The sequence below is a fragment of the Nonomuraea sp. NEAU-A123 genome, from assembly GCF_018603905.1.
Classification (GTDB): Bacteria; Actinomycetota; Actinomycetes; order Streptosporangiales; family Streptosporangiaceae; genus Nonomuraea.
This window is the reverse complement of sequence record NZ_JAHFZZ010000008.1, coordinates 226,245-454,793: the sequence shown is the minus strand read 5'-3', so window position 1 is coordinate 454,793 and position 228,549 is coordinate 226,245. Positions and strand designations below refer to the sequence as shown.

General features: G+C 69.1%; 213 protein-coding genes and 3 pseudogenes (2 of these 216 running past the window's edge). 91 read left to right on the top strand and 125 right to left on the bottom strand.

What is annotated here, in order from left to right:
- The 4 genes from KLK06_RS61640 to KLK06_RS27245 form a co-directional block, all read left to right on the top strand.
- Positions 1–1,470, top strand: partial view of a ComEC/Rec2 family competence protein gene (locus KLK06_RS61640; protein WP_374197152.1) — the 3' portion only. The gene continues 1,074 nt to the left of window position 1, outside the view; only the last 1,470 of its 2,544 coding nucleotides appear in the window; its start codon lies beyond the left edge, outside the window; its stop codon occupies positions 1,468–1,470.
- A 309-nt stretch (positions 1,471–1,779) separates the two neighbouring features.
- A complete protein-coding gene (locus KLK06_RS27255) occupies positions 1,780–2,097 on the top strand; it encodes a hypothetical protein (RefSeq protein ID WP_214638462.1) in 318 nt (105 codons plus the stop codon).
- Entirely contained in the window at positions 2,072–2,521 is a 450-nt protein-coding gene (locus tag KLK06_RS27250; RefSeq protein ID WP_308168470.1) for an ATP-binding protein, read from the top strand. Before KLK06_RS27255 ends, KLK06_RS27250 begins: the two co-directional genes overlap by 26 nt.
- Positions 2,522–2,818: 297 nt before the next feature.
- Positions 2,819–3,382, top strand: a complete 564-nt coding sequence (locus tag KLK06_RS27245) for a dihydrofolate reductase family protein (RefSeq protein ID WP_214638461.1) — start codon at positions 2,819–2,821, stop codon at positions 3,380–3,382.
- Between the two features lie 420 nt (positions 3,383–3,802).
- Here the strand turns inward: KLK06_RS27245 and KLK06_RS27240 are convergent, their stop codons facing one another.
- Positions 3,803–5,341, bottom strand: coding sequence for a DUF1349 domain-containing protein (locus KLK06_RS27240; RefSeq protein ID WP_214638460.1), 1,539 nt, complete (start codon positions 5,339–5,341; stop codon positions 3,803–3,805).
- Positions 5,342–5,483: 142 nt separating this feature from the next.
- Between KLK06_RS27240 and KLK06_RS27235 the strand changes: the two genes are divergently transcribed.
- Positions 5,484–6,146: a response regulator transcription factor gene (locus tag KLK06_RS27235; protein WP_214638572.1), complete on the top strand. Its 663-nt coding sequence runs from the start codon at positions 5,484–5,486 to the stop codon at positions 6,144–6,146.
- Positions 6,143–7,249: a HAMP domain-containing sensor histidine kinase gene (locus KLK06_RS27230; RefSeq protein ID WP_214638459.1), complete on the top strand. Its 1,107-nt coding sequence runs from the start codon at positions 6,143–6,145 to the stop codon at positions 7,247–7,249. The genes KLK06_RS27235 and KLK06_RS27230 overlap by 4 nt, the downstream gene beginning before the upstream one ends.
- 442 nt (positions 7,250–7,691) lie before the next feature.
- Here the strand turns inward: KLK06_RS27230 and KLK06_RS27225 are convergent, their stop codons facing one another.
- The 3 genes from KLK06_RS27225 to KLK06_RS27215 form a co-directional block, all read right to left on the bottom strand.
- The gene (locus KLK06_RS27225; protein WP_214638458.1) at positions 7,692–8,582 is read right to left on the bottom strand and encodes a phosphotransferase family protein; all 891 of its coding nucleotides are present in this window, start codon (positions 8,580–8,582) and stop codon (positions 7,692–7,694) included.
- Between the two features lie 2 nt (positions 8,583–8,584).
- Entirely contained in the window at positions 8,585–9,046 is a 462-nt protein-coding gene (locus KLK06_RS27220) for a hypothetical protein (protein WP_214638457.1), read from the bottom strand.
- 379 nt (positions 9,047–9,425) lie between these two features.
- On the bottom strand, positions 9,426–10,286 hold the full coding sequence (locus tag KLK06_RS27215) for a helix-turn-helix transcriptional regulator (protein WP_214638456.1): 861 nt from the start codon (positions 10,284–10,286) through the stop codon (positions 9,426–9,428).
- A gap of 209 nt (positions 10,287–10,495) precedes the next feature.
- On the opposite strand from KLK06_RS27215, the gene holA reads away from it, so the two are divergent.
- Positions 10,496–11,479 (top strand): DNA polymerase III subunit delta, encoded by a 984-nt coding sequence (gene holA / locus KLK06_RS27210; RefSeq protein ID WP_214638571.1) that lies wholly within the window; start codon positions 10,496–10,498, stop codon positions 11,477–11,479.
- A gap of 42 nt (positions 11,480–11,521) precedes the next feature.
- Here holA and KLK06_RS27205 read toward each other — a convergent pair whose 3' ends face one another.
- Positions 11,522–11,983 (bottom strand): TetR-like C-terminal domain-containing protein, encoded by a 462-nt coding sequence (locus KLK06_RS27205; protein ID WP_214638455.1) that lies wholly within the window; start codon positions 11,981–11,983, stop codon positions 11,522–11,524.
- A gap of 95 nt (positions 11,984–12,078) precedes the next feature.
- Positions 12,079–12,579, bottom strand: coding sequence for a MarR family winged helix-turn-helix transcriptional regulator (locus KLK06_RS27200; protein WP_250906124.1), 501 nt, complete (start codon positions 12,577–12,579; stop codon positions 12,079–12,081).
- A gap of 76 nt (positions 12,580–12,655) precedes the next feature.
- Between KLK06_RS27200 and KLK06_RS27195 the strand changes: the two genes are divergently transcribed.
- On the top strand, positions 12,656–13,861 hold the full coding sequence (locus tag KLK06_RS27195) for an MFS transporter (protein WP_214638453.1): 1,206 nt from the start codon (positions 12,656–12,658) through the stop codon (positions 13,859–13,861).
- Here the strand turns inward: KLK06_RS27195 and KLK06_RS27190 are convergent.
- The 6 genes from KLK06_RS27190 to KLK06_RS27165 form a co-directional block, all read right to left on the bottom strand.
- On the bottom strand, positions 13,782–14,516 hold the full coding sequence (locus KLK06_RS27190) for an ABC transporter ATP-binding protein (RefSeq protein ID WP_214638452.1): 735 nt from the start codon (positions 14,514–14,516) through the stop codon (positions 13,782–13,784). The genes KLK06_RS27195 and KLK06_RS27190 overlap by 80 nt on opposite strands.
- Positions 14,506–15,429 carry an ABC transporter ATP-binding protein gene (locus tag KLK06_RS27185; RefSeq protein WP_214638451.1) on the bottom strand — a complete coding sequence of 308 codons (924 nt, stop codon included), beginning with the start codon at positions 15,427–15,429 and terminating at the stop codon, positions 14,506–14,508. The genes KLK06_RS27190 and KLK06_RS27185 overlap by 11 nt, the downstream gene beginning before the upstream one ends.
- On the bottom strand, positions 15,426–18,026 hold the full coding sequence (locus KLK06_RS27180; RefSeq protein WP_214638450.1) for an FtsX-like permease family protein: 2,601 nt from the start codon (positions 18,024–18,026) through the stop codon (positions 15,426–15,428). The genes KLK06_RS27185 and KLK06_RS27180 overlap by 4 nt, the downstream gene beginning before the upstream one ends.
- Positions 18,023–21,067: an ABC transporter permease gene (locus KLK06_RS27175; RefSeq protein WP_214638449.1), complete on the bottom strand. Its 3,045-nt coding sequence runs from the start codon at positions 21,065–21,067 to the stop codon at positions 18,023–18,025. Before KLK06_RS27175 ends, KLK06_RS27180 begins: the two co-directional genes overlap by 4 nt.
- A gap of 172 nt (positions 21,068–21,239) precedes the next feature.
- Positions 21,240–21,509, bottom strand: a complete 270-nt coding sequence (gene rpsT / locus KLK06_RS27170) for a 30S ribosomal protein S20 (RefSeq protein ID WP_214638448.1) — start codon at positions 21,507–21,509, stop codon at positions 21,240–21,242.
- 148 nt (positions 21,510–21,657) lie between these two features.
- Positions 21,658–22,647, bottom strand: coding sequence for a glycosyl hydrolase family 18 protein (locus KLK06_RS27165; protein ID WP_214638447.1), 990 nt, complete (start codon positions 22,645–22,647; stop codon positions 21,658–21,660).
- A 55-nt stretch (positions 22,648–22,702) separates the two neighbouring features.
- Here KLK06_RS27165 and lepA point away from each other — a divergent pair, with 55 nt between their 5' ends.
- Complete coding sequence (lepA, locus tag KLK06_RS27160; RefSeq protein WP_214638446.1) at positions 22,703–24,532, top strand: translation elongation factor 4; 1,830 nt, start codon at positions 22,703–22,705, stop codon at positions 24,530–24,532.
- 525 nt (positions 24,533–25,057) lie between these two features.
- Here lepA and KLK06_RS27155 read toward each other — a convergent pair.
- Together KLK06_RS27155 and KLK06_RS61635 are read right to left on the bottom strand one after the other, a co-directional pair.
- The gene (locus KLK06_RS27155) at positions 25,058–26,179 is read right to left on the bottom strand and encodes a protein-L-isoaspartate(D-aspartate) O-methyltransferase (RefSeq protein ID WP_214638445.1); all 1,122 of its coding nucleotides are present in this window, start codon (positions 26,177–26,179) and stop codon (positions 25,058–25,060) included.
- Complete coding sequence (locus KLK06_RS61635) at positions 26,179–26,313, bottom strand: hypothetical protein (protein WP_284735123.1); 135 nt, start codon at positions 26,311–26,313, stop codon at positions 26,179–26,181. The genes KLK06_RS27155 and KLK06_RS61635 overlap by 1 nt, the downstream gene beginning before the upstream one ends.
- 655 nt (positions 26,314–26,968) lie before the next feature.
- On the opposite strand from KLK06_RS61635, the pseudogene KLK06_RS63135 reads away from it, so the two are divergent.
- Positions 26,969–27,313 (top strand): annotated as a pseudogene (locus KLK06_RS63135) (DUF5753 domain-containing protein); the annotation flags it as partial.
- Here KLK06_RS63135 and KLK06_RS27150 read toward each other — a convergent pair.
- The 3 genes from KLK06_RS27150 to KLK06_RS27140 are packed head-to-tail and all read right to left on the bottom strand — an operon-like array spanning position 27,310 to position 31,547.
- Positions 27,310–27,723: a DUF4259 domain-containing protein gene (locus KLK06_RS27150; RefSeq protein WP_214638444.1), complete on the bottom strand. Its 414-nt coding sequence runs from the start codon at positions 27,721–27,723 to the stop codon at positions 27,310–27,312. The pseudogene KLK06_RS63135 and the gene KLK06_RS27150 sit on opposite strands and share 4 nt — an antisense overlap.
- Before the next feature lie 29 nt (positions 27,724–27,752).
- Positions 27,753–29,813 carry an ATP-binding protein gene (locus tag KLK06_RS27145; RefSeq protein ID WP_214638443.1) on the bottom strand — a complete coding sequence of 687 codons (2,061 nt, stop codon included), beginning with the start codon at positions 29,811–29,813 and terminating at the stop codon, positions 27,753–27,755.
- A gap of 39 nt (positions 29,814–29,852) precedes the next feature.
- Positions 29,853–31,547 carry a hypothetical protein gene (locus KLK06_RS27140; RefSeq protein ID WP_214638442.1) on the bottom strand — a complete coding sequence of 565 codons (1,695 nt, stop codon included), beginning with the start codon at positions 31,545–31,547 and terminating at the stop codon, positions 29,853–29,855.
- Positions 31,548–31,633: 86 nt separating this feature from the next.
- Here KLK06_RS27140 and KLK06_RS62480 point away from each other — a divergent pair, with 86 nt between their 5' ends.
- Positions 31,634–31,912, top strand: a complete 279-nt coding sequence (locus KLK06_RS62480; protein ID WP_308168469.1) for a Scr1 family TA system antitoxin-like transcriptional regulator — start codon at positions 31,634–31,636, stop codon at positions 31,910–31,912.
- Between the two features lie 20 nt (positions 31,913–31,932).
- Here the strand turns inward: KLK06_RS62480 and KLK06_RS27135 are convergent, their stop codons facing one another.
- Together KLK06_RS27135 and KLK06_RS27130 are read right to left on the bottom strand one after the other, a co-directional pair.
- Positions 31,933–32,637 (bottom strand): hypothetical protein, encoded by a 705-nt coding sequence (locus tag KLK06_RS27135; RefSeq protein ID WP_214638441.1) that lies wholly within the window; start codon positions 32,635–32,637, stop codon positions 31,933–31,935.
- 15 nt (positions 32,638–32,652) lie between these two features.
- Positions 32,653–33,426, bottom strand: coding sequence for a transposase family protein (locus KLK06_RS27130; protein ID WP_214638440.1), 774 nt, complete (start codon positions 33,424–33,426; stop codon positions 32,653–32,655).
- Here KLK06_RS27130 and KLK06_RS62475 point away from each other — a divergent pair.
- Together KLK06_RS62475 and KLK06_RS62470 are read left to right on the top strand one after the other, a co-directional pair.
- Positions 33,352–33,579, top strand: coding sequence for a hypothetical protein (locus KLK06_RS62475; protein WP_308168472.1), 228 nt, complete (start codon positions 33,352–33,354; stop codon positions 33,577–33,579). The genes KLK06_RS27130 and KLK06_RS62475 overlap by 75 nt on opposite strands.
- A 12-nt stretch (positions 33,580–33,591) precedes the next feature.
- Positions 33,592–33,774: pseudogene (locus KLK06_RS62470) on the top strand (DUF397 domain-containing protein); the annotation flags it as partial.
- A 136-nt stretch (positions 33,775–33,910) separates the two neighbouring features.
- On the opposite strand, the gene KLK06_RS27120 reads toward KLK06_RS62470, so the two are convergent.
- Positions 33,911–34,327, bottom strand: a complete 417-nt coding sequence (locus KLK06_RS27120) for a thioesterase family protein (protein ID WP_214638439.1) — start codon at positions 34,325–34,327, stop codon at positions 33,911–33,913.
- The gene (locus KLK06_RS27115; RefSeq protein ID WP_214638438.1) at positions 34,324–34,617 is read right to left on the bottom strand and encodes a hypothetical protein; all 294 of its coding nucleotides are present in this window, start codon (positions 34,615–34,617) and stop codon (positions 34,324–34,326) included. Before KLK06_RS27115 ends, KLK06_RS27120 begins: the two co-directional genes overlap by 4 nt.
- 407 nt (positions 34,618–35,024) lie before the next feature.
- Between KLK06_RS27115 and KLK06_RS27110 the strand changes: the two genes are divergently transcribed.
- Positions 35,025–35,291 (top strand): ECF-type sigma factor, encoded by a 267-nt coding sequence (locus KLK06_RS27110; RefSeq protein WP_214638437.1) that lies wholly within the window; start codon positions 35,025–35,027, stop codon positions 35,289–35,291.
- Between the two features lie 62 nt (positions 35,292–35,353).
- On the opposite strand, the gene KLK06_RS27105 is transcribed toward KLK06_RS27110, so the two are convergent.
- From KLK06_RS27105 to KLK06_RS27095, 3 genes are all read right to left on the bottom strand, one after another.
- Positions 35,354–35,557 (bottom strand): hypothetical protein, encoded by a 204-nt coding sequence (locus tag KLK06_RS27105; RefSeq protein ID WP_214638436.1) that lies wholly within the window; start codon positions 35,555–35,557, stop codon positions 35,354–35,356.
- Positions 35,558–35,568: 11 nt separating this feature from the next.
- Complete coding sequence (locus tag KLK06_RS27100; RefSeq protein WP_214638435.1) at positions 35,569–35,787, bottom strand: PLDc N-terminal domain-containing protein; 219 nt, start codon at positions 35,785–35,787, stop codon at positions 35,569–35,571.
- Positions 35,788–36,110: 323 nt separating this feature from the next.
- Entirely contained in the window at positions 36,111–37,322 is a 1,212-nt protein-coding gene (locus tag KLK06_RS27095; protein WP_214638434.1) for an MFS transporter, read from the bottom strand.
- A gap of 59 nt (positions 37,323–37,381) precedes the next feature.
- Here KLK06_RS27095 and KLK06_RS27090 point away from each other — a divergent pair, with 59 nt between their 5' ends.
- On the top strand, positions 37,382–38,380 hold the full coding sequence (locus KLK06_RS27090; protein ID WP_214638433.1) for a winged helix-turn-helix domain-containing protein: 999 nt from the start codon (positions 37,382–37,384) through the stop codon (positions 38,378–38,380).
- A 152-nt stretch (positions 38,381–38,532) separates the two neighbouring features.
- The gene (locus tag KLK06_RS27085) at positions 38,533–38,868 is read left to right on the top strand and encodes a hypothetical protein (protein ID WP_214638432.1); all 336 of its coding nucleotides are present in this window, start codon (positions 38,533–38,535) and stop codon (positions 38,866–38,868) included.
- Here the strand turns inward: KLK06_RS27085 and KLK06_RS61630 are convergent.
- Both KLK06_RS61630 and KLK06_RS27070 read right to left on the bottom strand, forming a co-directional pair.
- Positions 38,825–39,691: a response regulator transcription factor gene (locus tag KLK06_RS61630; protein ID WP_284735122.1), complete on the bottom strand. Its 867-nt coding sequence runs from the start codon at positions 39,689–39,691 to the stop codon at positions 38,825–38,827. The genes KLK06_RS27085 and KLK06_RS61630 overlap by 44 nt on opposite strands.
- Positions 39,692–39,803: 112 nt before the next feature.
- Entirely contained in the window at positions 39,804–40,688 is an 885-nt protein-coding gene (locus tag KLK06_RS27070; protein WP_214638431.1) for a sensor histidine kinase, read from the bottom strand.
- A gap of 43 nt (positions 40,689–40,731) precedes the next feature.
- Between KLK06_RS27070 and KLK06_RS27065 the strand changes: the two genes are divergently transcribed.
- Positions 40,732–40,899 carry a hypothetical protein gene (locus KLK06_RS27065; RefSeq protein WP_214638430.1) on the top strand — a complete coding sequence of 56 codons (168 nt, stop codon included), beginning with the start codon at positions 40,732–40,734 and terminating at the stop codon, positions 40,897–40,899.
- 277 nt (positions 40,900–41,176) lie between these two features.
- Here the strand turns inward: KLK06_RS27065 and KLK06_RS27060 are convergent, their stop codons facing one another.
- Together KLK06_RS27060 and KLK06_RS27055 are read right to left on the bottom strand one after the other, a co-directional pair.
- Positions 41,177–41,665 carry a hypothetical protein gene (locus KLK06_RS27060; protein ID WP_214638429.1) on the bottom strand — a complete coding sequence of 163 codons (489 nt, stop codon included), beginning with the start codon at positions 41,663–41,665 and terminating at the stop codon, positions 41,177–41,179.
- A 468-nt stretch (positions 41,666–42,133) separates the two neighbouring features.
- Positions 42,134–43,381: a glycoside hydrolase family 18 protein gene (locus tag KLK06_RS27055; protein WP_214638428.1), complete on the bottom strand. Its 1,248-nt coding sequence runs from the start codon at positions 43,379–43,381 to the stop codon at positions 42,134–42,136.
- Positions 43,382–43,473: 92 nt separating this feature from the next.
- Between KLK06_RS27055 and hemW the strand changes: the two genes are divergently transcribed.
- The gene (gene hemW, locus KLK06_RS27050; RefSeq protein ID WP_214638427.1) at positions 43,474–44,694 is read left to right on the top strand and encodes a radical SAM family heme chaperone HemW; all 1,221 of its coding nucleotides are present in this window, start codon (positions 43,474–43,476) and stop codon (positions 44,692–44,694) included.
- Between the two features lie 9 nt (positions 44,695–44,703).
- Here hemW and KLK06_RS27045 read toward each other — a convergent pair whose 3' ends face one another.
- The 3 genes from KLK06_RS27045 to KLK06_RS27035 are packed head-to-tail and all read right to left on the bottom strand — an operon-like array spanning position 44,704 to position 47,119.
- Entirely contained in the window at positions 44,704–45,504 is an 801-nt protein-coding gene (locus tag KLK06_RS27045) for a DUF4870 domain-containing protein (RefSeq protein WP_214638426.1), read from the bottom strand.
- Positions 45,501–46,310 (bottom strand): DUF3097 domain-containing protein, encoded by an 810-nt coding sequence (locus KLK06_RS27040; RefSeq protein ID WP_214638425.1) that lies wholly within the window; start codon positions 46,308–46,310, stop codon positions 45,501–45,503. The genes KLK06_RS27045 and KLK06_RS27040 overlap by 4 nt, the downstream gene beginning before the upstream one ends.
- Positions 46,311–46,327: 17 nt before the next feature.
- Positions 46,328–47,119 carry a hypothetical protein gene (locus KLK06_RS27035; RefSeq protein ID WP_250906049.1) on the bottom strand — a complete coding sequence of 264 codons (792 nt, stop codon included), beginning with the start codon at positions 47,117–47,119 and terminating at the stop codon, positions 46,328–46,330.
- Positions 47,120–47,263: 144 nt separating this feature from the next.
- Here KLK06_RS27035 and hrcA point away from each other — a divergent pair, with 144 nt between their 5' ends.
- Positions 47,264–48,277: a heat-inducible transcriptional repressor HrcA gene (gene hrcA, locus KLK06_RS27030; RefSeq protein WP_214638424.1), complete on the top strand. Its 1,014-nt coding sequence runs from the start codon at positions 47,264–47,266 to the stop codon at positions 48,275–48,277.
- Between the two features lie 11 nt (positions 48,278–48,288).
- On the top strand, positions 48,289–49,428 hold the full coding sequence (dnaJ, locus tag KLK06_RS27025; RefSeq protein WP_214638423.1) for a molecular chaperone DnaJ: 1,140 nt from the start codon (positions 48,289–48,291) through the stop codon (positions 49,426–49,428).
- Here the strand turns inward: dnaJ and KLK06_RS27020 are convergent.
- Positions 49,415–50,068, bottom strand: coding sequence for a sensor histidine kinase KdpD (locus KLK06_RS27020; RefSeq protein WP_214638422.1), 654 nt, complete (start codon positions 50,066–50,068; stop codon positions 49,415–49,417). The genes dnaJ and KLK06_RS27020 overlap by 14 nt on opposite strands.
- Positions 50,069–50,176: 108 nt before the next feature.
- Between KLK06_RS27020 and KLK06_RS27015 the strand changes: the two genes are divergently transcribed.
- A complete protein-coding gene (locus KLK06_RS27015) occupies positions 50,177–50,911 on the top strand; it encodes a 16S rRNA (uracil(1498)-N(3))-methyltransferase (RefSeq protein ID WP_214638421.1) in 735 nt (244 codons plus the stop codon).
- A gap of 83 nt (positions 50,912–50,994) precedes the next feature.
- On the opposite strand, the gene KLK06_RS27010 is transcribed toward KLK06_RS27015, so the two are convergent.
- Together KLK06_RS27010 and KLK06_RS27005 are read right to left on the bottom strand one after the other, a co-directional pair.
- Positions 50,995–51,651 carry a hypothetical protein gene (locus tag KLK06_RS27010; RefSeq protein ID WP_214638420.1) on the bottom strand — a complete coding sequence of 219 codons (657 nt, stop codon included), beginning with the start codon at positions 51,649–51,651 and terminating at the stop codon, positions 50,995–50,997.
- The gene (locus tag KLK06_RS27005; RefSeq protein ID WP_214638568.1) at positions 51,648–52,127 is read right to left on the bottom strand and encodes a SigE family RNA polymerase sigma factor; all 480 of its coding nucleotides are present in this window, start codon (positions 52,125–52,127) and stop codon (positions 51,648–51,650) included. The genes KLK06_RS27010 and KLK06_RS27005 overlap by 4 nt, the downstream gene beginning before the upstream one ends.
- Before the next feature lie 294 nt (positions 52,128–52,421).
- On the opposite strand from KLK06_RS27005, the gene KLK06_RS27000 reads away from it, so the two are divergent.
- From KLK06_RS27000 to era, 10 genes are all read left to right on the top strand, one after another.
- Positions 52,422–54,461: a vWA domain-containing protein gene (locus tag KLK06_RS27000; RefSeq protein WP_214638419.1), complete on the top strand. Its 2,040-nt coding sequence runs from the start codon at positions 52,422–52,424 to the stop codon at positions 54,459–54,461.
- Positions 54,461–55,762 carry an extracellular solute-binding protein gene (locus KLK06_RS26995; RefSeq protein ID WP_250906114.1) on the top strand — a complete coding sequence of 434 codons (1,302 nt, stop codon included), beginning with the start codon at positions 54,461–54,463 and terminating at the stop codon, positions 55,760–55,762. Before KLK06_RS27000 ends, KLK06_RS26995 begins: the two co-directional genes overlap by 1 nt.
- A gap of 4 nt (positions 55,763–55,766) precedes the next feature.
- Positions 55,767–56,117: a histidine triad nucleotide-binding protein gene (locus KLK06_RS26990; RefSeq protein WP_214638567.1), complete on the top strand. Its 351-nt coding sequence runs from the start codon at positions 55,767–55,769 to the stop codon at positions 56,115–56,117.
- Between the two features lie 104 nt (positions 56,118–56,221).
- Positions 56,222–57,250, top strand: coding sequence for a PhoH family protein (locus KLK06_RS26985; protein WP_214638417.1), 1,029 nt, complete (start codon positions 56,222–56,224; stop codon positions 57,248–57,250).
- Entirely contained in the window at positions 57,247–57,723 is a 477-nt protein-coding gene (gene ybeY / locus KLK06_RS26980) for an rRNA maturation RNase YbeY (protein ID WP_214638416.1), read from the top strand. The genes KLK06_RS26985 and ybeY overlap by 4 nt, the downstream gene beginning before the upstream one ends.
- Positions 57,720–59,015, top strand: coding sequence for a hemolysin family protein (locus KLK06_RS26975; protein WP_214638415.1), 1,296 nt, complete (start codon positions 57,720–57,722; stop codon positions 59,013–59,015). Before ybeY ends, KLK06_RS26975 begins: the two co-directional genes overlap by 4 nt.
- A 328-nt stretch (positions 59,016–59,343) precedes the next feature.
- Positions 59,344–59,958, top strand: a complete 615-nt coding sequence (locus KLK06_RS26970; RefSeq protein ID WP_214638414.1) for a hypothetical protein — start codon at positions 59,344–59,346, stop codon at positions 59,956–59,958.
- A 10-nt stretch (positions 59,959–59,968) separates the two neighbouring features.
- On the top strand, positions 59,969–60,289 hold the full coding sequence (locus KLK06_RS26965; protein WP_214638413.1) for a cytidine deaminase: 321 nt from the start codon (positions 59,969–59,971) through the stop codon (positions 60,287–60,289).
- A gap of 1 nt (position 60,290) precedes the next feature.
- Entirely contained in the window at positions 60,291–60,767 is a 477-nt protein-coding gene (locus KLK06_RS26960; protein WP_214638412.1) for an NUDIX domain-containing protein, read from the top strand.
- Between the two features lie 18 nt (positions 60,768–60,785).
- The gene (era, locus tag KLK06_RS26955) at positions 60,786–61,694 is read left to right on the top strand and encodes a GTPase Era (RefSeq protein ID WP_308168461.1); all 909 of its coding nucleotides are present in this window, start codon (positions 60,786–60,788) and stop codon (positions 61,692–61,694) included.
- A 32-nt stretch (positions 61,695–61,726) separates the two neighbouring features.
- On the opposite strand, the gene KLK06_RS26950 is transcribed toward era, so the two are convergent.
- From KLK06_RS26950 to KLK06_RS26915, 8 genes are all read right to left on the bottom strand, one after another.
- Positions 61,727–62,197, bottom strand: a complete 471-nt coding sequence (locus KLK06_RS26950; RefSeq protein ID WP_214638410.1) for a hypothetical protein — start codon at positions 62,195–62,197, stop codon at positions 61,727–61,729.
- 9 nt (positions 62,198–62,206) lie between these two features.
- Positions 62,207–63,202 (bottom strand): urease accessory protein UreD, encoded by a 996-nt coding sequence (locus KLK06_RS26945; RefSeq protein ID WP_250906048.1) that lies wholly within the window; start codon positions 63,200–63,202, stop codon positions 62,207–62,209.
- Positions 63,203–63,257: 55 nt separating this feature from the next.
- Positions 63,258–63,929: an urease accessory protein UreG gene (ureG, locus tag KLK06_RS26940; protein WP_214638409.1), complete on the bottom strand. Its 672-nt coding sequence runs from the start codon at positions 63,927–63,929 to the stop codon at positions 63,258–63,260.
- An 11-nt stretch (positions 63,930–63,940) separates the two neighbouring features.
- A complete protein-coding gene (locus tag KLK06_RS26935; RefSeq protein ID WP_214638408.1) occupies positions 63,941–64,660 on the bottom strand; it encodes an urease accessory protein UreF in 720 nt (239 codons plus the stop codon).
- A gap of 1 nt (position 64,661) precedes the next feature.
- Positions 64,662–66,368 (bottom strand): urease subunit alpha, encoded by a 1,707-nt coding sequence (locus KLK06_RS26930; RefSeq protein WP_214638407.1) that lies wholly within the window; start codon positions 66,366–66,368, stop codon positions 64,662–64,664.
- On the bottom strand, positions 66,361–66,672 hold the full coding sequence (locus KLK06_RS26925) for an urease subunit beta (RefSeq protein ID WP_214638406.1): 312 nt from the start codon (positions 66,670–66,672) through the stop codon (positions 66,361–66,363). The genes KLK06_RS26930 and KLK06_RS26925 overlap by 8 nt, the downstream gene beginning before the upstream one ends.
- A complete protein-coding gene (locus KLK06_RS26920; protein WP_214638405.1) occupies positions 66,669–66,971 on the bottom strand; it encodes an urease subunit gamma in 303 nt (100 codons plus the stop codon). Before KLK06_RS26920 ends, KLK06_RS26925 begins: the two co-directional genes overlap by 4 nt.
- 92 nt (positions 66,972–67,063) lie before the next feature.
- Positions 67,064–69,625 carry a BTAD domain-containing putative transcriptional regulator gene (locus KLK06_RS26915; protein ID WP_214638404.1) on the bottom strand — a complete coding sequence of 854 codons (2,562 nt, stop codon included), beginning with the start codon at positions 69,623–69,625 and terminating at the stop codon, positions 67,064–67,066.
- Between the two features lie 46 nt (positions 69,626–69,671).
- Between KLK06_RS26915 and KLK06_RS26910 the strand changes: the two genes are divergently transcribed.
- Positions 69,672–73,112: a serine/threonine-protein kinase gene (locus KLK06_RS26910; protein ID WP_250906110.1), complete on the top strand. Its 3,441-nt coding sequence runs from the start codon at positions 69,672–69,674 to the stop codon at positions 73,110–73,112.
- A 455-nt stretch (positions 73,113–73,567) separates the two neighbouring features.
- Here the strand turns inward: KLK06_RS26910 and KLK06_RS26905 are convergent, their stop codons facing one another.
- Complete coding sequence (locus KLK06_RS26905) at positions 73,568–74,299, bottom strand: Mut7-C ubiquitin/RNAse domain-containing protein (RefSeq protein ID WP_214638402.1); 732 nt, start codon at positions 74,297–74,299, stop codon at positions 73,568–73,570.
- Between the two features lie 32 nt (positions 74,300–74,331).
- Here KLK06_RS26905 and KLK06_RS26900 point away from each other — a divergent pair, with 32 nt between their 5' ends.
- Positions 74,332–75,231, top strand: coding sequence for a TAXI family TRAP transporter solute-binding subunit (locus KLK06_RS26900; protein WP_214638401.1), 900 nt, complete (start codon positions 74,332–74,334; stop codon positions 75,229–75,231).
- On the opposite strand, the gene KLK06_RS26895 is transcribed toward KLK06_RS26900, so the two are convergent.
- The 4 genes from KLK06_RS26895 to KLK06_RS26880 all read right to left on the bottom strand — a co-directional run bounded on the left by KLK06_RS26895 (position 75,210) and on the right by KLK06_RS26880 (position 78,922).
- Entirely contained in the window at positions 75,210–76,547 is a 1,338-nt protein-coding gene (locus KLK06_RS26895; RefSeq protein WP_214638400.1) for a HAMP domain-containing sensor histidine kinase, read from the bottom strand. The two genes, KLK06_RS26900 and KLK06_RS26895, sit on opposite strands and share 22 nt — an antisense overlap.
- On the bottom strand, positions 76,544–77,209 hold the full coding sequence (locus KLK06_RS26890; protein WP_214638399.1) for a response regulator transcription factor: 666 nt from the start codon (positions 77,207–77,209) through the stop codon (positions 76,544–76,546). Before KLK06_RS26890 ends, KLK06_RS26895 begins: the two co-directional genes overlap by 4 nt.
- 9 nt (positions 77,210–77,218) lie before the next feature.
- Positions 77,219–78,541, bottom strand: coding sequence for an MFS transporter (locus KLK06_RS26885; protein WP_214638398.1), 1,323 nt, complete (start codon positions 78,539–78,541; stop codon positions 77,219–77,221).
- Between the two features lie 135 nt (positions 78,542–78,676).
- Entirely contained in the window at positions 78,677–78,922 is a 246-nt protein-coding gene (locus tag KLK06_RS26880) for a DUF2630 family protein (RefSeq protein ID WP_214638397.1), read from the bottom strand.
- Between the two features lie 38 nt (positions 78,923–78,960).
- Between KLK06_RS26880 and ddaH (KLK06_RS26875) the strand changes: the two genes are divergently transcribed.
- Together ddaH (KLK06_RS26875) and leuA are read left to right on the top strand one after the other, a co-directional pair.
- On the top strand, positions 78,961–79,704 hold the full coding sequence (ddaH, locus tag KLK06_RS26875; protein ID WP_214638396.1) for a dimethylargininase: 744 nt from the start codon (positions 78,961–78,963) through the stop codon (positions 79,702–79,704).
- Between the two features lie 161 nt (positions 79,705–79,865).
- Positions 79,866–81,572: a 2-isopropylmalate synthase gene (gene leuA, locus KLK06_RS26870; protein ID WP_214638395.1), complete on the top strand. Its 1,707-nt coding sequence runs from the start codon at positions 79,866–79,868 to the stop codon at positions 81,570–81,572.
- A gap of 51 nt (positions 81,573–81,623) precedes the next feature.
- Here leuA and KLK06_RS26865 read toward each other — a convergent pair whose 3' ends face one another.
- The 7 genes from KLK06_RS26865 to KLK06_RS26835 all read right to left on the bottom strand — a co-directional run bounded on the left by KLK06_RS26865 (position 81,624) and on the right by KLK06_RS26835 (position 87,766).
- Positions 81,624–82,049 (bottom strand): hypothetical protein, encoded by a 426-nt coding sequence (locus KLK06_RS26865; RefSeq protein WP_214638394.1) that lies wholly within the window; start codon positions 82,047–82,049, stop codon positions 81,624–81,626.
- Positions 82,050–82,280: 231 nt separating this feature from the next.
- The gene (locus KLK06_RS26860) at positions 82,281–82,760 is read right to left on the bottom strand and encodes a hypothetical protein (protein WP_214638393.1); all 480 of its coding nucleotides are present in this window, start codon (positions 82,758–82,760) and stop codon (positions 82,281–82,283) included.
- Between the two features lie 107 nt (positions 82,761–82,867).
- Entirely contained in the window at positions 82,868–85,075 is a 2,208-nt protein-coding gene (locus tag KLK06_RS26855) for a hypothetical protein (RefSeq protein WP_214638392.1), read from the bottom strand.
- Entirely contained in the window at positions 85,072–85,314 is a 243-nt protein-coding gene (locus tag KLK06_RS26850; protein ID WP_214638391.1) for a hypothetical protein, read from the bottom strand. Before KLK06_RS26850 ends, KLK06_RS26855 begins: the two co-directional genes overlap by 4 nt.
- 701 nt (positions 85,315–86,015) lie before the next feature.
- Positions 86,016–86,228, bottom strand: a complete 213-nt coding sequence (locus KLK06_RS26845) for a DUF397 domain-containing protein (protein ID WP_214638390.1) — start codon at positions 86,226–86,228, stop codon at positions 86,016–86,018.
- A gap of 513 nt (positions 86,229–86,741) precedes the next feature.
- Positions 86,742–86,954: a DUF397 domain-containing protein gene (locus tag KLK06_RS26840; RefSeq protein ID WP_214638389.1), complete on the bottom strand. Its 213-nt coding sequence runs from the start codon at positions 86,952–86,954 to the stop codon at positions 86,742–86,744.
- Positions 86,942–87,766: a helix-turn-helix transcriptional regulator gene (locus tag KLK06_RS26835; protein WP_214638388.1), complete on the bottom strand. Its 825-nt coding sequence runs from the start codon at positions 87,764–87,766 to the stop codon at positions 86,942–86,944. The genes KLK06_RS26840 and KLK06_RS26835 overlap by 13 nt, the downstream gene beginning before the upstream one ends.
- A 196-nt stretch (positions 87,767–87,962) precedes the next feature.
- Between KLK06_RS26835 and KLK06_RS26830 the strand changes: the two genes are divergently transcribed.
- From KLK06_RS26830 to KLK06_RS62460, 4 genes are all read left to right on the top strand, one after another.
- Positions 87,963–88,391 (top strand): ATP-binding protein, encoded by a 429-nt coding sequence (locus tag KLK06_RS26830; protein WP_214638387.1) that lies wholly within the window; start codon positions 87,963–87,965, stop codon positions 88,389–88,391.
- A gap of 1,060 nt (positions 88,392–89,451) precedes the next feature.
- Complete coding sequence (locus tag KLK06_RS26825) at positions 89,452–90,246, top strand: hypothetical protein (RefSeq protein WP_214638386.1); 795 nt, start codon at positions 89,452–89,454, stop codon at positions 90,244–90,246.
- Complete coding sequence (locus KLK06_RS62465) at positions 90,246–90,413, top strand: hypothetical protein (RefSeq protein WP_308168460.1); 168 nt, start codon at positions 90,246–90,248, stop codon at positions 90,411–90,413. Before KLK06_RS26825 ends, KLK06_RS62465 begins: the two co-directional genes overlap by 1 nt.
- Before the next feature lie 29 nt (positions 90,414–90,442).
- Complete coding sequence (locus KLK06_RS62460) at positions 90,443–90,601, top strand: hypothetical protein (protein WP_308168459.1); 159 nt, start codon at positions 90,443–90,445, stop codon at positions 90,599–90,601.
- A gap of 299 nt (positions 90,602–90,900) precedes the next feature.
- Here KLK06_RS62460 and KLK06_RS26815 read toward each other — a convergent pair whose 3' ends face one another.
- Positions 90,901–91,344: a GNAT family N-acetyltransferase gene (locus KLK06_RS26815; protein WP_214638385.1), complete on the bottom strand. Its 444-nt coding sequence runs from the start codon at positions 91,342–91,344 to the stop codon at positions 90,901–90,903.
- Positions 91,345–91,423: 79 nt separating this feature from the next.
- Complete coding sequence (locus KLK06_RS26810) at positions 91,424–92,284, bottom strand: aminoglycoside phosphotransferase family protein (RefSeq protein WP_214638384.1); 861 nt, start codon at positions 92,282–92,284, stop codon at positions 91,424–91,426.
- A gap of 251 nt (positions 92,285–92,535) precedes the next feature.
- Here KLK06_RS26810 and KLK06_RS26805 point away from each other — a divergent pair, with 251 nt between their 5' ends.
- The 6 genes from KLK06_RS26805 (at position 92,536) to KLK06_RS26780 (ending at position 97,064) form a co-directional block, all read left to right on the top strand.
- Positions 92,536–93,087 carry a redoxin domain-containing protein gene (locus KLK06_RS26805; protein WP_214638383.1) on the top strand — a complete coding sequence of 184 codons (552 nt, stop codon included), beginning with the start codon at positions 92,536–92,538 and terminating at the stop codon, positions 93,085–93,087.
- Between the two features lie 114 nt (positions 93,088–93,201).
- Positions 93,202–93,408 (top strand): hypothetical protein, encoded by a 207-nt coding sequence (locus tag KLK06_RS26800; RefSeq protein ID WP_214638382.1) that lies wholly within the window; start codon positions 93,202–93,204, stop codon positions 93,406–93,408.
- A 147-nt stretch (positions 93,409–93,555) separates the two neighbouring features.
- On the top strand, positions 93,556–94,098 hold the full coding sequence (locus KLK06_RS26795) for a MauE/DoxX family redox-associated membrane protein (protein WP_214638381.1): 543 nt from the start codon (positions 93,556–93,558) through the stop codon (positions 94,096–94,098).
- A 22-nt stretch (positions 94,099–94,120) separates the two neighbouring features.
- Positions 94,121–94,696 (top strand): peroxiredoxin, encoded by a 576-nt coding sequence (locus KLK06_RS26790; RefSeq protein WP_214638380.1) that lies wholly within the window; start codon positions 94,121–94,123, stop codon positions 94,694–94,696.
- The gene (locus KLK06_RS26785) at positions 94,693–96,606 is read left to right on the top strand and encodes an ABC transporter ATP-binding protein (RefSeq protein ID WP_308168458.1); all 1,914 of its coding nucleotides are present in this window, start codon (positions 94,693–94,695) and stop codon (positions 96,604–96,606) included. Before KLK06_RS26790 ends, KLK06_RS26785 begins: the two co-directional genes overlap by 4 nt.
- Positions 96,603–97,064, top strand: coding sequence for a S24/S26 family peptidase (locus KLK06_RS26780; protein WP_214638379.1), 462 nt, complete (start codon positions 96,603–96,605; stop codon positions 97,062–97,064). Before KLK06_RS26785 ends, KLK06_RS26780 begins: the two co-directional genes overlap by 4 nt.
- Before the next feature lie 28 nt (positions 97,065–97,092).
- Here KLK06_RS26780 and KLK06_RS26775 read toward each other — a convergent pair whose 3' ends face one another.
- The 3 genes from KLK06_RS26775 to KLK06_RS26765 form a co-directional block, all read right to left on the bottom strand.
- Complete coding sequence (locus tag KLK06_RS26775) at positions 97,093–98,544, bottom strand: protein kinase (protein WP_214638378.1); 1,452 nt, start codon at positions 98,542–98,544, stop codon at positions 97,093–97,095.
- Positions 98,544–100,001: a serine/threonine-protein kinase gene (locus KLK06_RS26770; protein ID WP_214638377.1), complete on the bottom strand. Its 1,458-nt coding sequence runs from the start codon at positions 99,999–100,001 to the stop codon at positions 98,544–98,546. Before KLK06_RS26770 ends, KLK06_RS26775 begins: the two co-directional genes overlap by 1 nt.
- Positions 100,002–100,081: 80 nt before the next feature.
- Positions 100,082–100,783, bottom strand: a complete 702-nt coding sequence (locus tag KLK06_RS26765; RefSeq protein ID WP_214638376.1) for a TetR/AcrR family transcriptional regulator — start codon at positions 100,781–100,783, stop codon at positions 100,082–100,084.
- A gap of 115 nt (positions 100,784–100,898) precedes the next feature.
- Here KLK06_RS26765 and KLK06_RS26760 point away from each other — a divergent pair, with 115 nt between their 5' ends.
- From KLK06_RS26760 to KLK06_RS26750, 3 genes are read left to right on the top strand one after another with little or no spacing between them, the layout of a single operon-like run.
- Positions 100,899–101,252: a YrdB family protein gene (locus tag KLK06_RS26760; RefSeq protein ID WP_214638375.1), complete on the top strand. Its 354-nt coding sequence runs from the start codon at positions 100,899–100,901 to the stop codon at positions 101,250–101,252.
- A 2-nt stretch (positions 101,253–101,254) separates the two neighbouring features.
- Entirely contained in the window at positions 101,255–102,166 is a 912-nt protein-coding gene (locus KLK06_RS26755; protein ID WP_214638374.1) for an NAD-dependent epimerase/dehydratase family protein, read from the top strand.
- On the top strand, positions 102,163–103,050 hold the full coding sequence (locus KLK06_RS26750) for a Gfo/Idh/MocA family protein (RefSeq protein ID WP_214638373.1): 888 nt from the start codon (positions 102,163–102,165) through the stop codon (positions 103,048–103,050). The genes KLK06_RS26755 and KLK06_RS26750 overlap by 4 nt, the downstream gene beginning before the upstream one ends.
- A gap of 76 nt (positions 103,051–103,126) precedes the next feature.
- Here the strand turns inward: KLK06_RS26750 and KLK06_RS26745 are convergent, their stop codons facing one another.
- From KLK06_RS26745 to KLK06_RS26720, 6 genes are all read right to left on the bottom strand, one after another.
- The gene (locus tag KLK06_RS26745) at positions 103,127–103,951 is read right to left on the bottom strand and encodes a serine protease (protein WP_214638372.1); all 825 of its coding nucleotides are present in this window, start codon (positions 103,949–103,951) and stop codon (positions 103,127–103,129) included.
- Between the two features lie 45 nt (positions 103,952–103,996).
- Entirely contained in the window at positions 103,997–104,692 is a 696-nt protein-coding gene (locus tag KLK06_RS26740; RefSeq protein WP_214638371.1) for a hypothetical protein, read from the bottom strand.
- On the bottom strand, positions 104,692–105,588 hold the full coding sequence (locus tag KLK06_RS26735) for a carbohydrate ABC transporter permease (protein ID WP_214638370.1): 897 nt from the start codon (positions 105,586–105,588) through the stop codon (positions 104,692–104,694). The genes KLK06_RS26740 and KLK06_RS26735 overlap by 1 nt, the downstream gene beginning before the upstream one ends.
- A complete protein-coding gene (locus KLK06_RS26730) occupies positions 105,585–106,505 on the bottom strand; it encodes a carbohydrate ABC transporter permease (RefSeq protein ID WP_214638369.1) in 921 nt (306 codons plus the stop codon). The genes KLK06_RS26735 and KLK06_RS26730 overlap by 4 nt, the downstream gene beginning before the upstream one ends.
- A 66-nt stretch (positions 106,506–106,571) precedes the next feature.
- Entirely contained in the window at positions 106,572–107,825 is a 1,254-nt protein-coding gene (locus tag KLK06_RS26725; RefSeq protein ID WP_214638368.1) for an ABC transporter substrate-binding protein, read from the bottom strand.
- An 85-nt stretch (positions 107,826–107,910) separates the two neighbouring features.
- Complete coding sequence (locus KLK06_RS26720; protein WP_308168457.1) at positions 107,911–108,918, bottom strand: hydroxyacid dehydrogenase; 1,008 nt, start codon at positions 108,916–108,918, stop codon at positions 107,911–107,913.
- A gap of 209 nt (positions 108,919–109,127) precedes the next feature.
- Between KLK06_RS26720 and KLK06_RS26715 the strand changes: the two genes are divergently transcribed.
- A complete protein-coding gene (locus KLK06_RS26715) occupies positions 109,128–111,083 on the top strand; it encodes a DUF2264 domain-containing protein (protein ID WP_214638367.1) in 1,956 nt (651 codons plus the stop codon).
- Between the two features lie 61 nt (positions 111,084–111,144).
- Here KLK06_RS26715 and KLK06_RS26710 read toward each other — a convergent pair whose 3' ends face one another.
- The 6 genes from KLK06_RS26710 to KLK06_RS26685 form a co-directional block, all read right to left on the bottom strand.
- Positions 111,145–112,278: a substrate-binding domain-containing protein gene (locus KLK06_RS26710; protein WP_214638366.1), complete on the bottom strand. Its 1,134-nt coding sequence runs from the start codon at positions 112,276–112,278 to the stop codon at positions 111,145–111,147.
- Between the two features lie 2 nt (positions 112,279–112,280).
- The gene (locus tag KLK06_RS26705) at positions 112,281–114,209 is read right to left on the bottom strand and encodes a heparinase II/III family protein (protein ID WP_214638365.1); all 1,929 of its coding nucleotides are present in this window, start codon (positions 114,207–114,209) and stop codon (positions 112,281–112,283) included.
- Between the two features lie 137 nt (positions 114,210–114,346).
- Positions 114,347–115,342 (bottom strand): acetamidase/formamidase family protein, encoded by a 996-nt coding sequence (locus KLK06_RS26700; RefSeq protein ID WP_308168456.1) that lies wholly within the window; start codon positions 115,340–115,342, stop codon positions 114,347–114,349.
- Between the two features lie 5 nt (positions 115,343–115,347).
- A complete protein-coding gene (locus KLK06_RS26695) occupies positions 115,348–116,715 on the bottom strand; it encodes an APC family permease (protein ID WP_214638363.1) in 1,368 nt (455 codons plus the stop codon).
- 83 nt (positions 116,716–116,798) lie between these two features.
- Positions 116,799–116,993, bottom strand: coding sequence for a hypothetical protein (locus tag KLK06_RS26690; protein ID WP_214638362.1), 195 nt, complete (start codon positions 116,991–116,993; stop codon positions 116,799–116,801).
- A 77-nt stretch (positions 116,994–117,070) separates the two neighbouring features.
- On the bottom strand, positions 117,071–118,348 hold the full coding sequence (locus KLK06_RS26685) for a Glu/Leu/Phe/Val dehydrogenase (protein WP_214638361.1): 1,278 nt from the start codon (positions 118,346–118,348) through the stop codon (positions 117,071–117,073).
- Positions 118,349–118,593: 245 nt separating this feature from the next.
- Here KLK06_RS26685 and KLK06_RS26680 point away from each other — a divergent pair, with 245 nt between their 5' ends.
- The 3 genes from KLK06_RS26680 (at position 118,594) to KLK06_RS26670 (ending at position 122,167) form a co-directional block, all read left to right on the top strand.
- Positions 118,594–120,141: an alkaline phosphatase D family protein gene (locus KLK06_RS26680; protein ID WP_214638360.1), complete on the top strand. Its 1,548-nt coding sequence runs from the start codon at positions 118,594–118,596 to the stop codon at positions 120,139–120,141.
- 156 nt (positions 120,142–120,297) lie between these two features.
- Complete coding sequence (locus KLK06_RS26675) at positions 120,298–120,909, top strand: RNA polymerase sigma factor (protein WP_214638359.1); 612 nt, start codon at positions 120,298–120,300, stop codon at positions 120,907–120,909.
- On the top strand, positions 120,902–122,167 hold the full coding sequence (locus KLK06_RS26670) for a CU044_5270 family protein (protein WP_214638358.1): 1,266 nt from the start codon (positions 120,902–120,904) through the stop codon (positions 122,165–122,167). The genes KLK06_RS26675 and KLK06_RS26670 overlap by 8 nt, the downstream gene beginning before the upstream one ends.
- Before the next feature lie 67 nt (positions 122,168–122,234).
- Here KLK06_RS26670 and KLK06_RS26665 read toward each other — a convergent pair whose 3' ends face one another.
- From KLK06_RS26665 to KLK06_RS26645, 5 genes are all read right to left on the bottom strand, one after another.
- A complete protein-coding gene (locus KLK06_RS26665) occupies positions 122,235–123,044 on the bottom strand; it encodes a hypothetical protein (RefSeq protein WP_214638357.1) in 810 nt (269 codons plus the stop codon).
- 41 nt (positions 123,045–123,085) lie between these two features.
- Entirely contained in the window at positions 123,086–123,454 is a 369-nt protein-coding gene (locus KLK06_RS26660) for a peptidase inhibitor family I36 protein (protein ID WP_214638356.1), read from the bottom strand.
- Between the two features lie 234 nt (positions 123,455–123,688).
- Positions 123,689–124,897 (bottom strand): ornithine--oxo-acid transaminase, encoded by a 1,209-nt coding sequence (rocD, locus tag KLK06_RS26655; RefSeq protein ID WP_214638355.1) that lies wholly within the window; start codon positions 124,895–124,897, stop codon positions 123,689–123,691.
- 2 nt (positions 124,898–124,899) lie between these two features.
- The gene (gene ddaH, locus KLK06_RS26650) at positions 124,900–125,697 is read right to left on the bottom strand and encodes a dimethylargininase (RefSeq protein WP_214638354.1); all 798 of its coding nucleotides are present in this window, start codon (positions 125,695–125,697) and stop codon (positions 124,900–124,902) included.
- Positions 125,698–125,818: 121 nt separating this feature from the next.
- A complete protein-coding gene (locus tag KLK06_RS26645; RefSeq protein WP_214638353.1) occupies positions 125,819–126,361 on the bottom strand; it encodes an Lrp/AsnC family transcriptional regulator in 543 nt (180 codons plus the stop codon).
- Between the two features lie 91 nt (positions 126,362–126,452).
- On the opposite strand from KLK06_RS26645, the gene KLK06_RS62455 reads away from it, so the two are divergent.
- Complete coding sequence (locus KLK06_RS62455; protein WP_308168455.1) at positions 126,453–128,807, top strand: GH1 family beta-glucosidase; 2,355 nt, start codon at positions 126,453–126,455, stop codon at positions 128,805–128,807.
- A 136-nt stretch (positions 128,808–128,943) separates the two neighbouring features.
- On the opposite strand, the gene KLK06_RS26635 is transcribed toward KLK06_RS62455, so the two are convergent.
- Positions 128,944–129,894 carry an isopenicillin N synthase family oxygenase gene (locus KLK06_RS26635; RefSeq protein ID WP_214638351.1) on the bottom strand — a complete coding sequence of 317 codons (951 nt, stop codon included), beginning with the start codon at positions 129,892–129,894 and terminating at the stop codon, positions 128,944–128,946.
- Between the two features lie 62 nt (positions 129,895–129,956).
- On the opposite strand from KLK06_RS26635, the gene KLK06_RS26630 reads away from it, so the two are divergent.
- Entirely contained in the window at positions 129,957–131,153 is a 1,197-nt protein-coding gene (locus tag KLK06_RS26630) for a hypothetical protein (RefSeq protein WP_214638350.1), read from the top strand.
- Positions 131,154–131,162: 9 nt separating this feature from the next.
- Here the strand turns inward: KLK06_RS26630 and KLK06_RS26625 are convergent, their stop codons facing one another.
- From KLK06_RS26625 to KLK06_RS26615, 3 genes are all read right to left on the bottom strand, one after another.
- The gene (locus tag KLK06_RS26625) at positions 131,163–132,563 is read right to left on the bottom strand and encodes a glycoside hydrolase family 16 protein (RefSeq protein ID WP_214638349.1); all 1,401 of its coding nucleotides are present in this window, start codon (positions 132,561–132,563) and stop codon (positions 131,163–131,165) included.
- 185 nt (positions 132,564–132,748) lie between these two features.
- Positions 132,749–133,456: a hypothetical protein gene (locus KLK06_RS26620; protein WP_214638348.1), complete on the bottom strand. Its 708-nt coding sequence runs from the start codon at positions 133,454–133,456 to the stop codon at positions 132,749–132,751.
- Positions 133,457–133,545: 89 nt separating this feature from the next.
- Complete coding sequence (locus KLK06_RS26615; protein ID WP_214638347.1) at positions 133,546–134,799, bottom strand: hypothetical protein; 1,254 nt, start codon at positions 134,797–134,799, stop codon at positions 133,546–133,548.
- Positions 134,800–135,270: 471 nt separating this feature from the next.
- Here KLK06_RS26615 and KLK06_RS62450 point away from each other — a divergent pair, with 471 nt between their 5' ends.
- Together KLK06_RS62450 and KLK06_RS26605 are read left to right on the top strand one after the other, a co-directional pair.
- Positions 135,271–135,972: a DUF2975 domain-containing protein gene (locus tag KLK06_RS62450; protein WP_214638346.1), complete on the top strand. Its 702-nt coding sequence runs from the start codon at positions 135,271–135,273 to the stop codon at positions 135,970–135,972.
- Positions 135,972–136,205: a helix-turn-helix transcriptional regulator gene (locus tag KLK06_RS26605; protein ID WP_214638345.1), complete on the top strand. Its 234-nt coding sequence runs from the start codon at positions 135,972–135,974 to the stop codon at positions 136,203–136,205. The genes KLK06_RS62450 and KLK06_RS26605 overlap by 1 nt, the downstream gene beginning before the upstream one ends.
- A 96-nt stretch (positions 136,206–136,301) precedes the next feature.
- On the opposite strand, the gene KLK06_RS26600 is transcribed toward KLK06_RS26605, so the two are convergent.
- Both KLK06_RS26600 and KLK06_RS26595 read right to left on the bottom strand, forming a co-directional pair.
- On the bottom strand, positions 136,302–137,021 hold the full coding sequence (locus tag KLK06_RS26600) for a DUF5941 domain-containing protein (RefSeq protein ID WP_214638344.1): 720 nt from the start codon (positions 137,019–137,021) through the stop codon (positions 136,302–136,304).
- Positions 137,018–138,526, bottom strand: coding sequence for a CDP-alcohol phosphatidyltransferase family protein (locus KLK06_RS26595; RefSeq protein ID WP_214638343.1), 1,509 nt, complete (start codon positions 138,524–138,526; stop codon positions 137,018–137,020). The genes KLK06_RS26600 and KLK06_RS26595 overlap by 4 nt, the downstream gene beginning before the upstream one ends.
- A gap of 152 nt (positions 138,527–138,678) precedes the next feature.
- Here KLK06_RS26595 and recO point away from each other — a divergent pair, with 152 nt between their 5' ends.
- From recO to KLK06_RS26580, 3 genes are all read left to right on the top strand, one after another.
- Complete coding sequence (gene recO, locus KLK06_RS26590) at positions 138,679–139,413, top strand: DNA repair protein RecO (RefSeq protein WP_214638342.1); 735 nt, start codon at positions 138,679–138,681, stop codon at positions 139,411–139,413.
- Positions 139,410–140,183, top strand: a complete 774-nt coding sequence (locus KLK06_RS26585; RefSeq protein WP_214638341.1) for an isoprenyl transferase — start codon at positions 139,410–139,412, stop codon at positions 140,181–140,183. Before recO ends, KLK06_RS26585 begins: the two co-directional genes overlap by 4 nt.
- Positions 140,184–140,333: 150 nt before the next feature.
- Positions 140,334–143,834 carry a S8 family serine peptidase gene (locus KLK06_RS26580; RefSeq protein WP_214638340.1) on the top strand — a complete coding sequence of 1,167 codons (3,501 nt, stop codon included), beginning with the start codon at positions 140,334–140,336 and terminating at the stop codon, positions 143,832–143,834.
- Between the two features lie 119 nt (positions 143,835–143,953).
- Here KLK06_RS26580 and KLK06_RS26575 read toward each other — a convergent pair whose 3' ends face one another.
- The 5 genes from KLK06_RS26575 to lanL all read right to left on the bottom strand — a co-directional run bounded on the left by KLK06_RS26575 (position 143,954) and on the right by lanL (position 151,062).
- The gene (locus KLK06_RS26575) at positions 143,954–144,406 is read right to left on the bottom strand and encodes a hypothetical protein (protein WP_214638339.1); all 453 of its coding nucleotides are present in this window, start codon (positions 144,404–144,406) and stop codon (positions 143,954–143,956) included.
- 64 nt (positions 144,407–144,470) lie between these two features.
- Positions 144,471–145,427, bottom strand: a complete 957-nt coding sequence (gene pip / locus KLK06_RS26570; protein ID WP_214638338.1) for a prolyl aminopeptidase — start codon at positions 145,425–145,427, stop codon at positions 144,471–144,473.
- Between the two features lie 263 nt (positions 145,428–145,690).
- Positions 145,691–146,362: an NYN domain-containing protein gene (locus tag KLK06_RS26565; RefSeq protein ID WP_214638337.1), complete on the bottom strand. Its 672-nt coding sequence runs from the start codon at positions 146,360–146,362 to the stop codon at positions 145,691–145,693.
- Positions 146,328–148,157, bottom strand: a complete 1,830-nt coding sequence (locus KLK06_RS26560; RefSeq protein WP_214638336.1) for an ABC transporter ATP-binding protein — start codon at positions 148,155–148,157, stop codon at positions 146,328–146,330. The genes KLK06_RS26565 and KLK06_RS26560 overlap by 35 nt, the downstream gene beginning before the upstream one ends.
- A 145-nt stretch (positions 148,158–148,302) precedes the next feature.
- Positions 148,303–151,062: a class IV lanthionine synthetase LanL gene (gene lanL, locus KLK06_RS26555; RefSeq protein ID WP_214638335.1), complete on the bottom strand. Its 2,760-nt coding sequence runs from the start codon at positions 151,060–151,062 to the stop codon at positions 148,303–148,305.
- Between the two features lie 497 nt (positions 151,063–151,559).
- Here lanL and KLK06_RS26550 point away from each other — a divergent pair, with 497 nt between their 5' ends.
- A complete protein-coding gene (locus KLK06_RS26550) occupies positions 151,560–152,171 on the top strand; it encodes a hypothetical protein (protein ID WP_214638334.1) in 612 nt (203 codons plus the stop codon).
- Between the two features lie 971 nt (positions 152,172–153,142).
- On the opposite strand, the gene KLK06_RS26545 is transcribed toward KLK06_RS26550, so the two are convergent.
- Entirely contained in the window at positions 153,143–154,456 is a 1,314-nt protein-coding gene (locus tag KLK06_RS26545) for an ISL3 family transposase (protein ID WP_214638333.1), read from the bottom strand.
- Positions 154,457–155,258: 802 nt separating this feature from the next.
- Here KLK06_RS26545 and KLK06_RS26535 point away from each other — a divergent pair.
- Positions 155,259–155,615, top strand: a complete 357-nt coding sequence (locus KLK06_RS26535) for a DoxX family protein (RefSeq protein ID WP_214638331.1) — start codon at positions 155,259–155,261, stop codon at positions 155,613–155,615.
- 4 nt (positions 155,616–155,619) lie between these two features.
- Here KLK06_RS26535 and KLK06_RS26530 read toward each other — a convergent pair whose 3' ends face one another.
- The 3 genes and pseudogenes from KLK06_RS26530 to KLK06_RS26520 all read right to left on the bottom strand — a co-directional run bounded on the left by KLK06_RS26530 (position 155,620) and on the right by KLK06_RS26520 (position 158,045).
- On the bottom strand, positions 155,620–156,459 hold the full coding sequence (locus tag KLK06_RS26530; RefSeq protein WP_214638330.1) for an alpha/beta fold hydrolase: 840 nt from the start codon (positions 156,457–156,459) through the stop codon (positions 155,620–155,622).
- A 53-nt stretch (positions 156,460–156,512) separates the two neighbouring features.
- Positions 156,513–157,123, bottom strand: a pseudogene (locus KLK06_RS63130) (SDR family NAD(P)-dependent oxidoreductase).
- A 61-nt stretch (positions 157,124–157,184) separates the two neighbouring features.
- Positions 157,185–158,045 carry a trans-aconitate 2-methyltransferase gene (locus KLK06_RS26520; protein WP_214638328.1) on the bottom strand — a complete coding sequence of 287 codons (861 nt, stop codon included), beginning with the start codon at positions 158,043–158,045 and terminating at the stop codon, positions 157,185–157,187.
- A 47-nt stretch (positions 158,046–158,092) separates the two neighbouring features.
- On the opposite strand from KLK06_RS26520, the gene KLK06_RS26515 reads away from it, so the two are divergent.
- Complete coding sequence (locus tag KLK06_RS26515; protein ID WP_214638327.1) at positions 158,093–158,671, top strand: helix-turn-helix domain-containing protein; 579 nt, start codon at positions 158,093–158,095, stop codon at positions 158,669–158,671.
- Positions 158,672–158,680: 9 nt separating this feature from the next.
- On the opposite strand, the gene KLK06_RS26510 is transcribed toward KLK06_RS26515, so the two are convergent.
- A complete protein-coding gene (locus KLK06_RS26510; protein ID WP_214638326.1) occupies positions 158,681–159,415 on the bottom strand; it encodes a GntR family transcriptional regulator in 735 nt (244 codons plus the stop codon).
- Positions 159,416–159,822: 407 nt separating this feature from the next.
- Between KLK06_RS26510 and KLK06_RS26505 the strand changes: the two genes are divergently transcribed.
- Positions 159,823–160,290 (top strand): nuclear transport factor 2 family protein, encoded by a 468-nt coding sequence (locus tag KLK06_RS26505; protein ID WP_214638325.1) that lies wholly within the window; start codon positions 159,823–159,825, stop codon positions 160,288–160,290.
- A gap of 265 nt (positions 160,291–160,555) precedes the next feature.
- Entirely contained in the window at positions 160,556–160,963 is a 408-nt protein-coding gene (locus tag KLK06_RS26500; protein WP_214638324.1) for an ester cyclase, read from the top strand.
- A gap of 84 nt (positions 160,964–161,047) precedes the next feature.
- Here the strand turns inward: KLK06_RS26500 and KLK06_RS26495 are convergent, their stop codons facing one another.
- The 3 genes from KLK06_RS26495 to KLK06_RS26485 form a co-directional block, all read right to left on the bottom strand.
- Positions 161,048–161,623, bottom strand: coding sequence for a hypothetical protein (locus KLK06_RS26495; RefSeq protein WP_214638323.1), 576 nt, complete (start codon positions 161,621–161,623; stop codon positions 161,048–161,050).
- Between the two features lie 226 nt (positions 161,624–161,849).
- Positions 161,850–162,830: an aldo/keto reductase gene (locus KLK06_RS26490; RefSeq protein ID WP_214638322.1), complete on the bottom strand. Its 981-nt coding sequence runs from the start codon at positions 162,828–162,830 to the stop codon at positions 161,850–161,852.
- Positions 162,818–163,744 (bottom strand): DMT family transporter, encoded by a 927-nt coding sequence (locus KLK06_RS26485; protein ID WP_214638321.1) that lies wholly within the window; start codon positions 163,742–163,744, stop codon positions 162,818–162,820. Before KLK06_RS26485 ends, KLK06_RS26490 begins: the two co-directional genes overlap by 13 nt.
- A gap of 34 nt (positions 163,745–163,778) precedes the next feature.
- Here KLK06_RS26485 and KLK06_RS26480 point away from each other — a divergent pair, with 34 nt between their 5' ends.
- Both KLK06_RS26480 and KLK06_RS26475 read left to right on the top strand, forming a co-directional pair.
- Positions 163,779–164,261 (top strand): Lrp/AsnC family transcriptional regulator, encoded by a 483-nt coding sequence (locus KLK06_RS26480; RefSeq protein ID WP_214638320.1) that lies wholly within the window; start codon positions 163,779–163,781, stop codon positions 164,259–164,261.
- Between the two features lie 78 nt (positions 164,262–164,339).
- Positions 164,340–164,669, top strand: coding sequence for a hypothetical protein (locus tag KLK06_RS26475; RefSeq protein WP_214638319.1), 330 nt, complete (start codon positions 164,340–164,342; stop codon positions 164,667–164,669).
- Here KLK06_RS26475 and KLK06_RS26470 read toward each other — a convergent pair.
- Positions 164,659–165,354, bottom strand: coding sequence for an MBL fold metallo-hydrolase (locus tag KLK06_RS26470; protein WP_214638318.1), 696 nt, complete (start codon positions 165,352–165,354; stop codon positions 164,659–164,661). The genes KLK06_RS26475 and KLK06_RS26470 overlap by 11 nt on opposite strands.
- Before the next feature lie 92 nt (positions 165,355–165,446).
- Here KLK06_RS26470 and KLK06_RS26465 point away from each other — a divergent pair, with 92 nt between their 5' ends.
- The 4 genes from KLK06_RS26465 to KLK06_RS26450 all read left to right on the top strand — a co-directional run bounded on the left by KLK06_RS26465 (position 165,447) and on the right by KLK06_RS26450 (position 171,865).
- On the top strand, positions 165,447–166,391 hold the full coding sequence (locus KLK06_RS26465) for a LysR family transcriptional regulator (RefSeq protein WP_214638317.1): 945 nt from the start codon (positions 165,447–165,449) through the stop codon (positions 166,389–166,391).
- A gap of 197 nt (positions 166,392–166,588) precedes the next feature.
- Positions 166,589–167,059 carry a hypothetical protein gene (locus KLK06_RS26460; protein ID WP_214638316.1) on the top strand — a complete coding sequence of 157 codons (471 nt, stop codon included), beginning with the start codon at positions 166,589–166,591 and terminating at the stop codon, positions 167,057–167,059.
- A 154-nt stretch (positions 167,060–167,213) separates the two neighbouring features.
- On the top strand, positions 167,214–169,007 hold the full coding sequence (locus tag KLK06_RS26455; RefSeq protein ID WP_214638315.1) for an RNA ligase family protein: 1,794 nt from the start codon (positions 167,214–167,216) through the stop codon (positions 169,005–169,007).
- Positions 169,007–171,865 (top strand): poly(A) polymerase, encoded by a 2,859-nt coding sequence (locus tag KLK06_RS26450; protein WP_214638314.1) that lies wholly within the window; start codon positions 169,007–169,009, stop codon positions 171,863–171,865. The genes KLK06_RS26455 and KLK06_RS26450 overlap by 1 nt, the downstream gene beginning before the upstream one ends.
- Positions 171,866–171,916: 51 nt before the next feature.
- On the opposite strand, the gene KLK06_RS26445 is transcribed toward KLK06_RS26450, so the two are convergent.
- The 6 genes from KLK06_RS26445 to fxlM form a co-directional block, all read right to left on the bottom strand.
- Positions 171,917–173,044: a catalase family protein gene (locus KLK06_RS26445; RefSeq protein WP_250906044.1), complete on the bottom strand. Its 1,128-nt coding sequence runs from the start codon at positions 173,042–173,044 to the stop codon at positions 171,917–171,919.
- A gap of 5 nt (positions 173,045–173,049) precedes the next feature.
- Positions 173,050–174,369 (bottom strand): Dyp-type peroxidase, encoded by a 1,320-nt coding sequence (locus tag KLK06_RS26440; protein ID WP_308168454.1) that lies wholly within the window; start codon positions 174,367–174,369, stop codon positions 173,050–173,052.
- 216 nt (positions 174,370–174,585) lie between these two features.
- Positions 174,586–175,125, bottom strand: a complete 540-nt coding sequence (locus tag KLK06_RS26435) for a hypothetical protein (protein ID WP_250906043.1) — start codon at positions 175,123–175,125, stop codon at positions 174,586–174,588.
- Positions 175,126–175,586: 461 nt separating this feature from the next.
- The gene (locus KLK06_RS26430; RefSeq protein ID WP_214638311.1) at positions 175,587–176,792 is read right to left on the bottom strand and encodes a hypothetical protein; all 1,206 of its coding nucleotides are present in this window, start codon (positions 176,790–176,792) and stop codon (positions 175,587–175,589) included.
- On the bottom strand, positions 176,768–177,319 hold the full coding sequence (locus KLK06_RS26425) for a hypothetical protein (protein ID WP_214638310.1): 552 nt from the start codon (positions 177,317–177,319) through the stop codon (positions 176,768–176,770). The genes KLK06_RS26430 and KLK06_RS26425 overlap by 25 nt, the downstream gene beginning before the upstream one ends.
- Positions 177,320–177,383: 64 nt before the next feature.
- Positions 177,384–178,601 (bottom strand): methyltransferase, FxLD system, encoded by a 1,218-nt coding sequence (gene fxlM / locus KLK06_RS26420; RefSeq protein WP_214638309.1) that lies wholly within the window; start codon positions 178,599–178,601, stop codon positions 177,384–177,386.
- Positions 178,602–179,413: 812 nt separating this feature from the next.
- Between fxlM and KLK06_RS26415 the strand changes: the two genes are divergently transcribed.
- The 4 genes from KLK06_RS26415 to KLK06_RS26400 all read left to right on the top strand — a co-directional run bounded on the left by KLK06_RS26415 (position 179,414) and on the right by KLK06_RS26400 (position 184,573).
- Entirely contained in the window at positions 179,414–180,064 is a 651-nt protein-coding gene (locus tag KLK06_RS26415; RefSeq protein WP_214638308.1) for a Type 1 glutamine amidotransferase-like domain-containing protein, read from the top strand.
- Positions 180,065–180,414: 350 nt separating this feature from the next.
- Positions 180,415–181,203 carry a MerR family transcriptional regulator gene (locus KLK06_RS26410; RefSeq protein ID WP_214638307.1) on the top strand — a complete coding sequence of 263 codons (789 nt, stop codon included), beginning with the start codon at positions 180,415–180,417 and terminating at the stop codon, positions 181,201–181,203.
- A gap of 667 nt (positions 181,204–181,870) precedes the next feature.
- Positions 181,871–183,502 carry an alpha/beta hydrolase gene (locus tag KLK06_RS26405; RefSeq protein ID WP_214638306.1) on the top strand — a complete coding sequence of 544 codons (1,632 nt, stop codon included), beginning with the start codon at positions 181,871–181,873 and terminating at the stop codon, positions 183,500–183,502.
- A 408-nt stretch (positions 183,503–183,910) separates the two neighbouring features.
- Positions 183,911–184,573, top strand: coding sequence for a hypothetical protein (locus tag KLK06_RS26400; protein ID WP_214638562.1), 663 nt, complete (start codon positions 183,911–183,913; stop codon positions 184,571–184,573).
- A gap of 82 nt (positions 184,574–184,655) precedes the next feature.
- On the opposite strand, the gene KLK06_RS26395 is transcribed toward KLK06_RS26400, so the two are convergent.
- The 4 genes from KLK06_RS26395 to KLK06_RS26380 all read right to left on the bottom strand — a co-directional run bounded on the left by KLK06_RS26395 (position 184,656) and on the right by KLK06_RS26380 (position 187,503).
- Positions 184,656–185,267 carry a dihydrofolate reductase family protein gene (locus KLK06_RS26395; RefSeq protein ID WP_214638305.1) on the bottom strand — a complete coding sequence of 204 codons (612 nt, stop codon included), beginning with the start codon at positions 185,265–185,267 and terminating at the stop codon, positions 184,656–184,658.
- A 73-nt stretch (positions 185,268–185,340) separates the two neighbouring features.
- Positions 185,341–186,183 carry a helix-turn-helix domain-containing protein gene (locus KLK06_RS26390; RefSeq protein ID WP_214638304.1) on the bottom strand — a complete coding sequence of 281 codons (843 nt, stop codon included), beginning with the start codon at positions 186,181–186,183 and terminating at the stop codon, positions 185,341–185,343.
- A 205-nt stretch (positions 186,184–186,388) separates the two neighbouring features.
- On the bottom strand, positions 186,389–186,586 hold the full coding sequence (locus KLK06_RS26385) for a DUF397 domain-containing protein (protein ID WP_214638303.1): 198 nt from the start codon (positions 186,584–186,586) through the stop codon (positions 186,389–186,391).
- A gap of 23 nt (positions 186,587–186,609) precedes the next feature.
- The gene (locus KLK06_RS26380) at positions 186,610–187,503 is read right to left on the bottom strand and encodes a helix-turn-helix transcriptional regulator (RefSeq protein WP_214638302.1); all 894 of its coding nucleotides are present in this window, start codon (positions 187,501–187,503) and stop codon (positions 186,610–186,612) included.
- A 594-nt stretch (positions 187,504–188,097) separates the two neighbouring features.
- Here KLK06_RS26380 and KLK06_RS26375 point away from each other — a divergent pair.
- Positions 188,098–188,613: an ATP-binding protein gene (locus KLK06_RS26375; protein ID WP_308168453.1), complete on the top strand. Its 516-nt coding sequence runs from the start codon at positions 188,098–188,100 to the stop codon at positions 188,611–188,613.
- Between the two features lie 524 nt (positions 188,614–189,137).
- Here KLK06_RS26375 and KLK06_RS60130 read toward each other — a convergent pair.
- Positions 189,138–190,160: a hypothetical protein gene (locus KLK06_RS60130; protein WP_308168452.1), complete on the bottom strand. Its 1,023-nt coding sequence runs from the start codon at positions 190,158–190,160 to the stop codon at positions 189,138–189,140.
- Positions 190,161–190,345: 185 nt separating this feature from the next.
- Here KLK06_RS60130 and KLK06_RS26365 point away from each other — a divergent pair, with 185 nt between their 5' ends.
- The 6 genes from KLK06_RS26365 to KLK06_RS26340 are packed head-to-tail and all read left to right on the top strand — an operon-like array spanning position 190,346 to position 197,917.
- Entirely contained in the window at positions 190,346–191,365 is a 1,020-nt protein-coding gene (locus KLK06_RS26365) for a LacI family DNA-binding transcriptional regulator (protein WP_308168451.1), read from the top strand.
- A 14-nt stretch (positions 191,366–191,379) separates the two neighbouring features.
- The gene (locus tag KLK06_RS26360) at positions 191,380–192,987 is read left to right on the top strand and encodes an FAD-dependent oxidoreductase (protein WP_214638300.1); all 1,608 of its coding nucleotides are present in this window, start codon (positions 191,380–191,382) and stop codon (positions 192,985–192,987) included.
- A gap of 33 nt (positions 192,988–193,020) precedes the next feature.
- A complete protein-coding gene (locus KLK06_RS26355) occupies positions 193,021–194,283 on the top strand; it encodes an ABC transporter substrate-binding protein (protein ID WP_214638299.1) in 1,263 nt (420 codons plus the stop codon).
- Between the two features lies 1 nt (position 194,284).
- The gene (locus tag KLK06_RS26350) at positions 194,285–195,226 is read left to right on the top strand and encodes a carbohydrate ABC transporter permease (RefSeq protein WP_214638298.1); all 942 of its coding nucleotides are present in this window, start codon (positions 194,285–194,287) and stop codon (positions 195,224–195,226) included.
- Positions 195,216–196,046 (top strand): carbohydrate ABC transporter permease, encoded by an 831-nt coding sequence (locus tag KLK06_RS26345; RefSeq protein ID WP_214638297.1) that lies wholly within the window; start codon positions 195,216–195,218, stop codon positions 196,044–196,046. Before KLK06_RS26350 ends, KLK06_RS26345 begins: the two co-directional genes overlap by 11 nt.
- A gap of 2 nt (positions 196,047–196,048) precedes the next feature.
- A complete protein-coding gene (locus KLK06_RS26340) occupies positions 196,049–197,917 on the top strand; it encodes a hypothetical protein (protein ID WP_214638296.1) in 1,869 nt (622 codons plus the stop codon).
- Between the two features lie 118 nt (positions 197,918–198,035).
- Here the strand turns inward: KLK06_RS26340 and KLK06_RS26335 are convergent, their stop codons facing one another.
- Entirely contained in the window at positions 198,036–198,827 is a 792-nt protein-coding gene (locus KLK06_RS26335; protein ID WP_214638295.1) for a WD40 repeat domain-containing protein, read from the bottom strand.
- 160 nt (positions 198,828–198,987) lie between these two features.
- Positions 198,988–199,536 carry a CGNR zinc finger domain-containing protein gene (locus tag KLK06_RS26330; RefSeq protein ID WP_214638294.1) on the bottom strand — a complete coding sequence of 183 codons (549 nt, stop codon included), beginning with the start codon at positions 199,534–199,536 and terminating at the stop codon, positions 198,988–198,990.
- Between the two features lie 92 nt (positions 199,537–199,628).
- Between KLK06_RS26330 and KLK06_RS26325 the strand changes: the two genes are divergently transcribed.
- The gene (locus KLK06_RS26325; RefSeq protein ID WP_308168450.1) at positions 199,629–200,525 is read left to right on the top strand and encodes a DMT family transporter; all 897 of its coding nucleotides are present in this window, start codon (positions 199,629–199,631) and stop codon (positions 200,523–200,525) included.
- Here KLK06_RS26325 and KLK06_RS26320 read toward each other — a convergent pair.
- The 5 genes from KLK06_RS26320 to KLK06_RS26300 are packed head-to-tail and all read right to left on the bottom strand — an operon-like array spanning position 200,465 to position 203,800.
- On the bottom strand, positions 200,465–200,854 hold the full coding sequence (locus KLK06_RS26320) for a Fur family transcriptional regulator (RefSeq protein WP_214638292.1): 390 nt from the start codon (positions 200,852–200,854) through the stop codon (positions 200,465–200,467). The genes KLK06_RS26325 and KLK06_RS26320 overlap by 61 nt on opposite strands.
- Positions 200,854–201,729: a metal ABC transporter permease gene (locus KLK06_RS26315; protein ID WP_214638291.1), complete on the bottom strand. Its 876-nt coding sequence runs from the start codon at positions 201,727–201,729 to the stop codon at positions 200,854–200,856. Before KLK06_RS26315 ends, KLK06_RS26320 begins: the two co-directional genes overlap by 1 nt.
- Positions 201,726–202,502, bottom strand: a complete 777-nt coding sequence (locus KLK06_RS26310; protein ID WP_214638290.1) for a metal ABC transporter ATP-binding protein — start codon at positions 202,500–202,502, stop codon at positions 201,726–201,728. Before KLK06_RS26310 ends, KLK06_RS26315 begins: the two co-directional genes overlap by 4 nt.
- Positions 202,499–203,389 carry a metal ABC transporter substrate-binding protein gene (locus KLK06_RS26305; protein WP_214638559.1) on the bottom strand — a complete coding sequence of 297 codons (891 nt, stop codon included), beginning with the start codon at positions 203,387–203,389 and terminating at the stop codon, positions 202,499–202,501. Before KLK06_RS26305 ends, KLK06_RS26310 begins: the two co-directional genes overlap by 4 nt.
- Positions 203,390–203,437: 48 nt before the next feature.
- Positions 203,438–203,800 (bottom strand): DUF6703 family protein, encoded by a 363-nt coding sequence (locus KLK06_RS26300; RefSeq protein WP_214638289.1) that lies wholly within the window; start codon positions 203,798–203,800, stop codon positions 203,438–203,440.
- Between the two features lie 132 nt (positions 203,801–203,932).
- On the opposite strand from KLK06_RS26300, the gene KLK06_RS26295 reads away from it, so the two are divergent.
- Positions 203,933–204,220: an antibiotic biosynthesis monooxygenase family protein gene (locus KLK06_RS26295; protein ID WP_214638288.1), complete on the top strand. Its 288-nt coding sequence runs from the start codon at positions 203,933–203,935 to the stop codon at positions 204,218–204,220.
- A 94-nt stretch (positions 204,221–204,314) separates the two neighbouring features.
- Positions 204,315–205,700, top strand: a complete 1,386-nt coding sequence (locus KLK06_RS26290) for a glycine--tRNA ligase (protein WP_214638287.1) — start codon at positions 204,315–204,317, stop codon at positions 205,698–205,700.
- A gap of 270 nt (positions 205,701–205,970) precedes the next feature.
- Here the strand turns inward: KLK06_RS26290 and KLK06_RS26285 are convergent, their stop codons facing one another.
- Positions 205,971–206,942, bottom strand: a complete 972-nt coding sequence (locus tag KLK06_RS26285; protein ID WP_214638286.1) for a dienelactone hydrolase family protein — start codon at positions 206,940–206,942, stop codon at positions 205,971–205,973.
- Positions 206,943–206,986: 44 nt separating this feature from the next.
- Complete coding sequence (locus KLK06_RS26280) at positions 206,987–208,312, bottom strand: cytochrome bc complex cytochrome b subunit (RefSeq protein ID WP_214638285.1); 1,326 nt, start codon at positions 208,310–208,312, stop codon at positions 206,987–206,989.
- A 223-nt stretch (positions 208,313–208,535) separates the two neighbouring features.
- Here KLK06_RS26280 and ppdK point away from each other — a divergent pair, with 223 nt between their 5' ends.
- Positions 208,536–211,169 carry a pyruvate, phosphate dikinase gene (gene ppdK, locus KLK06_RS26275; RefSeq protein ID WP_214638284.1) on the top strand — a complete coding sequence of 878 codons (2,634 nt, stop codon included), beginning with the start codon at positions 208,536–208,538 and terminating at the stop codon, positions 211,167–211,169.
- Positions 211,170–211,195: 26 nt separating this feature from the next.
- On the opposite strand, the gene KLK06_RS26270 is transcribed toward ppdK, so the two are convergent.
- Positions 211,196–212,695 (bottom strand): M48 family metallopeptidase, encoded by a 1,500-nt coding sequence (locus tag KLK06_RS26270; RefSeq protein WP_214638283.1) that lies wholly within the window; start codon positions 212,693–212,695, stop codon positions 211,196–211,198.
- Between the two features lie 81 nt (positions 212,696–212,776).
- Here KLK06_RS26270 and KLK06_RS26265 point away from each other — a divergent pair, with 81 nt between their 5' ends.
- Positions 212,777–213,997: a deoxyguanosinetriphosphate triphosphohydrolase gene (locus tag KLK06_RS26265; RefSeq protein ID WP_214638282.1), complete on the top strand. Its 1,221-nt coding sequence runs from the start codon at positions 212,777–212,779 to the stop codon at positions 213,995–213,997.
- Between the two features lie 25 nt (positions 213,998–214,022).
- Positions 214,023–215,183: an NAD(P)/FAD-dependent oxidoreductase gene (locus KLK06_RS26260; protein WP_250906039.1), complete on the top strand. Its 1,161-nt coding sequence runs from the start codon at positions 214,023–214,025 to the stop codon at positions 215,181–215,183.
- Here KLK06_RS26260 and KLK06_RS26255 read toward each other — a convergent pair.
- Positions 215,167–216,057, bottom strand: coding sequence for a M23 family metallopeptidase (locus KLK06_RS26255; RefSeq protein WP_308168449.1), 891 nt, complete (start codon positions 216,055–216,057; stop codon positions 215,167–215,169). The two genes, KLK06_RS26260 and KLK06_RS26255, sit on opposite strands and share 17 nt — an antisense overlap.
- Positions 216,058–216,233: 176 nt before the next feature.
- On the opposite strand from KLK06_RS26255, the gene dnaG reads away from it, so the two are divergent.
- Positions 216,234–218,075 (top strand): DNA primase, encoded by a 1,842-nt coding sequence (gene dnaG / locus KLK06_RS26250; protein ID WP_214638281.1) that lies wholly within the window; start codon positions 216,234–216,236, stop codon positions 218,073–218,075.
- Between the two features lie 417 nt (positions 218,076–218,492).
- Positions 218,493–219,596 carry an RNA polymerase sigma factor RpoD gene (rpoD, locus tag KLK06_RS26245; protein WP_214638280.1) on the top strand — a complete coding sequence of 368 codons (1,104 nt, stop codon included), beginning with the start codon at positions 218,493–218,495 and terminating at the stop codon, positions 219,594–219,596.
- Positions 219,597–219,648: 52 nt separating this feature from the next.
- Here the strand turns inward: rpoD and KLK06_RS26240 are convergent, their stop codons facing one another.
- The 7 genes from KLK06_RS26240 to KLK06_RS26210 are packed head-to-tail and all read right to left on the bottom strand — an operon-like array spanning position 219,649 to position 228,158.
- A complete protein-coding gene (locus KLK06_RS26240; RefSeq protein ID WP_214638279.1) occupies positions 219,649–220,458 on the bottom strand; it encodes a glutamate ABC transporter substrate-binding protein in 810 nt (269 codons plus the stop codon).
- A complete protein-coding gene (locus KLK06_RS26235) occupies positions 220,455–221,825 on the bottom strand; it encodes a hypothetical protein (RefSeq protein WP_214638278.1) in 1,371 nt (456 codons plus the stop codon). The genes KLK06_RS26240 and KLK06_RS26235 overlap by 4 nt, the downstream gene beginning before the upstream one ends.
- Positions 221,822–222,478 carry an FHA domain-containing protein gene (locus tag KLK06_RS26230; RefSeq protein WP_214638277.1) on the bottom strand — a complete coding sequence of 219 codons (657 nt, stop codon included), beginning with the start codon at positions 222,476–222,478 and terminating at the stop codon, positions 221,822–221,824. Before KLK06_RS26230 ends, KLK06_RS26235 begins: the two co-directional genes overlap by 4 nt.
- Positions 222,478–223,773: a VWA domain-containing protein gene (locus tag KLK06_RS26225; protein WP_214638276.1), complete on the bottom strand. Its 1,296-nt coding sequence runs from the start codon at positions 223,771–223,773 to the stop codon at positions 222,478–222,480. Before KLK06_RS26225 ends, KLK06_RS26230 begins: the two co-directional genes overlap by 1 nt.
- Positions 223,766–224,845 (bottom strand): protein phosphatase 2C domain-containing protein, encoded by a 1,080-nt coding sequence (locus tag KLK06_RS26220; protein WP_214638275.1) that lies wholly within the window; start codon positions 224,843–224,845, stop codon positions 223,766–223,768. The genes KLK06_RS26225 and KLK06_RS26220 overlap by 8 nt, the downstream gene beginning before the upstream one ends.
- Positions 224,845–226,974, bottom strand: a complete 2,130-nt coding sequence (locus tag KLK06_RS26215) for a serine/threonine-protein kinase (RefSeq protein WP_214638274.1) — start codon at positions 226,972–226,974, stop codon at positions 224,845–224,847. Before KLK06_RS26215 ends, KLK06_RS26220 begins: the two co-directional genes overlap by 1 nt.
- Positions 226,971–228,158 (bottom strand): hypothetical protein, encoded by a 1,188-nt coding sequence (locus KLK06_RS26210; protein ID WP_214638273.1) that lies wholly within the window; start codon positions 228,156–228,158, stop codon positions 226,971–226,973. The genes KLK06_RS26215 and KLK06_RS26210 overlap by 4 nt, the downstream gene beginning before the upstream one ends.
- Before the next feature lie 157 nt (positions 228,159–228,315).
- On the opposite strand from KLK06_RS26210, the gene KLK06_RS26205 reads away from it, so the two are divergent.
- Positions 228,316–228,471 carry a hypothetical protein gene (locus KLK06_RS26205; protein ID WP_214638272.1) on the top strand — a complete coding sequence of 52 codons (156 nt, stop codon included), beginning with the start codon at positions 228,316–228,318 and terminating at the stop codon, positions 228,469–228,471.
- Between the two features lie 40 nt (positions 228,472–228,511).
- Positions 228,512–228,549 carry the start of an amylo-alpha-1,6-glucosidase gene (locus KLK06_RS26200; RefSeq protein WP_214638271.1) on the top strand. 1,237 nt of this gene lie beyond the right edge of the window, so only the first 38 of its 1,275 coding nucleotides appear in the window; its start codon is at positions 228,512–228,514; its stop codon lies beyond the right edge, outside the window.

The following is a 228,549-nucleotide window of genomic DNA, read 5'->3' as shown; positions in this document are numbered from 1 at the left end:
CGGGCCAGCGATACCGGCCGCCACAGCCACTCAGCACCCCGTGGCGCCGCCACATCTGATCCGGCGTTCGGTGGTGGTGTCGGGTCGGCTGCGGTGTTTCGTGGCGCTGTCGCCTCCGACTCGGTACTTCGTGGTGCCGTCACGGTCGATAGGGCGTTTGACGGTGCAGCTACATCCGATGACGTCCTGGCGTCTCCGGCGCCGCCCTCTGACCCGGTCTGCTCTCCGCGGGGGCGTCGGCTGCGGCTTCCTCGATGGGTGGCGGAGGCGGTGGCCGTGTCTGCGGCGGCGCAGGTCGCTGTGACACCGGTTCTCGTGCTGATGTCCGGCCAGCTCACCCTGGTGGCGATCCCTGCCAACCTGCTCGCGGGCCCGGCAGTGGCGCCCGCGACCATCCTTGGGTTCGTTGCCGCGCTGGTGGCTCCCCTGTGGCCTCAGGCGGCTCAATGGCTGGTCATCCCGGCCGGGTACGCGGTCGGTTGGATCATCATGGTCGCCCAGTGGGCCGTGGGCGTGCCGCTCGCCACACTTCCGTGGCCGGGCGGGCTTCCGGGGCTCGGCCTCCTGGTGATCGCCGTGGCGGTGGCGATCCCCGTGCTTCGACGCCGTGCCTGGCGGACGGTGGCTCTCACGATGGCCGGCGTGGCGCTCGTGGTCGTGCTCGTCGTTCGTCCCGTGGCCAAGCCATGGCCGCCCCCGAACTGGCTGATGGTGGTCTGCGACGTCGGGCAGGGTGACGGCATCGTGCTGGCGGCCGATCCCGGCCGGGGCATCGTTGTCGACACCGGCCCGGACCCCGTCGTCATGGACCGCTGCCTTCGCAGGCTGGACGTACGCGACGTACCCCTGCTGCTCCTCACGCACCCGCACGCCGACCACGTGGACGGTCTCCCCGGCGTACTCAAGAACAGGCACGTCGGCGCGGTCATCGTCAGCCCGCAACGCGTCGCCCCGCAGGAGAGCAGCCGCATCGCGACCATCCTCGCCCGCTACCGGATCCCTGAGTGGACACCGCCCTCGGGCAGCCGGTGGCAACTGGGCCCGTCCGAGGTGACCATCCTCGCCCCAGATCCGGCGCAGGGTAAGGCCGGTGGCCAAGGGGAAGGCAGCTTGATCAATAATGCCAGCGTCGTGGCCCGCGTACGCTGGCGAGCAGGCTCGGCCCTTCTGAGCGGCGACATCGAGACCGAGGCCCAAGACGAACTGCTGCGCCGCCTCGCCCCGAGAGCAGACATACTCAAGGTCCCGCATCACGGCTCGCGCCGGCTGGACCCGGCCTTCTTCGCATCTGTCGGCGCTCGCGCGGCACTGATCAGCGTGGGCGCCGACAACGACTACGGCCATCCAGCCCCGTCAACGATCGCGCTCCTGCAACGCCTCGGTGCCCGCGTCTACCGCACCGACCAGTCAGGCGACCTCGCGGTGATCGATCAGGACGGACGGCTGGCGGTGGTCGCTCGTGGCCCGTAGCGCCGGCCGTATGTGCAGTCGAGTGCGAGCAGGTCCTGTGTTCGGTCGGGTGAGAGAGCCGGCTGCGCGCGAGTGAGCTGCCGCTGCCGCTGCTGCTGCTGCCGGTGGCGGTGCCGGTGTGGATGTGTTCGGCCGGTCTCGAGGTCCGGGCATGTGGTTCTACACGTGAGTTTTGGTACCGGCGGCGCGTAAGTCTTGGTACCGGTCTGTAGCCGGGTGGTGACGGTTCAGCGAGTTTTGGTACCACCGCCGACGTTGTGGTGAAACGCTGGGTGCGCTCTGGGGCATGAGGGGGCGTATGCGGTGCGAATGACCAAAGTGGAGTTGTTCGCCGCCATCCGGCGTGATGCCCGGGTGGAGGGGTTGTCGCAGCGGGCGCTGGCCGCCAAGTACGGCGTGCATCGCCGGATGGTGGCTGAGGCCTTGGCATCGGCCTGGCCCCGTCCGCGTAAGAAGATGCCGCCTCGCCAGTCGCGGCTGGACCCGTTCAAGCCAGCCATCGATCAGATGCTGTGGGCGGATCTGAGCGCTTCTCGAAAGCAGCGTCACACCGTCCGCCGGATCTTCCAGCGGCTGGTGGCCGAGCAGGAATCCGCTCTGCCTGATCGGCGACTCGGGGACCGGTAAGTCCCACCTACTCATCGCCCTGGGCGCCGAGGCCGCCATGGCCGAGTACCGGGTCAAGTACGTGCTGGCTGCCAAGCTGGTCAACGAGCTCGTCGAGGCCGCCGACGAACTGATCCTCAACAAGACGATCGCCCGCTACCGGCGCTTCGACCTTCTCTGCATTGACGAGCTGGGCTACATGGAGCTCGACAAGCGCGGCGCTGACCTGCTGTTTCAGGTGCTGACCGATCGCGAGGAAACCGCCAGCGTCGCCATCGCCTCCAACGAGAGCTTCGGCGGATGGACCAAAACCTTCACCGAGCCACGCCTCTGCGCCGCCATCGTCGACCGGCTCACGTTCAACGCCACCATCATCGAGACCGGGACAAGCTCCTACCGCATGGCTCAAACCCGCGCCCGAGCACAGGCCGGCGAATCGGCTTGATCACAGTGTCATGCGTCAAGGAGTTGGCAGGGTTTGATCTTGGTATAGCTGGGCTCAGTACGTGTACGTTTAGCCTCCGGTTAGTGAGATTTCACCGTACGGGGTATCTGCAACAACGCAGATCACAGCGGTGGCGGCGGGCTCGTCTCGTCCCCGCCGGTACGTCGGAGGTTTCCTTTCCGTACGGAGCATCTGCTTGGCGTGGTGGTCAACTGGCCCTCGGTGTGGCCTGACCGATGAGTTTTGCGCGCCGTGCTGGTCTGTATGCCGAATACCGACTCACGGGAGGCTGACGCCATGCGGAAACTGACCTTCGCCATGAACATGAGCCTGGACGGCTACATCGCCGCGCCCGGCGACGACCTCGGCTGGAGCGTGCCGAGCGACGAGCTGTTCCAGTGGTGGTCCGACCGGGTGGACGCGACGGGCCTGGCGCTGTACGGGCGCAAGCTGTGGGAGGCGATGAGCTCCCACTGGCCGACCGCCGACAAGCAGCCGGGTGCCACACCGGCGGCGATCGAGTTCGCCGGCCGCTGGCGGGACATGCCGAAGGTGGTGTTCTCCTCTACGACCAGCACGGTCGACTGGAACACCCGTCTGGTCACCGGCGACGCGGTCACCGAGATCACCAGGCTCAAGGCCGACGACGGCGGCCCCATGGACATCGTCGGCGCCACACTCGCCGCGGCGGCCATGCGGGCCGGGCAGATCGACGAGTACGCGATCGTCACCCATCCGGTCCTGGTGGGCGGCGGCACGCCGTTCTTCACAGCCCTGGACAACTGGGTGAACCTGAGCCTGGTGGAGACCCGGACCTTTCCCGACGGCGTACTCCTGACCAGGTACGAGACCAGGCGCTGAGTGCCCGACGGCGGATCAGCGCGGGCTTCGGGCCGCCCAAGGATCTCGTGGCGCTGTGTTCCGAGGCGATCGTGACGTCCCTGCCGGATCGATCCTGTTCTACACCGCAGACGGTCCGTCCGGATAGGGATCTCCTAACGGACGACCGCCACGCAGACGACTGGCCAGCTCGCGCCATCGGCATCGGGCATCTCCTCGGCGCCCTCGCACTGCCCTATGACCTTCATCAGCAGTGGCAAGAGCTCTGGCGGCCTTGCGACTGGTACCAAAACTCGTTCGCCGAACGACCCCTCAAGATCGAGAACTGGTCCCATAACTCACGCGAAACCCGGTACCAAGACTCGTTCGTCAAACCAGGGCATGATTCCGGCATTGTCTTGAGCCCGTATACCGGGTCGTGCCGACCGGGTTTCTGTGCCATTAGGGGAGCGGAACCTGAAATGAAGCTTTCCTGCGCTGTGCCGCCATCGCCGCCCCGAGGGCGAGGGCGGCATATCCGCAGGTCACGGCCAAGCCTGCCCATGGCGGGAGCGGGTAATAGCCCGCGAACAGTGACTGGTTCACGTCCACATGCGCGAACGTGGGGATGCTCTGCGTGATCGCGAACCCGGCGGCAGGGGTGATCATCAGCAACCATGGCACCAGACCCGCGATCGCCAGAAAGTAGGGCACGACGACCAGCGCGATGGCCAGCCCGATGGCGACGATGCCCCGCTTGACCAGCGCGGCCAGGCCCAGAGCCAGTACGGCGGCGGCTGCGGTCAGCGCCGCGTAGCCGACGATCACCCGCAGCTCGGTACCCAGGGTGATCGGCTGAATCGGGTTCTGATGGGCACGCAGCATCGCCAGGCCGACAGGGACCACGACCCCCGAGGTCACCAGCCCCGCCACGAACGCGACCGCGCCGACCACCGTGGCCTTGGCCGCCAGCCGCCGCGCTGGATGCGGCTCGGCCGGCAGGCCGGTCCCGATCAGCCCGCGCCGGCGTTCGGCCGTGAAGAACGTGACCGCCACCACGAGCACCAAGATCAACCCCACGCCCCCGCCGATCAGCATGAGGTCAGCGCGCACACCGCCCTCCATCGTGGCCGGCCCGATGTCACCACCCCCGGTCACGATGAGCTTGTCGCCGGACTCGACGACCCCGCCCGGGTGATGGGGGGTCTTGCCGTCGGACTCCATGGTGACGCCGACGTCGTCGCGGCGCCACGAACCGTTCGCGCCCTGCAGCGTGATCTGGTCGAAGGTGGCGGTGGCCTGGGCGAAGGCTTCCGCCATCTCCCACAACGCGCCTGGCGAGGTGGCGAACAGCCCGATCTCGACCGTCGGCGGCAGCCCGGTCAGCTTGACCGTGCTGACCTCGGTCCACGTCTTGCCGTCGTCTGACTCGTAGCCGGCGATGGTGTCGCCCGACCTGGTCAGCCGCAGCCACTGCGGGCCATTGTGCGGACCGCCGGGCACGTCGTGGGTGAAGTTGTCCTGCATCCGCACGCCGTGATCTCCGGTGAGCATGACGGCGGCATACGGTGTGCCCTGCTTGAGGCTCTGCCTGACGAGGAGCCCGACCTTCGCCCACGGCACCACCCCCTTCTTGATGTTGCGCACCCCGGGTACGGCGTCCGGCAGCCGCATCTGCCCGGTCATGTCCGACACGCGGGCGGTGATGCTGCCGTTCCCCTTGAGCGGCTGGTGCACGAAGTAGTACTTGTCCCTCACCGCCGTGCCATCGGGTCCCACCACTGGCGCGGGGCAGGGGCCCTCCCCCTTCCCGGTCACGCAGGTGCTGCGGACGCCCCCGGCGATCAGCAGTCCGAGCGACACGGTGACCAGCACGGAGGCCGCCATGGCGAGCACCCAGCCCCGCGCGGAGCGGAACTTGGTCCACTCCGCGCGCAGCAACTGAGGGAAACGGTCCTGCCCAGCCCGTTGGCCGGATCGGTCAGGCGTGAATGAACTCATGCCGACGGTTGTACGCGGCACCCGGTTCCAGCCGGGTCGCAGCGGCTGCGACCCGGCTGGAACCGGGGATCTGGCATCGTTGACCCATGGCACCTCGACCCGGCGGCCGCCCCGCCCGCACGACGACCGGCGGTGGGTGGCGGTGAGGGTCCTCGTCGTCGAGGACTTCGAGGTCCTCGCCCGCTCCATCGGCACCGGGCTGCGTCGCGAGGGCATGGCCGTCGACGTCGTCCTGGATGGAACCGACGCCCTCGACCGTTTGGCCGCCACCCGCTACGACGTGGTGATCCTCGACCGCGACCTGCCCGGTGTCCACGGGGACGAGATCTGCCGGCGACTCGCCCACAGCCGCTGTGAGACCCGTGTACTGATGCTCACCGCCTCCGGCACGATCGAGGACCGCGTCGACGGGCTCAGTCTTGGCGCCGATGACTACCTGCCCAAGCCGTTCGCGTTCGCCGAACTGGCGGCCCGGGTCCGGGCTCTGGCCCGCCGTGCCACCCCGCCGCTGCCGCCCACTCTGGTATGTGGGGACATCACCCTCGATCCGGCCCGCCGTACCGCGTTCCGGGCCGGTCGGCGCCTTGAGCTGAGCCCCAGGGAGTTCGCTCTGCTCGAATGCCTGCTCGCCGTACCCGGGCTGGTCCTCTCCGCTGAGGAGCTGCTGGAGCGTGTCTGGGACGAGGCCGCCGATCCCTTCAGCAGCGCCGTCAAGCACACCATGCACCGGTTGCGGGCCAAGCTCGGCGACCCGCCCGTGATCGAGACCATCCGAGAAGGCGGCTACCGCATCGGACCGTCATGACCTCCCACAAGCTCGCCAGAAAGTCCCTGCAGACGCGGCTCACGCTCGCCTACGCGGCGGGCATCTACGCCGCCGGGGTCTTCGTGCTCGTCTTCGTCGACGTCCCCCTCGCCAGCATCCAGGCGACCATCCCCAAGGGCCGCCCCGCATCGAGCGCGATCACCGAAACCGAGCCCGGGGTCAGCCTGCCCCAACTTCTCGCCGGATCCGCCGTCGCCCTGGTCATTCTGATTCCCGTCGCCCTGGCTCTCGGCTGGTACGTCGCCGGCCGGTTCCTGCACCCCCTGCGCGCCATCACCGCCACCGCCCAGATCATCTCCGCCGGCGACCTTCACCGGCGCCTTGACCTCGGCGAGCCCACGGACGAGCTGACCGAGCTCGGCCACACCTTGGACGACCTGTTCGCCCGCCTGCAGGCGTCCTTCGACGCGCAACGCCACTTCGTCGCCAATGCCTCCCACGAGCTGCGCACTCCTCTCGCCGGCCTGCGCACCCTTCTGGAAGTCGCCCTCGCCGACCCCGATGCCGACATCGCCACCCTGCGCTCGGCCTGCCAGGAGGCCCTCGCTCTTGGCGGACACCAGGAGCGGCTCGTTCAAGCGCTGCTCGCTCTGGCCACCAGCGAGCGCGGCGTCACCCGCTGGGACACCCTCGACCTCGCCCACGTCGTCGAAGGAGTGCTCGCCTCCCGCCGCGACCAGGCAACGCAGACAGGCATCGGCCTAACCCAACATCTAACGCCCGCAGTGACGGTCGGGGACCCCAGACTGATCGAAAGCCTCGTCGCCAACCTCATCGACAACGCCATCCGCCACAACCACGCAGACGGGCACATAAAGGTCACCACTCAGACCTCCGGCACGCAGGTGGCCCTTACGGTCACCAACAGCGGGCCAGTCATCCCCGACAACCAGATCCAGCGCCTCTTTCAACCCTTCCAGAAACTGGCGCCTGATCGTCACGGGCGCCGCGACGGTTACGGTCTCGGCCTCGCCATCGTCAATGCCGTCACGCAAGCTCACCACGCCGTCCTTACCACCAGCGCACGCCCCGAAGGCGGCTTGTCCATCACCGTGCGGTTCGCTCATCCGAACCTTCCCTAGCGTCAGAGGACGATGGCGCAGGGGCTCGCGACCGAGGCCGGAGCGCACGGCAATGTTTGGTTCCAGGGCAGGCAGTGGTCGACGAGTTGGCGGCGGCAGGGCTGCCAGGCAAAGGCGCCCGCCCAGGCAAAGGCGCCCGCCCAGGCAACGGGCGCTCGCCCCCCTCCCGGCGAGCGCCCCTTGTCTGGGCGGGCGCCTTCGGCGCGGGCCCAGGGGGGCAGTGGCTCACCACATCTGTGGCCCCCGCCTGGGATCCCCGCCCGAGATCCCGCCGCCTGCGGCCCACGCCTGCGGCCCCCGCCTGTGGCTCAGCGCCTAGGCGGTGGCTCAGCAGTAGGCGGTGCTGAGCGCATCTGTGGTGGCTCAGCACGTAGACGGTGCTCAGCACGTCACCGATGGCTCAGCACGTCAGCGGTGCTCGCCGCGTCGACGGCTCAGCAGGTCACAAGGATTGCCGGTACGAGAGCCACGTCTTCCCCGCGACCGCCGCCCTGGCCCGGAACTCCCGCATCTCCTCCGGCCCGTACCGCGCCTTGTAAATGCGGAACCGCGTCCACAGCGCCGCCAGCCCGATCACCGCGTCGGGCGGTGCGGACGTCCACGACGGCACGCGGGACAGTAGCTCGTCCACCTCTGGTGGGGTGTGTCCGGCTTCGACGAGGCGGGGGGCGAGCATGGCCGCGTCGATCCAGGCCGCGCCCCGAGCGGCGTACGACCAGTCGATCACGTACACGCTTCCCTGCGAGATGAGCATGTTGCTCGAGCCGAGGTCGTAGTGCAGCAGGGTGTTGCCGCGGAGGTCGCTTGGCTCGAACCGTTCGATCGCGGTGTCGTACAGGTCGCGGTCGGCCGGGATGCCCTTGTCGCGTAGGTGGGAGTCCTTGGCCAGGAGCGGCAGGATGTTGTCGATGACCGGCGCTCCTCCCCGGGGGCAGGGGGTGAGCAGGGCGCCGAGCAGGGCGACCGTGTCCAGGACGGCGGGCAGGTCGGGGGAGCCGGGTGTCAGGTCGACGTGGCGGCTGTTGTCGTTGATGTACTCGAACAGCGTCACCAGCCAGCCGTCCTGCTGCCCTCGCCACAGCAGGTGCGGTGCGGGAGCCTCGTCGGGCAGCACGCTCGCCGCCCAGGACTCCGTACGGTGTGCCTTGGCAGCGATGCCGGCTGCCTCGACGGCCTTGATGAACACGCTGTGGTTATCGGTCTGGAGCCGGGCCGCGACGCCGGGCATGGTGCCTTCGCCGGCGGGCTCCGCCTTGATCACCGGGCCGCCGCATTCGAGCTCTACCCTTTCACGTACGCTGACCGGGAGGTCTTCCCATTGCTGGCGGGTCATCTTCATCCTCCACTTCCGGAGTCGTCGGCGCAGCCGGAGTAGCACTGGCCGCATCTGCCGTCGGGGATCCACAACTCGACGTCCACCGGGAGACCGGCGGCACGCATGGCTTGTACGGTGGCGCCGACTCGCTCAGCCGCGGGCCGGAGCGCTTCCCCGGCCGGGTCGTCGGGCCTGTGATGGATGAACCGTCCGGCCACCTGCTCGCAGAACGCCGCGTACTCGCGGGTGTGGAGCAGGAAGGCGTGCCAGCCCTTGTCCACCTCTTCCGAGGGTGACAGACCGGCGTCTGGATTGAGGGCACATGTGGCAAGAAAACCGAGTGTCTGCCGCATGATTCGCTCGGCGTAGGTGTTGGTGGTGCAGTGGTCGCGCGCGACTCGCTCGATCAGCCGATCGAGCAGGCCCACGTCGACGAGGTCGCACGGATCGGTCAGGGTCGACCGATCCAGCAGGGGGATCATTGCCGTACTCCAATCGTGAGGTGGGGGCTGCACGAAGGGATGGGCGCTGCCATGATGACCTGCGCGAACGGCCGCCGTACCGCCTGGCGGTGGTCCTGGGAGCCGGCGGGGAGCGGGCGAGAGCTGTGAGGACGCGGTGCTGGGACTGATACGCCGTAAGTGCGGTCGCGGAGCGCGGACGGCGGTAGTCGCGGGCCGGCGTGTGGAGACGACCGCAGATAAGGCGGTGGGTGACACAGCGGGTTCCTCACAGAGGTGGTTCTTTGCTTGCGGCGGCCGGGGTTTTGGAAGTCCGGGAGCCTTCCGACCGCCGCGAAGTGGTCCGCCTCGAAAGTACGAACCAGCGTCGCCGCAGCTCAAGTAAGTTTCGAAAAGTTTCTTAAAGATCTCGGCGAGCCGCGTCGATACAAGCCAGCGCGGGCTGCCCGTACACCGCTACCTCAGCCAGTGCCGTGAACGCCTTCTCGTAGACGGCGACGTCGTCCGGTTTCTTGATCCGGAACTGCGCCGCCACCCCATCCACCCGGACCTCGCTGGCGTCGTACAGCCAGAAGTTCTCCGGCGGCATGACGGGAGGTTTGCGGGTGTACGGGAGGATGCCGAGGCTGACGTAGGGATTGTCCCGGGTGTAGGTGGCCAGCCTGTCGAGTTGGGCGTTCATCCCGGCGGGGTTCACCATGGGGGTGCGCAGCGTCTGCTCGCCGAGCACGAACACGAAGCGCCGCACGCCGCCGAGCGACTGCTGCTGCGCCATGCGCGCGGCCACGGCCCGGTCCAGGTCGTCGGGTATGCCGCGGAACGCGATGATCGTGGACAGGTGGGCGCGTGCGTACGCCTCGGTCTGCAGCAGGCCGGGCACCGTGGAGTGCTGCCACACGCGTAATCGGGTCGTCCGCTCGTACAGCGGGATGAACGCTTCCTGGACCTGACCGAGTCCGTGCCGTTCCAGGCGGCGCCATTCGGTGTAGAGCGTGTCGATATGACGGGCGGCGGCGAGCAGGTCGGGTATCTCATGTTCGGCGCCGCAGGCGGTGGCCCAGGCGCGGATGTCGTCCTCGCTCGGGACCTGCTGCCCGTTCTCGATCTTGGAGATGCGGGCCTTGCGTCCGCGCCATCCCATGGCCTCGGCCAGGCGTTCGCCGGTCATGCGCTGGCCGTCGGCGGTATGGGCGGTTCGGAGGTCTTTGAGCCGGATGGCAAGCGACATCCGCGCTTCCATGATCGTGCTGTGACTTGTCATGGGTCACCTCGGCTCGGGGCGATGGAGTTGCTTCGAAGCTACGCCCGGCTTCGGCTTCACGTCAGCAGGGTTTCTTGAAAATCATGAAGAAACCCTACTGAGTAGGATTTTGTCGGATGTGGCCGCTGCTGCGGATGTGCCACGCTGCCGGACACGGGTCTGTACGGGCGGCTGGATCGTCGAGTACCGGCTTGTCGGTGGCGCATGGCATGCTGCTCGACATGGCGGGAACCCATCCAGCACTCGTGACCTTGGTCGTCGGTGACGAAGAGCTGCTGGCCGAGCGGGCGGTCAGCGGCGTGATCGCGGCGGCGCGAGCGGCCGACGGCGGCGCGGACGTGCACGATCTCATCGGCGGGAAGGTGACGCCGGGGGAGCTGACCCAGCTGACCTCGCCGTCTCTCTTCGGCGACCGTTCCGTGGTGGTGATCCGGTCCGCGCAGGATCTCGTCAAGGACGTCATCGCGGAGGTCGTGAAGTACGCGGCGCACCCCTCCGACGACACCGTGCTCGTCCTGGTCCACCCGGGCGGGGTGAAGGGCAAGGCGCTGGTCGACGGGGTCAAGAAGGCGGGGGCGAGCCTCGTCACCGTCAGCAAGGTCACCAAGGCCGGCGAACGGCTCGACTTCCTCAAGAACGAGATCAAGCGGGCGGGGCGCGGCATCTCGGCCGACGCCGCGCAGGCGCTGCTCGACGCGGTGGGCAACGATCTGCGGGAGCTGGCCGCGGCGTGCAACCAGCTGGTGTTCGACACGGAGGACAAGACGATCAACGCGGCGGCCGTGGCCCGCTATCACAAGGGGCGGGCGGAGGTCACCGGGTTCAACGTGGCCGATTCGGCGGTCGAGGGGCGGCTGGCCGAGGCGCTGGAGCAGCTCCGCTGGGCGCTCGGCACCGGAGTGGCCCCCGTGCTGCTGGTGAGCGCGCTGGCGGGAGGGCTGCGGGGCCTGGCCAAGGTCGGCGGAGCGCCGCGCAACCTCAGGGGCGGGCAACTGGCGAGCCACCTCGGCATGCCGCCGTGGAAGATCGATCGCGTCAAGCGGCAGCTCAACGGCTGGGGTCCGGAAGGCCTGTCACGGGCCATCCAGGCGGTGGCCGACGCCGATGAGCAGGTCAAGGGCGGCGGAGCCGACCCGGCGTACGCGCTGGAGCACACGGTGCAGGTGATCGTCGCCAGCCGTACCGGCCGGTAGCCGTAACAACCTACGGAAGCGTGACCTGGCCAAAGACCATGGTCAGGCACTCAGCGTCGCTGAGGCGTCGAAGACCAGTTGGACCAGGCGTTCGGCGAGTTCGTCATCCAGCGGCGAGCCGCTCAGCAGCCTGCGGTACAGAATGGTGCCCGCCCACAGGTCCTGAACCAGGCCGGTGTCGAGGGTGGCGGGCAGGTCGCCACGGTCGATGCCGCGGAGCAGGGCGACGGCGATGTTGTCGCGCTTGCGCAACAGGAACGTCTCGCGGAAGCGCGCCAGCAACTCAGGGCTGCGTGCCAGGTCGGCGGCCAGCGCGGGCACGGCGATCGCCATGTCGGCGTCCGCGTAGTTGTCGATGGTCATGTCCACGGCGAGGCGTAGCTCGGCCTGGGTGTCGCCGAGATCCGGGATCTCGTCACCTTTGAAGATCTCGGCCAGCGAGTCGGCCAGCAAGCTCGGCCGGCCCGCTGAAGCCGCCCGAGCCTGGAACCAGGCACTCGCCATCTACCGGGCCCAGCACCACACCGCGAAGATCACCTCCGTACACGCGAGACTCGCCGCCTTGACCACCGGCAACGCGTCCCGGGCCGTTCATGAGGTCAACGGCTGGATTCGACATGTACCAGGAGTCGTTTGAGCAGGCCGTCCAGGACCGCCTGTTCCGCCGGATCCAGGGCGTACACCATCTCGCTCTCCACCTCCCCCCGGATCCGCATGGCCTCCAGCCACAGCTCGTGCCCCTTGTCCGTCAGCTCCACGTCGACCCGGCGCCGGTCGTCCGTGCTGCGCAGACGTCGGATCAGGCCCGACTTCTCCAGCGTGTCGAGGCGGCCGGTCATCCCCGCGGGCGACAGCATCAGCTCCGTGGCCAGCTCCGAAGGCGTAGCTGAGCCGGCCCCGGCCACCAGCCGATGCAGCGTCTCGAACTCGAAGTCCTGCATCCCCACCTGCGCCAGCGCCGTCTCCTTCGTCTGACGCAGGTGCTTGACGAGAAACTGCATGCGCGTCACGACCGCTTCCACCCGCTCGTCGTACGGCGCCTTGCCCCGCCACCGAGCCAGGTGCCGATCAACAAAGTCTTCACCGTCGGCCGCGTTCATCGAGTCCACGAGCCAATCGTACGCCAGCAAGTATTTTGTTGACGAAACATTAGGCAGCGAATTAATCTCACCCTCCATGAGACTGCTGATCGGCCGAGCCATCTCCGCCCTGGCCACCGCCTTGATCCCCACCACCCTCACGCTCGCCGTCCTCCGCTCCACCGGCTCGGCCGAGGCTCTCGGCACCGTGCTGGCCTGCGAGATGATCCCCCTCCTCCTGCTCCTCCCGGTCGGCGGGGTGCTGGCCGACAGGTTCCGGCCCGAGCGGGTGGCCTTGGCGGCCGACCTGGTCCGCGGCCTCTCCCAGGCCGCCATCGGGATCGAGCTGCTGATGGGCGCCGGCCGCGTGCTCGACCTGGCCGTGCTGTCCGCCGTGGCCGGGGTGGCGATCGCGTTCGGCATGCCGGCCGTACCGAGGCTGGTCGTGGCCGTGGTGCCGGGCCCGGAGCGGCTGCGGGTGAACGCGCGCATCGGCGTGGCCACGAGCGCGTCCAGCGTGCTCGCCCCCGCCTTGTCGGGCGGTGTGGTGCTGGTGGCGGGCCCGGGGTGGGCGGCGCTGCTCACCGCCGCGCTGTTCGCCTGCTCGGCGCTCACCCTGGGCGGAGTCCGTTCGGCCAAGCAGCCCGCGAGAGCGCGGACCACGTTCGCGAAGGACCTGGCCGAGGGGTGGCGCGAGGTCAGGACGCGGCCGTGGTTCCTGAAGTCGGTGCTCGGTCACGGCGTATGGCACTTCATGGCCGGGTTGTTCCTCACGCTCGGCCCGCTGACCGCGGTCAAGCACCTCGGCGGCGAGGCGAGCTGGGTGCTGATCGTGCAGTGCGGCACGGTCGGCCTGGTGGCGGGGGTGTTCGTGGTGCCGAGGCTGCCCATCCGCAGGCCGCTGGTCGCCGTCCAGGTGGCCGCCGCGCTGTACCTGCTGCCGTTGGTGGCGCTGGCGGTGACGGCGAACGCGGTGCTGATCGCGGCGGCCTACTTCGCGGCGATGTTCGGGCTCGGGCTGCTCAGTCCGCTGTGGGAGACGGTCGTCGCCGAGGAGATCCCCGAGGGCGCGCTGGGGCGGGTGCGGGCCTTCGATCAGCTCATCTCGTTCGCGTCGCGGCCGTTCGGGCTGGCCGTCGCGGCGCCGCTCGCGGGGCTCGTGGGCATGACCGGGCTGCTGCTGGCGGGAGCGGCCGCCGTGGCCGTGGCGAACCTGGCCGCGATCACCGGCCTCCCGGCTTCGACTCGGCCTTCAGAAGAGACCCGTCCAGCGGCGGAGTCTCCCGGAGAACTCCGTCGCTGATCTCCAGCACCCGGTCGGCCAGTGTGATGAGGCTCGGGTCGTGGGTGGCGACGAGCGCGGTGACGCCCTCGCTGCGTACCAGGGCCCGCAGCAGTTCCATGATCTGCCGTCCCGTCTGGGAGTCGAGCTGCCCGGTGGGCTCGTCGGCGACCAGCAGCCGGGGCCGGTTGGCCAGCGACCTGGCGATCGCCACGCGCTGCCGTTGCCCGCCCGACAGCTCGTACGGCCGCTGGTTGGCGTGCTGTTCCAGCCCGACCAGGGAGAGCAGCATGCGCACCCGCGCATCCCGCTCCGCGACCGGTGTGCGGGCCAGCCGCATCGGCACGCCGACGTTCTCGGCCGCCGACAGCACCGGGATCAACCCGAACGACTGGAACACGAACCCGACCACGTCGCGGCGCAGCGTCAGCAGGTCGTCCTCGGACATCGAGGTGACCTCGGCCCCGGCCACGACGACCCGCCCGGCGTCGGGCCGGTCGAGCCCGCCGATCTGGTTCAGCAGGGTCGTCTTGCCGGACCCCGACCGGCCGCGGACGGCGATCAGCTCGCCGGGGTAGGCCGAGAATGACACCTCCCGCAGCGCCACGACCTCCTTCGGCCCGCTCCGATAGACCCGGCGCACCCCTTCGACGACGACCAAGGGCTCACTGCCCATCGGAGGGCTCCTCTCGGGCCGGCCACACGCCGATGTGGTCGGATTCGAGTTCGAGGCGCACCCGGCGCTCCATGTCCAGGGCGTTCATGAAGTCGCGGGGCAGTTGCAGCCGCCCCACGCGGTCGAGCACGGCGTACTCCTCGGCGACGCCCTCGCGGCGGAGCGTCTCGCTGCTGGTACGCCCGTCGCGGATGCCGATCGTCCGGTCGACCCGCTCGGACACCAGCGGGTCGTGGGTCACGATCACCACGGTCACGCCCAGCTCGCCGTTGGCCTTGCGCAGCGCCCCGAACACCTCCTCCGACGTCTCGCTGTCCAGCTCGCCGGTGGGTTCGTCGGCCAGGACGAGCTGCGGGGAGTTGGCCAGGGCGACGGCGATGGCCACCCGCTGCTGCTCGCCGCCGGACATCTCGGGCACCTTCCGGTCGGCGCGGGAGCCGACGCCCATCAGGTCCAGCAGGTCGGCCGCGCGGCCCCGGCGGGCCTTGCCTGTCCCTGGACGGCCCGCCAGCTTCATCGGCAGCTCGACGTTCTCGCGCGCGGTCAGGTACGGGAGCAGGTTGCGCGCGGTCTGCTGCCAGACGAACCCGACGATGTCGCGCCGGTAACGCAGCCGGTCCTTCGCGGTCATCGCCAGCAGGTCCGTGCCCGCCACCCGGGCCACGCCCGCCGTCGGCACGTCCAGGCCGGACAGGACGTTCAGCAGCGTCGACTTGCCCGACCCGGAGGCCCCGACGACGGCGACCAGTTCGCCCTTCTGGATGAGCAGGTCGAGGCCCTGCAGGGCGACCACCTCGACGCCCTCGGTCTTGAAGATGCGGACCAGGTTGTCGCACACGATGTGCGCGTCGCCGCCGAAGGCGGCCTTCCCCTCGGCGGCCCTGGCCTCCAGTTCGGACAACGTAGGACTCATGTGAGGTCACCCACTCGGAGTACGGCGCCGAGGTTGCGGCGGCGGCTGATGGCGGTGTGCGCGTAGGCGCCGAGCACCGCGACGGCGGCCAGCCCGCCCGCCAGGACGACGGGCAGGACCGGATCGGCGGAGTAGTCACCGACGGCCAGGTCGCCGGTGTAGGAGGACAGGTCGATGGCGGGCCCGAGCGCCGCGGGCAGACCGAGGCCGAGCGCGAGCCCGGCGAGCGAGGTGATGAGGATGAGCGGCAGGATCTCCAGCACCGTCAGGCCCCGCGCCTGCCGGTCGGACAGCCCCAGCGTGCGCAGGAACGACAGCGCCCTGGCCCGGTCGGCCGCGCCGATCACCAGCGTCACGACCACGGCGATGAGCGCGTAGACCGCCAGCGCGGCGGTGGTGATGAGCAGGACGTCCTGGACGGTACCGGTCAGCGGGTCGTCCTCGATCGCGGCCAGGGCCCGCTCCTGCGTGGTCACCTGGGCCGTGGGCTGTCCGGTGGCCGCCAGCAGGGCCGCCGGGTCGGCGTCGCCCCTGATCAGCAGGGTGTTGACGCCAGGGCGCTCGTTGGTCTCGAACGGCAGCACGATGAACTTGCCGCGCGGGTAGAAGCCGGGCAGAGCGGCGATCTCGCCGGCCGTGGTGACCTTCATCCGTTCGTACCAGCCGATCTCGAACGTGCCGCGCCCGCGCAGCTCGTGGGAGACCAGCACCGGGATCCCGGAGGTCCCGGAGGCGATGGCGGGCAGGCTGATCGGCGCGCCGTCCAGCAGCCGCCGCCATTGGCCCAGGTCGACGGCGATGATCTGGGCCCGCTCGCCGCCGTAGCCGATCTGCGCGCTGGCGGTCTGCGCGGGCACGAGCAGTCGCACGCCGGGCACCTTACGTACCCGCTCGATGGCGTCGGGGGGCAGCTCCACGGGTGAGGTCAGCTTGATCGGCGCGCCGACGCTCTGCCAGGACGCCAGGCGCTGCGTGGCCGACAGCCCGCCGGAGATCACCGCCCCGAACACCGACACGGCCAGCGCGGGCAGCAGGATCAGCACCGGCAGCGCGCTGGCGGATCGCGCCCTGGCCGCCCTGGTCAGGCCCAGGAAGGGCACGGCGAGCCGGCCGCGGGCGGCCAGTCGTACGAGGAGCTTGAGGGGGAGGGGATAGCAGCGGATGGTGATCAGCGCGGCGGCGACCGTCAGCGCGACCGGTACGAGGAGCAGGAACGGGTCCTGCCCGCCGGTCGTCAGGCCACGGGTGCGCAGCAGGTACGCGCCGGCCAGCGCGAGGCCGACGACCAGCACCTCCAGCGTGATCCGCCGGGCCGACGGGCGGGCGGCGGCCACGTCGTCGCGCCGCTCGTGCAGCGGCGCCCGGTGCGTCACGGACAGCCGCGCGGCCGCGTAGCCGACCGCGGTGAGCGGCACGAGGGCGGGTCCCGCGTGGGCAACCCACGGCACCGGCCCGGGCACCAGGAAGGCCAGCGCCCACCCGGCCAGCGCCGCGGGCGCCACCGCGATCGCGACGAGCGCCGCCCCGGCCCCCGCCACCTGCCGCAGCGACCCGCCGCGCGCCCGCGCCAGCGCGAGCGGGTGATCGATCCGCTCGGTCAGCAGTTGTACGGCCAGCACGAGCACCCCGAGCGCCACGGCCAGCAGGCCGCCGAGCACCAGGAACATCACGGTCTGCGCGGTGCCCAGCGCGGTCCCGAACCTGTCGAGCAGCCCCGGCAGGTCCGTCTCCAGCCGGTACTGGCTCCCGTTGCCCGCCATCTGCACCGGGATCAACCGCCTGTAGTCCTCGACGGCGGCACGCAGCTCGGGCACGTCGAGAGAGGCCGGCGCGGCGGGATCGACCGGCAGGATCCAGTTGTAGACCAGGTTGCGGTGGGCGCTGTTCAGGACGGCCAGGCCACTCGCCGGGATCAGCGCGGTCGTGCGCCGCTCCATCTCCAGCTGGCCGGGCGGCTGGACCTGCGTGACGTGCAGGACGTCGACGTCGTGGCTCCAGTAGCGGGCGCCGGGGTCCTTCGCCCGGAACACACCGACGACTTTGGCGGCGATCTGGTCGCTCTCGCCGAGGATCCGCACGTCGCCGATCTTCAGCCCCATCGTGGCGCGGGCCTCGTCGACGATGCCCACCTCGAACAGCGTGATCTCCGACCCGTTCCAGGGAAGGACGCCAGGCTTGCCCGGCGCCCGGCCGTCGATCCACTCGACCCGCCGATCGCCGTCCGACAGCCAGGCGAGGTTGATGTAGGTGAGCCCGTTCGACTCGTTGACCGGAACGTCGTACGTCTTCGCGCTCATCTGGCCGGTGGCCGAGACCAGCGGCCGCAGTCGCGGCGGGACGAGCGAGCGGAGGCGGGCGTCCTGGGTGGCGAACTGGCCGGGCTCGTGCAGGTCCGCCAGCGCCCCGCGCGACTCGGTCCGTACGGACAGGTCGGCCTGCTGCGCGGGCGCCTCCTGGAGGGCCCGGTGGAGCGCGTCGTCGTACGCGCCCTGCAGCACCCGCGGCAGCCCCGCCACGAGCAGGCAGGCGCTCAACGTCAGCAGGGACAGCACGGCGACCGCGCCGAGCCGCACCCGGGCGAGCAGCAGGATCCTCACAAGTCCTCCCGACCCTGCCCGCGCAGGTTGCGGGCCAGCACCGCGACGATGCCGAGCAGCAGCGCGGCCACCAGCGCCAGCATGGCCGCGGTCGCCGCCCATGGGATGTCGAGCAGCACATCGGGCGTGACCGCCGCGGCCTGCCCGGTGAGCACGATGTGCGGCACGACCAGCACGCCCACCACGATCGCCAGCGCCGTGCCCGCCACCAGTGACAGCCCGATAACGAACGCCTGCTCGATCGCCAGCATCCCGAACACCTGCCGGGAGCTCACCCCGAGCGCCCGCAGGATCGTGAACTCGGCCATCCGCTCCCGCGCCGCGACGGTGGCGTTGACCAGGAAGCCCAGCACCGCGAACGCCAGCGCGGCCACGAAGCCCAGGATCAGCGCCCCCTGCAGCCCGCTGGCCAGCGGGTCGTCCCGCAGCCGCTCGGCGAGTTCGCGCTGGTCGACGGCGGTGACGTCCCACTCCGGCCGCTTCTTCAGCGCCGCGAGCGCGGGCTCGGTGTCGCCGCCCTCGGCGGCGAGCCACCATTCGGTGGCCGGTCTGGGGATCTGTCCCGCCGCCAGGCCGTGCGCCTGCAAAGTGTCCCAGTCGGCCAGTACGGCGGGCTGGTCCGCGGCGGTCGTCGGCATGCGATCGACCAGGCCCGCAACCTTGATCTCGATGACCCGCCGGTCCAGGCTGACCCGGCTCACCTGGCCCGGCGAGAGCTTGAGCGAGGTGGCCAGATCGGTGGTGAGCACCACCGGCAGCGGGTCGGCCGGCTCGCCGAAGGCGACCGCGGCCGGCCGCGATCCGGTCACCTTCAGCGAAACGGTTCTGCCGGGGCTCAGACCGGTCACCGTGACCTGCGCGTCGCCGCTCTCGGGCGGATTGGCGACCAGGCCGCGGACGGACAGCGGGTAGGCGATCTTCCCGGTCCGCCCGGCCGGCTCCCCGAGGTCCAGGTCGATCTGGTTGTCGCCCCGATGGAGCAGGCCCAGGGACAGTTCGCGCCAGACGCCGAGCGCGTCCGAGATCATGATCCGCAGCGCCACACCGGCGTCGGCGCGGGCCCGTACCGTGAGCGTGGTGGGCCTGCCCGGCAGCTCCAGCGGGCCACCTCGCGGCCGGCCCGAGCGCAGTACCCGCGCCATTTCCCCGACCGATCGCGCCGACAGGTCGGGCCGTAGCTGGAAGAGCCGGTCGAGCTTGCCGGCGTCGAGGCCGAGCAGGACCGCGTCCTCGCCGCTGAGCTCCACCTGGCCGCGGAAGGCGGGGGAGACGGTCGTGACGCCCGGCAGCGCGGCGAACGCGGTGCCGCGCCCGAACGTGCCCAGCTCGGGACCGTCCGGTGGCCCGGAGATCCGCAGGTCGGTCCCGGCCTGGTGGCGGGCCTGGTCCTCCTGGGAGCCGCGCCAGGTGGCGGCCGTGGCCATGGACACGATGCCGATCGCGATGGCCATGGTCAGCAGCAGCGCGGGCCCCGCGTACCTGAGCGGCCGCCTGCTGACCTGCCAGACGCCGAGCGCCGGAGCCAGCGTGGGCCGCCTGGCGGTGAGCCGTTCGGCCAGCTTCGAGACGCGGGGCACCAGGCGCAGGCCCAGCATGCCGCCGGTGAGCAGCGCCAGCGCCGGGCCCGAGACGATGAGCGGGTCGATGCCGAGGTCGCCGGCGGCGGTCGCGGTGACGGGCGCGCCATAGCGCCGTAGCTGCCAGATGGCCAGCGCCGCGACCAGCAGCAGCGCCACGTCCGCCCCGGCCCGCCCGATCAGCCCGCGCCCGCCGCTCCGGCCGCGCGTCGACTGCTCCTCCACGTAGGTACGCCGGGCGCCCGTGAGGGCCGGGAGCATGAGGAGTACGGCCGAGGCCAGGGCCACGCCGATCGAGACCGCGAACGTGCCGAGGTCGGCCGAGGGCGCCAGCCGCACACCGGAGGCCTTGATCCAGGGCAGCGCGTTGACCAGGGCCAGCAGCGGCGGGCCGAGGAACGGCGCGACGATCGCGCACGGGACGGCCACCAGCAGCGCCTCACCGCCCGCCAGCGCGGCCAGCCGCAGCGTGCCCGCGCCGCGCGAGCGCAGCAGCGCCACCTCCATGCGGCGGTGGTCGGCGAGCAGGCGGGCGGTGAGCATGAGCGCGTATGCGGCCAGCAGCAGAAGCTGGAGCACCGGGATGAGCATGGTGGAGCGGGCCACCAGGGCGGCGGTGCCGAGCTGGGTGAGGATCTCCGGCAGGCGGCTGGTGGCGGTGCAGTTCGCGCAGCCGTTCGCCCGCAGCCGGTCGCGTAGCTCGCTCACCCGGCCGGCGAACGGCCGTAGCTGCTCCGGCGACAGCGTGCGCAGGTCCGGGACCGCGGTCCAGGTGGCGTTGACGTTCGTGGCGAAGCGGCTCAGGAACGTCTGCCGGGGGATCATCAGCGGGCCGTAGGTGGTGTACTCGCCTGTCTCGACGCCTCGGGTGAGCAGCTGTTCGCCGGTCCAGCGGTCGCCGAACGGGTCGTTGAGCTGGAAGACGCCGGTGATGCGGACTTTGACCGCCTTGTGGTCGAGGCGGCCCTCGGTGGTGATCTCCTGACCGGCCTTGAAGCCGCTCGCCGAGGCCGCCGACAGGGAGATCGCGGCTTCGACGACGTCGGTTCCGGCTCCTGGCCAGGCGCCGGAGATCAGCTTGGCGTGGGCGTCGAGGCCGTCATAGCTGCCGAACCTGAGCAGTTCGGGGGTCTTACGGCGCTCCTGGCCCGGCAGGACGTACGAGTCGGAGCGGAAGGCGGTCGTGATGGCGGCGGGCGCGCCCGCGTAGGCCCTGGCGAGCTCGGCGCGGATCGCCCGGTCGAGCGCCGGGAACGTCTCGGTGTTGACGGGCGTGGCGATGGTCGCGGCCACCTGGCCCAGCGACGCGGTCTCCATCGTGCGGCGCACGCCCACCTCGGCGATGGTGGAGGCGTACATCGTCAGCGCTACCAGGGTCGTGGTCGCCAGCAGGATCGACCCGAACGCGGCCAGTAACAGCAACGGCTCGCTGAACGCCCGTTTGACGACCAACGGCCCCCGCATGCGCCCCCCTTGCCCCGTTTAGTGAACCTTTGGGGATGCAAGCGGAGGGAGGCAAGGTGATCTTCAGAACGGTGACGGACCCGCAACGCCGGTGTGATATCGAAATCGTGACACAAAAAACGCCGCACCCCTTGACGGCGGTGCGGCGCTGTGGTGCCTTGCCTCTGGCGTCCTACTTGGCTGCCAGGCTGGCAGCCTGCTTGGCGATCGCCGACTTGCGGTTGGCGGCCTGGTTCTTGTGGATGACACCCTTGCTGACGGCCTTGTCGAGCTGACGGGCGGCAGCCCGCTGCAGCTCGGCGGCCTGCTGGGCGTCGCCCTGGTCGGCGGCCTCGCGGAACTTGCGCACAGCCGTCTTCAGTGAAGACTTGACAGCCTTGTTGCGCAGGCGAGCCTTCTCGTTCTGCTTGTTGCGCTTGATCTGGGACTTGATGTTCGCCACGAAGAAGCCTCGGTGAAAGTCTGGTGATGGATGGGGCGCGCGGGCTCGAGAGAGGGCGCGCCACACGCAGTTGAACAGGTTACCAATAACCCAGACGGCAGCTCAAATCAACACTCTGGGTACTGGCGCCTCGTTTCAGTGTACGGCCTCAGGAGAACCACTCGGTGGTGTATTCGCGCCAATCCTCCTCGGTGGCCGCGAAATCGACGTACAGGGCCAGGCCGAACCGCTCCCGCCTGCCGTGGTCTGTCAGGGCCAGCTTGGCGCCCTGGGCGGCCACGGCGACGCTCTCGGCGGAGTCACCCCAGCCGATGCCGTGGTCGTGGTAGGCGGGGGCGCCTATGAGGACCAGCTTCGTCTCGGGGACCAGATCGAGGGCGAGCGTGGCCTGGCGTGCGACATAGCCCCCGTAAAGGGACTGCGCGGGGGTGAAGGAGTCGTACGTCATGATGGCGATCTGGTCGACGCGGTCGGCGGCCTGCTTGAAGAAGCCGCTCGACCAGTACTTGTCGTGGCCGATGATCGCCCGGGCGGGCAGGCGCATCAGGGGGTACGGCTCGATCTGGGGCGTCGAGATGGACAGGAGCCTGGTGTGCCGGCGGGTTTTCTCGAGGAGGTCGAGGAAGTTGCGGTCGCCGTCACCGATCGGCTCGAAGTCGTAGTGGATGCCGTCGAAGCCGGTCCGCATGATGGCGGCGGCTCCGGCCAGGACGTTCTCGCGGGATTGGGCGTTGTCGAGGTCGAGGAGGCCGTCGACCTTCTGGCCGAGCCAGGCGGAGACGCGGAGGCCGGGGAGGTGCTGCCGAACCCATTGGACGAAATTTCGGGCGTTGGGGTATTTGGCGGGATCTAGGCGGCCGTCCTTCTCGAACGGCCCCGAATGGACGTACAAATTCTTGATGCCCGTGGCGCGTAGGCGTACCGCGAGCCGCTCCACGTCCGCCTCCGTACGGCGGCCGTCGACCCACGCGTGGCCGAGCCAGAGGGCGTCGTTGCCCGTGCTCTTCGCCCAGGCCGCTGGGGCACCGGTAAACTGAAGGCGGAGCGCGCCGGCCAGGAGGCCGATCAGCGCGACGACGATGGCCAGGGTCAGCGCGACAAGGCGCAGACCACGGCGAATGGCGGTTCGGGCAATCACCCGGGCATGTCACCATGAAAGACGCTTGACCTCAACCCTGTCGAAACGGACTTCGGTGCGCACTCAGCCTGGCCAGACCGACCCCGCGTTGATCCGCAACTTCTGCATCATCGCGCATATCGACCACGGCAAGTCGACCCTTGCCGATCGGATGCTGCAGATCACCGGTGTGGTAGACGACCGGTCCATGCGCGCCCAATACCTCGACAGGATGGACATCGAGCGGGAGCGCGGCATCACGATCAAGTCGCAGGCCGTGCGGCTGCCATGGGACGGCCACGTGCTCAACATGATCGACACGCCGGGCCACGTCGACTTCACCTATGAGGTGTCCCGGTCGCTGCAGGCGTGCGAGGGCGCGATCCTGCTGGTCGACGCCGCCCAGGGCATCGAGGCGCAGACGCTGGCCAACCTCTACCTGGCCATGAACAACGACCTGCACATCATCCCGGTGCTCAACAAGATCGACCTGCCCGCCGCGCAGCCGGAGAAGTTCGCCGAGGAGCTCGCGGGCCTGATCGGCTGCGACCCGTCCGACGTGCTCAGAGTCTCGGGCAAGACCGGCATAGGTGTGCGCGAGCTGCTCGACCACGTGGTGCAGACCGTCCCCGCGCCGGTGGGTGCCGCCGACGCGCCCGCCCGCGCACTGATCTTCGACTCGGTCTACGACACCTACCGGGGCGTCGTCACCTATGTCCGGGTCTTCGACGGCCACCTGGGCAAGCGCGAGCGCATCCTGATGATGTCCACCCAAGCCGCCCACGAGACGCTGGAGATCGGCGTCATCTCGCCCGAGCCCAAGGTGTCGGAGCTGGGGCTGGGTGTCGGCGAGGTGGGCTACCTGATCACCGGCGTCAAGGACGTGCGCCAGTCGCGCGTCGGTGACACCGTCACCTCGGTCGCCAAGGGCGCCACCGAGATGCTGGCGGGCTACGACCACCCCAAGCCGATGGTGTTCTCCGGCCTTTATCCGATCGACGGCGACCAATACCCCGAGCTGCGCGAAGCCCTCGACAAGCTCCAGCTCAACGACGCCGCGCTGGTCTACGAGCCGGAGACCTCGGCCGCGCTCGGCTTCGGCTTCCGCGTCGGCTTCCTCGGCCTGCTGCACATGGAGATCGTCCGCGAACGGCTGGAGCGCGAGTTCGGCCTGACGCTGATCTCCACCGCGCCCAACGTCGTCTACCGCGTGGTCATGGAGGACGGCAGCGAACTGACCGTCACCAACCCCTCGGAGTTCCCCACCGGCGGCAAGATCGCGCAGGTCTTCGAGCCGGTGACCAAGTCGACCATCCTGGCCCCGGCCGAGTTCATCGGCGTGATCATGGAGATCTGCCAGGGGCGGCGCGGTCAGCTCCGCGGCATGGACTACCTGTCGGAAGACCGGGTCGAGATCCGCTACACGCTGCCGCTCGGCGAGATCATCTTCGACTTCTTCGACCAGCTCAAGTCGCGCACCCGTGGTTACGCCTCGCTCGACTACGAGCCCGACGGGGAGCTGGAGTCCGAGCTGGTCAAGGTCGACATCCTGCTCCAGGGCGAGCCGGTCGACGCCTTCAGCGCCATCGTCCACAAGGACAAGGCCTATGCGTACGGCGTGGACATGGCCAAGAAGCTGCGCGAGCTCATCCCCAGGCAGCAGTTCGAGGTGCCGATCCAGGCGGCCATCGGGGCCCGTGTGATCGCCCGCGAGAACATCCGCGCCATCCGCAAGGACGTCCTGGCCAAGTGTTACGGCGGTGACATCACGCGTAAGCGCAAGCTGCTGGAGAAGCAGAAGGAAGGCAAGAAGCGGATGAAGATGGTCGGCCGGGTCGAGGTGCCTCAGGAGGCGTTCGTCGCGGCGCTGTCGACGGATTCGAGCGCCGACAAGACGAAGAAGTAGCCCGGCAGCTGCTGCCAAGGGCTCCCTTCAAAGGGCCTTCGCTTCGCTCCGGACGTCTTTTTCGGCCCACCCCTTGCCCGATTCGGTGGTTGGCCGTCTGATGCCCGCCCGCCCACAACGGCCCTCCGCTTCGCTCCGGACGCTCTCCCAGGCGGGCTGACGCCCGCCCCCTGGAGGGCCTCGCTGCGCTCGGACGCCTTCTCAAGAACGCTTCGCCGGGCCGGCTGGTTGGAGCGGACTGACCTTGGCGGCGACATCATCGAGACCGGCACCGACTCTTGCCACCTGCATCTGCGCGAGGGCGCTCAAAGCGGATACACGGCGAGGTGATCAGCAGCACCACGCCATTGCGGCTCTGGAACCTGCCTGGGAATCATGACCGACCGGAGTAGCAAGGGGCGCAACACCGCCATTCCTTGATCGCACGAGCTGCGTGGAGACGCCGGCGGAACTCGCTCACGCGCGCCCAATGGGTGGCCTTCGGCCATTTCGTCGCCACTTGTGTCGCATTTCGAGCCGCGAAACCTAGCGCTTTGGCTCAGGTGGCGCGACAGGGTTATCCGGAGAGTCCAGCCACACATATTGGCCAACGGGTGTGACGCACATCCCGAATCTGCTCAGCTCGGGTCTTTCCCATTCCGTCCACTGTGAAAAAGCCCTCTCTATCTCCTCCCACAGGTTGCGGGGCCCGACGTGCGCCACCTCACTGCCCGATACGTAAGCCTTGGAATCGCCGGTCCACAGCCAAGTTTGGAAGTCGTTCTCCCTGTCCACTTTTGCAGTGATGTCGGGGATCATTCCAGCAATGGCCATATCCGCTCCGTATCCAGCACGAAATACTGTCACAGGATCGATCTCTGTAGGCCTGTACCGGAAATCGTCCTCAAAGAGCGGTGGAGAAGCAGCGCGCTGGCTTCTTAGCAGCATGTATCCGGCGTACTCCGTGAAATTTCCGGACGCCGTGCCATGCTGGCCAACTGACAACCGTAGCTGATATCCAGGCTCATAACGGGGCATCCACGGCAGCACAATCACTCCGCCAGGCCGCGTCTGCCGCACCCACTCATAGGGGACCTCGAACACGCCACAAGTGACATGCACACGGTCGTAGGGAGCGTCGCGGGCCCATCCTCGTCCACCATCGCTTCGAACCAGGTGTGGCCGGTAACCGACCTCCCTGAGATTGCCAACTGCTGTCGAGAACACCTCCTCATCGATCTCTATGCTTGTCACACACTCCTCACCGACCCGATGTGACAGCAGGCCAGCCGTCCACCCTGGCCCCGTGCCGACCTCCAGCACCCGATCGTTCGTGTCGGCTCCGAGAAGTTCAAGGAAGTCCAGCACGACCCCCGGAGCTGACAGGGACGAGGTATAGCGCCCCGGCCCTTTGCTGATCTCCGTAGCCCCGTCATCGAACTGCGTGATGATCGCATGATCGGCGTAGGCCGCTTTCCACCATGCGTCTGGATTGCTCTCCCGATCGATCAGGTAGCCGGGGGCGTCGTCCGGTTCGGCCCAGGCCACCGCCGGCACGAAAAGGTGACGGGGCACGGCGAGCAATGCTGCCCGCCATGCCTTATCCGTCAACTCGCCGTTGGAGATCAAAGCGTTGACCATCGCAACATTGAATTCTTCGGGATTCATTAGTGCCTTCCGCCGCCCTTGCCGTTCTTCTCCGGCCCTGTCGGTTGTTTTGCCGTAAATGGTACGTCTTTCTTTTGTTCGCCTGCGTGTTTCGGCGCGGGCTTGTCGTCCTTATCGTCCTTATCTTCGCCCATGATGCTCCTTTTGCCACGCGGTTTGATGTCCGCTCTTGGGTCAACGTTAGCTTCAAGGTCTCGATCTCGATACAGCTATTCGGTGAGAAAATTGAGCCCTTAACCACTGCCACCTATCTTCGGGAAGGTGCCATTGTCCCGCTTGTACGAAGCGAGACAATTGTTTTCCTTTATGCTAAATTCTTTTCTTGTCTTCTGTAGATATGGCCGCGATTGATGTGCGGCGGCAACGCGGGCGCTCAACCCCTACCAAAGGACCCCCGCTTCGCTCCGGACGTCCTCCCAGACGGGCTGATCGCCCGCCCCCTGAAGGACCTCGCTACGCTCGGACCGCCTTCCCAAGAACGCTTCGCCGGACTGGCCTTGGCGGCGACATCATCGAGACCGGCACCGACTCTTACCACTTGACCTCTTACCACTTGACCCAGACCCAAGTCCGCGCACCGCCGATCGGAGACCTGGGGTGCGGACCCTGGTTTCAGCAATGGAGGTGAGCCCTTCTATCGAATCGCAGCCCTGGGCCCGCGCGGCCAGGGACGTTGCGCTCGGCGGTTACGTGCTGGCATTCACGTTGCTCCGGGCAGGCTCAACGACTTCAGCGAGGACGCCGCCGATATGGCCCAAGGCGTAAACAAGCGCGCTAAGTACTGCTTCTGAGGACGAGGTAGAGAGTCGCGTTGCGGTCCGCCAGGCTCGCCAATCGCTTCTCCGCGAAGGTCGACTTCACCTGTCTGCGATCGTGGATGAGGCAGCCATCCGACGACTGATTGGCGACCGCTCTGTCATGGAGGAACAGATCGACCGCATCGCGGAGATGTCCAACCTTGCCAACGTGCCATTCCAGGTGATCCCCTACTCGGCAGGGGCGCACCCAGGCATGACCGGCTCGTTCTCAATCTTGGAGTTTCCCCCGAGACGGACGCGGACGTGGTCTACATCGACTCAGCGGCGGGAGATCTCTTCGTGGAACGGGAAGCCGAAGTGTCTCGGTATACACTAACTTTTGGGCACCTTCAAGAGATTGCCTTCTATGACGGCCACGGCCTCCGGAGAGGAGCCGCTCTCCTCCCAGAGTTCCAGCCACTCCGAGTCTTCTCCCATCACCCGGTCCAGCGCCCGCACGGCCAGCGCCACGAGTTCGTCATCGACCTCCACACTGCCGCCTTCCAGCAGGAAATCCGGCGCATAAGGCGAGGTGATCGGCACGCCGCTGCGTTGAGAGGCGACGATGGCCGCTGCCGCGATCGCCTCCACCGCCTCATCGCTGTCCAGATATTTCGCACGACCCGCAGCGCCTTTGAGCGCCTTGCGGACCAGAGCCGGACGCCGCTTAGGAGCTGCGTTGTGCAGATCACCGCACCAGTCGGCGGCCGAGTCGTTGTCGAACGGTCCCACATCCCATGTGCCCATGGCCGATTCATATCGGACCTCACCGACATTTAGCCCCCCACCACCACGACCGCTTCGGGTGCGACCTCCCCATGCACTCGCCGAAGGTATTCCACAGCGTGTTCTGTGGCCGGGTCATGGTTCAGCCGTTCCCGGTAGAAATGGAGCCGATCCTCGCAATCATCGATGATTTCGCCCCACGTACGGGCCCAGATACGAACCCCTCCCTCCCACTCGGCGATGCAGCCTGGCGGACGGTTCGGCGCGCTGGCATCACGTCTGACGATCTCCGCCATCTCGGTGGATACGACCCAGAAGTCCCAGGAAACGCGGGCATCGCGGAACTGCGGATCGCTGACGATCGCCTCCGCATAGCTCTTGATCTGGGCGACCTCCGCTTGGCCGATCTTGACCTTGGGAGCCTTGAGTTCGACTATGAGGTGCTCTCGCCCGAAGCTTCCTCGGTGAGCACGCCCCAGCAGGAGATCGACGATGCCCGTCCGACCGTCCTCACGGCGGACCGGATTGAGCTTGCCGTCTTCTGACTCCCGGCCAAGCTCTTGGAGATGGCGAACGAGGATCGCATCCAGGCTCTGGTCGCTGACCATCAACGCGTAGGCGTCGCCGAAGATCCAGGTCTCGCGTTCGAGGATCTTGTGCAGCTCGCACCGTTCCTTGACCGTCCGGCTGATCTCCGGCTCGAAGACCAGCTTTTTCAGCGCGGCCAGGAAATCGAGCCGGTCGCTGACCTGTCCTGTTGCCTTGATCACTTCAGAGAGGCTCGTCCGCTGAAGGATCCGCTTGAGCTCCTCCTGTTCGGACTGAGGCAGCCGGAACAGTTCGTCAAGTACTGGGTAGAGCCCACTTGGATCACGGGAAATGATCTCTCTGAGCAGCCGCAAGGTGGTCTTCTTGCTCTGCGTCACACCTGGCAGTCGCCGGGAGATCCGCGTGGCCACCTCGTCGAACATCTCACGTTCGACAGCCTGCGCGGGCTCGGCAGGCTCCTCAGAATAGGGATAGACCCCCTCGATCTTCCACTCTTGGATGAGCCTGGTTCGGCGCTCTTGGTCGTGTCTCTTGACGTGCGCACGGAGTGTCTCCCGCGCGAGCGCCAAAAGGGGTCCGATCTCGTCCATCTCCGCCAAGGGCAGATCGTCCCGGCGTTCGACGAAGCCGTCCCACAGCAGGTAGGCCGTGAAGTGGTAGCCAGGCGCCTGGATGCCCGGGGAAGGCTCATCGAGGACGACACCATTGGCATCACAAAGGGCGAGTACCCGGCCGACATCCTTTGGCCATTCGATAACGCGCAGCAGCGGTTCGGCATATCCGCCCGAGTCCGGCCACGGCACTGAATATTCGGCCATGTCGGTCCACACAGTGGCCGGGTCAAGGGCGGTGCCCTGATAGATGATCTGCACATCAAGATTGGCCGCCAGGAACGGCGCGAATGTCGAAGCGAGCCGTTGGGCCGTGTCGTCCTGGGCGAGACGGGTAACGAAGTCCGCCGGGACCGATGCTTCCACTCGTGTCCCACACGGCATCTCTACGTATTCGGGTGCGGAAATATCGAAATCCGCAGGACTGTCGACCATTCCGCTGATGACTGTACGTTCAACCCGGCCGTCGGCGGCCCTCGCGACCGTGGTCCATTGGACTTGCCCGCCGAGCGCGAACGCGCGGAGCCTGCCTTGCCCACTTCGTCCGTGGAGCCCACGCTTCGGCTGCGGGGAAACCTTGGCAGTGATCTTCCAGGACCCGCTCAGGCCCCCGAAGTAGTTCGCGCAGGAGGCGTTCGGCATGCCGTGGCCGTTGTCGGTGATACGGACCGACTCCACGCCGTCCAGCTCGTTGACCTCAAGATCGACGTTGACAAGACTCGCTTCCGCGTCGAGCGCGTTCCAGATCATCTCCGCGACCGCGCCCACTGGGTCCTTCTGCCGGGCAAGGCGCAGCAGATGGTCCGGTTTGGCCTCGATGTGAACGGTAGACACCTGGCCACGATCCCAGACCACGTGCGGAATCACCGGCAAGATCGCTGGAACAGAGCGTCCGCCTGGGGGAAAGGGTGGATTTGCCGATCCGTCGTCGATCACTTCTATCTGGACCACGGCGGTAAGGGCGACGGAGAAGACTGTGCGCCCCGCCGTTCACGGCTTCAGCTTGAGCCTCTTCCTCGACGCACCCGGGAACACGACGACCAGGTGCTCCTCCCCTGTATCGCCGACCCGCACGTAGACACGGAGCCGGTAGCGGCCCTTCCCCGCGATCGCCAGGTTCGGCATAGGGGCACCCGCGCCCACGTCCCCGCCGCCCATCTCCGGCACGGTGAGCCGGCCGCTGCGGCTGACGATCGGCACCTCGTTGACCTGCTCCCACCCGGCCGTCCGCTGTGGCGGCGCGGTGCGGAAGGCCTTGACCGTAAGGCACAGATCACTGACGTCTTCGATGTGCCCGATGAGCACGGCGCTGCCGGCCACCCCGATTTGGGTGTTGTCGTCGTAGACCTTGTCCATCGCCTGCTCCGCCGCCTCGTCGGTCGCTTCGTCTTCGGGGTCGTGGACCAGATAGCCGGGGTCGCCGTCGACGAACAGGAAGTATTTGGCCGTGGCCTGGGCGACACCCTTCGTCCGGGGCCACGGGTCGCGGCACTTCGCGTTCTCCTCGGCGATGTAGGCGGTGTTCGCCGCCTCCGTCTCCGTGGTCGACCGCAGTAGCTCGGGCTGGGTTGCGCCGACGATCTCCGGGCACACGTAGACGAGGTCCCACGGGTCCGCGCCCCAGGCGGGCCGCGCGCTCCCGGCCCGCGTCAGAACCGCCTTCTGCTCGTCGCGGTCCTTTGTACGGCACAGCGCCCGCCCGTACGCGAGGATCGCCTGGTCCGACAGGCTGTCCGGGAACATGGGCGGCACTCCGCCATCTGTGCTCCGCGCTCGGCACAGGAACGCGGCGTCGCGTTCCGCAGGTTTCAGGTCGCCGAAGCTGGGCCGGTCATAGCAGCCCATCGACCGGCCGGTGTAGGTGAGGTGCGCGCTCTGCTCGGGGTGGATCAGTACGATGATCGGCAGTACGGTTACGGCCGCCACCGCGACGCGGATCACGCGCCGCCGCGCGGGCGGAGGGTCCGCCAGACGCTCCTCAGCGGGCAGTTCGCGGGCGGTCGCCGCGATCCACACGGCGCTGACGAGCCCCACCGCGTCCACCATGACCGGCATCGCCAGATTGCCGCTGGAGATCTCTCCGAAGAGAGCGTTGAGTGGGATCACCAGCGCGTAGACGCTCACCGACAACCACCCGGCGGCCTGCGTGCCGCGACTCCACCGGCCGTCGCGCCGCTGCCCGACGACCGTGATGGTGGTCGCCGCCACCCCGCTCAGCATCGGGCCCAGTTCGACGATGCCGCCCGAGCCAAGGTCTGGGAGGTCGAGTTCGTCGAGCAGTTCGTTGGCCATCCCGGCCAGCTCGACCGCGAACATCGCTCCGGCCGCCGCGCGCAGCATGCGGGACCGCCAGCGGATAACGAGCAGGTAGAGGACATCGATCGCGGTCCACAGCGCGAGCTGGAATGCCGCGCCGACCCCGTCGGGGAGCAGTGCGATGGGGTACCACAGCACGAGGGCGTACGCCACCGCCAGATACAGCAGTCGGCGCAGCGCTCTCGCCCGGCGGTCCAGCGGTCCCGGCGCCGGGGCGCGCAGGATCAGCCACAGGAGCGCGGCCTTCACCAGGGCGGCCACGAGCAGCGCCACAGTCGTCGGGGTGTCAAACCCGCCGCGCGTGTAGAACCCCGCGTAGGCCGGCGGCGACCAATCGACGGCCACCCAGAGCCAGGTGTCGCCGAGCACCAGGCCCGCTCCCGCCGCCGCAAGAACCAGACCTACTAATACAATTCTTATAATCCGCCAGAAACTATCCGAAAGCACGATACGCGATCTTAGCGCGGCACCGCCGTACGGGCGGACACAGCGGAACGAGTGGTCCCAGAAGGTTACGTACCCGCTGCGCCGCCACTTGCAAGAGCCGTGGGCACCCGTTTAACTTCGAAGAGCTGCTAATTCCTGGCCTGCTTCAGACGGCCGACTACTACCGCGCATACCTCGCGACCCGGCCAACCAGTTTCGGCAGTGACGAGATTGATCGAAAAATCGCCTTCCGGATGGCCCGACAAGAGCGGATGCTAAGGAAGCCTAATGAGGGTTTTCCAACCTGAAGTTGCAGGTCATGGGTTTGTCAGACCGTCCATCGCGGGGCGTACTCCAGGTGGATGTCCTGCCCGCCGCCTGGATCCAGGTTCGGCCAGTAGAACAGCCGGCAGACGTGATAGTTGCAGGCGCCCGAGATGTACAGCGAGGTCGCGGCAGCGTGCGGCCCTTCCTTCGCCACAGTGAAAAAGTGACGGGCCGGCTGCCGAAACGCCGCAGTGCTACCGGCCAGAAACAGCGTCTCGGCGTGCACGCGCTGGTGGAGTGTGTCCTTGTTCTCCTGGTAGTTCAGGGCCCGGTAGTCGATCTCTTCGTCGTCGGGTAGGTCGGTGTCCGGCACACCTGCTGTCCGTATTTCACGGGGAGAGCTTCCCGCGGTGATCCGGTTTCGCACCTGCTTCCAGCGGGAGGGCGGGAACTGCAGCGAGTGGTGGACCAGTACGAGATCAAGCGGCCGGTCCGGGCACCTCTCCTCCCTGTCCCAGTCGGGGTTGATCCCAGGGGCGGCCGGAGTGGCGCGCATCGGCAGGTAGACCAAAGAGCGTGGCGAGCGGGCCGCGAGCAGCCACAGCGCGCCGATCCGTCGGCCATCCGTCCGGTCCACATACATGTGATACTGACTGCCGGTGTCGTAGAGTGCTCCATTGGCCAAGGGTTTGGCCGGGCGGATCACCCGGAATTCTGAGGCTCCCAGCCGCACTCGCTGAATGGCGATCTTCACCTGCACGATCATCGGTTCCTTTCATCCTCAGGCTGCCTGTGCGACGCGGTGGTTTTGAAGGACGGCGATGGCCTTGCACAGGTGGCCGGCCTTGGAAGGGCTGCAGCGTAGCTTGCGGAGGATCTTCCAGCTCTTCAGCTGGGCGTTGGCGCGTTCGCCGGGTCCGCGGAGCTTGGCGTGGGAGCGGTTGGCCTGTTTTTGGGACTCGGGTTTGTTCTTGCCCTTGTACGGGGTGACGAGCGGGCCCTCGGCACCTTGGTACGCCTTGTCCGCAAGGGTGATGATCCCAGCCTGATCCAGCGCGCGCAGGATGCCCCAGATGCGGGCGGCCGTCAGGTCATGAGCCTTGCCGGGCAGCGCTGCGGACGTCCACAAGATCGTCCCGTCAGGCGAGGCGATGACCTGCACGTTCATCCCGTGCACGCGGTGCTTGCCGGAGTAGTAGGGCCGGTCGGCCTTGATCCGATCGGTGCGGATCAGTGTGCCGTCCAGCACCAGGTAGTGCAGCCCATCCCGCTTGGCCTTCCGCAACGCCGCCGAGAGCTTGGGAGAACGCGCTGACAGCAGCGCCACCGCCTCCTCCACATACCGCCACGCGGTCGTGGTCGATACCCCGAACCCCGCGCCAAGCTCGGTAAATGACTCACCTTTACGCAGGTAGACCAGGACGAGCAGGGCCTGTCGTCCGGGGTTCAGCCGCCGCCAGACCGACCTCATGGACTTACGGTGACGCCGGATCACCCCGGCGACATAGTTCAGGCTCTGATGCGACAAATCGACGGCGGCACGATAGAACAGCACCTGAAGCTCCTGGTTGTGACGGTGGGGATTGTGGTGATCAACCCGTCTACCAGGAGCTTCTTTGCGTCACCAGCCGAATACCAGCATCGCGATCATGCTGTGATCAGGGCATGCGTCCAGGAGGTTGGAAAACGTTCAATGAGCGGCGATTGAGTAGAGGTCGCCGCTTTGCCTAGGGGTGGAGCTGCTGTGCGTGACAGCAAGGACCCTCATGGGCTACAGCTCCGGTTCAGCGCCTCCGAGTGGGTCGCGTTCATCGATGGCGCCAAAGGGGTGAATTCGACTTGCCCTCCGCCGCCTGAACAAAGGCGCCAGCCGAAGAAGAACGCTCGGTCACCTGTGTGGTGATCGGGCGTTCTTCATGTGCATGCAGGGATTGATCACGCCTCCGGCGGGGGACGCCGCTCCGGAATGATGGCCTCACGACCCAGGCCGCGCCGCAACTGGTGCTGGGCGGTCGGGTATGTCCGGTGTGTCGGTGGTTTCAGAGACCGAGCACGTCCGGTGTGGCGGCCAGGGAGCGCCAGCGGGCCGCCGGGTCGTCCACCAGGCGGCGGGCTTCCAGGTCGAGCAGCCCGCCCACACTGGTCATCTCGGCCGCCACCCGCCCGTCGGCGTGCCTGAACTCCTGCGAGATCCTGAACGTCTTCCCCTCGCCCCACACGAACGCGCACGTCACCTCCACCTCGTCGCCGCCGCGCAGTTCGCCGAGGTAGCGGATGGTGTTCTCCAGGGTCACCGGGCCGACGCCCGAGCTTCGCATGTCGTCGACCGAGATGCCCGCCGCGCGCAGGCACTCCCAGCGGGCGTGGTCGCCGTACTGGTGGTAGACAGCGCTGTTGACGTGGCCCTGCGTGTCGAGCTCATAGCCGCGTACGGCGATGCGTACGGAAAAGGTCATGCCCGTTCCTCCAGCCAGGTGTGCGATTTCACGGTGAGATAACGCAGACCGTCGTCGCCGATCTCGATCCAGTCGCCCCTGGCCCACCCACCGGTCGTCTGCGGGGCGAACCCGTGCCGCTGGAACAGGGTCGACGCCTCCTTCTGCGTCAGCCCGCGCCGCCCCCACTCCTCAATGACCCGGGCCGTCCGCTCGTCCTCCCCGGCCTCCTCCTCGCCCAGGGCGGCGGCGAGCTCCTCGAACCCGCGAGCAATCAGCCGGAGCGCGGCCTGCGTACGAGCGACATCCATCTCTCATCGCCTACCAATCGAATCCGATTGCTAACCGATCCTACCTCGCCAGCTCCGCCGGGCGCTCACCGCAAAAGGCCCTTCGCTTCGCTCCGGACGTCTTTTCAGCCCACCCCTTGCCCGATTCGGTGGTTGGCCGTCTGATGCCCACCCGCTCACAATGGCCCTCCGCTTCGCTCCGGACGTCCTTCCAGGCGAGCTGACACTCGCCCGCTGAAGGACCTCGCCACGCTCGGACCGCCTTCCCAAGAACGCTTCGCCGGGGTCGGCTGATTGGAGCGGACTCGGCGGGGCGGGTGCTGGAGATTGGTGTCCTCGACCTCGACGGGGGACGACCCGGTGGCCATCCATGCGATGCCGCTACGCGCCAAGTTCCGAGGAGCCCTGTAGTGAAGAGAGGTGATCATATGAGGCACACCGATGAGGAGATCGAGCGCGCGGCTCTGCGCTTTGAGCAGTTGGCTGACGCCCTGCCCGACAACGTCGAGTTCGACGACGTGTCCGAACTGCGTGCGATCGCCGAGACCTCCGAGCGGGTCCGGGCCGATGAGGCGCGGCTCACCGAGGCGGTGGCGGTTGCGCGCGCCCACGGCCACAGCTGGAACCACATCGCCACCGCGCTCGGTGTCTCCCGGCAAGCCGCCCGGCAGAAGTACGCCGACAAGGTCGCATAACGGCTCTCGTGCTTCATGGAGGCAGAGGTTGTCTCGGTGTGCCACTCCACCTGCGGACGGGCTCACCAGGTCAGCCAGCGCGGCCAGGTGACGTCGATGTCGAGTAGGTCGATGAGGTGCTGCTGGATCTGGCTGGGGATCAGGATCCGGGGTGGATGTGAGTCGTCGGCCGGGATCAGACTGAGTCGGCTCAGGGCCAGGAGGATGGGCGGCAGGGCGGCGGGCCAGCCTGGAGGAAGGTGATGGGCGGTTAGCTGGGTGAGCAACACGGCTGAGCTCAGACGGCAGACACCCGGTCCTCCGCGGGAGCGGAGCGCTTGCCCAGGTTTCGCCAGCCGATGGCGCCCAGAATCGGGAACAGGACCATGATGATCAGCCAGCCCACCTTGGGCAGCATTCGAATGCGTGCCGCAGGGGTCCTGATGCAGTCGACTAGGGCATAGACGTACAACGCCGCGACTACGAGGTAAATCGCGTAGACCAGCACTGACGTCATCGGGTCACCTCGTGTGCCGGGGCGCCTTGCCCGCTTGTGTGCGGCACGGCACGGCCCCACTGGCCATGCATGCTAACAGGCGTCTCAAAGCGGGAGAGAAGCCCTCCTACCGCCTACGGCCCGGAAAAAGGGCAGGGAACGCAGAGCCATCTCGCAGCGTACCCACGCCCGCGGCGCCACCTCGACGGTGGAAGCGGGTCAGTCCGGCCTGGGGCGCGGCGTGCCCGTACAGCACCAGCCGGCTGCCGGGCCCGGTGCAGATGCTTTGGCGTGCCGGCGCATTCGGCACGTGGGCCGCGGTCAGGGCCGCGGTCAGGGGGCGGTCAGGGTCGTCGTGTGGGCGACAGCGTTCGCCAGGACATCAGGGCGGCGATGGCCGAGGCCGCGCCGGCCACTGTGACGACCAGCCCCGGGGCCGCGACTTCGCCCAGCGCGCCTCCGGCTGCGGCGGCCAGGCCCTGCAGCGTCATCGTTCCGGTCAGCAGCAGGCCGAACGCCTGACCGCGGTGCGTCTCGGGCACCGCGTCGAGAAACCTGCGGGCCAGCGCGAGCTGGTAGGCGACGCCGAAACCGGACACTGTCATCAGGATGGCGGCGTATCCCGGTGTAGGGCGCAGCGCGAACCCCAGCAGCGGCAATCCGAGCGCAAGCGCGAGGGGGCCGGCCAGCCGCTCCCGGTCCGCAGGGCGCACCAGGCGGCCGACGATCAGGTTGCCGGCGAACATCCCGGCGGCGACCGCTGCGAACAGCAGACCGGCCGCGTCAGGCGCGCCGACCTGCGCGGCGTACGGGACCAGCACGCCCTCGGCGCCGACCATCAGCGCCGGTGCCAGCCATTGCGCCAGCAGCAGCGCCCGGACCGCAGGCCGGCGCAGCAGCGCCCGGTTCACCTGCCAGGTCTCGCTGATGCCGGCCGAACCGCCGGTGCGGCGGCGTGGGTGGTGGGCCAGGCGCAGTTGCAGCAGGCCTGCCGAGGCCAGGCAGGTCGCGGCGGTGATCCAGAGCGCGCCTGGCGCGCCGACAGCGGCGATCAGCATGCCGCCGGCGGCGAAGCCGAGCACCTGCGTGCCGCCGGCCGCCATGGAGAACACGGCCCGGCCGAGCACATAGCGGTCGCCGTCTAGCAGGTCGGGCAGAAGGGCGGTGCGCGAAGCGGAGGCGACGGCGCTGGGTAAACCCGTGACGAACACGAGCGCCAGCATGGCCGGTACCGGCAGTAGACCGGCCGCGAGCACGGCGCTGACCGCGGTGCGCAGCACCTCGTAGCCGATCATGACGGTGCGCGGGGGCCAGCGGTCGGCGAAAGCCAGCAGCAGCGTGCCGCCCAGGGCATAGGGCAGGAAGCCTGCCGCATACGCCAGCGCCGACATCAGCGGCGACCCGGTTGCCGCGTAGACGGTCACGGACAGTGCGAGCATCCGCACCGTCTCGCCGATCAGGAAGAGCGTGTAGCTGCCGAACAGCACGCGGAACTGGCCCACAGCGAACACCTCGCGGTAGGTGGCCGGGCGTGGCTCGACGGACGTGGTGGTCATGGCCGACAGCATCACGGCAGCCCGGCCACGGTGACTATGCTTTCGCGTGGAGGCAAAACATGCTGGCCATCGAGGTGGGACCCGTCGACGTGGCGCGTACCCGCTACGCGATCTCGCCGTTGGGCGAGGCGATGCAGGCGCTGCGCGTCGCAGCCGGCGTCCAGGCCGCCGGCCCGCTCCGGCCGTGGGCCGAGCGCATCGCGCCCCGGTACGAGCAGCTGCGCCGGCAGGTGCCCACAGTCGGGGCGCTGACGGCGCTGTTTCGCCGCGGCGGCTACAATGCCGACTTCATCCATCCGCCGCCGTCGGGCTCCGGTGGCGACTTCGCCGCTGAGCTGGCCGCCGTGCGCGCAACGCCGCTGCGCCGTGCACGCCTGGAACTGGCCCGCAACCTGGCGGGACTGCGGACGCCGCCACGCTACGTGCAGCGCATCCTCGACGCGCCGGACGTGGTCACCCGGCTCGCCGATGCGCTCGAGGCGAGCTGGCAGGCGCTGGTCGAGCCGGACTGGCCGCGGCTGCGGGCGGTGCTGGAGCGTGACCTGGTCCGCCGCGCCGGGTACCTGGCGATGTCCGGCTGGGCGGCAGCGCTGTCCGATCTCGACCCGCGGGTGAGCTGGCGCTCCGAGGGGCAGGCCGGGACCATCGAGGTGCGCACGGGCTCGCGTACCGAATGGGACCGGCACCGGCTGGCCGGCAAGGGCCTGCTGCTGATGCCGACGGTGTTCGGCACTCTGATCAGCTATGTCGAGCCGCCATGGCCCTACGCCCTGGTCTATCCCGCCCAGGGCATCGCGGACCTGCTCGGCCCTGTGGCGCGTACACCGGGCGGTGAGGCCCTGAGCCGGCTGGTCGGCCCGCGCCGCGCGGACGTGCTGCGCGCGCTGGACGTGCCTGCGACGACGACGCAGCTGGTCGCCCAGCTCGGCCTGAGCCTAGGCACCGTCGGCAGTCATCTGGCGGTGCTGCGCGATGCCGGCCTGGTCACCCGCACCCGCGCCGGCCGGGCCGTCCACTACGAGCACACGCCGCTGGGCGCGGCCCTGGCGGACAGCTGAACGCCACCGGGCGGCCCACCTGGCCGCCCGAGGCCGGCACCTCCCAGCGCGCTCCGGCCGGTCGGCAGCCCTGAATCCCCGTGTACGCCGGGGATTCTGTCGGTGGCACCGGCTACCTTCTTGTCCGAACACCTGTGCGATAGGAGGGCCACATGATTGCCGCTGAGCAATTCGAGCGTGCTGCTGTGCTAGGGGTCGCCGTGGCGGAGGAGATGCGGCGGTTGCTGAGACTCCACGCGGTTCCGGCCGAGGAGGCGGGTGACGGCACCGTCTTGGTCGACGTTCCCTACCCGGACGCCGCCGTGGTGGTGGCCGTGCTCGACGTGGCCGCCGACTGTTTCGGCGAACGGGGCGGCTCGGTCGAGGAGACCCGCCAGGCCGCCCTGGAGACGGTCTTACAGCTGGCGGGCTTCGACGACGATTCCCAGCTCAACCTCGCCGAGGTCAGGGGGCCGGGCGGACGAGACCGTGGCGGTACGCGTATGTGACGGCCTGCGCGCGGTCCCTCAGGCGGGCCTTGGCGAAGAGATTGTTGATGTGGGTCTTGACGGTGGCTTCGCTGATGAAGAGCCGGGCGGCGATCTCGCTGTTCGACAGGCCGTCGGCGATGAGCCGCAGCACGTCGACCTCGCGTGGCGTCAGGCCGTCGCGCGCGCCGGCGAGCACTTCGTCGCCGGTGCTCGTTGTGGTGTCCGCGCTGCCGGGAGGGTGCTGTTCGATTGTCGCGTCCAGCCTGCCAAGGGGCGGTGTGGGAGGCTGCCGGAGAGCGGCGGGGCCATTGGCGAGATCAGGTTGTTCGTGCGGATCGGGATCAGGTCCCTCACCCGGTGGTCGGCCGCCATCGGGAGTAGTCCGGTCCGGCGGGTCGCCCCAGGGCCGACTGTCGTCAGGAGCTGTCATGGCGTCGAGGAGGCGGCGTTGGACAGTTGGATCGAGCTGGGCGTTGCCGCGTACGACGGTGGCGATGGCCTTGGCGATCTCGTCCGAGTCCGCGCTCTTGGTGAGGAAGCCGCGTGCTCCCGCCCTGAGCGCGGCGAACACCGACTCGTCGTCCGAATACGTCGTGAGCACCACCACTTGGGTGCCCGGGTGTTCGGCGCGGATGCGGCGGGTGGCCTCGACGCCGTCCATGCGCGGCATCCGGAGGTCCATCAGCGCTACGTCGGGCCGCTGCTCCGCGACCAGGTGGAGGGCCGCCTCGCCATCCCCTGCCGAACCGACCACCTCGATCCCCGGCAGGAGGCCGAGCAGCAGGACCAGCCCCTCACGGACGACGGCCTGGTCATCGACGACCACGACCGTGACGCTCATGATCCGGTCACCGCGGCCCACCGGGCGAGCCTGGCGGGGCTGTTGGACGTGAGGGAAGCCATGCGGAAACCCCGCAGGCGGACGCGGAAGCCGCCGTTCGTCTCACCTGGGTTCATGCCGGGACCCACAAATGGACTTGGAAACCGTCAGTAGTCTCGCCCGCTGACAGGGTGCCGCCGAGAAGCTCGGCTCGTTCGCGCATGCCCATGAGGCCATATCCTCCCCCAGGTGTGCCCGGCTCGGCGCTGGCGGGGTTGGTGATGCGCAGGTCGCATGAGCCGGGCTCGTACACCAGCCTGACCGTGGCCGGAGAGCCGGGCGCGTGCCGCCGTACGTTCGTCAGAGCCTCCTGGGCCGTGCGCAGCAGGGCGAGCTCTGTCTCCGGGGGCAGGCGGTGCTCCGCGCCCGAGATGTGCAGCGTGCACGCCCGGTCAGTGGTCGCCTGGAAATCCTCCGCCAGCGTTCGCAGCGCCTGCGGAAGGGCGGGGGAGTCTTCGCGCAGGGCCGACACCGCCCGCCGGGCCTCCTCCAGCCCGGATTTGGCCAGGTCGCGCGCGCGGACCACACGGTCGAGTGCTTCGTCGGTTTTGTCCGCGCGGAGCAGCAGCTTGGCGCCCTCCAGGTGCACGAGCTGCGCCGACAGCGAGTGGGCAAGGATGTCGTGGATCTCTCTGGCGATCCGCGCCCGTTCGGCGAGTACGGCCTCGCGGGCTTCGGCGGCTCTGGCCGCCCGGCGTTCCCTGACCGAGTACGCCACCAGGAATATCAGGCAGGCGCTGAGGATGAGGCTGAGATCGCGATCCAGCCGGCCGGAGATCGCCCCCTCCGCGAGCAGCCCGCCGATGGCCAGAAGCCCGATCGGCGCCGAGTGGCGCAGCGGCAGCCGGACCGCGGCTATGCCGAGGCAGTAGAGCAGTACGGCGAGCGCCGGACCGCCGTCGACCACCGCGTCGAGGATGATCGCGAGAGCGACCGACAAGCCGAGCGCGATCGCCATGACAGGCACCCGGGACGTGGTCGTCGCGGTAGACGCTCGGGACGTGATCGTTCTGATGGGCCAGCGGGACGCGATCGTCATGCGGGACACGCGGGACATGATCGCTCTGACCAGTACGCCGAATGCGATGCCTTTTTGCGACACGCTGACGGGCTCGGACGGGCGCGACACCTCGTGGTCCAGCGGTGGTCGGGGCATCACTTGGTCCTGAGATGGTCGGGACGCCGCTCGGTCTGGCCGAGGTCGGGGTTGCGGTTGGGGTGGTGAGGGGCGTGGTGCCTTGTGGTTCTGTCGGAGTGTGGATGTCTTGCGGGTCAGGGGGAGTTGGACGATGAGCAGGATGATCACTATGGCCGAGGTCAGTGCGGTGACCGTCAGGCTGGTGCCGGTCAAACCGAGCGTGGGCTTGGCCCGTATTTGTGCCCATACGAACACCACGATCGCCCCCACCCGCAGTACGAAGGGGACGATCTTTGACGGGTCGGGCATCACTCCACGAAGTTATCCGCCCGCACGGTCGTAGCGGAAAGAGCGCGGCCGCGACGGGCGACGAGGAGGGCCTGGGTGCCGATGGTCAGGCCGATGAAGAACAGGAGACCGGAGGTCGTGACGGGCAGACCGAGGGCGGCGCCGGCGAAGTAGAGGCCCACGCGGCTCGCGAGCGAGGCCAGCCACGCCAGAACGGTCAAGGGGGTGGCTTTCGACCAGGTCACTCCGGCCTCGTCCATCCAGACGCGCACGGTCGCGGCACGGATGGCGCCGAAGACCACGGCGGCGACGGCCTCCATGGCCCCGAGGGCCAGGCTGAGGGCCAGGTGGTCACCGTCGATGAGGCCGCCGGTGAATATGCCCAGCACGATCAGGGCAGCGGAAACGTAGACGATGCCGTTTCTGGCCGTTGGGCGGGTCTTCATCTGGCGATAAACGATGAAGACGGCGGCGGCGAGGATGAGCAGGGCGCTCTGTGTGGGCTCCATGGGCTTGACGGTAGGGAGGAAGGATGTGGCTGCGGATCGGACTGGGGGTTGAGCCGTGGATCTCCACCCTGGGGTGGAGGCACCTCCGCCGGATAGGTGGTGTACGGGCGCAGCAGGAAACACGCCCGCACACCACGATCACCCGGCCCCGGATCACCCGGCCCCGGATCACCCGGTCCAGAATCGGGTGGGTGACCGCGGTAGGGCGGCCTGGATCGGGCGGCTCCGCCTCACGCGGTCTCGTGGTTACCCGGTTCTGTGATCACGTGGCCCTGAATCGAGCGGGGTCACCGCGATCAGGCGGTTCCGAATCACGTGGCCCCGAAACGAGCGGGGTCACCGCGATCACAGGGTCGCGAGTCACGCGCACCCGAATCGGGCGGTCCCGAATCGGGTGGGTGACTGCGATCAGGCGGTTCCGTGATCACGTGGTCCTGTGGTCGCCTAGCGCCGTGAGTCGCGTCGTGATCATCGCAGTATCGAGTACAGCGCCGACGTGAGTGAGGCCTGGGAGTCGTCCTGGTCGATGGACCACATCATCGACCCGCCCAGCCCCTTGAGCCGGATGTAGGCCGCCTTCTGCAGCATCACCTTCGGATCGTCGTACGACCAGAACTCGTTCCCGTCGTACAGCCACAACGTCCCCGTGCGCAGGTCCCGATACCGCTTGCCGGGCTTGGTCACCAGGTCCTTGTAGTCCTCCGTCCCCGGCCCCCACTTGCCGGGTGCCGGTCCGGTGGCGGGCTTGTAGAGGCCGTCGCCGCCGGCCGTCACCCCGGTCCAGCCCTGGCCGTACGCGGGGACACCGACCACGATCTTGCCGGCGGGCGCGCCGCGGGACAGGTAGTCGCGTACGGTCTGGTCGACGCTGTAGCGGATCGGGTTCGGGTCGCGGCGGTCCGGCAGGAGGTTGCCGTTGTGGCCCGTCTGGAGCTCCCAGTTGCCCCGCAGGTCGTACCCCTGGACGGTGGCGAAGTCGAGTTGCCGGAATACCTGCCGCACCTCGTACCCGGCGTCGATCTTGGTGGCTGCGGCCGGTAGGAAGGCCGTCAGCTGTGACGACGCGGAGAACGCCCGCAGTCGCGAGCGCAGTTCCGCTGTGAAGAGGGTGAAGTTCCGCTTGTCCTCGGGCCTGATGACGTTGCCGTCGGCGCCGGACGAGCCGGGCCACTCCCAGTCGAGGTCGATGCCGTCGAACACCCCGGCCCCGGCACCCGCCGCCAGTCCCGGCAGGTCGCCGCGCAGCCACAGGTCGACGCATGACTGTGCCAGCTCGGCGCGGGACTCGGGGGTGAGTACGGCGTCGGAGAAGTAGCGGGAGCCGGTCCAGCCGCCCAGCGAGATCAGCACCTTCAACCCCGGATGCTTGGCTTTGAGCTTGCGCAGCTGGTTGAGGTTGCCGTTCAGGGCCTGCCCGGGCGCGTCGGCCACGCCGTCCACGCTCTGTTCGGCGGGTACCGGGCGCTGCCAGTCCGCCCACGGGTCGGCCGAGTAACAGGCGCCCTCCGCGTTGACGAAGCCGAAGGCGTAGTTGAGGTGCGTCAGCTTGGCGGCGGCGCCGCTGGCCTCGACGTCCTTGACGTGGTAGTTGCGGCCGTAGACGCCCCACTGGATGAAATAGGCGACGCGCTTGAAGCCGGTATGGGCCTCGGCGGGTACCGCCACCGCCGGGAGGACCAAAAGGAGGGAGAGAGCGAGCAGGATCTTCTTCTTCACCGGGCGTCTCCAGATAGGAAACTTTCCTATTAGTTTTCCGGATCGTAGAGCCGCTGGATCGGGCAGTCAATGGCAGCGGGCAGACTGGAGGCGTGCCATCCACCCTGCCCGACGGCGACGCCGCGCCCTCGTCCGGCGACCTGCCCGAGAGCGCGCTGCGCGGCCTCGGTGAGCGTCCGTTCGGCTTCTACGTGCACGTCCCGTTCTGCGTGACCCGCTGCGGTTACTGCGACTTCAACACCTACACCGCCGCCGAGCTGGGGCCCGGTGCTTCGCATCGCGACTACGCCGACACAGCCATCGAGGAGGTACGGCTGGCACGACGCGTCCTCGGTGACGTGGAGCTCCCGGTCGAGACGGTGTTCTTCGGCGGTGGCACGCCCACCCTGCTGCCCGCGGAGGACCTGGGCCGGATCCTCGGTGCGATCGATGCGGAGTTCGGGCTCAAGGCGGGCGCCGAGGTGACCACGGAGGCCAACCCCGAGTCGGTCGACCCGGCCTACCTCGGCCGGCTGCTGGACGGCGGCTTCAACCGGGTCAGCTTCGGCATGCAGAGCGCCAGGGAGCACGTGCTCAAGGTGCTCGACCGGCAGCACACACCAGGCCGGGCGGCGCAGGCCGTACAAGAAGCGAAGAAGGCGGGCTTCGAGCACGTCAACCTGGATCTGATCTACAGCACGCCCGGAGAGTCCGACGACGACTGGCGGGCGTCGCTGGAGGCGGCGATCGCCGCCGAGCCCGACCACGTCTCCGCCTACTCGTTGATCGTGGAGGAGGGCACGCGGCTGGCCGCAAGGATCAGGCGCGGCGAGCTGCCGATGCCCGACGACGACGTGGCCGCCGACCGCTACCAGATCGCCGACACGCTGCTGGCGGAGGCCGGGTTCCGCTGGTACGAGGTGTCCAACTGGGCCACCGACGACGACGCGCGGTGCCGGCACAACCTGCTCTACTGGACCGGCGGCGACTGGTGGGCCGCCGGCCCCGGCGCGCACAGCCACGTGGGCGGCACCCGCTGGTGGAACGTCAAGCACCCAGCCGCCTACGCGCAGCGCCTGGCCGCGGGCACCTCACCCGCGCACGCGCGCGAAGTGCTCGCGGACGACGACCGCGACGCCGAGCGGCTGATGCTGGAGCTCCGGCTGTCGTCCGGCTATCCGCTCGCCGACGTCGCTCCGGGCGCGCGTACGGCCGTCGCGGCGGCGCTGGGCGGCGGGCTGCTGGAGCCGGAGCCGTTCAAGGCGGGCCGGTTGGTCCTCACCTTGCGCGGGCGGCTTCTGGCCGACGCCCTGGTGCGCGATCTGCTGGGCTGAGACCGATGTTCAGCTGACCATGCGGATGGAGATCGGGTAGCGGTAGTTCTCGCCCTTGTTGGCGGCGAGGGCGGCCTGGATGTGGAAGATCAGCGACACGATCCAGATGATCGGGAACAGGAAGATCCCGATGATGATGATGGTGAGCGCGCCCGCGATGATGTAGCCGATGAACATCGTGATCTGGAAGTTCAGCGCCTCGGCCGACTGGTCGCGGACATAGGGTGACTCGTCCCGCTTCATCAGGTAGATGATCAGCGGACCGATCCACGAGACGAGCAGGCCGAGCAGGTGGGCCAGCATGGCCATCGTGGTGTCGTCGCTGCCCGGACGCGGACCGTAGACGCCGGGGACGTGCGGCGGACGCTGCTGCGGGCCCGCGTAGCCGTATCCGGGCTGCTGATAGCCGGGCGGCGGCGTGGGCGGCTGCCCGTAGCCATAACCGGGCTGCGGCCCGGACCCGGGAACGCCCTGCGGCCCAGAGCCATAACCGGGACCGGCACCATAGCCGGGACCGGCGCCGGATCCAGGGTCGGGGCCATAGCCAGGTCCGGCACCAGAGCCAGGCTGAGGACCATAACCGGGCGCGGGACCAGACCCAGGACCGGCACCATAACCGGGCTGGGCGCCATATCCGGGCTGAGCCCCGTACCCAGGCTGAGCGCCGTACCCAGGCTGCGACCCGTCCCCCGGCTGCGAGCCGGGCTGAGCGCCATAGCCCGGTTGCGGGGGTTCGGGGTTGATGTCCGACTGCGAGATGCGCCGCGTGGCGTCGTCGTCCGACGGTGGCTGCGGGGGATCCTGGCTCATGACGCCTCCGTAACGAAGTCGATCAGTTCCTCGACCCGGCCGAGCAGCTCGGGCTCCAAGTCTGTGTAAGCCGACACGGCGCCGAGGATCCGCCGCCACGCGTCGGCCGGCTCCACCCGCCAGCCCAGGGCGGCGATCACGCCTTCCTTCCACGGCACCCCGCGCGGTACGTCCGGCCAGGCCGGGATCCGTACCACGGAGGGCTTGACCGCCTGCCAGATGTCCACGTACGGATGCCCCACGACGAGCACGTGGGGCGAGGTCACCTGAGCGGCGATCCGGCTCTCCTTGGAGCCCGGGACGAGATGGTCGACCAACACGCCCAGCCTACGTCCCGGCGAAGGGCCGAACTCGGCCACGATCGCGGGCAGGTCGTCGACGCCCTCCAGGTACTCGACCACGACGCCCTCCACCCGGAGGTCGTGGCCCCAGATCTTCTCCACGAGGGCGGCGTCGTGCACGCCTTCCACGTAGATGCGGCTCTCCTTGGCCACCCTGGCCCGCAGCCCTTCCACGGCTATCGAGCCGGACGCGGTACGCCTGGGCCCGGCGGCGTCCGTGGCGGCCGGCCGTATGAGCGTCACGACCTTGCCGTCCAGCAGGAACGCGGCGGGCGCGAACGGGAACAGGCGGCGTTTGCCGAAGCGATCCTCCAGCGTGACGGCCTCCTTGTCGCAGGCCACCACGGCGCCGCAGAAGCCGCTCTCGGCGTCCTCCACGACCAGATCGAGTTCGGCGGGCACCTGCGGGATCTTGCCCTTGCCCGGCCGCCGCCAATTCCCCGCGAGAACATCACCCTCGTACACACGGGGACCGTAGCAAATCACCCGCCCGACGCAAGGCGCTTACGGTGAGAGCTGCGGCGGGTCACGATCATGATCGTCGTGATGATGGCGGCCAGCACGCCCAACCCCGGGATCACCACCAGCGCCGCCACGCCGCCGACCAGGCCGCCCGCGGAGGCCACGAGGTCGCGGCCGACGCCGAAGCGCGCGCCCGTCTGCTCCTGGGTCGCGCAGGTGAGCTGGTAGTCGCCCTTGGCCGGCGCGTTGACCACGACGATGAGCTGCCACTTGGTGGCGCCCTCGGAGACGCTCTCGGTGCCGGTGACCTTGGCGAGCTTGGCCTGGCCGGAGCCGCCGTCGATCCGGCACGTGTAGTGGACCTGGTTCGTACTGGACAGGTACACCGCCGGCTTGTCAGCCGGGTCCAGCGGCACGGTGACGCTCTCGCCCGCCGCGAACGTCTTGGACGGAGCCGCCGCGGTCACCGTGGTGAAGACACCGCCCACGAACAGTCCCACCCCGGCCAGCACGCTGAGCAGGGCCAGTCCCCAGGCGACCGCGATCCACCGCATCCGCGGCCTGATCTGCTTCGGGTCCACCTGCGGGCCGAACCGCTGCGGCTGCCCGTAGGGTCCTGGCTGGTACGGCTGCCCGTAGGGGCCGGTCTGGTAGGGCTGCTGGCCATATTGAGGCTGGCCATACTGAGGTTGAGCGTATTGCGGCTGACCGTATGGGGGCGGCGGCGGAGGGCCGTACTGGGGAGGCTGACCCTGGTACGGACCCTGGCCCGGCGGCGGACCGTAGGAGGGGGGCTGGGAATCGTCGGTCATATCGGCCAGTGTGAGCCCTATGGGCGGCCACTCGCTAGCACCGGCGTTATCGCACCTTGTGGGCGGGAGCCGTACACTTGGCACTCGGGAACACAGAGTGCTAGACCTGTCGTTTCTTGAAAGGCACAGGTAGGAGGTGAGCGCGTGCTCGACGATAGAAAGCTGGCGGTGCTCCGCGCCATTGTCGAAGACTACGTGTCCACCAACGAGCCGGTGGGCTCCAGGGCCCTCGCCGAACGCCACAACCTGAAGGTCTCCCCGGCGACGGTCAGGAACGACATGGCCGCGCTGGAGGAGGAGGGCTACATCACCCAGCCGCACACCAGCGCGGGGCGCGTGCCGACGGACAAGGGCTATCGCCTGTTCGTCGACCGGCTCTCGCAGGTCAAGCCGCTCTCCGGGGCGGAGCGCCGGGCGATCGAGACGTTCCTCGCGGGCGCGGTCGACCTCGACGACGTGGTCACCCGCACGGTGCGGCTGCTCGCGCAGCTCACCAGGCAGGTCGCGGTCGTGCAATACCCGACGCTGACCCGCTCGACGGTCCGGCACGTCGAGCTCGTGCCGTTGCACGACCGGCGGATCATGCTCGTGTTGATCACCAACACGGGCCGCGTCGAGCAGCGAGTGGTCGAGCTGCCCGAGGTGGTGGAGGACACCCGCATCGCGCACCTGCGTGCGGTGCTCAACGCCTGCCTCGACGGCTGCGGCCTGGTCAACGTGCCCGAGCTGGTCGCCGACCTGCCGGAGCGGCTGCCCGTCGAGGACCGCCCGGTGGTGGCCACGATCCTGTCGGTGCTGCTCGAGACGCTCGTCGAGCGCCACGACGAGAAGATCGTGTTCGCCGGTGCGGCCAACCTCGCCGGGGCCGACTTCTCGACCGGGCTGCGCGACGTGCTCGAAGCACTGGAGGAGCAGGTCGTGCTCATGCGGCTGCTCGGCGAGACTTCCACAGACACCCCGTCCACGCTCACCGTGCGCATCGGTTCGGAGAACCCGTTCCTCCGTGGCACGTCGATCGTCGCAACCGGATACGGTTCTGGTGACAACGAACTGGCCCGGCTCGGCGTGCTGGGTCCCACGAGGATGGACTACCCCGTGACGATGGGCGCCGTGCGCGCGGTGGCACGCTACGTCAGCCAAATCCTGGCTGCATCATAAGAGGTCGATAAGTGGCAAACAGCGACTACTACGCCACCCTCGGGGTGCGCCGTGACGCTAGTCAGGAAGAGATCAAGAAGGCCTACCGCAGGCTGGCCCGCGAACTCCACCCCGACGTGAATCCGGACCCCACGACCCAGGAGCGGTTCAAGGAGATCACGCAGGCCTACGAGGTCCTGTCCGACGCCAACAAGCGTCAGATGTACGACCTGGGCGCCGACCCCTTCGGCGGCGCGGCGGCCGGCCAGGGCGCGGCCGGCTTCGGCGCGGGCTTCCCGTTCAGCGACATCATGGACGCCTTCTTCGGTACGGCCGGCGGCGCCCGCGGGCCCCGCTCGCGGGCCAGGAGAGGGCGCAACGCGACCATCCGCGTCGAGCTCGACCTGCGCGAGACCGCGTTCGGCACCACTCGCGAGCTGGTCGTCGACACGGCCGTGCTCTGCGAGGTCTGCCAGGGCGCGGGTGCCGCGTCCGGCACCCACCCCGACACCTGTGACATGTGCAACGGGCGTGGCGAGATCTCCCAGGTCACCCGGTCGTTCCTGGGCCAGGTCATGACCTCCAGGCCATGCCCCCAGTGTGGCGGCTTCGGGACGATCATCCGGCACCCGTGCCAGGAGTGCTCGGGTGACGGCCGGGTGCGCACCCGTCGTACGATCAAGGTCCGCATCCCCGCGGGCGTCGAGGACGGCACGCACATCCAGCTCGCCGGCGAGGGCGAGATCGGCCCCGGCGGCGGCCCGCCCGGAGACCTCTTCCTGGAGATCGTCGAGCGCCCGCACGAGATCTTCGAGCGGCGCGGCGACGACCTGCACTGCACGGTCCAGCTCCCGATGACGGCCGCCGCGCTCGGCACCAACCTCGCCGTGGAGACGCTCGACGGCTCCGAGGAGGTCGACGTGCGGCCGGGCACGCAGTCGGGCCAGGTCATCACGATGTACGGCAGGGGCGTGCAGCGGCTCAACGAGACGGGCCGCGGCGACCTGCTCATCCACGTCAACGTGGAGACTCCGCTCCGGCTCGACCAGGCGCAGGAGGACCTGCTGCGCGAGCTGGCCAAGCAGCGTGGCGAGGAGCGGCCGCCCGGTAAGTTCGCCCCCGGGCAGCAGGGGTTCTTCTCGCGGCTGAGAGACGCCTTCAACGGCCGCTGACCCGTCGGGGCACCAGCAGCTTGCGCGGGAGGGCCACCCGGGCGGTGATGCCGTGTGGCGGCGATTCGTCGAGCCACACGCGCGCGCCGAGCCGCTCGGCGAGCCTGCCGACCACGTAGTGGCCGAGATAACGGGTGGGAGCGGCGAAGAAGCGCCGCTCGCCGCGTAGCCGGGCGTTGGCGGCGGCGCGCTCTCCCTCGGTCATGCCCACGCCCTGGTCGACGATCGCGATGTGACACTCGCCCTCCCGGGTGCTGGCCCGGATCTCCACCTCGGTGTCGGGGGCCGAGCAGGTCAGCGCGTTGTCGACCAGCTCGGTCACCAGGTGCGCGATCTCGGCGACGACCGTGCCCCTGACCAGCGCGTCGTCGACGTCGCCCAGCACCGCGCGGCCCGACCCGGCCGCGGTCAGCGCCGAGCGGAGCACATCGCGTACGGTGACGGGATCGGGCGGGCGGCCGGCGGCGGGACGATGAGGCCCCTCCGATCCGGGCTCCGTCAGGTCGGGGGCCTTGCCGGCGAGCCGGCGCGGCGCCGAACGGGCGATCGTGGCAGGGACGGTGAGCAGGACGGTCAGCCGGGCCTTCAGCGCGCACGGCCAGCGCCGCGCGCGACGGGTGTCCCTGGACGGAACGGTCATCGCGCTGACCCCTCGTAGAGTGACGTCAGGAAGGTGCGATCGCGGCCAACCTTAATCGTTTTGTTATCCCTTGACTACTCAACGTGAAAATCTTTGAGGTGATCGCCGGTGACCGTGCCGGTATTCCTGGCCCCCGGCCTCGCCGACCTCGGCGGGCCGGAGCTGGTCCTCGACGGCCCCGAAGGGCGCCACGCGGCCTCCGTCCGGCGCCTGCGCGCGGGCGAGCGGATCGACCTGACGGACGGAGCCGGTGCCGTCACCGAGTGCGTGGTGCGGGAGGCGCTGAAGGACGCGCTCAAACTGGACGTGCTCGGCCGCTACGAGGTGCCGCCGCCCGAGCCCCGGCTGGTCGTCGTCCAGGGGCTGCCCAAGGGCGACAGGGGCGAGCTGGCCGTCGAGATGATGACCGAGGCGGGCGTCGACGTGATCGTGCCCTGGGCGGCGGCTCGCAGCGTCACCCAGTGGAAGGGCGACAGGGCGGCCAAGTCGCTGGCCAAGTGGCGTTCGACGGCCCGCGAGGCGGGCAAGCAGGCGCGCAGGTTCCACCTGCCGGAGGTGGCCGAGCCGGTGTCCACGGCCGGGGTCGAGGCCCTGCTCGGTGGGGCGGCGCTCGGGCTGGTGCTGCACGAGGAGGCGGCCGAGCCGCTGTCGGGCGTGGCGTTGCCGGCCGGGGGCGACATCGTCGTCGTGGTGGGGCCCGAGGGGGGTGTCTCGGACGAGGAGCTGGCCGGGTTCAGGGCGGCGAAGGCGGTGCCGGTGCTGCTCGGCCCGACGGTGCTGCGTACCTCGACGGCGGGGGTGGCGGCGGCGGCCGTGCTCCTGGCCCGGACCGGTCGCTGGTGAGGCCGCACGCACGGGCCGGGCGAGAGTGAGGTCGCCAAAACGGACCGGACGCTGGTGAAGCTGCTCGCCGGGCTCTCAGTCGCTCACGGGGTGGAGACAGGGGTGTCGCCGAGCTGGCTGGCGAAGGTGTTCGGCGTCGCGTCGAGGTCGTCGGGCGGGCACTCCTCGGCCGGGCAGGTCGCGGCGGGCGTGCTCGGCTCCGACGCGGACGGCGTGGGCGTCGGGGTGGGTGTCGCCTCGTCCGTGGGGCAGTCCTCCGGCGGCTGCTCCTCGGTGGGGGTCGGGCACTTGGTCGGCGTGGAGGTCGGTGTCGGCGTCGCCTTGGGCGTCGGCTTGCTGGTGGACCTGGCGGTCTCCGAGGCGGGCAAGGGCGCGGAGGTGACGGGGTCGGGCACCACGGCCGGGGGATCGTCCGGCGGCCGGGTCGGCTTGGGCGAGGCCGGCCGGCTGGTCGAGGAGTTGGCCGGCGGCTTGGACGTGGAGTTGCCCAAGGGCTCGATGGTGTCCTGCTGCATGACCTTGTGCCGCAGGTCGGGGACGACCATCACGATCGTGCCCGCCACCAGCACCGCGCTGGCGGCGGCGGCGCCTGCTCGCCACCAGAACAGGTTGCGCACCCCGCGCCGCTCGATGCGGGCGCGGATGATCTCCAGTCCTTCCGGCGAAGGCACGACCGTGTCCGCCTCCGCGCGGAGCACACGGCGCAGGACGTCGCCGTACTCGTCGGGGGACTGGGTCATGACATTTTCTCCAGGACGGATCGCAAGGCGGCCATGCCACGAGCTGTGTGGCTCTTGACCGCACCCTTGCTGATGCCCATGGCGTGGGCGATCTCAGCCTCGGACAGATCACCGTAGTAGCGAAGGACGAGTGCCTCTCTCTGACGTGTTGGCAGGGACCTTAGCGCTTCGATGACGGCGGTGCGTTCGAGCTCGCCGATCGCGCCGTTCTCGGCGCTCGGAGCATCGGGCAGGCCCTTGGGCGCGTACTTCTCGACGACCGCGCGGTGACGCAGCACGGAACGGGACCGGTTGACGACGGATTGCCGCAGGTAGGCAAGTGCTTTGTCGGGATCGCGCAGTCTACGCCAGGCGCCATGGATGGCGACGAACGTGTCCTGCACGACTTCTTCCGCGGTTGCCATGTCACGCACCAGCAACACGGCGAGACGAACTAATGACCGAAAATGCGCGCTGTAAAGCGCGGTCACGGCCATGTCGGCGTCCCACCCGACCGGCACCGCCCCCAGCGACCTGTCGGCCAAGAGGGTTTCGGTGGTCACATCATTGGGACGCGCGGCCTTCCCAGAGGGTTTACGCTCTTGCGGTTCCTTAGGGGGCATTACCCAGTCGTGTCCTCGCCAGGTGGCCTCGCCCGACCCTGAATCGTCTTATTTTTCGGCAGTCTTGCACACTAACCCTAACCGCGAGGATCTTCAGAAGCACGGCACGGCGGATTACCGATTCGCAACGGAGACAGGGGGTTCCGTCCGATCTAGGATCAAGGCAGAATGTCGCGCCGCTCACCGCACGGCAACACCGCCCCTGAAGACCCGTGGGGGTGGCTCAAGGACGTTGCCGCCATAGTGACGCCGCTCTGGGCCTTCCTGGGGGCTGTCGCGACGCCGCTGCTGGAGATCGGGCTCGGGGCGTTCATCGCGGCCGTCGTGCCGATCGTGATCCTGACCGTTCTCGTGGTGGTGGTCCAGCGCGGTGTCCCGCTCGGCCGTATCGGGGATGCCGTGGTCTGGCTCGGCACGAAGCTCAGGCCGTTTTTCGGCGGGGTGTGGAAGCTGATCGTGTCGCCCGTCAAGCGCATCGCGAAGGGGGTCAGGAAGCGGGCGGACCCTCTGACGGCGGGCGTGCTCGGATTCGTCGCCGGGGTGCTCGCGGTCGTGCTCGCGCTGGCCGGTACCTCGGCAGTGCGGCTCGGGGTGGGCTGGGTGACCTCCAGCCCCTGTGACCAGCCGCTGGAGCTGCGCCTGCTCACCTCGGCCGAGAACGTGGCGGCACTGGAGGAGGCGGGCCGCCGCTACGCCCGCGAGAGCGCCGACCTGCGCGGCTGCCCGTACGTGCGGTTCTCCGTGACGCATCAGCCGCCGCTCGTCACTATGTCCCGGGCGGCCAACAGGGACTGGAACGATCCCGCCTCCTGGAACGGCGACGACTACCGCGCGCTGATCGCGGTCCACCCCGACATCTGGATCGCCTCCAGCACGGCCACCGCGGATTACCTCGGCCGGGCCTTCGCCAACCTCGGGCAGGTCAAGTTCGACAGGATGTCTCCGGTGGCCACCTCCGCCCTGGTGGTCGCGTTCACGCCCGCGCTGGAGCGGAAGCGGGGCACGCAGTCCCTGCCCGCGAGCCTGCCCGACATGCGGAAATGGCTGAAGAGCGTCGGGGCGCCCCTGGCCAGGCCGCGCGCCGACCTGTCGGAGATCGGGCTCATCGCGAGCAGCGGGCTCTACGGCCCCGACACCTCGCAGGACATCTCCGACGAGATCGCCTACACCCCACCTGACCTGCCGCTCTCCGACGCCACCGGCCTCCTCTGTCACGCTCGCGACCACTTCGACGCCAAGAAGAAGGAATTGCTGGCCATGATCGTGCCCGAGCACCTTGTCTACGCGGTCAACAAGCGTCAGAGCCTGGGCGCCTGCGGCCCGGGCCGGCAGGGCCCGAACCTGTCCTGGTACCCGCTCACCGAACTGCCCGCCCTCAGCTACCCGTTCGTCCGGCTGAAGTGGGCCAACCAGTGGAACGCCCGGCGTGAGCAGGCGGTGATCGACTTCCATGACTGGCTCGCCCAGGACAAGCTCTCCGAGTACGGCTACCGCGACCTGGCGGGTGTGTTCCACCGCAACGAGCCCATGCCGCTCGGCAGGACACTGCCATCGCGGAAGGCGGACCGCGTCGCATCGGCCAAGGACGATCCGGGCGACCCGATCGGCAATCTGATCGACCGCCTCGGCAAGGCGCACCCGCAGACTTCGCTGCTCCTGCTGGTCGACGAGTCGGGCTCGATGGACAACCCGATCACGGGCGGCACCGCGCTGCAGACGGCCAGTTCCGGGGCCAAGACCCTGCTCAGACGGCTACGTGACGGCCCCGACATGGTCATGCTGGCCACTTTCTCCACTCCCGGCGTGGCCGGACAGACCGTGGTGAAGGGTATGGACGAGGTGGACGGGCGGCTGGGGGCGCTGGGCGTACACGGGAGTGACGCTCCGCTCGGGGACGTGCTGGCGAAGGCGGCGCCCCAGCTCGCGGACGCCCCGAATCCGGTCATCGTCATGCTGACCGACGGCGGCAGCCAGTCGGGTGACCTCGCCAAGACAGTGGCCGCACTGGCGAAGGTGAAGGGGCTCAGGGTCCGGCTGTTGCTCACCGGCGAGCAGGAGTGCGGCGCGCCGCACATCAAGCGGTTGCTCGCCGCGGTCGGCGAGCTCATCGAATGCGCGCCCATCGGGTCCGACGCCGCGTCGCCGTACCAGGATCAGGTCGGCGAGGTCGACAGGGAGCTGACGAAGCTGTGGCGGGAGAGCCCGTGATGGCGTGGTCATGGCGGGCCGCCGCCGCGGGCGCGGCGGCGGGGGCACTGTTCACGTTCGGCGCGGTGGCCGTCGCGGACCGGGCGACGCGCGCGGAGGAGTGCGTGGACGATGGCGTGATCAGGGTCGCCACCGGCGACGACGTGAGCGTCGGTGGCGCGCGCAGGGCGCTGATCCACGACTGGCAGGACGCGCGCGTCCTGCTGATCGAGATCTCCAGGGTGGCCGATCTCAAGCACGACGAGATGATGGCCGCCGCCCAGGCCGACCCCTGCCAGACCTATGACCTGCTGATCATCGACAGCGCCTCGACGCCCGAGTTCGCCGCCGCCGGCCTGCTCAGCGAGATCAGACCCGGGGACGTACCGTCCGGTCTGGTGCGGCAGGCGAGCGAGAGCGGACAGTGGGACGGCAAGCAGTACGCGCTGCCGTTCGCGTTGGACGTGGGGCTGCTGTACCGCAGGGCCGAGCGGGTGCCGGAGAGCTGGGACGAGCTCTGGCAGGCGGCGCGCGTCGCCAGGGCCGATTTCCCGCGCGGCGGCTACCTGGCGCAGCTCGCCGACTACGAGGGCAGGACCGTGGGGCTGCTCGAACTGCTGAGGGCCGACGGAGCCACCGTGGTGGACGACGACGGTGAGATCGTGCTCGGTCGGCCGCCCAACAACCAGCGGGCGCTCAACGCGCTGCTGCGGATGCGGCAGGGGCAGCGCGACCAGACACTGGGGGACTCCTGGCAGGACAAGGAGGCGGAGAGCCTGGCCGCCTTCGCCGGCGGGGGCGCCGGGTATCTCCGGCACTGGCCGTACGCGGACCTGCAGTTGATCTCTGGCGGCAGGGTGCCTTTCCATGTGTCGAAGCTGCCGGGCCCGGCGACGCTCGGCGGCTCGAACCTCGCCATAACCGCCAGATCCAACAAGTACGACAGCGTCCTCAAGTTCGTGAAATTCCTCCTTCGGCCGGACAACCAGCAGCGGCTGTTCGCGTGTGGTGGCTACGCCCCGGTCGTCGTGGCCGCCTACGAGGACGTGCACGTCTGTCCCAGGGAGGCCGAGGACGGGCCGGCCGTCGTACCGTCGGAGAAGGACCTGCGGGAACTGGCGACCGCGATCAAGGACTCGCTGCCGACGGCCGCGCGGCCCAAACTTGAGCACTACACCCAGTTCAGCGACGTGTTCCGGGCATGCGTGACGAGGTATGTCTCCTCCGTGGAGGATCCGACCCTGGACGACATCGAGCTGATCGCCGAGCGGCTGGAGGCGGCCAAGCTGGGAAGGACGGAGAAGAGCGAGCCCTGTGGGTAAGGTGCTGCTTGTGACCGACTGCCTCTTCTGCAAGATCGTGGCCAAGGAGATTCCGGCCGAGATCGTCCTTGAGAACGACAGGGCGCTGGCGTTCCGCGACATCAACCCGCAGGCTCCCACGCACGTGCTGGTCGTCCCGAAGGAGCATCACGCCGACGCGGCCGCCCTGGCCGCGGCGGACGACGGCCTGGCCGACGACGTGCTCAAGGCCGCGCACGCCGTGGCCGTGCAGGAGGGCGTGGCCGAGGGTGGCTACCGGGTGGTCTTCAACACCGGGCCGGGGGCCGGGCAGACGGTCTTCCACGTGCACGCCCACGTGCTCGGCGGGCGTCATTTGACGTGGCCGCCCGGCTGATCGGCCGCGGTGATATTGACGCGAGCAATCGGCCTGGTCCCGGCTACGATGGGCGGAGAAGTACACCCGAACAGACCGGGAGGCATCAGGCCGCTGGCCTGCCCATGTCCGAACTACATGAATCCCGAAGAACGGCACCTCCCTCGCGCACTCAAGCCAAGGTGCTGATACCGGACGAATACCCAATGGTCAGCCTCCTGGGCTCCCGTGACGAGCTGCTGCGCGTCATCGAGGGTGCGTTCAGGGCCGACATCCATGTGCGTGGCAACGAGATCACCGTCACCGGCAGCCCCGACGAGAGCGGCGCCGTGGTGCGCCTCTTCGAGGAGCTGGTGGAGGTGCTGCGCAACGGCGGCGAGCTGACCCCCGACGCGGTCGAGCGGAGCATCGCCATGCTGCGCATGACGTCCGATCGACCGGCCGAGGTGTTGTCGCTCGACATCCTGTCCTCACGCGGCCGGACGATCCGCCCCAAGACCGTCAACCAGAAGCGCTACGTCGACGCCATCGACCGCTACACGGTCGTGTTCGGCATCGGCCCCGCGGGCACCGGCAAGACCTACCTCGCGATGGCCAAGGCCGTCCGGGCGCTGCAGGAGAAGCGGGTCAACCGCATCATCCTGACGCGGCCCGCCGTCGAGGCGGGCGAGCGGCTCGGCTTCCTGCCGGGCACGCTCTACGAGAAGATCGACCCCTACCTCCGCCCCCTGTACGACGCGCTGCACGACATGCTCGACCCCGAGTCGATCCCGAAGCTGATGGCCGCGGGCACGATCGAGGTGGCACCACTGGCGTACATGCGTGGCCGTACGCTCAATGACGCCTTCATCATCCTCGACGAGGCCCAAAACTCCTCGGCCGAGCAGATGAAGATGTTCCTGACCAGGCTCGGCTTCAATTCCAAGATCGTGGTGACCGGTGACGTCACGCAGGTCGACCTGCCCTCCGGCACGGTCAGCGGCCTGCGGGTGGTCCAGGAGATCCTCGACGGCATCAACGACATCCACTTCTCCCGGCTGACCAGCGCCGACGTGGTACGCCACAAGCTGGTGAGCGAGATCGTCGACGCCTACGGCCGCTACGACGCGCTTCAGGAGCCGAACCAGATCCAGCACCGGGGGAAGCGGCGATGAGCATCGAGATCAACAACGAGTCGGGCGCGGAGGTCGGCGAGCAGAATCTCGTCGAGCTGGCCACCCACGTGCTCGGCGAGATGGGCATCAACCCGCTCGCCGAGCTGTCGATCGTGGTGGTCGACGAACGCACCATGGCGGAGCTGCACGAGAAGTGGATGGGCGAGCCGGGCCCGACCGACGTGCTCGCCTTCCCCATGGACGAGCTGCGACCGGGCGGCGGGGCCCGCGGCGACGCCGACACCGCCACCGACCCGGCGCTGCTCGGCGACGTGGTGCTCTGCCCGCCGGTGGCCGTCCGGCAGGCGGAGGAAGCCGGTCACAGCGCTCAGGACGAGCTGGAGCTGCTGTGCACGCACGGCATCCTCCACCTGCTCGGCTACGACCATGCCGAGCCTGAGGAGCACAAGGAGATGTTCGGCCTCCAGGCCCGGCTCCTCGAGTCGTGGCGGGAGGTGCGCAGCCCGCGGTGAACGCCTGGTTGCCTCTGGCCATCGCCCTCGTGGTGATCGGTGGCCTGATCGCCAGTGCGGAAACGGCACTGACGCGCATCTCCAGGGTGCGCGCGGAGGAGTTCGTGCGCGAGGGGCGCCGCGGTGCCCTGCGGCTGCGGACCATCGTCAACGACCCGCCGCGCTATCTCAACCTCCTGCTCCTGCTCCGGCTGAGCTGCGAGCTGATCGCCACGGTGATCGCGACGCTGCTGTTCATCGATCTCATGCACGACCAGGGCTGGGCGTACGTGTGCGCGGCCGCCGTCATGATCGTGGTCAGCTATGTGATCGTCGGCGTCTCACCGCGCACCCTGGGCCGCCAGCACGCCGAGCCGATCGCGCTGGCCGGCGCTCCCATCGTCTACGGCCTGACCAGGATCTTCGGCCCGCTGCCCAAGCTGCTGATCCTGCTCGGCAACGCGCTGACCCCCGGCAAGGGGTTCCGCGACGGTCCGTTCACCTCCGAGGCGGAGCTGCGCGACCTGGTCGACCTGGCCGAGGAACGGCGGATGATCGAGCCCGACGAGCGCGAGATGATCCACTCGGTCTTCGAGCTGGGTGACACGCTCGTACGCGAGGTCATGGTGCCCCGCACCGACATGGTCTTCATCGAGCGGGGCAAGACGCTCAGCCAGGCGCTGTCACTGGCGCTGCGCAGCGGCTTCTCCCGCATCCCCGTCGTGGGCGAGAACGAGGACGACGTCATCGGCATCGCCTATCTCAAGGACGTCACCCGCAGGGTGCACGAGTCGGGCGAGGACGGCGGCGAGGAGAAGGTCGAGTCGATCATGCGCCCGGCCACCTACGTCCCCGAGAGCAAGCCGATCGACCAGCTCCTGCGCGAGATGCAGGCCAGGCAGAGCCACCTGGCCATCGTCATCGACGAGTACGGCGGGACGGCCGGCCTGGTCACGATCGAGGACGTCCTAGAGGAGATCGTGGGCGAGATCGCCGACGAATACGACCGCGAGGCGCCCCGCGTCGAGGAGATGCCCGACGGCGGCGTCAGGGTCACGGCCCGGATGCCGGTCGACGAGCTCGCCGAGCTGTTCCACACCGAGATCGAGGTGGACGACGTCGAGACCGTGGGAGGACTGCTCGCCCACGCGCTCGGGCGGGTGCCGATCGCGGGCTCCGAGGCGGAGGTGGCCGGGCTCCGGCTGACCGCCGAGAGCCTCGCGGGGCGTCGCAACCGGATCAGCACCGTGGTCGTCCGCCGGGTCGTCCCGCAGGCGGGTGACGTGGTGCCCGCCGCCGCCGAGCACGACTGACAGGGCGCTGACCGTTTTGCGAGGGATGTGGCAAGTGTTCTACAAGCCTGTTGCAAGCGGCCTGCGCCAGTCTTAATCCCGACACCCGGTGCGGTGGGTGTCACTGGGGAAGCATCCGAACGCCGGGTGGGGTTCGCGGCGTGAGGATGCCCCCTGGGGGGACGACAACGTCTCGATCAGCTAGCCGATCGTGACGTTGCTCGGCGTAAAGAGGGTTCTCGTTTAGGCGAGAACCCTCTTTGTGCGTTTGGGGCTTTGTTGATGACTCTGGTGGATTGCCGTTTTCGTCGCCCGGGGACATTGCGGTCCGGGGGGAATCATGGAACGCGTGATCGTTGTCCTGGCCATCGTGTGCGGGCTCCTTGCCGGATGCGGCGGGCCGGTCGAGAGTTACGTCGATGCCCAGGCCACGGCCCGGCTGCGTGAGGTGCTCAACAAGGACCCGCGGCTGCCCGACGGCTTCTCGGCCCGGTCGGAGGAGCCGTGGCGGGTGCCGTTCACACCGGCGGACCGCAACTGCCGGGCCGTGTTCGATCCGGCGGCGGGGCGGGCGCCCGCGCGGGCGCTGACCGCGCAGGCGGCGGCCAGCTTCGAGGGGGACGAACTGGGCGAGGTGGCCGGGGTGGGCCTGGCGCGCTACGCGGGTTCGGAGGCGGAGGGGCACATCGAGGACCTGACCGAGGCGCTGGAGGCGTGCCGGTCCGTGCGGTCGGGCGGCGGCACCCGGCTGCGGCTGACGATGCTGCCGGTCGAGAACGTGGGTGACGAGGCTGTGGGCGCGGAGCTGCGCGGGCGGCTGAACGGTTACCCGTACGCGCTGGACGTGATGCTGGCCCGCTCGGGCGACACGCTGGTGTCCGTGGTGCACACGGGCATCGCCAAGGTGGACGCGGAGCGTACGCGGCAGGTGCTCAGCGCCGTCGTCGGGATGGCCAGCGCCTAACCTAGTGCACGTGACTCTCGATCCAGAAGACAGCAAGATCATTACGCTCGCGCGGGCGGCCAGGGCGCGCAACGGCTCCGCCGAAGGCGCCGCCGTACGCGACGAGACCGGGCGCACCTACTCGGCCACGAACGTCGCGCTCTCCGCGCTCACGCTCTCCGCGGTGCAGGTGGCGGTCGCCACGGCCATCTCGAGCGGCGCGCAGTCGCTGGAGGCCGTCGCGCTGGTCACGGCGGGCGACGGGCCGAGCGCCGCGGACGAGGCGGTGGCCGCCGAACTGGGCGTCAAGGCGCTGCTGGTGGCCGGGCCCGACGGCACGTTGCGGAGCTGACATGGCGATATCGCCCCATCTGGCCGGGGTACGCGCGAAGGTCGGCTCCGACCTGCTGATGCTTCCGTCGGTCAGCGGCTTCGTGTTCGACTCCGCGGGCCGGGCGCTCATGGCGCGGCACGGTGACGTGGGCCTCTGGGCCGCACCCGGCGGCGGCGTCGATCCCGACGAACGCCCCGAGGAGGCCCTGGTCAGGGAGCTCCAGGAGGAACTCACCATCAACGTCGCCCTACGCGGCCTGATCGGTGTGTACGGCGGGCCCGAGTTCCGCACCGTCTACCCCAACGGGCATCAGTGCGCGTACGTCATCGCCGTGTACGGCTGCGTGATCGAGTCGGGCACGCCCACCCCCGACGGCGACGAGATCACCGACGCCCGATGGGTGACCGAGCCGGAGATCGCCGACCTGACCACGACCGCCTGGATGCCGCTGGTGGTGCCCGAGGCGTTTGCCTGGTGGCGTCACCAGGGCGTTTGATAGGCCACAATGCACTATGTGACTTCGCCAGACAGCCATCGCGCCGGATTCGCCTGCTTCGTGGGGAGGCCGAACGTCGGCAAGTCCACGCTCATGAACGCCCTGGTCGGCACGAAAGTGGCGATCACCTCCTCCAAGCCGCAGACGACCCGGCGCGTCATCCGGGGCATCGTGCACCGGCCCGAGGCCCAGATCGTCATCGTGGACACGCCCGGCCTGCACCGTCCCCGCACGCTGCTCGGCGAGCGGCTCGACAGCCTCGTGCTGTCCACGCTGACCGAGGTCGACGTGATCGGCTTCTGCGTCCCTGCGAACGAGCCCATCGGCAAGGGCGACCGCTTCATCGCCGACAAGCTCGCGGCCGTGAAGAAGACCCCGGTCGTGGCCGTGCTCACCAAGTGCGACCTGGCCTCCAGGGAACAGATCGCGCAGCAGCTCCTGGCGTTGTCGCAGGTGGCGGAGTTCGCGGCGATCGTCCCGGTGTCGGCGCAGTCGGGCGAGCAGCTCGACGTGCTGGCCGAGGTGCTGACCGAATACCTGCCGGTGTCGCCGCCTCTGTACCCGGGCGGGCAGCTCACCGACGAACCCGAGCAGGTGCTGGTCGGGGAGCTGATCAGAGAAGCGGTGCTGGAGGGGGTACGCGACGAGCTGCCGCACTCGATTGCGGTGGTGGTCGACGAGATGATGCCGCGCGAAGGGCGGGACGATCTGCTCGACATCTACGCGCACATGTTCGTCGAACGGCCGTCGCAGAAGGCGATCGTGATCGGGCACAAGGGCGAACGGCTGCGGGACGTGGGGACGCGGGCGCGCAAGCAGATCGAGGCGCTGCTGGGCACGCGGGTCTATCTCGATCTGCGGATCAGCGTGGCCAAGGATTGGCAGCGCGACCCCAAGCAGCTTCGCCGCCTGGGCTTCTACGACTGACCCCTGGGTTTCTCCACCCGACGGCGGGGCTTCTATGCCCGACGGCCGCGTACGAGTGAGAGGACGGCGAGGGCGACCACGGCCAGGGCGCAGGCCAGGGCGGCGAACCAGCCGTAGCGGATCCCCGGCTCGATCGACAGGAACCCGAGATCGACGGAGACCCCGCTGCCGACCCCGGGCGGATCGACGACGAACATCAACAGCCAGATCGTCGCCAGCGCCCCCGGAATGACGGCCAGCGCGGCCACCCGCGGCCGGGCGAACAGACCCGCCACCCCGAACACCAGCGTGACGAGCCCCGCGACGAGCGTATAGACGCCGAGACTGTCGTCGATGCCCCGGATGTCGTTGGACACGCCCCCGATGGCACCGATCTTGGCCTCGATCCCCGTCCACGGCAGGAACGCGCAGAACACCAGCAGCACTCCGGCGACCGCGATGACAAACGCGTAGCCACGCCGCGCCTTGGGCTTCGGGGGGCTCTGCGGGAGATAGTCGGCCACACGATCACCTTAGGACGGGCACGCGGCTCCTGCCAGGTCACCCAAGGCCACACCCTCACCCCACTCCAGACGCCGCCGCAACTCGACCGCGTCGGCGCCCAGCGCGGACACCAACACCCCGGGCCCGGCCAGCGGCAACACGGCGACACCGTCCGCCACCACGGCCCCTGCGGCGGTCCGCGACACGGCGGGATCGTCCGCGGCTACGGTCCTTGGGACGGTCCGTGACACGGCGGCACCGTCCCCTGCCACGGCCTCTGACGCGGATCGCGATACGGCGGCGCCCCTTGCGACCACAGCCCTTGAAACGGCGAGTCCTTGTGCGGCCGGGGCTGGTGCGGCGGGGGTGGGTGTCGTGGTTTCCGGGGTGACGAGGGTGGTGCCGATGCAGCGGGCGTCGCCGTAGACGGCCGGGGAGGCGCCGAGGGCCGGGTCGCCGACCGTGTACTCCTGCCTGAGCAGGGGGCGGCCGTCGTAGGTGGCGTCGAAGCGGGCGTGGCAGCGGCCAGGCGCCTCGCCGTACCGGCCGAAGACGATCTCCTCGCGCCAGAACACGTGCGCGCCCGCCGCCAGCGTCAGGCGTACCACCAGGCGGTGGAAGCATCCGGCGGCGAGCACCGTTGGCTGGGGCGCGAACCGGAGTGAGGCTCCTGCCCCGACGCGTGCGGTGATCACCATGACGGACTCCCCGTCGCCGGGCAGCACCAGCGTGCTCGCCACCGAGCCGACCTCGAGGCTGGTGCCGGGGGCTATGTCGAGGTCGAGTTCGAGCCGGTCGCCGCCGAGCGGGCCGGCCGCCGTGGAGACCAGGTGAACGGTCCGCGGCCCGGTCTGCCGCAACGTCAGGGGCGGCGCCGAACTGAGACGGCTGACGACCGTCCGACCACCGGCCAGGGATGTCCCGACAGCCGCCCGAGCCGCCATCGCCCGCCGCCCGACAACAACGGCACCGGTGCCGTCGGCCGAGACAGGTTCTACGGACGTGCCTGCCTGGGCGTCTGACATGGTCTCTGCCGCGGTGTCCGGCAGGGGTGCGCTGCTGGTCATAGGGCGGGGTGGGTCATGCCGCTGGGACGGGCTCGTGGGGCCAGGAATGGGCCTGTTCCGAGACCCAGGCCGCCACGGCCGCCGCCGAGGGGTCCTGCCTGATCGAAGTGAACAGGACCGGCCTGTCCCCGCGGACCGCCGCCGCGTCACGGGCCATCACGCCCAGGTCGGCGTCCACCAGCGGCGCGAGGTCCGTTTTGTTGATCACCAGCAGGTCGGCCGAGGTCACCCCCGGACCGCCCTTGCGGGGCACCTTGTCGCCACCGGACACGTCGAGAACGAAGATCTGCCTGTCGGCCAGGCCACGGCTGAACGTCGCCGTCAGGTTGTCCCCGCCACTCTCCACGATCACCAGGTCGAGCGGGCCGAACCTGTCCTCCAGGGTCTCCACGGCGTCGAGGTTCGCGGCGATGTCGTCGCGGATGGCGGTGTGGGGGCAGCAGCCGGTCTCGACGGCCAGGATGCGTTCCTGGTCGAGCACGCCGGCCCGGCGCAGGAAGTCGGCGTCCTCGGTGGTGTAGATGTCGTTGGTCACCACACCCAGGCGCAGGGAGCCGCCGAGCGTCCGGCACAGGGCGGCGACCAGGGCCGTCTTGCCGCTGCCCACCGGCCCGCCCACCCCGAGGCGGAGCGCTCTGCCGTGGTGGTCCGGGGCGTGGTGATGGTCGTCGTGATTGGCGCCCATGCGTGTCCTTCCTAGGAGACGAACAGTCTGACCTTGGCGCCCGCATGCCGCTCAGCGAGCAGGTCAAGCGCCGGGGCGGATCGAGCGGGCAGCTCGGCCCATGACCGGTCGGCCAGGGGGGTGCCCGAGGCCCCAGGGGGTTCGGTGGAATGGGCTCCCATGTCAGCCATGCTGGCTGTGGCGGCGAGGTCTGGGGCCAGGTCGGCCAGCAGGCCGTGGACCGCTACCGGGTCCAGGCCGAGCAGCCGGACCGCCGCCGTGGCCGAACCGGTGATCGCGTGGTAGGCCGCCGCCAGGGCGGCGTCCTCGGGTGACGCTCCCGCCGCGTGCGCCGCCGCGCCGAGCGCGATGGGGTGATGGGGATTCGGTACGGCCTGCGCCAGGCCGTCGAGCGCAGGAGACGGCCACAGGCGGCGGGCCACCCGCAGAAGCAGCCTGCCCTGGGTCCTGGAGGCGTCCCGCTGGGCGGGGGAGGCGGTCCTGGCGTCGGCCTCCGCGTCCAGCAGATCCCACAAGGTGTCGGGGGAGCGGGTGGCGCTCAAGGTGCAGGCTGCGGCGGCGAGGGCGGCGGCGACGTGCCCGGATGTGTGCAGGCGGCCCCTCAGGAAGGCGGCCAGGGACGCCAGGTCGTGGACCGCTCCCGTGGCGATCGCCTGTTCGGTGCCGCCCGAGTGGGCGTGGCCGCCGGCCGGGAGACGGGAGTCGGTGAGGAGCAGGAGTGCGGGGTTCATCTCAGAAGAGGAAGTAGCGCTGGGTCATCGGGAGCGTTTCGACGGGTGCGGGCTCGATCAGGTCGCCGTCCACGCGGACCTCGAACGTGTCCGGGGCCACCTCGATCCGGGGGAGCGCGTCGTTGAGCGGCATCGTGTCCTTGCCGCGCCCCCGTACATCCGCCACAGGGACGAGGCGGCGGCGGACCGCGAGGCGGTCGGCGAGGCCGGACTCGAGGGCGAGCGGAGAGACGAAGTGCAGCGAGGTGGCGGCGGCCGTGACAGGGGCGGCGCCGAACATCGGGCGCGGCAGCATCGGCTGCGGCGTGGGGATGGAGGCGTTCGCGTCGCCCATCTGGGCCCAGGCCACCACGCCGCCCTTGAGGACGAGGGTGGGCTTGACGCCGAAGAACGCCGGGTCCCAGAGGACGAGGTCGGCGAGCTTGCCGCGTTCGACGGAGCCGAGTTCGGCGTCGAGGCCGTGGGCGACGGCCGGGCAGATCGTATATTTCGCGACGTAGCGGCGGGCGCGGAGGTTGTCCGCGGGGCCGGTCAGGGCGCCGCGGCGGCGCTTCATAACGTGCGCCGTCTGCCAGGTGCGGATGATCGTCTCGCCGACCCGGCCCATCGCCTGCGAGTCCGAGCCGATCATCGAGATCGCCCCCAGATCGTGCAGGACGTCTTCGGCGGCCATCGTGGTGGGCCTGATGCGGGACTCGGCGAAGGCCAGGTCCTCGGGGATCGACGGGTTCAGGTGGTGGCAGACCATCAGCATGTCGAGGTGTTCGTCGAGCGTGTTGACGGTGTGGGGTCGGGTGGGGTTCGTGGAGGAGGGCAGGACGTTCGCGAACGACGCCATCCTGATGATGTCGGGCGCGTGCCCGCCTCCCGCCCCTTCTGTGTGGTAGGCGTGGATCGTCCGATCGCCGATGGCGGCCAGCGTCGACTCCACGAACCCGGCCTCGTTGAGGGTGTCGGTGTGGATCGTCACCTGTACGCCGTTCGCGTCGGCCACGGTCAGGCAGGCGTCGATCGCCGACGGCGTGGTGCCCCAGTCCTCGTGCAGCTTGAACCCCGAGGCGCCCGCCGCAAGCTGTTCGAGCAGGCCCGCGGAGCTCACCGTGTTGCCCTTGCCGAGCAGGGCGAAGTTGAGCGGGTAGGAGTCGAGAGACTCGAGCATCCGGGACAGGTACCAGGTGCCGGTGACCGTGGTGGCCTTGGTGCCCTCGACCGGTCCGGTGCCGCCGCCGACGATCGTGGTGACGCCCGCGCCGATCGCCTCGTCGAGGATCTGCGGGCAGATGAGGTGTACATGGGAGTCGACGGCGCCGGCGGTGAGGATCTTGCCGTTGCCGCTCAGGATCTCGGTGGACGGGCCGATGACGATGTCGACGCCGTCCATGGTGTCGGGGTTGCCGGCCTTGCCGATGGCGGAGATCCGGCCCCCGGTGACGCCGATGTCGGCCTTGACCACGCCCCAGTGGTCGAGGATCACCGCGCCCGTGATGACCAGGTCCGGCGCGCCCTCGGCCCGGGTCGTCCTGGCCTGTCCCATCGACTCGCGGATCACCTTGCCACCGCCGAACACCGCCTCGTCCCCGGCTCCCGCCGGGCCCACGGACAGGTCCTCGGTGACCTCGATGAACAGGTCGGTGTCGGCCAGCCTGATGCGGTCGCCCGTGGTGGGGCCGTACAGGGCGGCATAGCGCGTACGGGAGATGTCAGCCATCGAGGGGGCCCGCCCATTCCGGTCGCAGGCCGGGCACCACGCGGCGCCCGGCGATCGGCACCAGGGTCACGTCGCGCTCGACCCCCGGCTCGAACCTGATCGCGGTGCCCGCGGGCACGTCGAGCCGCATCCCCCAGGCGGCGTCGCGGTCGAAGGCCAGCCCGGGGTTGGCGGCGGCGAAGTGGTAGTGCGACCCGACCTGTACCGGCCGGTCGGCGGTGTTGACCACCCGGACCGTCACCCGCGGCCGCCCCGGATTCAACGGGATGTCATCGGCGGGATGCAGGTATTCGCCCGGAATCACGGGATCGGCCTGTGTACGGTGACCAGCTTGGTGCCGTCTGGGAAGGTCGCCTCGATCTGTACGGAGTCGAGCATCTCGGGCACCCCCTCCATGACGTCGTCCCGGCCGAGCACTGAGCGTCCCGCCTCCATCAGATCGGCCACGGTCCGCCCGTCCCTGGCGCCCTCCATCAGGAACGACGCGATGACCGCGGTGGCCTCGGGGTGGTTGAGGCGCAGGCCCCTGGCCTGACGCTGCCGAGCCACCCCGGCGGCGACGTGGATGAGCAGGCGCTCCTGCTCGTGTGGGGTTAGCCGCATGGCCGGACCTTAGGAACCGGCCGTTTCCACGATGTTGCCGGGGGATGTCGAGTCGGTTTCTGGTGGTTCCACCCTCCCGGATACAGGTCGCGCTATCCCACCAGAGGAAGCGCCTGCGACCGGCCCAGATCGTCCCCCAGCGCCTCGAAGACCGTCAGCGCCGCCCCCGCCAGCTCTCCGGCCCGTTCCGCCGCGCCCTCCGCCTGGTTCACCCGGGCGAGGGCCAGCAGGGCGTACGCGTCGAGCAGTCGGTCGCCGAGCCGTATGGCGATGCTTCGGGCCGTCTCGGCGGCCGTCCTGGCGTCGGGGACCGCGCGCTGCGCCAGCCGTACCGAGGAGAGGTCCAGGAGCGTGTCGGCCTGCCGGTAGCGGTCGCCGAGCGCGGCGAGGTGGCCGGCGGCGGTCTGGAGGCGGTCCGCGGCCTCGTCGAGGCGGCCCGCGCGGTGCAGGACCGCGCCCAGCACGCGGAGCACGTCGGCGGCGTCGCGGTCGTTCTCCGCCGCCTTGAGGCAACTGAGCAGGGCACGCTCGGCCTCGGGCAGCCGGTCGCGTTCGAGGTGGACGCGGCCGAGGCGCCGCCTGGTCTGGTTGACGTCGCGGGTGCGCCCGGCGCCCAGGAACATGCCGAGTGCCAGCCTGAGCCGGTCGTGCGCCAGGTCCCACTCCCGCTCGGCCAGGTGCAGGTCGCCCTGGTCGCGCAGGATCAGCGCCTCGCCCATCACGTCGCCCGCGCGCCGCGCCGACTCCAGCGCCGCCCCGATGACGTGCCGCCAGTCGTCGAGGAAGCGGTTGCGTTCGAGGTACGGCCCCAGCAGGTGGGCGAGCCGTCGGCAGCCGTCGTCGAGACCGGCCTGATGCAGGTCGGAGACCAGGCTGACCAGGAAGGTCCGCTCGGCGGCGAGCCACTCGACCGACTCCCTGAGGTCCCTGGTCGCCACGAACGTGCCCGGATCGCCGGAGACCAGCGAGAAGCGCGACAACCGTACCTGGGCCAGGGACAGGGCCAGCAGCCGTTCGAGCGCGCCGGGCGCGGGCTGCTCGCGGGCGAACAGGCGGGTCAGGTCGTGCAGCCGGTAGCGCACCTGACCCGCCACGTCGACCAGGTGCGTCTCCAGCAGCCCGGCGTCGACCAGTGCCTCGGCCTGCCCGCCGAACAGCTCCGCCACCCAGTCCGCGAAGTCGGGCGCCGACAGCGCGCCGAGCCCGCGCAGCGTGGCCTTGGCGGGTTCGGGCAGGCCGTCGTAGCCGATGGCGAGCACGCTGCGTACGGCCTGGTCGCCGGAGCGCAGCCCGTCGAGCCGCTCGTGCTCGTCTTCGAGCAGGCTGACCAGGTAGTCGACGGTCCAGCTCGGCCGGGCGGCCAGCCGGGACCCGGCGATGCGCAGCGCGATGGGCAGCCCGCCGCAGAACCTGGCCAGCCTGCGCAGCGCCTCGTCGGCCGCCCGGCCGGAGGTGCGGACGAGCAGGTCGAGCGCGTCGACCTCGCCGAGCACGCCCACGGACACGCGGGCCGCGTCGGCCAGCCCGCCGAGCGAGGAGCGGCTGGTGACGACCGTGGGGCAGGAGGTCAGCAGCGGCCGCACCTGGCTCTCGGACGACGCGTTGTCGAGCAGCACAAGCAGCCGGCGGTTGGCCGCGTACGTACGGAAAAGTCGCTCCCGCCCGTCGAGCGAGGCGGGGACGGCCTGGGCCGGGCAGCCCAGCCAGCGCAGGAAGTCCTCGAGCACCGCCGCGGGTCCCGTCGTCTCGCGCAGGTCGGCGTAGAGGATCCCGTCGGGGAAGCGCTCGCGCTCCCGCCAGGCGGCGTGCACGGCCAGCGCCGACTTGCCCGCGCCCGCCTGACCATGCACGACGACCTGTCCGCCCACCACCAGGTCGAGGAGGTCGGCGCGCCCGGTGAACCCGGCCACGTCGTGCGGCAGCAGCACCGGCGGCCCCGCCGAGACGTGCAGCGACACGTCGTCGTGCAGCATGCGGTGATAGAGCAGCTGCAGATCGGAATCGGGCTCGATCGCGTGGCCGTCGTCGAGCGCCTCGCGTAACGCCGCGTACGCGTCGAGGGCCTCCACCCGCCGCCCGCTCCGGTAGAGCGCGAGCATGTACTGGCCTCTGAAGCGCTGCCAGAGCGGGTATTGCCCGGCCAGCCGCCGCAGCTCGGACAGCAGCTCCCGGTGTCGGCCGGCGTCGAGGTCGAGCTGCACCCGGCGCTCCAGGGCGAGCAGCCGCAGCTCGTCCAGCTCCTCGCGCAGTCGGCGCGTCTCCACCCAGCGTTCGCCGTCGGGGTCGAGGTCTTCGAGCGCCGGGCCGCGCCACAGGGCCAGCGCCTCCTCGTACGCGCCCCGCTCCACCAGCGATCTGAAACGGTCGACGTCGAGCTGCTCCTCGCCGATGGCCAGCGTGTACGTGCCGGACACCGTGGTGATCACATCTTTGCCGATGAGCTGGCGCAACTGCCCGACGTAGCCGCGGACCAGCGAGTCGGACCGGTCGCCGCCCTCACGCGGCCACAGCAGGTGGCGCAGCCGTCCCACGGTGAGCGGGCGGCGCGCGTTGAGCACGAACATCGCCAGCAGGTCTCGATGCTTGGGCGCGGTCGGGGTGCGGTCGCCGTCGCCATCGCGCACCTCGAGCGGACCCATGATGCGAAATTCCACGCGGCCTTCCTCAACAAGGGGAATATCGACAAGAATTACACACTTGATGATCCCTTTGACTCCGTCCGACCCCCAGCGGTTGGGCACCTACTGGCTCGCGGGGCGACTGGGCGCCGGCGGCCAGGGCGTCGTCTACGAGGCGTACAGTGAGGCGGGGGAGCGCGTCGCCGTCAAGGTGCCCAGAGTCGACGATCCCGAGTCGCGGGCCAGGCTGGCCAGGGAGGCGGCGGCGGCCGAGCGGGTGGCCTCGTTCTGCACGGCCAAGGTCATCGAGGTGGCCGAGCCGTACATCGTCAGTGAGTTCGTGCCCGGCCCCAACCTGCGGCAGGTGATCGCCGAGCACGGCCCCTACGAGGGTGACACGCTGCGGCGCCTGGCGATCGGTGTGGCGACCGCTCTGACGGCCATCCACCAGGCCGGCGTCGTGCACCGCGACCTCAAGCCCGACAACATCATCCTCGGCCCCGACGGTCCCCGGGTGATCGACTTCGGCGTGGCGCGCGAGGCCGGGCCGACGACCACCGGCCCGGTCATGGGCACGCCCAACTACATGGCGCCGGAGGTGCTCGCCGGGCGGGGTGCGACGGCCGCGGCGGATCTGTGGGCGTGGGGGCTGGTGGTGCTGTTCGCCGCCCGGGGCGAGGACGCGATCGCGGTACGCGACCCGGTCGCGGTGGTCGCCGACGTGATGGACTTCCGCCCCGGCACCGGCGACCTCGCCGACCTCGCCGACCCGCTCGGGTCGCTGGTGTCCGCCGTGCTCGTACGGCAGGCCGCCGACCGGCCCTCGGCCCGTGACGTCCTCCTGAGCCTGCTGGGCGAAAGCGACGAAACCGGCGACGACCCGCTGTCCCGCGGCGGCTCGCTCGCCAGCCCGCTCAGGAGCGCGGCCGAGCCCGACCTGGGCGCCATCGCGGAGGAGCTGTACGGCGAGCTCTCCGACGCCGAACAGGCGACCGTGCCCGAGGTCCTCCTGCGCATGCTCGACGGCGACGGCTCGCTCCGGCCGGTCACCCGCGACGAACTGCCCGAGACCGAGGCCGTCGACGCGCTACTCACCTTCTTCGGCGCGGCGGGCCTCGTGCGGCGGATCGGCGACACTTACGAACTGGCCAAGCCCGCCCTGGTCCAGGCGTGGCCCCGCCTGCGCGCCTGGGTGGCCGACAACCGCGACGGCCTGCCCGTACACCGGCGGCTGGTGGAGGCGGCCCGGCTCTGGGACGGCCACGGCAGGAAACCCGGCGACCTGCTGCACGGCTCCAGCCTCGACCGGACGCTCCAGTGGGCCGCCGCCGAGCGCAAGGACCTCACGCTGGCCAGGAGGGAACGCGAGTTCCTCGACGCCGCGGCCCAGCAGTCCCGGCGGCAGTCCCGGCGGCGCGGCCTGATCGCCGCCGCGCTCGCCGTGCTGCTGGCGACCACGCTGGGCGGGCTGGGCCTGGCCGAGTATCGGCGCGGGGTGAGCGAGCGGCAGCGCGATGACGCTCTCGCCAGATCGCTGGTGTTGCGCGCGGCCGACCTACGCGACACCTGGCCGAAGGTGAGCATGGTGATGAGCGCCGCCGCCTGGCGGCTGTCCCCTCTGCCCGAGTCGAGAGGCGCGCTTTATGACTCGTTGTCGCAGATCACGCTCGACTCCTTCACCGACCCCGCGGCGAGTGCGGACACCAGGTACGCCCTGAGCCCCGATGGCCGGACGCTGCTCGCCGCGGCGGGCGGGCAGGTGGCGTTCTGGGACGTTCCGCGGCATCGGCAGACGAAGGCGCTCTCAGGAGTCGGTCCGGTGTCGAAGCTCGCGCTCAGCTATGACGGCCGGACCCTGGCCGTACAGGATGAGCGGCATGTACGCCTCTGGGACGTGTCCAGCGGAACCATGAAGGGCGCACCTTTCGCGGCGGGCGCGTTGCCGACCCACGCCGACTCGCTGCGCTTCTCTCCGGACGGGCGGCGCCTGTTCATCCCTCAAGGCATCGAAGGCCGCATCGGTGCTTGGTGGGACCTGGAGACCCGGCGATCGCTCGGAATGGACGCCGTGAGCCCAGACGGTGCTCTGGGCCTCCGCTACTCCACAGGCGGCGGCCGGGCCGAGCTCTGGGACCTGCGCATGCGGCGACGACTCCCCGCGTCATGGCTGCCGGTGAAGACGCGGATCAAGGGTGCCGAGTTCGATCCCGACGGCCGGGAGCTCGCCGTCACCGTCTACCATCCCGAGGTCGGCGGGGGGATCGGCCTGCTGCTCAGGAATGTGCCCTCGGGCAAGCCGCTCCCGGGTGACCAGGCGGGGCCCATGGCGAGTGCCATCGCCCTCGACGACAGGTTCATCGCGATGTGGGACGACGCCAGGCTGGTCGTCCTGCGGCGCTCCGATGGGTGGGTGATGGCCGACCGGCGCCTCCACGCGCCGATCGGCCAGCTGCGGTTCGACGGCGCCGTCCTGCGCATCCTGACGGACGCGGGCACCGTCTACACCGCCGACGTCTCCTGGCTGTCGGACAGCGCCCTGGTCCGGCGGACCCCCGATGAATTCGCGCGCCTGGCGCCGGGCGGCGGCGGGCTGGCCGTCTACTCCGGCGGCCGGGCCCGGCTCTGGGCGGGAGGCAAGGAGATTGCCCGGCCCATCGATGTCGGCGGACAGGCGGGCCAGGGAGCGGTGCTCGCCTTCTCCTCCGACGGCTCCCTTCTGGCAGTGGGGGGAGCGGTGGGCGCCAAGGCACGGGTCACCGTGCTCGATGCGCGCACAGGGGCCGTGCGCACGGCCTTTACCCTCGCTGACAAGGACGTGGAGGGGATGGCGTTCAGCCCGGACGGCGGGACACTGGCCGTGGCCCCCGCGCGCCTGGGACAGGCGGCCCCGGTGGAGCTGTGGAACCTCCGCACCGGATCCGTCACCCGGACCACAGCGCCGGGCTCAGCCAGGATGGCCTTCAGACTCGACGGGAAGGCGCTGGTCACAGCGTTCGATCCCTACCTCACGATCGTCGATCCGGTCGGCGGCGCGCCCGTGGGGCCGGGCGGGGTGTCCGGCGGGATGACCGCCTTCAGCCCCGACGGCAGGTACGCGGTCATCAGCGGGCCCGAGCGGATGACGCTGTGGGACTCCGCCTTCACCAGAGCCGTCGCGTCCTTTCCCGCGATCCAGGGCGGCGGCGGTGCGATCCCCGTCTGGTCGCCCGACGGGAGCACGATCGCCACCTACGGCGCCGACGAGCGGATCCGGCTCTGGGACGTCGTCGGCCGTGGATACCTGGGAGTCGTGTACGACGGGCTGGACTGGCAGGGGGAATCGGCGAACGCGTCGATCGCCTTCGGCCGGGACGGGCGGACGCTCTACGCCGCCACCCCGGAAGGGGTGGTCAAGCGGTTCGCGCTCGACGGCGACCGGGCGCTGGCTGAGGTCTGCCGCAGGGCGGGTGGCACGCTGAGCGTGGCCGACTGGCGGCGGTACCTGCCCGAGATCGAACTGTTCGACCCCTGCGTCACCCCGTAGCCGCAGGGGACGGAGTCAGGCTCTGATCAGTATTCGCCGGAGCTTCGGTAGTGGCTCCATGCGGCGCAAGGCGTGCTGTAGTGCTTCTTGATGTAGCGAAATCCCCATTTGATCTGGGTCCTGGCGTTGGTCTTCCAGTTCGAGCCGGCGGACGCCATGAGCCTCCCGGGATTCGCTCGAGGTATTCCGTATGGCCCTGACGGCGTTCCCGCTGTGGTGCTCCAGTGGCTGACGCGATCCCACAGTGAGACCAGACAGCGGAATTGCGACGAAGAGTGCCAGCCATAGCTGGGCATCATGCTCTTTGCTATCCGCTGGCTCTCTCCTGCTGGGATGGGAGCGGCTGCGTACGAAGGCGTGGGCGGTACGAGCAGGACGGTCAGCGCTGAGAGGGAAATTCCGATGGCCGTGAACCGCTTGCGCATTACTTTTCCTTTCTGGTGGTAGGTCCTGCGTCACCCCGTAGCCGCCCACTGTCGCGCCGACCGGACGATCTCCTCCAGGTGGCCGCTGTGGGCGCCGTGCCAGTAGACGTGGCCGCAGTCCCCGCACCGGCCGTAGGCGTCGTAGCCGTGCCGGGTGCCCGCCTGCAGTTGCGGCAGCACCTCGCGCTTCGGTACCGGGGCCAGTTCGCCGTTGCAGGCAGTGCACCGGGTCCATGGGCGCAGTGGGGGTGCGAACCGTTCGAGCAGGTCGCGTAGCTGGTCCTGGGGGCGTGCGCCGCGGACGTAGGCGCCCAGCCACAGCGCGCGGCGGCGCAGCAGGCCGCGGTCCTGGGTCAGCAGCACCCGGCGCTCCTCGTTCGCCTGCACCACCAGGGCCGGATCGTCCATGTCGTTGTGGTAGGCCGCGTCGAGGCCGAGCAGCCTTAGCCGCCGCGACAGCGTGCCCAGGTGCACGTCCAGCAGGAAGCGTGGCTCGCGCGGCAGCGGCTGCGGCCTGGGCACCGGCCGTACTTCGATGACGTCGCCCGCGGCGGGCTGGTACGAGGGGCCGACGCCGCGTCCGGCGACGGTCATCGGCCCGACCTCGGTCAGCGGGATGCCGGCCGACTCCACGTGGTGTCCCAGAGTCGAGCTGCCGCCGATGGCGATCCGCTGGCGCTCACGGCGCCGGCTCACGGGCAGGAACATCATCAGCTCTGCGGAGATTCGAAGGTGCGCGTCCCGTTCGGTCACATTGTCCATTCTGCGTGATTCGATAACGTGATCCTGTGCCGATGTCCCGCCGTGTCTTTCTCGCGCTCGCCGCGATGGGCGCTGCCGGGTGCTCGACCGGCGGTACGGGGCTGCCCCCGCTGCGGCTGGCGACCGGGTTGTCAGGCGGGCCGTACGAGATCCTGGGCGACAGGTTCGCGGCCGAGCTGCGGCGTGACGGGTTCACGGTCGAGGTGTTCAAGACGGCGGCCAGTGTCCAGAACCTGACCATGCTCGCCGACGGTAGGGCCGACGTCGGGTTCTCGCTCGCCGACAGTGCCGACGACGCCGTGCGCGTGCGTCACCAGCCGGTCGCCGCGCTGGCCAGGATGTACATGAACTACGTTCACCTGGTGGTCCGCACCGACTCCGACATCTCCGCCGCCAAGCACCTGACCCGGCGAAAGGTCTCCATCGGTGCCGAGGGCTCGGGCACCGCCGTGACCGCCGTGCGGGTGCTCGACGCGGCCGGGGTACGGGATCACGTCGTCTTCCGGCTGGGCCTCGACGTGTCGATCAGGGCGCTCGACGAGGGCGGGATCGACGCGTTCTTCTGGTCGGGCGGCGTGCCCACCCCCGCGCTCGCCTCGCTCAGCGGCATCAGGATCGTCCCGCTGGAGCCGCTGGTGCCGGTGCTGCGCCGTACGTACGGGCCGGTCTATGAGCACGCCGCCATCCCCGCGGGCGTGTACGGCGGCGCGAAACCGGTCCCGACCGTCGGCACGCCCAGCTACCTGGTCTGCCGCCAGGCCCTGTCCGACGACATCGCCTACACGGTCACCGAGACGCTCTTCAGCGCCCGCGACCGCCTCCAGGCCCCCTCGGCGCCGGGCGGCCGTCTCGACAAGCGCTACGCCATCGGCACCGGCGTCGTCCCCCTGCACCCCGGCGCCGCCCGCTACTACAGGTCCGTGTACGGCTGAGCCAGCCGCAACTCCACGACCAGCCCATGGGGTACGGCGGCCAGCAGGCTCAACGTGGCCCCGCACGACCTGGCCAGCTCGGTGGCGATGGCCAGGCCCAGCCCACTGCCCGGCACGTTGGCGTGCGCGCCCGACCGCCAGAACCGGCCCAGCGCGTCGGCCCGCTCCTCCTCGCCCAGCCCCGGCCCGTCGTCGGCGACCCGCAGCACGCCGTCGGAGAGCGTGACCGTCACCGTGCCGCCCGCGGGCACGAACTTCTGCGCGTTGTCGAGCGCGATGTCCGCCACCCTGGCCGCCGCCTCCGGCACGAGCGACATCTCCGGCACCTCCACCAGCAGGGTGAGATCCTTGGCCGGATAGACCTCCCGCCACACCGCCAGCCGGGGCCGCAGCTCGATCTCCTTGGCCTCGGTGCCCGCGCCCGCCTCCACCCTGGCCAGCGCCAGCAGGTCCTCCACCAGCAGGGCCAGCCGGTCGAGCTCGCCCATGGCCTCCTCGAACTCGGTGGTGCCGTCCGCGCGCAGGTGCGGCTCCAGGTTCTCCAGCCGCAGTCCGAGCACGGTCAGCGGGGTACGCAGCTCGTGCGAGGCGTCGGCCACGAACGCCCGCTGCCGCTCCATCGCGCCCGACACCGCGTCGGCCATCGCGTTGAACCGCTCCTCCAGCCGCTGCAGCTCCGAGGGCCCCGCGCCCGGGTGGGCCCGCGCGTCGAGGTGGCCCTCCGCGATGGCCCGGGTGGTGCGGTCGAGCTCGGTCACCGGGCGCAGGATCCAGCGGGCCAGTTGCCTGGCCGCCAGCACCGAATAGCCCAGGGCGATCAGCGCGCCCAGCGCCAGCGCGCCCCAGACGAGCGAGACGTCCAGCCGCGACTGGTCGGTGCGGGCCTGGAGCAGCACCACGCCGGACAGTTGCGCGTCCCGGCCGGCCGGCTCGGCCAGCAGCACCGTCGAGGGGCCGAACGGGCTGATCGTGGGCAGGTCCTCGGTCGTCCGGCCGCCCAGGGCCAGCCGGGTCTCCTCCTGGTCGTCACCGTCGAAGTGGCCGGCCGTGACCAGGATCGTGCCGTCCCTGTCGCGTACGCGGATGGCCGCGCCGTACAGGTCGGCGTAGCGGACGACCTCGGCCGTCAGCGCCGTACGGTCGCCGTCGCGCGCGGCCTGGTCGGCCAGTTCGGCGAAACGGGTGGCGTCGGCGCGGCGGTCGAGCAGCAGCCGGTTCGTGCGGTGCGAGGCGTAGGCGAAGCCGAGCGGCACCGCCAGCGCCGCGATGAGGAACACGATCAGCGTGGTGAACGTGACCACCAGGCGGGAGTTCACGCCGTGGACCCCAGGCGGTAGCCGGTGCCGCGCAGCGTCTCGACCAGGTGCGGGCGACCGGTCTTCGACCGCAGCCCGGCCACGTGCACGTCGAGGGAGCGGGAGGCCGACAGCAGCGGGTCACCCCAGACCTCGTCCAGGATCTCCTCACGGCTGCGCACCACGCCCGGCTCGCGGGCCAGCAGGGCGAGCACGTCGAACTCGCGCCTGGTCAGCGTCACGTGCTCACCCGACACGGTGACCTGCCTGGACTCCAGGTCGATGCGCACGTCGCCGACGCTCACCACGTTGTCGCGGGTCGGCATCGGCCGGGTGCCCCTGCGCATCACGGCCTCCATGCGCGCCATCAGCTCGACCGTGCGGAACGGCTTGACCAGGTAGTCGTCGGCCCCGGACCGCAGGCCGCGGAGCACCTCGCGCTCCTCCGTACGGGCGGTCACCACGATGACCGGCACGGCCGACACCCGGCGCAGGCGGCGCAGCACCTCGAGCCCGTCCATGTCGGGCAGGCCCAGATCCAGCAGGACGAAGTCGACGCCCCCCGCCAGGCGGAGGGCGTCGACTGCGAGCCCCGCGCGCACGACCTGGTGGCCGTGGCGCGCGAGGGCCGTGGTGAGCGCGGAGGCGAGCCGATCGTCGTCTTCGACCAGAAGAACTCGCATCAGGCCAGATTAGGCCCGGACGGGGACCGACTCCGCCGCTCCCTCCCGCTCCGCGCGGGTGAGCGCCGCGTCGCGCGTCTCGCGCATGGTCAGGTAGACCACCAGCGACACGGCCGCACAACCGGAGACGTACCAGTAGAAGCCCGACTCGATGCCGGCCGACTTGAACCACAGCGCGACGTACTCCGCCGTACCGCCGAACAGGGCGTTCGCGATCGCGTACGGCAGCGCCACACCGAGCGCCCGGATGTGCGTCGGGAACAGCTCCGCCTTGACCACCGCGTTGATCGAGGTGTAGCCGGTGATGATGATCAGGCCGATGAGCGACAGGACGAACGCGCCGGTGAAGCCGGAGACGGTGGACAGCCCGGTCATCAGCGGCACGGTGCCGAGCATCGACCCGATGCCGAACGTGATCAGCAGCGGCCGGCGGCCGATCCTGTCGGAGAGCCCACCGGCGAGCGGCTGGATGCACATGAAGACGAACAGCGCGGAGAAGCTGACCAGCGACGCGGTCTCCTTCGGCAGGTGCGCCGTGTTGACCAGGTACTTGGTGAGGTAGGTCGTGTAGGTGTAGTACGCGACCGTGCCGCCCATGGTCAGGGCGATGACCAGCATCGCTTCCTTCTTGTGCGCGAGCAGCGCCTTGATGGTGCCGCGCTCGCTCTTGCCGACCTTCTTGTCCTGCTCCTCCTCGTCGTACGCCTCGGTCTCCAGGAGGTTGCGCCGCAGGTAGAACACCACCGCCGCGCCCAGGGCGCCGACGACGAACGGGATGCGCCAGCCGTAGGAGTTGAGCGCCTCCTTGGTCATCGTGTTCTGCAGGATGATCTGCAGGCCCAGGCCGACGAGCTGGCCCGCGGTCATCGAGACGTACTGGAAGCTGGAGGCGAAGCCGCGCTTGCCCGCCGGAGTGGCCTCCGTCAGGTACGTGGCGCTGGCCGCGTACTCACCACCCACGGAGATGCCCTGCAGGAGGCGGGCGATCAGCAGCACCACGGCGCCGAAGTAGCCGACCGACGCGTACGTCGGGGCGATGGCGATCAGCAGGGCGCTCAGCGACATCAGCGTGACCGTCATGGTCAGCGCGGCCTTGCGGCCCTTCGTGTCGGCGTATTTGCCGAGCAGCCAGCCGCCGATCGGGCGCATGAAGAAGCCCACGGCGAAGATGCCCGCGGTGTTGAGCAACTGGGCGGTGCTGTTGCCCTCAGGGAAGAAGGAGGCGGCGAAGTAGACGGCGAAACTGCTGTAGACGAACCAGTCGTACCACTCGACAAGATTGCCGATAGAACCGCCGATCACTGCTTTCCACGGCACGCGGGGTTGGCTCACGGTTTACCTCCTGGGGGGAGTAGGTGCAGGCCAGAGCCTCTCCGCAGAAGGTTGTTCGGACAAGGGGAGACGGGCTAGATCTAACGTCCGCTTAACATCAGGGAAACTCGAGCGTGAGATCCGGCCCTTTCCCGGTCACTGCCGGTAGTTCTCCACCTCGCCGGCCGGGCGGGCCGCGGCGCCGTCCGGGTTCTCGCCCGCGTCCCTCCTAGCCCTGCGCTGCCTGAGCAGGTCCCAGCATTGGTCGAGAGCCACCTCCAACTCGTTGACCCGCGCGTGTTCCTCGTCCGAGCTGACCTCGCCCGCCGACAGCCTGCTCCGCAGCTCGTGCTCTTCGGTGACCAGAGCACTGATCCTGGTGAGAATCTCGTTGTCTCGCATGTCCAAGACTTTAGTGACTACGTGATAGAACACGCCCTATGCCTGGTATCGCGCTGGTAAGAAAGCCCGGGCCCCGGATCTCCGAGGGCATCGTCACCCACCTGGAGCGCGAACCGGTCGACCACCAACGGGCCCTGGAGCAGCACGAGCGCTATGTCGCCGCGCTGGAGGGGGCAGGCTGGCAGGTGCGTCACGTGGAGCCGGCCGACGACCTGCCCGACGGGCCCTTCGTCGAGGACATGGTCGTGGTCTTCGACCGGCTGGCCGTCATGACCAGGCCGGGGGCGAAGGAGCGGCGGCCCGAGGTGGTCTCCGTGGCGGCCCTCGTACGGGAGCTCAGGATCAAGTCCGTCAGGATCGCGCAGCCCGGCACGCTCGACGGCGGTGACGTCCTACAGGTCGGCAGAACCGTGTACGTCGGCAGGTCGGGCCGGACCAACGACGAGGGGATCACCCAGCTCAGCGCGTTGCTGCCGGAGCGGCAGGTGGTGCCCGTCAACCTGAACGGCGTGCTGCACCTGAAATCGGCCGTCACGGCGCTGCCCGACGGCACGCTCATCGGCGACCCCGCCCGCGTGGACCTGCCGGGACTGCTGGTGCCCGCCGAGGAATCGGGGGCGCACGTGGTGCTGCTGGGCGGCGACCGCGTGCTGATGGCCGCCTCCGCGCCCCGAACCTGCGCGATGCTCCAGGAACGCGGGCTGAACGTGACGCTGGTGGACATCTCGGAATTCGAGAAGCTGGAAGGCTGCGTCACCTGCCTGTCGGTTCTCATCATCTGAGATCGGGGACGGTTTACAGCGAGACCTCTGGTAGCGTGCAAGACATGCTGCGTGGCCTCCTTCTTAGCTGCCGCGGCGGGGGCCACTAAGGCCGGCTCCCTCGCCGCGGAGCGAGCCATGCGCGTCGGCCGCTTTCTTTCGACCGACGAGGAGCTCCCGACATGACCGCTCAGCAGCCCAGCCCCATGCCTTTCCATCGTTATCAGGCGTTCGAGCCGATCCGCTTGACCGATCGCACCTGGCCCGATCAGGTCATCACCGAAGCGCCGCGATGGTGCGCCGTGGACCTGCGCGACGGCAACCAGGCACTGATCGACCCGATGGACGCCCACCGCAAGCTGCAGATGTTCGAGCTGCTGGTGAAGATGGGTTACAAGGAGATCGAGGTAGGCTTCCCGGCCGCCAGCCAGACCGACTTCGACTTCATCCGGCAGATCATCGAAGAGGACCGGATCCCCGGCGACGTGGTGATCCAGGTCCTGACCCAGGCCAGGCCCGAGCTGATCGAGCGCACCTTCGAGTCGATCGAGGGCGCCAAGCAGGCCATCGTGCACCTGTACAACTCCACCTCCACGCTGCAGCGCCGGGTGGTGTTCGGGCAGGACCGCGACGGCATCACCGCCATCGCCGTCGAGGGCGCCAAGCTGGTCAAGAAGCTCGCCGACGCGACCGACGTGGACGTACGTTTCCAGTACTCTCCCGAGTCCTTCACCGGCACCGAGCTCGACTACGCCGTCGAGGTCTGCGACGCGGTCAACGACGTGTGGCAGCCCACGCCCGACCGCAAGGTCATCGTCAACCTGCCGGCCACGGTCGAGATGGCCACGCCCAACATCTACGCCGACCAGATCGAGTGGATGCACCGCCACCTGAAGTACCGCGACTCGATCGTCCTGTCGCTGCACCCGCACAACGACCGCGGCAGCGCCGTGGCCGCCGCCGAACTGGGCTACATGGCCGGCGCCGACCGCATCGAGGGCTGCCTGTTCGGCAACGGCGAGCGCACCGGCAACGTCTGCCTGGTCACCCTGGGCATGAACCTGTTCTCCCAGGGCATCGACCCGCAGATCGACTTCGGCGACATCGACGAGGTCCGTCGCATCGTCGAATACTGCAACCAACTGCCCGTCCACCCGCGCCACCCGTGGGGCGGCGAGTTGGTCTACACCGCCTTCTCCGGCTCCCACCAGGACGCCATCAAGAAGGGCTTCGACCACCTGGAGGCCGACGCCGCCGCAGCCGGCGTGCCGGTGGACTCGTTCACGTGGGCCGTCCCCTACCTGCCCATCGACCCCAAGGACATCGGCCGCAGCTACGAGGCGGTCATCCGGGTCAACAGCCAGTCGGGCAAGGGCGGCGTCGCCTACATCATGAAGGCCGACCACCAGCTCGAGCTGCCGCGCCGGCTGCAGATCGAGTTCTCCAAGGTCGTCCAGGCACGCACCGACGCCGAAGGCGGCGAGATCAGCCCGACCGCGATGTACGCCATCTTCGCCGACGAATACCTGCCCAACCCGGGCAACCGCTGGGGCCGCCTCAGCCTCATGGCACACCGCCACGAGTCGGCGGGCGACGACAAGGACCGCATCGGCGCCGACGTACGGCTCGACGGCGAGATCCGCGAGATCGAGGGCGTCGGAAACGGGCCGATCTCGGCCTTCATCGACGCGATCGCCAAGGTGGGCATCCGGGTGCGGGTGCTCGACTACGTGGAGCATGCGATGAGCGCGGGCAGCGATGCCAAGGCGGCTTCCTACCTGGAGTGCGACGTTGACGGGCGGGTGCTGTGGGGGGTGGGCGTGGACGCCAACACCACGACGGCCTCACTCAAGGCGATCATCTCCGCGGTCAACCGCGCCGCCCGCTGACCGTCGGTTGTCGCGTGAGTCCCCGGTACAGATCGGGGACTCACGCCGGTCCTAGGCGCCGTCCTTCTCCAGTAGCCGGTCGAGCCTGAGTCCCAGGTCGATCACTGAGCACTGCAGGGAGTCGAATCTGCGCGACATCAGAGACTGAGTGGACGAGAGCTGCTCGTGGGTGTGCCGGCGGAGACCTGCGACCTCGTCGCCGAGGGCTGCGAGGTCCTGGGACATTGCCGCTTGGATGCCGGCGATTTCGATTCTCACCTGGGCAACGGCGATCGCCGTGGAGAGGATGGCGGCGTGGATGCCTTCCATGCATGAGCAGCCGCAGTGACAGGTGTTGCTGCTGCTGCTGTCTGTCGAGAGGTTCGCATGTCGGCGCCGGGCCCTGGAGCCGCTGGAGACCGCTTTGGCGGAACGCGTTGTCGCCTTGGGGGCTTCCACGCGGAGTTTCACGTCGCTAGTCTCCGCCTCTTCGTTCATGTACCCCGACCTTTGCTCTAGCTGGAAGGGATCTCGGCGCTGACGGCCGGTCCCACTTTGTGTGAGCACATGGTCGCAAGCTGTCGTCGTTGATGGTGGTTGGGGGACGAGAGGCGGGTGTGGTTTTATCCGTCTCGGTGTGGCAAAAATTGACCGGCTTCCGATGGCGGGTCTGGGCGAGTGTGTCTTGGTGGGACATTTCGGAACGCCTGGTTTGGACAGGCCGGCTTGCTATGTGCCGGGGGTGCAGTTGTAGAGGTGGCCGTAGCGTTTTTGGGCGATGCGCATGAGCTCGGTCATGTCCTTGATCGCATCCCTGCCCTTGGCGATCTGGGGCAGGAAGATGTCGATCAATCGCTCTCCGCCGCCACAGCGGAACTTCGCGCTTACTTGGTACGGTTGGTCGTCGGATAGCGGGTTGGGCAGGAATGCGGCCATGCCGTCACCGAGGTCGTTAGGGAGTACGACTCCACCGTTGCTGCTGTAAACCTTACGCCTGTCATCCATAAGGAAATCCAGGTGCTCACGAGGCATCCCGCGGCCCTCTTGCATCCACCACACCTCCAGAGACTGGGGGGCCGTATCGGGAGCCCGGCAGTCGCCATTCCTCTCATTGCCGTCGGTTTTCTCGACGAGAGGGCCGGCCAGGCCGCTGACGAGGCGAAACGCTTGCTCTGGGATGAACGTGCAGACGTATGGCGCGGAATCCACGACCGGCTGGAGAACTGGGGTTGGTGTGGAGACGATGTGGGCCTCCGGGGTGCAGGCTGTGGCAAGCAACCCGAGAGCAGCCAGAGCGATAGAGAGACTAGCCCGCCTCATTTACCACCTCGAGAGGAGGAGGGGATGTCAAGGCCGAGATAGTCGTTCACATCACTAGTTGCGCGGAAGGTTGTTCTGAAACCATTGAGCAGCTCGTTACTTCCTCCTGCTCTCCGGGCCCACTCAAGGAACTTGCTGTATTCTTGCGGGCCCATCTCGGTGAAGGGCTTGAGCGTCGGCGGAGTTCCGGTTGCGAATGGCTGCCTGTCCAAGTCCAGACCGTCGAGCATGCCCTTATTCAGCATGGCGGTGGAGAGCATCTGCTCCGCCAACCTCTCCACCGCCAGCCGATTGTCCGCCAGCCTCCCTTGCGTCTCGTCCAGGCTCCGCCCGTGTTCGGACATTTGCTGGGCGACCTGCTTGGCGATCTCGTCATACCCGGCTCCGGCGAGCTTGTCGTATTCCTTGCCGATCAGCTCGCCGAAGGCTCCCGTGGCCAGCTGACCCACCTGCCTGGCTCCCGGCACCGGGAGTAGCCCCAGCGCGTCACCCACCATGGTCTTCAGCGCTTCGTCAGCCTTCTCGTCGTCCAACCCCTGGGCGATCAGCACCTGGCGGCGGATCTCCACGATGTGGGTGAAAGGGCGTGCCTCCGCCACGGTTCGGTCCGTCAGGAACTGCAGAATGTCGGCCTTGTCGACCCGCCCATCCCCGTCGAAGTCGTACTCCTTGACGTCGGACTTCCTGAAACCGAGCCGCTCGGCGTTGGAAGCGTCGAGACCAACCGGAGGCACCGTGTCGAGCGCCGCCCGCATATGTTCGGTCTGCGCCCTCACCAGTACCTCAAACGCGTCGTCATCGGCGGTCGCCAGCGCCAGCGCATAGTCCATGTCCTGGGCCGCGACCTTGCCGAAGGTCGCATGGTTCAGGATCAGCCGGGAGAGCTGGTCGATATTGGCAGCAATCGCCCGACCCAGGGGATAGCGCAGGGGGGCAAGACGATCGAATGTGTCTCTGTTCTTGATCTCCAGATTGCCGCTCTCGCCCTTGCCGAAGGCGCCGCGTACGTCATCGGCGACGACTTCGATCATCTCGGCGGACAGCTTTCTGGAGGTCGCGTCCTGGCCGGTCGTCGCGGTCACCAGCATGTCTCTGATCGGCTTGTAGTCGCCCAGGTAACGTGAAGCGCCCCACCGGGTCGTCAGCAGATAGTCGAGCACAGACTCCTTCCACCCGGCCGGGGTGTGGTCCAGCAGCGCCTGGGACGCCTCCCTGCTGGACTTCGCCGCGTGAAACAGATCGTCCACCACCGATGATTCGGCCTTCATGCCTGGACTGCCCACATACGTTTCCGGTTTCAGCAGGGTGCCGAGGCCAAAGGAGCCGGCCAAGTCGAATATGGGGATCTGGCTTCCCGCGAACGTACGGCCCAGCAGGTCCTGGCTCGCCGCCCACTGGTCCTTGCGCTGCTCATGCTCATAGACGATCACGTCCCGCCCGACGATCTCCATGAACTCCTTCGAGAACGGCGGCTTTCCGTCGTGGGCACGCCAGATGAGCGCCTGGGCCTGGTATCCCGAGTACTTCGTGTCACCGGCCTTGTGCTCGGCTCGCCCCTCCTTGGCCAGCTCCCTGGTGAAGGAGGCGCCCATGTACGCGGGATTCTTCGGATCGGTTGCCTTGGCCAGAGCCGTACTCAGCATGCGCAGGGCTTTCTTGCCTTGGCTGGACAGCTGGGCCACGCGATCGGACTCCTCGTGGGTCCGGGCGTCGCGCAACTGCGCGGCGAGCGAGCCGGGAAGCTCCGTCGTACCTCGGGCACCCAGCGTTCCCAGGAACGCCTTGACGAACTCCGCATCCCCGGTCCGCGACGCGTATTTCTCCAGCTCGGCCAGCGCCTTGGCATCCCCGTCCGCAGCGTTCAGCGCAGAGCGACCCGCCAGTGTCCCGTCCAGCAGCCCCTTGGCGGCCTCCAGGCCATCAGGCATCTCCAGGAAGCTCCCGGCGGGCGTACTCCTCCCGAAGGTGACCTTCTGCCGCTGCAGCTCATGGACCAGTTTCTGCCGCCGCCGCAGATCCTCGGCCTGTGTGGTGACTCGTCCGGCCAACTGCCGCAGCCGCGCCGCCGGAGAGGTGTCCAGCCCGGCGCTCTGCAACTCACTGTGCAGAGCCTGCGCCAGTTCTTCCAGCTGCTTGGCAGCCTCGGTGTGTTTGCTCGCCATCGTGTCGAAGTCGGGCTGCTTGACCCCGGTGAACTCCGTCATGGCTTGTCCTGAAGCGTGGCCAGCTTCTGGTTGGCGCTGTGTACGGCCTCAGCGAGCATGTCCCGCAGCTCGCGCTGGTCGGCGTGGACTTGGGCGTCGAACCGGGCGCCCGTCGGCCCCACCCACGCGTCGTTCTCCATCAGACGACAGGAGGGATCGAGCGCCCACCAGTGCTCGTCCGAAAGCCGCTGAATCCGCTCCGCCACGGCCCGCATCGCCTCGCGATCGAGGTTGGCCAAGATGATCCCCTTGTACGGCTCGCTGCACCAGAACAGATCAGGAGGCGGCGTCCCTCACGTGGTCACACGGTAATCAACATCACATCAACAAACAAGCTTAAACGCAGTGAAAGGCATAGCACGTTCGAGCTTTGTTTGAGAATGGGGTGTTTCGCCTGACTCGAGTATGGCGTCGGCTTGCTGTGGCCTATGGATCTCTTTCCTCACGAGAATGAAACCCGGCGGATGCTCATTGAACATCAACTGAAATAGTTGAGGCCGGGAAGGGCCCAGGCGGTCGACGAGTACACCATCACGGGCGGGACGATCATGGTCGCCGGAGGTGGGCCGAAGTGGGGAGTGCAGCTGTGTGCCGACTGCGAGCTCGAATATTGTCCGGGTCTGCCCATCGCAGTGGTGGAGGTCAAGCGGACGTTCATCAACGCCGACGGTCGAGCAGGCCGGCGGCTCGCAGTCGACAAAGCGGGGGAGGTTGCGGGGTGAGGAGGGGGTCGGATCCTGCTCGTCCTCGCCACTGGTACGGGCAATGCCCTGGTGGCCTACCCGATTGTCGAGCGTGGTGGAACCTCCCGATGGTCGCTGCTAAACGCTGCGTTCAGTGGGATGCTCTAAATTTCTCGCGGCGGGTTTCGGTCATCTTAGAGATCAAAGGAAGACTTCCCGTGGGAGTTGGGAGTCTTCTCTTCCTAGGAGCAGATTGATTAGTCGAACTCGCCGTCCTTCACGCCGCCGATGAAGGCGTCCCATTCGCCGGGGGTGAAGACCAGCGCTGGCCCGGATGGGTTCTTGCTGTCGCGGACGCCTCGGCGCTTTCCGGAGAGTTCGGCGACCTCGACACAGTTGCCGCCATCGGGTCCTGATCGGGTGGACTTGCGCCATGTGGCTGTGTCTAGTTCACGGGTCAGCTCGTTCATCGCTGCAGCTTCTCCTCGTTTCCAGGGCCTCGTGCTGGGACAGTGTTTCGGAGCGAATCCCCTCATACCTGAATGCTAGGGTCCTGGCGCTAGCTGTCCAGTCGGTTATCTGGGTGTTGGAAGCAGTTTCGACGTACGCCGTGTCAGGGGTTCCGTGTGCTTGAGTGATGGCGAAGCCCCCGAGAGGAGCTAGGTGCTGAGCGGGAGGATCTAGATGGTGATCCGGGGCGCCTAGCCGACGTCAAGAAGGTGCGCGAGCTGTGCGGCCATCACTGCGGAGTTGCCGATCGGGTGGTCCGGAACTCTCTTGTCGAGGGCTACTCGGAGTATGGGAGGGGCGGGGAGTGCAGGTGCGCTCTCGGATACCGTCTCGCGATGCCCATCGCGCGGGGTGCAGGTCAAGCGGCCGATGACGACATAGAGCAGGCCGTGCGGCGGATTCCGGTCGTCTTACGGATCAAGGGAAGACTCCCCGCATGAGTTGAGAGCCTTCCCTTCCTGAGGACTTATTGGTTAGTCGAACTCGCCGTCCTTCACGCCGCCGATGAAGGCGCTCCATTCGCCGGGGGTGAAGATGAGGGCTGGACCGGTGGGATTTTTGCTGTCACGGATGCCTCGGTGTCCGCCGGATAGATCCGCAACCTCAACGCAGTTGCCCCCGTTGCTGCCCGAGTAGGAAGACTTGATCCATGTGGCTGCCCGTAGATCCTGGGTCAGCTCGTCCATCGCTGCATCGCCTCCTTGATCAAGCTTATGGATTCGCGCTGAGAAAGTGCTTCGGAGCGAATCCCCTCATATCTGAATGCTAGGGTTCTGACGCTCTCTGTCCAGTCGGTTACCTGGGCGTTGGAAGCGGCTTCGACATATGCCGTGTCGGGGGTTCCATGTGCTTGAGTGATGGCGAAGCCACCGAGAAGTCCGGTTGTGGAGTAGGCGCTGAGCGGGAGGATCTGGATGGTGATCCGGGGCGCCTGGCCGATTTCGAGTAGATGCGCGAGTTGGTTCGCCATCACCGCGGGGTTGCCGATCGGGCGGTGCAGGACTCCCTCGTCGAGGACTACCCAGAGCATGGGGGGCTTGGGTCGCCGGAGGATTGACTGGCGCTCCATGCGTGCAATCACATGGCTCTCGATCTCCTCCGATGTCACACCGGGTTCCCCGCTCAGCATCGCCCGGGCGTAATCCTCGGTCTGGAGCAGGCCGGGCACGGTCAGCGGCTCCCAGGTTCGGATCGCCTCCGCCGTTGCCTCCACGTCGAGCCAGGGCCTGAACCACGGGGGAGCCGATGCATGGCTGACCATCGGCCAAAGTCGCATCAGCGCTCCTTCCGCCTCAAGCGCTTCGTCGCAGTGGCGGGCGAACTCCTCCGTCGGTGACCGTCTGGCTGTCTCGATCATGCTGATCGTGCCGACGGAGTAGGACACCGCTTTCGACAGGCGGATCTGGGACCAGCCTCGGGCCTTGCGGTGTCGCCGCAGCTCGAAGCCGAAGAGTGCGGTCGGGGAATCAGTGGGGCATAGCTCGCTTTCTTTCGGCACCTGACCTCCAGGGGGAGCGCCACCGTTTCAACAGAGCTTTCATCGAAACGGTTGATGGCGTAACGAAGTCAACTGACTACTAATTGTAGTCAAGGTTTGGGATGGTTGGAAGGTCGATCGAGGCCGACTTCTTCAAGTGGGTGAAGTTATGAAAGCAGCGAGCGCGGAGCCGAGGGTCCTCGGTTCGATCCATCTCGTGGGCATTCGCGAGTCCGTCTCGCATGCCCGCTCCGAAGTGCGCAGATGGCTCGGAGGCCATCACCCTTGTGTCGACGACGCCGTGCTGGCGGCGTCCGAGCTCGTGACGAACGCGCTCCGGCATTCCGCCGCCAGGCCGTACGACTTCATCAGCCTCACCGTCACCACGACGGAGGACATGGTCTATGTGGAGGTGCGTGACCCAGGTTCCGCCTTTTCCGGCCCGCATATCCGGCAGGAGCCGGAGGCGGAGGATGGTCGTGGGCTGCTGATCGTCCGTGAGATCTCCCAGGACTGGGGGACCCGGGAGCACGGGCGTGGGCTTGGCCGTACCGTCTGGTGCGCCATTCGGGCCGTCCCGTCTTCCCTTGATTCGTCCGCTCCCGAACCGGTCTCCGGATCGGCCGGCGGACGCGGCTCTGGCTGAACGCTCAATCAGTCAGGGTCAGGCGGCTCCGCCTTCTCAAGGAGGGGGAGTGGCGGAGCCGTCGCCGAAACGTCCGGCTGGGATCTTCCCCCGTGGCTCCAGGCCGGACCTGGCCCCCGATGGGTGAGCGCGCTCATCGGGGGCCTTGTTTGGGAATCTGGGCGACCTGTGTTGGAGACAAGTACCCCCTGGCCGCCGGGTAGGGGTGCACGCGGCGGTGGCTGCAGTTCACGGCCAACACCGGACGCGCACCGAACACGATCACGGCGTACGGTCGAGCGCTGGCGGACCATCTGCGGTGATGTGCGGTTGGTCGGTGCCGATCCGCTGACGATACGGGCCGACACGGTGGCCGCATGGATCGGTGACCTGCACGAGCGGCCGTACCTTCGTACCTTCGTCCCGGACCGCGAACTGGACGTGGTGGGCCGCGAGGTGGGCGCCTGGCAGGGCAGACGAAACGCCGCCCAGCGCCCACAGTGGCCGTTCCAAGGGTCCTCAACCGTGTGCCCTGTCGGGCGCTGCGCACGCGTCTCCAGACGGTCCGATGCCCCCCGTGTCGATCGCTCTGGCCGTCGCGGGGCGGTGCCGTCCGTCGCAGGATCGGGTGCCCGAGGGCGTGTCGTCCGATCGCGATGCTGCTCGCGGCATCGCGGCGGGTCAGCTTTCGGTTGTTGCCGGTGAGTGGCTTAAGCCAGTTTCAGATACAACTGGCGAACCGCAGGTCAACGATGCCAGATCAAAAGAGAAGGGGCTTACGGACTGCTCGTCGGTCATCGGCTCTCCAGATCGCCAGAGCGGTCGCCGTCACCCACCAGGATGATCGGCCGGACGAATCTGAGGAAGCCCCATGTTTCTGGCGCGTACGGTGACGCCCCGGACGATATCCGGGTGGTAGCGGGGGCGATATCGCCGGTGCCGGCGCTTGGCGGGCGAGGTGGCGAAGCGTGGAGATCCTGGCGTTCATCTTTCGGCGTACCCGCCTCGTCGGCCCCGTTGACTTTGTCGCAAGCTATGACGCAACATGTTGATACAAAGCTTGCGACAAAAGGAGAAGGGCATGACGAACAGCTCCATGCCGGGCGCCGGGCCGCGGCGGGCGGACGTTCGATGCGCGGGCACCTGGCTGCTGCGGCACGGCCTCGGCGACGGCCCACCGACGCCGTTGTTGACCGCGCGACTGGCAGTGCGGCGGCGGGTGCGGCTCCTCGGCAGTGTCCTGTCGGCTGTGCTGATCCTCGGGGCCGCGCTGGTGCAGGTCTCTGACTGGCCGGCCACTTCCGCGTTCGGCGGGTTCGGGTCGCACGGGCCGACGAAGGTGCTGGTCCTGGGCGCGTTCATCGTCGGGCTGTTGGTGGTCCGGACGCTGCTCGACACCTGGGTACGGCGCGTCGACCGGCGGGCCGGGGTGGCGCTGGCGCGGCGGGCTCTGCTCGGGCGGCCGTACGCCGCCTTGGCGGCGGGCACCTTCGCCGGTGCGTTCGCGCTGGGTGTGAGCGCGCTGGTCGTCGGCGAGGGCACCGCGCGGCAGGCAGCCGTCGTGCTGCTGGTCGCCGTGGCCGGGGTCGGCGTCGGCGCGGCCCTGCAGCTGCGCGAGCTGCTGGCGCAGCCGGTCGTTGCCGAGGGCGAAGTCTCACTGACGGCCGACGTCATCATGCGCGTCGAGGACGCGCGCGACAGCACCGCGCCCACCACGCTGTGGTCGCTGCCGATGGTGTTGCTGTTCGGGTCCGCGCCCGACTGGTGGAACGCCGCCTCCATCGGCTTCGTGCTGCTGGGACTCGCCGCCTACATCGCGGTCCAGGTCAGGACGCCGTGTGCCGCGGCCATGGCGCGGCACGTGATGGGCGTCTGATGATCGTCATCGACGCCGGCTCGCCGGTGCCGCCGTTCGAGCAGCTACGGGCCCAGCTCGCCCGGCAGATCCACGACCGTACGCTGGCCGTGGGCTCGCGGCCGACCTCGGCCTGGCCGTCAACACGGTCGGCCGGGCCTACCGGGAGCTGGAAGAGGCCGGGCTGATCGAGACCCGGGGGCGGGCGGGGTCGTTCGTGTCAGCGGCCGGCGAGGCGGCCCGCGAACGAGCCCGCCAGGCGGCCGCCGACTATGCGGCCGTCGTGGCGAGCGTCGGTATCGACGAGGGCGAGGCACTCTGCATCGTCGAGGCGGCTCTGAGATCCGGTGACGCGGCGGCCCCCGCCGTACTTTGACCGGCTGTCTCCCGGGCGCCTGGCCAGGTGCCCGGGATGCATGCATAACGGCCTTTCCTCGCCGGACTTCCGAGATTCCGCAGCCCCGGGCTTCAGAAACGCCCCGATCCGCTTCCGAGATTACGACCATGGCGACTGCCGGCCCTGTTTTCCGCATGTGCCGCCTCGTCGGCCGGCCGCTCTGGAGCCGCCGACGCGGTGAGAGATGGGGCGCCGTCGCTCACCGTGCCTTTTGCTTCTCTTCCCCAAGGGACCTCCCCCACCGTGCGGCGGGTAGCGAAGGAAAAGGGTCGGCGGGTCTAGAGGCTCCGCAAGTCCCGCACCCGCAGGCCGAAGGCCGACAGGCCCTGCTCGTGGTGCTCGATCAGGTCGAGGCGGCGGTAGAAGGCGTGGTTCGCGGGGCCTTCCGGGGTGGATTCGTGGTCGGTGGTGAGGACGAAGTAGCGGCAATGCGCGTACCGGTCCTTGAGGTGCTCCAGCAGTCGGCGGCCGATGCCCTCGCCCTGGTGTTGGGCGTTGACCAGCAGCTCCTGCACGTAGCAGACGATCTCGTCGTCGGACACCGTCCGCGCCAGGCCGAGCAGCTTGCCCGACTCGTCCCTGGCGGTGATGACCAGGTGCGAGTTGGCCAGACTCCGGCACACCCGGGCGACGTCGCGCGTCCACGGCTGCCAGCCGACCGAGTCGTAGAGCTCAAACATCTCGGCCTCGTCGAACGACGTCTCCTGGGCGATGATCACCACTTATGGGGGCTCCTTAATGTGCTCTGCGTCCGAGCTTGTTCGGCCCTTGACGGGCACTGCGTGTCCAGGGGTCCGACTTCTAGGTGAGAAGCACCTGGTCGAGGACGTGCTCGCCGATGGCCGCCATGCTCGGGTTGTCGGCCGAGTGGGCGGCAAGAGCAGTGCCTATGGCAAGGGCCCAGCCCCTTGCGCGTTCCCAGGTCACCTCGTCGGCGTCCACGCGTGATCGGAAGACCTCGCGCGCGTTCTCGTCGAACACCAGCCACGCGGCGGCCAGGTCGGTGGCGGGATCGCCGCTGGTGAGATCACCGAAGTCCAGGACGGCCGCCAGTCCTTCCCCATTGCACAGGAGATTTCCCGGGTGGGGGTCGCCGTGGAGCCAGAGCGCGGGGCCCTGCCAGGGCGGGAGGGCGGCCAGTTTCTCCCAGAGGGGGAGGAGATCGGCTGATCGGGGAATGGACCGCAGGCGGTGTCGTACCGCTTCGTCGCGGGCGGCGAGCGGGACGCCGCGGACGGGGTTGCGCGGCGCGTCAGGTGGTGCGGGCCGGTGGAGGCCGGTCATGAAGTCGGCCAGCGGGACGGCGATGCCGGAGCGGTCGGACAACGGCACGTCGGCAACCGTGCGGCCTTCGAACCAGGGCGCGATCGTCCACGGCCACGGGTAGCCCTCGCCGGGTACGCCGACCCTGACGGGTATGGGCAGCGCGACTTCGACGTATTCGGCCAGAACCGGCAGCCAGCGTTGCTCGTTGACGATGAGGTCGACGGCGACCTGGCGGCGCGGCAGGCGTACGGACAGGTCCGTCCCCAGGCGGTAGATGACGTTGTCCCAGCCGTTGGCGACGAGGCTCAGCGGGCCCGCCAGATCCGGGTGCTGCGCGCGGATCAGGCGGTCGACAAGGTCGTCGTCGATGTCGGCTTCCGCCGCCGGGGTGGTCATGCCGCAACGGTAGTGCTGGTGGCCTTGACGGGAACGTAGGTTGAACCACCCGTTACACCGAGGAAAACGCCTTACCAATGCATTCGCATCGTCGCCCCCGACACCAGGTAGGCATCACAATCAGCGACACTCCAACCACAAAACATGACAACGCGTAAATATCCGGGATTGCGGTCAGACCCTATTTTGGTAGATCATCGGCGAGTGGCCACGGCCTACCGGTGCCCGTAGGTCTGGGAGAGGACCATGTCGTGATATTCGCTGTAGTGGGGCTGGTGCTGGTCGGCGTCGTCAGCGTACTCAACCTGGCGATTCTTCTGGTCGTGCTCCGTCGATGGCGAGAGGCGGAGGCCAATGGCGGTCAGGGCTTCCCCGCTGTGGGAGCCGCGTCCAATGTCCGGATGATCGATCGGATTCCGAGCTTCTCCGCCCGTAGCCTCGACGGCACCGCGGTGACGGAGCGCACTCTGCTCGGGAAGGAGACCCTGGTCGGATTCTTCTCGCTCACCTGCAAGGCCTGCGTCGAGGCCGTGCCCCTCTTCGCCGGGCACGCCGAGCGGCTGCGGGCCGCCGGAGGGACGTCCTTGGCGATCGTCCACGGAGACGACTCAGCTGACAGCGAGCTGGCCGCGATGCTCAACGACGTGATGGACATCGTGATCGCCGAGGACGCGGAGGCCGAGCTGTCGAGGCGGTACGGAGCCAAGCACTACCCGAGCTACGCCTGGTACGGACCCGACAGCATGGTGACCACGGCGGGCGCGGGCCTCGCCGCCCTGCGGTCCGAGCTGGTAGCCCCCTAGCCTCCCGAAGGCCACCCCCCATGCCCTCGCGGGCCGCGCCCGCCGCGTTCGACCCTTTCTCGGTGGCGCTCGGCCCGTGTGTGGAAATAGATCACCTCACCCCAAGGAGAAACCGTGATCCAAAGTGTGACCCGGCGCGTCATCCGCGCCGTCGAGGTGCTGCTTCCCAAGACCACCGCCGACGCGGGCTGCCCCCCGGACTCGTACATGCAGTACAAGTACATCGGCGGCGTATGCTTCGGCCGCGTCTGCTCGACCAACAGTGCCTGCGTGACCCACTGCGGCACCTGGTACAGCTACAGCAACAACTACTGCAGCTGACGCCCGGCCCCTGTCGGTCTGCGTAACACGTGCTTGACGCGCCGCGTGGCCGCCCTCTCGCCGAGGGCGGTCACGCCGGCCCGAGGCACTCCCTGAACGCGCGTAGCAGGGCGGCCGCGCGCCACCACTTCCAGGAGCTTCTTCTTCGTGTTGTACGTCTTGTTCGCCTGCCGCCTCACCCTGGCGGCGGTGATGACGCTCGCGGCGGTGGCCAAGCTGCGCTCACCAGGTGTCTTCGCCGCCTCCCTGACAGGCTTCGACTTCATTCCCGCACGGCTGCGCCGCCCGCTGGTCGTGCTGGTCCCAGCCGCCGAACTGCTCATCGCGTTGCTGCTGGCCCTGCCGGCCACCGTCACCGCCGGGTTCCTCGCCGCCGCGCTGTTCTGCTGCGGCCTGACGGCCGTCCCGATCCTCGTCGTGGCCCGCGGGCAGAAGGTGCAGTGCGCCTGCTTCGGCGCCGGCGACGTGCCCATGAGTGGCTGGCACATCGCCCGCAACGCGGTGCTGCTGGCGGCGGCAAGCCTGGGTTCGTTCGTGGCGATATCTCTCGGTGACGGCCTTCCCGCCCAGGTGCCGGGGATCGCGCTGGCCGTGGTCTCGGCCGGCGTGCTCACCACTTTGATCACCTTCGTCGATGACATCGCCGCGCTCTTCGAGTCCCCGGTCGCGGCAAGAGACCTCGGCCGGTGAGACGGAGCCGGAAAGGACATCCGTGGAATACCTTGTCGCAGGACTCGTTCTGGTCGCGGCGGTCACCGCGCTGAACGTCGTGCTGACCTTGGCCGTGGTGCGCCGCTGGCGGGCCCGTCTGAGCGCTCCGCCGGCCACCCACCACCACGGCCCCGACCCCGTCGCCATGGACCCGGAGCTGGGCATAGCGCCCGGAGACCGGATGCCCGACTTCACCGCCATCACCACCGACGGCGCCACGGTTACCAGCGACGAGCTGACCGGCCGGCCGGCGCTGATCGCCTTCCTGTCGCTGGACTGCTCGGGCTGCGACGACAGTCTGCCGGAGCTCGGCGAGCACGCGCGCCGGGTGCGGGACGCGGGGGGCCAGGTCCTGGCCACGGTGGTCGGCATCGATGCGGCCGACAGCGAACTGGCCGCCCGGCTCGTGGGCGTCGCGGACCATGTGGTGCCCGAATTCCTCGACGCGCCGGTCGGCGCTGCCTTCGGGGTCCGCTTTTACCCCGGATTCGCCCACTATGGCCCCGACGGGGTCGCCACCGCCGCCAGTATCGGCCTGCAGGGGCTGGGCGAGACCGTACGGCCTTCGGCGCCGTGAGCGGCGACGATTCCGGCACGGAGCCCGAGGTCTCCGTGGTCCGCGGGATGAAGGCGGCCTACGCGCTCGCCTGGCAGGCCAGCCCCGGCATGCTGCTCCTCCAACTGGTCACGGCGGTGATCGGCGGCATGGCGCCGGTGGCCACCGCCTGGCTGACCAAGGTCGCGCTCGACGAGCTCACCGCCTCCGCCCCCCGAACCGGGGAACTGGTGTGGATGGCGGCCGGCATCGGTGTCCTGGGCATCGTGATGGCCGCCACCTCGGCCATCACCACCTATGCGCAGGGGCGCGCCCGGCGCGCCATCGGCCTGCACTCACAGGACCGGCTGTTCGACGCGGTCAACCGGATGAGCGGGCTGGCCCGCCTGGAGGAACCGCGTTTCCACGACCGGCTGCGGCTGGCCCAGCAGTCTGCCGAACACGCCCCGGACCAACTGGTCCAGATGGGCCTGTCCACACTGCAGGGGACCCTGGGCATCGCCGGGTTCTTGGGCACCCTGGTGGCGATCAATCCGGTCATGGCGGGCGCCGCGCTGCTGGCCGCCGCACCCGCGCTGATCGCCCATCTGGCGCTGAGCCGGCGGCGGGCGGGGCTGATGTGGCGCATCAGCCCCGGCATGCGGCGCAAGGTGTTCTACCAGATGCTGCTGACGGACCTGCAGGCCGCCAAGGAGGTCCGCCTGTTCGGGCTGGGGAAGTTCCTGCACGGGCGGATGCTCACCGAACTGCGTGCGGCCAACGACGCCGAGGATCGGCTGGAGCGAGGCGTGGTGCGCGTCCAGGTCCTCCTCGCCGCCCTCGGGGCGCTGCTGTCGGCCGCGGGGCTGCTGTGGGCAGTGTACGCCGCGGCCTCCAGGACGATCAGCGTCGGTGATGTGTCGATCTTCATCGCCTCCCTGGCCGGACTCCAGGGCGGGCTCAGCGTCCTGGTGCAGGGCATCGCCCAGGGACATCAGTCCACTCTGGTCTTCCACCACTATCTGACGGTGGTCGGGGTCGGAGACGACCTCGCCGGGCCCTCGCAGCCCCAGGAGCTCGCCCCGCTGGCCCACGCCATCGAACTGCGCGATGTGTGGTTCCGGTACGGCGAGGACTTCCCGTGGGTGCTGCGCGGGCTGAATCTGACCATCCCGCACGGCACCAGCCTGGCCGTGGTCGGGCTCAACGGCGCGGGCAAGAGCACACTCGTCAAGCTGCTCTGCCGGTTCTACGATCCACAGCGCGGCTCCGTGCTGTGGGACGGGGTGGACATCCGCGATGTTCCTGTGGCGCAGCTACGTCAGCGGATCGGGGCGGTGTTCCAGGACTACATGGACTACGACCTCACCGCCGCCGAGAACATCGGGCTCGGGAACGTGGAGGCGATCGACGACGCGGACCGGGTCCGGGCCGCCGCCGAGCGCGCTGGGGCCCACGAGACCATCGAGCGGCTGCCGTCCGGCTACCAGACGATGCTGAGCAGGCTGTTCCATGCGGGAGATGAGGAGGAGGACACGCCGATGACCGGTGTCCACCTCTCCGGCGGGCAGTGGCAGCGCCTGGCGCTGGCCCGCGGGCTCATGCGTCAGGGCCGCGATCTGATGATCCTGGACGAGCCCAGCTCCGGCCTCGACGCGGTGGCCGAGGCGGCGGTCCACGACCGGCTGCGGGAGCTGCGCGCCGGCTCCACCAGCGTGCTGATCTCCCACCGGCTCGGCGCCGTCCGCCGGGCCGACCGGATCGTCGTCGTCCAGGACGGCAAGGTCCTGGAGAGCGGCGACCACGCCTCGCTCACCGCGTCCCCGGACGGCGTCTACGCCCAGCTCTTCCATACCCAGGCGGAGGGTTACCGAGAGGCCCCGTCGGCGGGCAGCGTCGAGCCGCCGCGCGAGGAGAGCGCCGAGGCGTCGACCACGGTGGTCGCCGGATGAGCCAGGCCCTGGGCTGGGCCGGCGCGGCGGCACTGGTGATCGGGGCCGCGCTGGCGGCCCGGCTGCTGCTGTCCACCGTCACGGTGCGGGGTGGCAGCATGACCCCGACCCTGCTGCACGGTGATGTGCTGCTGGTACTGCGCCACCGCCGCCGGGCCCGCCCCGGTCAGATCGTGGTCGTCCAGCGGCCCGACCGTCATACGGGGTGGAACAGTCCCGTCGACCTCTCCGGAGCCGCCGGGTGGTACGTCAAACGGGTCGTCGCGGTGGCCGGGGACCCGGTACCGCCCTGGGTGGCCGGGGACCGGCCCGGCCGCGTGCCACCGGGCATGCTGGTGCTGCGGGGGGAGAACCCCCACTCGGAGGACTCCAAACAGTGGGGCCTGTGCCCGGCGGAACGGATGTACGGAGTAGTGCTGCTGCGGCTGCGCACCGGGGGCGAGCACGCCACCGCCTGACCGGCGCGGCCGCACCCGGCGAGCGTACCTAGGAGTACGGCTCGCACACCTTGAACGACACTCTTCTACTGTCCTTCGAGGGTGTCAGCAGGTGGAAGACGATCGTGTGCCGACCCGGCTCGAAGGCGCCGAAGGGGTTGCGCCGGTTCTTGGTCGTACCGGTCACCCAGTCCGTCTTCCATCCCTCGTCCGCGCCGTCCACGACCCAGCGGTAGCCGTACTCCAACTGCTTGCCCGACGGCCCCTTGAGCAAGGCGACGGGGAAGAGGCTGGGCGAATAGCAGTTGTTTCCCGTCTGCTGCCCGTCCAGGGTCAACGACACCAGGCGTACGGTCCCCGCACCCGCGGCCGTGGTCTTCGCCGGAGAGGTCGTGGGTTTGGGGGTCGGCTGCCTGCGGGAGGGGGTGGGGTTCGAGCCGCCGGTCCGGGTGGGGGTCGGCTTCTTGGTCGGAGCGCTGGGTGTCTTGTCGGTGCCCCGGTTCTTGGCCGGCGGACTGGATGTCTTGGTGGCGCCCTGTTCCGTGGCCGACAGGGCGGGCGCGGCCGTCGGCGCTGGGGTGCGCGTCCACATGATCGCCCCGGCCACCAGAGCAGCGGACACGGCCAGTGCCCCAGCGCCCGTCAGCAACGCCTTCCAGCGCGGGCGACTCACGGGATGACCCGCCGTACCGCCTCGACGGCCCGTCAGGTCGCCTGCCGTACCGGTGGGCGGGGCACCGATGAGCCGGAGCAGGACGTCCTGCATGGCGGGCCGGGCGGCCGGGTCCTTGGCCAGGCAGGACAGCACGATCGGGCGCAGCGGGCCGGGCAGGTCGCCCAGGTACGGCTCATCGTGGAGGATGCGGCGGATCACCGCGGGCAGCGAGTCGTTGCCGAACGGCGGACTCCCCGTCGCGGCGAACACGATCACCGACGCCCACGCGAAGACGTCCACCGCGGGACCGAGTGGGGCGCCCGCGAGTTGCTCGGGCGCCATGTAGGCAGGCGTGCCGACGATGCTGCTCGTCACTGTCAGCGAATGGCCGGACGCGCGGGCGATGCCGAAGTCGATGACCCGCGGCCCGTCCCTCCCCAGCAGCACGTTGGCGGGCTTGAAGTCGCGATGCACCACCCCGGCCCGATGGATCGCCGCCAGTGCGGTCGCGGTCGCCACCGCGAGCCGCTGCAGGTCGGCGCCGACGTGGCGGCCCGCCTGGTGGAGCGTGGGCCCCTCGACGTACTCGGTCACGATGTACGGCCGGCCGCCCAGCGAGGCGTCGAGCACCTGAGCGATGCAGAACGGCTCCACCCGGCGCGCCGCGTCGATCTCCTTCGCGAAGCGGTGATCACCGGCCAGACCGTCCGCCAGCAGCTTGACCGCGACCCGCCGCCCGTCAGGACCCTGGCCCAGGTAGACCACCCCTTGGCCGCCCGCGCCCAGACGCCCGAGCAGCCGGTAAGGGCCCACGGCCGGGGGATCTGCCGGCAGGAGTGGGTTCATCAATCGCTCGGGCAGATCGTGAACGACAGGGGCTTCGATACCGCTTGGGGGGAGGTGAGGCGGAGGGTGACCCGGTGAGGGCCGTTCGTCTGTACGAGCGGGCCGATGACCTGCTGGGTGTGGCTTTCGGCAATGACGCTCTCAGAGCGCGACACCACCTTCCCGTCCAGGACCCACTCGTAGCGGAAGTCGGTGGCCAGCTTGGTCCCCTCGACCAGGCCGGAGATGTTGCCATGGTTGAACACGCAGTCCGGGGAGTCGGCATGCCGGGGACCGATGACTCGCACCCACACGATCCGGAACGAACCGCTGCCCGATGACCGTCTCGACGGCGAGGCCGTGGGTTTGGGAGTTGTCCGCGTCAATTTCACGGTCGGCGTCGGCGTCGGCTTCGGGGTCTGTTTCACGGTCGGCTTCGCCGGGCTCTTTGTCTTCGGGCGCTGAGGTGTTTTCGTCTTCGTCGGGGTGGGCGTCCCGGTGGTGGTGAGCGCCAGCGGCTGCGTACTCGGCCGCGGTTCCCAGAAATCCCACACGCTCGTGGCGCCCCAGGCGACGGCGCCCGCGACCGCCAGCGCCCCCACGCCGGAGACGCTCGCGATGACCGCCGTCCTGTTCCCGCGCCGCCGCCCGGGAACCGTGGACGAAGCGTGGCCGCCGGCGCCGTCCGGAAGCCGGGGGGCCTGTCCACCCAGGAGCCGCAGCAACACCTCCCGCATGGTCGGCCGATGCGCCGGATCCTTGGCCAGGCACCCCAGCACGATCGCTCGCAACGGTTGGGGCAGGTCGCCGAGCTGCGGCTCGTTGTGCAGGATCCGATTGATCACCGCGGGCAGAGAGTCCTCACCGAACGGCGGGCTTCCTGTCGCGGCGAACACGATCACCGACGCCCACGCGAAGACGTCCACCGCGGGACCGAGTGGGGCGCCCGCGAGCTGCTCCGGCGCCATGTACGCGGGCGTCCCCACGATGCTGCTGCTCGCCGTCAGCCCCGATTCGACGGACCGGGCGATCCCGAAGTCGATCACCCGGGGTCCGCCCTGTCCGAGCAGCACGTTGGCGGGTTTGAAGTCGCGATGAACGACGCCCGCCTGATGAATGGCCGCCAGTGCGGTCGCGGTCGCCACCGCGAGCCGCTGCAGGTCGGCGCCGACGTGGCGGCCCGCCTCCTGGAGCGTAGGGCCCTCGACGTACTCGGTCACGATGTACGGCCGGCCGCTCAGCGAGGCGTCGAGCACCTGAGCGATGCAGAACGGCTCCACCCGGCGCGCCGCGTCGATCTCCTTGGCGAAGCGCTCATCGGCGAGTCCCTCGCGCAGCACTTTGACCGCGACCGGCCTGCCGTCGTGACCCTGGCCCAGATAGACCACCCCTTGGCCGCCGGCGCCCAGACGCCCGAGCAGCCGATAGGGCCCCACGGCAGCGGGGTCGCCTTCCCGGAGGGGTTCGACGCGCGACATGGGGCTCCTGTGACAAAGCTAGGGGATCTTCGGCACCTTAGCGGGAAATGTCAGACTTAGTGAGCCAGTCGGGTAAGTGATCACACGGGCCGGAGGCCCAAGAGCGCGCCCAGAGTGCGGACCGACTGCTCGAAGCCGTCGCGTCTCTCCTCAAGAGTGTTCTCGAACTGGCCGAACACCTCGAAGTTGACCCAGCCGTACAGGCCGGTCCACGCGGTGAGGCCGCGGAAGATCAGGTCATCGGGCACCCCGGGCATGATCTGGCGCAGGTTGTCGGCGTCGCCCGACAGAGCGGCGGGGGCGGGCGGGGCGAGGTCGGGCGGGGTCAGGGCGCCCGCCTCGTACGCCTGCGAGACGATCCGGCCGAACACCGCCACGTCGCGCAGCCGGGCCTCGATCGTCTCCTCCGGCGCCTGGTAGCCGGGCACCGGCGAGCCGTACAGCAGCGTGTACTCGTGCGGATGGGCCAGCGCCCAGTCGCGCACGGCATGGCAGACGGCCAGCCAGCGCCCCGCGAAGTCGCCGGGCGGGCCGGCTTTGTCGGCTTCCTCCACCGCCGCGCCGAGCGCGTTGTAGCCGTCGATGATCAGCGCGGTCAGCAGATCATCGCGGCTGGGGAAATAGCGGTAGATGGCCGACGACACCATGCCCATCTCGCGGGCCACCGCGCGCAGGGAGAGACCGCCCGCGCCCTCGATGGCCAGCTGACGGCGGGCGATGTCGGTGATCTCCCGGGTGAGCTCGGCCCTGACGCGTTCTCTCGCGGTACGGCTAGCTGTCATGTCACCGACCTTACCAGAGCACTGCGAAGAAACGAGAGCACCGCTCTTGACGAATGTCGATCCGATGAGAGAGCATTGCTCTTGTAAGAGAACGGCAGTCACACGGAGGTTCGACATGCTGGCCATCGCCAAGGGCGTCAACGCGGCGCTGATGTTCTTTCTGGAGCTCGGCGTCATCGCCTCCGTGGGCTATTGGGGCTTCACGGTGAGCCCGAACTGGGCGATCAAGCTGCTCGCCGGGCTCGGCGGGCCGGCCTTGTTCATCGCCGCGTGGGCCCTGTTCGGTGCGGGTGGCGGCGCCAACGCCACCTTCCCGCTGACCGGCCTGGCCAGGGCCGCCCTGGAGATCCTCTGGTTCGGTGGCGGCGCCCTGGCGCTCTACGCCGCGAGCCTGGCCACGCCGGCCGCCGTCTTCGCCGCACTCTTCGTCATCAACGCGGTTCTCCGCATCATCTGGAAGCAGGTCTGATCATGGGTAAGCACGTCGTGGTGGGTTCCGGTCAGGTTGGCACGCATCTGGCCACCAAGCTCCTGGCCCAGGGGCACCAGGTCACCGTGGTGACCCGCTCGGGCAGCGGCCCCGCCGGGGCCGAGAAGGTGGCGGCCGACGTCAGCGACAAGGCGCGGCTGACCGAGGTCGCCAAGGGCGCCGACGCTCTCTACAACTGCGTCAACCCGAAGTATCACCGCTGGCTGACCGACTGGCCGCCGATGGCCGCGTCGTTCCTCGCCGCCGCCGAGGGCACGGGTGCGGCTCTGGTCATCCTGGGCAACCTCTACCCCTACGGCCCGGTCAAGGGCCCGATGACCGAGGACCTGCCGCTCGCCTCGACCAGCCCGAAGGCTCAGGTGCGGGCGAAGATCTGGAACGACGCGCTGGCCGCGCACAAGGCGGGCCGGATCAGGACGACCGAGGTGCGCGGCTCCGACTACTTCGGCCCCGGCGCCACCGACCAGTCCTACCTGGGTGACCGGTTCCTCGTGCCGTTCCGGGCCGGCAAGACCATCCAGATCCCCTGGCCCGCCGACATTCCGCACAGCTGGACGTACCTGCCCGACGTGGCCGACGCGCTGATCGTCGCGGGCACCGACGAGCGGGCCTGGGGGCGGCCGTGGCACGTGCCCACCACCGACCCGCTGACCTTCCGCCAGGTCGGCGAGCGGATGGCGGCCATCGCGGGGCGCCCGGTGCCCAAGCTGGCCACGCTGCCGTGGCCGGCGATCCAGGCGGCGGGCCTCTTCTCGCCGATGCTCAGGGAGCTGAAGCACATCCGCTACCAGTTCATCGCGCCGTACGAGATGGACTCATCGGCCTTCCAGCGTACGTTCGGTGTCGCGCCGACCCCGATCGACGAGGCGCTCGCGGCTACGCTCGAGGCGTGAAGATAGCCATGATCGGTCTGGGCGACATCGCGGAGAAGGCCTACCTGCCTGTGCTCGCCGCCCAGCCGGGCCTCGACCTGCACCTCTGTACGCGCAACAACAAGACCCTGGACCGGCTCGGCGACACCTACCGGATCGCCGGCCGGTCCACCTCGGTGGATGACGTGATCAAGAGCGGGGTCGAGGCCGCGTTCGTGCACGCCGCCACCGGAGCCCACCGCGAGCTCGTCGAGCCGCTGCTCGACGCCGGGGTGCACGTCTACGTGGACAAGCCGATCGCCGACAACCTGGCCGACTGCGAGTCCCTCGTACGGCTGGCCAAGGCGGAGCGGCGGTCGCTGATGGTCGGCTTCAACCGCCGCTACGCTCCCGGATACACCGGGCTGCTCGCCCTTCCCCGGCATGTCGTGCTGATGGCGAAGAACCGCGAGAAAAACCCTGATGTCCCTCGGCGGGTGATATTTGATGACTTCATTCATGTGGTCGACACGCTGCGGTTCCTCGCCCCCGGCGAGGTGACCGGGACCCGGATCAGGACCCGCGTCCGGGATGGCCTGCTCGAGCACATCGTGCTGGAGCTGTCCGGTGACGGCTTCACCGCCATCGGCCTGATGAACCGGGTCAGCGGCGCCACGGAGGAGACCTGCGAGGTCATGGGCGACGGCGTCAAGCGCCGGGTGGTCAACCTGGGCGACGTGGTCGACTACATGGGCGGCGAGACGCTCACCCGGCGGCCCGACTGGGTGCCGGTCGGACGGCAGCGTGGCATCGAGCAGATCTGCCTGGAGTTCCTCGTCGCGGTCCGCGAGGGCCGCACGATCAGCGCGGACGACGCGCTGATCAGCCACGCCATCTGCGAGGACATCGTCGCGAACGCCTCCTGACCCCCAAAAAAACCTTTTGATCACCCGTACCACCTGATCGCCGCTGTCTGTGCGGGCCTGTATGGCGCGGGGGGTGTCACGAGCGCTGCCCGCGGCGCATCCAGGAGTCGGCGGTGGCCAGCAGGCGGCCGAACGACCGCCTGCCGAGCCGGGTCAGCACCGTGAACCCGCCCGCGTCACTCATCGGGCTGGAGGACGACACCACGCCCGCCACCGTCTCCCCGTACACGGCCGGCCCGCCGCTGCCGCCGGACGGAGCGTGGCAGTTCCGCGTCACCAGCACCCCCGGCCCCCGGCTGGTGCCCTCATCGGCGTCCCCCACACAGTGGTACATCCGGGTGCCGGGATACCGCCGCCCAGCAGGATAGCCGAGCAGGTCGAGCCCGCGCAGCGACGTACCCCTGCGGGTGGCCAGCGGACGCAGCCCGCGCCCGGTCGCGGCCTCCAGCGTGCCCCCGCGCCGCACCACCCCGACCAGCCCGACGTCGTACGGCAGCAACGCCGCCGAGTACGGCCGCCCCTGCCACTGTTCGGGCACCCAGGTCCGCCGGGCGGGCCAGACCCCGAGCGGCGGCCGGCCCTGGTCGAACCCCGGCAGGAAGGCCACCTGCCGCAGCGGCCGGCCGTCGTGGTAGAGGCAGTGCGCGGCCGTCAGCACCAGGCTGCGGCTGCGCGACCTGATCACCGCGCCCCCGCACAGCACGGTCGTCCTGCTGACCGGATCACGCCCGAGCAGCACCCCGATGAGCCGCTGTGCGCCGGTGTAGGGACGGGCGACCGGCGCGTACCCCAGGCGGTCGCCGTCCGGTGTCAGCACCCTGCGGGGAGGTACCGATCGCTGGGGGACCACCGCGAGGCCGGTCGGGTCGAGCAGGGTCAGAGACAGCACCATCCTGAGCACCCGTACACTCTAAACCGCCGATGATCACTGCCCTGACCTGCGACATCAAGGTTTACCGAAGGCCGGGGCGACGATGAACCTGATGGTGGCCCACGCGACGTACAGCAGGGGTGAGCACAGCACCAGGACGCCGATCACCGGCTTGACCAGGATGACGGCCACGGCCAGGACGAGCACGGCGAGGCTGACGGCGACCAGGTACCAGCGCCGCGCCACCAGGTAGAGGCTGGGACGCACGAGGTCCCGCAGCCGCGGGCGCTCGCGCCGTGGCTCGGCCAGCAGCACGAGCGAGGCCACGACCACGGCCACCACCAGCGCCGCCGCCGTGGCGAAGAACGGCGCGAGCGCCGGTCCCCAGGCGGTGCGCGCGACCACGACGGCGTCCAGAGCCAGGACGCTCACGGCCACGGCGCCGGCCGCCCAGAGGGCGAGCGCGCGGACGCCGCGGCGGTAGCCGTCCCAGAACGTACGGAAGACGGTGATCGAGCCGTCGCCCAGCGCGGCGAAGCAGTTGAACGCCCCGGCCAGCGCGGGCGCGCACAGCGACGACAGCGCGAGGAAGAACGGCCACGACGCCAGCGGGTCCCGGACGACCGCGAGCGCCGCCAGGAGCGGCGCGCAGGTGATGGCGAGCAGGACGTTCGTCATGAGGCCGACGTAGACGGTGCCGAAGACCTTCTCGTACGTCGCCTGTTCGGCCGGGCGGAACAGGCTCCGCAGCGCCGCGCCGGGCCCGCTCATCACTTCAGCCCGCTCGTGGCGATGCCGCGGATGAAGTAGCGCTGCCCCAGCAGGAAGATGACCAGGATCGGCAGCACCGACAGCACCGCGCCGGTCATCATCATCGCGTACTCGGCGTCGTACTGCCCGACGAACGAGCGCAGGCCGAGCTGTACGGTCCACAGCTCGTTGCTCGTCAGGTAGATGAACGGCCCCATGTAGTCGTTCCACGTGTTGACGAAGGTGAGCAGGGCCAGGCTGGCCAGCGCCGGTTTGGACAGCGGCAGGATGATCCGCCAGTAGATGCCGTACTCACTCAGCCCGTCGATCCGGGCCGCTTCGCACAGGTCGTCCGGGATGGACATGTAGTACTGGCGCATGAGGAACACACCGAAGGCGCCGAACGCCTGCAGCAGGATGATCGCCCAATAGGTGTTCGTCAGGTCGGCTTTCTGCATCATGATGTACTGCGGCACCATGTACGCCTGCCATGGCACGGCGATGGTGGCGATGTAGGCGACGAACAACGCGTCCCGCCCCGGAAAGCGCACCTTGGCGAACCCGTAGGCCGCGAAGCTCCCGGTGAGCAGCTGCAGCAGCGTGATCGTCACGGACAGGAACGCCGAGTTGCCCAGGTAGGTGAGCAGCGGGATGCGTTCCCAGATCTCCACGAAGTTCGACCAGCGCAGTTCCCGGGGGATCCACTGGATGGGCACCGCGAAGACCTCGTTGTCGCGCTTCAGCGCGGACGACACCATCCAGGCGAACGGCACGAGCACCAGCACGGCGAGCACGGTGAGCGTGAGGTAGGCCAGCGCCCTGCGGAGCGGGCTCCCGCCGGAACGGTCCCCGTCCTCGGCCCCCGCCGGCGGGCGCCGCTGGGCGGCGGCCGGGGGAGCATCGTGCAGTGCGGTCATCGGGCGCTCCTCCGCTCGTTGATACGGAACTGGACGACGGTGACGGTCAGCACGATGACGAACAGCACCAGGGCGATCGCCGACGAGTAGCCGAACTTGCCCTCGATGATGCCTTCCCGGTAGATGAGCTGGCTCAGCACCAGCGTGCTGCGGCCCGGGCCGCCGTCGGTCATGACCACGATGAGGTCGAGGACCTTGAAGCTCTGGATCGTCAGCATGACGACCACGAAGAACGTCGTGGGCCGCAGGCACGGCAGAGTGATGCCCCAGAACCGCTGCCAGGCGTTGGCGCCGTCCACCCGCGCGGCCTCGTAGTACTCCTTGGGGATCGTCTGCAGGCCGGCGAGGTAGAGCACCATGTAGTAGCCCATGTCCCGCCACACGCTGGTGACGATCACGGCCGGCATCGCCCAGTCCGTGCTGGCCACCCACTTGGGCGGATGCGCCACGCCGAGCGCTTCGAGGAGCTGGTTGATCGGTCCCGCCGTCGGGTTGAAGAGCATGTTCCACACGATGGCCACGGCGACCAGCGAGGTGATGTACGGGAAGAACGCCGCGGTGCGGAAGAACGCCACCCCGCGCAGCTTCCGGTTGAGCGCGATGGCCAGGCCGAGCGCGGCGACCAGCGTCAGCGGGATGTGGCCGAGCGCGTAGTAGAGGGTGTTACGCAGGGCGACGTGGAAGTTCTCGTCGGAGAACAGCCGCTGGAAGTTGTCCAGGCCCACCCATTCCGGCGTGCTGTAGGAGTCCCAGTCCAGGAACGCCAGGGCGAACGCCGCCACCATCGGGATGAGCGTGAACAGGGCGAAGCCGACGAAGTTCGGGAGGATGAAGCTCCACCCGATGAGGATGTCGCGCCAGGCCCGTCGCCGGTGAGGCGGGGCGGTGGTCGCCGGTGGTGTTGCAACGTGAGCCATGGCCGTCCTTCTCGACTCCTCCGGATCGTGCGGGCCCGGACGCATCCCGGGCCCGCGGGCCGGTCCCTAGTTGAGCACTTCGCTCTTGACCCGCTCGTTCATCGAGCGGATGCCGTCGGCGGCCGATTTGTCGCCGACCATGATGAGCTCGTGCTCCTCCTTGAGGATCGTGTCGATGTCGGAGGTGTGCTCGCTGACCGGCATCTCCAGCACCACCTTGTCCGGCGCGAACGCCTTCTTGGACACCTCGTCGGTGGGCATGCCCTTGATCGAGAAGTAGGTGTCGGTGATCTCCGGGCTCTGCAGCGCCGGCACCACGCCCACCTTGGTGATGGCTTCGGCGCCCGCCTTGCCAGCGGCGAACTGCACGAACTTCTTGGCCGCGTCGGCGTGCTCGGCCTTCTTGTTGACGGCGAAAGCGGTCGGCGAGCCGAAGGTCGTCACGCCCGTGCCGCCGGGGCGCTGCGGCATCGGGGCCAGCGCCCAGTCGACGTCGGTCTTGCCGTTGGCCTTGGCCTCCAGGATGCCGGAGATGTACCAGGTGCCCATGGGCATCATGGCCGTCGCTCCGGTCTCGAACATCGTGCGGTAGTCCGACTTCTGCGCCATCGCGGTGCCGAAGTCGAGGGCCGCGCCGCTCTTCTGCAGCCCGAGCGTGGTCGCGTACTGGTCGGCGAAGAAGGAGTAGTCGCCACTGAGCTGGTCGCCACCCGTCTGGGCCGCCGCGATGGCCTGCACCACGGACCGCCAGGTGTGCTGGTAGGTGCCATAGACCTTCTTGCCGCCCTCGGTCTTCGTGAGCTGCTGCGCGAGCTTGGCGTACTCGTCCCAGGTGAGGGCGGCGGGAGCCTTGACGCCTGCCTTGTCGAAGTACGTCTTGTTGTAGTAGAGCAGCCAGAAGTCCTGCCGGTACGGCAGCGCGAAGTACTTGTCGCTGACCTTGAAGGCGTCCAGGCCCGCCAGTTTCGCGGTGTCGGCCGACTTGGCCAGGTCGGTGATCTCCAGGAGCTGCCCGCGGCTGGAGTAGCGCGAGTAGTCCGTGACGTTCTTCATCGTGATCACGTCGGTGTCGTCGCCACCGGCGAGCATCGTGGTGACCTTCTCGGCGTAGTCATCGGCGAGGATGTCCACCGGCTGGATCTTGATGGTGGGGTTCGCCTGCTGGAAGGCGTCGAAGAGCGCCTTGAACTCGGGGGTCTTGGCGAGGTTCCACACCGTGACGGTCAGCGTGACGTTCCCGCCGCCGCTCGCCGGCTCGGCGGAGCCGCCGCAGGCGGTGACAGCGAGCGAGAGCGCTGCCGCGACTCCCAGGGTCTTCATTAGGTGGCGTCGCACTCCGGCCCTTCCTGGCGTGTTCGAAGCGATCATTGATCCGGACTCCTTTCTTTCGAGCCGGTCTCAGGGCTCAGGCGCTCACCATGAACTCGTCGGCGGTCACGGCCGCGCGGGGCGGCTGACCGGACAGGTAGCGTTCGAGCTCGTCGAGCGCGCTCTCACTCATCCGCCGGGTCTCTGATCCCAGAGATCCGGCGACGTGGGGGGTGATCATGACGTTGGGCAGGTCGTACAGCGGTGACGTGCTCGGCAACGGCTCCGGGTCGGTGACGTCGAGGATCGCGTCGAGCCGGCCCTGGGCGCACTCCCGCTCCAGGGCGGCGGTGTCCAGGACGGAGCCGCGCGCGGTGTTGATGAGGGTCGTCCCGTCACGCAGGAGGGCCAGTTCGGCCGCTCCGATGAGGTGGTGGGTGGACGGCAGCTCCGGGACGTGCAGGGTGAGCACGTCACAGCGCGGCAGCAGTTCGGGCAGCGGGAGCAGCCGGGCGCCCGCCGCGCTCACCTCGGCCGGGTCGGCATAGGGATCGGCGACGAGGACGTCCACCTCCAGACCGCGGAGCCGTTCGACCACCCGGCGCCCCACGCGGGAGAAGCCGACGACGCCGATCGTGCGCCCGCGGTTGGTCAGCTCGCCGCGGCCGGCTGCGAAGGACCAGTCGGCGCGGTTGCTGCGCGCGTCCTGGGCGAGGAACGGGACCTTCTTCCCGGCGAAGATGACCGCGGCCAGGGTGAACTCGGCCACCGGGATCGCGTTCTCGTCGGCGGCGTTGGTGACGAGGATCCCGCGTCGCCAGACCTCGTCGGTGACGAATGTGCGTACCGTCCCCGCGCAGTGGAAGATCGCCTGTAGCCGCGGTGCGTCGGCCAGCCTCTCGGTCGTCAGCGGTGGGCAGCCCCAGGAGGTCACCAGCACCTCGACATCGCGCAGCCGGCGGCGTACGGCGGGCTCGTCGAGGTCGTCGGTCACGATCGGCTCTCCCAGCTCGACCAGGTCGTGCAACCGGCGAAGCTGCGCCTCCTGAAACTGCACGCCGAACTTCGCTGGGTCCATGACCAGCAGGGCAGGGGGTCTTCTCACCAGGTTCCCTTCGGCGGCAAGCGCTTACCAGTGCCGCCGATCATGTCCGATCATTTCAATCACGTCAATGCTTTGTTAATCGGATCGATCACGTTATGTGATCGATATTGATCGTTATCGTACGAAGGCGTGTGGCGTGTCTTGACGCGGGCGGAAACCTTCGCGTTAACTCCCGGGACACACTGACGCGATCACGACCAGGGGGATCCATGCTCATGCTGCGGGAGTTCGACGACCTGCGGCTCTCGCCCCACACCGGATGGACCCGGAACCACTGGGCGGCACTCGCCGACCATCTCCTCCTGTCCGCCCGGCGGTACACGTCGGCCTCGCACGCGCGCGTCTCCTTCCCCGGCCCGCCGGGCGGTTACGGGACCGACGTCGACGCGCTGGAAGGGTTCGCGCGCACGTTCCTGGCCGCCGGATTCCGGGTGGCGGGGGAGGGCGGGCGCGATCCGCTGGGCCTGATGGAGTGGTACGCGCGGGGCCTCGCCGCCGGGACGGATCCCCGCTCACCCGAGCGCTGGGTGCGCCTCGACGAGCATGACCAGGCGAAGGTCGAGGCCGCGTCGATCGCGCTGGTGCTCCACCTGACGAAGCCGTGGCTGTGGGACCGGCTCGACCCGATCGTGCGGGAGCAGGTCGTGGACTACCTCGCGCCCGCGGTCGGCTCGGACTACCCGCCGATCAACTGGATCTGGTTCCAGATCGTGGTCGAGCAGTTCCTCGCCTCCGTCGGCGGGCCCTTCGAGCGCGCGGACATCGAGAAGGGGCTCTCGTTCACCGACGGCTTCGCCAGGGAGAACGGCTGGTACGCCGACGGTGCCGAACGCGCCTACGATCACTACGCGGGATGGGCGCTGCAGTTCTACCCGCTGATGTGGAGCGAGATGGCCGCCGGCGATCCGGCGGCGGACGCGCGGCGACCGCTCTACCTGGAGCGGCTCGAACGCTACCTGGGCGACGCCGTCCACCTCATCGGCGCCGACGGATCGCCCCTCGTCCAGGGACGCAGCCTCATCTACCGGTTCGCCGCCGCCACCCAGTTCTGGGCCGGCGCCCGTGCCGGGACGGCGACGCCCGCCCCAGGGTTGCTGCGCCGTGCCGCCTCCGGCATCGCCCGCCACTTCACCGAACGCGGAGCGCCGGACGAGGACGGAGTCCTGACCTCGGGCTGGCACGGAGCCTGGCCGCCGCTGGCCCAGTCCTACTCCGGGCCCGGCTCGCCGTACTGGGCGGCCAAGGGCTTCTTCGGCCTGTCCCTGCCCGCCGACCACCCGGTGTGGACGGCCGTCGAGGAGCCGCTGCCGGTCGAGTCCGGCGACTACCACCGCGTCGTCCGCGCGCCCGGCTGGCTGGTCAGCGGCACCCGTGCCGACGGCGTCGTGCGGGTGATCAACCACGGCACCGACCACTCCCATCCCGGTACGCACCTGACCGACTCGCCCCTGTACGCGCGGCTGGGCTACTCGACCGCCACCTCGCCCGTGCTCGCGGGTGAGCACGCCGCCGACCCCCTCGACCAGTCGGTCGTGCTCCTCGACCAGGGCGGGCGGCCCAGCCATCGCACGGGATTCGAGACGCTCCTCCTCGACCGCCTCCCCTCAAGAACGGCGATCGGGGCCTCGCGCTGGCAGGCCCACTGGGTCACTCCTGAGGGCGAGCGCCCGGACCACGGCTACGGGCGGGCCGGGACGGTACGCCTCGGGCCGTGGATCGACCTGATCTCCGCCGTACGCGGTCCTTGGGAGGTGCGCCTGGTCCGGCTGGCGGCCACGGCGGCGGAGCGTGGTCCGCTGCGTGTCGGCGGATGGCCGCTGCCGGCTCCGGAACCCGTCCAAACCGATACGGCCGCCGTGTCGAACGGCACCATGCACTCCCGCGTTGTCGCGGGCCCGGGGCTGGACCTGCGCGGTGTGGTCGCCGCCGGGAACTCCTCGCCGCTCGCCCCCTGGACGCTTGTCCCCTGGTGCGCCACCACCACGCCCGCGCTGCCGGACAGGTGGTACGACGTGGCGGTGTTCCTCGGCGGGCAGGAGCCGGACCGGGCGCCGGTCCTGTCCTGGGACGGCCCGGCGCTCGCCCGCGTGGCCTGGCCGGACGGGACGTACGACCTCCTGGACACGGCCTCCGCCCTCAGCGGGCCGGGCACTCCGCCACTATGACGCCGTCCGGCGGCGGCGGGTCAGTATGACGCGGTTCGGTGTGACGCCGTCCGGCGGCGGGTCACGCTGACACCGAGGAGGAGCGCACGATCAGGGTGGGCTCGACGACGACGCGGTGGGTGGGCCGCTCGGGGTCCGGGTCGGCCAGCCGGGCCGCGAGCAGCCCGAAGGCCGCCCGCCCGATAGCCATCTTGGGCGGCCGGACAGCGGTCAGCGGCGGGTCGCACAGCTCGGCCACCTCGTCGTCGTAGGCCACGATGGCGAGGTCACCGGGCACCCGGATGCCGCGCTCCTGGCAGCGCTCGACCAGGTTGATCGCCTCCGGGTCGGAGTGGACGAGCAGCGCCGTCGTCCCAGAGGCGACGCACTGGTCGATCACGCTCTCGAGCGCCTTGGGCCACTCGGGATGCCACTGATCGACCGTGCTGACGTCCGGCATGCCCTCCAGCGGCAGGCCGAACTCCTCGCACGCCTGCCGCCAGCCGTGCCGCACGTGCGGGCCCGTCGGGCTCTGTACGGTGGTGATCAGTCCGATCCGCCGGTGACCGAGCTCGACCAGGTGCCGCACGGCCATGCCGGCCCCCAGCGCGTGATCGCTGACCACCGACTCCATCGCCTCGTGGTACGGCCCGGAGGCGGCGGTGCGCTCGATGAGCACCATGGGCATGTCGGCCTCCTGCAGCCAGCGCACCAGCGCCTGCCCGTCGTCGCCGGTCGTGGTGGGCGCGACCAGGAGGCCGTCGATGCCCGCCGATTCGATCAGCCGGGAGAGGTGGCGGCGCTCGTCGGCGGCCCGGTAGGTGGCGCCACGCAGGACGACGCGCGCACCGGCCGCCGCGGCCGCCTCGCGAACGCCGCGGATCACGTCGGGCCAGTAATAGTTCAGCGACGGCACCACCATGCCGATCGTGACCTGCGGTTTCTCAGCGTCGGGTCCCGGCTGCGGGGCCGGGGAGTCCTCCGTCTCCCCGCCGGCGAGTGCGTCGGCCACCGGCCCGCCGTGGAGCACGGCTCCGCCGCGAACCCGGCGGATCAGCCCCTGGGACGAGAGCAGCGCGATGTCGCGCCGGATGGTGATGACCGAGACGTCCAGCTCGGTCGCCAGGTCGCCGACGCGCACGACGCCACGCCGGCGCAGCAGCTCCACCACCTGGGCGCGGCGCTCGTCCGGCAGCGGACCCGGCGAATCGGACATACTCACTCCCACACCCCCACATGAACCTCGAAAGCGCCCCGCGCCGTGCCCGGCAGACGCAGCTCCAGCCTGGTCAGGCAGTCGCCCCACACCGCGGAGAGCATAGGGTCCGCCAGCGCGCGGACGGTGAACGCGGCCGTCGCGACCCCGGGGTCCCACGCCACGAGCACGGCCCGCGCGCCGCCCGGCGGCCGGACGACGGCCTGCCCGGCCGACGGCTGCTCCACCTGCCCGTTCAGCAGGAAGTGCAGCACGCTCGGCTCGCCGTCGCCGGTGAAGCTCCAGGCGTCCCCGATCGTCACGCGTGACTCGTGCCGGTCGAGCGCCGCCGTCCGCCACCACCGCTCCAGCTCGGGTACGGGATAGGCGGCGGCCAGGTCCAGCCGCGCCTGGAAGCGGCCGGGCTCGTCCATCACCTCGACGTCACGGGCTCGGAACCGGCGCCCCTGCCCCTGCGGCGCGCCCCGTACCTCGGGGACGTTGTGCCAGTCGCTGCGCATCGTCCAGATCGCATAGCGGTCCGGCCCGAACGTCTGCGCCGCGTACGTCGGCCGCCCCGCGTCGACCAGCACGGGAACCCCGTCCACGGCGACGACGACGGACCCGACGTCGTTGTGGTTGTGGTGCTCCCCGTTGTGCCCGCCCTTGACCGCGAGCGTGAGACCGCGCGCCGTCCCACCGGCCGTACGCGCGAGGCCGATCTGCGTCCCCGGCAACCAGACCACGGCGACCAGCGGCGGCTCGCCGGGGCCGGTGCCCCGCCACTCCACGTCGACCAGCTCGCGGAGCGCCCGTCCGAGCTCGGCGGCGACCGGAATCCCGGCCGCACGCTGCGACTCCGCGTGCCGGCGGGCGTCGTGCACGCCGAGCCGGCGAGCCCAGCGGTGGAGCACCTGCCACGGCTGGTCGGCCGGCGGCCGGGCCCGCGCGTCGGCGAGGTTGAGATACCACGGCCCGCCCAGATGCATGCGGTGCGGGAACCGGACCGTCTCCCGCACGACCTGGATCTCCGCCGCGTCGAGCCGCCCCGACGTGGCGTGCTCCAGGACGTCGAGCGCCTCGAGCGCGCGGCATGCCCCGTTCCACCAGTATTCGTAGCCTTCGTCGACGGAGCCGTCATCCGGCAGCGCCGCCAGGTAGTGATCGAGGCCCGCCACGGCCAGGGCGACCTGGCGCGCCCGCTCCTGCCCCGGCTCGGCCAGGCGCAGCGCGGCGACGAGCACGTTGCCGCAGATCCACGGGCACCAGTTGCTCGGATCGCCGTCCAGCCCCAGCCAGTGCCAGTCGCGCCGCTGGACGAACGGGTCGAGCACCCGCGCGCGCACCTCTGCCCGAACGCGCACCCGCAACCCCGGGAAGCGTTCCGCCAGCCGGTCCCCGAGCGCCTGGTCGGCCCAGGCCAGTTGGGCGGCGACGTCGGCGGCGCCGAGGTCGAGGCAGGGTGTGGCCACATCGGGCAGGACCGTCCCGCGGGGCCGGCATGTGTCCTCGTGTACCGGCCAGCACCATGAGCTCTGCTCGCACAGCAGGACGATCCCGTCGGCGGCCTCGTCCAGCCACCCGTCCGCACCGCTCGCCAGTGCCATGAGCACCGCCCGGGTCAGCCGGTCCTGGCGCTCGAACACCTGGCTCTCATAGCCGGTGCGGTTGCCGTCACGGAAGTATCGCGCGTACTGCGAGGCCAGCGGCTGCGGCCAGGGCGTGCCCAGCTCCGCCTCCGCCCGCTCACGGACGGCGAGCAGGACGCCGGACTCCGCGGCCCGATCCCAGACGGCGTCCCCGGTGGCCGGGACCGGCAGCGCCGTTTCGGGCGGCAGCAGGCTGCGGACCAGGACCTCCGGCGACATCGCGGCTCCCCAAACGGTGAGCAGGGGACCGGTCGTCCGACCCTCCGGCCGCCCGTCCGCAGGCTTAACGGCAGTGTTCGTCATGATCCTCCTCGCCGACACCCCCATAGTAGCGATCGAAAGTGATCGAAGTTGAATCAAATGGGCATTCGCCGAGGCATTGATCGAAACACGCGTGACCAGCCGAGGCCTTGCGCGAGGTGCGGGAAAATCCCGATCAACTAACCTCTGTACTCGGCTCCGAGAGTGCGCAGCCGCGAATGCGCGGACTCGTACGGGGCCGGGGTGCCGAGGTAGGACTTGGGGAGTTTGGCGACCATCGTGTAGTTGGTGTCGCACACGTTTCCCACCGGCGCCTGCCCGCCCTGGCTGACCAACTGGTAGGCGTCGAGCGTGTCGAGCCCGGTCAGTGCCGACGTCCAGGTGACCAGGTCGTGCTGGCTGATGCGGTAGGCGTCCTCCAGCGGTCTGGCCGAGCCGGTGGACATCAGGTGCAGGTCGTCCTCCATCCGCGGCCAGGGCGTCGCCACGCCCTTGACCAGCTCGACCGCCACCACCGTGTTCATGGCGGCCTCGACCGCGGTGCCGCACACCTCGCCGTGGCCCTGCCGGCCGTGGCCGTCGCCGATGGAGAACAGCCCGCCCGCCACGTTGACGCCCAGATAGACAGTGACGCCCGCGCGCAGTTCGGGAGTGTCCATGTTGCCGCCGTGCGCGTCGGGCGTGATCGTCATCCGCGCCTCGTTCGCGGCGGGTGCGACGCCGACCGTCCCGTGCATCGGGTCGAGCGGCAGCTCCACGCTGTAGTCACTGTTGCGGGCGTGGTAGACGGCGACGCCTTTGGCGGTGTCGAGGTCGTAGCGCCAGACCCGTTCCTCCAGCGGCGGCTGCAGCATGGCGGTGGTGTGCGTGCCGGTCAGCGCCCCGAAGTGCGGGAACGTGGTGGAGACGGCCCAGTCCCTGGCCGGGGTGATCGAGATGAAGTGCAGCGCCAGCGTGTCGCCGGGCTCGGCTCCCGTCACGTGGAACGGCCCGGTGACCGGGTTCAGGTAGGGGAACTCGCACACCTGTGACGGCAGGTCGTCGACCGTCCGGACTCGGCCGCCGAAGCAGTCCTCGGTGAACAGCTCGATGATCGTGCCCGGCTGTACCTCCCCGACCGGGGCGCGCCCGCCGAAGGTGTAGCCGAACTCCTCAGGCGAGGGACGATAGGACACGACGTTCACGAGACCTCCGAGGGCAGGGCGGGCCTGCGGCCCATGAGATAGAGCACGACGACGGCGAGCAGCCCGAGACCGAGCCAGATGAAGCCGAGCACCTGGGCCGCGAGGCTGGCGTTGATGACGACGAGCACCAGCACGGCGAATCCGATCACCGGCACGACCAGGTGCGCCAGCCAGTCGCGGCTGCGCTGCCGCACCACGTAGTGCACGACGACGGCCACGTGCAGCAGCAGGAACGCGGTCATCGCGCCGAAGTTGACCAAGGAGCTGAGCAGGTCGACGCCCTTGTCGTAGAGGCTCATGCCGACACCGAGCAGCAGCGAGACGGCCGCGACGGCGAGCGTGGCGTTCGCCGGCACCTTGTGCCTGGGGTCGACGCGGGCCAGGAACGCGGGCAGTTGCCGGTCCCGCGCCATCGCGAACAGCAGCCGCGAGGTGGCCGCCTGCGCGACCAGCGAGTTGGCGAAGCCCCAGGCGATGGCCGTCGCCACCGCGCACAGCACGCCCAGCCAGGCGCCGCCGGCGTACGAGGCCATGTCGTAGAAGGCGTTGCCCAGCTGTGCCCCGGGGGCCAGAAGGGCGGCTCTGTCAGGCACCAGCAGGGCCGCGACCCAGGTCTGCACCACGAACAGCACGGCGGCCAGCGCCAGCGCGGCCACCATGGACCGGCCGAGGCGCCGCGCGTCCTCGCGGTTCTCCTCGGCCAGCGTCGAGATGCCGTCGAAGCCGAGGAACGACAGCACCGCCACCGAGGCCGCCCCGAACACCAGCGTCCAGGAGAAGGTGGTGGAGTCGTAGATGGGGGTCAGCGCGCCCGTCGTGCCCTTGCCCTGCGCCAGCGCGATCCCGGCGATGACCAGGAAGATCGCGAGCACGAGCAGCTCGGCCACCAGCATGATCCGGGTGATCCGGGCCGTCATCTGGATGCCGAGGTAGTTCACCACGGTGTTGAGCAGCACGAAGGCGACGAGCCACAGCCACACCGGCACCGCGGGCACGAAAGAGTTCATGGCCGTGCTCGCCACCAGGTAGAGCAGCGCCGGGACCAGCAGATAGTCGAGCAGGATCGCCCACCCGGCGATGAACCCGACCGGCGGCGCGATGCCCCGGCCCGCGTAGGTGTAGACCGATCCGGCCATCGGGAAGGCCCTGGCCATCTGCGCGTACGACAGCCCGCTGAACGCCATCGCGACCAGCCCGATCACGTAGGCGAGGGCCACCATCCCGCCGGAGAGCGCGAAGACGTTGCCGAAGATGCCGAACGGGGCGATCGGCACCATGAAGATCAAGCCGTAGATCATCAGGTCGGCGAAGCCCAGGGAACGCTGGAGCTCTTGACGGTAGCCGAACTGCTCGATGCTGCTCATGGACGGCTCCTCGCTGCATGGGGGGCGATTCGCACATTAGATTCAAAGCCGTCCACTGACCAGGCTTCGCCATCGGGTGGCCGCTAGCTCTCCTTCTTCTGGCGGTCGTGGTCGCTCCAGATCAGCAGGGCGACTCCGGCCGCGGCGATGGCCAGGTAGGCGGGGGTCGGGATGTCCCACCACCGGCGCAGCAGACCCCAGTCGGTGTCGAAGAAGACTCGCGCCACAAAGCCCCCCAAGCCCTGGATCACCACGACCACGCCCAGAAAATTCCGCATGCCTCCACCGTGGCAAGTCGGTGGAGGCACGGGCATCGAACCTAGGGCGACGGAAGGGCCTACTAAAGTTCAGGCCGTCACGGGTAGAGGCCGCGCATCTGGTGGGCCTCCGCGACCCGGCCGACGCCGATGACGTGCGCCGCCTGCCGCAGCGTGAGGTCGCGGGCCGTGGCCAGCGACCGCACCTCGGCGTAGGCGCCCTCCATCAGCTCGCGCAGCTTCAACTCCACCTCGCCGCCGCTCCAGGAGTAGGCCTGCATGTTCTGCACCCACTCCAGGTACGACACGATCACCCCGCCGGCGTTGGCCAGGATGTCGGGCACCACGATCGTGCCGTTGGCGGCCAGGATCTCGTCCGCCTCCGGCGTGGTGGGCCCGTTGGCGCCCTCCACGATCAGGCGGGCGCGGATCCGCGGCGCGTTCTCACCGGTGATCGCGCCCTCCAGGGCCGCGGGCACCAGCACGTCCACGTCCAGCTCGAACAGCTCGGCGTGGTCCAGCGCGTCGGCGTGGCGGTAGCCGGCCACACCGCCCGACTCGGCGGCCCAGGCGCGCAGGTCGGCGATGTCGAGCCCGCCGGCCGAGTACACCGCGCCCGTCGCGTCGGACACGGAGACCACCGTGCAGCCCGCGTCGGAGAGGTACTGGGCGGCCGGGGCGCCCACCTTGCCGAAGCCCTGCACGGCCACCGTCACGCCTTCGGGCGAGCGGCCGAGCGCGCACATGGCGGCGATCTGCACGCCGCGCGAGGTCGCGCCGGACCGGCCGAGCGAGCCGCCCAGCATCAGCGGCTTGCCGGTGACCACGCCGGGCACCGCGTAGCCGGTGTTGACGCTGTAGGTGTCCATGATCCAGGCCATGGTCTGCTCGTCGGTGCCGACGTCGGGAGCCGGGATGTCCTTCTCCGGGCCGATCATCGGCAGGATCTCGTTGACGTAGCGCCGGGTCACCCGCTCCAGCTCACGCTGGGTGAGCACGGCCGGGTCCACGGCCACGCCGCCCTTGGCGCCGCCGTACGGGATGCCGACCAGCGCGCACTTCCACGTCATCCACATCGCCAGCGCGGTGACCTCGTGGATGTCGGTGCCGGGATGAAAGCGGAGGCCGCCCTTGGCGGGGCCGCGTGAGACGTTGTGCTGGACCCGGAAGCCCTGCACGACGTCCATGCGCCCGTCCTCGCGGCGCACGGGGACCGAGACGGTCAGCGAGCGGCGTGGCGTGGCGAGCATCGTGCGGAGCCCGGCGTCGAGCCGGAGATGTTCGGCGGCCTGGTCCAGTTGGTGGAGGGCCGAATCGAGGGCCTGGCGGCCGGGTGTGATCAGGGCCGGCGTCCTTGACGGCACCATGACGGTCATGGAAGGGATTCCTCCTGTTGTCTACGCCCGGAACGTGGGACGAGGCGCCATTGCCTGCCTTGTTTGGGCGTTCGTGTCGTGATCATCCTAGAGCGCGGCGTTTATCGCTGCCTAGGGTTTTCGGTTTGCCGTATCCCAGGTGATCTGCTGTCATCAATTACATGCGTTGATCGAGGTGCTGCAAACGTGCCACTCTGGCAGGCTTGCCACTACATGTGTGCCGAACTGTCGAATTTGGGGGACTGATGCCCGCTCTGGTCGTCGGGCCCATGCTGCGTTACGTCGACTCCGCCAGCGCCTCGATCTGGGTGGAGACCGGCGCACCCGGCCTGGTCACCGTGGAGGCCGCGGGCCGGGTCTTCTCCTCGTCCACCTTCACCGTCCATGGACACCACTACGCGATCGTCGATCTGCTCGAGCTGACGGAGAGCGCCGACTCGTACGTGGTCAAGATAGGGGAAGAGCAGGTCTGGCCGCTCGAAGGTTGGCCGCCCAGTCGCATCAGACTGTTTCCGGCGGAGGGGCCGAGCAGGCTGGCGTTCGGCTCCTGCCGCACCAGCGTGCCCCACGACGGCACGTACGTCCTGACCCACGGCGAGGACGTGCTGCGCTCCTACGGCTCGCACCTCAAGGACGCGGACACCGAGGAGTGGCCGGACCTGCTGCTGCTCCTCGGCGACCAGGTCTACGCCGACGGCCCGTCACCCGAGATGCTGGAGTTCATCGCCGCGCGCCGGGACAGCGAGCCGCAGAAGGAGATCGCCGACTTCCAGGAGTACGCCGAGCTCTACCGGCTGGCCTGGACCGAGCCGGAGATCCGGTGGGTGCTCTCCACCGTGCCCACCGCGATGATCTTCGATGACCATGACCTGCGCGACGACTGGAACACCTCCCAGACCTGGCGCGAGCAGATGGCCGCGACCTCCTGGTGGAAGCGCCGGGTGATCTCCGGGCTCGGCGCCTACTGGGTCTACCAGCACCTCGGCAACCTGTCGCCGGCCGAGCGGGCGGACGACGCGCTGCTGGCGACCTTGCAGAAGGGCGGGGACGGCGAGGCGCTCGACGCCTTCGCCGAACAGGCCGACGCCGAGCCCAGCAGCAACCGGTGGAGCTACTCCCGCGAACTCGGTGGCACCCGCCTGATCATGATCGACACCCGGTGCGCCAGGCAGCTCACCCCGGCCGACCGGCGGATGCTCGACCCGGTCGAGTGGGCCTGGCTGGAGGAGGAGGTCGCCAAGCCCGCCGAGCGGCTGGTCATCGGCTCGTCGATCCCTTTCCTGCTGCCCGAGGGCGTCCACTTCGTCCAGAACTGGAACGAGGCGCTCTGCGCCGGCAAGTGGGGCAAGACCGTCGCGAGGCTCTCAGAGCGGTTCCGGCAGGCGATCGACCTCGAGCACTGGGCGGCCTTCCGCCGCTCGTTCGAGGACCTGGCCCGGTTACTGGTCCAGGTCGGCAAACCGGTGCTGGTGCTGTCCGGCGACGTGCACTACTCCTACCTGGCCAAGGTCGACGGCCGGCCGATCTACCAGGTCGTCTGCTCGCCGATCCGCAACCCGCTCAGCCCGGTGCTGCGCTGGGCCAACGTCTTCAGCCAGTTCGGCCTGGCCACGCTGGTCGGCGGTCTGCTGGCCCGGCTGGCCCGCATTCCGCGCCCGCCGTTCCGCTGGGAGGTCATCGCCGGGCCATGGTTCCAGAACGCCCTGGCCACGCTGACCCTGCCGGGCGAACTCGACTGGTACGAATCCTCCGGCAGCACCGTCAAGCGCATCGATTCTGTACGGCTTCCGTGAAATCTGTACGGCGAAACGGCCGGCGCCGGCACCGGCTGGACGCCGAACTCGACGCGGCCGGAATTTCGGACGGCCTCCTGGCGTGGCGGCTGGTGGGAAATAGCGTGAAATAGGTGGAACCGGGGTCCCGCGTGCGGTCAACAACAGGGTGACCGCATGAGAGAGGACCGGCACGTGGTGGGTGTTCAGGAGTTACCTGAAACGCTGGACGACTCGGCGCTGATCGCGCAATCGGTGAGTGATCCGGAACGTTTCGCGGCGCTGTTCGACCGGCATGCCGATGAGATCCACCGGTATGCCGCCAGGCGCCTCGGCCCGGAACCGGCCGAAGACGTGACAGGCGAGGTGTTCCTCGTCGCCTTCCGCGCCCGGGCGCGCTACGACCGCTCGTGGCCGGACGCCCGGCCCTGGCTGTACGGCATCGCCACCAAGGTCGTCGCCCAGCACCGCAGGGCGGAGCGGCGGCGCATCCACGCGATGTCCAAGGTGAGCGTGGAGCGGCCGGGCTCGTTCGACGACCGCAGCGCGGACCGGGTCACCGCCGAGCAGCTCCAGCCCAGGCTGGCGCGGGCGCTGACCCGGCTCAGCGCGGCGGAGCGCGACCTGTTGCTGCTGGTGGCGTGGGCCGACCTGACGTACGAGGACGCGGCGCTCGCGCTGGGCGTGCCGGTGGGCACGGTCCGGTCCAGGTTGCACCGGCTCCGCGTCAAGGTTCGCAGGGCTCTCGGCGGCATCGATCCCTTCGCAGAGGAGCCCCAGGATGGATGACGAGATTCGCACGTTCGCGGACGGGAGGCCGGCCGCTCCGCCGTACCCGGAGGAGGCCCGCGCGAGGGCGCGCGGACGGTTGCTGCGCGAGGCCCGCGAGGGACGTGGCTTCCGCCTTCCGAAACTGGGCTGGCAGGCCGTGGCCGCGTTCGGGGTGACGGTCGCTCTCGTCGGGGGCGTGGCCGTAGCCCTGTCGGCGAGGCAGCCGAATCTGGGGGTGGCCGCCTCGGCCACCCAATCGGCGGCCGTCTCGGCGGATGAGCTGCGGCCCAGGCCCGGCCAGTTCATCTTGGTCGAGACCGACGGCATGGTCAGCTCGACCCCGGAAGGCGGCGGTAGCGCGATCCGTTTCATGTCCCGGACGCACCGGAAGATCTGGCAGTCGGTCGACGCCAGCGCGGACGGCCTGCTGCTGATGGAAGGGCAGGAGCCCCCGCGGGCGGGCGAGCCACTGCCCAAGAAGCAGCAGGTGCGGGCGTCCACCATGTGGGCGCGACTCGCCTCCTGCCAGAGTCAGTTTTTCCGGGTCGACTACGCCTACCTGAGCACGCTGCCCGCTGACCCGGCGACGATGCGCGACTTCCTCTACAAACGGGAGTCCGGTGGCAAGAGGGGCGCCGACGAGGTGGCGTTCACCGCGGTGGGTGACCTGCTCAGGGAGACGTACATGCCCAGGGCGCAGCGTGACGCGCTGTTCGAGGCCGCCAAGACGATCCCGGGCGTACAGGTGGAGGAGGGGGCCATGGACTTCGTCAGGCGCAAGGGGGTGGCGCTGGGCAGGGCGTCTGTGGGGATCTTGCACCAGCTGATCTTCGATCGGGACACACACGTACTGCTTGGGGAACGGCACACGGTCGTGGACGCCAAAGCCGTCGGCGTGCCGGTGGGCAGCGAGCTCACCGTGACGGCTCAGCTGAAGGTGAGCGTCGTGGACCGGCTGCCGAAGCCGACGGGCACGGTGATCGAGGACGGCGGCTGCGCTCCGCAGCCCACCGCGACCCCCGAGCCCGCCGATCAGCCCACGGACCAGCCGACCGATCCGCCCACGGATCAGCCGCCCGCTAGCGGCCCCGCGGAGGATCCGACGGTCGCCGTCCCTTCGGCGTTGCCCAGCGACCTGCCGGAAGACCCGGCCGCGGATCCCGCCGAGATCAGCGCCACGGCGCAACCGGCACCGATCAGCGCCACCGCGCCACCGGCACCGATCAGCAGCGACCCGCCCCGCGTTCCGACGGACGCGCCACGCTCCGGGGGCTGACCGGGGAACGGCCCGCGCCGGACGGCCTCCTGGCGTGGCGGCTCACCGGCCGTATGGCAAGAGGGCGCTAGGACTTGGCGCTCTGGACGATACGGGCGGCTTCGGCGCGTTCCTTGTCGAGTGTCTGGCGAACCTGGTCGAAATCGACGGGGTGCTGTTTCAGGGCGGCGGCCTGGAGCTTCTCCTCCGCCTCGCGCCAGACCTCGACGAGGCCCGTCGCTTTCTTGCAGGCGACGTCGGCGACCGCGGTGGCCGTTTCGGCTTTCGCCGAACCCGGGTCCTTCCACCGGTCGTCGGCGGCGGCGGCCAAGGGGTCGGCGTACTCTTTCTGGCCGCGGGTGCGCATGCACGACCGCCACTCATCGAGAGCTGATCGGACGTGGCGGTCCTTCGTACGGGCCTGTTCGAAGATCTCCCGCTCCAGACGCGTCAGCAGGGGCGAATCGGCGCCCTCGACGTAGACGTGGCCCATGCTGTCATCCAGGCAGGTGTTCGCCGCCGATCTCTCGGCCGCGTCGCGGTAACCGCCGCGTGCCCGGTCCGCCCGGTCTCGTTCCTTCTCAGCGGAGGTGAGCGGGGCGTGATAGCCCGTCCGCATGGCGACCAGGGGCTCTATGACGCCGTAGCGGCGGCGGTTGGGTGCCTCGATCATGGTGAGCGCGGGGAGAGCCGGGCGGCTGTACCCCTTCTTCTGGAGGCACTGGTCGGTGAGAACGTCCGTTGCCCGCTCGACGAGTTCGATGTCCGTCTCGGTCCGCTTGTAGGCGTCGAACGGCAGGTGAAGCGCCCGCGCTTCGGCGGACGGGTCGATGACGGGCCGCTCGGTTGCTTTCGGGATGGTCGAGGGGGCGGGGGCCGCGCATGCGGCGGTGGACACCAGCGCCAGCGTCAGGCAGCCCCACGCCCACCGACCAGCGATCAGCCTACGTCGCAGGGGACTTTCCTGAACCAGAGGGATTCGACGGTGTTGTCGAATCCGTTGTTGGTGAAGTCACCGTCGTTGCTGCGCGGTGCCGCGTAGTACCTGACGCCGGTCAGGTTGTCACCGCTGTAGAGGTCGACACCGGAATAGGACGCGTTCGCCATCGAGCTCGCCTGGTTCTCGAGAGCGCCCAGGTCGTCCCGCTGCTGGGTGGAACACGTGATGTCCTTACGCGCGCCCTGATAGTCGTCGTGTTCCCAGAACGTGATGAGGTTTCTGCTGGCCATCGCCGCTTCGGCCGGGCTGACGGTCAGCATGGAGAACGACGTGACGAGCGCGATCCCCGCGGCCGCGAGTTTCTTCATATGCCCTCTTCTATGGATAGGCGGAGCCGGCCCGCCACGAGACGCTGATCTTGGCAAGGGATCATACCTATCCAGGACGAAGCGGACGCACTGTTCGCGACGATCACGTCGAACACGGGGAGCGGCAACCGTAGGGCCCGCGCCACGGATGTGGATCCGTGGCGCGGGCCCTACGGGAAGCGGCCGGTCGTACCGCGTCTCTAGCGGAACGAAGGCTTAAGCGGAATGAAGGCTTTAGCGGAAGGAGGCGATGGTGTCGGCGAGCTGGTCGACCGCCCAGAGGAGATCCTTCTCGGAGATCACGATCGGCGGCGCCAGCCGGATCGTGGAGCCATGGGTGTCCTTGGCCAGCACGCCGCGCGCCATCAGCTCCTTGGACACCTCGCGCCCGCTCGCCAGCGACGGGTCGATGTCGACGCCCGCCCACAGCCCGCGTCCGCGCACCGTGATCACGCCGTGGCCGATCAGCTCGCGCAGCCGCGCGTGCAGCACCTCGCCGAGCTCGGCGGCCCTGGACTGGTACTCGCCGGTGTTCAGGATCTCGATCACCGCGTTGCCGACCGCGCAGGCCAGCGGGTTGCCGCCGAACGTGGAGCCGTGCTGGCCCGGCTTGATCACGCCGAGCACGTCCTCGTTCGCGGCGATCGCCGACACCGGTACGACGCCGCCGCCGAGGGCCTTGCCCAGGACGTACATGTCGGGCACGACGCCCTCGTGGTCGCAGGCGAACGTCTTGCCGGTGCGGCCGAGACCCGACTGGATCTCGTCGGCGATCATCAGGATCCCCTCGGCGGTGCACAGCTCCCGCACCTGCGTGAGGTAGCCGTCCGGCGGCACCAGCACCCCGGCCTCGCCCTGGATGGGCTCGAACAGCACCGCCACCGTGTTGGCGTCGACGGCCTCCCTGATCGCCTCGACCGAGCCGTACTTCACGATCCGGAAGCCCGGCGTGTAAGGGCCGAAATTGTCGCGGGCGTCGGGGTCGGTGGAGAAGCTGACGATGGTGGTCGTCCGGCCGTGGAAGTTGTCCTCCATCACGATGATGTTGGCCTGCTCCGGCTGGACGCCCTTGACCTCGTAGCCCCACTTGCGAGCCACCTTGATGGCGGTCTCGACGGCCTCGGCGCCGGTGTTCATCGGCAGGATCATGTCCTTGCCGGTGAGGTCGCCGAGCCCGGCACAGAACGTGGCGAACTGGTCGTGATAGAACGCACGGCTGGTCAGCGTCAGGTTCTTGAGCTGCTGCTGCGCCGCCTCGATGATCTTCGGGTTGCCGTGCCCGAAGTTGAGCGAGGAGTAGCCGGCCAGGCAGTCGAGGTATCGCTTGCCCTCGACGTCGGTCACCCACGCACCGTGCGCCTCGTGGATCACCACGGGCAGCGGGTGGTAGTTGTGCGCGCTGCGGCGCTCGCTCACTTCGATCAGGTCTGTGGTGGTGCTCATCTTTAGTTCTCCCCCCGGATTTCCAGTGTGCAGCACTTGGGACCGCCGCCTGCCTTGCGCAACTCCGACAGGTCGACGGGGATCGGCTCGTAGCCGCGCCGCTTGAGCTCCAGTTGGAGGTCGCCCGCCTCGGCGTTGATCACCACGTGGGTGCCGTCGCTGACCGCGTTCAGTCCGAGCACCTCGGCGTCGGCGTCGGTCGCCAGCACGGCGTCCGGGAACAGCCGGGCCAGCACCGCGCGGCTGCCCTCGGAGAAGGCGGCGGGGTAGTAGGCGACGTTGCGGCCGTCGATCGGGAACAGCGCCGTGTCGAGGTGGTAGAAACGCGGGTCCACCAGCGTCAGCGAGATCACCGGGCGACCGGTGAACTCCTGCGCCTCCTGGTGCGCCGACAGGTTCGTGCGGAAGCCGGTGCCGGCCAGGATGACGTCGTCGAGCGTGAGGAAGTCGCCCTCGCCCTCGTTGACGTGGCCCGGCTCCTTGACCGGGAAACCGTTCTCGGTGAACCAGCGCAGATAGGCCGGGCCCTCGGCGGCGCGCTGCGGGTAGGCGAACCTGGCGCCGTAGACGCGCCCGCCGACGACCAGGGCGCCGTTCGCGGCGAACACCATGTCGGGCAGTCCCTCAACGGGATCGATGAGGCTGACCTGGTGCCCGAGGCTCTGGTAAACCGATCTGAGGCCCTCCCACTGCCGGATCGCGAGATCGCGGTCGGTGCCGGTCTCGGGATGCATCCACGGGTTGATCGCGTACTCGACCGTGAAGTATTCCGGGCGGCACATGAGGAAGTGCTTGGGCATGCAGGTCTCCGTCGGGGTCGTCGGGGGAGTGTCCCCGAAGGGGACGAAGCCAGCATAAGAATTTATGTTTGCGCAGGCCAAGGGGTTGACATTGCAGGTACGCGCGGGTCTGTTGCGAGTTTCAGCCAACGACCTGCGTTCTGTTGCGCTCACCCGGTGGGGCACCCTCGAACGGGTCCGATCCGGGCTCGGCGCGGCTGGGGAGAGGGGTGTCGGGCACGGCTCCCGGCGGCAGGTCGACGAGCCGTGACAGCACGATCGAGCTCTTGGTCCGCACCACGAACGCCTCCGAGGCCAGCCGCTCGATCACCCGCTCGACGTGGCGCACATCGGTGGCCCGGATGTGCACCAGCGCGTCGGCCTCCCCGGTGATCGTGGCCGCCGCGACGACCTCCGGGCACTTGGCCACGGCCAGCGCGATGTCGGAGGGCTTGGTCTTGCCCTGGCAGAACAGCTCGACGTACGCCTCGGTGGTCCAGCCGAGCGCCGACGGCGCCACCCGGGCGCTGAACCCGGTGATCGCCCCGGCCTCGCGCAGCCGGTCGACCCGGCGCTTGACGGCCGACGCGCTCAGTCCGACCCGGTGCCCGATCTCCGCATAGGTCTGGCGGGCGTCGTCGACGAGCGCCGCGATGATGTCACGATCCAGCCGGTCCAGTTCCACGCGCTCTGTATACAGCCTGGCCAGGCTGGCGCGCGACGAGCGCGCCGGGGGAGACTGGGCATTCGATCTTTCACCGGAGGATGCTGGACAAGTGAGCAGAGCAGCTTTTCCCGAGAACTTCGTCTGGGGAATCTCGACGTCCGCCTATCAAATTGAGGGCGCCAACGTGGCCGACGGCCGGGGCCCGTCCATCTGGGACACCTTTTCGGATTCGCAGACCGCCTGCGATCATTACCACAGATATGCCGAAGACGTCGGCCTGCTGAAAGACCTAGGAGTGACCGCCTACCGTTTCTCGGTGAGCTGGCCGCGGGTGGTCCCCGGCGGCTCGGGGCCGGTCAACGCCGCCGGACTCGATTTCTACGAGAAGCTGGTCGACGAGCTGCTCGGCGCGGGCATAACGCCTTACGCGACGCTTTACCACTGGGATCTGCCGCAGGCGATGGAGGACCAGGGCGGCTGGGCCGCCCGCGACACGGCCGGTCATTTCGCCGATTACGCGCGGGCCGTGCACGACCGGCTGGGCGACCGCGTCGACACCTGGTTCACGCTCAACGAGCCGTGGGTGTCGGCCTTTCTCGGTTACGGCTCCGGCATTCACGCGCCGGGCCGCACCTCGCCGGCCGACGCCTTCAGGAGCGCGCACCACCTGCTGCTGGCGCACGGGCTGGCGACCGGCGCGCTGCGCGCCGCGGGCGCCTCGAAGGTGGGCCTGATCCTCAACTTCGGGCCGGTCATGACGCCCGGCCAGGTCGGCGACCTGTCGATGGAGCTGCCCGAGGAGGACGCCGAGGCGGTGGCCAGGATCGACACGCTGATGCACCGGCAGTTCCTGGAGCCGGTGCTGCGTGGCGCCTACCCCGCCGACCTGCTCCCGCTTGTCGAGCGCACCGCGGGCCTCGACCACATCCACGAAGGCGACCTGGCCGAGATCTCCCGGCCCATCGACCTGGTCGGCGTCAATTACTACGCGCCGACCGTGGTGCAGGCCCAGCCCAGCCAACCGGCCGATCCCGCATATCCGGGAAGCGCCGGAATCCTTTTCTGCACCGTGCCCACGGCGGTGACGGCCATGGGCTGGCCCATCGTCCCGAACGCCCTCCCGCTGCTGCTCCGCCGCCTTTCCCGCGAATATCCCGACACCCAGCTCATGGTCACCGAGAACGGCGCCGACTTCGTCGACGTGATCACCGGAGACGGGATTCACGACGTCGACAGAATCAATTTCATCGAGGAACACCTGCGGGCCCTCCGGGTCTCCATCGAGGAGGGCGCGCGGGTCAGCGGATATCTGCTCTGGTCGCTGCTCGACTGTTTGGAATGGGCAGACGGCTATCAGCGCAAGTTCGGCCTCTACCACGTGGACTTCGCCACCCAGCGGCGGCGGCCGAAGGACAGCGCGTACTGGTACCGCGACGTCATCAAGCGCAACGGCCTGGGCGAGAGCCGCCCGAAACGGCCCACGCTGGAGACCGTGGCCGCCCGCTCCGGGGTCTCCAGGGCCACGGTGTCCCGTGTGGTCAACGGGGAGGCGTCGGTCAGCTCGGAGGTCCGCACGGCCGTGATGCGGGCCGTTCAGGAGCTGGGCTACGTCCCCAACGCGGCGGCCCGCAGCCTGGTCACCCGCCGTACGGACTCGATCGCGCTCGTCCTGTCCGTCCCCAGGCCGGGCGGCGAGGCCCTGACGGCGGCCGTCGTCCAGTACGTCACCAGCGTCCTGGAAGGGGCGGGCAAGCGGATCACGCTCATGGTCGCCGACACGGTGGAGAGCCACCGCCGCATCGTCCAGCACGCCGAGGCCCGCCTCGTGGACGCCGTGATCCTCCTTCCGCCGTCCTCGGACAGGACGGACACGCTGACCGAACGGCTGATCCGCACCGGCCTGCCCACAGTCCTGCTGGGCAAGCCCGCCATCGCCTCCCTCGTCCCCTACGTGGACGTCGACAACGCGGGCGGCGCGGCGGCGGTGACCGACCACCTCCTGTCCGCCGGCCGCCGTCACCTGGGCATCATCTGCGGCCCCCTGGACCTCGTCTCGACCCAGGACCGCCTGACCGGCCACCGGACCGCCCTCGAACGAGCCGGCCGCCACCCGTTGATCGCCACCACCGCCAACCTCACCAGGCATTCGGGCGCGGCGGCGGCCCGGCAGCTCCTCGCGGACAACCCACGTCTGGACGCGGTCTTCGCCACCACCGACCACCTGGCGATCGGCGCGCTGCAGGCGGCGCGTGAGGCGGGCCGCCGGGTTCCGGACGACCTGGCGATCGCCGGCTTCGACGACATAGACGCCGCCTCCTGCACCACCCCGTCCCTCACCACGGTCCAGGCCCCGGTCACCGACCAGGCCATGGCCCTGGCCAGACTGCTCCTGTCGAGGCTGGAAGGCAGGCACACCACGTCGGTCATCGTCCCGACCCGTCTGGTGGTGCGGGAATCCACCTAGGCGGTCACTGTCTCGTAGCGGCGTCCGGCCTGGGCTGCGGCGAGATGGCGGTCCGATCTCTCCAGGAACACTTCCGCCTCCTCGCCGCCACCCGGACGAGAGCCCCATCCACCCCGCCCGAGTGATCAACAGGCTGTCAAAGCGCGTCGGCGAGATAGGGAAAGACTTTGGACACCTTCGCGAGGAGATAGTCCCCATAGGTGCCGCTGAACGCCCGCAGATCCTGCCCGTCCCAGCGCGCCCGCCCGCCGGGCGTGTACGGAAGCGGCGGCACCTCGCAGTCCCACCCGGGATCGAAGAAGAACGGATAACTGAGGCGCTCATTGCCGCTCAGATTGCGCACCCGGTGCGGAGTGGATCGGTAGAGGCCCCCGGTCAGCTTGTCCAGCATGTCGCCGATGTTGCACACGAACGTGCCAGGCAGCGGCGGCGCGTCGATCCAGCCGCGCGTCGTGTGGACCTGGAGGCCGCCGTTGCCGTCCTGGAGGAGGAGGGTGAGCAGGCCGTAGTCGGTGTGCTCCCCGACGCCCCACGCGTCGGTCTCGCCGGGCTCCGCGGGCGGGTAGTGAAATATCCGGAAAAGAATGGTCGGATCGGCGGTGTAGCCGGCGCGGAAATAGTCCTCGCGCAGATCCAGGCTGAGGGCGATCCCCGACATCACCGCCTGGGCGACGCCCGACATCGTGTCGAGATACTCCAGTACGGCCGCGCGCAGCTCCGGCACCTGCTCGGGGAACAGGTTCGGGCCACGCAGCGGGAGGTCGCCCTTCGGCTCCTCGGCGCCGAAGTAGACGCCTTCCTTCTGGTCCGGGCGGCCCGAGGTCAGCTCGCCGCCGACCGGGAAGAAGCCGCGCCAGGCCCGGCCACCGCGCTCCATCGAGATCTCGTTCTTCACCTCGACCGGCAGCTCGAAGAACCTCCTGGCGGCCGCGTCGAGACGGGCGACGAGCTCGGGCGGGACCCCGTGGCCCGAGACGTAGAAGAAGCCGCTGTCCCGGCAGGCGGCGCCGATCCGCTCCGCGACGGCGCCCGTCTCCCGAGAGCCGGAGAGGAGCGGCGAGATGTCGATCACCGGCAATTCACTCACCACGCCATTGTTCCGCATATCCGGCGATTAGCATCGAAAGACAGGACCGCGTTGGAGGCTGCATGCGCTTCACTCGCCGGCACGAGCAGAACCACGGGCACGAATCCGACGAACCAGGACAGGTAACCCGCATCGCCCCCGCCGTCGCCTATGACGGAGACCTCTACCACCTGCCCGACTGGGCGCAGCGCCGCCGCGAGGAACGCGAACTGGGCCGTGCCCACGCCACCGACGGCCAGATCGACACGCTCACCCTCGAAACCGGCAGCGTGCCGCGCTTCCACGAACTGGAGGACGAGCGCCTGGCCGAACTGGCCCAGATCGAGAACCTCACCGAGCGGGAGATCCAGCAGGCCCGCGCCGAGTTCGAGGCGCAGAAGATCAAGCTGACCGAGTCGCAGCGTACGTTCGGCGAGATCCGCAAGGCGCTCGACGACAGCCAGCGCCGGGTCCGGGAGCTGGAACAACCGAGCAGGCGCCCCGGCGACGGCCGCCCGAGCTCCATCGCGCTGTCCGGCAGCCGCTGGCCCGTCGTACGCCGCTGGCTGCCCGCCGCGCTGCTCCTGCTGCTCCTGCTGATCGTCGAGGTGCCCATCCTGTACCAGGTGATCCTGAACTGGGGCGACAGCGTGGCGATGACCGCCCTGCTCGCGGCGGGCGCCGCGTTGATCATGCTGGTCGCCCCGCACATGTACGGGAGGACGTTCCGGGCGTGGCAGGAGAACGGCAGCCCCGCCAAGGGACGCTGGCTGCTGATCGCTGTCGCGCTCGTCTGGCTCGGCCTGATCGTCGCCGTGGCCGTGCTCCGCCGGGAGGCCCTGGTCAGGCCGCTGGTCGTCGACGGCCAGGAGATCGGCCCCACCTCCTCCGGCGTCGGCCTCCTGCCCACCATGATCCTGCTGCTCGCCCTGCTCGTCGCCACCGCGCTGATCGCCGCCGACCTGGGGCGCAGGATGCACAACCCCAACGACCGCCGGCTGCGCGAGCTCCGCGCCAAGCGTGACGCCGAGGCCGTGGCCTGCGCCGCCGCCCAGGCCGACTACCAGCGAGACGCCGGTTACGCCGAGAGTGTCGCCCAGTACCTGCAGGCGGTCGACCGGCGGCTGGCCAGCAGGATGCGGCAGCTCGACAGCGGCTTCGACAGCCTCGGCACCGCGTACCTGGGCGGTGTGGTCGAAGGGCTGCACGACCCGGAGGCGGCCAGTTGGGCCGAACGCATCGTGGCCAGACGCCGCGCCGCCGACACCCGCGGCGCCTGACCGGGACGGTCACGTGGTCGAGAACGTGAACCAGTTGACGTTGACGAAGTCCGCCGGTTGGCCGCTGCTGAACGTCAGGTAGACCGTGTGCGTTCCGGTCACCCCGGAGATGTTCGCGGGAACCGTCCGCCAGCTCTGCCAGCCGCCCGTGTTGCCCAGCGCGAAGTCGCCGATCGGCGTCGCCGTGGGACTGTCGAGCCGCACCTGGACCAGCCCGCTCACACCGCCCGCCGCCCCCGACGCCACCCTGGCCTTGAACTGCCTGGCGGCCTCGGAGCCGAAGTTCACCCCGTCGAAGCGGAGCCAGTCGCCGTTGGCGATGGCGCCGACGTTCTGCCCGCCGCCCGTGTCCGTGGTGGTCTCGACGATGGTGCCCGACTGGCCCTGGTAGCTCTCGGCCTGGATGGTCGAGCGGGCGTCGACCCCGCCGGGCACGGTGGGCGTGACGGTCGGCGTCGGTCCCGTGCTGCCGCTCTGCCATACCGCCACGTAGTCGACGACCATCGGCCGCCCCGCCACGGTGGCCGCGGTCGGCGTCGCGCTGCCGGCCAGCGCGTCCGGGAACGCCCCGCCCATGGCCACGTTGAGCAGCAGGAAGTAGCCGGCGTGCCCGGTCATGCCGGCCCAGGTCCCGGCGTCGAGCTGGCTCTGGCTCACGCTGTGGAACTGCTGGCCGTCCACGTACCAGCGCAACTGGTTGGGACTCACGCTGCGGTCCCATTCGAAGCGGTAGGTGTGGAAGGCTTCCTGGCACGTCGAGCCGGGGCAGGCGCGGCTGGCGCCCAGGCCGGTGGTCTCGTTGCACGGGCCGCCGGGATTCACGCCGCAGTGCAGCACGCCCCACACGGAGTTGATGCCGTTGACGTTCTCCATGATGTCGAACTCGCCGATGCCCGGCCAGTTCCAGTAGTTGCCCCGGTACGGCGAGCCGAGCGCCCAGAACGCCGGCCAGTAGCCGAGGGCGGACTGACCCGTCACGTTCGGCATCTGGATGCGGCCCTCGATGCGCAGCACCCGCCCGTCGGCCGGCTTGAAGTCGGCCCGTGTGGTCTCGACGCGCGCCGACGTCCATTCGCCGGAGCTGCTGCGCTGAGGCGTTATCCGTAGGTTCCCGGCGCCGTCGAGGCCGAGGTTCGAGGACGCGGCCGTGTAGTTCTGGATCTCGCCGGTGCCCCAGTTGCCCGGGCCGCCCGGGTAGCCGTGGCCGGTGTCCACGATCCAGTTGGCCGACGAGGGCGGCGCGCCCGCGGTGCCGTTGAAGTCGTCCGACCAGACCAGTGACCAGCCGGAAGGGGTCGGGGGCACGGCCGCGGAGGCGCTCACGGCCACGTGCACGAGGAGGGCGGCGAGCACCGCCAGCGCCACGGTCACCGCCGCCAAGCGCCTGCGACTCGGTGTTTGCGTTGCCATTCCTTGCTCCTGGGGGATGCGGAGGCTGAGGAGGTTTCAGAGAGCGCTCTCTCACGAGACGTAAACACAGGTGTAACGCCGTGTCAACGAACAGCACGACAGGCTTGACGGGTTGGTGAAAAGGTTGGTGGTCGCCTGGAGAGAGCGCTCTCGGATTCCGGGGTCGTCCGTTTACCGCAGCGCTTTCACAGCAGGTCGACCGGGCTCGCCCCCGCCGCCTCGAACGTCTGCTTCCAGAAGTCCTCCAGCAGCGGGAACCGGTCGGGGCTCGCCGTCTTCTCCCGCAGGAACCCGTGCACGACCACCCCATAGCCGGCCAGGTCCGGCATCAGCTGGGACGCCCGCAACTGCTTGGCCTTCTGCGCGCGGGCGGCCTCGCTCAGGTCGAGCTTGTTGATGTTCAGCTCGCCCCGGTTGTTGATGAGGTCGCTGAACACGATGATCTGATGTGCCTTGTCCGGCTGCCGCTGGGCGCTCATCTGCTTGACCAGGTACCGGAGCGCGCCCAGCACATCCGACCCCTCGCCCTCGGTCGGGCAGTCGAACAACGCGACCGCTCGGGGGAGCACCTCGGTGATGCGATGGGTCCGGATGCGGTCTTCGACGACGGGGTTCGCGTTGGGGTTCTCGGCCTTGGTGGCCGCGATGGAGACCGGGTCCTGGCGGCACGCACTGCTCTCGGAGCTCCCGGTCACGGCGGCGAACGCGATCCAGTCGCAGCCCTGGGCGAAGGCGGGCAGCTTGGAGGTGACATCACTGCGGGAGGTCGCCGGGTCGGCATAACTCGTGGAGTCGACGACCACCCCACACACGGCCTTCGCCTCGTCCCCGCAGGCGCTTACCCCCGCGCCCACCAGGAGCACGACCACCACGAACGCCACCCCGCGCCGCACCCTGCGCCTCCTCGCTCCGGCGACCGGCCGCCCAGGCGTCCGTGGTAACGGCTCCCCCCGAGACCCGACCTCGCCGCCACCTCCGTCCGTCATCGCCTTCCTCCAGCCCCTGTGTCGTCCCGGTCGGGTCCGGTCATCTGGTCGGGTCTAGCCATCCGGTCCGGTCCGGCCACCCAGTCAGGTCCAGCTTCGCGGTCGGATCCAGCCTCGCGATCACGGCCGGTCCCGCGATCAGAGGTGGCCTCCCGATCAGAGGTGGCCACCCGATCAGGCCCGACTTCGGCAACAAGGCCCGGACCGGGGGTGGAGTCGGGGGCGAGGGTCGTGTTGGTGTGCGGGGTAGGAGCAGGGCGGTGGCCCGGATCGGGTGCGGCGTCGGAGCCCAGGTCGGCATCCGGGCCGGAGCTCAGGTCAGCGTCCAGGCTGGAGCCAGGGTCCGAATCGAGGCTGGCATTCGCCTCAAGGTCGGCAACGGACCCAAGGTCGATGTCGGACTCTAAGTCGGCGTCGAAAACGAGGTCGGCGTCTGGGGTCGCATCCCGGGGGAGTGCGCGCCGTGCCTCGCCGGGCAGTGCCCGAGGTGCGACGACCTCGGCGTGCCACACCTCGATCCGCGCCTCGACCTCCTCCATGATCCGCCCGATCTCCTCCCGCCCGGAGACCGCAGCCGCACTATCCCCCGAGGAGTCCATTGCGATGACCTCGCCCTTCCACAGCGACGGGATCTCCTCCTTACGCGGATGAGCCCGCATCACCCCACCCCGATAGGCGGCGATGAGCTGCTCGGCCCTGGCATGTACGGTCTCCACCGCGTGGTTGCGCTCGATCAGCGCGCTCTCCCACTCCTGCGTGAGCCGCTCGATCTGCGCCCTGGCCCGATGAACCGTGTCACCGGCCTCCTGCACCACAGCCCTACGCCGCGCCTCGGCCCGCCGCCGCCTGGCCTCCGCGATGGAGATGAAGGCATCCTCGTCGCCGCCCGAAGCGGTGGCACCGTGATCATCCGCCGGAGAGGCACCCTTGGCGCCGGGCGCGTGCCCGTTGACGTGATCGGCGACCGGCCGCAGATCGGCCCGCCCGAGCTCACGCAAGATCGTCTCCCGAGCCCCCACCGCCCGCTCAAGCAGCGCGGTCCTGGTGGCCGCCAGCCGCCGATCAACCTCGGTGACGCGCTCACGCGCCCGAGCCCGTACCTCGGTCACATAAGAAGGCTGGAACTCCGGATCCGTGAATTCCCCAAGCGGATGCTGCCGGGCATCCCGCATCCCCTGCCGACGCGCTTCCTCCCGCTCGGCCAGCGGATCGCCCGCCCCCCACTTGAACAGCCGCGACAAGAACGCCATCCGCGTCTCCCGGCACAGAACCGCTACCCGACTAGACCCCCACCCTAATCGCTCAATCCCCACTCAAAGCGGCTCCAGCCAAGCCAACCCCGCCACCCAACCAGCCAACGCGACACCCGACCAACAAGCACGCCGTATCGGCGGCCGACCCCGTACCGGTCAGAGGCCGTCTTCCTGGAGGCCCCCGCCACGGTCGGCGGGTGGCGGGTTCCCCATGCGTGCCGTACAGGAAGAAAAGCCCTAAGCCCCGCTGCCGCATCGGTGGCTCGCCACCACGGGCGGTGGCTTGCCATTGCGGCGGCGGCCCGCTGCCGAACCCAGGGCCCGCCACCAACGCCGCCGAACCGATGTCCTGCTGCTCGTGACCGGCATCGGGGCGGCGGGCCCAGTTCGGGGCACCCACTTGACTCCGTATCGCTTTTCGATACCATCGACAAACGATAATATCGATGAACGATGTGGAGCAGCGCTGTGTCTCTCAACAGATCCACCCCAATGAAATGGACGGCGATCACCGTCCGCGTCCTCCTGGTGCTGTTCGCCGGAATGATGATCTACACGGTCGGGGGCACGGCCTTGACCGGCGGAGAGAACGCCTACTACGCCCACGGCGAGGCCCACAGCCTGGTGTGCGCGTTGGCGCCGGGCATAACCGCCGTAGAGGGCAACTTCCTAGAGAATCCCCAACGCCAGAAGCCCGCGCCCACGCGCTCCGTCTACGACGACGCCTACCCCGTGAAGAAAGGGGTCGAGTTCCAGACAGGGCCGCCTGAGATCTGTAAGGACGACTCCACCCTCGGCACCCAACTGCTGTACCAAACCTCGCGCTTCGCCACCCCGTTCATGCTGCTCATCGCGCTCTTCCTCCTCGAACGGCTGATCAGAGACGCGCGACGGGAGAACGGGTTCGACGAGGTGATCGTCCGCAGGCTGTGGTTCCTTGGGGTGTTCCTCGCGGTGAGTACACTGGCGGCATCGATCTACACGACCATCGTTGAGACCGGCCTGGCCGTATCGATGGTGGACAGCACCGTCAGAAGCCCGTGGAATATGGCGCTGTTCGGCTGGGTCGTCCCGTGGGCGTACCTGGTGGCCGGGCTCGGGCTCGTGGTGATGTCGAAGGTCGTCCGCGCCGGCGCGCACATGCGCGAGGAACTCGAAGGAACCGTCTGATGCCGCCCGCCGAAAACCCCGAGCACGCCGTCGAGGTGCATCTGGATCAGTTGCTCGAAGAGCGCGGCATGACGCTCGTGGAGCTGGCCGACAGGGTGGGGATCACCAACGTGAACCTGTCGATCCTCAAGAACAACCGCGCCAAGGCGATCCGGTTCTCCACGCTGAGCAAGATCTGCGAGGTCCTCGGCTGCCAGCCCGGCGACCTGCTGTCCTTCACCCCCCGCTCCTGACGAGACGTTGCCCCCGTCAGGGGCCGGGAGCAACAGTAAAAGAGAAACGCCATCCCCGGGACACGTCGTCACGGGGATGGCGTAGCAGGAAGAAGATCAGCCCTTTTCGGCTTCTCCGGTGGCCTGCTCCATGGCGTCTTCGGGGGACGCCTCCAGGTCCTGTTCGGCGTCGGCGCCCGCCTGGGCGGAGGCCTTGTCGAGGCGGACCCAGCTGGTCACGCTCTCCACCGCGAACAGCACGAACAGGTACGCCGTCAGCACCGCCAGCACCGGCGTCAGCCAGCCCAGCGCCGCGCCCACACCGATGATCAGCAGCCGCAGCTCCCAGCCGAGCCCCGCGTGGAAAACCCAGGCGGGCGGCCAGATGCTCTGCCGCGTCCGGTAGACGGTGTCGTACGTGTGATAACCCACCACGTACACGAGCACGAACAGCAGCCACTTCGGCACGTCGGCCGCCAGCCCCACCACGATGATCGTGAGGAACTCGGCGCCGCGCAGCAGCGGCGGGGTGAGCCAGTCGAGGCGGCCCAGGTGGTCGCGTGGCGCGGTCGGCAGCACCAGCAGGAGCATGAGCAGCGGTGGCACGAGCAGGATCGGGCCAGGCTTCAGCACCCCGGCGACCGTGATGGCCACGACCGCCAGCAGGGCGATGAGCGTGGCCGGCACCGGTGGGATGCCCTTGCCGATGCGGCCGGCCAGCGCGTGGACGAGAGGGCCGTCGTCGCGGTAGGCGAGTAGGCGGGCGGTCTGGATGCGGCGGCGTTCCTCGTCGGGATCCGGCGTGGGGGTGCCTGCGGCCAGTGGTGCGGTGATCATGCGAGCGACCTCATGAGGCGTCCGGTGAGGGTGTAGGCGGCGGCGACGGAGCCCCAGATCACCAGCGTGAGGAAGGTGATGCGGGCGTCGAAGAGGGCGGCGGTGATCGCGATGGCCGCGAACCGCTCGCCGATGGGGAAGACGATCATCTTACGCGCCCAGTGCACCGCTCGGAACCGCCCGGCGCGGCTCCACATCTTCAGCACGCCGCGGATGCCCTGGCTGCGCTCCACCTTACGCCGCTCCAGCGCCTTGCGCAGGGCGCGGTCATCGGGGGCGTCCAGGGGAAGCGTGGGCAGCTGGGCGGGCGGCTTGCGGCGGTTGGAGATGCCGAAGGAGAAGTCGAGCAGATGGCGTACGGACTGCAGACCGAGTGCCGCCAGCGCGAGGATCCAGATGTCGTCGCCATGACCCGACACGACCCAGCCGACGGCCAGACCGGCGAAGACGACGTACTCCTTGAACCGGTCGAAGGTGGCGTCAAGCCACGCGCCGAGCACGCCGAACTTGCGGGCGTAGCGGGCGACCTGGCCGTCGACGCAGTCGAAGACGAAGGCGAAGTAGATCAGCACCCCGCCCGCCACCATCCACGGCCGCTCGCCGGTGGCGAAGCAGGCCGCGGCCAGCACGCCGAGGGCGATCGAGATGAGCGTCACCTGGTTGGGCGTCAGGCCCCGCCTGGCGGCCCACCGGGCGATGAAGCGGGAGTAGGTGGAGACGAAATAGGTGGTGAAGAAGCCGTCCGCGCCCTTGACCGCGTTGTCCAGCCTGGCCCGGTCCTCGTCGATGCCGGACATCTCGGTGGCGGCCTCGTTGGCCTCCTCCTGAGTGGTGACCCGGCGGTAGAAGAGGTCGCGGCGGCCGCGGATGCCGACCGACATGCCGTTGCGGACCAGGCCGAAGACGATCAGCTGGATCAGGTCGTCGTCGGCGCCGAACGCGTCGGCCATGCCGGCGAGCTCACGGCAGGTCTCGGCCAGCAGGGGAGCGTTCCTGGCGCTCACGTGCAGGGGACCGAGCAGCACTGTGTTGGGTCTGGTCACCGCGTGGTTGGCGGTGCCGACGGAGATGATGCGGGACTTGCCGGCGCGCGCGCGGACGGGCAGCCCTTCGAGGGTGTTGAGCCCGATCTCCGGCTCCGCCTCGTCGATCGGGACGATCTCCTCCTGCGCCTGATCGGCTGTGTCCGGACGTGGCTCCTTGGCGACGAGGGCCAGCGCACCGCGCTTGGCCTTGGTGATCTGGTAGATCAGCTCGTCGTGGACGATCGAGTTGTCCGGGATCAGGAACAGGTTCTCCGTTGCGGACTCGGCGACATCGGCCAGCGCGCGCAGAGCGGTGGCCAGGTCGCCGGGCTCGATCATGGCCGGCTGCGGATCCAGGGAGAGGATCTGGCTGCGCAGCCGTTCGGCCACGGTGGGATTGCCAGGCAGCGCGGCCAGCCTCAGGCCGGTCGGAGCGGTGTCAGGGCCGGGCGAAGAGCCCAGCAGGACCACGCGGGTCATGACTCCCTTTCGAGGCGGTTGCGGGGGGTTGAACAACGGGTAGAGCGGGGACGGACGTCAAAGTCTAGTGAGGGTTCCACAAAGTCGCTCCATCCGAGGTCCGCGAAGCCGCTCCAGCCGAGCATGACCTTCGCGCGCCATAGGATAGGCGAGTGAGTCTCTATCGTGACGAGGGCGTCATTCTGCGTACGCAGAAGCTCGGCGAGGCCGACCGCATCGTCACCATCCTGGCCAAGCGCACCGGCAAGGTCCGGGCGGTCGCGAAGGGCGTGCGCCGCACCACCTCGCGCTTCGGGGCCAGGCTGGAGCCGTTCACCCACGTCGACCTGCAGCTTCACACCGGCCGTACGCTCGACGTCGTCACGCAGGCGGAGACCATCAGGCCCTACGGCGAGGCCCTGGCGATCGACTACCCCCGCTACACCGCGGGCACGGCGATGCTGGAGACCGCCGACCGGCTGACGCACGGCGAGAAGGAGCCGGCGCTGCGGCAGTTCCTGCTGCTGGTGGGCGGGCTGCGCACGCTGGCCGACGGCGAGCACGAGGCCAGGCTGGTGCTCGACGCCTACTTCCTGCGTTCGCTGGCGGTCGCCGGCTACGCCCCCGCGCTGGACGCGTGCGCCAGGTGCCGGGCCCCGGCGATCAGGGCGTTCGCCATCGTGGCAGGTGGCGTGGTGTGCGGGGCGTGCAAACCGGCCGGATCGGTGGTGCCCGCGGGGGAGACGATCGGGCTCATGACCGCGCTGCTGCGCGGCGACTGGGCCGCGGCCGACGCGTCACAGGCGCGGCATCGCGGCGAGTGCAGCGGCCTGGTCGCCGCATATCTGCAATGGCACCTCGAACACGGAATACGCTCTCTCCGACACGTAGAGAGGGAGCCCGTGTGAACGTCCGACCACCGACCCCGCACCCGTCCGGCGCGGTCCCGCCGCCGATCCCGCGTGACCTGGTGCCCAAACATGTGGCCATCATCATGGACGGCAACGGCCGCTGGGCCAAGGCCCGCGGGCTGCCACGCACCGAGGGGCACAAGGCGGGCGAGGCGTCGTTGTTCGACGTCATCGAGGGCGCGCTGGAGCTGGGCATTCCCTACCTGTCGGCATACGCCTTCTCCACGGAGAACTGGAAGCGCTCGCCCGACGAGGTCCGCTTCCTCATGGGCTTCAACCGCGACGTCATCCGCCGCCGTCGCGACGAGTTGCACGCGATGGGCGTACGGGTGCGCTGGGCGGGCAAGCCGGGCCGGCTGTGGAAGAGCGTGATCTCCGAGTTGCAGAGCGCCGAGGAGCTGACCGAGCGCAACCGCAAGCTGACGTTGCAGTTCTGCGTCAACTACGGCGGCCAGGCGGAGATCGTCGAGGCCGCGCTGCGGCTGGCGAACGACATCGCGGCGGGCCGGGTCAAGCCGTCGAAGGTCAACGAGAAGGTGTTCGCCCGCTATCTCGACGAGCCGGAGATCCCGGAGGTCGACCTGTTCGTGCGGTCGTCGGGGGAGCAGCGGTTCTCCAACTTCCTGCTGTGGCAGTCGGCCTACGCCGAGATGGTGTTCCTCGACCGGCTCTGGCCGGACTTCGACCGCCGCGACCTGTGGGAGGCGTGCGAGATCTACGCCAAGCGCGACAGGCGCTACGGCGGGGCGCTGCCGAACCAGGTCTAGAGCACCTCCGACGATGAGTCGTCGAGATTACATTTCATGACATGTCATGTCTTGTTGCGGTCAGACCCTTGCAAAGCTGACACGTTCTCTCCACTGTTCTCCCCATAGGCGTAAAGATCAGCTCTACTCCCATGGCGTGAAGGAGAGCGTGTGCCGTCCACCCCCCATTGGCGTGCGATATTGATCGCGGTCGCCGCCGCTGTCACCCTCATCCTCCCTCAGGGCGTGGCCCAAGCCGCGCCCGACCCGGGCAAGATCAACAAATCCGTCCAGGCCGACCTGGCCGCCGACGGAAAGGCCACCTTCTGGGTACGCATGAAGGGCACCGCCGACCTCAGCGGCGCCCGCCGGGCCACGACCAAGGACGACAAGGCCGAGCAGGTCTTCGAGGCCAAGACTGCCAAGGCCGACACCTCGCAGGCGGCCCTGCGGAAACTCCTGGAGTCCCACCAGGCCGACTACACCCCGTACTGGATCGTCAACGCCGTCAGAGTGACCGCCGACGCCAAGCTGGCGGCCGAGATCGCCGCCCTGGCGGACGTGGAGCGCATCGACCCGGTACGGACCGTGTCGCTGCCGAAGCCGGACCCCGGTAAGGCCGAGGCGAAGGTCAACGCCGTCGAGTGGAACATCGACCGGATCAACGCCCCGCGCGTCTGGAACGAGTTAACCGACCGCGGCGAAGGCATCGTGGTCGGCACCATCGACAGCGGCGCCCAGTTCGACCACCCCGAGCTGGCCGCGGCCTACCGTGGCAGGAGCCCGGACGGCTCCCTCGACCACAACTACAACTGGTTCGACCCCGCGCACATCTGCCCGAGCGCGGTGCCCTGTGACAACCTCGGGCACGGCACGCACGTCATGGGCACCATGGTCGGCGCCAACGGCATCGGGGTCGCGCCGGGCGCCAAGTGGATCGCCGCCAAGGGCTGCGAGGTCAACACCTGCACCGACGCCTCGCTGCTCGCCGCGGGCCAGTGGATGCTCGCCCCGACCGACCTGAACGGCGCCAACCCGCGCCCCGACCTGGCCCCCGACATCGTCAACAACTCCTGGGGCGGCGCCGGCTTCGACCCCTGGTACAAGGAGACCGTCGAGGCGTGGATCGCCGCCGGCATCTTCCCGGCCTTCGCCAACGGCAACGAGGGGCCCGCCTGCCGTACCAGCGGGTCGCCCGGACAGTACGCGATCAGCTACAGCGCGGGCGGCTTCGACATCAACAATGTTCTGTACGCCCGCTCCAGCAAGGGCGAGGGCGAGAACGGCGAGATCAAGCCGAACCTCGCCGCCCCCGCCGTGAACGTCCGCTCCTCGGTGCCCGGCAACGGCTACGACAGCTACACGGGCACGTCGATGGCCTCGCCGCACCTGGCGGCGACGGTGGCGCTGATCTGGTCGGCGTCTCCCGGGCTGCAGGGTGACGTGGCCGCCACCCGGCCGCTGCTCGACAGCACCGCGATCGACGTCAACGACACCAGTTGCGGTGGCACCGCCGCCGACAACAACGTCTGGGGCGAGGGCCGCCTGGACGCCTTCGCCGCGGTGCAGGCCGCGCCGCGCGGGGGTCTCGGCGACCTCAAGGGCACGGTGACCGCCGGGGGCAGCCCGGTGTCCGGTGCCACGGTCAACCTGTCCGGGCCGCTGAGCCGTACGGTGATCACGGGGTCGGACGGGACGTACGCCATCCCGCGCCTGCTGCCGGGCGACTACCAGATCGCCGCGGAGAAGTTCGGCTACGACAAGGGCACCGCGACGGCGACGATCACGGCCGAGCAGAGCACCACGGCCGACGTGGCGATGACCCTGCAGGCCGCGGGCGTGGTGACCGGCACGGTCAGCACGGCGGGCACGCCGGAGCCGGGCGCCAAGATCGAGGCGGTCGGCACGCCCGTCAGCGCGGTCACCGACGCCGCGGGCCGCTACCGGCTGTCACTGCCGAACGGCACCTACGACCTCAAGATCACCCCAGTCTCCCGCTGCTCCAGCGGCGCCACGGCGTCCGTCACGGTGGCCGGGGACGTGACCAAGGACATCGAGCTGCCGTTGCGTGGCGACAACTTCGGCTACACCTGCCGGAGCGCCGCTGAGCCATACGTCGCGGGCACCGAGAAGCTCGCGCTCACGGGCGACGACGAGGCGCAGCAGGTGAACCTGCCGTTCCCGGTCCCGTTCTACGGCGTGGGGCAGAGCCGGGCGTGGATCAGCACCAACGGGTTCGCCACCTTCGCCACCGACAAGATCGTCACCGGCAGCAACGGCCGGCTGCCCAGCACGGCTACGCCCAACAACGCCGTCTACCCGTACTGGGACGACCTGGTGGTGGACGCCGACAGCGGTATCTACACCGGCGTCACGGGTACGGCGCCGCACCGCCAGTTCGTGGTCGAGTGGCGCAACGTGAAGTTCTACTCGGCCACCGACCAGCGCGTCTCGTTCGCGGCGCTGCTGGGCGAGGACGGGACGATGAGCTACCGCTACAAGGACATCGAGAGCGAGCGCGACAAGGGCACCAGTGCGACGGTCGGGGTCGAGAACGCGGCGGGCACCGACGCGTTCCAGTACTCCTACGAGGAGGTCGCACTGGCCAACGGGCAGAGTCTGACGTTCATCGCTAGCAGGCACGGCCTGGTGACGGGCACCGTCACCGACGCCAACGACGGCAAGCCGCTGGCGGGCGCGACGGTGAAGGTGGGCGACGTGGCCACCTACACCACCGGTGAGGACGGCGCCTTCTACGGGCAGGTCCTGGCCGGCGACTACGAGGTGCAGGTGTCGAAGGAGCATTACGGCACGTTCACCAAGACCGTGACGATCGCCCCGACGACGGTCACCAGGATCGACACCGCGCTGATCACCGGCCGGGTCAGCCCCTCGGTGAGCGAGCTGACCGTGGTGCTGCCCACGAACGCCACCCGAACCCGCACGATGGAGCTGACCAACCTCGGCTCGCCCACGGCGTACACCGTCACCACCGATCCGGCACAGGGCTGGATCGGCGTCACGCCGACGGCGGGCGACCTCGCCAAGGGGCAGGCGGTGACACTGAAGGTCACGGTGTCCAGCGCCGGCGTCCTGCCGGGCACGCTCCGCTCGGGCAAGCTGATCGTGAAGTCGGCCAGCGGGCGGCAGCCGGTCATCGAGATCGCGGTGACGGTCGTGGTGCCCAAGCTCCAGGTGGCCGTGGAGGCCGGCGGCACCAAGGCCGTGACCGACACCGCGGGTGACGCCTGGACGCCCGACAAGAAGTACACCGCGGGCGGTTACGGGTACATCGCCACCTCGACCAGTACGAGCACCTCGTCCAAGACCATCAAGGGCACCGACGACCAGGCGCTGTTCAAGACGGCTCGCGAGGGGATGCTGGAGTACCGCTTCGACAACGTGCCGGCCGGGACGTACACCGTCGAGCTGGACTTCGCCGACGTCAAGTCGACGCAGATCGGCCGCCGGGTCTTCGACGTGCTCGTCGAGGGCCAGCTCGCGATCCCGGCGCTCGACCTGGCGCTGGAGGCGGGCACGTACACGGCCGTCAGCAGGCAGTACACGGTGAAGGTCACCGACGGCCAGCTCAACGTCCGCTTCGCCACGCGGGAGGGCAAGACGATCGTCAACGCCATCCGCATCTCGGAGCGGCCCGACAAGGTCTCGTGAAATAACCCGGGCCCGCCTCTGGGGCGGGCCCGGGAGCCTCTTGGTGACCTGGCCGACGGTCACCGATCAAGAGTGGAGCAAAATCCGGCCGGCGGCCCGCACTTTCGGCAAGTCGCTCGTCATCGGATGATCGTGGTCCAGTCGCGGCGGCCCTCGTTCACGACCGCGAGCTGCCGCTGGTAGACGTCGGCCGTCTCCCCGTTGGAGAAGCGCAGGTACGTGTGGAAGGTGAAGGCCCAGGCGTCCTCGCCCTTCGGGTCGATCCGGACATTGATCGTCCCGCCCCACAGCCGCGCCAGGTCTCCGGGCGGGCTGATGACGTTCAGCGGGATGCGGGCCGACCAGGCGTTCTCGGCCCATTGGCCGAGAACGCCGGTCAGGAGGGCGATGGTCTGCCCCCTACGGTCGCGGACGGTCACCGTGACGATGGTCTCGGTGTCCTTGGCCTCGTTGATGGTGTGGAAACGGATCTCACCCGACTGGAGCAGCGCGGTGCCGGCGGGGGCGACGGGGACGGGGCTCGGACAGGCGAACATCAGAGCGGCCGCCAGCTTCATGATGGGGAACGCCATGGGGCCCTCCTCGTTCGTGCGTGCTGGCAGTAATTCTCCTGTCACGAAAAGCGATCGTCTATAACTAAAGGTGCCGGTAACCGTCGGTGGCCGTGATGAGCTCGTGCAGCGTGCCGGGCTCGGCGCCCGCGTGGCCGGCGTCCTCGACGATCCGCAGCTCCGCCTCCGGCCAGGCGAGCTGCAGGTCCCACGCCGCGTCCGGCGGCGTCTTCATGTCATAGCGGCCGTTCACGATCACGCACGGGATGTGCCGGATCGCGGCCACGTCGAGCAGTTCCCCGTCCTTCAGGAAACACCCCTGGCTGAAGTAGTGCGCCTCGATGCGCGAGAAGCTCACCAGCTCCCGGTCGTCGAGGGGCGGTGGGGCGGCGGGGAGCAGCGTGTTCGCCGACAGCTCCCAGGCCGCCCACGCCCGCGCGGCCGGGAGGTGTACCTCCGGGTCCGGGTCGGACAGCCTGCGATGGTAGGCGGCGACCAAGTCGTCCCGCTCCGCCTCCGGGATGAAGTCGCGAAAGGCCGCCCACTCCCGCGGGAACAGCCGGGCCGCCCCGGTGCCGGTGAACGCCCACACGTTGTCGGCCTCGGTCGCCAAGTAGACACCGCGCAGCACCAGCTCGCTCACCCGCTCCGGGTGCCGCCGCGCGTAGGCCAGCGCCAGCGTCGACCCCCACGACCCGCCGAACACCTGCCAGCGCTCGATGCCGAGCCACTGCCTGAGCCGCTCGATGTCCGCCACGAGGTGCCAGGTCGTGTTGGCCTCCAGCGACACCCCGGGGTCCGCCGCATGCGGTCGACTGCGCCCGCAGTTGCGCTGCTCGAACAGCACGATCTTGTATGCCTCGGGGTCGAAGAACCGCCGTTGCGCCGGCAGCAACCCACCGCCCGGACCGCCGTGAAGAAAGACGACAGGTTTGCCGTCGGGGTTGCCGCAGACCTCCCAGTAGATCTCGTTCCCGTCGCCCACCTCGAGCATCCCGGTCTCGTACGGCTCAATCGGCGGATAAAACGTCTTTTGTCCCATAGCTATCAGACATACTCGCCGCGGCTGCCCGGCGCGCAACCTGCGGTGAATGACCTGCGATGTCCCAGAGCCCGGAAGATCGAGGGACCGGCAAGCAGCAGGTCGAGCAGACCTTTGGCGGGCCATCGGGAGACCCCGGCGGTGGCGCTCTGGGCGCGCAGCGCGGAGCCCGGCCGGACATAAGAAAACCCGGCCCACAAGGAGCCGGGTGGTATATGTCTCCAGAATAGCAGGCGAGCTTCACAGGCGCGGGGCGATTGCCGTCACCAGCCCGGTGGGCGTGTATACGCGCTGACGGTCGAAGGGAGCTGGCACTTGATCAGATCACCTGCGGTCAGCTGATACCACCAGTGCCGTCCAACCCCATCTGCGGCCTGGCCGCGCAGCGCTCCCGCGAGGTAGTTGCCGCTGGGGTTGACCAGGCCAACAGGGACGTGCTGCCGGACCTGCTCGATGGGAAAGCGCAGGTCACTGTCGTTGGAGATGACGACGGCCGCGTCAACTACACCCTTGAAGACATCAAGGAGAAGGTGCGAGGCAACGTTGACGTCAGAACCCTTCTCCTCGCGATAGGCGTAGGAGACCATGAAGCTCGCGCCTGGGACCGACGCGCCTGCCGAGTCACACACCTGGATCGGCCACGTGGGACGCGCGAGCACGGGCCGGCCCGCCCGGTCCCGTACAGCGAGCGGCGCGTACTTCACCCGGGAGACACAGTAGCCGAACTCGATGTGATCGACGCTGCCGCTGGCCCGCAGGGCGTTGATGTAGACGCTCTGATCACGCTGGCCATCAGGGTTGTCCGCGCCATCGATGCGGGCGGTGCAGTACACCACCCGGTCAACATCGGCTGTCTGCCAGTTGGTTCGACCGGCGACGAGGCGACCGTACCGGAATCGATCACGCTTCGTAGTCGATTCGCGACATCTGGCCATCCATGCTCAGCTGCCGCACCGATCCCGAGCATCTGCAGGCCGGGCCGGTGGAGAGCAGGGACGACGGCAGATCTATTACGGCACCCTCGCCGTCGGCTGGATCGCCCCGCTGGACGGCCTGGGCGCGGACCATCCGTGCGTACAGGCCGTGCCGGTTGCCCAGTAGTTCGGGGTGGGCGCCCCGCTCCACGACGCGCCCTTCATCCAGGACGACGACGGTGTCGAACGCGTCCAGGCCGCCGAACCGGTGGGTGATCATCACCGTCGTCATCCCCCTGCGCCGCAGCAGAACCGCGTGGATGACCTCGCGTTCCGTCAGCGGGTCGAGTGCGGAGGTCGCCTCGTCCAGGACCAGGACGGGCGCGTCGCTCAGGAGCGCGCGGGCCAGGGCGATGCGCTGGCGTTCACCACCGGAGAACAGCGCACCCCGCTCACCGACCACGGAGTCGTAGCCGTCGGGCAGAGCCATGATCCGGTCGTGCATCCTGGTCGTCGTGCAGGCCGCGACCAGGTCGTCCAGGCCGGCCTCGGGGGCGGCGTAGCGGAGGTTCTCGGCGATGGAGCCCTGGAACAGCAACGCTTCCTGCGGAGCCAGGCAGACGCGGCCGTCGATCCGTACCGTCCCCTCCGCCGGCTCGTACAGCCCGGCGAGCAGGTAACCGAGGGTCGTCTTGCCCGATCCGTTCGGGCCGACGATCAGTGTCGCGGAGGCGGCGGGCAGGTCGAGGGTCACCTCGCGGAGCGCCCAGCGTGCCTCGCCCTCCGGCCCCGCGTAGGCGTAGGAGGCCCCCGCGACGCGCACTTCGCCCGCTCCTCCGCCGCGTACGGCGGGCGGCGGTCCCGGTGGCAGGTCCAGGTACTCGAAGACCCTCTCGAAGGCCGCCTGGGCGGTACGGAACTCGGTGGAGATGTGCAGGATCTGCCAGAGCGGCTGATAGAGCCTCGACTGCAGCACCACGAACGCGATGAGCGTGCCGGGCGTGATCCCGTCCATGAGCCCGGCCGCGACGAACACGATGTAAGGCGTCAGTACGAAGAAGATGTGCCCCGCGCTCAGCACCGACTGAGCGGCCAGCCCGGCGCGGACCCCCAGCCGGGCCAGCCGTTCGCTCTCCGCCCCGAACACCGCGGCCTCGTGGCTGTCGCGTCCGTGCACCCGGGCGAGCGTGATGCCGCCCAGCGAGAGGCGTTCGGCGGCGATGGAGGCGATCTCCGCGCGGGCCCGCTGGCCGGCGACAGACAGGACCTTGAGCGCGCGTCCCGAACGGGCGGAGACCCACAGGATGGCCGGCGCCAGGCACAGGGTGACGCTCGCGAGCGGCCAGGACAGCGAGAACATCGCCCCCAACGCGAACAGGAACGCGAGGAGACTTCCGAGCAGGCTGGGCAGCGTGTCCTTGATCGCGTCCTCGATCTGGTTCGTGTCGTTGGCCAGCCGCGACTGGATCTCGCCGCTCCTGGCGGCGGCGAAGAAGCCGAGCGGCATCCGCTGCAGGTGACCGAACAGCCGCGTACGCAGCGAGTGGATGACCCGCTGGGCCATGCGGGCCGAGACCCACGTCTGGGCCAGATCGACGCCCGCCGCCCCGGCCGCCGTGACCGCCGCCAGAGCGGCGATCAGCGCCAGCAGGTCGGGCCGTGGACCGTCCTTGCCGAACAGGGCGCGGTCGAAGACGACCTGGGTCAGCAGCGGGATGGCGGCGTTCAGCGCGGAGAAGATCGCGACCAGCAGCACGACGAGCAGGACGGCACGGCGATACGGCGTGAACAGCCGGATGATCCTGCGAGTCGTCACGTCTGCCGCCCTCTCAGAGGCCCTCGGAGCTCTGAAACGGCGTGCGGCCCATGCCTGCCGCACGCCGTTCCGTCATCAGTTGGTGTCGGTGCAACCCGGGTGCTTGAGGCAGTTGCTCAGCAGCGCCGACTCCGTGGTGCTCGGCTCACGCTCCTGCAGGTTCTGCAGGTCCTGAACGTCGAAAGACATGTTTCTCCCCCCTCTCTGATTTCCGTTCCTCCTGGCGTCGCCGTGCTCGGGGCACGGCGAGATCATGGGGAGCGCCGATGACGTCGTCGAGCATCCACAGGCGCGGATGTCCGTGACGCAGGCGCAGCAGGAAGGCGAGGACGCCCGCGGTCCCGCCGAGGTAGGTCGGCACGGTCCGGCCCAGGCGATCGGGTACGTGCAGCCGGCCCGCGTGCCTGACGGCCCGCGCGCTCAGGCACGCTGCCAGATCCTCCGCCCATCGGTGGTACCGCTCGTCCGCGGTGAACCGGGCCATGTCGAGAAGGAAGTCGCCCTCACCGGGCAGGCCGTGGCAGAGCGCCGAGCCCGACTGCCACCGAGTCCGGTGTACGGCGATCGCCGCGTGTTCGGCGAGTTCCAGGGCGGCCGGATCGTTCGTCGCGTTCCAATAGCGGATCAGGAAGGAGCCGACGCCCGACGAACCGCTGCACCAGTGGGGACGGCGGGGCCGTACGGACTCGCGCTCATCGCGCCTGAACGGCCACCAGGCCGTGTCCCCGTCGACGTCGGCGTGCTCGTAGAGGGCGTGGGCCACCTCGCGTACGGTCTCCATCCAGTCCGCCCTGCCGAGGGCGACGCCTCCATAGAGCAACGCGGTGCCGACTCCGGCCAGGCCGTGGGCGAAGCCGAAGTGGTTGGTGCCGGCGAGGCTGGAGTCGAGGGTCGCCTGTGTCGGCCATTGCGGGCGCCCTTCGTATGAGGACCGCGCGTCGTGCAGGTTCTGGAGCATCTCCGTGGCCCGCTCGCGCAGCGCGGGGTCGTCCGCGCGGATGGCGAGGCGCAGGGTGGCCATCGCGCATCCGGCCAGGCCGTGGGTGACGTCGGGGCTGGGATGGTCGGTCGGCAGCCGGTACGCGGCCCGTACCGCGAAGTCCCTCGACTCCTCGTCGGCCGCCGCCTCGTACAACGCCCAGAGGGCACCGGATCGCCCGGCGTACAGGCCGGGAGGCCAGACATCCTCTTCGGCGAGGCGTCGGCGGAGCCAGCGCGAGACCGCGCCGGTCTGTTCGGGTGGGAGGACCGCGAGGATGCCCGCAGCGCCGGCGCTCACCGAGCAGGGATCGGCTTCGAGCCCGTAGGTGATGTTGGGCCAGGGTGACGGGCAGTCGGGGCGGTCGTCCATGGTCTCGGCCAGCCAGGCGAGCCCGTCGGAGATGAGGTCGTCCGCGGTCACCCGAGGGTGCGGAGCTGGTCGCACGTCGGGCTGTCCGAGGTCGGCCAGGAACCGTGTGCAGGCGTCGAGTGTCCAGCGGTCATCCGGCTCGGCGAGCAGGCCCGCCACCATCGGCCGCAGCGCCGCCAGGGTGGGGTTGCTCTCGGCGACCCTGGCCAGGTGGTCGGCGGTGCGCGTGCCCCACGCCAGGCCCGCCGCCTCGTCTTCCGAGAGGTCTTCCGCCAGGCCGAGATCGGCGCCGACCGCGAGGAAGTAGGTCAGCGCTCCGAGGCTGTAGAGATCCGCCGTCGCCGGGGGAGCCTGGTGGAAGGCGCCGGTGTGCGGGGCGAGTTCCGGCGCCAGATAGCCGGGGGTGCCGCCGATCATGACGGTGGTGCCCTGCTTGGCCGCGTACTCGAGGTCGACGAGCCGGACCTGGCCGTCCGGCAGGATCATGACGTTGCCGGGCGACAGATCGCGGAAGACGTAGCCGTGGCGATGCACCTCCCGCAGCAGGCCGACCAGGCGCGAGACGACCGGTACGACCTCCTCGACCGCGCATCCGAAGCCGTCCGGGCCGAGAGGCGTCGCGTGCGCCTCCGACCAGCGATGCGCGGTGCGGCCCGGCACCAGCTCCTCCGCGAGGAACGCGTGGCCGCCCTGCTCGAAGTAGTCGACGACGGCGGGCACGCCATCGGTGGCGGCGAGGTCGTCGAGAGCGGCGCGTTCCGCCGCCAGCCGGACTCTGGCGTCTCGGCCGCTGAGGTCGGAGGAGGCGTGCGGGCGACCCTCCTTGATGATGACCTCGCGTCCGGTCTTCGTGTCTTCGGCGAGGTACACGCCGCCCCTGTTCGCGTGTCTGATCGCCTCCCGCACCACGAACCGGTCGTTGAGCATGACCGCCGACGCCTTCGACGGCCCGCCGAGCCGTTGAAAGCCGAGCCGCTGAAAGGGCGAGGCGGCGAAGCTCGGCGGGGTGAAGGCGGCCGTCCGCTGGTCGCGGACCAGCTCTCCGCCCGGAGCGCGCAGCCGTACCTCGTAGAACCCGTCGTTGCCCAGAGTCCGGTGCCCGGAGAAGGCCCCGTAGCGGTAGTGGACGATGCCGCCCGCGCGGTAGGGCCGGTCGGAGAGGATCACCGGCCCCGGCAGCCCCCTGGTCGCCTCGTCAAGGAGGGCCGCCAGCCGTATCGACTCGGCATCGTCGGCCGGGTAGGCCGTGACGAACTTGCCCGCCTGCGCCCTCGCGCAGTGCGGCGAGAGCAACTCCCAGTAGGCGCCCAGCTCGGCGGGGAACTTGAAGGCGCACCCCGCCTCGATGAGCACGCGGGCGACCTGGGCGAGGACGAAGGGCGCCGACAGCATCGTCGCGGAGACATGCAGCTTCCATCCCTGCTCAGGCATCGGATAGCCATCAGGAGTGACCCTGCACCAGAAATCGGACGCCTCGACCGACCAGCCCGCCTCGCCGGACCGCGCCAGCTCGGCGGTCACGAGGTCGCGCAGAATGGTCGCATCAGCCCCCACGGCACTACCCCCCGATTTCGGCGCCGTCTGGTGGAGGCGCTCGACACGAAGGTCGCTGACGGGTCTTGCAATTCGCTGACAGGTAGCTGTCTTCCGAAATCAGTGGCCGTGCGCGCGCTACGGCTGCGCAACGTCACGAACATCGTCTAAGGCACTCGTTGGGTTCGCGACGACCGCGGCTCGCGACAACTGTCGATCTTCGTTGTCCTCACATTCAACTGATGATTACGCGATGGCCGAACCCTGCTTCCCCGCACCCACGCAGCAAGATCATGGTTGGCGTCCGGAGTATAGGCCCTCCGATATCCCGTGGATCCGGGAGGAATTATTGCGACTTGCGACAAAAGTTGACCAATGTCCGACTTAATCTTCTTGAGATCTTTCAATTGGAGATTAGGTGGCAGATTGACACGTCTTGGGGGGATACTCGTGCGCAGGGCGTAAAAGCGCCATCACTTTTCACGCGAGTACACCATGAAAGGGCGGTTGGCATCCCCATGTCTACTGACGTGCCTAACACTTTGGTGTATGTGGAGAGGGAGCTCATCCTACCCGTTGCGGTCAAGCTTGTGGGATCCTCGCTGGCGACCAAGAACAGTGAAAACTTGGCTGGCGGGATCAATTGGCTCGTCACGACTAGATTTGGGCTCGGAAGTGAAAACAGTGCCGAGACGCGACTGGCCGACCTCTTTCCTGAAGATATCTTCTCCTTTGCTTATCCGAAGATCCGCGATAAGGACCTTCGTGTCCGGGGCTTCGCCAAGGAGGTGAGCGAGAGACGGGTGGCGCCGCCGGATGTGGTGAGCGTCAATGGCGTTCTCCGGCTGCCCGAGTTGGGAACAAAGGCGCGCGACCCCTTCTCGCCTGATGCTGTGGAGGTCCAGCACACCCACAAAATCTACGGGTTCAACTGTTTTACTGGGATCCTCGAGGATGACGGGTTCCGTATTCCGCTGTACTTCCTGCTGGATTCCGCGAGAATCGTTTCGTATGCCCATGAGAAGCCTGTCGAAGTGGTGGGGGTGGCGAAATGGTCCCCTACGTACGAGGTCGCCGGCCACGCAGTAAATTGCTCCTTGCTGGTGGCGGCCCTTCTCTTGCGCAGATGATGGGAGTTTAGCTATCGATCCACACTCGTCGCTGCAGAGTAACCGAGTTCTGCTGTGCGACCTAGCCTATGTGGTGCCTTGGGCGTTCGCAGTTTTTGGTTTGCATGATATTCATGATTGGGTTTCGGCGGCACTGTTGGCGCTGATGATTGGAGCTTGGAGGCAGGATTGGAAAGCGTCCCGCGCCGCCCTCTTGACATTCGAGGACGACCTGGTCCTCATCGATCTGATTACAGTGGCTAACTATGTTGGCGTAATACATGGCCTTCGACTGCCTCCCACAAGTCCACTTCCCCTAAGTAGTAGAACGGTTTTCCATTGGACTATGACTATTGTTCTCTACATAGCGTGGAATCTGCTTGCCCTTCGCAGAATGAACTCCGAGATCAGAAGAATACTGTTCATATTTAGTGTGGCCGAGATTCCCGCAGTGGCCGTGGGGGCCTTTTTGCTGGTCGTCGCCATCTATGGAGAGGCTCTCGGGATCGTGTTAACCGAACTTCAGGCAACGATAGCAGTTCTGTTTCTCGGACTATTTCATGGGACTCTGCTTTATAGTTGGCGAAAGGTGATAACTCGTAAGGTGCGTACAGCGTCAATCGTATAGCAGTTGCAGCGAATGGCATCGACCATAGTCTGCAAGATAAGCGGTGGAGATGTTGATCGTGCTGTCTGGAAGTTTGGTTCGACCCGGCGTCGTCTCAACTCCGGTCAGAGGGCTACATGACAAGTCGTTTGGTGCGCCGGTTGGATCCGGCCGGCATCTCTTCCAGGGTGTGTATCACCACCTCCTCCACTTGGGCATCGGGGGTGGTGCGGGGCATGCCGGGCCGCCACCGCCACGTTGCCGCCGCCCTCGGCACAGGCCAGCACGATCCGAGCCCGCATCGCCAGCCCTTGAGCAGTCGAGCGACGCCTGACCCAGCCCACCAGCGTCCGCCGCTCTTCCTCGGATAACGGGCTCTTCGAACTTAGGCGGGGTTGAGGCATCCGCGGCCTTTCCTGGTGGTGGCGCAGCGGGTGCGTAACCGTTGGTTTTCCGGGTTGCGGAAGCCGTAGGCGTCGCGGGCGACGGTCTTGATGACGCGGTTGGTGCCTTCGGAGCCGGCGTTAGTGATGCCGGTCTGGATGAAGGTGAGAATTTCCGGCCACCAGGTGTCGATCGTGGTGGCCAGTCGTTCGAGTTCGGGCAGGCCAGAGGCTGCGCAGCGGTCGTAGAAACGGAACAGCCGGTCGGCGATGACGGTCCGATCGGGGTGGGTGCGGGCCAGGTCCAGCAGGTCTTCCTTGGCGTTCCACGCGGCCAGGATCGGCGTGCCGATGCGGCCGAGCGCGTGCAGGTCATCGACCATCGGATCCAGCTGGCAGGCGTGCATCCGGGCGGCGGAGCGGGTGAGCCGGTTGCGTAGTTCCCACTCGCGGTTGCCCTTGCGTCCGCGCCGGCCGCGAATCTGGACGGTGACGCGGCGGCGGACCTCGGTGAGGGCCTGGTTGGCCAGTTGCACCACGTGGAAGTGGTCGATGACCAGGCGGGCCCGCGGTAGCGCGGTGCGCACGGCGGATTTGAAGATGGTGCACATGTCGATCGCGACGAAGGCCACCTGCCCTCGCCAGGCCTGGCTGCGCTGGTTGAGCCAGCCGGTGACGGCGGCGATGGTGCGGCCCTCGACCTGGCCGAGCAGCCCCTGATCGCCAGACAGGTCCACGAAGCCGGTGTGCCAGCGATCCACCGCCGTGCTCCAGGTGCCGGTGGCCTCGTCCAGGACCCAGTGGGGGCGCCCCCGGCGGATCTCATCGATGCCCAGCACCGAGACGGGCTCAGGCTGGACGGGCAGCACCTGACGGGCATGCTCGGTGAAGGCCGCGCAAACGATCGGCCACGACACCTGGTGATCACGCGCTGACTGGATCACCGTTCGCCCACCGTCACCGACGGCGGCACCCGTGGCCTGGCGTAATCGCCGGGTCAGCCGGGAGCGTGCGGGGATCTGCGGCACCTGCTCGGTGAACGTCCGGCGCGGGCACCTCTGCTGGTCACACCACCAGCGGCGTTTACGCCAGCGCAGCCGGCAGTGCCGCCCGCCCATCGGCAGGTCACGCGGGCGGGTGGTCACCCATTCCTTCATCCGGACCGCGGCAACCCCACACTGCGGGCAGCATCTGGCTCGCTCATCTGCGGTGGACAGGTGCACGACGGGTCCATCCTGTGCTCCGTCACCTGCGGCGACGACCTTCGTGACGGCCACCCCGTCCAGGCCGAGCAGCAGCGTCGTATCGTTGACCATGCTCGTGGCTTCTCTGCTGTGATCTTCTTGCGTCGACAACAAGAAGGATCACCGAGAGCCACGAGCTCTCTCAAGCCCCCCGGGCCAGGCTGGACCTCAGACCCCGATCAAGTTCGAAGAGCCGGATAACGCCGCCGGCTCGAGCCTGCTGTCTGCCATCTCTCCAGCCGACCTCAGCAGCCAGGCACCGTCACCACCGCACAGCCAACCTGAAACAGCAACCATCTCATGTGGTGTCCCTGATACTCGCGACCAGCTCACTAGGTGGGGCAGGGGAGCGCCTTCGCCGAGGCGATCCAGCACGTGCTTGCGAAGCCGGTCGTTGGCGCCCATCCAGGATCTGGTGTACGACCGGTTCGTCGGAGGGAAGGAGTCCATCGTCACCCGGTGTATCGGGTAGTCCTCGGTGAGCACGATGGCCGCGGTGTGGGCCGAGTACTCGAACTGCCATCGCTCCTGCCACCACAGGCAGGGGAGATAGGCGCCTGCCCGCGGGCCGAGACGGCTCCAGAGGACGAGGTCATGGCTCGGGGCCACCACGCTGACGGGGTCCAGCTCCACGTAGCGCAGCGACCGCAGGACGTGCGCAGACTCCCCGCGTCCCCCGGCAGGTGGGGGCCGGCCAGTTGCTGTCGGGACAGCACCAGCCGGCGGGCGCCTGCCTGGCTGATCCGTAGAGGGGGAGGGGGTGTCGGCATTCGGGGGTTCCTGTGGGCAACCCTGTCGATGGCCTACCTTATGGTGCCCGGCCCGCCGGTGTTCCGATGTCACATCCCCTTGTAGGTGGATACGTCGTAGAGGAATGTTCACCACTTATGTCGTCGTGGCGGTCATGACCATCGTCGTCAACGTCGGTGCCGCCGTGGCCGACTTCGCACGGGCCAGGCTCGTCGTCGCGAACGCCGCCGAAGTGGGCGTCCCGCCATCCTGGCTGCCGCTGCTCGCCACGCTCAAGCTGGCCGGAGCGGCCGGGCTCATGCTCGGCCTGGTCGGTGTTCCCTTCGTCGGTCTCGCCGCCGCGACCGGCCTCGTGCTGTTCTTCGTCGGCGCGGTCGCCGCCCACGTACGGGCCCGCGTGCTCTACAACGTGGCCTTTCCCGGCGGCTTTCTGGCGCTCGCCATCGCCTCGCTCGTGCTGGGCGCCGCCGTGCCGGGGTAGAAGGTCAGCCGAGGAACGTGGCGGTCGTCGCCACGAACCGGTCGGCGTCATCGGTCCAGGGGAAGTGGCCTGCCGCTGGTTGAACGGCGAACTCGGCGTTCGGGAACAGCTCGGCGAATGCGGCCACGGCGCTCGGAATCGAGTTCAGGTCGACCTCTCCGGCGAGCAGCAGCACCGGCGCGCTGAACGCGGAGAGTGCCGCGCGGGTGGCATCCGGGTCGTACGCGCCCTCGGCGCCGAAGGCGGCTGCGGCTTCATCGTTCCGATGGCCGTTCTGGGCGGCGTGGTGGGCTTGTGCCGCCGCGTCCCATCGGCCGTAGAAGAAGGGGTCGATGGCCTGCCGGCTGCCGTCAGTGGCGTTGCCGGCCACGATGGCCTCAAGGGCCGCGAAGGCCGCCGGGAACCAGGGCTCGTCCTCGCGCAGCCGCGCGATCTCGAGCCGGGACTCGCCGGTGGGCGCGATGCCGACGGCGAAGGTGCTCGGAGTGATCAGGGCGAGCTTGCCGACGCGCTCCGGGTGCCGGGCCGCGTACAGCGCCGCGAGGTTCGCGCCGGCGCAGTGCGCGAGCAGGTCGAAGCGGTCAAGGCCGAGGTGTTCGCGCAGCGCCTCGACATCATCGACCAGCCGGTCGCAGCGGTAGGAGGCAGCGTCCGCCGGTATCGCGGACCGGCCGGTGCCCCGAAGGTCCACCATGATCAACTGTCGATGCGCCGACAGGCCGCCGAGTTCACCGAGGTAATCGGTGTCCTGCATCGGGCCGCCCGGCAGGCAGATCACCGGGACGCCTTCTCCGAACACGTGGTAGGCGAGGTCGGTTCCGTCGTGCGCGGAGAAGGCAGGCATGGCGGCGATCCTGTCAGCGGCCTCGCGACCAGGGCAACCGGATATCCCGCCGGTCAGCGTCCCGGGTCGAAGCGGTCGTCGATGACGGTCCAGCCCGCGTCGACGACGAGGTTGGTCCCGGTGATGTACGAGGCCGCGTCACTGGCGAGGAAGGCCACCGCGGAGGCGACCTCGTCAGCGCTGCCCCACCTGCCGAAGACGGTGTGCGCGCTGTAGGCGTCCCTGGCCTTGACGTCGTCCCACAGCGGCCGGGTGAGCGGCGTGTCGATGACCCCGGGCGCGATGGTGTTGACCCGGACCCCCTGCGGGCCGACCTCGGAGGCGAGGCCGCGCGCCATCTGCAGGATGGCCGCCTTCGTGGAGGCGTACACGCCGAGCCGGGCTCGACCATCAGCGCCCGCATGGACGAGCACGCGATGATGCTGCCTCCGCCCTGCTCCGCCATGACCGCGCTGGTCTCCTGGAGGAAGAAGAACGTGCCCTTGAGGTTCAGGCCGACGATGCGGTCGAACTCCTCCTCAGTGTAGGCGGCCATCCGCTTGCGGATGTTGATGCCGGGCGTGGACACCGCGATGTCGAGCCTGCCGTACGCGTTCACGGTCGTGCGTACGGCTTGCAACGTAGGATACAAATTTGGATCCAATGTCTCAAGAGTCTGTTTCATCACCGTTTCGCATCTGTGGCCGCGGTCGATTTGACCTGTTAGGAGCTGGTATGAGGCCACATCATGGGCGGCGTGCCACCCACACGGTCCGTGCGGTGCGGACGTGGAGGTCGCCGCGGCGCAGGATGCCCTCGGGCCCGTCGCCGTCGAGAAGGGCGTCGAGCGCGGCCAGGTCGCCGGCGCTCAGCCGGTCCTTCAGGCCGGATCGCAGACGCCGCAGGGATGCCTGGGCGTAGCGGGCGGCGGAGGCGGGAAGCGGGGGCGTCAGATCGACGGCGAAGGTCCGTTCGGCCTCGATGGTGAAGCCGGCCACGATCAGGCGAGGGCCCCAATCGGAGCCGAGATGCGGTACGTGGACGGCGTGTTCTTCGGCCATAGCGGCATGGCAGCGCGCCTCGAGTCCGGGACGGCCGATGCCGAGGTCTTCGGGCAGGAAGCGCGGGAAGGAGTCCATCTCGACTGCCACCAGGAGCCCGCCGGGCCGCAGTGCGGCGAAGACGCTGGTGAGCATGCGGTCGGGGTCTGCCATGTGGTGCAAGGACGCGGACGCCCACACCAGGTCGACGGGGGCGATATCGGGCCATGTGGCGTCCAGATCCGCCTGAATGGTACGAACTCGATCAGCCATGCCCAGCTCATCAGCCTTGTTCCTGAGGTGGTGCAGTAGTGGCGCGGAGATGTCCAGGGCGGTCGCGTCGGCCTGGACGAAGCGCTCCAAGAGGGCGAAGGTGCCGGTACCGGTTCCGCTGCCGAGATCGAGGATGCGGCGAGGGGCCGGGTCGGCGGCGAACCCGCCGATCCAGGCGGTCAGCTCGGACAGGTATGAGTGCAGCACTTCCGCGTCTAGGTCCAGGAGCTCGGCCATCGCCATGTCGTCGGTTCCGGCTGCGGAGTGGTGGTCCTGGTGCTGGTGGGTTGCCATGCTCGGACCCTACGCCCGTCTTGCCGACATGGCATAGGCTCTTGCGTATGAAGCAAGACGGGGATCTCGACGGTCTGGTCCGCATGCGGATCAGGGGACTGCGTACGGCCCGGGGCTGGTCACTCGACGACCTGGCCGCCCGCTGCTACCTGAGCCCCTCCACCCTGAGCCGGATCGAGACGGGTCACCGGCGCATCAGCCTCGACCAGCTGACCGCGATCGCCCGCGCCCTGGAGACCACCCTCGATCAACTCGTGGAGTCGGCCACCGACGACGATGTGGTGATCAGGCCCCAGCGCGATGAGGCGCGGGGGATGACCACCTGGACGCTGAGCCGGGAGCCCGGGCCGCACGGCATGACCGTGGCCAAGATCCGTCTCACCAAGCCGCCGCCGCGGCGGGACACCGCCGAGCTGGGGGTCCACCCCGGCAGGGACTGGTTCACCGTCCTGTCGGGGACTGTCGTGCTGCTGCTGGGGGAGCGCACCATCCTGGTCGAGGCCGGTCAGGCGGCGGAGTTCGCCACGATGATCCCCCACGCCTTCGGCGCGCACGACGGTCCGGCCGAGATCCTGACCATCCTCGACCACGACGGACAGCGCACCCACCTCCGCCGCGCACCCTGACTTCTCAGCTCAGGACAGATACAGTCCGACGGACGTCTGCAGGGCGTCGAGCCGGCGGCTGGCCGCGGCCTGGACGTCCTCGACATGGATCCTCGCGTGCCTCTCCGCACTCTCACGGTCGCGGCGCATCAGCGCCTCGACAATGCGCTGATGGCCTTCCACGCAGGTGACGACCTCGTCCCTGGTGAAGAGGACGGCCATGTTGTACGTGATGCCGAAGTCGCGGTTGCGCAGCCATTCGTCCAGCAGCCGGCCGTTGCCCGAGGCCTGCACGATGGCCAGGTGGAAGTCGCGGTTCATCCGGCCCAGCTCGGCGCGTGGCCGCTGCACGTACTCCTCGATCGGCCCGTCGTAGAACGCGGCGATCCTGCCCAGTTGCTCCTCGGACGCGCGCACGGCGGCCAACCCGGTGGCCATCGCCTCGAGGGCGCACCGCACCTCGTAGATCTCGCGGATCTCGTCCGGCGTGTGCTCGCGCACCACCCAGCCCTGCCGCTCCCGGACGACCAGCCCCTGATCGACCAGCCGCATCAGGGCGACGCGTACGGGAGTGCGGCTGCTGTTGAGCTGCGCCGCCACCTCGTCTTCCGGCAGCCGCTGGTTGGGGCGGTATCTGCCCTGGAGGATCGCGGCCCGTATGTGCTCGTATGCCTGGTCGCCGAGCGACTGCCCGCTACCCGCACGAGGCCTCCTGCGCTTGGCCGCAGGCTCCTCCGTACGTGTCCTGCCGGGTCGTTCGGCCATCAATCCTCCGGTCCGTCGCCTGTCAGGCCGTTGTTCATCGAGATTCTTCCAGTATGCGGTGAGATCCAGAAATCCCGGCATGGCCGCCGTTTTCGCCGGTGCCCCACAGCCACCCGACAAGACAGAAAGGAGGCGTAGTGGTTCTCCAAGAGTTCGGCACTCCGCTGATCCTGAGCGAGATGGAGAAACCCGCCGCCGGCCCGGGCCAGGTACTGGTCAAGGCCAGCGGCGTCAACCCGCCCGCCGACGGGATCCCGCTCGACCGCGGGGCAGGCCGTCCCAAGGCGCCTCAGGCCGGAGAAGTATCCTGCAATCACGGTCGCAACCGTGAAGCTGGCAGTCGGCGGAAACGGCGGTCGGGGATCGGTCGCGCTGTGGTGCGGAACTGCGACGACTGAGGAGACGAGATGACAACGCGACCCCCATTGCCTCCGTTCACCCGCGAGAGCGCCATAGAGAAAGTCCGGCTGGCGGAAGACGGCTGGAACACCAGGGACCCCGAGAAGGTGGCGCTGGCCTACTCCAAGGATTCACGCTGGCGGAACCGGGCGGAGTTCGCGACGGGACATGATGAAATCGTGGCGTTCCTCCGGCGGAAGTGGGCCAGAGGGCTCGACTACCGGCTGATCAAGGAGCTGTGGGCCTTCACCGGGGACCGGATCGCGGTCCGCTTCGCCTACGAGTGGCATGACGACGCGGGCAACTGGTTCCGCTCGTACGGGAACGAAAACTGGGAGTTCGACGAGCAGGGCCTGATGCGGGCAAGGCATGCGAGCATCAACGACCTGCCGATCCAGGAGTCGGACCGGAAGTACCACTGGCCCCTGGGGCGCCGCCCGGACGATCACCCGGGCCTGACCGATCTCGGCTTCTGACCGACCACTGTCGAACCGGATAAGCGGCACCAGGTGTTCCGGATCGCCGCCAACACACGGGTCGCATCCGTGCGCTGACGACCGCCGGCGACCCTCAGCCCTGTTCAGCGAGCTGGGTCCAACAGGCACCGGCCTGTCCGCAGCCGCTCCGGGGCCCGCCCGCCCGGCTCCCGCTCCCGCAGGCACGTACCGCTTAACCTGCAGAAACAGGGTCACGCGAAGATCCATGTGCAGCACGTCCGTGGACGTGACCCTGAGGAGAGACATGACCTACGAAACCAACCTCGCGGCCCAGCAGCGCTTCGCCACCGCCGTGATGAGCGGCGACTTCGCCATCTTCGACGAGGTGGTCGCGCCCGATGCCGTGGACCACGATCCCGCGCCGGTGCAGGGACCGGGGCCTGAGGGGTACAAGGCCCTGTTCGCCGAGATGCGTACCGCGTTCCCGGACCTGCACGTCGAGGTCGAGCACCTGACCGCCACCGAGGACGAGCTGGCCTTCGCCTACACCATCAGCGGCACCCACCTGGGCGACCTCATGGGCCACCCCGCCACCGGCAAGAAGGTCAGCTACCGCGGCATGCAGATCAGCCGCTTCGCCGACGGCAAGCTGGTGGAGCGGTGGGGCAGCAGCGACCAGCTCGGCATGCTCGCCCAGCTCGGCCTCCTCTGACCCCGCCCACCACGCACGTGGAACGGCCTGTCCACCCGGGACCGGCCGTTCCACGTCTCCGCGCCTACAGGCCGGAAATCTCCATCAGCGCGGGAACAGCTGTCTCCTCAGCAGTTCGGCGCGCACGATGGTGTCGTCGATCCAGAATGTGGTGGAGCTGGAATTGTTGGTCGCCTGCACCTGGATCTTCTTGTTGCAGTACATCCTGGAGTTGTTCGCAGGACACGTCACATACCCGGCGGCGATCATCGAACCGTCGCGCCAGCGCCGGTCATCGGGGTTGGCGGTGTCCCAGTCGAAGCGGTCATTGTCGGAATTGTTGCTCGGCGGCAGTGCCACTCCGTCGACGACGATACGGCCCCCGCACCAATTGCCGATCACGCTCGGCCCCTTGCATCGGATCTCGGCGTTCACCCAGACGGTGAGGTGTCCATGTGTCCCTCTTGGCACCTGCACGCTCACCGAGCCGCAGGTCAGGTCGGTCCATCCCCTGCCGGTGATCGTCTGCGTCTGGTGGCCGCTGATGACCTCGATTTGGTCGGTCGAGCGTTTGAACCCGGACGTGACGCAGTCCCCGGAGCCTCGGCCGTGTCCAGCGGCGGTCGCCGCCCCGGGTGCGGAGGAGGATGCGGCCTGTGCCGGCGCCACCTGTGCGGGCACGATGGCCAACGGTATGGCTGCTGCTGCGGCGGCGAGCAGAGCAGCCCGAGCTTTCCTCGTCCCGGTCCTCATATGCGTTCCTTCTCGTTGGGGAGTCCGATCGGTCACGCCCCTGTTCTTAGTGCGTTCGTGATCTCCTGAAGAACGACACGCGTCGGCCCCCTGCGGCCGAGCCGATAACTTTCCCCGTCCTTGGGTTGTTCGAGATCGAGACGAGACCGCTCTCTCAGGAGTGCCCGATGATCTGGTGCGGCCGGTAGGGAGCCTCCAGGCGGGCCGCCTCCTCTCCGCTCAGGGACACGTCCACCGCCGCGATCGCGTCGTCCAGATGACCCACCTTGCTCGCCCCGACGATCGGCGCGGCTACCCCGGACCTCTCGAGCAGCCAGGCGAGCGCGATCTGCGCCGGAGGCAGCCCTCGTTCGTCGGCGACCGCACGCACCACGTCGACGACGTCGAAGTCCGCGTCCTCGTACATGCTGTCGGCCAGCGGGTCGCTGCCGGATCGGACAGTACGCCGCATGCCGTCGCGCTGGCGGCTCCCGGTGAGCAGTCCGCGCGCCAGTGGGCTCCACGGGATGACGCCCACGCCCTGGTCCAGGCAGAGCGGGATCATCTCCCGCTCCTCCTCCCGGTAGACCAGGTTGTAGTGGTTCTGCATCGACACGAACCTGGTCCAGCCGGCCGTCTGAGCAATGTGCTGCGCTTTGGCGAACTGCCAGGCGTACATGCTGGAGGCCCCGATGTACCGCGCCTTGCCGGCCCGCACCACGTCGTGCAGGGCCTCCATGGTCTCCTCGATCGGTGTCTCGTGGTCCCAGCGGTGGATCTGGTACAGATCGACATGGTCGGTTCCGAGCCTGGTCAGTGAGGCGTCGATGGCGGCCAGCACGTGCTTGCGGGACAGCCCTCGGTCGTTCGGGCCCGGCCCCATCGGGAAGTAGACCTTCGTGGCGAGGACGTAGTCGTCGCGGCGTGCGAAGAGCTTGGCGAGCAGCCGCCCGGTGATCTTCTCGCTCGCGCCGTTCGAGTACATGTCGGCGGTGTCGAAGAACGTCACACCCGCCTCGACGGCACGCCGCACGATCGGCTCGGCCGCGTCCTCGCGCAGTATCCAGTCCCGGGCATCGGGATCGCCGTAGCTCATCATGCCCAGGCAGATCCGGGAGACCCGCAGACCCGACGAGCCCAGCTTCACATATCGCATTCCGTCTTGCCTTTCTGTAGGAGTGTCGCTCGCTCCTCGGCTTGAGGAGTCCGACGCTCGCGGTGGAGGGCGACCGAGAGCACCACGAGGCCGATTCCGGCGACCTCGGCGAGTGAGGGGAGCTGCCGGAGCACCAGGATGCCGATCACCGTCGCCGTGGCCGGAAGCAGCGCCACCAGCAGCGCGTACGTGGAACGGGCGATGCGTGCCATGGCGAGCTGATCGCACACGTACGGGATCACCGACGAACAGATCCCCACCCCGATCCCGGCGGCGAGCGTGACCGGGTCGATCACCGCGGGAGCGGCCTGCCAAACGCCCACCGGCGCGACGAACACGCAGGCGACGAGCATGGCGGCGGCCAGCCCGTCGATGCCGCCGACGCCGCGCAGCCGCTGAGCCGTACGGTGGGCCAGCACGATGTAGGCGGCGAACAGCGCCGCGTTGGCGAAGGCGAACGCCAGCCCCAGCGGGTCCCCGGCCAGCCGGACGCCGGTCAGCACGTAGACACCGCCGACGGCTGTGACGAGTGCCGCGAGGTTACGAACGGTACGGGCACCGAGCGCGGCCAGCACGATGACCGGCAGAAACTCGATCGCGGCGACGGTTCCCAGGGGCACGCGGGCGATCGCCAGGTAGAAGCAGACGTTCATGGCCGCGAGCACCGCGGCCCAAGCGATGATCATACGACGGCCCTCGGCGTCGAGCCGGGCGAGAGTCCGCCACGGGCGGCGCCAGAGCGCGAAAACGAGAGCGGCGCTCCAGATCCTCAGCGCCGCGACCCCGAGCGGGGCGAGCCTGGTGAACAGGAGCACGGCGAAAGCCGGGCCGAGGTAGTGGAAGACGGCGCTCCCGATGAAGTAGGTCCATGGAGGCGCCGCGGAGAGTACGGCGCGAGGGCCGGTGGGCGGCATGCCCCCATCGTTGGCCAGCCCGTAATTTAGGAGAATGGCGAATCGAAAGATCAGACCCGAGCGGGCGTACGAACCGAAGGGAATGGACGCCCTCGACCTTCGCATTCTCGCCGAGCTGCAGGTCGACGCCAGATTGAGCTTCGCCGAGCTGGGCCGGCGGGTCGCGCTGTCGGCCCCCGCGGTGGCCGACCGGGTGCAGCGGCTGGAGGAGACGGGAGTGATCATCGGTTATCGCGCCGAGGTCGACCCGCGGGCGCTGGGTTTTCCGGTCACGGTGATGGTTCGGATCCGTCCGGCGATCCGGGAACTGCACCGCATCTCCAAGATCGCCCAGGAGGTTCCGCAGATCGTCGAGTGCTACAGGATGACCGGCGACGACTGCTTCTACTTCACGATGCACCTGCGGGGGGTCGACGAGCTCGAACCGATCCTCGACCTGTTCACCCCGTACGGTCACACGACCACGTCTCTCATCCACACCGCACCCGTGCCCCGCCGCCCCCTGCCCCTGGAATGAGACACGGCGCTCGGTCCGGCTCAATAGGGTGTGCCGGTGGGAGACATCTAGTTCACGCAGCGCGGCGCGGCACTGTGGGTGGGCGGCGCGCTCGTCGCCGAACTGGTCGGGCGGGAGCGAGCTGATGGCTGGGCGCTGACGGTACGCCAGGAAATGCATCCCGACGAGTTCTATCAGCTTCGGACATTGCTGGATTGGCTCGGCCGGTGCTCGGTCAACGCGCAGGCCGGCGGTGTCGAGTTCTTCGTGGGTTACCTGCGTTTCTGCGAGAGCGCTGAGATCGCACCGCTTGTTCTCTCGAACGGGCGGATTCGCGTGCCGGAGGACATCGAATCGCACACCCCGCACTGGGGGGCCGTGCCGCGGCCACCGAGCCCCGCCACCACGGGGTTCGAGATCAGGGGATGAGGCCGGCGGCCGCGGGGAGTGCGATGCGGGCGTTCTTGATGGGCTCGCCGTGGCCGACGCAGGCCAACTCCGCGTCGACGACCGCGAGCTTGCGGAACGAGCGCAGCATCTCCTCGCGGTCAAGGTTGAACACCCCAGGCATGACCTGCCCGCCCACGTGCGCCACAGTGTCCCCGGTGAACAGCACGCCCTCTCCCGGAAGGTGGATCGCGATGCTCCCGTCCGTGTGCCCCGGGGTGGCGATCACCTGGGCGCCGCCGCCGAAGTCGATCAGATCGCCGTCGTCCAGCCTGCGATCGATCCGGCATGGCGGCGCGGGTGGCAGCAAGTGGGCGCCGAGGTCGCGGTGCAGGACACGCTCCTGGTCGGTGAAGTTGGGCAGTGGCGCCGGCACCTCGCCGCAGATGACCGGCGCGTCCCGCGAATGCGCCATCACGATGACGTCTCCCCACAAGCTGATCTCGGCCGCGCCGCCGGAGTGGTCCTCGTGAAAATGGGTGAGGATGACATGTCGTACGTCGCTCGTGCGTAGACCCAGCCGCCCGATCGCGTCAGCGATGTCGCCGCCGGAGGTGGCGATGCCGGTGTCGATGAGCGTGAGCGCGCCCGCGTCATTCCACAGGTACGCCTGCCCGAACTCGAACAGCAGCATGTAGAGACTAGGGCGAAGCTCGATGATGTCCATAGGGCAACAGGAAACCGGCACGTCAGTGGCGGTGTCCAACAGCGATGCGCAGCGGATTGACAACCATTGGTTGTGGATCCAGACTGCGGCCCATGGAGGTGGACATCCACGGCATACGCGCGTTCGTCATCGCCGCGGAGGAGCTGCACTTCGGGCGGGCCGGCGAGCGGCTGTTCGTCAGCCAGCAAGCTCTGTCGAAACGGATCCGGCGGCTCGAGGAGGCGCTGGGAACTCCGATGTTCGAGCGCACCACCAGGACCGTGGAGCTTACGGCCGCGGGATCGCGGTTCCTGCCGCTGGCCGTGGAGGCCCTGTCGGCCTTCGACAGAGCGGTCGCGGCGATCCGGGTGAGCGATGATCCGCTGCGCGTGGACGTCTACGACGAACGGTTCACGCCCCTGCGGATACTTCGCGCAGCGAGCGATCGCGATCCCCGGCTGCGGGTTGAGCTGAGCATGAGGCAAGGACTGTCGGTGGCGATCCCCGCACTGCGGCGGCAGGAGATCGATGTGGCGTTCGGCCGCGTACACGACCTGCCGTGGCCCTGGCCGCCCGAGCTCGTCCGCCGACTCGTCCACGTCGAGCCACTGCACGCGTTCATCCCGGAGGACCACATGCTCGCGGGCAAGAGCGAGCTGCGGCCCGCCGACCTGTGTGAATGGGGCATCTCACTGCCAGACCCGGCGGGCGCCGCAGAATGGCGGGGCTACCTGAGGCGGCTCGCCGACCGGCTCGGCGTCCCTTTGCGCTTCACCGCTCCCGCCATCGGCCAGCGCCACTTGGTCGAGCAGTTCCTCCGCGAGAAGAGAGCCGTGGGACTGGGCGAAATGAGCATCGACGCCGCCGGAAGCGGCCTACGCCGGATCCCGATCGTCGATCCGACGCCGCTGCATCCCTGGTCCGTCGTATGGCATCGCCAAAACACGCGCCCGATGCTCCAGACGTTGATCCGCGACCTGCCCGCCGCCGTCCTCCCGCCGCCGTCCGACCGGCGGTACTGGGTGCCGGACGTCGATTACCTGCCGGCTCTTAGTTGATGATCGTCCAGAAGGGGAGCGGGCTCGCGTCGATTGTCGTCTACTTTGTAAAGGCCGAGCAGAGCTGTGAGATCACCTCCGTCAGCCGAGGCGTGCGAACAGGCCCAAGCCGACGGCTCGAAAACGCGAAATGGTCTCCCTTTTATGATCGGAAGTGGCTGTCGGCACCGGCCCCGCCGCACGCTTAGTGTCCAGCCATGACGAGTGTTTCCCCTGACTACACGCATGCGCGCAAGCGGCTCTCGGCGGGCGAAGCCCTCGAGCTGCCTGACGTTCGCTTCAAGTGGTACGACCTCCACCGGGAGGACCGCGAGATCGGCGACGACGTACGGAAGGAGGCACGCGAGTTCCTCCGGGCAGAGATCGGCGGGATCACTCCCACGGGCGACCTCGGCTTCGTCATTCTGCACCGGGTCGGTGACGCCTATCTCCTGCTTGTATCCACGTGGCTGAACGACAACGAGCTGTGGGAGACGGTCTACCTCAAAGATGCGGCGGGGTTCGAGCTCATGTCGTTCGAGGAGACGGCCAAGGGCACCTACTGCGTCTGGGAGATGGGCGCCCTCATGCATGAACAACAAGCCTGGATCCGCTACCTGTTCTCCCCGCGCGACGCCGAGGCCGGACGCGCCTACCTCGCCGACCGGCACCCCGGCGGCCTGATCTGACGCTCGGCGTAACCGGCGTGCCAGGGACGTCTGGAGCGTCGCTGTCCCTTGGGCTTCCTGCGTGGGGGTTGCGGGGCGGGAGCTTATTCGATGGAGGCGCGTTCTTGCCGCTTGTACAGTGACTCCAGCTTCGAGGGGCGTCAGGGGAGAGATCATGCGCGTGCACTATCCGCGTACTCCCCACCTGCCCTGGTCGCCTGGCGTGACGCCGGACGACGTTCGCGCGGGAGATCTGTCCGGGCTGCGCGGGCGCGAGGTCGTGGTCACGGAGAAGCTCGACGGAGAGAACACCACCCTGTACGCGGACGGGATGCATGCCCGGTCGCTGGACTCCGCTCACCATCCCTCCCGGGCGTGGGTCAAGGGTCTGCAAGGACGGATCGGTGGACGGATCCCGGCGGGGTGGCGGGTGTGCGGGGAGAACATGTACGCCCGGCACTCCATCGCGTACCAGGGGCTGGAAAGTTGGTTCTACGGCTTCTCGGTTTGGGACGGCGATCGATGCCTGGACTGGGACCGCACGGTCACCTTCCTGCGTGGGCTGGGGATTCCGGCCCCGCCGGTGCTGTGGCGCGGAGTCTTCGACGAGCGGGCGCTGCGGGGGTTGCGGCTGAACGCCGAGCGGCAAGAGGGCTACGTGGTGCGGGCCGTCGAGGGGTTCGGGCGGGAGGAGTTCGCGGGGCGGGTGGCCAAGTGGGTGCGTCGCGAACACGTGCAGACCAGCACGCACTGGATGCACGCAACGGTTGTGCCGAACGCGCTTGGCCCGGGTGCGGCGCTGTGGTCGGTGCGCTCGGGCGCGGACTGCGAGGTGAACGCCCTGCTGGCCTCGGTGGACCTCTCCCGGGCCGAAGCAGAGGACCTCGCCCGGGCCGAAGCAGGGGACGTCGCCCGGGCCGAAGCGGAGGACGTCGTCCCGGAGGCGGTGGCCGAGGTGTCGGCGCGGCTGGATGTGATCGGTCGGTGGGGGGACGCCCGGCTGGCGGGCGTGCTGGCCGTGGCGCTGCGGTCCATGCCGCGGGCCCGGTTGGCGGCCCGGCTGGCGCGGCCACTGGGCATGCGGCTGGCGCGGCGGGTCGCGGACCTGGCCGGGCTGCACGGCGCGCTGCGCCGGCCGTACCCGGACGAGGAGCGGCGTGCCGGGCTGGGGCGCATGGCGTTGGCTGCTGACCTGGGTGTGCTGCACGCCGTGGCGGCGGCCGTGCTGGCGGGGCGCGTGGACGATGAGGCCGACCAGGAGCGTGAGCAGGTCGAATGGTCGGCCCTGCACGCCGAGGACGCCGGGCTGCTCGGGCCGGGGCCGCTGGAGCTGTTGCGGGCCGGCCTGCGCGAGGCCCTGGCCGACCTCGGTGGGGAGGCGGCCGACCGGTGCTGGGCGGAGGCGCGTGACGCCTGGGCCAGGGGAAGGGTCACCACGGTCGAGGAGGCCGTGGCGGCGACCTGGCGGTGGCGGTCGGGGCGGTTCCCCCGGCTGGTGCAGTTGGTCGGACCGTCGGGCAGCGGGAAGAGCACGTTCGCGGCCGGTCTGCCAGAGATCGACGCGTACCTGTCACTGGACGATCTGCGCGATGCCAGAGGCTCGCGGGCGGATCAGCGGGCCAACCGGGAAGTGCTCGGCGAGGGACTGGCTCGGCTCGATGCCGCGCTGGCGGCCGGTGGCACCGTGGTCTGGGACGCCACCTCGCTCAACCAGCACCAGCGTTCCCTGGTGCACGCCGTGGCGCGCCGCCGCGACGCGCTGACGACGCACGCGGTCGCGCTGGTGGAGGAGGACGAGCTGCACCGGCGCAACGCCCGTCGCGCCCATCCAGTGCCGCCGCAGGTGCTGGCCACTCAGGTGCGCCGGTTCGTCCCGCCTTATCCAGGTCAGGCCCATCGCACCTGGTACGTCGGCGCGTCCGGGACCGTCGAGGACCTGGACGGCGCCCTGGATCGGGGAGAGGCGTGATGCGTACCAGCGAGGAGATCTACCACTGGGTTCGCTGGGATCCGCGCTTCGACCCCTCGCGCTTCGTGCTCGGCGTCGGCCAGCGGGGCACCGACCCCAAGCGCATCCCGCTGCCCACCTTCGTGCCCGGTGGCGAGGTCCCGTGGCACCGGGTGCTGTTCGTCGAGGCGGACGGTGAGCTGGTGTGGGACCGCGCCACCGGACTGGACCGGATCGACACCTGCGACGCCGGCCGGGTACGCGCCCCGCGCCTCCTGCGTGCGCCCGTTTTCAGCGCCAGAACCCCGCACATCTGGGACCCGGCCACCGGCTGGCGGCCCAGCGCGGGGGAGGAAGCAGCCACAGCGTCCACGGTGGGGGCCGTGCGCGTCCTGACCTGGAACACGCTGTGCGACCGCTACGACAGCGACCGTATCGACACCGCGCGCCGCCGCCCCCTGCTGCTGGCGAGCCTGGAAGCGGCCGACGCCGACGTCATAGCGCTGCAGGAGGTCGAGCCCGCGCTGCTGTCGCTCCTGCTGGCGGCCCCGTGGGTGCGGGCCCGCTACACCGTCGGCACCGACCCGGGAGGCGAGGACGTCGCCGACGGCGGGCTGCTGCTGCTCAGCCGGCTGCCCGTCCGGGAGGCGGCCTGGCACCGGCTCGGCCCGCACAAGGCGGTCGCCGCCCTCGCCACCGAGACCGCCGCAGGCCCGCTCGTCATCGCCACCACCCACCTGACCAGCGACCACACCGCCGACGGCGCGGCGCGGCGACGGGCCGAGCTCGCCCGGATCGCCGAAGGGCTGGCCGGCGTCGAGGGGGACCTGCTCCTGATGGGCGACTTCAACGACGGCACGGACGTGCCCGCGTCGGCCCTCGGGCTCCGCGACGCCTGGACAGAGGCGTACGGGTCCGGCGACGACACGCCCACCTTCAACCCGGGTGCCAACCCGCTGGCGGCGCTGTCCTCGCGGTCCGGGCGGGCCGCCCGGCTGGACCGCGTGCTGGTGCGCGGCCGTCCCCGGACCGTCGCGGCCGCCCTGCGCGGCGACACGCCTGATCCCGGCGGACTGTACGCTTCCGACCACTACGGGGTGGAGGCCGTCCTCGACGTCACGGACAGCGCGCCCGCCGGGGTGCTGGACCTGCCGCCGACCGCGCGCACGGCGGTGGCGTGGATTCCGCCGGAGGAGCTGTGGCCGCCTATCCAGGCGCTCCGCCGGACGCACGATCCGCAGGTTGACCGCTGGCCGCCGCACGTCAACCTGCTCTTCGGGTTCGTGCCGGAGTCGGCGTTCGAGGCTGCGGCGCCGTTGCTGGCCGCTGCCGCCGCCGAAGTACAGCCGTTCGCCGTACTGCTGGAGGGGATCCGATCCTTCCAGCACCGCCAGGACACGACCACCTGGCTCGACCCGGCCGCCGCCGACCCCGCCCCATGGGCCCGCCTGCGTCAGGTCCTCCACCAGCGCTTTCCCCGCTGTGCAGGCCGCTCGGACGGCTTCACCCCGCATCTGACCCTGGGCCGTGCGGCCACCCCGTACCGTTCGGACATCCGGCTCGACGCGATGATCGCCCGCGTCGGGGCCGTCGTGCTGCTGTCGCGGCGAGCGGACGAACCCATGCGCCCGCGCGCGGTGATCACTCTGGAAACGGGCGAACTCCGATGGCTGCCCGAGCCCACCACGCCCGGACCCGTCACGTCGGGACCCGGCACGCCCGAGCGCGCCGCTGCTCCGCCCGCGCTCGTACTCGAGCCGGTTCCGGGCCTGGACGACCTGGCCGATCGTGTCACCCGCCGCCTGGCGGAGGCGCTGCGTCCCGGGATCGTCCACGTCGCAGGCTCCCGGCGGATGGGTTGCGCACTCCCCGCAGCCGACTTGGACCTGGTGGCGGTACTCCCGGAGGAGGAGCCCGGCCCGGACGTGGAGGCGCGGGTGCGGGCGGCGCTGCCTGAGTCCGTCCGGCTGCGGCAGGTGATCGGTGCCCGGGTGCCGGGTCTGCGCCTGTGCGTGTCCGACCTGGACGTCGACCTGACCGTGGTGACAACCGGCCAGATCCCCCCGGCGCAGCTCATATCCCGCCGCGCCGAACTGGGCGAGGCGGCGGCCATCGCCCTGAGCGCGGTCAGTGACGCGGACGCGATCCGCGCCGCCGTGGGCCCCGCGCACCAGCGTTTCGCCCGCCTCGCCCGCGAGGTGAAGGCATGGGCCCGGGCGAAAGGCCTGGACGCGGCCCCGTTCGGCGGCTTGCCCGGTCTGGCATGGGCGGTGCTGGCCGCACGCACCGTCCTCGATGCCGCCGGCGAATCCGACATCGATCTCCTACGCCAATTCTTCAGCACATGGGCTGCCTGGGACTGGCACGAGCCGGTCACCCTCACCCCCGCCGCCACCCCAGCTGTCCCGGCTGTGATGACCGTGATGACGCCCAGCGCTCCCGTGCGCAACTGCGCTCGCCAAGTCACCTCGGGCGGTCTGGACCGGCTCACCCAGGAGCTCTATCAGGCATGGGAGCTCACAGAGAACGGCTGGTCCACGGAGTTGCTCGCCCCGCCGCCCCTCCACCGCCGTCACGTGGCCTGGGCGGTGTTGACCGTGCGCTCCGACCGCCCTGAGGAGCTCGACGCGGCGCTGGGCCGCGTCAGAGGACGCATGCTGGAGTTGCTCACCGCCCTGGAAGAGGCCGGGGTGCCGGACTTCCACGCCTGGCCGCACCCGTTCGAGAGCGGCCCCGAACAGGTCCGCTACGCGATCGGCCTGGGCCACACGCCTCCGCAGGCGGCACAGCTCAGCGAGATCACCGGCCGATGGGCCAGGAACATGTCCGGTGTCACGGTCGAATGGGCTGAGCACGGCGTCGTACCGACCTTGAGCTGACGAGCAGCCGGCGGCCATGAGAAGTTCCGCGTTTTTGGAGACGTGACACCATCACGACGAGACCTCATCAGCGCTGCGCGGCTCCCTGCGTTCTTGCTGGTTGAGCCGGTGACGCTGGAGGGAGGAACGGCGGTAGACCTCCTCACGTGCCCGCATGATCTCGCCGAGCGGCGCGTGTTCGGCCGTCACCCGCCACGGGGTGAAGGAGAGCGCGTCCATCTTCTTGAGGGTTTCCTCATCCGAGATGTCCTGCTGCGGCAGGAGCAACCTGGCGACCGTGACGAATGGGGACAGCCGCTCGGGCCACTCGACGGTGAGGTCCTCGACGGGCATGCGGTTCAGGTCGGCGCACAACTGGACCTGGATGTCGAACGCGTACGGCCGGTCCCTCATCTCGGCCACCAAGGCCGGCCGGAAGACCTCTTCCGCGGATACCAGGTCGATGGCGCGATGGACGACCGCGGCAGCGGAGGCGGGGTCTGGGGCTAGGCGCACCTTGGCGATGTAGTCGCCGTGCCGGACCGCGCCCATCGTGAAGTAGGTCGACAGCAACACGTTCACCAGGGGCCGCTGTGCCACCGTGAGGAAGGCCAGGAACTCGTCCCACGCCCACTCGTCCTCGGCCAAGCTTCCCTTGCCGGTCACGAACTCCCGGTAGAAGCGATGCCGGCCGGGCGCGCCCTGGGCGAAATACTTCGGCGCGTCGAGGAACAACTCCTGGATGAACAGGTAGTGCTTCACGGTGTTGCAGAAGAAGACCGGCGCGTTGATGAGGGTGTAGTCGAAGGTGCCGGTGTCGGGCTCGTCCTCCAGCAGGGTAGGGCCCTGAATGCCGAACATCTTCAGCGCCAGCCCGGTCGCGCGGCCGAGGCTCGCGTCGGCGCCCGCATGAGGTGAGCCGTTGGAGAAGCGGACGAGCGCGTCGTGCCGTCCCGGTGTGGCGTAGATGCCTTGCGCGTATTCGGTGGGTAGCTGGTCGAGGATCTCGACTGCTCCTCTGACGAGCCCGTATCCCTTGGCGTGCGCGTCACGGACGGCCAGGCCGCTGCCTTCAGCGATCACCGATTCGGCGATGAACCGCTCGGTCTTGGCGATCACCGCCCGCAGCAGCTCGTCGAAATCGGGGACGGCGGCTTCGACGTCTGATGTGTAAGGGATGAACCGCGATGGCATGGACATGGTCCTCAGTCCTCCAGTTCGGCCAGCCAGCGCAGGGCGCGCAGACCCGGAAGGAAGCAGTACTCGCCGCCTCGGGTGACCACGAAGCTGGGCAGGTTCTGCAGGCGGCGCCGGATCGGCTTCTCCGGGATGGTGGCGCTGCCGGTTCCGCCGTGATGCCCGGCTACCGGGTCCTTCTCGCCGGGGAAGCCGATGAAGTTGCCGTCGTTGACCCACTCGGCCTTGATGAATTCAAACTGTCGTTCGAGATTTGCTCCGATGAAGACTCCGACCAGTCCCCGGTCGGCGCCGTCGTCTTCCAGTACGCCCTCTGGCAGCGGCGGGCCGTAGCTGGTGCCGCGGCGGATGAGGCGGTGCATCCGTGCGTCGCCGATGATGGTGGCATCGCGGGGGTTGGTACGCCGGATGTGCGCACCAGCGGGGCACCGGAAGCCGCGATCGTCGTTCGCCCGGTACATGAAGTCGTTGTTGCGGTGCGGATCGGCGCCCAGCGCCGCGTCGTCGTGGTCCGGGGTCAGCGTCAACGGCGCCCCGCTGGGCCAGCGCCCGACCATCTTCGCCGCCAGGAGCGCCTCTTCCTGGGCGCTGGCGGTGTTCGCACGCAGGTACTGGCGCCAGGCCGCCACCTTGGTGTGAATCTTGCGTACGGCTACGTAGGTCCCGTTGCGCCCCAGCACATCGGGGCTGGGCATGGGTGGCAGATTGCCGGTTTCGTCGGGGTAGCCGAGGATGAACTCGCCGGCTTTGATGGGGGTTTCCTGGGGGTTGGAGCCGGGCAGCCCGAGGCCCTCGATGTTCGGATGGCTGATGCCGTCGCGGAAGCCGAAGGTGGTACGCCCGGTCGGGAGCTGGTGGACCTCCTGCTGCCAGATCACCTGGACACCAGGCGTGTCCTGGTACGCGATGCGGGCTCGCTCCAGAGCCTTGTCCAGCCGCGCCGCATCGGGCGAGAGGGCACTCAACGCGATATGCACATCGCCTGTTCCGAACGGTGGCTCCCAGTGGGCCGGGGCACTCTCACCCAGGTCACCGATCAGGTCCGCACGTGCTGCCATGCCCTGGCGAAACGCCCGCGGAAAGCTGTCCAGCGACTCCTGCGGCACCCCCATGGCCCGCAGTCCCTGGTAGGTGAACGCCACCGCAACCCAGGCATCCTGGCTCGGGTCCACGCTGGGCAAACCACCCTCGATCGCCGGGAGCAGCCGCCGCAGCAGCGAACGCCCTGCGTGGCGGTCAGCTACACGGAGGAAGATGAACCTTCCCACGTACGGTGCAGGCCGTGGATGCAATGCCCCGCTTTGGATGTCGTCGATCTCGATGCGCACGCCGGCTCCGCCCGTGCTTGCCCCCGCGTTCATGATCGCTTGTGCCTCCGCATCGGTCTTCAGCTGGACAACCCCGCGTCGGCCGGCTCGCGCCCGCCACCGCGGTCCGTGACGCGCTGGGGCTCACCGCCGCGGCATTGTGCGCTTCGGCGGCTGCCCGCGTCGCCCCCCGCTGCGACGTCGGCTCGGCCTTAGGGGTTGGTTGTCCTAAGGGTTCTAGCCTGCGGCTTCCTCCATCAGCTTCTGGAAGGCCGGCGTGGCCAGCAACTCGGCGTTCGCCGGGTTGTCCAGCGCCGCCCGGAACTCGGGTGTGTCCAGCACCGCCTGGAATGCCTCGTTCACGCGTTGGTCCTTCCAGATCTGTTGAACGGTCAGATCGGGATAGGAGCTGACGAAGACCCCAGCGGGCGCCTGCTGGGCGAGGAACCAGTCCTTTATCTTCGGATCGGTGATGCCGGGGAACCCTTCGGCGTGCGAGAAGACCTTGTCGAAGCGGCCTCCGATCGCCGTCTTGCCGAAGTCGTCGATGTAGGTGTCCCAGGAGCCGTCGAAGACGCTGGCGAACATGTGCCGGGTGTCGTTGTCGAAAATCACGTGGCGTGCGTCGTGCAGGGTGCCGATCTGGCGCAGCGCCGCACGGGCATCCGTGTCAGATGACCCGCCGGCGAGCGTGGCGAGATCCTCACGCAGGGCATCCGCGTGGCCCGGCTTGATCTTGGTAAAGACGGTGAACTCGCTGCACACCCCATCCCTCATGCCCGGGCGCTCGGGCTGAGCTGATGGGGTTGCGTCTGGCGTCGGAGTCATGGTGAGCCTCTCCTGCCATGGATCCGTCCGAGGGGAGCCAGGCGCTCCAGGATGGGGCGCCATCGCCCTCATCTCCCATTCTGACCCCACCACTGTTGGCCGACTGGGGGCAGGCCACCAGACCGACGTGTTCCACACGGAAAACGCCCTGGTCCTGGGGCTGTCTGATCATGACCTCTGCTGCCCAGCCGCCAACAAAACCTGGGAACCGCCATCTATAACTGAGAGTCGCAGATGGTGTGTCTGTAATCGATAGATGGCGGTTGTGATCGATGGTCGGCACCGAAGGGGAATTGGTCAGTTGGTGGGGGAGCTGAGCCGAAGCGCGGTAGTTGTCACATAGGCAGGCTTGTTGTCACCTGCTTGGCCGGGAACCGCTGGGTTCGTGCGACCCCCGGTGAGGGCTTGGACTAGCCGCCCAGCAGGCGGCGGCAGAGAGCCTCGTTAAACGGTAGGTGTCGGTGGTCCAGGAGGGCACCGAGGAAGGTGCGTTGGGCCGGTGTCAACACTGTGTGGTCGGTGAGGGGCTCTGGAAAGGCTAGGTCCACGAATGGTGCGAGGTCGTTGTCGTAGTTCAGGGTGAAGGAGAGGGTAGCCAGGCCGAGTGCGGCGGGCAGGATGGTTTCGAGGTCGTCTGCGCGTTCGGCGAGGGCGCGGGCGAGGTCGAAGTGGAGCCAGCCTTCCTGGCCGGGCAGGTGGCGGTCGAACCAGTGGTCCGCTTCATGGGGGTTCTCGAGGGCGGTGACCAGTGCGCTCGTGGCGCGTGGGTCATCGGCGCAACCGGGCGCCAGGGCTGCGCAGGCGCGAACTCCGGGATGAGGGTCGTTGAGAAGCGGCTCGGGAAGCTCGCCGAGGATTGCGAGCAGTCGGGCGATGGTCGCCCGCTCTCTCGGATCGGATGAGATGGCGGCTGTGTCGGTGATGAGTTCGATGAGCGCGGCAGCGCTGTCGCTTAGCGCTGCATGGTCGAGGCAGTATGCGGCCGCGGTCATCGCGGGGGTCCGAACGGTGGGCTCCGAAGCGGTGATCAATGGGAGCACCGCGGCATAGACGTCGGGAACGACCTGTCTGCAGGCGAGCAGATCCCGGGCCTCCATCGCCTTGCGGTATTCGGTGTCGTTCACCGCCTCCATCAGGGCAGCGGGCGGCGGCGTGCGCGTGTCCGGGTCAGGGTCCAGGGTCCATTCGCAGGCGCGAGCGGCTTCGCGGATTCGCTGAAGGTCCGCCTCGTCGCGGCCGACGGGGTAGGCGTCGCTGAGCAGTTCCTCGTCGCTGACTTCGAGCCGGCATGCCTCGGCGAACAGGGCCAGGTATTCCAGCAGCGCTGCCCGGAGCGGACGAGGTTCGGCGTCCCAGGGAAGAACATCCTCAACGACCGCGTCCGTCGCGGGATCAGCCAGAACCGCTGCCACGAACCTGACGAACGGCCCTGTCGCGGAATAGACGCTGCCCTGGTGCAGCATCACAGCATCCAGATAGCCCACGGCACCGCTCTGCGCCTGGGGATCGTCCCCGATCAACGCCAGAACCTGCCCGGGCGCATCCGATGCCCGCCCATAGGCATGATCGAGGCCGTCCCAATCCACCTGAATCAACGCTTCCAGCAACGAATCCACCCGCGAATCATGCCATCAGGCCTATCGGTCGCTAATACGTCGGCTCGACTTCGCATCGCCTGAGGCCAGGATTTCTGTTGCCCGGATGCTTTGATCGTTCGTGCTAGACCCTCACCAGATTCAGTGACAGAAAGCCTACGCGCGCTCGGAAGGTCGGTGATCTCCAGCCGTTTCAGCAGGTCGTCCAGGCGGCTGGCCAGGCGCTCGGCCCGGTCGAAGTCCGCGGCCTGCGGTACGGACAGGGTGTTGGTGAGGATCAGCGCGCCGATGAGAGCGTCGCCGCGGGCTGTCGTGGAGTCGTACGGTGTGCTCTCGACCGCGGTGAGGTGCCGGTCGAGTTCGCGCAGGAGCAGGCGGGACAGGACGGGAGAGCACTTCCGCGCGGCGAGCAGCAGGCTCGTGCACGCGGCGATGGCGTCCTGCCCCGGTTCGGAGGGGCGCTCCTGAGTTGCCCAACACAATCCGCCAACGCCACCAGAGCCGATCATGGTGACCTTGCACAGGCCGACCCAACCTACGTCCGCCACCTATCGTTCACAGCCGCCAACTACAGATCACAGGCACAGCTGGGCGTCTTTGACCGGCCACTAGCTAGGGCGAAGGCCAGGAAATCGCGATCTTGACGTGGTGCTTGATCACCACAGGCCCGTCAGCGACCTGATGGTCGGTGTCCGCCGGGTAGATGGTGTATCGCGGGCCGGGCCCGTGGCGGTGATCGCGGTCCCACGCCCGAACGAGGTCGGCCCAGGTGTTCGCCAAGGCGGAAGCGTCGGGCCCGAACGCGTGGCTGCCGATCTCGACGGTGTCCTCGCGCGGTTTCCGCTTCGTTAGGTAGGCGAAGCTCTCCCCGTCGACAACGCTGTTGCACATCGAGGGGATGAGTGGGTCCGCGAAGACGTCGGCCAGATCCTTGTCCTCGTTGTCGAAGGACAGCAGGCAGGAGCCAGCGAGGCTGGTGGCCAGCCACGTCTGGAGCGTGTCGAGCGACTCGTTGGGCCGGACGGTGACTCCCGTCCCAACGTGCGCCTGTCCGGCTGCGAACGCGCGCTCCAGTGTCTCGGGGTCCGTCGGGCAGGGGTCCTCATCGAACCGCAGCCGCACTTTCCCATCCCGGAGCGGCACCCAAAGGCGTGGCCGCGCGCCGGCTCCCTGCATCGGCACGAAGCCGCACAACTCCTTCGACGTGCTTTCCAGCCGATCGCCGGTCTTGGTGAAGCCGATCGAGCGGGTGAGGCCCCGGACCCGCAGTGGCGCCGTGAGCGTTCCTCCTTCGATGAGCTGATCGATCCACGCGGGCGGGATGTCCGCGGCCTCGACGGTAACCACGATCGCGTCGAAGGGCGCAGATGCGGGACAGCCGAGTTCGCCGTCGCCGAGCACGACGTGGACGGTGGAGTACCCGGTCTCGTTCAGCAACCGGCGGGCGCGGTCGGTGATGTCGGCGTCGATATCGACGGTGGTGACGTGGCCTTCCGACCCGACAAGTTCGGCGATTACCGCTGCGTTGTAGCCGCCGGAGCCGACCTCGAGCACGCGCATGCCACGCGTGATGCCGGCCTGCTCCACCATCCGCGCTTGGATCTGTGGCGCTGACACGGAGCTGATCGCGGTCCCGTCGGCGGCCCATTTCGTCCGGACGACGGCTTCCGCGTCGTAGGCTTCCTCCGGCGTAGCCTCGGGCGCGAACACATGCCGGGGCACACGAGAGAACGCCGCGGCGACTTCGTCTCTGCGGATCGCTCCGAGCTCCCACAGACGGTCGACCATGGCCGCGCGCAGCGACTCTTCGGAAACGATGCCCGCGCTCATCGCTGTGCTCCAGTTGTGAGGGCAGGAAGCGTGGACAATGAGCGCGTTCTGGCGCCTTGGTGTACGGACGCCGACCGATGACGTCCAGCTCGCTCACGGCTTACGGCCAGGGGTTTTCCGGCGCTGGCTACCGATGTGCCACGGACCGCTTCCTGATCGCGTACCTCGTTGATGAGGCCCACGCTTAGCCGTTCGGCTGAGGTGCTGGGCTGGGCGTCGTCCATTTGCGGCAGCCTAGGGGCTGGATGGCGGTATGGCCGCGGTTCTGCGTTTCGCGCTTGATGTAGCTGATTCGGGGAGGGTCTGCGGGATCGTGGCCGCCAGCGCTTACCGATGGCTCGCCATAATGATCAGGAGAGCTATGATGCCCACGATTGAGACTATGACCCCAAACGCGCCCATATCCTCCCACGAGGTCGGGCCGTCTCCTCTGTCGGACCTTTCGGTCGTCCTCCGGATCATCTGCTGGTGCTCGTAATCTCGTTGGTTCTTGCGCATCCTGTCGATGTCATCGAAGGGCACTGGAGTGTCCCCCTTCCGCTCGATGCCACTTTGTGTAGCAACAGTGGCACAATAAGTCGTCACTTGGGGGTAATGCCGTCGTTCCATTCGCCCGTCGGCCTCGCGCCCGGCGAACACCACCGCGGTGGCCGGCTCCCTCGACTATCAGGAGCCCTTTCCTGTCCCCAGAGCCGACACGCGACCCCACCCAAACCGTCTGCTAACAGGCCGGAGCGCCGGCGGCGGCACCTTGCCTGCGGCTCCCGCCGTCGCAGCACAGGTTGAGAGCACCCACCGACTAAGGTCCTTCGATGCGCATGTATCTCTCCTCCTTCCGGATAGGCGATCGTCCAGACCAGTTGCTTGCACTGCTGGGCAGGCAGGGTTCGGCCGAAGTCGCCGTGATCGCCAACGCCACGGACGCCCAGCCCCAAGACGAACGCACATCTGGGGTTGAGCGTGAGACCAGCGCGCTCACCGCGCTGGGGCTGCGGCCAACCGAGCTTGACCTGCGCACGTTCTTCGACCAGCCTCACCAAGCCGTCGCGGCCGTGCTGGCCCGCTTTCCCATGGTCTGGGTACGCGGCGGAAATGTGTTCATGCTGCGTTACGCGCTCGCCCGCAGTGGTGCCGACACCGCACTGACAGCCTTGATCCGACGGGACGCAGTGGTCTACGCCGGATACAGCGCCGGCGCCTGCGTGCTGGCTCCGAACCTGCGCGGACTGGAGCACTGCGACGACCCGAACGTCGTCCCCGCGACCTACGGCGAGCCGGTGATCTGGGATGGGCTGGGCATCCTCGACTACGCGGTAGTGCCACACATCGACTCCCCGGGCCACCCTGAGTCGCAGGCCCTGGGTGTCGTCGCGGCCAACTACGACGCAGACGGCATCGCACACCGCACTCTGCGCGACGGGCAGGCACTCGTCATCGACGGCGAGGATGCGCATATCTATTGACCGGCACCATGCCGCGTCAGCCTTCCGGGTGGTGACGAGTCGAAGACCCTGGCGGACTACGCCGGCGCCGTGGTCGAGGCCGTCGGTGACATTGGCCGTGCTGCCAGATCGCTCCGTGGTGTCACCAGCGAGCCACGTCATGACTTCTCCTGTTAAATGTCATGACGAGGTTATGACGAGCCGCACTGCCGGACGGGCGCCGCGACGGCTGTAATCGACCATATGGTGTGCGTACGCCCGGCCGTCGGCATACGCGCATCGCCCCCGCCGCTGTCGACCCGCGACCGAGTTCGCCGTCACCGTCGTCGCGTCCCGCGCACCGACCGGAGCGAAACCGAAGGAGAAGACCGTTGCGCAGCAGTGAACTGGCCGCACTCGCCGGCGTCACCATCCGCACCGTGCGGCACTACCTTCAGATCGGGCTCCTTGAAGAACCCGAGCGCTCGGTCAACGGCTACCGCGACTACGACGTACGTCACCTGGTCCGGCTGCTGCGGATCACCCGCCTGACCGAGCTCGGCCTCCCGCTCGCCGCGCTCCCGGACGTGCTCGACGAACCGCAGGCCACCGAGGCGCTGCTCGATGAACTGGACCGGCAGCTGGCCGCCGAGATCGAGCGGCTCACCGAACGGCGGGAGGGCATCGCCCGGCTCCGCCGCCACGGCGCGATGCCCGACCTGCCGCCGGGAATGGCCGCCTACGGACCCACCCTCAGCGCCGTCGCCGACATCGCCCCCGACATGGCTCGCCACGAGCGCGAGCAGATCGTCCTGATGTCCCACATGATCGGCGAGACCGGGACGTCCGCCCTCGCCGACGCCATGGCGCAGCATTCCCTCTTCACCCCGGCCACCACAGAGCTGCTCCGGCGCTTCGGCGAGCTCGGCCCGGACACCCCGCAGGAGGCCATCGAACAGCTCGCCGACGACATGGTGACGCAGTACCAGCCCCTCCTGGAGAACTGGCCCGACATCGAGTTCGGCGCCGACGTCTCCTCGATGCTCGCCGCCTATGGCGAGCGCAATCTCAACGACCAGCAGCACCGCGCGAACCAGCTGTTCGCGGACCGGGTGATCAACCGAATGACCAGCAGAGACGTGCCGGCGCACGACCTCGCCTGTCCGGCTGAGCCCGCCTGATCGATGCCGTGGCGGCGCGGCGCGGTCAAGCTTGGCCGGCGCGATGCGTTCGAGCGCTGGAGAGATCCGCGCGCACGGCTGCTGGACGGCGCCCGGCTGTTGCGCGCCTACGACTGATCCGGATGCTGTCGGCTAAGCCGCCCCACACGAGCCGAACCGGAACCGGAAACGGATTCCCAGGTCAGGGTCTATGTGGCGGTTGGTGGCATGTTGCTCACCCAGTTGGGGCCGATGCGCCGTTCCGGTGCGCGGGTTGACTTGGACGCGACGTCATGGTTTTGGCTGTTACCCATGCCGTTCGTTGCGCTGTGTAGCTGAACGCGCACTTCCGCTCTGCGCATAGGAGGAGATAGTGCTGTCACGTCGTGCCCGGTCGCCGCTCGTGGCGGTGGCGGTGCCGCTGCTGACGGTGGCGGGCGGATGTACCCCAGCCTTCCGCGACTGCCGGCCAGGTGTCCGTGGCTGACCAACCTGGAGCCACGCGCCCTGACCGGTGACGAACGCGCGACCAGGACGGTGGTGTCAGCACTGCGCGACCGCGCAACTCGACCTGCCCACGCATGTACGTCCACGCCCTCCCTGGTGCCGCGCACCGGGACGTGAGGCTGCGCGGGCCCGCGCCCCTCATTCCCAGTTGACCATCACTTCCGACGATAGGAGAAAGCACATGTCGTATCGCAAGAGACCGGCCGTCGTCATGGGCGCCGTGGCGCTGACGCTGCTGCTCGGCGCCGGCGCCGAGCAGGCCGTTGCGGCCGGCACCGGCCAGTCCGGTCAGCAGGCTCTCCCCTCCGGCACCGGCCAGTCCGGTCAGCAGGCTCTCCCCTCCGGCACCGGCCAGTCCGGTCAGCAGGCCCTCCCCTCCGGCACCGGCCTGGACCGCTTCTACGGGCAGAAGCCGGCGTTCAAGCCATGCGCTCCGAAGCTGCCGCCGGGCGTGCCGGCCGTCAAAGCCGAGTGCGCGCGGCTCAAGGTGCCGCTCGACTACCGGAATCCGAAGGGTAAGCAGGCGGAGATCGCGCTGCTGCGTGTGCCCGCGCGGGGCAAGGATCCGATCGGGTCGCTCGTGCTGAACCCCGGCGGTCCCGGCTTCCCCGGTACGGAGCACGCGGCCCTGATGGCCGCCGTGTGGGCGAAGTCGCCGATCACTGAGCGTTTCGACCTGGTCGGGTTCGACCCGCGCGGCGTCGGCGCCTCGACCCCGGCGCTCGACTGCTACACCGACGCCGAGCGCGACCGCGGCGCGAAGTTCTCCTCGGTCCCCGCCGGCGTGGATGACTGGACCGAGCAGGAGACCCGCCGGCTCGTCGAGCAGTGCGCCAAGCGTTCCGGCGGCAGGCAGGTGCTCGCGCACGTCGGCACCCGCGACGTCGCGCGGGACATGGACGTGCTGCGCCAGGCCCTGGGCGATGAGAAGCTCTCCTTCGCGGGCAGCAGCTATGGCACCCGGCTCGGCGCCGTGTACGCGGAGATGTTCCCGAAGAAGGTCCGCGCGCTGCTGCTCGACGCGGCGTTTGACCCGCTGGCGGGCACCTACGAGCGACGTGTCCAGCAGGCCACCGGGATGCAGGCCTCGTTCGAGCGTATGGCCGCGTCGTGCGCCACCAAGCAGGACTGCCCGCTCGGCACCGACCCCGACCGCGCCACCAAGGTCTTCCAGAAGCTCGTCCGGCCGCTGATCGACAAGCCGGCCCGGACGTCCGATGGGCGCGGGCTGACGTTCGAGCAGGCGGTCGAGGGGGTGACGGCCGCGCTGTACACCGAGGCGAGCTGGCCCGTCGCGATCGCGGGCATCGCCGAGCTGAAGGCCGGCAAGGGCGACACGCTGCTGAAGCTGCGCGACAGCTACCACGGGCGGAGCGCTGACGGCGTCTACCCCAACTCGCTCGAGGCCACGTTGACGATCAACTGCCTGGACGAGGAGCGTCACACGCCGAAGCAGGAGAGCGCGCTGAACCGGGCGTGGTTCAAGGCTGCGCCGTTCTCCGACCCAGGCCGTCCGATCAAGGAGGCGCGCGACGGCTGCGAGCAGTGGCCCGTCAAGCCGACGCTCGGCTACCCGTACGCCACCGGCATCAAGGGCCTGGCCGACACGTTGACGGTCTCCGTCACGCGCGACCCCATCACACCGCACGAGGGCGGCATCAAGCTGGCCAAGACGCTGGGCGGCAGCTTGCTCACCGTCGAGGGCGAACAGCACGGCGCCTTGGTGGCCGGTAACGCCTGCGTCAACAAAACCGTGGCCACCTACCTCATCGACCTCAAATCCCCGGCCGAAGGGGCCCGGTGCAAGCTCTGAACCGGGTACGGGCAGGTCACGTGACCCGTAAATCGAGATGACCTCTGCCGATCTGGCGGGCCCCCGAGGACATCGCCGCCGGCCACGTTGAAGATCTCTGACACCCGAGCTTCCTGACGTCCCCTACTTCGGATGCCATGCTCGCGCTGGTCAGGCACCAGCAAGCTCCTGCTACTGCGCCATTGGCAGGAGCTTGCAGCACAGTTACCGAGTGGTGCGACAGGTCGCGGCCGCCGAGAAAGGTCCTTCCAGGGCCGGCGCAACCGTGCGTCCCACCGCCCCCGAAGCCAGTCGCTTCTCCCTCCGCGAAGAGACCGCGTAGGGATCGTCTGCTGGTTGAACAACCCGACTCGCCGGGTCGGTCTCGATGCCGCCGAGGCGTTTCCGCGTGATGACAGGGAGGCTGAGATGTTCAAGGAGTGGCGCAGACGCCGAGCTGTGCAACGCGTCCAGCCTGGGAATGGGCGTTCACTGAAGCGTTTCCGCTGGTGGCAGCCGCTTTCCCGGGCTTTGTTCTATCTTCCGCTGAAGAACGATGACGGCCGGCAGGTGGTCTACGCCATCGACGTCAATTATGTGCAGCGGTTTCTGTCCGACGACGGCAAAGGTAAAGCACACCTGTACCTCGACGGCAAGCATCACGCCGAGTCCAAACTCCCTGCCGCCTTTCCCGTCCAGGGCGGCACGATCGAAGTAGCGCCGACAGCCTTCGGCCTCAAGCGCTGCCACTACGTCACCGCCGAGGGGGCCGAGCACCAACTCATCCCGGATCGGAGTTCCGGCGAAGGGCGCCGCGCGCACCTCGATCGCGAGCACCCCGCACTGAGCCGCTGGATCGGCTTCTTCTCGCTGATCTTGCTCGTCATCCCCCTACTTCTCCTCATCCCGCAGCTCATCGAAGTGGTCTTTAAGTTGCCCCCCGTAACGCAGCACTTCGGGACTTTCACCTCGCCCATCCGTCTGCCGGGATGGCTCAACTTCACGCTCGCGCTCGGTGCTGCGGCGGCCGGCTGGGAGCGCGCACTGCGCCTGCGATACAACTGGTTGCTGGACTCCATGGCCAAGGGATGATGGCGGCTCAACCGGTCAACGACACCTTGGAGCGGCCGCCAGGCCGGGCCCTGGTCGACTGGGGAGCGCACTCCATCGAGGTCTAGCGGCGTACCTTGAACCTCAGGTGTAGCACCCCGTCGCCCTGGATGATCACGTGGGGATCCTCCAGCAGAAGCTGCCCATCGATGGTGCCGAAGTAGCGTTTGCCCGACCCGAACACCACCGGCACCACGTCCATCGCCACCTCGTCCACGAGGCCGGCCGCGAGGATCTGGCTGCCCACCTCGCCGGCGTTCACACCGACGGTTCGCTCCCCGGCGAGCTCCTGGGCCCTGTCGATCGCGGCCGTCACGTCGTCGACGAAATGGTATGACGCCTCGGGGCGCCAGCCCTCGGGCTTGGGCCGGTGGGACACCACGACCACGTGGTCGCCTGCGGGCGGCTGACCCTCCCAGCCGTTCACCAGGTCGAACAGGTTGCGGCCCATCACAATCGTGCCGATCGCCTCCCACATCGGCCGGACGTACTCCGCCGATGCACGTGAGACCTTGAAGCGGCTTCCAGCTCCGGAATGATCGTACTGCTGGTCGCCTCCTTCGATGATCGGGGTGTCCCCGTTGAAGTACCAATCGTGCAGTGGCCCGACATCGTCGTTCTTGTCGGCGATAAAGCCGTCCACCGACACCACGTTGTGCATGATTACTGTGCCCACAGGCTCTCCTCATGTCTCCTTGCGCATTCGCCCCCAATCTTGTCGCCCCGCAGGCGCCTGGGCTTGTAAAAAATCAATCAGCCGGCATCGGACCGCTGTCCGGTGGGAATCCCTGCTCGGCCGGAAATCGGCGCCGCAGGGCCAGGTATTCCGTGGGGGTGTGGCCGGTGAAATCCTTGAACTCCCTGCTGAAGTGAGCCTGGTCGAAGTAGCCCGCCGCTTGAGCGAGCTCCGACCAGTTGACCGGACGCAGGGCGTCTACGGACACGATCAGCCGTGCGAAGCGGTAGATCCGCGCCACCCGCTTCGGGGTGACCCCGACATGAGACTTGAACTGCGCGGCCAGGTGATTGCCACTCACCCCGGCGGCATCGGTCAGCGCACCGACCGGGACCGCGCCGTGGGAAGTCTCCAAACGTCTGCCCGCGTGCTGGACCAGGTCGAGACCGCGCGACGGTGCCTCGGCAAGTCGCGATCGCAGTTCCTTCTCCAATACCCGCAGTGTCTCGGTGGCTGATGCGATGTCACCGACCTGGTTGCGAATCCGGTCCAAAGACCGTTGCCAGACGGCGTCGACCGGTACCCATCGGTCCCGCAGCTCCGTCGCCGGCATGTCGACGAACGGCGAAATCCCCCAAGGCTTGAAGTGCACCCCGACGAGCCGCACCCGTGTGGAGTACTCGACGAGGAAACGCCTGGTCCATACACCCATGAACCACCCATCGGTGAACACTGCCGGCGGCACCGAAGGGTCGGAATCCCACAGGCGGGCGGGTCCGCCCAGGTTGACGAACAGGTGCGCCGACGGCATCGGCGGGACGTTCATCCGGCGGTGGCGCGGCACCCCGGTGAGGCAGTAGATGTCGTCGATGAACAGGTCGAGCGGCGGGGCGGGCACCCGGCCGACGTATTCCATGGACTCAGTGTGGCCGACGAGGGTTCAGTTCGCGAGGAAGGTCGCCGGCCCTGCCCTCGATCGTCTCTATTTCAGATGTGGTACGTGGTTCTTTCTCCAGATGACCGCTTGGCCAGATTCAAGATGAGCGCCCTGGACTCCTCAGGGTAGAACACCATTGCTTGGCGATGGTCGGCGCTTGTCTTGTCCGGCCGATGGCCATGATTTAAGCAACAGAGTCGAACTCGCCATCTGCAAGCCCACGCCGGAAGGCCTCCCACTCCGAGAGGGTGAAGTGCAACTGGGGACCGTCCGGATCTTTAGAGTCACGCACGGCAATCATGGAGCCATGCTTGCGCAGTTCTACACAGTTACCATTGCCGCCACTGTAGGAACTCTTTATCCATCCGTTCGAATCACGCATCCTGTGCCCCCTTCGTAACAGTTTCATATGAGAGCTTCTGACGCTTCTATGAGCATAGTCGCTGAGTCGTTTGGGCTCAGCGCCGCAGCTCGCAGGTAGTCGAACACTGTCCCATAGCTTCGTACCTCCGAGGCTTCTTCCAGGTAGACGGCGCTGGTCATGTTCTCCAGGTAGACGACGTCCATGTCGCTGTAAGCAGGGAAGCCAACGATGCTGAACGAGCCGGTCAGCGCGGGGTGCCCGCCTGCTCGAAACGGCAGGACTTGCACCATGATGTTGGGCTTCCGGCTGGCCTTTGCCAGGTAGCTGAGCTGTTCGGCCATGATCGCCGGCGTCCCTATGCTCTGCCGGATCACGGCTTCACCCAGGATTGCGGACAGCTCAAATGCGCTGTCGTCCAGTCGTTCTTGACGCTTCAGTCGGACTGAAACGAGTCGGTCTGTCTCCTCCGATGAGTCGCCAGGACGAAAGGCGGTCGTGACCGAGCGTGCGTAGGCTTCCGTCTGCAACAGGCCGGGAACAAGGCTTTGCTCGTAGTTCCGGATGGTGCTCGCCTCGGCCTCCAACCCGATCAACGTCGCGTACTCGGTGGTCAGGACATTGGCGTGCTGCTGCCACCATCCCTTCTGCTGGGCTTCCCGGGCAAGAGCGAGGAGCGCTTCCTGGTCCGTCTCTGGGACCTCATAGAGACCAAGAAGCGCTCGAAGGTCGCGCGACTTGATCCCCCGTCGTCCTGTTTCGATGCGGCTGAGTGACGCGGCTGTCATTTCCATCCGGTCTGCCACAGATTGCATGGGTAGATCGCGCTCGGTCCTCAGCCGTCGTAGCTCAGACGCTAGTCGGCGTCTGCGCACTGTAGGGCTCGTCTCTGCTGTCACCCTCACGCCCTTCTGAAAACTACCAATGGAAACTTCCATCGGAACTCTACCGACGGCAGTCCTCCTGAGGTAACTTCCAAACCGTAAGTCCTTGCTACGCACCGTAGCTGATCAATGACAATAAGTGGGCGGTAAGGCTGAGTCGATCTTCGTCTGGCGTCGGTGGCCATGGCGCCGGATGAGGGTGCAGGACCCGGAAGCGGCCGAGCGGCTCCTCCAAGCGGTTTCGCTGGGATGGATCAATCCCTGCGGCGGTTCTCGCTTCCCGGCGTGACCTCAACTGCTTGCTGGCCTGACGGGGACAAGGCATGGCCCGGTCCAACAACACAAAGCCTTATCAACAATCGCCCGGCGTGAAGGAAGGTCTGGCATGGGATACCGCGACTACGAACAGCAACACTTCGCGCACATAGTGCGATTGGCGTCGCGCGTGTGCCAGCTCAACCTCGGATTCGCTCCCGAGTTCCAGCCGAAGAGCGAGCCGCCTATCGCCATACGTCTGACACGGGGCCCCCTGCACGTGCGGGCCGCGTTAAGGGATGGGCGGTGGATCTTCACGCGGGGCCGGGGTTCAAGTGCGTGGGTGGATGCATGCGATGCAGATGCGGTCACACGGGTGCAGGAGGTGGCGCGGTGAACGAGCGGTTTTGGGGCGAGATTGTGTTGCCGGGGGTGGCGCATTCGGTGACGGTGGCTCGACACTGCGTCGGCGCGATTTTGATGGCCGCCGGGCACGTGGACGTGGACGACGTTCGGCTGGTTGCGAGTGAACTCGTGAGCAACGCTGTGCTGCACACCGCTTCGGGGTTGCACGGCGGCGTCATCGCGGTGGAGGTCGCCAGCGTTGGTGTCGCCGTGGCTCGTGTCGAGGTCACCGACGACGGGGCGGACACCGTTCCTCAGTCGCGTGCGGCCGACAACGATGCCTGTACGGGGCGGGGGCTGCTGCTGGTCGAACACTACTCGACCAGGTGGGGCGTACGCCTCGTGGGCGGGGGTCGGCGCGCGGTCTGGGCGGAGGTGCTCACAGGTCAGGACGTGCGCATCGTCCCGAACGCCCTGCGCAGGGCTTCTCCGGATGGGATGACGCGCGGCACAAGGGCCCGTAGGGAGGTGACTGGGCACCCGGAGCTGACTCAACCCAGCTAGCCCGTCACACCTTGGCCGGCTCAGGCCGCAGGGACCAGAACTGGAATTTGTAGAGCTCTACTCCATAGATGTCCTGCTTGGTCGTTGTGCAGCGTTTTGCTGATCACCCGAACCGACCAGGTAGTGTCATCCTGCTCGAGATCGAACTCAGTGTCTCTCCTATCCCAGCCGGTCACGCCAACAACGCTGGCTTCCAGCCTTAACTGTCCCGTCCACAGTCCCTCAGGTGTGCGGGGGGTGGCTCGTCCCAATTCGGCATCTCTCTTCCCAAGTCCAGAGTGATATGTCCTGCTCGGATTCACCTGCAAGGCGGCGTCGTCTCAACCCTGGTCAGCAAGCAGGTCTATCGAGTGGCTCAGGGCCGGGGGTGCGGGGGCCGGCAGGACCCCGCGCGGGGTTCGGGGCGGAGCTCCGATAAGCACGGCCCGAGCGTCAGCGAGGTCCACGCCTTTGGGGGGGTCGAAGGGGGCGGAGCCCCCTGGGAAGCACGGCTGCGCGCCAAAACGGCGATGACCATGCCTTTGTCAGGCTGCCCGGGCGATGCAGATGCGGGCGTTCAGTCGCGGGCCCGCCTCGTAGAACATGTACTCCACACCGTCCTGGGTGCCGAAGGACGGCGCCGCTACCCTGCCGTTGTCCGAGGGGATCGGGGAGTGGAAGACGCCGAGGTGCGTCTCCCTGTCGAACGCGTTGCCGACCTCGGTGATTCGCATCCTGCCGTCGTTGCCGTGATAGGCCACGTAGGTGGTTCCGTTGCGTTTGACGAGGGTGGCGCCGGAGATGTCGGTCAGGCCGTCGGGTTCGGGGTTCACCAGCGGGGTCGCGCTGAACTGCCAGCCGTCCCAGCCGTTGGGCGACCAGCCGTAGAAGATGCGACGGCCGTTGCGCAGCCCCATGAAGGTCATCACGTACTTGTTGTTCCGGCCGGGCAGCGAATGCTCGAAGACCCGCGCGTAGGAGGTCTCGGAGGTGCCGGGCACCAGGCGGGTGCTCAGGATCGGGGTCTCGTCAGAGAAGGTGATGCCGTCGGTGGAGCGGGCCACGCGCGTGGTGAAGTTCTCGCCGTGGAAGTAGCAGAAGAACTGACGGGTGGCGGCGTCCCAGGTCACGTGGGGTGAGGAGACGTGGGAGACCGTGGTGGTCGGCAGGTGGTTGTCGATGAGTGGGTTGCCCGAATAGTCGTCGAAGGGGCCCGCCAGGGAGTTGGCGAAGGCCACGCAGATGCCGCCCGGGTTCTCATGCGGGGCGTAGTAGAGGTAGTAGCGCGCTCGGGGATCGCTGAGCTTGTCGTACACCCCTCTGATGCAGGGGAAGATGAACTCCCCTGTCGGGTTGTAGCTGAGCGGTAGGGCCAGCGCGTCGCGCACGTACCGGTAGGTCGGCATCCCGGCCGGGCCCGCCGCCGCGCTCGCAGTCGGTCCGAGACCCAGGCCCGCCGCCGCGCTCGCGGCCGGTCCGAGACCCAGGCCCGCGGCCACGCCCGCCGCCGCGCCCAGTAACACGGTCCGCCGTCGGATCAATGGGTGGGGAGTGCCCACAGTGTCCACTTCGACTCCTTCACGCTGCGTCGCGGTGCGGATTCACACGCTCTCCCCCAGCGGAGTGATGCGTCAAGATGCTAATGCGAATTATCACCGGAAAATCCACTCTTGACAGCAGACGGTGCCGCGCGAAAGATAGGGCCCCACCAAGCTGCTAATGCGCATTGCCGAACCATGGGAGAACACAGACCGTGACTGGCCCGGGCCGACGTCTCACCCAGCAGGACATCGCCAAGATGGCCGGCGTGAGCCAGACAACGGTGTCCCTCGTGCTCAACAAGCGCGGTGACGCCGAGGTTCGGATCGCCCCCGAGACTCGCGAAAGGGTCCTGCGGGTGATCAAGGAGACCGGCTACGTGGCCGATCCCGCCGCGCGGCGGCTCGCCGACGGCCGCAACCGCATCCTCGGTGTGTTCACCTACGAGGCGGTCTTCCCCACCGAGAGCGCCGACTTCTACCACCCGTTCCTGGTCGGCATCGAGGAGCGCGCCGAGGAGATCGGCTGCGACCTGCTGCTGTTCACCAGCGCCAGGGCGGTCTCGGGGGCGCGACGGCAGATCTTCAACGAGGAGAGCCGCGTGCGGCTGGCCGACGGCTGCCTGCTGCTCGGCCGTACGGTCGACCGTGACGACCTGGCCCGGCTGCTGGCGGAAGGGATCCCGTTCGTCTCCGTCGGCCGCCGCGACGACGCGGGCGGGCCGGTGCCGTACGTGGGGGCCGACTACCCGTCGGCGGTCCGGGCGCTGGTCGAGCAGGCGGTGGCCCTCGGCCATCGGCGTCTGGCCTATGTCGGGGCGGGCACGGGCGGCGAGTCCAGGGCCGATCGCCTGCGCGGGTTCCACGAGGGTGTGGCGGCCAACGGCGCCGACGGCCGCCACCTCCCGCCCGAGGCACCCCTGGAGGACCTGGTCGCGGCCGGGGTGACGGCGGTCTTCGTCGAGGAGTACGCCGATTGCGTCGCGCTCGCCAGAGCGGCGGGGGAGCGCGACATGGAGATCCCCCGCGACCTGTCCATCCTCACCCTGGGCGCGTTCACCCGGCCCGTCCAGGCCGACACCGACTTCACGGGGTTCCGCATCCCCAGGCGCGAGATGGGCCACAGAGCCGTACACCTGCTGGCCGAAGTGCTGGAGACCGGCGGGACCCCACAAGAACTGCTCCCCTGCGAGCTGATCGCCGGGAGCACGCTGGCTCCGGCATCCGGAATGTGACAGGAGATCCCCACGTGGTTGAGATATCGGCAGACGCGGCCATCGTCGGCGGCGGGCTGGGTGGCGTCGCCGCCGCGCTGGCCCTGCTGCGGGCCGGCCGCACGGTGGTCCTCACGGAGGAATATGACTGGCTCGGCGGCCAGCTCACCAGCCAGGCCGTCCCGCCCGACGAGCCCTCCTGGGTGGAGCGGTTCGGTGTCACGGCGAGCTACCGGACCCTGCGCGAAGGCATCCGGCGCTACTACCGCGAGCACTACCCGCTCACCGAACGGGCGCGGGCGCAGCGGGAGCTGAACCCGGGAGCCGGTCACGTGAGCCGCCTGTGCCACGAGCCCAGGGTCGCGGTCGCGGTGATCGAGGCGATGCTCGCCCCCTACCGGGGCTCGGGCCGGTTGCGGGTGCTGCAGCCGTACCGGCCGGTGGGCGCGGAGGTGGATGGCGACCGCGTCACTTCGGTACGGCTGGCACACCGCGACAATGACGCCGAGCAGGTCGTGCTGCGCGCGCCGTACGTGCTGGACGCGACCGAGACCGGCGAACTGCTGCCCCTGACAGGCACCGAGTACGTCACCGGATTCGAGTCACAGTCCGAGACAGGCGAGCCGAGCGCGCCCGCCGAGGCACAGCCGCTGAACATGCAGGCCGTCTCCGTCTGCTTCGCGGTCGACCACGTCGACGGTGACCACACGATCGATCGGCCCGCCTCCTACGACTTCTGGCGGGCGTACGAGCCGCCCTTCTGGGGCGACAAGCTGCTGTCGTGGCGGTGCCCGAACCCGCGCACCCTCGCGATCATGGAACGTTCCTTCACCCCCAATCCCGGCGACGACCCCCAGCTCGTCGAGGCCGACCAGCGCGTCAACCCGGGCGACGCCAACCTGTGGACCTTCCGCAGGATCGCCGCGCGCCGCAACTTCACGCAGGGCGCCTATGCCAGCGACATCACCCTCGTCAACTGGCCGATGATCGACTATCTGGAGGGGCCGGTCATCGACGTGCCGGACGCCGACCAGCACCTGGCGGCCGCCCGCGGGCTGTCCCTGTCGGTGCTGTACTGGCTGCAGACCGAGGCCCCCCGCCACGACGGCGGCACCGGATACCCGGGCCTGCGGCTGCGCGGCGACGTCACCGGCGGCGCCGACGGGCTCGCCCAGGCGCCCTACATCCGCGAGTCCCGGCGCGTCCGGGCCCTGACCACCATCGCCGAACAGGACTTGTCCGTGGCGATACGCGGCGACAAGGGCGCCGTCTCCTATCACGACTCCGTGGGCGTGGGCATGTACCGCATCGACCTGCACCCGTCGACCGGCGGCGACAACTACATCGACGTCGCCTGCTCCCCGTTCGAGATCCCTCTCGGGGCGCTGATCCCGCAGCGGATGACCAACCTGCTGCCCGCCGGCAAGAACATCGGCACCACCCACATCACCAACGGCGCCTATCGCCTGCACCCGGTGGAGTGGAACGTCGGCGAGGCGGCCGGCGCGCTCGCCGCCTTCTGCCTGGACCGCGCCACCACGCCGCACGCCGTGCGCGCCGACGACCAGCTCCTGGCCGACTACCAGCACCGGCTGGTCCGCGACGGCGTGGAACTGCGCTGGCCCGACGTCACCGGTTACTGAACCCGTCACCGACGGCAGAAGGAGAAACCCCTCATGAAAGCATCCGGGAAGCTGGCGGTCCTTTCGCTGACCGCCCTCCTCGTGACCACCGCCTGTGGCAACGGCGGCACCGCGCCGGCCGCGCAGGGCCCGCAGCCACTGCGCATGTCGATCTGGACCTCCAACGAGGCCCACCTGAAGCTGTTCAACGAGATCGCCGCCGAGTACCGCAAGTCCCATCCGCAGGTCGGCAACATCACCTTCGACCCCATCCCGTTCGAGAACTACACGACCACGCTGACCACGCAGATCGCCGGCGGCAACCCGCCCGACCTGGCGTGGATCATGGAGAACTCCGCCCCGGACTTCGTCGGCTCCGGCGCCCTCGTCCCGCTCAAGAGCAAGATCGAGAACGCGGGCGAGCTGGTCCCGGCCGCCACCCGGCTGTGGGAGCGCGACGGAGAGCTGTACGCCTACCCGTTCTCCACCTCGCCCTTCGGCGTCTTCGTCAACACCGACCTGGTCAAGGCCGCGGGCCAGAAGCCGCCGCGCGAGCTGATGAAGGCCGGCCAGTGGGACTGGGAGCACGCCAACGAGATCAACAAGGCCGTCGCGGCCAAGGGCAAGAACGGCTTTACCATCCTCAACTTCGACTACAAGGCCTGGGACAACCTCGCCACCGTCTGGCAGGGCTGGGGCGCCAAGGCGTGGAGCGACGACGGCGGCACCTGCCAGTTCAACGCGCCCGAGATGGTCGAGGCCATGACGTTCGTGCACAAGGCGATCTTCACCGACAAGTCCATGCCGGGGCCGGGCACCGCCGTCGACTTCTTCTCCGGCGACACCACGATGGCCGTCGCCCAGATCTCCCGCGCCGCCATGCTGAAGGACGCGACGTTCAAGTGGGACCTGGTGCCGCTGCCCGCCGGACCGAAGGGCAAGTACGCGGTCATCGGCCAGGCCGGGATCGGCGTGCTGAAGAAGTCGCCGAGGGCCCAGCAGGCCACCGACTTCCTCGCCTACTTCGCCAATGCCGCCAACGCCGCCAAGCTCGCCGCGTACTTCCCACCCGCGCGCAGCTCGCTGCTGACCGCCGACACCATGGCCAAGACCAGCCCCATGCTGAACGGCGACCAGCTCCAGGAGGTGGTGATCGACGGCATCCAGAAGGGCGTGGTCAAGCCCGCCCACGCCGGTCAGGCCGAGCTCGCGCAGACCGCCAGGGCCGCCCTCGACCCGCTGTGGAAGCCGGAGGCCGACGTCAAGGCGGTGCTGGACGGCGTGTGCGCGAAGATCCAGCCGCTGCTGGGCGGATGACGTGGCGGCGACGGATCTCGGCGACCGGGTGGCCGTGCGCGCCGCCACCCGGCGCCGCACCTTCTGGACCATCCCCCGGCGCGACGCCCTCGTCGGCTATCTGCTGATCTCGCCGCAACTGGTGGGCAGCGTGCTGTTCGTCCTGCTGCCGCTCGGCCTGGTCGTCTACTACAGCTTCCAGGAGTGGAACGTGCTGGCGGGCACGTTCGAGTACGCCGGCGCCGAGAACTACGCCAAGCTGCTCGCCGACCCGAAGATGGGGCAGGTGCTGACCAGCACCGTGTTCTTCTCGGCCGGTCTGGTCGTGCTCAACCTCACCCTCGCCCTCACCCTGGCCATCCTGCTCAACCAGCGGCTGCGCGGCACCACGTTCTTCCGCACGCTGTTCTTCTCGCCGGTGCTGGTGTCGCTGGTCGCCTGGACGATCGTCTGGCAGTTCCTGCTCCAGCAGGACGGCGGCGTCAACGGCCTGCTCGGCGTGGCGGGTGTCGAGGGCCCCAATTGGCTGCGCGGCGAGAGCACCGCCCTGCTGTCGGTCATCGTCGTTCAGGTCGTCAAGAACGTGGGGCTCAACATGGTCCTGTTCCTGGCGGCGCTCCAGGGCGTGCCGCGCCAGCTGTACGAGGCCGCGCAGCTCGACGGCGCCGGCGCCTGGACCCGCTTCCGGCGCATCACGGTGCCGCAGATCAGCCCGACGATCCTGCTCACCTCGATCATCACCGTGGTCGGGTCGCTGCAGGTGTTCGCCCAGATCGCCGTGCTCACCCAGGGCGGGCCCGGCATGTCCACCACGGTCCTCGTCTACTACCTGTACCAGCAGGCCTTCCAGTTCCGGCACCTCGGCTACGGCGCCACCCTGTCGGTCCTGCTGTTCCTGATCGTCGCGGCGCTGACGCTGCTGCAGTGGCGGCTGCGCCGGAAGTGGGTCTTCCATGAGTCGTAGGGTCAAGCTCGCGGTGTACGCGCTGCTGTGCGTGTTGTGCGTGCCGTTCGTGTTCCCCACCTGGTGGATGGTCACCTCGTCGGTGAAGCCGATCAGCGACATCTTCGCCTTCCCGCCCGCGCTGGTGCCCTCCAGGTTCGACTTCTCCACCTATGGCCGGGTCTTCGAGCTGCAGCCGTTCGGGCAGCAGTACCTCAACAGCCTCTACATCGCGGCGGTGGTGACCGTCGGCACGATGGCGGTGGCCGCGATGGCCGGCTACGCCTTCGCCCGCATCCGCTTCCCCGGTCAGAACGTGCTCTTCCTGGTCGTGCTCGTCGGCCTGCTGATCCCCAGCGAGGTGACGATCGTCCCGTTGTTCCAGATGTTCCACACGGCGGGGCTGACCGACACGCACTGGCCGCTGATCCTGGTGCCGATCCTGGGCGCGCCCAGCGTGCTGGCGACGTTCATCATGCGGCAGTTCTTCATCACGCTGCCCGGCGAGCTGGAGGAGGCCGCCAGGGTCGACGGGCTCGGCCGCTTCGGCACCTTCTACCGGGTGGCGTTGCCGCTGGCCAGGCCCGCGCTCGGCGCCGTCGCCATCTTCACGTTCCTGCACTCGTGGAACCTCTACCTCGAACCCATCGTGTTCCTGTCCACCCCGTCGAAGTTCACCCTGCCGCAGGCGCTCACCCAGTTCGTCGACGCCTACGGCTCGCCCCTGTGGAACGTGCAGCTCTCGGCCGCCACGATGACCGCCCTGCCGATTCTGGTCGTCTTCGTGCTGGCCCAGCGGCAGTTCATCGAGGGGCTCGCGCACACCGGTCTGAAAGGCTGACCATGCTCTCACGCCGCACCCTCCTCCGCGCCGCCGCCTTGCTCCCGGCCGTCCCCGTGCTCATGCCCGGCACCGCCTACGCCTCCGCCGCCATCCCCGATTTGGCGCCGTTGCCCGGTCTGGACCGCAGGTTGTTCGCCCCCCACGAGCAGCGCTTCGCGCCGTACCTGGCCACCCTCGCGCCCATGGTCAACGACATGGACGACACCGGCTTCTTCGCCGGCGGCTGGTGGCGTTCGCCGTCGGCGCCGTACAACGCCCGCGTGCAAGAGCACGTCTTCACGCTGGCCTGGTTCCACGCCAACGCCCGCCCCTGGAACCCGTACGCCGGGGACGCGAACCTGCTGGCCGCGCTCGACGCGGCGCTCGGCCACTACCTGTCGCTCCAGCACGCCGACGGCTCCTTCCCCGAGTACAACCCCAACGAGCACGGCCTGGCCCCCACCGGATTCGGCATCGGCTACCTCGCCAAGACCCTGCGGATCCTGCGCGCGACCGGGGCGCTGCCCACCCGGCAGTCCCAGCTCAGCGCCGCCTTACGGACGGCCATGACGTGGCACCTCAACCCCGCCAACCACACCGTCTGGCAGGAGCCACTCAACTACGCCAACCAGACCGCCTCCGGCCTGGCCGGAGCCACGCACGCACTCGAGCTCGACCCGGATCCCGCCCTCGCCACGAGCCTGAGCGAGGCGTTCGCCAGGATCGCCGCGACCGGCGTGAGCCCCGCCGGCTTCTTCTACGAGGAGGGCGGCCACGACATGAACTACAACTTCGAAGTCATGCTGCCCGAGCTGGCCGACGCCTACCGTCACAACCCGGACCCGCACCTGGTGGACATGGCCCGCAGGTTCACCGGCTTCCTGTCCTACAACCTGCTGCGCGAGCCCGACGGCGCCGGGTACCTGGTCAACGTCGCGCCGTCCACCCGTACCAGCGCGCGCTGGTACGACGAGGTCCGGCCCGATCCCGACAGGACCGCGCTCAACTGGGTGTTCACCCGCCAGGTGCCGCTGCTGTCGGCGTTCATGACCGCCCGCGAGGACCTCGCCGACGCCCGCGCCGCCTGGGCCGCGTCCACCGAACCGGTGACACCGCTCGCCAAGCAGGACACCTCACCGCGCATCCTCACCCATGGCCTGTACGGCGAGCGCTTCCCCACCCGGCGGCAGCGGGCCGCCGCCATCGCGGACCTGCCCTACCTGCGCTCGCACGACTTCGTCGAACTGCGCAGGGACGTCGGCCAAGACTTCCTGTACGTCCGCAAGCCCGACCTGTACCTGGGCGGCTACTTCGGCAACCGCGCCTCCCGCGGCCGCACCGGCCTGACCTTCCTGTGGCATCCCGAGGCCGGCACGATCATCTGCGGGCTCAACGACAACAACTACGCCTGCTGGTCCACCGTCTTCCCCGGCCAGGCGCCCGACTCCAACGGCCCCCTCCCGGCCACCTACTTCCGCGGCGCCCCCGGCGGCAGCGAGTGGACCGGCGGCCGGGCCCCCGCCGCCTTCGGCATCCGGTACGGCAACGCGAACGTCACCACGGACGTCCTGGTCACCCGCCGGACGATCCGGCGTACGGTCACGGCGAACGCTGCGGCCACCGAACAGATCCCCCTCATCCTCCAGCCCGAGGACGTCCTCACCTTCACCGACGGCACCCGAGCCACGTTCGGCGGCTCGACCACCGCCACCGCCGACGGCTTCGACCTGCGCCGGGGCCGCACCACGATCCGCTTCCGCTGGAACACCCCGCTGCAGGCGACCGTCGCGGCCGGCACGGTGCACTACTTCCGCGACGGCACCCGCCGCTTCCACGCCCTCCGCGTCCCGCACCAGGGCACGTTCGACCTCACGGTCATCCTGGGCTGACACGGCCTCATGGGCTTCACCGACCGTCCCGCCGTCCACTACGGCGGGCGGACGGGAACGCCGGCAACGGCCACGCACGAAAATCGGATGTTTGTCCGGGCATCTACGTTGCCGGTCGTCAACCGCCGGGCTTGGTCAACTCCACGCCGTCGAACCGGAACACCGTGACGCGGCCGGGGTAGTCGCCGACCGCCAGAAGCCGGCCGTCGGCGGAGAAACCAACCGCCTGGTACCAGGCCGACGATTCGCCGGGTACGGCGAAGTGCGGCTCCAGCGGCTGTCCGGTCGCGACGTCGTGGACGATGACCGGGCCGCCATCGCGGGCGCCGGCGAGCAGGGTCCCGTCGGGTGACAGCGCGAAGTCCGCCAACCGCTCGTACCCGTCCCGCTCGCCCTCGATCGCCCAGCACAGGGCACCGGATTCCACCGAGACGCCGAAGCACCCGGACGTCGCGCCGCTCGCGACGAGGATTTGCTCGGCCCCGTCGAACGCCAGTTTGTCGAACCGGCGGCTGATCCCCTGGAATCCCGCCGGGAAGGGGAACGGGGCGGCGAGCACTCGCTGTCCGGTGTCAACATCCCAGATCTCGAGGTCGTGCTCCGTATCGCGGTTGTCCGGGTCGTGGGTGAGGCCGACGAGCCGGCCCGACGGCGACAGTGCGGCGGTGGTCTGGAAGCGCTTGCCCGCCGGAAGATCGAGGCACGAACCGCCGTCCGGGCCCAGCACTCGCAGCGTATGATCGTTGTCGACCACCAGCGTCCGCCGGCGGGCAGTGTCCCACGCTGGCCGGGTGTAGGGCAGGCGCTGGACATGACCGGTGGCGAGCGCCACCGTATAGCTCACCTCCACCATGCTGCTCGTGTTGCGGACGGTGAACGTCAGGTGCGATCCGTCCGGTTCGAACGCCACGGTATGGATCAGTGAGTACTGATACGCATCGGTGTATATCACCTGGCGGGCGCCGGGGTCTCCGGCGTCGGATCGCGACGTCGAAGGGGGCGGAGCCCCCTAGGAGGCACGGCTGAGCGTCACTCGCGCGTAGCGCGCCAAACGGCGATGACCGAGCTTGTCAGGCCCGCCGACGAGCCCGATAGGCAGCCACGTGCATCCGGTTGCCACAAGTACGGCTGTCGCAATAGACCCGCGATCGATTACGCGACTCGTCCACGAACACCCGATCGCAGTCAGGCGCCGAGCAGGTCCGGAGTCGCTCCCACTCCCCATCCACCACCAGATGCGCCAGCGCCACCCCGCAGTCCGCCGCCAGATGCTCGGAAAGGGTCGCGTCCGGTGCGAAGTAGTGCATGTGCAGCGGATGCCCATCGTGCTCCGTCAACCGGGGCGTGATGCGCGTCGTCGACAGCAGCCCGTTGAGGAGCCGTACGGCCGTCGGCTGGTCCGGGGCAGTGAAGACGCGGTGGAAGGACTCGCGCACCAGGCGCACCTGCCCGAGGTCGCGGGCCGTGAGGGCGCCGATGCCGCTGACCTGGCGCGACTCGACGAAGCCGTGCAGGTCGGACAGCTCGGCCAGGCCGTCGTCGCCGCCGGTCGACGGGGAGGTGTTGACCAGCTCTACGACCGTGGCCAGCGAATGCACCATGTCATGGCCAAACGGCATGTTGACTCCTGTCGAGGACCGGTTCTAGCGTGGTCGCAGCGTATCTCTCTCCAAGGGTGTCGGGGGTTTCTGTGGGTGCACATCGCCGTATCGTGCTGATCGCGATAGCGGGTGCGCTGATCATCTCCACCTCCGCGCCCCTGGTGCGGCTGTCGGGGGTCTCGCCGGCCACCTCGGCGTTCTTCCGGTGCGCGTACGCGCTGCCGCCGATGCTGGTGCTGGCCTGGTTCGAACGGCGGAAGCTGGGCCCCCTGCCTGCCCGGAGCCGCAACCTGGCGTGGCTGGCGGGCGTGCTGTTCGCGTTCGACCTGCTGTTCTGGCACCAAGCTATCAAGTACGTGGGCGCGGGGCTGGCGACCGTGCTGGGGAATCTGCAGGTCTTCATCGTGGCCTTCGCGGCGTGGGCGCTCTTTCGCGAGCGGCCGTCGAACCGGCTGATGCGGGCCACCCCGGTGGTGTTCGCCGGCGTGGTGTTGATCTCGGGGGTCTTCGACAGCGCCGCATATGGGGCGAACCCGGTGCTCGGGGTGGTGACGGGCGTGGCCACCTCGATCTCGTACGCGGCTTTCCTGCTGGTGTTGAAGGGCGGCTCGGGGCGTACGGTCGGGCCGTTGGCGCATGCCACCGTCGTGGCCACGGTCGCGATGGCCGCGCTGAGCCCGGTGTTCGGGGGCGCCGACTTCGTGCCGAGCTGGCCGGCGCACGGCTGGCTGCTGCTGCTCGCGCTCGGCCCGCAGGTGGTCGGCTGGACGCTGATCTCGTTCTCGCTGCCCAGGCAGCCCGCCGCGCTCACCGCGCTGCTCCTGCTCATCCAGCCCATGACGACGGTCGCGCTGTCGGCCGTGCTGCTCGGCGAGCACCCGTCGCCGCTCCAGCTCGCCGGGTGCGGGGTGATCGTGCTGGGCGTGCTGTACGGCTCGCGTCGTGCTCAGCCCGCCCGTACCGAGGCCGAACAGACCGAGCAGGTGCCGAACACCTCGACCGTGTGAGTGATCTCGGTGAAGCCGTGCTCGGAGCCGACCGTCTCCGCCCAGCGTTCGACGGCGGGACCGGCCACCTCGACCGTCCGGCCGCAGCGGCGGCACACCAGGTGGTGATGGTGGTCGCCGCTGGCGCACGCGCGGTAGACGGACTCGCCGTCGTCGGTGCGCAGCACGTCGACGAGGCCGCCGTCGGCCAGCGCCTGGAGCGCCCGGTAGACCGTGGTCAGGCCGATCTTGGCGCCGTGGCCGCGCATCTCGGCGTAGACGTCCTGCGCGCTGCGGAAACCATCACTCTGGCGGAGAGTGTCGTGCACGGCGTCACGTCTTGTGGACATCAACGTGTGACCTCCTCGACGCGCATGCTGGATCGCTCGCTCACTGTGGACTCCCGGGGTCTGCCTCGCCGTACGAACTTACCGACACCGAGGGCCAGGACGAAGCCGCAGAGGGCAAGAAGCACGATCGCGGCGCCCGGCGGCACCCTGGCGGACAGCGTCGAGCTGAGCAGTCCGCCCACCGCCGCGATGACGCCGAACAGCATGGCCAGCCCCATCGTCGAGCGGAACCCCCTGGTGAGCTGCTGGCTGGTCGCCACCGGGATCACCATCAGCGCGCTGACCAGCAGCAACCCGACCACGCGCATGGCGATGACCACGGTCAGCGCGGCCGTGACGGCGATCAGCAGGCTGAGGAAGCGCACCGGCAGGCCACTGGCCCGGGCCATCTCCTCGTCCTGGCAGAGCACGAACAGCTCCCGGCCGAAGATCACGACCACCGCGATCACCGCGACGGCCAGCGCGCCGATGATCCAGATGTCCTCGGTGGTGACGCTGGCGATGGCGCCGAACAGGTAAGAGTTCAGCTTGGCGTTGCTGCCACCCGGCGCGATGCCCATGAGCATGACACCGCCCGCGATGCCGCCGTAGAACAGCAGCGCCAGAGCCACGTCGCCGCTGGTACGCCCGCGCGCCCGGACCAGCTCGATGGCCACCGCGCCGATGACCGACACGGCCACGGCCGTGAGCACGGGCGCGGTGCCGGTCAGGAAGCCCAGCGCGACGCCGGTCAGCGCCACGTGCCCGATGCCGTCGCCGAGCAGGGCGAGTTTGCGCTGGACGATGAACGTGCCGACAGCGGGTGCGCAGAGCCCCACCAGCAGGGCGGCGATCAGCGCGAGCTGGAAGAACTGCTTGTCCAACAGCTCGATCATGACTCTCCCTGCCATCCGGAAAGGGGTCCCGCGGCAGCCTCGGCGGCGTGTGGGTGTACGTGTTCGTGTCCTGGCCGCGCGCAGTCGCCCTCGGGCCGCGGCGGCCTTCCGTCGTGCGCGATCCGGCCCTCGTGGACCACCACGCCGCGGGTGATGAGCGGCTCGAGCGGGCCGAGCTCGTGCGCGACGAGCACGATGGTCTTGCCGTTCAGCACCAGCGTGGCCAGCGTATCGGCGAGCAGTTGCTGGGTGTCGGCGTCGACACCCGCGGTGGGTTCGTCCATCACGTACGTGTCGGGCTCGCCCGCCAGCGCGCGGGCGATCAGCACCCGCTGCTGCTGGCCGCCGGACAGCGACTGCACCGGGTCGCCCGCCCGGTCGGACAGCCCGACGGCCTCGAGCGCGCTCGCCGCCGCCGCCTTGTCCTCGGGGCTGGTACGGCGCAGCCGGCTCTGCCTGGCGATGCGGCCGGAGGTCACGACCTCGCGGACCGTGGCGGGCACCCCGCCGCCGACGGCCAGGCGCTGCGGCACGTAGCCGATGCGCCACCACTCGCGGAACTTCGCCGGCGGCGAGCCGTACACCAGCGTCTGGCCGCCCGAGAGCGGGGTGAGGCCCAGCAGGGTGCGGACCAGGGTGGACTTGCCGGAGCCGTTGGCGCCCATGACGGCGACGACCTCCCCGGGGCAGACCGTGAGGTCGATGCCGCGCAGGATGTCCCGGCGGTCCAGGCTCACCCGGCCGCCGGTCATGGAGAAGGCGCTGTCGATCATGTCGTGCACCCCAATGCGCCCTGCAGGGTCTTCAGGTTGGCGCGCATGGCCGACAGGTAGTCGCCCGACGGCTTGCTCTCCAGCGGGTCGAGCACCGCCGTCTTCGCGCCGATCTCCTTGGCGAGCACCTCGGCGACCTTGGGGCTGACCAGGGATTCGGTGAAGATCGTGGTCGCCTTCTCGTCCTTGGCCAGCTTGGCGACCTCGGCGATGCGGGCGGGGGAGGGCTCGGTCTCCGGGTCGAGCGTGATGCCGATCTGCTTGAGGTGATAGCGGTCGGCCAGGTAGCCGAACGCCTCGTGGCTGGTGACCAGCGTCTTGGTCTCGCAGGTGGTCAGGCCCTTGGCGTACTCCTGGTCGAGTGTCCCCAGCGCGCCCGCCGTCTTGACCGCGCGGTCCCGGTAGCCCTGGGCGTGCGCGGGGTCGGTGGCGGCCAGCCGCTCGCCGAGCTTGGTGGCGACGGTGGCCAGGCGGGACGGGTCCAGCCAGAGGTGCGGGTCGTACCCGATGTCGTGGCCTTCTTCGTGCTCACTCGCGGGGAGGGTCTTGACGGCGGTGGCGGCGTCGAAGCTCTTGTCCTGGGCGACCGCGTCGTCCACGGCGGGCTGGACGCCCTTGATGTAGACGGTCAGCGCCGCGTCCTCGAGCTGGGCCACCTGGTGCGCGCCGAGCTCCAGGTCGTGCGGTTCGACGCCGGGGGCGGTCAGCACCGACACGTTCACGTCCGAGCCCCCGACCTGCTCGGTGAGCCACTGGAGCGGGTAGAAGGCGGCGATCACGGCGGGTTTGCCGTCCTTCGCCGTGTCTGCGGCGCCGGAGCCGGAGCAGGCGGCGGTCGTCAGGGTTATCGCGAGGATTGCAGCACTGATTCGGGGCGTTCGGGACATCACGCCACCGATTATGGGGAAAATGAAAATGATTGTCAAAATCTGTGGCTAAAACACTCCGAAACGGTCGGCCGCAAGGACCAGCAGGAATGCCAGCATCACGACCCGCAGCAGCCGCCCGCCTACGCCCAGCGACGGCCAGGACAGGTACGCCAGCCAGCCCACGAACGCCAGCACCGGCAGCAGCGCCACGCCGCCCAGCCAGTTGTTCACGGCGAACCCGGTCAGCAGGAGCACCACCAGCACGGCGGGCGCCGCCCACTTGGGCACCTGCGTGAACAGGAACGCCATCGGGGTCGCGCTGCGCTCCTCGACGGACTTGCGCAGGCCGGTCGCGCCGGGCGTGAAGAACTGCTCGCCGGCGGGAAGCGGTCGCCGGGGATTCTTGCGGCGGTTGTCGTTGGAGGCCACGGGCCGAGCCTAGCGCCGCCGGATTCGGCCGGCGGGTCCTGTCGGCCGCGTACCGGAATCGGGCGGTGGGTGCGAGCAGGCCGAGGGCCGGAATCGCCCAGCGGTGTGTAATCGTCTGACATCCTGGTGTGCGTGCTCGCCGTAATCCGTTACACCGTCCCAGAGTCCCAGTCCCAAGACTTCGTCAAGCAAGGCCATGTCATCCTGCAGACACTGGCCGACCAGCCCGGATTCCTGCGCGGCCGGTTGGCCCGCTCGGTCGACGAGCCCAATCTGTGGGCGCTGGTCAGCGAGTGGGAGGGCGCCGGATTTTACCGGAGGGCCCTGTCCGCGGCGCGGATGGCGATGTATCCCCTGATGATCCTCATGGTCAACGAACCGAGTGCGTTCGAGGACGTTTACCTACAAGACGGAGAGTAGAAATACTCGCGCGCGAGGGCGCCCGGGCGTCCCCTAAGCTGGGAGCTCATCCAATTTCCCTCGCCGACCTCCAGCCGGAAAGAGACGCAACCAAATGGCACGACGCACAGACGTCATGGACACGATCGTCAGCCTCGCCAAACGCCGCGGGCTCGTTTACCCGTCGAGCGAGATCTACGGCGGACTGCGCGCGTCGTGGGACTACGGTCCCTTGGGCGTCGAGCTGAAGAACAACGTCAAGCGGCAGTGGTGGCTGTCGATGGTCCAGTCGCGCGACGACGTGGTGGGCCTCGACTCCTGCGTCATCCTGGCCCGCGAGGTCTGGCAGGCCAGCGGCCACGTGGAGACCTTCACCGACCCGCTGACCGAGTGCCAGTCGTGCCACAAGCGCTACCGCGCCGACCACCTCCTTGAGGCGTACGAGGAGAAGAACGGCAAGTCGCCCGAGAACGGCCTGGCCGACATCACCTGCCCCAACTGCGGCAACAAGGGCGCCTTCACCGACCCGAAGCAGTTCAGCGGCCTGCTCAAGACCTACCTCGGCCCGGTCGAGGACGAGTCCGGCCTGGCCTACCTGCGCCCGGAGACCGCGCAGGGCATCTTCATCAACTACCTCAACGTGCAGCAGTCGGCGCGTAAGAAGATCCCGTTCGGCATCGGCCAGGTCGGCAAGTCGTTCCGCAACGAGATCACGCCGGGCAACTTCATCTTCCGCACCCGCGAGTTCGAGCAGATGGAGATGGAGTTCTTCGTCAAGCCGGGCAGCGACGAGGAGTGGCACCAATACTGGATCGACGAGCGCTTCCGCTGGTACTCCGATCTGGGCATCAACAAGGACAACCTCCGGCTCTACGAGCACCCCAAGGAGAAGCTGTCCCACTACTCCAAGCGCACGGTCGACGTCGAATACCGCTTCAACTTCGCCGGTGGCGAGTGGGGCGAGCTCGAAGGCATCGCCAACCGCACCGACTTCGACCTGACCGCCCACTCCAAGGCGTCGGGCGTCGACCTGAGCTTCTTCGAGCAGGACACGGGCGAGCGCTACGTGCCCTACGTCATCGAGCCGGCGGCGGGTGTCGACCGGGCCACGCTGACGTTCCTGCTCGACGCCTACACCGAGGACGAGGCGCCCAACGCCAAGGGCGTCATGGAGAAGCGCACGGTCATGCGGCTCGACCACCGGCTCGCCCCGGTCAAGGCCGCGGTGCTGCCGCTGTCACGCAACGCCGACCTGTCGCCGAAGGCCCGCGACCTGGCGGCGCAGCTGCGCCGGCGGTGGAACGTCGAATTCGACGACGCGGGCGCGATCGGCCGGCGCTACCGGCGCCAGGACGAGATCGGCACGCCGTTCTGCATCACGGTCGACTTCGACACCCTTGAGGACCAGGCGGTCACGATCCGCGAGCGCGACTCGATGGCCCAGCAGCGCATCTCCCTCGACGCCGTGGACGGCTATCTCCGTCAGCATCTAAACGACTAGTTTTCTATTTTACGGCCAGCATGGGCCAGCCCCACCCTCCGCACGGGGCTGGCGTCTGTCCAGGGGCACGCTCCTGCGGTTTACGGGGCTGGGCGCCGTGACGTGCGCACTCTTGACCCCGTTCGCGGTCTTTCGAGACCGTGGACGGGGTCGATGCCGTTATGCCCGAGGCGCCGCGGGGCCGTCCACCGGAGTGTCGCGGGGCCGTCCACCAGGGTGCCGCGGGCCGGCCGTTCGCCAGGGCCGGGTGTCGCGGGCCGTTCGTCAGGGTCAGGACAGGTGTTCCCCGAACCAGTCCAGGACCCGTTGGTACGCCTGCGCGGCGACCTGCGCGTTGTACCGCGGGCCAGTGTCGTTGAAGAAGGCGTGGTTCACGCCCGGGAACGTCACGATCTCGTGGGGGAGCCCCGCCTTCTCCAGGGCGGCCTTGGCGGCATCTCTGCTGGCGTTGACGCGGTTGTCCTGTTCCGCGTAGATGGCCAGGACTGCGGCCTTGGTGCCCGTGAAGTCGGCGTGGTCGGGCAGTGGGCCGTAGAAGGGCGCGGCGGCGGCCAGGCGTGGTTCGGCCGATGAGAGCAGGAGCCACGTCATGCCGCCGCCGAAGCAGAAGCCGATCATGCCGAGCTTCGCTCCTTTCGCGCGCTTTGCCAGCTCGCCCAGCCCCGCCTTCATGTCGGCGACGAAGCGTTCGGGCGCGATCTCGCCCAGCTTGGCGGTGGCCTGTGCGGTGTCGGCGAACGAGGCGGTGCCGCCTTCACGTGATAGCAGGTCAATCGCCAGGGCCGAGTAGCCGCTCGCGGCGAGGCGGCCGGCCACCGAGCGGATGTGGTCGGTGAGGCCGCGGTTCTCGTGGATGACCAGGACGGCGCCCTTCGGATTCGCCGCGGCGGCCCAGGCGCCCTGCAGCGTCGTCCCCTCGGGGCCGGGAAAGGTGATCGCCTGCGTGGGCAGGGGCGACGGGCCGGCCGGGGAGGCGGACGCGGCCGGGGTGCCTGCGGGACCGGAGGAGGCCGCCGGAGTGGCGGCACCGGACGAGGTCCCCCGTGTGGAGGCACCGGAGGAGGTCGCCGGTGTGCCGCGGCCAGGCTCCGGTGGTGTGCCGCAGGCGGTGAGCAGGGCGCTGGCGGCGGATAGGCCGATGCCGAGGAGGCCCAGTCGGCGCAGCGCTTCGCGGCGTGGGATGAGGCCGTCCGCGTGGTCTATGGCCACCTCTTCTGCGAGGTAGCGCTGGATAGGCGTCATGTCGGGAGATGTACCCCTCTCCACCGAAAGGCTGGGCAAAGGATTCAGCGGCGGGCGCGACTTCTGCACGCGGCCAGGGTGATGGCGTACACGATCGGAGGCAGGACGAAGATCGCGATGCGCAGGCCGTACACGATCCAGGCGTAGGTCTCGTGCGGTGCCGTGAGGAGTGGCGTCGGCGCGTTCGGGTCCGGCGGGGTCTCCGAGACCCACGTTCCGGCCCACAGCACCGTGAAGAACGTGATCACCGCAGCGCCGAGCGCGGTGCGGACGGGGGCGTGCGAGGGGCGGTCCAGCAGGTTGTGCACGCGGCGATCCTTGGTGAAGCGGCGTTCCAGGAACGGGTAGAGGAACAGGACCGTGAAGAAGGCCGCCAGGACCAGCACCGGGATCCAGAGACCGACCTGCAGGTGGTAGCCGCCGACGGTGATCACCCATGGCGGCATCAGGCGTAGCGCGCCTTCCAGAACGCCGTAATACCAGAACGGCTGGGCCGACGGTGGCCAGCCGCCGGGCTGGTACGGCCCGTGCTCCCACACCGGGTTGACTAGGACGAAGGTGGCCAGCAGCGCCACGACGGCCATCGTGAACATCGTGGTGGCGGCGTTCTTGACGGCGAAGTAGGGGAAGAAGGGGCCGCCCGTGACCCGCTTCTCGTCCGAGGCCGGGGTGCGGTGCTCGGTGTGCTTCTGCCGCCAGGTCAGGACGATCCCGTGCAGCGGTATGAGCGCCAGCAGGATGCCCGGCACCAGCAGCACGTGCGTCACGAAGATGCGCGGGATGACCTGGCCGGGGAAGTCGCCGTTGAAGATGAGCGCCGACAGGTAGCCGCCGACGAGCGGGATCGACAGCAGCAGGCCCTGCGCCTCCCGCAGGCCGGTCATGGCGAGTTGGTCGGCGGGCAGCGAGACGCCCAGGAACGACTCGAAGAGCGCCAGCGCGAACAGCACCACGCCGGTCATCCAGCTCAGCTCGCGCGGCTTGCGGAAGGCGGCGGTGAAGAAGACGCGGAACAGGTGGGCCACGATCGACAGCACGAAGATCGTCGCCGCCCAGTGGTGCATCTGGCGGATCAGCAGGCCGCCTCTGATGTCCAGGCTGATCTCGCGCACCGACTCGAAGGCCACGTCGGGGTTGGGTTTGTAGAAGAAGGTCAAGAAGGTGCCCGTCAGGACGAGCAGGACGAACGAGTACAGGGCGAACTCGCCGAGCAGGAACGACCAGTGGCTCGGGAAGAGCTTGCGGAGGTTCGGGCCGAGCCAGCGGGCCAGGCCGAGGCGTTCGTCCAGGAAACTCGCGGAGCCCTGCGCGGCTTTGGCCGATCCGGCGACCAGGCGGGCGGGACGCTGTGGCTTGGTAGGAGTGGCCATCGGGCGCCTCCTGCTAGACGGTGATCCGATTGTATCATCCGGATCTTTCAAGAATTGGTTTATACCAATTGGTATAAACCAATTTCTGGCCAAACAGAATATTAATTGGATTAGACCGGTTATGTGCCCTTCACCAGGTGAAACGTTGACTTAACGGGTGAGTGCAGTTTCATCATGATTATCGCCGGTAGAGTCCGGAGCAGAGGCGTTGATTGGAGCTGTGGTGGCCAAGTACGTTTACGACTTCACCGAGGGCAACAAGGATCTCAAGGATCTTCTCGGAGGCAAGGGAGCCAACCTTGCCGAAATGACCAATCTCGGACTGCCTGTCCCTCCCGGGTTCACGATCACCTCCGAGGCGTGCCGCCACTACCTGGCCGAGGGCGCGGTCCCCGACGGCCTGGAGCGGGAGGTGGCCGAGCACCTGCACGCGATGGAAGAGCGGATGGGCAAGACGCTCGGCCAGGCCGACGACCCGCTGCTCGTCAGCGTCCGCTCGGGCGCCAAGTTCTCGATGCCGGGAATGATGGAGACCGTCCTCAACATCGGGCTGAACGACGAGTCCGTGCACGGCCTGGCCAAGCAGGCCGGCGGCAACGACCGCTTCGCCTGGGACTCCTACCGCAGGCTCATCCAGATGTTCGGCAAGACCGTGCTCGACATCGACGGCGAGCTGTTCGAGCACGCGCTCGAGACGCTGAAGGGCGACCGGCAGGACACCGACCTCGACGCGGGCGAGCTGCAGGGCCTGGTCGAGACGTTCAAGGGCATCGTGCGCGACCAGACCGGCAAGGACTTCCCGGCCGACCCGCGCGAGCAGATGCGGCTGGCCGTCATGGCCGTCTTCGACTCGTGGAACGCCCCGCGCGCCATCCTCTACCGCCGCCAGGAACGCATCCCCGCCGACCTCGGCACCGCGGTCAACATCGTGGCCATGGTCTTCGGCAACGTCGGCAACGACTCGGGCACCGGCGTCGCCTTCACCCGCGACCCCGGCTCCGGGCAGCAGGGCATCTACGGCGACTACCTGCAGAACGCCCAGGGCGAGGACGTCGTCGCCGGCATCCGCAACACGATCCCGCTCCAGGAGCTGGAACGCCTCGACAAGAGCTCGTACGACGAGCTCCTGCGGATCATGGAGACGCTGGAGAACCACTACCGCGACCTGTGCGACATCGAGTTCACGATCGAGCGCGGCAAGCTCTGGATGCTGCAGACCAGAGTCGGCAAGCGCACCGCGGGCGCCGCGTTCTGCATCGCCACCCAGCTCGTCGACCAGGGCCTCATCACGCTCGACGAGGCCGTCACGCGGGTGACGGGCGACCAACTGGCGCAGCTGATGTTCCCGCGCTTCGACTCGGGCACCGAGAAGAAGAAGATCGCCAAGGGCATGAACGCCTCGCCGGGAGCCGCCGTCGGCAAGGTCGTGTTCTCGTCCGAGCGCGCCGTCGAGCTGGCCGACCAGGGCGAGGACGTCATCCTGGTGCGCCGCGAGACCAATCCGGACGACCTGTCCGGGATGATCGCCGCGCGCGGCATCCTGACCAGCCGCGGCGGCAAGACCTCGCACGCCGCCGTGGTCGCCCGCGGCATGGGCAAGACCTGCGTCTGCGGCGCCGAGGAGCTGGAGGTGTCGATCGCCGAGCGCAGGTTCACCGCGCCGGGCGACGTCGTGGTGCACGAGGGCGACGTCATCTCCATCGACGGCACGACCGGCGAGGTCTTCCTCGGCGAGGTGCCCGTGGTGGACTCGGCCGTGGTCGAGTACTTCGAGGGCCGGGAGCCCGACGACGACCTGGTCCGGGCCGTGGACCGGATCATGCGGCGGGCCGACGAGGTGCGCCGGCTGGGCGTGCGGGCCAACGCCGACACCGCCGACGACGCGGCCAGGGCGCGCCGCTTCGGCGGCGAGGGGATCGGGCTGTGCCGTACCGAGCACATGTTCCTGGGCGAGCGCCGGCAGCTCGTCGAGGACCTGGTGCTGGCGTCGGGCGACGAGCAGCGCCAGGCGGCGCTGGACGCGCTGGAGCCGCTCCAGAAGGCGGACTTCGTCGAGATATTTCGGGCTATGGACGGTCAGCCGGTGACCGTGCGGCTCATCGACCCGCCCCTGCACGAGTTCCTGCCCGACATCGTGGACCTGTCGGTCAAGGCGGCGACCGGCGAGACCTCGGAGAAGCAGCGCGACCTGCTGGCCGCCGTCAAGCGGCTGCATGAGGAGAACCCCATGCTCGGCCTGCGCGGCGTACGGCTCGGGCTGGTCATTCCCGGCCTGTTCGCCATGCAGGTACGCGCCATCGCCCAGGCGGCCAAGGAGGTGCCGGGAGCCAAGCCGGAGATCATGATCCCGCTCGTCGCCGCCGTACAGGAGCTGGAGGCCGTCCGCGAGGAGGCCGCCGGGATTCTCGCGGAGCTCGGCGTCGACGCCCTGGTCGGCACCATGATCGAGACGCCCAGGGCGGCGCTCACCGCGGGGCAGGTCGCCGAGGCCGCCCAGTTCTTCTCCTTCGGCACCAACGACCTGACCCAGATGACCTGGGGCTTCTCCCGTGACGACGTCGAGGCGGCGTTCTTCTCGCGCTACCTGGAGCTGGGCATCTTCGGCGTCTCCCCGTTCGAGACCCTCGACCGTGACGGCGTCGGCCGGCTGGTCAGGATCGCGGTCGAGGAGGGCCGCAAGGCGCGCCCGGACCTCAAGCTCGGGATCTGCGGCGAGCACGGCGGCGATCCCGACTCGGTGCATTTCTGCCACGAGGCCGGGCTCGACTACGTCTCCTGCTCGCCGTTCCGCATCCCGGTCGCCCGCCTGGAGGCCGGCCGCGCGGCCCTGGCGGAGTGCGACTCGGACACCCGCTAGACGCCCGAGGGCGCCTTGCTCCCTCGCTAGACGGTCGTCTCGGCCTGCTCCAGCGTGGCAGGCACGTAGTCGTGACGCATGCCCAGGTCGCCCAGCCACTTCCGGAGTCCGGGAACGGCGGACGGGTTGGCCGCGACCTGGGCCGCGTACTCCGACAGCGCCACCTCCTCGCCGTCGTCGAACAGCAGCCGCGCCGGGCCCGCCCACGACAGTGTCCACCGGGCCTGGCCGTGCTGGATCAGCACCGCCTCCAGGGCCTGCCCGAGCACTCCGGCCAGCAGCGTCTCCGACGCGTTCCAGCCCAGCTCGCGCAGCTTCTCCTCCAGCTCGGGCCGCCGGTCTCTGGCGATCACCTCGAAGGCCGCGTCGAGGTACGGCCGGGCGGCGCCCAGCACCCGCTGCCCGGCCAGCGCCAGGTCGTTCAGCGCCTCGGCGTTGCGGGCCGCGTACATGCCCTGGGAGATCAGATCCTCCCACGACACCGGCCGCAGCCCCGTGAGCGCCTCCGGCGTCCACATGGACTGCTCGACCGCCTGCACCGCCACGTTCGCGTCACGGAGCATGGTGAGGGCCGAGCGGGGGTCGGGGACGTGCTCGGGCTCGGGCAGTAGCTCGATGGCCGCCAGCCGCTCGCTCAGGCTCGGGTGCGAGTCGTAGAGGGAGGTCTCCTCCGGCTGTTCGCTCAGCTCGGCCACCTCGGCCTGCCTGGCCGGGTCGCTCATCAGCGCGTGGAACCCGCCGAACACGGCCGCGGGCCGGTTGCCGCCCGCGCCGGTCATCGACAGGTAGTTGGCGGCGTAGATGTCCCAGGCGGCCGCCGTGCCGTGGATCTTGCGCAGCGCCTCCGACATCGCCTGGCGACCGCCGATGCCCACCGCGAACTGGTCGGCCTCCAGCTCCTGCTTGCGCGACACGCCCTGGGAGACGAGCAGGTAGAGCTTGGCGTAGTAGGTGAACAGGCGCTGGATGAACGGGTGGTTGCCGAGCCCCTGAACGGTCGCGATCAGCGACACCCGTCCTCGGTAGACCGGCGCGCCCAGGCGGGTGTGGGCGCCGCTGTAGTGGCCCAGCTCGTGGCCGAGCACCGCGCGCATCTCGTCGACCGTGAGGGTCTGCAGCAGCGGCAGCCCGATGTACATGCGCCGCCTGGTGGCCTTCATGCCGAGGAAGCGGGTGTCCTCCGACACGGCCGCGTTGACCTCGGGCACCAGGCGGATCTCGTCGGGTGGCGCCGTACGGACGCGCTGGGACAGGTCTTCGACCACCTGCCAGAGCGCGGGTTCGTGCTCGCGGGTGACCAGCACGCCCGGCTGCTCGCCGTCCTTGCGGCGGCTGACCATGATCAGGGCGCGTACGAGCGCGCCCGCCGCCAAGGTCAGCACGACCGCGAACTTGAGCGCGTTGACATGGAAATCGACCAGCAGCAGCACGTCGAAGAAGACGGCCGCCGCCAGGATGAGGCCGACGAGCACGTAAAAACCGGCGAGCAGGCCGAAGGCCAGCACCGCCCGGAACGCAGTGGTCATGGAGGAGGGCTCCCGGGGAAGGGGGTTCTCGCGAGGGTTGACACTAGCGGAGACCGGAAACTGGATAAAATCACAGCTCTTATGGCCCGCTACGACGAGCACGACCAGGCACGCTGGGTGCCGGAACCTCCCGGCAACCCGGAGCGGAGCGCGTTCGAACGCGACCGCGCCAGAGTTCTGCACAGCTCCGCGCTGCGCAGACTGGCCGCCAAGACGCAGGTGGTGGGGCCCGGCGAGACCCTGGGGGGCGGCCAGCACATCCCGCGCACCCGGCTCACCCACTCGCTCGAATGCGCCCAGGTCGGCAGGGAGATGGGCGCGACGCTCGGCGTCGACCCCGACCTGGTGGAGACGGCCTGCCTGGCGCACGACCTGGGGCATCCGCCGTTCGGCCACAACGGCGAGGTGGTGCTCAACCAGTTGTCCACCTCGTGCGGCGGCTTCGAGGGCAACGCGCAGAGCCTGCGCCTGCTCACCCGGCTGGAGGCCAAGGTCCTCACGGAGGACGGCGGCAGCGCCGGGCTCAACCTCACCAGGGCCGCGCTCGACGCCTCCATCAAATACCCGTGGACCTGCGACAGGTCGCCGAAGTTCGGGGTCTACGACGACGACCTGCCGGTCTTCGCGTGGATCAGGGACGGCGCGCCCGAAGGCCGGGTCAGCTTCGAGGCGCAGATCATGGACTGGGCCGACGACGTCGCCTACTCCGTCCATGACCTGGAGGACGCGCTGCACTCCGGCCACGTCACGCCCGAGGCGCTCCAGTCGGCCGGCGAGCGCCGCCAGGTCTGCGAGACCGCCCGCACCTGGTACGCGCCCGGCGCCGACCTCGCCGAGCTCGAAGCCGTCTTCGCCGGGCTGCTCGCCACCCCGCTCTGGCCGCGCCGCTTCGAGGCCACCTTCGCCGACCTGGCCGGGCTCAAGGCGCTGACGAGCGGCCTCATCGGCCGCTTCTGCCAATCTGCCCAGACCGCCACCAAGGACGCGTACGCCTCGCGGCACCGCGCGGAGCTCGTCGTGCCGACGGCCACCCGGCTGGAGTGCGCGCTGCTCAAGGGCATCACCGCCCACTACGTGATGACCACCGAAGACCACCACGCCAACCAGGCCAGGCAGCGCGAGCTCATCTCCGAGCTGGCCTCCCTGATCACGCTCGGCGCGCCCGCCACCCTGGAGCCCGCCTTCCGGCCCTCCTACCTCGGCGCGCCCAACGACGCCGCTCGCGTCCGGGTGGTCATCGACCAGATCGCCTCCCTGACCGACACGTCGGCCATCGCCTGGCACAAGCGTCTTTCCCGATGACCCCCGTCGGGCGGATACTGCGCCCATGGCTACATATGTGATCGTCGGCGCGGGCCTGGCGGGGGCCAAGGCGGCGCAGACGTTGCGCGAAGAAGGCTCAGGCGATGAGATCGTCCTGATCGGCGCGGAGCCCGAACGCCCTTACGAGAGACCGCCCCTGTCGAAGGAATACCTGCTGGGCAAGAGCGAGCGGGAGAAGATCTTCGTCCACGGCGCCGACTGGTACGCCGACAACGACGTGGATCTCCGGACCGGCCTGCGGGTCACGCGCGTCGAGCTCGACGAGCACGCGGTCAGGTTCGCCGACGGCTCGAGCCAGCCGTACGACAAGCTGCTGATCGCGACGGGGGCGACGCCGAGGCGGCTGCCCGGCCCCGCCCTTTACCTGCGCACGGTCGGGGACAGCGAGGCGCTCAAGGCCCGCTTCGCCGACGCCGAGCGGGTGATCGTCGTCGGCGCGGGCTGGATCGGCCTGGAGACCGCCGCGGCCGCCCGCAAGGCCGGGTGCGAGGTCACGATCGTCGAACCCGACCCCACGCCGCTGTACCGGCCGCTCGGGCCCGAACTCGGCGAGGTCTTCGCCCGGCTGCACCGGCGCAACGGAGTCGACCTGCGCCCCGGTACCGGCGCCGCGGAGATCACCGAGACCGGCGTGCGGCTCAGCTCCGGCGAGCGCCTGACCGCCGACCTGGTGGTCGTCGGCATCGGCGCGGCGCCCGAGGTCGGCCTGGCCCGCGACGCCGGTCTGGAGGTCGGCAGCGGCATCCTGACGGACGCCGCCCTGCGCACCTCGCATCCCGACGTGTTCGCCGCGGGCGACGTCGCCGAGGCCTTCCACCCGCTGTACGGCCGGCGCATCCGGGTCGAACACTGGGCCAACGCGCTCAACGGCGGCCCCGTGGCGGCCCGGTCCATGCTGGGCCAGGACGTCACCTACGACCGCCTGCCGTACTTCTACACCGACCAGTACGACCTGGGCATGGAGTTCAACGGTGACATCCAGGGCTACGACGACGTTGTCTACCGGGGTTCGGTCCCCGATCAGGAGTTCGTCGCCTACTGGCTGCGCGAGGGCAAGGTCGTCGCCGGCATGAACGTCAACATCTGGGATGTCACCGGCGAGATCAAGGAACTCATCCGCTCCGGTGTGACCGTGGACCCGAAGGAGCTCACGTCGAATCGGTGATGATGATCGGGGTCTGAGACGGCTTGGCGCCGGTCTTCTTCTTTTTCTTCTTGGTGGTGGCGGTGGGTTCCGGCGCCTGCTTCGACGCGCACTGGACCGAGCAGGGCGGCGTCTCGCCCACCTTGCCGCGCAGCTTTAGCGTCTCCTCCTTCGGAGACAGCGTCTTGTTGCCGGACTGCCAGGCGTCGAGGTAGCCCCAGGGGTTCACCATGCCCCGGCGCACCCACCAGTAGGCGGGGCCGGTCTTCCAGGAGATCGCGAAGTACAGGTTCGGGGCGGTGGTGCCGGCGTTGCCGGAGTTGCCGACCCGGCCGAGCGTCTGCCCGACCTTCACCTTCACGCCCGGCTTGAGGCCGTCGGCCACGGTGTCGAGATGGCCGCCGAGGTAGCGGACGCCGTCTTCGCCGATGATCGTGACGTAGCGGCCCTCACGGGCGGCGCCCACGTCGGTGGCGGACGACCACCTGTTCAGGGTGTTGACCTCGTCGACCACTCCGTCGACGGGCGACACGAAGGCGCATCCCTTGGCCGCCCAGATCGTCGTCTTTGGGAGTACGAGGAGCTTGCGCTCGTAGGTCGTCCGGCAGCCCTGGACGGGGAAGGTGTAGGAGTACTTCGACACCTTCGGTGGCGGGATCTTGGTCGGATCCTCGCCCTTGGGCGGTGTCTCGGCCGACTGAGGGTCGGCCGACGGGATGGTGGCGGTGACGGACGGGCTGGCGCTCGCCGTGGTCGTGGTGGGTGACTGCGCGCTGACGCCCGCCACTCCGGTGGCCTGCGAGCACGCGCTCGCCAGAAGCGCGGCGCCCGCTAAGGCCGCCCATCGTCCGAGATGCCCCGCTCGCATGATCTCCACCCGTGTCGACGTTTCCACCGCTCCACCGCAAACATTTACCTTTGTAGCCGACCGGGGAAGTGCTACCGACATATTTCCCCCTTTCGCGACTCGACGGTGACATCCCCTTACCGCCAGGTCACCGTCACCTCACGGAGGGCAGTCATGAGCCCGGGTGGGGCCGGTTGTCGTAGCACGGGAATAGACTCACCGGCGTGGCTGGCCGGATCCGTGACGTCGACATCGCGCTCGTTCGTGAGCGATCGCCCATCGCCGATGTGATCGGCGAGCACATCCAGTTGCGCAACGCGGGGGGCGGCAACCTCAAGGGGTTGTGCCCGTTCCACGATGAGAAGAGCCCGTCCTTCAACGTGACGCCCGAGCGCGGCATGTACTTCTGCTTCGGCTGTAGCGAGGGCGGCGACGTCATCACGTTCGTCGAGAAGATCGAGCATCTGACGTTCGGCGAGGCGGTCGAGCGGCTGGCGCAGCGGGCCGGCATCCAGTTGCAGTACGAGCAGGGCGGCTACGTGCCGCGGCGCGACCACGGCGAGCGGGCCCGGCTGATCGAGGCGCACAAGGCCGCCGCCGAGTTCTACGTCGACAAGCTGCTCGGCCCGGACGCCGCGCCCGGGCGGCGGTTCCTGTCGGAGCGGGGGTTCGAGCGGGCCGACGCCGAGATGTTCGGCGTGGGTTACGCGCCCAACGAGTGGGAGGCGCTGGCTCGGCATCTCATGGGGCGCGGCTTCACCGCCGAGGAGATCGTCAAGGGCGGGCTGGCCAAGGAGGGGCGGCGCGGGCCGATCGACCGGTTCCGCGGGCGGCTGATCTGGCCGATCCGTGATGCGACGGGCGACGTGATCGGGTTCGGGGCGCGCAAGCTGCTCGACTCCGATGACGGGCCGAAATATCTCAACACCCCTGATTCCCCGCTCTACAAGAAGAGCCAGGTGCTCTACGGCATCGACCTGGCCAAGCGGGAGATCTCCAAGCGGTCCCAGGCGGTGATCGTCGAGGGTTACACCGACGTCATGTCCTGCCACCTGGCGGGGGTGCCGACGGCGGTCGCCACCTGCGGCACGTCGTTCGGCGAGGAGCACATCAAGATCCTGCGGCGCTTCCTGCTCGACCAGGCGGAGTTCCGCGGCGAGGTGATCTTCACCTTCGACGGCGACGCGGCCGGGCAGAAGGCGGCGCTGCGGGCGTTCGCCGACGAGCAGAAGTTCGTCACCCAGACCTACGTGGCCGTGCAGCCCGACGGGCTCGACCCGTGCGACCTGCGCGTCAAGCAGGGCGACGCGGCCGTGCGCGACCTGATCGCCAGCCGCGAGCCGCTGTTCCAGTTCGCCATCCGCAGCACGATCAGCCGCTACGACCTGCGCAGCAACGAAGGCAAGATCGCCGCGCTCGACGCGGCGGCGCCGATCGTGGCCGCGATCAAGGACGTCGGCCTGCGCAAGCGCTACGCGATCGACCTCGACCGGTGGCTCGGCTTCATGGACGAGCGGTTCGTCATGCAGCGCATCTCCGAGGTCGGCGGGGCCCAGCAGGGCCGCCCGCGGCGGGCGCCGAAGGCCGCGCCCGTCGACCCCAACGTGCGGGTCGAGGGTGAGCTGCTCAAACTGGCCATCCAGCGGCCCGCGCTGCTCGGCCCCCGCTTCGACGCGCTCGACCCGCGGGCGTTCACCGCGCCCGACCACGTCCTCGTGCACCAGGTGATCACCGCGGCGGGGGGCGCCGCGTCGGCCGGCCACGGCGGCCGGGAGTGGGTCGACCGGCTCCTGGAGCACTGTCTCGACGACGTGACGCGGGTGCTGGTGACCCGGTTCGCGGTCGAGGCGATCCGGGCCGACTCGCACACTGAGGAGCGCTACGGGGCGGCCATGCTGGCGGCGATCGAGGCCATCGCGGTCGATCGGGCGATCGCTCAGGTCAAGTCGCGCATCCAGCGGCTCAACCCGGTGGAGGAGCAGCAGGACTACAACCGGCTGTTCGGCGAATTGGTGGCGCTGGAGCAGCAGCGCAGGGTCCTCCGGGACCGGGCCGCGGGCAGCTGAGGAGTTTCGGCGGGGATGTGAGCACCCGCTTTGCTCACGGCGTCGGCGGATGAATGGGGCCTGTAACGGCTCGTTCAAGAGCTGCCGAGCAGAAGATGTCGGGAACTTGTTGAATCCAGCTGAGTGTGGCGGAATCCTTCATCCGCCATGCCGGACCTCGGAGTTAAGGGGCATCCGGGCAGGCTGCGCCATGCGACCGGCGACAACCCCGTACCGGACGCGTCTTACTCGACCGCGTAATTGACTTTACTTTCCTGATCAAAGTCCCGCTAAACCTTTAAGTGATCTCGTTTTGGTAAGGGTCACGGCCTTACCTTCGGTTACAAAAATGGGTCTGCCATTTTACGGAACCAATACTGCAGACTGTGTCCCGTGGGTGCATCGGTACTGCCAAGTGGACCGCCATCCGTAGATCAAGTGGCGGACCTCGTCGCGAAGGGAAGGGAGCGCGGAAGCGTAACCGTCGATGACGTCGCAGCCGCGCTTGACCGCTCAGAGCTCCCGTCCGACGCGTTGGAACGCGTCGTGCGGATGCTCGCCGAGAACGGCGTGGAGGTTCTCGAACCCCAGGGAGAGGAAGAGACCACCCGCGCCGACGAGGAAGACGTAGGCAAGCGGGCGCCGACCAGCGATCTTGTCCGTATATATCTGCGGGAGATCGGCCGGGTGCCGCTGCTCACAGCCGAAGAGGAGGTGGAGCTCGCCAAGTCGATCGAAGCCGGGCTGTTCGCCGAGGACAAGCTGGCCAGTGGAGTCTCGCGTCTGGCCTTCCCTGAGTTCAGGGAGCTCGTCTGGCAGGGAACCCGGGCGAAACAGCGCCTCATCGAGGCGAATCTCAGGCTCGTCGTCTCGATCGCCAAACGTTATGTGGGTCGTGGAATGCTCTTCCTGGACCTCATCCAGGAAGGCAACCTCGGGCTCATCCGCGCGGTCGAGAAGTTCGACTACACCAAGGGATACAAGTTCTCCACTTACGCCACGTGGTGGATCCGGCAGGCGATCACGCGGGCGATAGCCGACCAGGCGCGCACCATTCGCATTCCGGTGCACATGGTGGAGACGATCAACAAGCTCGTCAGAGTGCAGCGACAGCTCCACCAGGATCTGGGCCGTGAGCCCGCGCCCGAGGAGATCGCCAAGGAGATGGATCTCCCGGTCGATCGTGTGGTGGAGATCCAGCGCATCGCCCAGGAGCCGGTGTCACTGCAGTCGCCGATCGGTGAGGAAGACTCCGATCTCGGCGACTTCATCGAGGACGCCGACGCGGTCGTGCCCATGGAGGCGGCAGCCTTCATCATGCTGCAGGACCAGCTCGACGACATCCTGGCGACGCTGTCGGACCGTGAGCAGCGCATCATCCAGCTCCGCTTCGGCCTGGCCGACGGGCATCCGCGCACGCTGGAGGAGGTGGGCAGGGAGTTCGGCGTCACCAGGGAGCGCATCCGGCAGATCGAGTCGAAGACGCTGGCCAAGCTCCGCCACCCGACCAGGGCGCAGATGCTCCGCGACTATCTGGATTGACTCTCGCGGCGAAGAACGGCGGGCCCGGGGTTCTCCCCGGGCCCGCCGTCTTTCATGAACAGCCCTCGAACTGCGGGACCGCGATGGTGCTGAGGTTCAGACCGGCCTTGCTGAACCACTTGTGCAGCAGCTTCGAGGCCGTCCCGTCCTGGTACATGGTGGTGATCGCCCGGTTGACCGCCTCGCAGCCCGCGACGTCGCCCTTGTGCATGCCGACCCCGGTCCGCTGTTCGTTGAACTGGGCGTTGACCAGGCGCAGCCCGCTGCCGTCCTTGATGGCCAGCCCGGCCAGGATGACGTCGTTGGTGGTGATCGCGTCCACCCGGCGGTCCTTGAGCGCCGCCAGGCAGGCCGCGTAGTCGCTCACCGGCACCACCGACGCGGCCACCTTGCGCTCCTCCACGACCCGCTGCGCGGCGTTCGAGCCCTTCACCTCGCAGATCTTGCGGCCCTTGAGGTCGCGGACGTTCCCGATCGACGACTCGTCCGGCCGCACCAGGATGTCCTGGTAGGAGATGTGGTACGGCCCGGCGAACAGGACCTTCGCCTTGCGGTCCTGACTGATCGTGTACGTGGCCAGCACGAGGTCGGCCTTACCGTTGAGCAGGACCTTCTCCCGGTCGGCCGCCAAGACCGGGATGAACTCGAACTCCTTGCCCAGCTTCTGGGCGATGTAGCGGGCCACGTCCACGTCGAAGCCCTCGAAGGTGCCGTCGGGCATGCGTGCGCCGACCGACGGCAGGTCGGTACGGACCCCGATGACGATCTTGTCCTTGGACTCGATCGACTCCGAGCCGCCCATGCCGCACCCCCCGGCGAGCAGTGCCGTCAGGGCCAGCACCGCGGGTAGCAGCCGCTTCATCGATACTCCTTGAGCCGTGGCCACACCCCGGCGATGACCAGCAGGCCGAGGCCGCCGATCGCGAACGGGAGCAGCCGCCACAGGTTGTCGAGCGCGCTCTCGCCGGCGTCCGTGGCCTGCTTGAACACGGCCTCATGCTGCTCGGCGAGGTTCAGCAGCGCCTTGTCGTAGGCGTCGAAGGACTCGCGGACCGTCCCCAGCCTGGCCGAGACGGCCTCACTGGCCTGACCACTGGCGGCGAGGGCGCGGAACTTGGCGTCGGCGTCCTGGAAGCGGGTGTACGCGTCGAGCGCCCGCTCGCCGTCGCTGCCGCCGAGTTCGGTGCCCAGCAGGCCGAGGAAGTGCTTGGCGCCCTGCGCCACCTTGGCCTGGTAGCCGTCGAGGTTGCCCGCCTCCAGGTAGATCACCGACTGCGACTTGTCGAGGAAGGTGTGCTCGTAGGTGTCGGCCCGGCCCTTGTCGAGCAGGAACCGGCTCTGGTCGCCGTGCAGGCTGTTGCTGATCGCGCGAGCCCTGGCCAGCGTGAGCACCGAGTCGAAGCCGTAGGCCTTGGCGATGCGCAGCTCTTGCAGGTCCCGGCCGAGCACGTTCACCCCGGCGACCAGCGCGACGATGGTCACGACTGTCGCGGCCAGCAGCGCCGGCCCGAACACCCGGCGGAAGCGCCGCGCCAGGAAGACCTGCAGCCAGATCAGGCAGCCCAGCGCCAGCAGCCCGGCCACGATCACCGCGAACCGTACGGCCGGCACCATGACGCTCTTCTCGTCATAGGTGCGCCGCACGATCGTGCCGCTCTCCAGCGTCAGGTTGTAGGCCTGGGGGAGCAGGACCAGCCGCATCAGGTCGGTGGCCTGCCGGTACACCTCGACCACCTTCTGCGGCGGCGGGCCGGCCGCGTGATCGGCCTGGGTGTCGAGCAGCAGCGCCTGCCCGGCCAGTCGCTCGTAGCGGCCGAGGCCGTCGAGCACGGACTGGACGGTCTGCCGCTCGGCGGGGTTGTCGCCGGACAGCTCGAACGCCTTCAGCAGCGCCTGGTTGGCCTCGGAGCGCCGCCGTTCGTACTGGGCGATGGCGGCCTGGCGCTGCGTGCCGTACTCCTTGCCCATCAGCAGCGCGTCGGCGACCTGCGCGTCCATGTCGCTCAGCCCGAGATACAGGCCGGCGGTGGCGACCACCTGCGGGCCCGCGTCGCGGCCGATCACCGTCAGCCCGTCGCGCGCGCTCGTGCTCCCGGCCGCCAGCGCGGCGAAGAGCAGCGCCAGGGAGGCCACCGTGATGCCGGAGATGACCCGGATCCGGCCCGGCACGCTCCGGCGCGCCGGAGCCGGGGTCCCCGGAGGGGCTTGCAGGGTCTGGACGGCGGTCATGGTGTGCCCTCGCGGATCGTGATGACGGTCCACGCGCCGAGGTGGATGCGGTCGCCCGCGCCCACCCGGACCGGCACGTTGACGCTGACCGGCTTGCCGTTCACCTGGGTGCCGTTGGCGGAGCCCGGGTCGACGAGCGTCCACGAGCCGTCGTGCTGGGCCAGCAGCACGGCGTGCAGGTGGGACACACCGGGGTCCTCCGGCGGCCCGGTCAGGTCGATCTCCGGCCGCAGGTCGCGGCCCCGGCTGCGGCGGCCGATGCGTACCTGCTCGCCCGACAGCGCGAAGGACCGCTCGGGACAGTACGGCGGGAAGGCGACGACGTGGGCGTCGGGGCCGCCCTCGGCGATCACCTGGTCGTAGTAGGCGCGGTCGGCGGCCGTGACCGCCTCCCAGCGGGCTCCGGACACGGGCGCCAGCGAGGGCGCGGTGCCGGAGTAGTCGTGGCCGCACACCTCGCAGAACTGCCCGGCACGCGGCGTCTGACAGACGGGACAGCTCTCCACCGCTGCCCCGGCCCCGGCCCCGGCGGGCGCGGCGGAGCCGGCCGGGCTGGTGGCCGCGGCCGGGGCCGCGGAGCCGGCCATCTGGAGGCCGCAGACGTCGCAGTATTCGTCGTCACCCGACGCGTGGCCCTGTGGGCAGGTCGCCATCAGCTGCCCTCCCCGTCCTTGCGCAGCCTGCTGGTACGCACGGAGCCCGTGTCGAGCTCGATGGCGTCGGCCTTGTCGACGTTCCTGCGCAGCCGGGCGGTGCCGGAGGCCGGATCCACCTCGACGACCTTGTCGAGCAGCCTGGCCGTGTCCTCGCGCCCCGAATCGACGGCGAGCTGTTTGGCCTTGGCCAGCCGGGCCGTCGCTTTGTCGACGTCGCCGGCCGCGCGGGCGCTCAGCCCGTCCTGGATCAGCTCGTGCAGCTCGGCCTGGCCGGTGTAGTGGGCGACCTTGCCGTTGATCCGGGTGGACTGGGCGAGGTCGTCGGTCCACTGGGCGAGCACGTTGCCGCTGGCGAAGACCTCCTGGGTGTCGGGGCGGAGCAGCTTCACCCAGCCCGCGCGGATCTCGCTGCCGATCTGGCCGGGCGGCACCTCGACGCACAGGTGGTACTCGCGGTCCTCGGTGCCCCACGAGCCGGTCGGGTAGTCGCCGGTCAGCGGGTTCACGTCGGTGCGCTTGCCGGTCAGGTCGAGCAGCGTGGGCGAGACCTGCTTGACCCACTTGAGCGTCGCCGTCTGCGGCACCCACACCCGCATCACCAGCTCGGCCACGGTCTTGCTCATCGAGGTCTGGGTGAGCTTGCGGAAGAAGTCGGCCAGGTCGCCCTGGTTCCTGACGAAGTCGAACGTGCCCAGCAGCGCCTCGGCGATCTTGCGCAGCTCGGCGGGCACCCAGTCGTCGCCGACGCCGAGGCTGTCGCAGACGAACGCGCCCTCGCAGCGGGCCAGCGCGGCCGCGAACACGTCGGCGCGCTCGTTGTTCTGGCCGTCGGTCATCAGGATGGCGTGCCTGATCGCGTTCGGATGGGCCGACAGCATCTGGGCGGCCAGTTGCAGCCACTGGCCGATCGAGGTGCCGCCGCCGGCGGAGAGCTGGCCGATGGCCCGCTGCGCCTCGGCCCGGGTGGCCGCGTTGGCCCTGACCAGCTCGGGGCCGCGCGGGTAGACGACTTTGGCCCGGTCGGTTCCGGCGATCACCGCGAAGTGGACGCCGTCGCGCAGCGTCTGCACGGCCGTCGCGGCCGCCTGCCTGGCCTCCCGGATCTTGCCGCCGCTCATCGACCCGGACGTGTCGATGATGATCACTTCCGCGGCTTCGGCCGGGGCGGCGGCCGTGGTGGTGGTCACCTCGCCGGTGGAGTTGATCGTGAGGATGGCGTGCACCTCGCGCCCGTCGATCGGGAGGTACTTGTTCTGGTCGATGTGGAGGGTGAAGGTGGGCTGGTCACCCATGTGCGTCTCCTAGAGGGATCAGGACGATGGTCACGTTGTCTTGCCCGCCGGAGTCGAGCGCGTGCCGCAGCATCGCTCGGGCCATGTCCCGGGGGCTGCCGGTGGGCGGGAAGGTGTAGCCGTCGAGGTAGCGCCACAGGCCGTCGCTGCACACCAGCAGCAGGCCCGGGTGCTCCGGCTCCAGCACGCGGACGTGCGGGCGGACGTCGCCGTAGTCGGCGCCGAGCCAGGCGGTGATCTCGCCCGTGGGCGCGGCGTCGTCCTCGGTCAACTGGATGCCGGTCAGCCGGACGCCGGGCGGCGGGCCGGTCTCGGCGGGTCGGGTGCCGGCGGGCGGAAGTGTCCCGACCGGACGGGTGGCGGCGGTCGAATCGGCGTCGACCGGTGGGGTGGCGGCTGCCGGATCGGCGTCGACCGTTGCAGCGGGGTCGGCCGGTCGGATGCCGGCTGTCGGGTCGGCGTCGACCGGTTGGGTGTCGACGGTCGGATCTTTCGCGGCCGGTCGGACGCCGGGGGACAGCCAGTACGCGCGGGAGTCGCCCGCCCAGCCGAGCGTGATCCGGCCGCCTTCGACGACCGCCGAGACGTAGGTGCAGGCGGGGGCGTCGTCCACCGAGGTGGCCAGCTTGCCCACGGCCCGCCCGGCCAGGTTGAACGCCTCCTCGGCGGACAGGCCCCTGGCCAGAGCGGCGGAGGCCGTCTCCACGGCGACCGCCGACGCCTCGTCCGCGCGGGGCGAGCTGCCCACGCCGTCGCAGACCACAACGATGGTCTGCGTGTCCGTGGACAGCAGCGCCATCGCGTCCTCGTTGCGGCTGCGGCGCAGGCCCTTGTCGGTCACGCCCGCCGTGCCGTTGTCGAGCGCGAGCTCGGTGTGGTCCCGGCCGGTGGGCTGGCGCAGGCCGCACCGCTCGCAGTAGCCGTCCGCGTCCACAGCCGGGGCGCCGCAGGACGTACAGGAAGGTGCGCCGAGCGGATGACCGCACGCCTCGCAGAAGGCGTCACCGGTGAGCACAGGGGCCTCGCAGACCGGGCACCGCACGTCCGCCCGCGGGGCGGCGGTGTGGTCCATCACACCCACGTCCGGGGGCGGACGGCGTTGGCCTGGTCGACGAGGGCCTGACGCTCCTGGCGGGAGCTCGCGGCCACCGCCAGGCGGCGGAAGATGCCTTCCAGCCGCTTGCGTACGCCGGGTTCGGTGAACTCCGCGCCCGCCAGTTTCAGCCCGCCGGGCGGCTTGCCGCTGTCGAGCCAGGACAGCGCGCTCTCCAGCAGCTCGGCGATGAGCAGCTCGCGGCGGCGCGGGTCGAGGTGGGTGAGGTCGTCGAGGCGGTCGGCCGCGGCCGACAGCTCGTTCGGCTTGCCCGGGTCTGTGCCGGGCGCTCTGGCCACCGCGGCCACGACCGCGAGCTGCGCGGCCACCCGGTGGCTCGAGGTGACGGGCACCTCGTCGAGCACCCCGATCCGGCCCGCCCTGGCCAGCCCGAACGCGGCGCTCACGTAGGAGTGGTCGGTACGCCACACGCTCTCGTACCAGAGGACCGGGTTGTCGTTCATGCCCTCCAGCGCGAACGCCAGCCCCAGCTTGGGCGCGCACTCGCCGGGCAGCAGCGAGAAGCACTCGTCGAAGATCTGCGCCGCCCGGCCGGCCTGCCGCGCGGCCAGCAGGTGAACGGCCCGGTACCAGGTCACCCGCCAGTCGCCGGGCAGCGCCCGCTCGGCCTCGTCCAGCGCCTGGATCGCCTGGTCCGTGCCCTGCTCGGCGAGGAGCCGGGCCTTGGTCAGCAGCGTCTCGGGCGTCCGCGCCATCCCCTCGACCTGGCTGACCAGCACGTCGGGATCGCGGCCGACCAGGCCGGCCAGCGCGCCCGCCGCCGGGTCGGCGGGGTCCGCCAGCGGCACCGGCAGCGCGGCCGCCGCCTCCAGCGGGTCGAGCCCGTCGAACACCCGCCCGCGGTCGGCGGCCAGCGCCGCCCCCGCCGCGAGCCGCTCGGGCCCGAACATCGACGACTGCGCGGGGTACGGCACGCCGTCCGTCACCGCGCTGATCTCGCGCAGCACGCCGACGAGCTGTTCCTCCATCTCCTCCGCGCTCTGGAACCTGGCGGCGGGATCCGGCGCGGTCGCCCGGCGCAGCAGCCGCGCGAACGACTCGTTGCCGCAGTCCGCCGGCAGCGGGTTCTCCGCGCCGCCCTTGGCCGGGCTGAACGACGGGATGGTCAGGACCGCCAGCGTCCTGGCCACCGTGTACAGGTCGGAGGCGACGGACGAGGGCCGGGTGTCGAGCTCGGGCGCGTGGTAGCCGACCGTGGCCCAGGACGTGCCCGGCGGCGAGCCGACCCGCTGGACCGCGCCCAGGTCGATGAGCTTGAGCCGCCTGCCGACCCTGATCACGTTGGCCGGCTTGAGGTCGCAGTAGACCAGGCCCTGCTCGTGCAGGTAGCCGAACGCGCGCAGGATCTCCCGCCCGTACATCAGCGTCTCGCGCAGCGGCAACGGACCCTGGCGGCGCAGCTCGTGCAGCGACTGGCCGCCGACGTACTCCATGACGATGTAGCCGAGGCCGGCGGAGCGCTGGAAGTTGATGATCTTGACGATGTTCGGGTGGTCGACGGTGGTGAGGAACTTCCGCTCGGCCTCCGCGGCCGCCAGCGCTTCGGCGTCGGCGGTGTTCAGCAGGCCCTTGAGCACCACCCAGCGGCCGTCGAGGTTCTCGTCGGCGGCCAGGTAGATCCAGCCGAGGCCGCCGTGGGCCAGGCAGCCCAGCACCCGGTACTGGCCCGCCACCAGGTCGTCCTGGCCCAGCTTGGGGGTGAAGGAGAACTGGGTACGGCAGTGCGGGCAGAACCCGTCGGGCAGCCCGGCGCGTCCCTGCCTGGAGCGGCCGACCGGCTCGCCGCACGCCGGGTTGGCGCAGAACCGCTTCTCCTCCGGTACCTCGGGGTTGGCCATGATCGCGCTGGCCGGATCCCGGTAGGGCACCGACGGCAGGTCGGCCAGCTCGCCCAGCACGCCGGCCCGCGACCGGCTACTGCTCAGCGGGCCGGTCGTCGGCCGGCTCACCGGCCGGGTGTCAGGGGATGGCGTGGAGGCGGATGAGGGGGTGGAGACGGGTGCGGCGGCTGCCGCCGCGTGCCCGCACAGGTCGCAGTAGCCATCTTCGATCGTGCCCGTACAGCCTGGCTGGGCGCATCGGGTCATCGGCCACCTCCGTGGATCGCACGCTGGTACAGGTCGACGGCTTGTGCCGCCTTCGTCAGATCGCAGGGGGCGCTCCACAGCAGCAGCCGCGCCCGCTCGTACAGCCCGGTGGCGGCCGGGTCCTCCGCCAGGCCCTTGCGCACCGCCATCGCCTGGCACGCGCCGAGCAGCCCGCGCAGTTCGTCCCGTCTGCCGATCAGCCCGAACAGCGCCTTCGCCGTGGCCTGCGCCTGCTGGGCGGCCTGCTCGGCGCCCTGCTCCAGCGCCGTCAGCCGGCCGGACCTGTCGAGCCAGGTGCCGGTCGAGGCGTCGAGCGCGTCGAGCTCGCCGGCCAGCGCGTCCACCTTGCTACGCGGCTGTGCCTGCGGCGGCAGGGCGATCTTGGCGACGACCGTGCCGTGGGCCACTCTGGCACCGCTCTCGGCCGCCCGTACCCGGTCCAGCGCGGCCACCAGCTCCTCACGCCGCCTGCCGTACTCCTGGCTGACCCGCAGCGCCCGCTCCAGGTCCGCGCGGGCGCTCGCCAGGGTGCCGGCGACACGGGCCAGCTCGTGGTCGGGTGGGGCCGAGCCGAGGGGGTCTTCCAGTACGGCGGCGCGCATCCGCTTCAGATCGGTCTCCGCCTGGCTCAGGTCGAGGGTCTCGCCGAGCTGCCGCTGCAGGTCGTTCACCACACGCAGCTCGGCGTCGGCGGCGTCGAGGCGGGGCAGTGCCGCGGACCAGACCGTGTCGATCTTGGTCAGCACGTCCGTGGCCAGTTGGAAGGCGGCATCCATCCGGGCGACGGTCTCGTCCAGGGTGAGCCGCTCGTCCGCCTGGGGGAGCAGAGAGCGTTCCTCGACCGGTTTGGCGGCGGCCTTCAGGACCACCGAGCGGCCGACCAGCAGCTCGGTCAAGGTGACGAGCTGCTCCGCGCCGAGGCGGCCGCGGGGGCCCTTGACCTGCTCGGCCGTGCGTAATACGCCCCGGTAGGTGTCGTAAAGCGCCCACAACGCGGCGAGCGCGCTCTGTGCGGCGGCCCAGCGGGTCTGGGTCGGGCCGCGTAAGGAGGCGCCCTTGAGTAACTGATAGGTGGTGTGCGCTTCAAGATCGAGCAGGTCGCCGGAGATGCGGTCGCGCTCGTCGGAACGAGCGCGCAGCGCGTACTCCGCGCCCTCCCTGCTCATGGGTGGTCCGAGACTCATCACGCTCCCCGTGATACGGGCCCCCGCGCCCCGTTGTCTACCGGCTAAACGGTGAAACCGACCGGTTGGTTCCGAAGGTAGGGAAGACCCTGACTTGTCCCTGATTCAACCCTGTCTCACCTGCAATTCGCTTAAAGGATCTCGTAGCGTCTTAGCCATGGGACGCATACTTCTCGGAATCCTGGCGATCATCGCCGTGTTCATCCTCATCGGCCCCCTCGTGGGCTTCGCCTTCACGCTGCTCAAGTGGGGCATCATCATCGGTGCCGTGGCCTTCGGGATCATGCTCGTGTCCAAGTGGGTCCGGACGTAGCCGCCTGGCTTCCTGCGGCTCGGCGGCGCATAGTGGGTTGATGGAGGCGCGGCCCGCGGTCGACGACGCCGCGCTCGG

Bases quoted from the DNA above. Each gene is read 5' to 3' on its own strand.
- KLK06_RS27255 (WP_214638462.1), top strand. From the start codon at position 1,780: ATGACCAAAGTGGAGTTGTTCGCCGCCATCCGGCGTGATGCCCGGGTG.
- KLK06_RS27245 (WP_214638461.1), top strand. From the start codon at position 2,819: ATGCGGAAACTGACCTTCGCCATGAACATGAGCCTGGACGGCTACATC.
- KLK06_RS27240 (WP_214638460.1), bottom strand. From the start codon at position 5,341: ATGAGTTCATTCACGCCTGACCGATCCGGCCAACGGGCTGGGCAGGAC.
- KLK06_RS27230 (WP_214638459.1), top strand. From the start codon at position 6,143: ATGACCTCCCACAAGCTCGCCAGAAAGTCCCTGCAGACGCGGCTCACG.
- KLK06_RS27225 (WP_214638458.1), bottom strand. From the start codon at position 8,582: ATGACCCGCCAGCAATGGGAAGACCTCCCGGTCAGCGTACGTGAAAGG.
- KLK06_RS27220 (WP_214638457.1), bottom strand. From the start codon at position 9,046: ATGATCCCCCTGCTGGATCGGTCGACCCTGACCGATCCGTGCGACCTC.
- KLK06_RS27215 (WP_214638456.1), bottom strand. From the start codon at position 10,286: ATGACAAGTCACAGCACGATCATGGAAGCGCGGATGTCGCTTGCCATC.
- holA (WP_214638571.1), top strand. From the start codon at position 10,496: ATGCTGCTCGACATGGCGGGAACCCATCCAGCACTCGTGACCTTGGTC.
- KLK06_RS27205 (WP_214638455.1), bottom strand. From the start codon at position 11,983: ATGGCGAGTGCCTGGTTCCAGGCTCGGGCGGCTTCAGCGGGCCGGCCG.
- KLK06_RS27200 (WP_250906124.1), bottom strand. From the start codon at position 12,579: ATGAACGCGGCCGACGGTGAAGACTTTGTTGATCGGCACCTGGCTCGG.
- KLK06_RS27195 (WP_214638453.1), top strand. From the start codon at position 12,656: ATGAGACTGCTGATCGGCCGAGCCATCTCCGCCCTGGCCACCGCCTTG.
- KLK06_RS27190 (WP_214638452.1), bottom strand. From the start codon at position 14,516: ATGGGCAGTGAGCCCTTGGTCGTCGTCGAAGGGGTGCGCCGGGTCTAT.
- KLK06_RS27185 (WP_214638451.1), bottom strand. From the start codon at position 15,429: ATGAGTCCTACGTTGTCCGAACTGGAGGCCAGGGCCGCCGAGGGGAAG.
- KLK06_RS27175 (WP_214638449.1), bottom strand. From the start codon at position 21,067: ATGCGGGGGCCGTTGGTCGTCAAACGGGCGTTCAGCGAGCCGTTGCTG.
- KLK06_RS27155 (WP_214638445.1), bottom strand. From the start codon at position 26,179: ATGAATCCCGAAGAATTCAATGTTGCGATGGTCAACGCTTTGATCTCC.
- KLK06_RS61635 (WP_284735123.1), bottom strand. From the start codon at position 26,313: ATGGGCGAAGATAAGGACGATAAGGACGACAAGCCCGCGCCGAAACAC.
- KLK06_RS27150 (WP_214638444.1), bottom strand. From the start codon at position 27,723: ATGGGCACATGGGATGTGGGACCGTTCGACAACGACTCGGCCGCCGAC.
- KLK06_RS27135 (WP_214638441.1), bottom strand. From the start codon at position 32,637: ATGATCGTGCAGGTGAAGATCGCCATTCAGCGAGTGCGGCTGGGAGCC.
- KLK06_RS27120 (WP_214638439.1), bottom strand. From the start codon at position 34,327: ATGACCTTTTCCGTACGCATCGCCGTACGCGGCTATGAGCTCGACACG.
- KLK06_RS27115 (WP_214638438.1), bottom strand. From the start codon at position 34,617: ATGGATGTCGCTCGTACGCAGGCCGCGCTCCGGCTGATTGCTCGCGGG.
- KLK06_RS27110 (WP_214638437.1), top strand. From the start codon at position 35,025: ATGAGGCACACCGATGAGGAGATCGAGCGCGCGGCTCTGCGCTTTGAG.
- KLK06_RS27100 (WP_214638435.1), bottom strand. From the start codon at position 35,787: ATGACGTCAGTGCTGGTCTACGCGATTTACCTCGTAGTCGCGGCGTTG.
- KLK06_RS27095 (WP_214638434.1), bottom strand. From the start codon at position 37,322: ATGACCACCACGTCCGTCGAGCCACGCCCGGCCACCTACCGCGAGGTG.
- KLK06_RS27090 (WP_214638433.1), top strand. From the start codon at position 37,382: ATGCTGGCCATCGAGGTGGGACCCGTCGACGTGGCGCGTACCCGCTAC.
- KLK06_RS27085 (WP_214638432.1), top strand. From the start codon at position 38,533: ATGATTGCCGCTGAGCAATTCGAGCGTGCTGCTGTGCTAGGGGTCGCC.
- KLK06_RS61630 (WP_284735122.1), bottom strand. From the start codon at position 39,691: ATGAGCGTCACGGTCGTGGTCGTCGATGACCAGGCCGTCGTCCGTGAG.
- KLK06_RS27070 (WP_214638431.1), bottom strand. From the start codon at position 40,688: ATGGCGATCGCGCTCGGCTTGTCGGTCGCTCTCGCGATCATCCTCGAC.
- KLK06_RS27060 (WP_214638429.1), bottom strand. From the start codon at position 41,665: ATGGAGCCCACACAGAGCGCCCTGCTCATCCTCGCCGCCGCCGTCTTC.
- KLK06_RS27045 (WP_214638426.1), bottom strand. From the start codon at position 45,504: ATGAGCCAGGATCCCCCGCAGCCACCGTCGGACGACGACGCCACGCGG.
- KLK06_RS27035 (WP_250906049.1), bottom strand. From the start codon at position 47,119: ATGACCGACGATTCCCAGCCCCCCTCCTACGGTCCGCCGCCGGGCCAG.
- KLK06_RS27020 (WP_214638422.1), bottom strand. From the start codon at position 50,068: ATGACCGTTCCGTCCAGGGACACCCGTCGCGCGCGGCGCTGGCCGTGC.
- KLK06_RS27010 (WP_214638420.1), bottom strand. From the start codon at position 51,651: ATGACCCAGTCCCCCGACGAGTACGGCGACGTCCTGCGCCGTGTGCTC.
- KLK06_RS27005 (WP_214638568.1), bottom strand. From the start codon at position 52,127: ATGGCCGTGACCGCGCTTTACAGCGCGCATTTTCGGTCATTAGTTCGT.
- KLK06_RS27000 (WP_214638419.1), top strand. From the start codon at position 52,422: ATGTCGCGCCGCTCACCGCACGGCAACACCGCCCCTGAAGACCCGTGG.
- KLK06_RS26995 (WP_250906114.1), top strand. From the start codon at position 54,461: ATGGCGTGGTCATGGCGGGCCGCCGCCGCGGGCGCGGCGGCGGGGGCA.
- KLK06_RS26985 (WP_214638417.1), top strand. From the start codon at position 56,222: ATGTCCGAACTACATGAATCCCGAAGAACGGCACCTCCCTCGCGCACT.
- ybeY (WP_214638416.1), top strand. From the start codon at position 57,247: ATGAGCATCGAGATCAACAACGAGTCGGGCGCGGAGGTCGGCGAGCAG.
- KLK06_RS26960 (WP_214638412.1), top strand. From the start codon at position 60,291: ATGGCGATATCGCCCCATCTGGCCGGGGTACGCGCGAAGGTCGGCTCC.
- KLK06_RS26945 (WP_250906048.1), bottom strand. From the start codon at position 63,202: ATGTCAGACGCCCAGGCAGGCACGTCCGTAGAACCTGTCTCGGCCGAC.
- ureG (WP_214638409.1), bottom strand. From the start codon at position 63,929: ATGGGCGCCAATCACGACGACCATCACCACGCCCCGGACCACCACGGC.
- KLK06_RS26935 (WP_214638408.1), bottom strand. From the start codon at position 64,660: ATGAACCCCGCACTCCTGCTCCTCACCGACTCCCGTCTCCCGGCCGGC.
- KLK06_RS26930 (WP_214638407.1), bottom strand. From the start codon at position 66,368: ATGGCTGACATCTCCCGTACGCGCTATGCCGCCCTGTACGGCCCCACC.
- KLK06_RS26920 (WP_214638405.1), bottom strand. From the start codon at position 66,971: ATGCGGCTAACCCCACACGAGCAGGAGCGCCTGCTCATCCACGTCGCC.
- KLK06_RS26910 (WP_250906110.1), top strand. From the start codon at position 69,672: ATGATCCCTTTGACTCCGTCCGACCCCCAGCGGTTGGGCACCTACTGG.
- KLK06_RS26905 (WP_214638402.1), bottom strand. From the start codon at position 74,299: ATGGACAATGTGACCGAACGGGACGCGCACCTTCGAATCTCCGCAGAG.
- KLK06_RS26900 (WP_214638401.1), top strand. From the start codon at position 74,332: ATGTCCCGCCGTGTCTTTCTCGCGCTCGCCGCGATGGGCGCTGCCGGG.
- KLK06_RS26890 (WP_214638399.1), bottom strand. From the start codon at position 77,209: ATGCGAGTTCTTCTGGTCGAAGACGACGATCGGCTCGCCTCCGCGCTC.
- KLK06_RS26880 (WP_214638397.1), bottom strand. From the start codon at position 78,922: ATGCGAGACAACGAGATTCTCACCAGGATCAGTGCTCTGGTCACCGAA.
- ddaH (WP_214638396.1), top strand. From the start codon at position 78,961: ATGCCTGGTATCGCGCTGGTAAGAAAGCCCGGGCCCCGGATCTCCGAG.
- leuA (WP_214638395.1), top strand. From the start codon at position 79,866: ATGACCGCTCAGCAGCCCAGCCCCATGCCTTTCCATCGTTATCAGGCG.
- KLK06_RS26865 (WP_214638394.1), bottom strand. From the start codon at position 82,049: ATGAACGAAGAGGCGGAGACTAGCGACGTGAAACTCCGCGTGGAAGCC.
- KLK06_RS26855 (WP_214638392.1), bottom strand. From the start codon at position 85,075: ATGACGGAGTTCACCGGGGTCAAGCAGCCCGACTTCGACACGATGGCG.
- KLK06_RS26845 (WP_214638390.1), bottom strand. From the start codon at position 86,228: ATGAACGAGCTGACCCGTGAACTAGACACAGCCACATGGCGCAAGTCC.
- KLK06_RS26840 (WP_214638389.1), bottom strand. From the start codon at position 86,954: ATGGACGAGCTGACCCAGGATCTACGGGCAGCCACATGGATCAAGTCT.
- KLK06_RS26825 (WP_214638386.1), top strand. From the start codon at position 89,452: ATGACGAACAGCTCCATGCCGGGCGCCGGGCCGCGGCGGGCGGACGTT.
- KLK06_RS62465 (WP_308168460.1), top strand. From the start codon at position 90,246: ATGATCGTCATCGACGCCGGCTCGCCGGTGCCGCCGTTCGAGCAGCTA.
- KLK06_RS26810 (WP_214638384.1), bottom strand. From the start codon at position 92,284: ATGACCACCCCGGCGGCGGAAGCCGACATCGACGACGACCTTGTCGAC.
- KLK06_RS26780 (WP_214638379.1), top strand. From the start codon at position 96,603: ATGAGCCAGGCCCTGGGCTGGGCCGGCGCGGCGGCACTGGTGATCGGG.
- KLK06_RS26775 (WP_214638378.1), bottom strand. From the start codon at position 98,544: ATGAACCCACTCCTGCCGGCAGATCCCCCGGCCGTGGGCCCTTACCGG.
- KLK06_RS26770 (WP_214638377.1), bottom strand. From the start codon at position 100,001: ATGTCGCGCGTCGAACCCCTCCGGGAAGGCGACCCCGCTGCCGTGGGG.
- KLK06_RS26765 (WP_214638376.1), bottom strand. From the start codon at position 100,783: ATGACAGCTAGCCGTACCGCGAGAGAACGCGTCAGGGCCGAGCTCACC.
- KLK06_RS26760 (WP_214638375.1), top strand. From the start codon at position 100,899: ATGCTGGCCATCGCCAAGGGCGTCAACGCGGCGCTGATGTTCTTTCTG.
- KLK06_RS26755 (WP_214638374.1), top strand. From the start codon at position 101,255: ATGGGTAAGCACGTCGTGGTGGGTTCCGGTCAGGTTGGCACGCATCTG.
- KLK06_RS26740 (WP_214638371.1), bottom strand. From the start codon at position 104,692: ATGAGCGGGCCCGGCGCGGCGCTGCGGAGCCTGTTCCGCCCGGCCGAA.
- KLK06_RS26735 (WP_214638370.1), bottom strand. From the start codon at position 105,588: ATGACCGCACTGCACGATGCTCCCCCGGCCGCCGCCCAGCGGCGCCCG.
- KLK06_RS26730 (WP_214638369.1), bottom strand. From the start codon at position 106,505: ATGGCTCACGTTGCAACACCACCGGCGACCACCGCCCCGCCTCACCGG.
- KLK06_RS26725 (WP_214638368.1), bottom strand. From the start codon at position 107,825: ATGAAGACCCTGGGAGTCGCGGCAGCGCTCTCGCTCGCTGTCACCGCC.
- KLK06_RS26715 (WP_214638367.1), top strand. From the start codon at position 109,128: ATGCTCATGCTGCGGGAGTTCGACGACCTGCGGCTCTCGCCCCACACC.
- KLK06_RS26710 (WP_214638366.1), bottom strand. From the start codon at position 112,278: ATGTCCGATTCGCCGGGTCCGCTGCCGGACGAGCGCCGCGCCCAGGTG.
- KLK06_RS26705 (WP_214638365.1), bottom strand. From the start codon at position 114,209: ATGACGAACACTGCCGTTAAGCCTGCGGACGGGCGGCCGGAGGGTCGG.
- KLK06_RS26695 (WP_214638363.1), bottom strand. From the start codon at position 116,715: ATGAGCAGCATCGAGCAGTTCGGCTACCGTCAAGAGCTCCAGCGTTCC.
- KLK06_RS26690 (WP_214638362.1), bottom strand. From the start codon at position 116,993: ATGCGGAATTTTCTGGGCGTGGTCGTGGTGATCCAGGGCTTGGGGGGC.
- KLK06_RS26685 (WP_214638361.1), bottom strand. From the start codon at position 118,348: ATGACCGTCATGGTGCCGTCAAGGACGCCGGCCCTGATCACACCCGGC.
- KLK06_RS26680 (WP_214638360.1), top strand. From the start codon at position 118,594: ATGCCCGCTCTGGTCGTCGGGCCCATGCTGCGTTACGTCGACTCCGCC.
- KLK06_RS26675 (WP_214638359.1), top strand. From the start codon at position 120,298: ATGAGAGAGGACCGGCACGTGGTGGGTGTTCAGGAGTTACCTGAAACG.
- KLK06_RS26670 (WP_214638358.1), top strand. From the start codon at position 120,902: ATGGATGACGAGATTCGCACGTTCGCGGACGGGAGGCCGGCCGCTCCG.
- KLK06_RS26660 (WP_214638356.1), bottom strand. From the start codon at position 123,454: ATGAAGAAACTCGCGGCCGCGGGGATCGCGCTCGTCACGTCGTTCTCC.
- rocD (WP_214638355.1), bottom strand. From the start codon at position 124,897: ATGAGCACCACCACAGACCTGATCGAAGTGAGCGAGCGCCGCAGCGCG.
- ddaH (WP_214638354.1), bottom strand. From the start codon at position 125,697: ATGCCCAAGCACTTCCTCATGTGCCGCCCGGAATACTTCACGGTCGAG.
- KLK06_RS26630 (WP_214638350.1), top strand. From the start codon at position 129,957: ATGCGCTTCACTCGCCGGCACGAGCAGAACCACGGGCACGAATCCGAC.
- KLK06_RS26625 (WP_214638349.1), bottom strand. From the start codon at position 132,563: ATGGCAACGCAAACACCGAGTCGCAGGCGCTTGGCGGCGGTGACCGTG.
- KLK06_RS26615 (WP_214638347.1), bottom strand. From the start codon at position 134,799: ATGGCGTTCTTGTCGCGGCTGTTCAAGTGGGGGGCGGGCGATCCGCTG.
- KLK06_RS26605 (WP_214638345.1), top strand. From the start codon at position 135,972: ATGCCGCCCGCCGAAAACCCCGAGCACGCCGTCGAGGTGCATCTGGAT.
- KLK06_RS26600 (WP_214638344.1), bottom strand. From the start codon at position 137,021: ATGATCACCGCACCACTGGCCGCAGGCACCCCCACGCCGGATCCCGAC.
- KLK06_RS26595 (WP_214638343.1), bottom strand. From the start codon at position 138,526: ATGACCCGCGTGGTCCTGCTGGGCTCTTCGCCCGGCCCTGACACCGCT.
- KLK06_RS26575 (WP_214638339.1), bottom strand. From the start codon at position 144,406: ATGGCGTTCCCCATCATGAAGCTGGCGGCCGCTCTGATGTTCGCCTGT.
- pip (WP_214638338.1), bottom strand. From the start codon at position 145,427: ATGGGACAAAAGACGTTTTATCCGCCGATTGAGCCGTACGAGACCGGG.
- KLK06_RS26565 (WP_214638337.1), bottom strand. From the start codon at position 146,362: ATGGCCAGATGTCGCGAATCGACTACGAAGCGTGATCGATTCCGGTAC.
- KLK06_RS26550 (WP_214638334.1), top strand. From the start codon at position 151,560: ATGTCTACTGACGTGCCTAACACTTTGGTGTATGTGGAGAGGGAGCTC.
- KLK06_RS26545 (WP_214638333.1), bottom strand. From the start codon at position 154,456: ATGGTCAACGATACGACGCTGCTGCTCGGCCTGGACGGGGTGGCCGTC.
- KLK06_RS26535 (WP_214638331.1), top strand. From the start codon at position 155,259: ATGTTCACCACTTATGTCGTCGTGGCGGTCATGACCATCGTCGTCAAC.
- KLK06_RS26530 (WP_214638330.1), bottom strand. From the start codon at position 156,459: ATGCCTGCCTTCTCCGCGCACGACGGAACCGACCTCGCCTACCACGTG.
- KLK06_RS26520 (WP_214638328.1), bottom strand. From the start codon at position 158,045: ATGGCAACCCACCAGCACCAGGACCACCACTCCGCAGCCGGAACCGAC.
- KLK06_RS26515 (WP_214638327.1), top strand. From the start codon at position 158,093: ATGAAGCAAGACGGGGATCTCGACGGTCTGGTCCGCATGCGGATCAGG.
- KLK06_RS26510 (WP_214638326.1), bottom strand. From the start codon at position 159,415: ATGGCCGAACGACCCGGCAGGACACGTACGGAGGAGCCTGCGGCCAAG.
- KLK06_RS26505 (WP_214638325.1), top strand. From the start codon at position 159,823: ATGACAACGCGACCCCCATTGCCTCCGTTCACCCGCGAGAGCGCCATA.
- KLK06_RS26500 (WP_214638324.1), top strand. From the start codon at position 160,556: ATGACCTACGAAACCAACCTCGCGGCCCAGCAGCGCTTCGCCACCGCC.
- KLK06_RS26490 (WP_214638322.1), bottom strand. From the start codon at position 162,830: ATGCGATATGTGAAGCTGGGCTCGTCGGGTCTGCGGGTCTCCCGGATC.
- KLK06_RS26485 (WP_214638321.1), bottom strand. From the start codon at position 163,744: ATGCCGCCCACCGGCCCTCGCGCCGTACTCTCCGCGGCGCCTCCATGG.
- KLK06_RS26480 (WP_214638320.1), top strand. From the start codon at position 163,779: ATGGCGAATCGAAAGATCAGACCCGAGCGGGCGTACGAACCGAAGGGA.
- KLK06_RS26470 (WP_214638318.1), bottom strand. From the start codon at position 165,354: ATGGACATCATCGAGCTTCGCCCTAGTCTCTACATGCTGCTGTTCGAG.
- KLK06_RS26465 (WP_214638317.1), top strand. From the start codon at position 165,447: ATGGAGGTGGACATCCACGGCATACGCGCGTTCGTCATCGCCGCGGAG.
- KLK06_RS26460 (WP_214638316.1), top strand. From the start codon at position 166,589: ATGACGAGTGTTTCCCCTGACTACACGCATGCGCGCAAGCGGCTCTCG.
- KLK06_RS26455 (WP_214638315.1), top strand. From the start codon at position 167,214: ATGCGCGTGCACTATCCGCGTACTCCCCACCTGCCCTGGTCGCCTGGC.
- KLK06_RS26450 (WP_214638314.1), top strand. From the start codon at position 169,007: ATGCGTACCAGCGAGGAGATCTACCACTGGGTTCGCTGGGATCCGCGC.
- KLK06_RS26445 (WP_250906044.1), bottom strand. From the start codon at position 173,044: ATGTCCATGCCATCGCGGTTCATCCCTTACACATCAGACGTCGAAGCC.
- KLK06_RS26435 (WP_250906043.1), bottom strand. From the start codon at position 175,125: ATGAGGGATGGGGTGTGCAGCGAGTTCACCGTCTTTACCAAGATCAAG.
- fxlM (WP_214638309.1), bottom strand. From the start codon at position 178,601: ATGAGCGCGGGCATCGTTTCCGAAGAGTCGCTGCGCGCGGCCATGGTC.
- KLK06_RS26415 (WP_214638308.1), top strand. From the start codon at position 179,414: ATGCGCATGTATCTCTCCTCCTTCCGGATAGGCGATCGTCCAGACCAG.
- KLK06_RS26405 (WP_214638306.1), top strand. From the start codon at position 181,871: ATGTCGTATCGCAAGAGACCGGCCGTCGTCATGGGCGCCGTGGCGCTG.
- KLK06_RS26400 (WP_214638562.1), top strand. From the start codon at position 183,911: ATGTTCAAGGAGTGGCGCAGACGCCGAGCTGTGCAACGCGTCCAGCCT.
- KLK06_RS26390 (WP_214638304.1), bottom strand. From the start codon at position 186,183: ATGGAATACGTCGGCCGGGTGCCCGCCCCGCCGCTCGACCTGTTCATC.
- KLK06_RS26385 (WP_214638303.1), bottom strand. From the start codon at position 186,586: ATGCGTGATTCGAACGGATGGATAAAGAGTTCCTACAGTGGCGGCAAT.
- KLK06_RS26380 (WP_214638302.1), bottom strand. From the start codon at position 187,503: ATGGAAGTTTCCATTGGTAGTTTTCAGAAGGGCGTGAGGGTGACAGCA.
- KLK06_RS26355 (WP_214638299.1), top strand. From the start codon at position 193,021: ATGAAAGCATCCGGGAAGCTGGCGGTCCTTTCGCTGACCGCCCTCCTC.
- KLK06_RS26345 (WP_214638297.1), top strand. From the start codon at position 195,216: ATGAGTCGTAGGGTCAAGCTCGCGGTGTACGCGCTGCTGTGCGTGTTG.
- KLK06_RS26340 (WP_214638296.1), top strand. From the start codon at position 196,049: ATGCTCTCACGCCGCACCCTCCTCCGCGCCGCCGCCTTGCTCCCGGCC.
- KLK06_RS26330 (WP_214638294.1), bottom strand. From the start codon at position 199,536: ATGCCGTTTGGCCATGACATGGTGCATTCGCTGGCCACGGTCGTAGAG.
- KLK06_RS26320 (WP_214638292.1), bottom strand. From the start codon at position 200,854: ATGTCCACAAGACGTGACGCCGTGCACGACACTCTCCGCCAGAGTGAT.
- KLK06_RS26315 (WP_214638291.1), bottom strand. From the start codon at position 201,729: ATGATCGAGCTGTTGGACAAGCAGTTCTTCCAGCTCGCGCTGATCGCC.
- KLK06_RS26310 (WP_214638290.1), bottom strand. From the start codon at position 202,502: ATGATCGACAGCGCCTTCTCCATGACCGGCGGCCGGGTGAGCCTGGAC.
- KLK06_RS26305 (WP_214638559.1), bottom strand. From the start codon at position 203,389: ATGTCCCGAACGCCCCGAATCAGTGCTGCAATCCTCGCGATAACCCTG.
- KLK06_RS26290 (WP_214638287.1), top strand. From the start codon at position 204,315: ATGGCACGACGCACAGACGTCATGGACACGATCGTCAGCCTCGCCAAA.
- KLK06_RS26285 (WP_214638286.1), bottom strand. From the start codon at position 206,942: ATGACGCCTATCCAGCGCTACCTCGCAGAAGAGGTGGCCATAGACCAC.
- KLK06_RS26280 (WP_214638285.1), bottom strand. From the start codon at position 208,312: ATGGCCACTCCTACCAAGCCACAGCGTCCCGCCCGCCTGGTCGCCGGA.
- KLK06_RS26270 (WP_214638283.1), bottom strand. From the start codon at position 212,695: ATGACCACTGCGTTCCGGGCGGTGCTGGCCTTCGGCCTGCTCGCCGGT.
- KLK06_RS26265 (WP_214638282.1), top strand. From the start codon at position 212,777: ATGGCCCGCTACGACGAGCACGACCAGGCACGCTGGGTGCCGGAACCT.
- KLK06_RS26260 (WP_250906039.1), top strand. From the start codon at position 214,023: ATGGCTACATATGTGATCGTCGGCGCGGGCCTGGCGGGGGCCAAGGCG.
- KLK06_RS26240 (WP_214638279.1), bottom strand. From the start codon at position 220,458: ATGAAGCGGCTGCTACCCGCGGTGCTGGCCCTGACGGCACTGCTCGCC.
- KLK06_RS26235 (WP_214638278.1), bottom strand. From the start codon at position 221,825: ATGACCGCCGTCCAGACCCTGCAAGCCCCTCCGGGGACCCCGGCTCCG.
- KLK06_RS26230 (WP_214638277.1), bottom strand. From the start codon at position 222,478: ATGGCGACCTGCCCACAGGGCCACGCGTCGGGTGACGACGAATACTGC.
- KLK06_RS26225 (WP_214638276.1), bottom strand. From the start codon at position 223,773: ATGGGTGACCAGCCCACCTTCACCCTCCACATCGACCAGAACAAGTAC.
- KLK06_RS26220 (WP_214638275.1), bottom strand. From the start codon at position 224,845: ATGGACCACACCGCCGCCCCGCGGGCGGACGTGCGGTGCCCGGTCTGC.
- KLK06_RS26215 (WP_214638274.1), bottom strand. From the start codon at position 226,974: ATGACCCGATGCGCCCAGCCAGGCTGTACGGGCACGATCGAAGATGGC.
- KLK06_RS26210 (WP_214638273.1), bottom strand. From the start codon at position 228,158: ATGAGTCTCGGACCACCCATGAGCAGGGAGGGCGCGGAGTACGCGCTG.
- KLK06_RS26205 (WP_214638272.1), top strand. From the start codon at position 228,316: ATGGGACGCATACTTCTCGGAATCCTGGCGATCATCGCCGTGTTCATC.